Annotated in this window: 184 protein-coding genes, 3 tRNA genes and 1 pseudogene (1 of these 188 running past the window's edge); 98 read left to right on the top strand and 90 right to left on the bottom strand. The window is 56.4% G+C overall.

Features of this window, described 5'->3' with window-relative positions; all coding sequences use genetic code 11:
* Window positions 1-31: 31 nt before the first annotated feature.
* Window positions 32-1,153, bottom strand: a complete 1,122-nt coding sequence (locus tag M8N44_RS12235; RefSeq protein ID WP_102722628.1) for an acyltransferase family protein — start codon at window positions 1,151-1,153, stop codon at window positions 32-34.
* A gap of 121 nt (window positions 1,154-1,274) precedes the next feature.
* On the opposite strand from M8N44_RS12235, the gene M8N44_RS12230 reads away from it, so the two are divergent.
* Window positions 1,275-1,862, top strand: a complete 588-nt coding sequence (locus M8N44_RS12230) for a SprT-like domain-containing protein (RefSeq protein ID WP_215451146.1) — start codon at window positions 1,275-1,277, stop codon at window positions 1,860-1,862.
* 252 nt (window positions 1,863-2,114) lie between these two features.
* Here M8N44_RS12230 and M8N44_RS12225 read toward each other — a convergent pair whose 3' ends face one another.
* The 3 genes and pseudogenes from M8N44_RS12225 to M8N44_RS12215 all read right to left on the bottom strand — a co-directional run bounded on the left by M8N44_RS12225 (window position 2,115) and on the right by M8N44_RS12215 (window position 5,334).
* Window positions 2,115-3,119 (bottom strand): hypothetical protein, encoded by a 1,005-nt coding sequence (locus M8N44_RS12225; protein WP_102728738.1) that lies wholly within the window; start codon window positions 3,117-3,119, stop codon window positions 2,115-2,117.
* 394 nt (window positions 3,120-3,513) lie between these two features.
* A pseudogene (locus tag M8N44_RS12220) lies at window positions 3,514-5,055 on the bottom strand (RHS repeat domain-containing protein); the annotation flags it as partial.
* A 39-nt stretch (window positions 5,056-5,094) separates the two neighbouring features.
* Window positions 5,095-5,334 (bottom strand): hypothetical protein, encoded by a 240-nt coding sequence (locus M8N44_RS12215; protein WP_102722625.1) that lies wholly within the window; start codon window positions 5,332-5,334, stop codon window positions 5,095-5,097.
* 336 nt (window positions 5,335-5,670) lie between these two features.
* Here M8N44_RS12215 and M8N44_RS12210 point away from each other — a divergent pair, with 336 nt between their 5' ends.
* On the top strand, window positions 5,671-5,928 hold the full coding sequence (locus M8N44_RS12210; RefSeq protein WP_212656407.1) for a hypothetical protein: 258 nt from the start codon (window positions 5,671-5,673) through the stop codon (window positions 5,926-5,928).
* The gene (locus tag M8N44_RS12205; RefSeq protein ID WP_102722623.1) at window positions 5,829-6,206 is read left to right on the top strand and encodes a SprT-like domain-containing protein; all 378 of its coding nucleotides are present in this window, start codon (window positions 5,829-5,831) and stop codon (window positions 6,204-6,206) included. The genes M8N44_RS12210 and M8N44_RS12205 overlap by 100 nt, the downstream gene beginning before the upstream one ends.
* Window positions 6,207-6,752: 546 nt before the next feature.
* On the opposite strand, the gene M8N44_RS12200 is transcribed toward M8N44_RS12205, so the two are convergent.
* Together M8N44_RS12200 and M8N44_RS14130 are read right to left on the bottom strand one after the other, a co-directional pair.
* The gene (locus M8N44_RS12200; RefSeq protein WP_146018222.1) at window positions 6,753-7,271 is read right to left on the bottom strand and encodes a hypothetical protein; all 519 of its coding nucleotides are present in this window, start codon (window positions 7,269-7,271) and stop codon (window positions 6,753-6,755) included.
* The gene (locus M8N44_RS14130; protein ID WP_420883569.1) at window positions 7,252-8,214 is read right to left on the bottom strand and encodes an RHS repeat domain-containing protein; all 963 of its coding nucleotides are present in this window, start codon (window positions 8,212-8,214) and stop codon (window positions 7,252-7,254) included. Before M8N44_RS14130 ends, M8N44_RS12200 begins: the two co-directional genes overlap by 20 nt.
* Window positions 8,215-12,508: 4,294 nt before the next feature.
* Between M8N44_RS14130 and M8N44_RS12190 the strand changes: the two genes are divergently transcribed.
* Together M8N44_RS12190 and M8N44_RS12185 are read left to right on the top strand one after the other, a co-directional pair.
* Window positions 12,509-13,228 carry a hypothetical protein gene (locus tag M8N44_RS12190; protein WP_249853116.1) on the top strand — a complete coding sequence of 240 codons (720 nt, stop codon included), beginning with the start codon at window positions 12,509-12,511 and terminating at the stop codon, window positions 13,226-13,228.
* A gap of 83 nt (window positions 13,229-13,311) precedes the next feature.
* Entirely contained in the window at window positions 13,312-13,677 is a 366-nt protein-coding gene (locus tag M8N44_RS12185; RefSeq protein WP_102728743.1) for a hypothetical protein, read from the top strand.
* Between the two features lie 348 nt (window positions 13,678-14,025).
* Here M8N44_RS12185 and M8N44_RS12180 read toward each other — a convergent pair whose 3' ends face one another.
* From M8N44_RS12180 to M8N44_RS12125, 12 genes are all read right to left on the bottom strand, one after another.
* Window positions 14,026-14,583 carry a DUF5069 domain-containing protein gene (locus tag M8N44_RS12180; RefSeq protein WP_102722701.1) on the bottom strand — a complete coding sequence of 186 codons (558 nt, stop codon included), beginning with the start codon at window positions 14,581-14,583 and terminating at the stop codon, window positions 14,026-14,028.
* On the bottom strand, window positions 14,580-15,002 hold the full coding sequence (gene atpC / locus M8N44_RS12175) for an ATP synthase F1 subunit epsilon (protein ID WP_102712071.1): 423 nt from the start codon (window positions 15,000-15,002) through the stop codon (window positions 14,580-14,582). The genes M8N44_RS12180 and atpC overlap by 4 nt, the downstream gene beginning before the upstream one ends.
* 24 nt (window positions 15,003-15,026) lie before the next feature.
* Window positions 15,027-16,454 carry a F0F1 ATP synthase subunit beta gene (gene atpD / locus M8N44_RS12170; protein WP_102728842.1) on the bottom strand — a complete coding sequence of 476 codons (1,428 nt, stop codon included), beginning with the start codon at window positions 16,452-16,454 and terminating at the stop codon, window positions 15,027-15,029.
* A 77-nt stretch (window positions 16,455-16,531) separates the two neighbouring features.
* Window positions 16,532-17,404: an ATP synthase F1 subunit gamma gene (atpG, locus tag M8N44_RS12165; RefSeq protein ID WP_102728744.1), complete on the bottom strand. Its 873-nt coding sequence runs from the start codon at window positions 17,402-17,404 to the stop codon at window positions 16,532-16,534.
* Between the two features lie 21 nt (window positions 17,405-17,425).
* Complete coding sequence (gene atpA / locus M8N44_RS12160; protein WP_102728745.1) at window positions 17,426-18,958, bottom strand: F0F1 ATP synthase subunit alpha; 1,533 nt, start codon at window positions 18,956-18,958, stop codon at window positions 17,426-17,428.
* Between the two features lie 18 nt (window positions 18,959-18,976).
* Window positions 18,977-19,384, bottom strand: coding sequence for a F0F1 ATP synthase subunit delta (locus tag M8N44_RS12155; protein WP_102728746.1), 408 nt, complete (start codon window positions 19,382-19,384; stop codon window positions 18,977-18,979).
* 8 nt (window positions 19,385-19,392) lie between these two features.
* On the bottom strand, window positions 19,393-19,920 hold the full coding sequence (locus tag M8N44_RS12150) for a F0F1 ATP synthase subunit B family protein (protein ID WP_022397544.1): 528 nt from the start codon (window positions 19,918-19,920) through the stop codon (window positions 19,393-19,395).
* 102 nt (window positions 19,921-20,022) lie between these two features.
* Entirely contained in the window at window positions 20,023-20,244 is a 222-nt protein-coding gene (locus M8N44_RS12145) for a h+transporting two-sector ATPase C subunit (RefSeq protein ID WP_022397545.1), read from the bottom strand.
* A gap of 82 nt (window positions 20,245-20,326) precedes the next feature.
* The gene (locus M8N44_RS12140) at window positions 20,327-21,265 is read right to left on the bottom strand and encodes a F0F1 ATP synthase subunit A (protein ID WP_022397546.1); all 939 of its coding nucleotides are present in this window, start codon (window positions 21,263-21,265) and stop codon (window positions 20,327-20,329) included.
* A gap of 305 nt (window positions 21,266-21,570) precedes the next feature.
* A complete protein-coding gene (locus M8N44_RS12135; RefSeq protein ID WP_102722696.1) occupies window positions 21,571-23,772 on the bottom strand; it encodes a hypothetical protein in 2,202 nt (733 codons plus the stop codon).
* Window positions 23,773-23,990: 218 nt separating this feature from the next.
* Window positions 23,991-26,486 (bottom strand): peptidoglycan D,D-transpeptidase FtsI family protein, encoded by a 2,496-nt coding sequence (locus M8N44_RS12130; RefSeq protein ID WP_102728747.1) that lies wholly within the window; start codon window positions 26,484-26,486, stop codon window positions 23,991-23,993.
* A gap of 32 nt (window positions 26,487-26,518) precedes the next feature.
* Complete coding sequence (locus M8N44_RS12125; RefSeq protein ID WP_022397549.1) at window positions 26,519-27,148, bottom strand: L,D-transpeptidase; 630 nt, start codon at window positions 27,146-27,148, stop codon at window positions 26,519-26,521.
* A 130-nt stretch (window positions 27,149-27,278) separates the two neighbouring features.
* Between M8N44_RS12125 and M8N44_RS12120 the strand changes: the two genes are divergently transcribed.
* A complete protein-coding gene (locus M8N44_RS12120) occupies window positions 27,279-28,397 on the top strand; it encodes a DUF5009 domain-containing protein (RefSeq protein WP_215451271.1) in 1,119 nt (372 codons plus the stop codon).
* A 183-nt stretch (window positions 28,398-28,580) separates the two neighbouring features.
* On the opposite strand, the gene M8N44_RS12115 is transcribed toward M8N44_RS12120, so the two are convergent.
* A complete protein-coding gene (locus tag M8N44_RS12115; protein ID WP_102728750.1) occupies window positions 28,581-29,414 on the bottom strand; it encodes a PEP-CTERM sorting domain-containing protein in 834 nt (277 codons plus the stop codon).
* Window positions 29,415-29,815: 401 nt separating this feature from the next.
* Window positions 29,816-30,001 (bottom strand): hypothetical protein, encoded by a 186-nt coding sequence (locus M8N44_RS12110; RefSeq protein ID WP_146018258.1) that lies wholly within the window; start codon window positions 29,999-30,001, stop codon window positions 29,816-29,818.
* On the opposite strand from M8N44_RS12110, the gene M8N44_RS12105 reads away from it, so the two are divergent.
* Both M8N44_RS12105 and M8N44_RS12100 read left to right on the top strand, forming a co-directional pair.
* Entirely contained in the window at window positions 30,000-32,027 is a 2,028-nt protein-coding gene (locus M8N44_RS12105; RefSeq protein ID WP_180971097.1) for a Sip1-related alpha-galactosidase, read from the top strand. The two genes, M8N44_RS12110 and M8N44_RS12105, sit on opposite strands and share 2 nt — an antisense overlap.
* Window positions 32,028-32,065: 38 nt before the next feature.
* A complete protein-coding gene (locus M8N44_RS12100) occupies window positions 32,066-32,986 on the top strand; it encodes a hypothetical protein (RefSeq protein ID WP_146021159.1) in 921 nt (306 codons plus the stop codon).
* Between the two features lie 51 nt (window positions 32,987-33,037).
* On the opposite strand, the gene M8N44_RS12095 is transcribed toward M8N44_RS12100, so the two are convergent.
* The gene (locus M8N44_RS12095; protein ID WP_102728752.1) at window positions 33,038-33,913 is read right to left on the bottom strand and encodes an alpha/beta hydrolase; all 876 of its coding nucleotides are present in this window, start codon (window positions 33,911-33,913) and stop codon (window positions 33,038-33,040) included.
* 65 nt (window positions 33,914-33,978) lie between these two features.
* Between M8N44_RS12095 and M8N44_RS12090 the strand changes: the two genes are divergently transcribed.
* The 9 genes from M8N44_RS12090 (at window position 33,979) to M8N44_RS12050 (ending at window position 46,975) form a co-directional block, all read left to right on the top strand.
* Window positions 33,979-34,911, top strand: coding sequence for a hypothetical protein (locus M8N44_RS12090; RefSeq protein WP_102728753.1), 933 nt, complete (start codon window positions 33,979-33,981; stop codon window positions 34,909-34,911).
* A gap of 48 nt (window positions 34,912-34,959) precedes the next feature.
* Complete coding sequence (locus M8N44_RS12085) at window positions 34,960-35,508, top strand: HdeD family acid-resistance protein (protein ID WP_102722689.1); 549 nt, start codon at window positions 34,960-34,962, stop codon at window positions 35,506-35,508.
* Between the two features lie 14 nt (window positions 35,509-35,522).
* Window positions 35,523-36,302, top strand: coding sequence for a HesA/MoeB/ThiF family protein (locus M8N44_RS12080; protein WP_180975231.1), 780 nt, complete (start codon window positions 35,523-35,525; stop codon window positions 36,300-36,302).
* Window positions 36,303-36,338: 36 nt separating this feature from the next.
* The gene (locus M8N44_RS12075; protein WP_022397558.1) at window positions 36,339-37,310 is read left to right on the top strand and encodes a KpsF/GutQ family sugar-phosphate isomerase; all 972 of its coding nucleotides are present in this window, start codon (window positions 36,339-36,341) and stop codon (window positions 37,308-37,310) included.
* A gap of 112 nt (window positions 37,311-37,422) precedes the next feature.
* Window positions 37,423-38,208, top strand: a complete 786-nt coding sequence (locus M8N44_RS12070; protein ID WP_102726680.1) for a YdjY domain-containing protein — start codon at window positions 37,423-37,425, stop codon at window positions 38,206-38,208.
* A gap of 6 nt (window positions 38,209-38,214) precedes the next feature.
* Window positions 38,215-39,393: a prenyltransferase/squalene oxidase repeat-containing protein gene (locus M8N44_RS12065; RefSeq protein WP_022397560.1), complete on the top strand. Its 1,179-nt coding sequence runs from the start codon at window positions 38,215-38,217 to the stop codon at window positions 39,391-39,393.
* Between the two features lie 126 nt (window positions 39,394-39,519).
* The gene (locus M8N44_RS12060) at window positions 39,520-39,984 is read left to right on the top strand and encodes a DoxX family protein (RefSeq protein ID WP_022397561.1); all 465 of its coding nucleotides are present in this window, start codon (window positions 39,520-39,522) and stop codon (window positions 39,982-39,984) included.
* Between the two features lie 135 nt (window positions 39,985-40,119).
* Window positions 40,120-40,947: a serine O-acetyltransferase gene (cysE, locus tag M8N44_RS12055; protein WP_022397562.1), complete on the top strand. Its 828-nt coding sequence runs from the start codon at window positions 40,120-40,122 to the stop codon at window positions 40,945-40,947.
* Between the two features lie 202 nt (window positions 40,948-41,149).
* Window positions 41,150-46,975, top strand: coding sequence for an autotransporter domain-containing protein (locus M8N44_RS12050; protein ID WP_102731640.1), 5,826 nt, complete (start codon window positions 41,150-41,152; stop codon window positions 46,973-46,975).
* Between the two features lie 83 nt (window positions 46,976-47,058).
* Here M8N44_RS12050 and M8N44_RS12045 read toward each other — a convergent pair whose 3' ends face one another.
* From M8N44_RS12045 to M8N44_RS12030, 4 genes are all read right to left on the bottom strand, one after another.
* On the bottom strand, window positions 47,059-48,342 hold the full coding sequence (locus tag M8N44_RS12045; protein WP_249853115.1) for a glutamate-5-semialdehyde dehydrogenase: 1,284 nt from the start codon (window positions 48,340-48,342) through the stop codon (window positions 47,059-47,061).
* Between the two features lie 10 nt (window positions 48,343-48,352).
* Entirely contained in the window at window positions 48,353-49,111 is a 759-nt protein-coding gene (gene proB, locus M8N44_RS12040) for a glutamate 5-kinase (protein ID WP_102728757.1), read from the bottom strand.
* 116 nt (window positions 49,112-49,227) lie between these two features.
* Window positions 49,228-49,815: a DJ-1/PfpI family protein gene (locus M8N44_RS12035; protein WP_102728758.1), complete on the bottom strand. Its 588-nt coding sequence runs from the start codon at window positions 49,813-49,815 to the stop codon at window positions 49,228-49,230.
* 168 nt (window positions 49,816-49,983) lie between these two features.
* Entirely contained in the window at window positions 49,984-51,432 is a 1,449-nt protein-coding gene (locus M8N44_RS12030; protein WP_022397569.1) for a catalase, read from the bottom strand.
* Window positions 51,433-51,696: 264 nt separating this feature from the next.
* On the opposite strand from M8N44_RS12030, the gene M8N44_RS12025 reads away from it, so the two are divergent.
* The gene (locus M8N44_RS12025) at window positions 51,697-52,440 is read left to right on the top strand and encodes an acyltransferase (RefSeq protein ID WP_146021160.1); all 744 of its coding nucleotides are present in this window, start codon (window positions 51,697-51,699) and stop codon (window positions 52,438-52,440) included.
* 201 nt (window positions 52,441-52,641) lie between these two features.
* Window positions 52,642-54,645 (top strand): transketolase, encoded by a 2,004-nt coding sequence (tkt, locus tag M8N44_RS12020; protein ID WP_249853114.1) that lies wholly within the window; start codon window positions 52,642-52,644, stop codon window positions 54,643-54,645.
* Window positions 54,646-54,947: 302 nt separating this feature from the next.
* Here the strand turns inward: tkt and M8N44_RS12015 are convergent, their stop codons facing one another.
* From M8N44_RS12015 to M8N44_RS11990, 6 genes are all read right to left on the bottom strand, one after another.
* Window positions 54,948-56,525, bottom strand: coding sequence for a hypothetical protein (locus tag M8N44_RS12015; protein WP_180975233.1), 1,578 nt, complete (start codon window positions 56,523-56,525; stop codon window positions 54,948-54,950).
* A 25-nt stretch (window positions 56,526-56,550) separates the two neighbouring features.
* On the bottom strand, window positions 56,551-59,418 hold the full coding sequence (locus M8N44_RS12010; protein WP_102728762.1) for a sulfatase-like hydrolase/transferase: 2,868 nt from the start codon (window positions 59,416-59,418) through the stop codon (window positions 56,551-56,553).
* A 79-nt stretch (window positions 59,419-59,497) separates the two neighbouring features.
* Entirely contained in the window at window positions 59,498-60,292 is a 795-nt protein-coding gene (locus tag M8N44_RS12005) for a PEP-CTERM sorting domain-containing protein (RefSeq protein WP_102728763.1), read from the bottom strand.
* A gap of 356 nt (window positions 60,293-60,648) precedes the next feature.
* Complete coding sequence (locus M8N44_RS12000; protein ID WP_180975267.1) at window positions 60,649-62,496, bottom strand: GreA/GreB family elongation factor; 1,848 nt, start codon at window positions 62,494-62,496, stop codon at window positions 60,649-60,651.
* Between the two features lie 98 nt (window positions 62,497-62,594).
* Window positions 62,595-62,942: a hypothetical protein gene (locus M8N44_RS11995; protein WP_146021195.1), complete on the bottom strand. Its 348-nt coding sequence runs from the start codon at window positions 62,940-62,942 to the stop codon at window positions 62,595-62,597.
* A gap of 560 nt (window positions 62,943-63,502) precedes the next feature.
* Window positions 63,503-65,101: a hypothetical protein gene (locus M8N44_RS11990; protein WP_102729045.1), complete on the bottom strand. Its 1,599-nt coding sequence runs from the start codon at window positions 65,099-65,101 to the stop codon at window positions 63,503-63,505.
* A 434-nt stretch (window positions 65,102-65,535) separates the two neighbouring features.
* On the opposite strand from M8N44_RS11990, the gene purC reads away from it, so the two are divergent.
* The 6 genes from purC to M8N44_RS11960 all read left to right on the top strand — a co-directional run bounded on the left by purC (window position 65,536) and on the right by M8N44_RS11960 (window position 71,986).
* The gene (gene purC / locus M8N44_RS11985; protein ID WP_022397579.1) at window positions 65,536-66,246 is read left to right on the top strand and encodes a phosphoribosylaminoimidazolesuccinocarboxamide synthase; all 711 of its coding nucleotides are present in this window, start codon (window positions 65,536-65,538) and stop codon (window positions 66,244-66,246) included.
* Between the two features lie 65 nt (window positions 66,247-66,311).
* Window positions 66,312-66,767: a hypothetical protein gene (locus M8N44_RS11980; protein WP_146017848.1), complete on the top strand. Its 456-nt coding sequence runs from the start codon at window positions 66,312-66,314 to the stop codon at window positions 66,765-66,767.
* Between the two features lie 21 nt (window positions 66,768-66,788).
* Complete coding sequence (gene purL / locus M8N44_RS11975; RefSeq protein ID WP_102729044.1) at window positions 66,789-69,191, top strand: phosphoribosylformylglycinamidine synthase subunit PurL; 2,403 nt, start codon at window positions 66,789-66,791, stop codon at window positions 69,189-69,191.
* Between the two features lie 48 nt (window positions 69,192-69,239).
* Window positions 69,240-69,947: a phosphoribosylformylglycinamidine synthase subunit PurQ gene (locus M8N44_RS11970; protein ID WP_022397582.1), complete on the top strand. Its 708-nt coding sequence runs from the start codon at window positions 69,240-69,242 to the stop codon at window positions 69,945-69,947.
* 41 nt (window positions 69,948-69,988) lie between these two features.
* A complete protein-coding gene (locus tag M8N44_RS11965; RefSeq protein ID WP_102729043.1) occupies window positions 69,989-70,768 on the top strand; it encodes a hypothetical protein in 780 nt (259 codons plus the stop codon).
* A 138-nt stretch (window positions 70,769-70,906) separates the two neighbouring features.
* Window positions 70,907-71,986, top strand: coding sequence for a M42 family metallopeptidase (locus tag M8N44_RS11960; protein ID WP_022397584.1), 1,080 nt, complete (start codon window positions 70,907-70,909; stop codon window positions 71,984-71,986).
* Between the two features lie 537 nt (window positions 71,987-72,523).
* On the opposite strand, the gene M8N44_RS11955 is transcribed toward M8N44_RS11960, so the two are convergent.
* Window positions 72,524-72,994: a MauE/DoxX family redox-associated membrane protein gene (locus tag M8N44_RS11955; protein ID WP_102727542.1), complete on the bottom strand. Its 471-nt coding sequence runs from the start codon at window positions 72,992-72,994 to the stop codon at window positions 72,524-72,526.
* Between the two features lie 14 nt (window positions 72,995-73,008).
* Window positions 73,009-75,747 carry a glycoside hydrolase family 2 TIM barrel-domain containing protein gene (locus M8N44_RS11950; protein WP_102729042.1) on the bottom strand — a complete coding sequence of 913 codons (2,739 nt, stop codon included), beginning with the start codon at window positions 75,745-75,747 and terminating at the stop codon, window positions 73,009-73,011.
* 274 nt (window positions 75,748-76,021) lie between these two features.
* On the opposite strand from M8N44_RS11950, the gene M8N44_RS11945 reads away from it, so the two are divergent.
* From M8N44_RS11945 to M8N44_RS11930, 4 genes are all read left to right on the top strand, one after another.
* Window positions 76,022-77,053 carry a rod shape-determining protein gene (locus tag M8N44_RS11945; RefSeq protein WP_012419593.1) on the top strand — a complete coding sequence of 344 codons (1,032 nt, stop codon included), beginning with the start codon at window positions 76,022-76,024 and terminating at the stop codon, window positions 77,051-77,053.
* 196 nt (window positions 77,054-77,249) lie between these two features.
* On the top strand, window positions 77,250-78,845 hold the full coding sequence (locus tag M8N44_RS11940; protein ID WP_022397588.1) for an Rne/Rng family ribonuclease: 1,596 nt from the start codon (window positions 77,250-77,252) through the stop codon (window positions 78,843-78,845).
* A gap of 62 nt (window positions 78,846-78,907) precedes the next feature.
* Window positions 78,908-80,029, top strand: coding sequence for an AsnC family transcriptional regulator (locus M8N44_RS11935; RefSeq protein ID WP_102722856.1), 1,122 nt, complete (start codon window positions 78,908-78,910; stop codon window positions 80,027-80,029).
* A gap of 131 nt (window positions 80,030-80,160) precedes the next feature.
* Window positions 80,161-81,834, top strand: a complete 1,674-nt coding sequence (locus M8N44_RS11930) for a hypothetical protein (protein ID WP_102729041.1) — start codon at window positions 80,161-80,163, stop codon at window positions 81,832-81,834.
* A gap of 766 nt (window positions 81,835-82,600) precedes the next feature.
* On the opposite strand, the gene mul1B is transcribed toward M8N44_RS11930, so the two are convergent.
* From mul1B to M8N44_RS11885, 9 genes are all read right to left on the bottom strand, one after another.
* Window positions 82,601-83,665: a mucin utilization putative transporter subunit Mul1B gene (gene mul1B / locus M8N44_RS11925; protein ID WP_146017847.1), complete on the bottom strand. Its 1,065-nt coding sequence runs from the start codon at window positions 83,663-83,665 to the stop codon at window positions 82,601-82,603.
* A gap of 26 nt (window positions 83,666-83,691) precedes the next feature.
* Window positions 83,692-86,925: a mucin utilization putative transporter subunit Mul1A gene (gene mul1A / locus M8N44_RS11920; RefSeq protein WP_022397592.1), complete on the bottom strand. Its 3,234-nt coding sequence runs from the start codon at window positions 86,923-86,925 to the stop codon at window positions 83,692-83,694.
* A gap of 307 nt (window positions 86,926-87,232) precedes the next feature.
* Entirely contained in the window at window positions 87,233-87,886 is a 654-nt protein-coding gene (locus tag M8N44_RS11915) for a hypothetical protein (RefSeq protein ID WP_102749396.1), read from the bottom strand.
* A gap of 247 nt (window positions 87,887-88,133) precedes the next feature.
* The gene (locus M8N44_RS11910) at window positions 88,134-88,568 is read right to left on the bottom strand and encodes an ExbD/TolR family protein (RefSeq protein WP_219723317.1); all 435 of its coding nucleotides are present in this window, start codon (window positions 88,566-88,568) and stop codon (window positions 88,134-88,136) included.
* Window positions 88,569-88,603: 35 nt separating this feature from the next.
* Window positions 88,604-89,110: an ExbD/TolR family protein gene (locus M8N44_RS11905; protein ID WP_102729037.1), complete on the bottom strand. Its 507-nt coding sequence runs from the start codon at window positions 89,108-89,110 to the stop codon at window positions 88,604-88,606.
* A 78-nt stretch (window positions 89,111-89,188) separates the two neighbouring features.
* Complete coding sequence (locus M8N44_RS11900) at window positions 89,189-89,980, bottom strand: MotA/TolQ/ExbB proton channel family protein (protein WP_022397596.1); 792 nt, start codon at window positions 89,978-89,980, stop codon at window positions 89,189-89,191.
* 93 nt (window positions 89,981-90,073) lie between these two features.
* Window positions 90,074-90,712, bottom strand: coding sequence for an endonuclease III (gene nth, locus M8N44_RS11895; protein WP_022397597.1), 639 nt, complete (start codon window positions 90,710-90,712; stop codon window positions 90,074-90,076).
* Window positions 90,713-90,808: 96 nt separating this feature from the next.
* Window positions 90,809-91,480: a 3D domain-containing protein gene (locus tag M8N44_RS11890; protein WP_240454353.1), complete on the bottom strand. Its 672-nt coding sequence runs from the start codon at window positions 91,478-91,480 to the stop codon at window positions 90,809-90,811.
* Window positions 91,481-91,868: 388 nt separating this feature from the next.
* Complete coding sequence (locus tag M8N44_RS11885) at window positions 91,869-92,339, bottom strand: hypothetical protein (RefSeq protein ID WP_146020130.1); 471 nt, start codon at window positions 92,337-92,339, stop codon at window positions 91,869-91,871.
* 243 nt (window positions 92,340-92,582) lie between these two features.
* Here M8N44_RS11885 and M8N44_RS11880 point away from each other — a divergent pair, with 243 nt between their 5' ends.
* From M8N44_RS11880 to M8N44_RS11870, 3 genes are all read left to right on the top strand, one after another.
* Window positions 92,583-93,554 (top strand): uracil-DNA glycosylase, encoded by a 972-nt coding sequence (locus tag M8N44_RS11880; RefSeq protein ID WP_022397600.1) that lies wholly within the window; start codon window positions 92,583-92,585, stop codon window positions 93,552-93,554.
* Window positions 93,555-93,557: 3 nt separating this feature from the next.
* The gene (locus M8N44_RS11875; RefSeq protein WP_022397601.1) at window positions 93,558-94,343 is read left to right on the top strand and encodes a beta/alpha barrel domain-containing protein; all 786 of its coding nucleotides are present in this window, start codon (window positions 93,558-93,560) and stop codon (window positions 94,341-94,343) included.
* A 147-nt stretch (window positions 94,344-94,490) separates the two neighbouring features.
* On the top strand, window positions 94,491-96,872 hold the full coding sequence (locus tag M8N44_RS11870) for a heavy metal translocating P-type ATPase (protein WP_180976202.1): 2,382 nt from the start codon (window positions 94,491-94,493) through the stop codon (window positions 96,870-96,872).
* Here the strand turns inward: M8N44_RS11870 and M8N44_RS11865 are convergent.
* The 5 genes from M8N44_RS11865 to rpsN form a co-directional block, all read right to left on the bottom strand.
* A complete protein-coding gene (locus M8N44_RS11865; RefSeq protein ID WP_102722848.1) occupies window positions 96,867-97,223 on the bottom strand; it encodes a YraN family protein in 357 nt (118 codons plus the stop codon). The genes M8N44_RS11870 and M8N44_RS11865 overlap by 6 nt on opposite strands.
* 28 nt (window positions 97,224-97,251) lie before the next feature.
* Window positions 97,252-97,866, bottom strand: a complete 615-nt coding sequence (locus tag M8N44_RS11860) for a ribonuclease HII (protein ID WP_249853113.1) — start codon at window positions 97,864-97,866, stop codon at window positions 97,252-97,254.
* Window positions 97,867-97,894: 28 nt separating this feature from the next.
* Window positions 97,895-99,307 carry a hemolysin family protein gene (locus tag M8N44_RS11855; protein WP_102729032.1) on the bottom strand — a complete coding sequence of 471 codons (1,413 nt, stop codon included), beginning with the start codon at window positions 99,305-99,307 and terminating at the stop codon, window positions 97,895-97,897.
* 54 nt (window positions 99,308-99,361) lie between these two features.
* Complete coding sequence (locus M8N44_RS11850; RefSeq protein ID WP_012419609.1) at window positions 99,362-99,622, bottom strand: FmdB family zinc ribbon protein; 261 nt, start codon at window positions 99,620-99,622, stop codon at window positions 99,362-99,364.
* Between the two features lie 72 nt (window positions 99,623-99,694).
* A complete protein-coding gene (gene rpsN, locus M8N44_RS11845; protein WP_022397607.1) occupies window positions 99,695-99,964 on the bottom strand; it encodes a 30S ribosomal protein S14 in 270 nt (89 codons plus the stop codon).
* 339 nt (window positions 99,965-100,303) lie between these two features.
* Between rpsN and M8N44_RS11840 the strand changes: the two genes are divergently transcribed.
* From M8N44_RS11840 to M8N44_RS11795, 10 genes are all read left to right on the top strand, one after another.
* Window positions 100,304-101,317 carry a hypothetical protein gene (locus M8N44_RS11840; RefSeq protein ID WP_102722845.1) on the top strand — a complete coding sequence of 338 codons (1,014 nt, stop codon included), beginning with the start codon at window positions 100,304-100,306 and terminating at the stop codon, window positions 101,315-101,317.
* A gap of 14 nt (window positions 101,318-101,331) precedes the next feature.
* Window positions 101,332-102,240 (top strand): hypothetical protein, encoded by a 909-nt coding sequence (locus M8N44_RS11835; protein WP_102729031.1) that lies wholly within the window; start codon window positions 101,332-101,334, stop codon window positions 102,238-102,240.
* A gap of 187 nt (window positions 102,241-102,427) precedes the next feature.
* Entirely contained in the window at window positions 102,428-103,720 is a 1,293-nt protein-coding gene (locus tag M8N44_RS11830; RefSeq protein ID WP_022397610.1) for an argininosuccinate synthase, read from the top strand.
* A 99-nt stretch (window positions 103,721-103,819) separates the two neighbouring features.
* The gene (locus M8N44_RS11825) at window positions 103,820-105,439 is read left to right on the top strand and encodes a sulfatase-like hydrolase/transferase (protein ID WP_102729030.1); all 1,620 of its coding nucleotides are present in this window, start codon (window positions 103,820-103,822) and stop codon (window positions 105,437-105,439) included.
* A gap of 31 nt (window positions 105,440-105,470) precedes the next feature.
* Window positions 105,471-106,709, top strand: a complete 1,239-nt coding sequence (locus tag M8N44_RS14075; protein ID WP_022397612.1) for an RsmB/NOP family class I SAM-dependent RNA methyltransferase — start codon at window positions 105,471-105,473, stop codon at window positions 106,707-106,709.
* Between the two features lie 52 nt (window positions 106,710-106,761).
* Window positions 106,762-107,526: a triose-phosphate isomerase gene (gene tpiA, locus M8N44_RS11815; protein WP_102729029.1), complete on the top strand. Its 765-nt coding sequence runs from the start codon at window positions 106,762-106,764 to the stop codon at window positions 107,524-107,526.
* 148 nt (window positions 107,527-107,674) lie between these two features.
* Entirely contained in the window at window positions 107,675-108,358 is a 684-nt protein-coding gene (locus tag M8N44_RS11810) for a type II secretion system protein (RefSeq protein WP_102729028.1), read from the top strand.
* 128 nt (window positions 108,359-108,486) lie between these two features.
* The gene (locus M8N44_RS11805; RefSeq protein ID WP_102722842.1) at window positions 108,487-109,098 is read left to right on the top strand and encodes a hypothetical protein; all 612 of its coding nucleotides are present in this window, start codon (window positions 108,487-108,489) and stop codon (window positions 109,096-109,098) included.
* A gap of 167 nt (window positions 109,099-109,265) precedes the next feature.
* Complete coding sequence (locus M8N44_RS11800) at window positions 109,266-110,837, top strand: arylsulfatase (RefSeq protein ID WP_102736823.1); 1,572 nt, start codon at window positions 109,266-109,268, stop codon at window positions 110,835-110,837.
* 610 nt (window positions 110,838-111,447) lie between these two features.
* Complete coding sequence (locus M8N44_RS11795) at window positions 111,448-112,338, top strand: hypothetical protein (RefSeq protein WP_022397617.1); 891 nt, start codon at window positions 111,448-111,450, stop codon at window positions 112,336-112,338.
* Window positions 112,339-112,525: 187 nt separating this feature from the next.
* Here M8N44_RS11795 and M8N44_RS11790 read toward each other — a convergent pair.
* From M8N44_RS11790 to M8N44_RS11775, 4 genes are all read right to left on the bottom strand, one after another.
* Window positions 112,526-112,601: transfer RNA gene (locus M8N44_RS11790), tRNA-Lys, on the bottom strand.
* An 85-nt stretch (window positions 112,602-112,686) separates the two neighbouring features.
* A complete protein-coding gene (locus tag M8N44_RS11785) occupies window positions 112,687-113,118 on the bottom strand; it encodes an acyl-CoA thioesterase (protein ID WP_102722839.1) in 432 nt (143 codons plus the stop codon).
* Between the two features lie 39 nt (window positions 113,119-113,157).
* Window positions 113,158-113,907 (bottom strand): ComF family protein, encoded by a 750-nt coding sequence (locus M8N44_RS11780; protein WP_022397619.1) that lies wholly within the window; start codon window positions 113,905-113,907, stop codon window positions 113,158-113,160.
* Between the two features lie 30 nt (window positions 113,908-113,937).
* Window positions 113,938-114,240, bottom strand: coding sequence for a hypothetical protein (locus M8N44_RS11775; protein ID WP_102729026.1), 303 nt, complete (start codon window positions 114,238-114,240; stop codon window positions 113,938-113,940).
* An 85-nt stretch (window positions 114,241-114,325) separates the two neighbouring features.
* On the opposite strand from M8N44_RS11775, the gene mazG reads away from it, so the two are divergent.
* Window positions 114,326-115,135, top strand: a complete 810-nt coding sequence (mazG, locus tag M8N44_RS11770) for a nucleoside triphosphate pyrophosphohydrolase (RefSeq protein ID WP_102729025.1) — start codon at window positions 114,326-114,328, stop codon at window positions 115,133-115,135.
* Between the two features lie 106 nt (window positions 115,136-115,241).
* Here the strand turns inward: mazG and M8N44_RS11765 are convergent, their stop codons facing one another.
* From M8N44_RS11765 to M8N44_RS11755, 3 genes are all read right to left on the bottom strand, one after another.
* Complete coding sequence (locus M8N44_RS11765) at window positions 115,242-121,145, bottom strand: autotransporter-associated beta strand repeat-containing protein (protein ID WP_102729024.1); 5,904 nt, start codon at window positions 121,143-121,145, stop codon at window positions 115,242-115,244.
* Between the two features lie 176 nt (window positions 121,146-121,321).
* Window positions 121,322-121,903, bottom strand: a complete 582-nt coding sequence (locus M8N44_RS11760; RefSeq protein ID WP_249853112.1) for a hypothetical protein — start codon at window positions 121,901-121,903, stop codon at window positions 121,322-121,324.
* 275 nt (window positions 121,904-122,178) lie between these two features.
* Window positions 122,179-122,562 (bottom strand): hypothetical protein, encoded by a 384-nt coding sequence (locus M8N44_RS11755; RefSeq protein ID WP_240454355.1) that lies wholly within the window; start codon window positions 122,560-122,562, stop codon window positions 122,179-122,181.
* A 71-nt stretch (window positions 122,563-122,633) separates the two neighbouring features.
* Here M8N44_RS11755 and M8N44_RS11750 point away from each other — a divergent pair, with 71 nt between their 5' ends.
* From M8N44_RS11750 to M8N44_RS11705, 10 genes are all read left to right on the top strand, one after another.
* On the top strand, window positions 122,634-123,692 hold the full coding sequence (locus M8N44_RS11750; protein WP_180971010.1) for a ribonuclease D: 1,059 nt from the start codon (window positions 122,634-122,636) through the stop codon (window positions 123,690-123,692).
* 183 nt (window positions 123,693-123,875) lie between these two features.
* Entirely contained in the window at window positions 123,876-125,183 is a 1,308-nt protein-coding gene (locus M8N44_RS11745) for a carbohydrate porin (protein WP_102722179.1), read from the top strand.
* Between the two features lie 466 nt (window positions 125,184-125,649).
* Window positions 125,650-126,351: a zinc ribbon domain-containing protein gene (locus M8N44_RS11740; RefSeq protein WP_102749386.1), complete on the top strand. Its 702-nt coding sequence runs from the start codon at window positions 125,650-125,652 to the stop codon at window positions 126,349-126,351.
* 31 nt (window positions 126,352-126,382) lie between these two features.
* Window positions 126,383-127,588 carry a tetraacyldisaccharide 4'-kinase gene (gene lpxK, locus M8N44_RS11735; protein ID WP_102729021.1) on the top strand — a complete coding sequence of 402 codons (1,206 nt, stop codon included), beginning with the start codon at window positions 126,383-126,385 and terminating at the stop codon, window positions 127,586-127,588.
* Window positions 127,589-127,695: 107 nt separating this feature from the next.
* Window positions 127,696-132,126: a M16 family metallopeptidase gene (locus M8N44_RS11730; RefSeq protein WP_180972992.1), complete on the top strand. Its 4,431-nt coding sequence runs from the start codon at window positions 127,696-127,698 to the stop codon at window positions 132,124-132,126.
* Between the two features lie 81 nt (window positions 132,127-132,207).
* Window positions 132,208-132,741, top strand: a complete 534-nt coding sequence (locus M8N44_RS11725; RefSeq protein ID WP_102729019.1) for a hypothetical protein — start codon at window positions 132,208-132,210, stop codon at window positions 132,739-132,741.
* A gap of 34 nt (window positions 132,742-132,775) precedes the next feature.
* A complete protein-coding gene (locus tag M8N44_RS11720; protein ID WP_022397631.1) occupies window positions 132,776-134,278 on the top strand; it encodes a flotillin family protein in 1,503 nt (500 codons plus the stop codon).
* 7 nt (window positions 134,279-134,285) lie between these two features.
* A complete protein-coding gene (locus M8N44_RS11715; RefSeq protein ID WP_102729018.1) occupies window positions 134,286-134,882 on the top strand; it encodes a DUF4126 domain-containing protein in 597 nt (198 codons plus the stop codon).
* A gap of 267 nt (window positions 134,883-135,149) precedes the next feature.
* Window positions 135,150-135,296, top strand: a complete 147-nt coding sequence (locus M8N44_RS11710) for an entericidin A/B family lipoprotein (protein WP_022397633.1) — start codon at window positions 135,150-135,152, stop codon at window positions 135,294-135,296.
* Window positions 135,297-135,771: 475 nt separating this feature from the next.
* Window positions 135,772-136,590, top strand: coding sequence for a PEP-CTERM sorting domain-containing protein (locus M8N44_RS11705; RefSeq protein WP_102729017.1), 819 nt, complete (start codon window positions 135,772-135,774; stop codon window positions 136,588-136,590).
* 220 nt (window positions 136,591-136,810) lie between these two features.
* On the opposite strand, the gene M8N44_RS11700 is transcribed toward M8N44_RS11705, so the two are convergent.
* Window positions 136,811-136,954 (bottom strand): entericidin, encoded by a 144-nt coding sequence (locus tag M8N44_RS11700; RefSeq protein WP_102722172.1) that lies wholly within the window; start codon window positions 136,952-136,954, stop codon window positions 136,811-136,813.
* A 206-nt stretch (window positions 136,955-137,160) separates the two neighbouring features.
* On the opposite strand from M8N44_RS11700, the gene M8N44_RS11695 reads away from it, so the two are divergent.
* The gene (locus tag M8N44_RS11695) at window positions 137,161-138,042 is read left to right on the top strand and encodes a diaminopimelate dehydrogenase (RefSeq protein ID WP_022397636.1); all 882 of its coding nucleotides are present in this window, start codon (window positions 137,161-137,163) and stop codon (window positions 138,040-138,042) included.
* 100 nt (window positions 138,043-138,142) lie between these two features.
* Here M8N44_RS11695 and M8N44_RS11690 read toward each other — a convergent pair whose 3' ends face one another.
* Complete coding sequence (locus M8N44_RS11690) at window positions 138,143-138,877, bottom strand: L,D-transpeptidase family protein (RefSeq protein WP_240454356.1); 735 nt, start codon at window positions 138,875-138,877, stop codon at window positions 138,143-138,145.
* Window positions 138,878-139,378: 501 nt separating this feature from the next.
* Between M8N44_RS11690 and M8N44_RS11685 the strand changes: the two genes are divergently transcribed.
* Window positions 139,379-139,948 (top strand): YdeI/OmpD-associated family protein, encoded by a 570-nt coding sequence (locus M8N44_RS11685; RefSeq protein ID WP_102722186.1) that lies wholly within the window; start codon window positions 139,379-139,381, stop codon window positions 139,946-139,948.
* Window positions 139,949-140,140: 192 nt separating this feature from the next.
* Here the strand turns inward: M8N44_RS11685 and M8N44_RS11680 are convergent, their stop codons facing one another.
* Window positions 140,141-147,049, bottom strand: a complete 6,909-nt coding sequence (locus M8N44_RS11680; protein ID WP_102729015.1) for an autotransporter-associated beta strand repeat-containing protein — start codon at window positions 147,047-147,049, stop codon at window positions 140,141-140,143.
* A 383-nt stretch (window positions 147,050-147,432) separates the two neighbouring features.
* On the opposite strand from M8N44_RS11680, the gene M8N44_RS11675 reads away from it, so the two are divergent.
* From M8N44_RS11675 to M8N44_RS11665, 3 genes are all read left to right on the top strand, one after another.
* Window positions 147,433-147,510 (top strand) — tRNA-Asp (locus M8N44_RS11675).
* Window positions 147,511-147,652: 142 nt separating this feature from the next.
* Window positions 147,653-149,194 (top strand): pyridoxal-phosphate dependent enzyme, encoded by a 1,542-nt coding sequence (locus tag M8N44_RS11670; protein WP_180970910.1) that lies wholly within the window; start codon window positions 147,653-147,655, stop codon window positions 149,192-149,194.
* A 52-nt stretch (window positions 149,195-149,246) separates the two neighbouring features.
* Window positions 149,247-149,810, top strand: a complete 564-nt coding sequence (locus M8N44_RS11665; RefSeq protein ID WP_022397641.1) for a Maf family protein — start codon at window positions 149,247-149,249, stop codon at window positions 149,808-149,810.
* Window positions 149,811-149,846: 36 nt separating this feature from the next.
* Here the strand turns inward: M8N44_RS11665 and M8N44_RS11660 are convergent, their stop codons facing one another.
* The 5 genes from M8N44_RS11660 to M8N44_RS11645 all read right to left on the bottom strand — a co-directional run bounded on the left by M8N44_RS11660 (window position 149,847) and on the right by M8N44_RS11645 (window position 156,457).
* Window positions 149,847-150,605 carry a hypothetical protein gene (locus tag M8N44_RS11660; protein WP_022397642.1) on the bottom strand — a complete coding sequence of 253 codons (759 nt, stop codon included), beginning with the start codon at window positions 150,603-150,605 and terminating at the stop codon, window positions 149,847-149,849.
* A 97-nt stretch (window positions 150,606-150,702) separates the two neighbouring features.
* Complete coding sequence (gene hflX / locus M8N44_RS11655) at window positions 150,703-152,016, bottom strand: GTPase HflX (RefSeq protein WP_022397643.1); 1,314 nt, start codon at window positions 152,014-152,016, stop codon at window positions 150,703-150,705.
* A 10-nt stretch (window positions 152,017-152,026) separates the two neighbouring features.
* A complete protein-coding gene (locus M8N44_RS13975) occupies window positions 152,027-152,158 on the bottom strand; it encodes a hypothetical protein (protein ID WP_022397644.1) in 132 nt (43 codons plus the stop codon).
* A gap of 157 nt (window positions 152,159-152,315) precedes the next feature.
* Window positions 152,316-154,904 (bottom strand): serine/threonine-protein kinase, encoded by a 2,589-nt coding sequence (locus M8N44_RS11650; protein ID WP_022397645.1) that lies wholly within the window; start codon window positions 154,902-154,904, stop codon window positions 152,316-152,318.
* Between the two features lie 152 nt (window positions 154,905-155,056).
* Window positions 155,057-156,457, bottom strand: coding sequence for an ROK family protein (locus tag M8N44_RS11645; RefSeq protein WP_249853111.1), 1,401 nt, complete (start codon window positions 156,455-156,457; stop codon window positions 155,057-155,059).
* Between the two features lie 200 nt (window positions 156,458-156,657).
* Between M8N44_RS11645 and M8N44_RS11640 the strand changes: the two genes are divergently transcribed.
* Both M8N44_RS11640 and M8N44_RS11635 read left to right on the top strand, forming a co-directional pair.
* Window positions 156,658-157,521: a CPBP family intramembrane glutamic endopeptidase gene (locus M8N44_RS11640; RefSeq protein ID WP_102736976.1), complete on the top strand. Its 864-nt coding sequence runs from the start codon at window positions 156,658-156,660 to the stop codon at window positions 157,519-157,521.
* Window positions 157,511-158,407, top strand: coding sequence for a thiamine-phosphate kinase (locus M8N44_RS11635; RefSeq protein WP_102722168.1), 897 nt, complete (start codon window positions 157,511-157,513; stop codon window positions 158,405-158,407). The genes M8N44_RS11640 and M8N44_RS11635 overlap by 11 nt, the downstream gene beginning before the upstream one ends.
* Before the next feature lie 50 nt (window positions 158,408-158,457).
* Here M8N44_RS11635 and M8N44_RS11630 read toward each other — a convergent pair whose 3' ends face one another.
* Entirely contained in the window at window positions 158,458-160,299 is a 1,842-nt protein-coding gene (locus M8N44_RS11630; protein ID WP_022397649.1) for a lysophospholipid acyltransferase family protein, read from the bottom strand.
* Window positions 160,300-160,437: 138 nt separating this feature from the next.
* Here M8N44_RS11630 and cmk point away from each other — a divergent pair, with 138 nt between their 5' ends.
* The 3 genes from cmk to recF are packed head-to-tail and all read left to right on the top strand — an operon-like array spanning window position 160,438 to window position 162,762.
* Window positions 160,438-161,079, top strand: coding sequence for a (d)CMP kinase (gene cmk / locus M8N44_RS11625; protein ID WP_022397650.1), 642 nt, complete (start codon window positions 160,438-160,440; stop codon window positions 161,077-161,079).
* The gene (locus M8N44_RS11620; RefSeq protein ID WP_102729013.1) at window positions 161,076-161,687 is read left to right on the top strand and encodes a lysophospholipid acyltransferase family protein; all 612 of its coding nucleotides are present in this window, start codon (window positions 161,076-161,078) and stop codon (window positions 161,685-161,687) included. The genes cmk and M8N44_RS11620 overlap by 4 nt, the downstream gene beginning before the upstream one ends.
* Before the next feature lie 19 nt (window positions 161,688-161,706).
* A complete protein-coding gene (gene recF / locus M8N44_RS11615; RefSeq protein ID WP_102729012.1) occupies window positions 161,707-162,762 on the top strand; it encodes a DNA replication/repair protein RecF in 1,056 nt (351 codons plus the stop codon).
* Between the two features lie 57 nt (window positions 162,763-162,819).
* On the opposite strand, the gene M8N44_RS11610 is transcribed toward recF, so the two are convergent.
* Window positions 162,820-163,323, bottom strand: a complete 504-nt coding sequence (locus M8N44_RS11610; RefSeq protein ID WP_102729011.1) for a flavin reductase family protein — start codon at window positions 163,321-163,323, stop codon at window positions 162,820-162,822.
* Window positions 163,324-163,485: 162 nt separating this feature from the next.
* On the opposite strand from M8N44_RS11610, the gene rnc reads away from it, so the two are divergent.
* Entirely contained in the window at window positions 163,486-164,181 is a 696-nt protein-coding gene (rnc, locus tag M8N44_RS11605; protein WP_102729010.1) for a ribonuclease III, read from the top strand.
* Window positions 164,182-164,324: 143 nt separating this feature from the next.
* Window positions 164,325-165,656 carry a porin gene (locus M8N44_RS11600; RefSeq protein ID WP_102729009.1) on the top strand — a complete coding sequence of 444 codons (1,332 nt, stop codon included), beginning with the start codon at window positions 164,325-164,327 and terminating at the stop codon, window positions 165,654-165,656.
* 91 nt (window positions 165,657-165,747) lie between these two features.
* Here the strand turns inward: M8N44_RS11600 and M8N44_RS11595 are convergent, their stop codons facing one another.
* Window positions 165,748-166,050: a hypothetical protein gene (locus M8N44_RS11595; RefSeq protein ID WP_022397656.1), complete on the bottom strand. Its 303-nt coding sequence runs from the start codon at window positions 166,048-166,050 to the stop codon at window positions 165,748-165,750.
* 280 nt (window positions 166,051-166,330) lie between these two features.
* Between M8N44_RS11595 and M8N44_RS11590 the strand changes: the two genes are divergently transcribed.
* Window positions 166,331-167,083: an endonuclease/exonuclease/phosphatase family protein gene (locus tag M8N44_RS11590; RefSeq protein WP_102729055.1), complete on the top strand. Its 753-nt coding sequence runs from the start codon at window positions 166,331-166,333 to the stop codon at window positions 167,081-167,083.
* A 13-nt stretch (window positions 167,084-167,096) separates the two neighbouring features.
* On the opposite strand, the gene rsmI is transcribed toward M8N44_RS11590, so the two are convergent.
* From rsmI to hisI, 4 genes are all read right to left on the bottom strand, one after another.
* Window positions 167,097-167,798 carry a 16S rRNA (cytidine(1402)-2'-O)-methyltransferase gene (gene rsmI / locus M8N44_RS11585; protein WP_022397658.1) on the bottom strand — a complete coding sequence of 234 codons (702 nt, stop codon included), beginning with the start codon at window positions 167,796-167,798 and terminating at the stop codon, window positions 167,097-167,099.
* A gap of 29 nt (window positions 167,799-167,827) precedes the next feature.
* Window positions 167,828-168,343, bottom strand: coding sequence for an LPS assembly lipoprotein LptE (gene lptE, locus M8N44_RS11580; RefSeq protein ID WP_022397659.1), 516 nt, complete (start codon window positions 168,341-168,343; stop codon window positions 167,828-167,830).
* An 18-nt stretch (window positions 168,344-168,361) separates the two neighbouring features.
* Entirely contained in the window at window positions 168,362-169,312 is a 951-nt protein-coding gene (locus M8N44_RS11575; RefSeq protein ID WP_102729008.1) for an outer membrane protein assembly factor BamD, read from the bottom strand.
* A 64-nt stretch (window positions 169,313-169,376) separates the two neighbouring features.
* Window positions 169,377-169,868, bottom strand: a complete 492-nt coding sequence (hisI, locus tag M8N44_RS11570; protein WP_102729007.1) for a phosphoribosyl-AMP cyclohydrolase — start codon at window positions 169,866-169,868, stop codon at window positions 169,377-169,379.
* Between the two features lie 87 nt (window positions 169,869-169,955).
* Between hisI and M8N44_RS11565 the strand changes: the two genes are divergently transcribed.
* Window positions 169,956-170,924 (top strand): hypothetical protein, encoded by a 969-nt coding sequence (locus M8N44_RS11565; protein ID WP_180975265.1) that lies wholly within the window; start codon window positions 169,956-169,958, stop codon window positions 170,922-170,924.
* 31 nt (window positions 170,925-170,955) lie between these two features.
* Window positions 170,956-172,047 carry an ankyrin repeat domain-containing protein gene (locus tag M8N44_RS11560; protein ID WP_102727584.1) on the top strand — a complete coding sequence of 364 codons (1,092 nt, stop codon included), beginning with the start codon at window positions 170,956-170,958 and terminating at the stop codon, window positions 172,045-172,047.
* A gap of 11 nt (window positions 172,048-172,058) precedes the next feature.
* On the opposite strand, the gene M8N44_RS11555 is transcribed toward M8N44_RS11560, so the two are convergent.
* Together M8N44_RS11555 and M8N44_RS11550 are read right to left on the bottom strand one after the other, a co-directional pair.
* Window positions 172,059-172,577, bottom strand: coding sequence for a DNA-deoxyinosine glycosylase (locus tag M8N44_RS11555; RefSeq protein ID WP_102729005.1), 519 nt, complete (start codon window positions 172,575-172,577; stop codon window positions 172,059-172,061).
* A gap of 12 nt (window positions 172,578-172,589) precedes the next feature.
* Window positions 172,590-173,399: a hypothetical protein gene (locus tag M8N44_RS11550; protein ID WP_102749188.1), complete on the bottom strand. Its 810-nt coding sequence runs from the start codon at window positions 173,397-173,399 to the stop codon at window positions 172,590-172,592.
* A 256-nt stretch (window positions 173,400-173,655) separates the two neighbouring features.
* Between M8N44_RS11550 and carB the strand changes: the two genes are divergently transcribed.
* A complete protein-coding gene (gene carB / locus M8N44_RS11545) occupies window positions 173,656-176,850 on the top strand; it encodes a carbamoyl-phosphate synthase large subunit (protein ID WP_102729002.1) in 3,195 nt (1,064 codons plus the stop codon).
* A gap of 150 nt (window positions 176,851-177,000) precedes the next feature.
* On the opposite strand, the gene M8N44_RS11540 is transcribed toward carB, so the two are convergent.
* Window positions 177,001-177,747, bottom strand: a complete 747-nt coding sequence (locus M8N44_RS11540) for a PP2C family protein-serine/threonine phosphatase (protein WP_180975264.1) — start codon at window positions 177,745-177,747, stop codon at window positions 177,001-177,003.
* Window positions 177,748-177,896: 149 nt separating this feature from the next.
* Between M8N44_RS11540 and M8N44_RS11535 the strand changes: the two genes are divergently transcribed.
* Window positions 177,897-178,163 (top strand): hypothetical protein, encoded by a 267-nt coding sequence (locus M8N44_RS11535; protein ID WP_102722149.1) that lies wholly within the window; start codon window positions 177,897-177,899, stop codon window positions 178,161-178,163.
* 174 nt (window positions 178,164-178,337) lie between these two features.
* Here M8N44_RS11535 and M8N44_RS11530 read toward each other — a convergent pair whose 3' ends face one another.
* Window positions 178,338-179,087, bottom strand: a complete 750-nt coding sequence (locus M8N44_RS11530) for a class I SAM-dependent methyltransferase (protein ID WP_102729000.1) — start codon at window positions 179,085-179,087, stop codon at window positions 178,338-178,340.
* A gap of 330 nt (window positions 179,088-179,417) precedes the next feature.
* Between M8N44_RS11530 and M8N44_RS11525 the strand changes: the two genes are divergently transcribed.
* The gene (locus M8N44_RS11525; protein ID WP_102728999.1) at window positions 179,418-181,352 is read left to right on the top strand and encodes an NAD(+) synthase; all 1,935 of its coding nucleotides are present in this window, start codon (window positions 179,418-179,420) and stop codon (window positions 181,350-181,352) included.
* 69 nt (window positions 181,353-181,421) lie between these two features.
* On the opposite strand, the gene M8N44_RS11520 is transcribed toward M8N44_RS11525, so the two are convergent.
* The 4 genes from M8N44_RS11520 to M8N44_RS11505 form a co-directional block, all read right to left on the bottom strand.
* Window positions 181,422-181,757, bottom strand: coding sequence for a DMT family transporter (locus M8N44_RS11520; RefSeq protein WP_102727590.1), 336 nt, complete (start codon window positions 181,755-181,757; stop codon window positions 181,422-181,424).
* 1,413 nt (window positions 181,758-183,170) lie between these two features.
* Window positions 183,171-184,370, bottom strand: a complete 1,200-nt coding sequence (locus M8N44_RS11515) for a sialidase family protein (protein ID WP_180975263.1) — start codon at window positions 184,368-184,370, stop codon at window positions 183,171-183,173.
* 166 nt (window positions 184,371-184,536) lie between these two features.
* Entirely contained in the window at window positions 184,537-185,811 is a 1,275-nt protein-coding gene (locus M8N44_RS11510; RefSeq protein ID WP_180976198.1) for a sialate O-acetylesterase, read from the bottom strand.
* Between the two features lie 403 nt (window positions 185,812-186,214).
* Window positions 186,215-187,432: a DUF2254 domain-containing protein gene (locus M8N44_RS11505; protein ID WP_180975261.1), complete on the bottom strand. Its 1,218-nt coding sequence runs from the start codon at window positions 187,430-187,432 to the stop codon at window positions 186,215-186,217.
* An 873-nt stretch (window positions 187,433-188,305) separates the two neighbouring features.
* Here M8N44_RS11505 and M8N44_RS11500 point away from each other — a divergent pair.
* Window positions 188,306-189,826, top strand: a complete 1,521-nt coding sequence (locus M8N44_RS11500; protein WP_102728994.1) for a M60 family metallopeptidase — start codon at window positions 188,306-188,308, stop codon at window positions 189,824-189,826.
* A gap of 744 nt (window positions 189,827-190,570) precedes the next feature.
* On the opposite strand, the gene M8N44_RS11495 is transcribed toward M8N44_RS11500, so the two are convergent.
* The 4 genes from M8N44_RS11495 to M8N44_RS11480 form a co-directional block, all read right to left on the bottom strand.
* Entirely contained in the window at window positions 190,571-191,407 is an 837-nt protein-coding gene (locus M8N44_RS11495; RefSeq protein ID WP_146021191.1) for a hypothetical protein, read from the bottom strand.
* 143 nt (window positions 191,408-191,550) lie between these two features.
* On the bottom strand, window positions 191,551-193,404 hold the full coding sequence (locus tag M8N44_RS11490; protein WP_146021190.1) for an AAA family ATPase: 1,854 nt from the start codon (window positions 193,402-193,404) through the stop codon (window positions 191,551-191,553).
* Complete coding sequence (locus tag M8N44_RS11485; protein WP_102729054.1) at window positions 193,404-193,898, bottom strand: ABC-three component system middle component 2; 495 nt, start codon at window positions 193,896-193,898, stop codon at window positions 193,404-193,406. Before M8N44_RS11485 ends, M8N44_RS11490 begins: the two co-directional genes overlap by 1 nt.
* A complete protein-coding gene (locus M8N44_RS11480) occupies window positions 193,895-194,965 on the bottom strand; it encodes an ABC-three component system protein (protein ID WP_146021189.1) in 1,071 nt (356 codons plus the stop codon). Before M8N44_RS11480 ends, M8N44_RS11485 begins: the two co-directional genes overlap by 4 nt.
* A gap of 644 nt (window positions 194,966-195,609) precedes the next feature.
* Between M8N44_RS11480 and M8N44_RS11475 the strand changes: the two genes are divergently transcribed.
* Window positions 195,610-196,173, top strand: a complete 564-nt coding sequence (locus M8N44_RS11475) for a hypothetical protein (RefSeq protein WP_102728993.1) — start codon at window positions 195,610-195,612, stop codon at window positions 196,171-196,173.
* A gap of 221 nt (window positions 196,174-196,394) precedes the next feature.
* On the opposite strand, the gene M8N44_RS11470 is transcribed toward M8N44_RS11475, so the two are convergent.
* Together M8N44_RS11470 and M8N44_RS11465 are read right to left on the bottom strand one after the other, a co-directional pair.
* The gene (locus M8N44_RS11470) at window positions 196,395-197,183 is read right to left on the bottom strand and encodes a nucleotidyl transferase AbiEii/AbiGii toxin family protein (protein WP_102728992.1); all 789 of its coding nucleotides are present in this window, start codon (window positions 197,181-197,183) and stop codon (window positions 196,395-196,397) included.
* Window positions 197,180-198,004 carry a type IV toxin-antitoxin system AbiEi family antitoxin gene (locus M8N44_RS11465; protein ID WP_102728991.1) on the bottom strand — a complete coding sequence of 275 codons (825 nt, stop codon included), beginning with the start codon at window positions 198,002-198,004 and terminating at the stop codon, window positions 197,180-197,182. The genes M8N44_RS11470 and M8N44_RS11465 overlap by 4 nt, the downstream gene beginning before the upstream one ends.
* 313 nt (window positions 198,005-198,317) lie before the next feature.
* Between M8N44_RS11465 and M8N44_RS11460 the strand changes: the two genes are divergently transcribed.
* The 9 genes from M8N44_RS11460 to M8N44_RS11425 all read left to right on the top strand — a co-directional run bounded on the left by M8N44_RS11460 (window position 198,318) and on the right by M8N44_RS11425 (window position 205,642).
* Window positions 198,318-199,199: a DUF932 domain-containing protein gene (locus tag M8N44_RS11460; RefSeq protein ID WP_215451177.1), complete on the top strand. Its 882-nt coding sequence runs from the start codon at window positions 198,318-198,320 to the stop codon at window positions 199,197-199,199.
* Window positions 199,200-199,237: 38 nt separating this feature from the next.
* Window positions 199,238-199,597, top strand: coding sequence for a hypothetical protein (locus M8N44_RS11455; RefSeq protein WP_146021188.1), 360 nt, complete (start codon window positions 199,238-199,240; stop codon window positions 199,595-199,597).
* Window positions 199,591-199,725: a hypothetical protein gene (locus M8N44_RS13970; RefSeq protein WP_257228592.1), complete on the top strand. Its 135-nt coding sequence runs from the start codon at window positions 199,591-199,593 to the stop codon at window positions 199,723-199,725. The genes M8N44_RS11455 and M8N44_RS13970 overlap by 7 nt, the downstream gene beginning before the upstream one ends.
* A gap of 27 nt (window positions 199,726-199,752) precedes the next feature.
* The gene (locus tag M8N44_RS11450) at window positions 199,753-199,920 is read left to right on the top strand and encodes a hypothetical protein (RefSeq protein ID WP_180975260.1); all 168 of its coding nucleotides are present in this window, start codon (window positions 199,753-199,755) and stop codon (window positions 199,918-199,920) included.
* On the top strand, window positions 199,917-200,078 hold the full coding sequence (locus M8N44_RS11445) for a hypothetical protein (RefSeq protein WP_215709444.1): 162 nt from the start codon (window positions 199,917-199,919) through the stop codon (window positions 200,076-200,078). The genes M8N44_RS11450 and M8N44_RS11445 overlap by 4 nt, the downstream gene beginning before the upstream one ends.
* A gap of 229 nt (window positions 200,079-200,307) precedes the next feature.
* Entirely contained in the window at window positions 200,308-202,821 is a 2,514-nt protein-coding gene (locus M8N44_RS11440; RefSeq protein WP_102728989.1) for a sensor histidine kinase, read from the top strand.
* A gap of 4 nt (window positions 202,822-202,825) precedes the next feature.
* Window positions 202,826-203,491 (top strand): hypothetical protein, encoded by a 666-nt coding sequence (locus M8N44_RS11435; RefSeq protein ID WP_146021187.1) that lies wholly within the window; start codon window positions 202,826-202,828, stop codon window positions 203,489-203,491.
* Window positions 203,492-203,493: 2 nt separating this feature from the next.
* Window positions 203,494-204,069, top strand: a complete 576-nt coding sequence (locus M8N44_RS11430) for an HNH endonuclease family protein (RefSeq protein WP_146021186.1) — start codon at window positions 203,494-203,496, stop codon at window positions 204,067-204,069.
* A 1-nt stretch (window position 204,070) separates the two neighbouring features.
* Window positions 204,071-205,642 (top strand): Eco57I restriction-modification methylase domain-containing protein, encoded by a 1,572-nt coding sequence (locus M8N44_RS11425; protein WP_102728987.1) that lies wholly within the window; start codon window positions 204,071-204,073, stop codon window positions 205,640-205,642.
* 29 nt (window positions 205,643-205,671) lie between these two features.
* Here the strand turns inward: M8N44_RS11425 and M8N44_RS11420 are convergent, their stop codons facing one another.
* Window positions 205,672-205,938, bottom strand: coding sequence for a hypothetical protein (locus M8N44_RS11420; protein ID WP_180975258.1), 267 nt, complete (start codon window positions 205,936-205,938; stop codon window positions 205,672-205,674).
* A 289-nt stretch (window positions 205,939-206,227) separates the two neighbouring features.
* On the bottom strand, window positions 206,228-206,695 hold the full coding sequence (locus M8N44_RS11415; RefSeq protein WP_102728986.1) for a hypothetical protein: 468 nt from the start codon (window positions 206,693-206,695) through the stop codon (window positions 206,228-206,230).
* A 347-nt stretch (window positions 206,696-207,042) separates the two neighbouring features.
* Between M8N44_RS11415 and M8N44_RS11410 the strand changes: the two genes are divergently transcribed.
* The 9 genes from M8N44_RS11410 to M8N44_RS11370 all read left to right on the top strand — a co-directional run bounded on the left by M8N44_RS11410 (window position 207,043) and on the right by M8N44_RS11370 (window position 216,652).
* Window positions 207,043-207,609 (top strand): hypothetical protein, encoded by a 567-nt coding sequence (locus M8N44_RS11410; protein WP_102728985.1) that lies wholly within the window; start codon window positions 207,043-207,045, stop codon window positions 207,607-207,609.
* Window positions 207,610-207,624: 15 nt separating this feature from the next.
* The gene (locus tag M8N44_RS11405) at window positions 207,625-208,704 is read left to right on the top strand and encodes a hypothetical protein (RefSeq protein WP_215458520.1); all 1,080 of its coding nucleotides are present in this window, start codon (window positions 207,625-207,627) and stop codon (window positions 208,702-208,704) included.
* 23 nt (window positions 208,705-208,727) lie between these two features.
* Complete coding sequence (locus M8N44_RS11400) at window positions 208,728-209,339, top strand: GYF domain-containing protein (protein ID WP_102728983.1); 612 nt, start codon at window positions 208,728-208,730, stop codon at window positions 209,337-209,339.
* Between the two features lie 19 nt (window positions 209,340-209,358).
* Window positions 209,359-210,339, top strand: a complete 981-nt coding sequence (locus M8N44_RS11395) for a DUF4339 domain-containing protein (protein ID WP_102728982.1) — start codon at window positions 209,359-209,361, stop codon at window positions 210,337-210,339.
* 519 nt (window positions 210,340-210,858) lie between these two features.
* Entirely contained in the window at window positions 210,859-211,632 is a 774-nt protein-coding gene (locus M8N44_RS11390; RefSeq protein WP_146021185.1) for a hypothetical protein, read from the top strand.
* A gap of 426 nt (window positions 211,633-212,058) precedes the next feature.
* Window positions 212,059-213,111 (top strand): hypothetical protein, encoded by a 1,053-nt coding sequence (locus tag M8N44_RS11385; RefSeq protein ID WP_102749381.1) that lies wholly within the window; start codon window positions 212,059-212,061, stop codon window positions 213,109-213,111.
* Window positions 213,112-213,411: 300 nt separating this feature from the next.
* Window positions 213,412-213,717: a helix-turn-helix domain-containing protein gene (locus tag M8N44_RS11380; RefSeq protein ID WP_102728975.1), complete on the top strand. Its 306-nt coding sequence runs from the start codon at window positions 213,412-213,414 to the stop codon at window positions 213,715-213,717.
* Window positions 213,718-213,720: 3 nt separating this feature from the next.
* Window positions 213,721-214,935 (top strand): toprim domain-containing protein, encoded by a 1,215-nt coding sequence (locus M8N44_RS11375; protein ID WP_102728974.1) that lies wholly within the window; start codon window positions 213,721-213,723, stop codon window positions 214,933-214,935.
* Window positions 214,928-216,652 carry a hypothetical protein gene (locus M8N44_RS11370; RefSeq protein WP_102728973.1) on the top strand — a complete coding sequence of 575 codons (1,725 nt, stop codon included), beginning with the start codon at window positions 214,928-214,930 and terminating at the stop codon, window positions 216,650-216,652. The genes M8N44_RS11375 and M8N44_RS11370 overlap by 8 nt, the downstream gene beginning before the upstream one ends.
* Before the next feature lie 130 nt (window positions 216,653-216,782).
* On the opposite strand, the gene M8N44_RS11365 is transcribed toward M8N44_RS11370, so the two are convergent.
* The 3 genes from M8N44_RS11365 to M8N44_RS11355 all read right to left on the bottom strand — a co-directional run bounded on the left by M8N44_RS11365 (window position 216,783) and on the right by M8N44_RS11355 (window position 220,084).
* On the bottom strand, window positions 216,783-217,985 hold the full coding sequence (locus M8N44_RS11365; RefSeq protein ID WP_180975257.1) for a tyrosine-type recombinase/integrase: 1,203 nt from the start codon (window positions 217,983-217,985) through the stop codon (window positions 216,783-216,785).
* A gap of 170 nt (window positions 217,986-218,155) precedes the next feature.
* Window positions 218,156-218,245: transfer RNA gene (locus M8N44_RS11360), tRNA-Ser, on the bottom strand.
* Between the two features lie 357 nt (window positions 218,246-218,602).
* Entirely contained in the window at window positions 218,603-220,084 is a 1,482-nt protein-coding gene (locus tag M8N44_RS11355; protein ID WP_180975256.1) for a beta-N-acetylhexosaminidase, read from the bottom strand.
* A 139-nt stretch (window positions 220,085-220,223) separates the two neighbouring features.
* On the opposite strand from M8N44_RS11355, the gene ruvB reads away from it, so the two are divergent.
* The 3 genes from ruvB to M8N44_RS11340 all read left to right on the top strand — a co-directional run bounded on the left by ruvB (window position 220,224) and on the right by M8N44_RS11340 (window position 223,550).
* Entirely contained in the window at window positions 220,224-221,243 is a 1,020-nt protein-coding gene (ruvB, locus tag M8N44_RS11350; RefSeq protein WP_102722126.1) for a Holliday junction branch migration DNA helicase RuvB, read from the top strand.
* A gap of 121 nt (window positions 221,244-221,364) precedes the next feature.
* A complete protein-coding gene (locus tag M8N44_RS11345) occupies window positions 221,365-222,384 on the top strand; it encodes a beta-ketoacyl-ACP synthase III (protein WP_022397682.1) in 1,020 nt (339 codons plus the stop codon).
* A 35-nt stretch (window positions 222,385-222,419) separates the two neighbouring features.
* Window positions 222,420-223,550 (top strand): diflavin oxidoreductase, encoded by a 1,131-nt coding sequence (locus M8N44_RS11340; RefSeq protein ID WP_180971574.1) that lies wholly within the window; start codon window positions 222,420-222,422, stop codon window positions 223,548-223,550.
* A gap of 178 nt (window positions 223,551-223,728) precedes the next feature.
* On the opposite strand, the gene M8N44_RS11335 is transcribed toward M8N44_RS11340, so the two are convergent.
* Entirely contained in the window at window positions 223,729-224,793 is a 1,065-nt protein-coding gene (locus tag M8N44_RS11335; RefSeq protein WP_102727601.1) for a glycosyltransferase family 2 protein, read from the bottom strand.
* A gap of 437 nt (window positions 224,794-225,230) precedes the next feature.
* Between M8N44_RS11335 and M8N44_RS11330 the strand changes: the two genes are divergently transcribed.
* Complete coding sequence (locus M8N44_RS11330) at window positions 225,231-225,407, top strand: hypothetical protein (RefSeq protein WP_180973000.1); 177 nt, start codon at window positions 225,231-225,233, stop codon at window positions 225,405-225,407.
* Window positions 225,408-225,484: 77 nt separating this feature from the next.
* Here the strand turns inward: M8N44_RS11330 and M8N44_RS11325 are convergent, their stop codons facing one another.
* A complete protein-coding gene (locus M8N44_RS11325) occupies window positions 225,485-226,537 on the bottom strand; it encodes a glycosyltransferase family 2 protein (protein ID WP_146021184.1) in 1,053 nt (350 codons plus the stop codon).
* A 422-nt stretch (window positions 226,538-226,959) separates the two neighbouring features.
* Here M8N44_RS11325 and M8N44_RS11320 point away from each other — a divergent pair, with 422 nt between their 5' ends.
* The 3 genes from M8N44_RS11320 to M8N44_RS11310 all read left to right on the top strand — a co-directional run.
* Complete coding sequence (locus tag M8N44_RS11320) at window positions 226,960-227,952, top strand: glycosyltransferase family 2 protein (RefSeq protein ID WP_102728968.1); 993 nt, start codon at window positions 226,960-226,962, stop codon at window positions 227,950-227,952.
* A 60-nt stretch (window positions 227,953-228,012) separates the two neighbouring features.
* On the top strand, window positions 228,013-228,960 hold the full coding sequence (locus M8N44_RS11315; protein WP_102727604.1) for a glycosyltransferase family 8 protein: 948 nt from the start codon (window positions 228,013-228,015) through the stop codon (window positions 228,958-228,960).
* Between the two features lie 854 nt (window positions 228,961-229,814).
* Window positions 229,815-230,686, top strand: partial view of a BACON domain-containing protein gene (locus tag M8N44_RS11310; protein WP_146021183.1) — the 5' portion only. It continues 433 nt past the right edge of the window; only the first 872 of its 1,305 coding nucleotides appear in the window; it begins with the start codon at window positions 229,815-229,817; its stop codon lies off the right edge, out of view.

Genomic DNA, 230,686 nt, shown 5'->3' with positions numbered 1-230,686 from the left:
CCCTACTATGAACGGAGGGCTGAAAACAAGCCTAGACCTTGATGAAGGTCCGGTTTTTGTACATGTAATACAGCACGCCCCAAATCAGGGCGTAATTGCACAAATAAAAGACAAACCGGTTCGCATCCCCGAAACACTCGCTGAACCCGGTAAACAGCACCCGGGAGAAATTGCGCGTGGGGGGGCACAGCTCCGCCCACATGTACACGAAAATGGCATTGCTCCCGATCACGGAGAAAAAGAACGTCAGCCAGTTCAGTTTCAGCACATCCGTCAGCAGGTAGAACAGGGCCAGCAGGAAATAGCACCATCCCGCCGCCCACAATACCATGGAGCTGGTGAACAAATGCTTGATGATAGGAAAATCCAGGCTCCAGACATATCCCAGAATCAGGCAGCCCGCACCTGCGCCAAGCAGCCACGCCAGCTTCTTCCCGTGCCCCTGCACCCCTTTCAGAATCTGGCCGCCCAGCAGCCCGAGCATGGTCATGGCCCCAAAGCCGAACTGGGCCAGAATCCACGCGTAATTCGTCTTATCCTGCCAATCCCCCATCAGGTACTTGTCCAGCAGCAGTGCCAGGTTCCGTCCCGGTTCCAGCATCCCTGCCGTGCAGGAACCCACTACGGGGTCGGAAAAAGGAACGAACTTCATGACCAGCCAGTACACAACCAGCAACAGCCCTGTTACCACTACCTGCCACCGGATGGACAGATGAAGAAGGCAAATGGCCGCAATCAAGTAGCCGGAGGCGATGGCCTGGAGCGTATTGCAGTACAGGGACATCTTGGACGGTTCAAAACTCAGCAGGTTCCCCTGCACCACCATCCCCAGCAAAAAAAGCACCACCACCCGCTTGGCCACCTTCAGGTAAATCTTCCACATGGGTTCCGTGCCGATGCGCCTGGAAAAGGAAAACGGCATGGCTGTCCCCACAATGAACAGGAAAAGGGGCATCACCAGGTCCCAGGCCGCAAACCCCTCCCAGTTCACGTGCGCGCTGTGCTTCACCAGCCATGCGGGGCTCTGGTCATAAAAAAGATTGATGCCGGCTACCACCAGCGCCAAGCCTCCGGTCAGAAAAAACATGTCAAAACCCCGCAGGGCGTCAATGGCCGCAATCCTCTGCGGCTTGGTACCGGAAGCTGAACTCATAGTGATATTCCCTATTACGGAGCCCTTCCCTTCAACCTTTCCGCATGCTTTCTTTTTCCGCGATCCTGCAAAGAAAAACGGTCGTTCCGTAAAAAAGACGCCCCCCTGCGGCAACTCCGTCATGATGACCTTCTCCGTATTTCCTTCCCCGCGTTCCGTGCTATGCTCTCCCCGCAGCATGACCATCGGGAACCTCCAATCCGGCAACCGCGACAGCTTCCGGGACATTGAAATCTACGCCCGGCTGAAAATGGATGAACTGGGCCTCCCGGACTGGAAATTCGGCTGGGACCGCGCCCGCAGGAGGCTGGGCGTATGCCGCCTGCTGGAAAAAAGCATCTCCCTCTCCGTCCACTTTGTCCGCGCCAATCTGGAAGCCCCCCATGAAATCCGTGACACCATCCTGCATGAAATAGCCCACGCCCTGGCCTGGACACGCCACGGAGAACGCACCCACGGCCCGCGGTGGAAACAAATCTGCCGGGAAATAGGGGCCGTCCCCTGCGCTGCCGCCAAACCGGACGCCATCCGCGTCACCACATACAAGTACCTTCTGCGCCTGAAAACGACGGGCGAAGTCGTCGGCAAATACCACCGCCGCCCCGCCTTTGCCAAACATCTCAAGCGCATGGCCCTGAAAGGGCGCCCCGACACCCTGGGGCAACTGGAATTGATTCCCAGCGAAAAACAGGATACGTCATTATCATAAAAGCTCACCTTCTGCATTCTTCCAGCGGGTCATCAGGGAGTTGTACCGGCATTCGTATGTGGTCATTGTTTGACCATTCCATCCTGACCGTTGCCGATGGCAGTCACAAGATTGAGTTGGAATGGTAGATATTACTGCGAAGTTTGGCGTTGGGATAGGAGAGCCGGTAAAAGAAAACGCCGATCTTGTCACATGCGGTTTACCGCCTATATCCACAGACATTATTTCTTCATTACTTTTACTTTAAAGTATCTATTGTACTTCAGGCTTTTCATCCGATATGACTGGATACACAAATTGATGTAAAAACTCCGAATGCAGAATAAGAGCAATATCCATGATCATATCCTGGAATTTGGTCAAATTTTCATCATTCACAATGGATGAACTTTTTTTCCATTCCAGATCATTGGGCATTCGGATATAAAATAGTTCGGAATCCGATATTTCTTCTTTCCGTTGAAAACGTAATTGGGAAAACAAGGTTTTCATTTTTGAAAACAGATCATTTGAAATGATAAGACCTCTTGTGACACCATCCAAACTAAGAGCCATTTCCCAATACTCTTGTTGAGATAATTTACGCAACCCATATTGATGTTCCAGTTGCTCGTAACCTGCTGGAATCGGCAATGTCTTATGAAAAAATAAATCATTGAACAAGTGCATTTTATCATTTTTGATCATGGCGTAATAAATATACTTCCCGCGAATTGACAACCCAGCTGTATATTGGAAATCCAAAAATAAAATCCGGATGCTGTCGGGATAATCTTTCGGGAATAATATATTCCATAACCGCTTCGAATCAAACTGATCAGCCAAATAATTATGATTATCTTTATTTTTTAATTCATTATTTGCTTTGAATTGATGGGCAATCCATAATTGCTCATATACCCCAAGATGAGCAAACTCAGACGTATTATAAATCAGTCTATATAAATACTGATATTTTCTGACTACGCGACTAATATACTCGCTGCACCACACAAGCCATGATTTGTCTTTCAAATCAGTTCTGCCGGTGAAATATGAACATAAGGCAACCCATGGCATATTTTGGTATTGGATCATGGAAAGGGTTCCTCCGTATTCCTGCATATTCAAGGAACCTATATCTACCCACTCCATTCCAAGTCTTCTCGGTGAATGTTGAAATAGACTCATGGTATCTGAAAGCTGTTTCAAAAGACATGGCAATAGTTGTATGGCTTGCAGTTCAGGAGCATTGATATAATCAGTCAAACTGTACATCCAGCAGGGCATTAAATTTAGGTATTCATACCAGAAATGCGTGAACGGGTAATAATGCCGATACAGGAGTTGCTGGCGACATATCCTCCATGTCTTAATGCCATATGGGTTACTGGGCAAATCCGGTGATATGGGAAATTCCAGCCATGAGAGAGAGCCTGATTCAGGATAGATTTTCCGCAATTCTGATTCCAACAAATTGTTCTTATCTTTTTCCAAATTTCCCCAACATGGATCACTCACCAAGTAAAAAATCTGTATATCACTATCGTTAAGACTCTTGCTGCTGGAATCTGTAGAAGATACAAATATATCATCTAAGTTTGCAGAAGACTCTCGCAGGTGATCATCCCCCCACGAAAAAGAACCTAAACATAAATATATTATTAAGATATTAGTGCCTAGTCTTCCCAGATTTCGGAGGACGTGGCTTCGGTAGTAAAGGTTTTCCGTGTTCATCTAAAATAACAATATTTGCTTCTTTATTTGATTGAGGGTCATCGATCTGTCGCGCTACCAAGATAGCTGTGAAATCTTCTTCTGAGAATTGTGTTTTTATATCTTGATCCAACGTTTTTAGTCTGAGAGCTTTGCGAGCTGGTTTCGGAGTACTTTGGATAACATATGCAGGGACACTTTCAGGATTGTCCATTTTAGGAACTCTATGTCCATTAGCCCATACAAATCCATATCCAGTACGTTCATCTTCTGGAGAAAGGGAACCAGGTCCAAATACGCCTTCCAACCTTCCGCCTAGAACGAACCCTGTTTTTTCATTTATACCATCGTGTTTGAATACGATATTGTGAGAATGCCAAATTGCTACTTCACAATAATTTTTTGGAGCTACTTCTGGTTGGTGGTGATATGTTTTACTCTCTGCTTCGTGATTACTTACTTTATATGAATAGGAATTAGCTGTTTTTTTTCTAAATAAAGCCCCTCCATGCTCGACAGTTTGCCTGCCACTTAACATCTTAAAATTAGCTTTTTTAATAATTTTACTTAGTGCAGCTAAAATATGCTTAGATACTTCTTTTTTCAAGAATTTTGTTGCATTATCATAATCATCCATCAAAGCAGGCTTTAATCCTAATAAGTCTAATTTATTTATCACAGCATTTCCTGAAAATGCATATAAATTTGCTCCCCCCTGTTCATCAATAGGATCCCTGTTAATCCATCTGCCGTCTGTAGGATTCAGGTAGCGGTAATTGTAGTAGATCAGGTCAAGCTCGTCGTCCATGAACTCGCAGGAAAACCTGAACTTGTTTTCCTGAGCCCTGTCGCCCTGCGCCGTGATTAGGGCTCCAAGGGGGGCATACTCATAGCGCGCCCTTCGCGTCTGCTTACAGTCAAAGATGGAAGTGACGTTCTTCAGAGCATCGTGCATGAAGCAAAAATGTTCCTTTATTCCCGTACCATTATCCTTCCAGCTGGTCATCATCAAGATACGCGAGGCCATCGGTTCCGTCGGATCCCACAGATAGGTTTTCGCAAGTCTGTAAGAAGGGCGCATCAAATCCAGTTGGGCCACCTGCAAATAGCCCCGGTAGAGGAACCAGCAATAGCTGGCTGTTAATCCGTTGACGGTGACCTTCTTGCTGAAGCGTCTTCCCTGGTAGTCGTAGCCGCAGGTAAGGACAGTCCGTCCGTCTTTGCTGGTAAAAATTACAGGGCGGTCATTGGCATCATAGCTCACTTTCCAAATGCCGATAGAAGTCTTGATTCTGGTCTGATTGCCGTCTGCATCGTAAGTGGGAATGAATGGTTCCGTATTTCTGGTAATGTCCGTGTACTGGTTAAGCCGGTCGGCATTGTAGGATACTTCTTCCTCCAGTTCCCGTGCAGTCTTGCGGTTGCCGATGTTGTCGTACCGGTAGCTGTAGCTGCCTCTCTCCCTGAGTTGATCTCCAGTCAATTCACTGCGGCTGTTGTAGGTAAAATCTCTTACTGTGGCAGGAAGGGCGGCATCTCAGGAGTCCCGGCGTTGAACTGGACGCGTCAGGGCATCATACTGGTATTCATGGCCGGCGGCCATGCCTCCATTTCCCTGTTTCTCATAGCCAATGGAAGCCACGAGGTTGAGCTTGGGATGGTAGATGTTTCTGCGAACCATGCCGTTGGGGTAGGTGAGCCGATTGAGGAAGCCGCTGGTTTCATCGTATTCCCAAGTGAAGGAAGAGGCCAAACCATCCAGATTCACCCCAATCATGCCACCTTTCCGATCGTAGTCAAGATGGGAGCGCTGCACCGTGCGGGGCTCTGGTCATAAAAAAGATTGATGCCGGCCACTACCAGGGCCAGCCCCCCGTCAGGAAAAACATGTCAAAAACCCGCAGGGCGTCAATGGCCGCAATCCTCTGCGGCTTGGTACCGGAAGCTGAAATCATAGTGATATCCCCTATTACGGAGCCCTGCCCTTCAACCTTTCCGCATGCTTTCTTTTTCCGCGATTCCGCAAAGAAAAACGTCTGTTTCCGTAAAAAAACCATACCCTCCGCGGCAACTCCGTCATGATGACCTTCTCCGTATTTCCTCCCCACACTCCGTGCTATGCTCTCCCCGCAGCATGACCATCGGGAACCTCCAATCCGGCAACCGCGACAGCTTCCGGGACATTGAAATTTATGCCCGCCTGAAAATGGATGAACTGGACCTCCCGGATTGGAAATTCGGCTGGGACCGTGCCCGCAGGCGGCTGGGCGTATGCCGCCTGCTGGAAAAAAGCATCTCCCTCTCCGTCCACTTTGTCCGCGCCAATCTGGAAGCCCCCATGAAATCCGTGACACCATCCTGCATGAGATAGCCCACGCCCTGGCCTGGACACGCCACGGAGAACGCACCCACGGCCCGCGGTGGAAACAAATCTGCCGGGAAATAGGGGCCGTTCCCTGCGCCGCCGCCAAACCGGACGCCATCCGCGTCACCACATACAAGTACCTTCTGCGCCTGAAAACGACGGGAGAGGTTGTGGGAAAGTACCACCGCCGCCCCGCCTTCGCCAAACACCTCAAGCGCATGGCCCTGAAAGGGCGCCCCGACACGTTGGGCCAGTTGGAGCTGGCGCCTTATGAAAAAGAATGACCAAGGGTGGCATACAAAATTTCTGATATTGTCGCATTAATATCAAAAGTTTCCTCTCTGCCTGGTTTGACTTTCGATCGGTCCACCACAGCTATTGTAACAATCGCCAAGCCTGGCTTTTAAACTGGTGCGGCATTTGAAGAATATCCAAAACAACGACAGGAATATTTGAAACCTACATACTTGACTAATCATCCTTAAATAGTCATCTGATTCGTCCAAACCGGGCATCTCTCTTTTCATTAAATCCAATAAATAAAAAATGGAAAGAAACTGTGAATTATTATTAAAATTTAATGATATAAATTTCTAAGTATATCATTCAAAAATTGTTCACCTTCAAATAATAAAAAGATGTAAAATAGTCTCATTAGTCAAGTATATAGATTCCTCAAAAACACCGGAACGGCTATACAACCCAGCAAAGCTATCTGCTATAAATCAGCAAAAGCAAACCCTCCGGAAAATGCAACTTTCCGGAGGGTTTGGAAATATTAAAATCTTACGTCTAACCCTGTAACGCTTTTTCAGGACGAACCATACCTATCATTTTGTCAATTCCATAGCTTTACATCGTTGATTCCCTTCTGCTGACCAAGCGTATTCAATATGGAGCAATTTAATTGACATATCTTGAATTTCAAAAGTGAAAAGAACACAATCCGGATCACGTTTCATTCCATTTTCTTCTGGCAACGGAGGCAAGTCGGTGGAATTCAACGTAAATTGATAAATATCCTTCCCTTTTAATTGCAACTGAATCGGCAATATACTCCTATTCGTAAATAATACCAATCGGTCACCATTTCGAATATTTTTCAATTTTCCCTTTCCCTTGATATCTTCCGTATAGATAGTGCTTTTATTATGATAAAAAGAACCAACAGGATTAATAATTTTTTGAAAAAACGAATTATCTCTCTCAAGAGAGATGAAAGCCTTTACAGGTATCTCGTCTTGATTTTTTATGGTTACTTCCAATTGCTCTTTTCCAAATAAATTCATTAAAGAAAAAGGAATTAAAATTAATAAAATAATTAGAATCTTATTTCTTACATTTTTCATTTTCGTCGAATTCATCATTTCCTGGTTGAGATTCTGGAGGATCATAATCACCGCCAATACAATTCCTATAAGCAGTTTTCCATGTTGTATTGCTGTTATTGCCTAAAGGCTTATAGATATAACATTCTTGATTTATTTTTTCCATTTCTTTTTGGATACAACTATAGGCTATTGAACACATTCTTTCACTCACGATAGCTACAGTCTCACAACGATCAGGATTGCTTTCGGCATCATTAAGATCTTCAGTGATACCTACGCTGAGAGGATCCGTTCCATTTGAAATCGAACCACATCCTCCAATGACATTCCCCCATGAGCCACAACATCCCTTACAATGAGAGCTTTGTCCATTTCCGTTACCACTACCGCTACTACCGCTACTACCACCAGCACCGCTACTTTTTCCTCTTCCTGTAGGACCTCCTCTACATCCTCTGGAGGGGCCTGACGAAGAGACAAACCTGATCACGCAATGGGCTCTGCTAAAGACCGCTACAGGCCTGCAACAAATTTGGATTGAACATCCTTCTTGCGGAGGTGTTGGTGCAGGAGGTGTTGGTGCAGGAGGTGTTGGTGCAGGAGGAAAAATAGGAACTTCAACGATTCCAGAAGCACCTCCATTGTAGGGGGGTATTTTACCTAATAAATCCACTTCTATGTTAATTCTATTCCTAATAAATGCATACAAATTCCAACCTCCTTGTTCCTGAATGGGATCCCTGTTGATCCATCTTCCGTCTGTGGGATTGAGGTGGCGGTAATTGTAGTAAACGAGTCCCAGTTCGTCATCCATGTACTCGCAAGAAAAGCGGAACCTACTTTCCTGAGCCATGTTTCTCTCTGCCACAATAAGTCTGCCAAAGGGTGCATACTCATAGCGAGCTCTTCGCGTTTGGTAATCATCAAAGATAGAAGTGACATTTTTCAATGCATCGTGCATGAAGCAAAGATGCTGATCAATGGTTGTTCCACCGTTTTTCCAATTAGTCAACATCAGAACGCGTGTAGCGGTCGGTTCCGTCGGATCCCACAAATAGCTTTTTACCAGCAAAGGTTCAGGATGCATCAAATCCAGCTCGGCTACCTGCAAATAGCCTCGGTACAAGTACCAGCAATGGCTGGATATTGTTCCATTGACGGTGACTTTCTTCTCGAAGCGCCTTCCCTGGTAGTCGTAGCCGCAAGTGATGGCCGTTCGGCCATCCTGGCTGGTGAAGACAACGGGGCGGTCGTTGGCGTCGTAACTGATTTCCCAGATACCTGTCGAGGTCCTGATGCGGGTCTGGTTGCCATCTGCATCGTAAGTGGGAGTGAATGAAACTTCATTCACGGTCATGTCCATGTACTGATTGAGGCTATTGGCCGCATACGAGACTTCCTCTTCCAGTTCCTGAACAGTCTTGCGGTTGCCAATGTTATCGTACCGATAGTTGAAGCTCCCACCCTGCCGGATTTGATCTTTGACCAGTTCACTGCGTTTGTTATAGGTAAAATCTCTTATCGTCGCAGGAGTGGCAGCATCCCATGAGTCCCGGCGTTGAGTGGGACGCATCAGCGCGTCGTAGTCGTATTCGTGGCCGGCCGCCAATTCGCCATCCGCGCCCTTCCTGTAACCGATGGCGGTTACGAGGTTGAGCCTGGGATGGTAAGTATTGCTGCGGACCATGCCATTGGGGTAGGTGAGATGGTTGAGGAAGCCGCTGGTTGGATCGTACCGCCAGGTAAAGGAAGACTCCAGTCCTTCCAGATTCATCCTAATAATGCCACCCTGATGGTCATAGTCAAGATGGGAGTGCTGCACGGTGCGTGTGCCGAGCATCAGGCGATATCCGTTGGAACGCCCCTGGGCATCGTATTCTTCCTGAGTGCAGCTTTCCACACCTCCAAAGAAAGTGTCCTGGATCATGCGGCCGTAGGAATCGTAGGAAAATTCCCTGATGCCGGAGGCATCGGAGATAGAGACCACTTGACCTAGATGGTTATAAGAATAGAGCCAGGATATGGTTTCATCGCTGTGAGAAATGGAGACAAGTTCTCCGGTCAATGGCGCGTAGATATAGCTAGCGACGATCCCTCTGGCCTTGGTCAATGTCTCCAGACGGTTGAGTCCGTCGTAGGTTTTGGAGACACAGGACCCGTCTGCATAGGTCTTCTTAAGTTCCAGCCCCGTAGCCACGTGGTAGAGCCAAGTGGTGGTGTCTCCGTCAGTACGGCCGGAAGGATTATTCGTAATATCCCCTTCATCCATCCTGAAAGTAGTCAACGCCACCATGTGATCGGCTTCGTCGTAGGCGAAACAGGCCGGCTGAATGGCGGTGCCGTACTCGGCTATCTTTCTGCCGCGGATGTCGTAGGAATAGCAGGTAGTGCCTCCCAGCCCGTCGGTGATGGAAGCCACGGCATTGCAGCAGGGAAGGTAGCTGGTGGTGGTCATGGTGCCGGATGCGTCCGTGATCTTGACAGTACGTCCTGCAAGATCCGTTTCCTCAATAGTAGTGTTGCCGCGGCCGTCGGTTTTTTCTAGAATCATGCCTGTGGAGATATAGAAGCGCTGCTGTGAGGCATGGATGCCGGTGTGATTCGTTTGACTTACCATAAAGCCGTCTACGATGACAGATTCGGCTATAATATCCGAAGTCGGAATCTGGTTGAACCGGGCGCGTTTAGTCGGAGCGGTATACTCCGTCCACTGGATGCTCTGCTGCCCGTAGACGTCTGTGGTGATGGATTTGTTTTCCAGAATTGCACTGAGCCTGGAAATCATATTCTCCGTGGTTTGAGTGAGGGGGCAACCGTCGGCATTGTAGGTAGTGGAAGTGTGCACCTGGTAGATGCCGTCTTCCCGAACCCGGAAGCAGGATGAGGTTTCCGATATCCTGTTTTTTGAAGTATCCTCCGGATGGAGAGTGTCCAAGAGAACAGTTCGTCTTATGGCTTGCCCCAGTTCACTGTAAGTGGTGACCGTGGGTGCCAAATCTTCCTTTTGGGTGTGTACGAGCAGTCCTTTCTCATTGTAGGCATTCCTGGTTGTTACGAATCCCCCCTTCGTATTGGGTTGTTCCTGCCGGACGGTTTGGCCAAAACCGTTTTCCAGATTGCGTGAGAGAATGGCTCCTTTGGACAAAGTGGTGGTCAGGATGCCTTCTTCTGTCAGCTCCAGCCGGGTCTCCATCTCTCGCTGGCCGGTTCCGCCTTGTAAGATGGTAGTCCCGTCATAGTACCTCTTGGTAAGTAGTGTGGCTCCCGAAGGAGTAGTGATGGTTGTTGTAAGGTAGTCCTCTCTGTATTCCGTTCGTGTCACTCTGCCAAGTATATCCGTAGAGGAAACTACTCGTCCCAGATCGTCGTACTGCGCCCCTTCTACCGTGGTCATGGCTCCTATGTCGCGGCGTGTCGAAACCTTTCTTCCCGCCGCATCATAGCTGTAGGAAGTAATTGTTTCCGGAGTGGTTTCCGTCGCCGAGCGAATGGTTTCCTCCAGCTGCTTGGCCGAGTTGTAGCCGTAGCTGGTGGTGATGCCGTCTTCGTCAGTTTCCCTCAACGGGCCACAGCACATCCATTCCGTCGTGCTGGTGCGCCCGTTGCCCTTCGTCGTCTTGACGAGCCTCTGTTCGTCATCGTACTCGTAGTCCTCCGAGGCAATCAGCGACCAGTCCTCTCCGGTGTGAACGTATTGTTCTTTCCTGGTGGTGGCGCCGTTTTCAGCGATGTATTGCACGTTTCGTGTACTTTGTCCCGGAACGATGCTTCCGTTGGCCTGCACGGTCTCCGTCTCCTTGTGGAGGGCTCCGTATTCCGCGGCTGCTTCATAGGAATAAACCCTCTGGACGCCATTGACGCCCTGGCTCATCTTCCGCCTGCCCCGGGCGTAGGGATACTCCGCCGCCTCGCCGTAGGTTTCAGAGATACTGATATGTGTGTTTTCCGACCCCAACGCCGTTTCCTTCACCGTGGTGCGGCTGACCTGCGGACTGTCTTCATACGTGTAAGTGCGCTTGAGAAGTTCCGTTTCCGTTCCATCCTCGGCAATGACCACCTTAGTTTCCGTGGCTGGCCTGAAGTCGTTAAAGCGCAAGTCGGCGTAAGTGGTTCGGGTCCCTCTCTCCCCGCCTCCGGCCCAGGGAGCAGCGGAAAGCACGGTTCTGCCCTGGTCATCGTACTCGTAGCGCGTGTAACCGCCGTCGGGCTTGATCTCCAGAGACACCCGGAACTGGTCGTTATAGGTATAGAGGGTGGTTCGGGCCAGAGGTGTGTTGTATCCCTCCGTCCGGCTGATAGTCAGCCAGCCCCCGTCGGTGTACTTCTTCACCGTGCGGGTACAGGAAGAAGGCGTTTCCTCGTCGATGCCGCGCAAGCTCTCAATCATTTCCCATTTGCCTCCGGGGAGGACATTTTTCTCCACCGTTCGCACGGTGCGCTCATCCCCCTCTCCCTGAATGGTCGTCACCTTGTTGCCTTCCGTCCTTCGCTGCGTCCGGAAGACAGGCATCCCTTCCCTCTGTTCGGCGATATCCATCACCTGCACGCCCTGGTCGTCACTCAATTCATAGCTGACCGTCTTGTAAGGAGTTCCAGTGCCGGCAAAGCCGCGCGCATTCTTGCTCACCTGGCCGGGAGCGTACCATTCCAGGGTGAGCCTGTTGCCTTCCCCAACCGCCTGGAGCAGTCCCTGGGACTTGGACCAGATGCTTTGAATGGCTCCCGTGGAAGGATGGCGGTTCACCTTCATCTGCCGGGAATAATCTTCCGCCGTGGTTTCCACGCCGGAGGCGGAAACCATGGAGACGACCTTTCCGGTGGCTGCCGAGAAGCGCAGGGTGCGCCCATTGCTCTGGACCATGTCCAGATAGGCGGGAGAGCCGCCGGTGCAGGGAGACTTGTCGGCATTCAGCTTCTGAACCTTGTAGTTCAACTTGCGCGAACTTCCGGAGACGGAGGCTTCGGCATGGCCGTCAGAACTCTGGAAGGAGATGGAACTGCCCGTGGGTCGTTTGACGGAGATCTGTCCGGTTTCGGGATTGCAGGAGGCGCTCCATTCGAGAGGGTGCTTGTAGCGCAGGGTGATGGAAGAGAGGGCGGAAGGTTCGGCAAGGGTGCGGGGAACGGGGAAATTACTTCCTCCTGCCCCTCCTGAGTCTCCGGTTCCTACTTCCAGTAAGCCTTCGCAGTCGTCGGCTCCATCCGGGTTGCCGCCGAAGAAATGGGAGGTGTTCTTGCTGCAATCGGACTGTTCGATGTCTTCGTCGCAATCACAGGAACAGGGGCACGGGCAACCGCCTTCCTCCGGCTCGCTGGAGGAAGAAGAGAGGGAACTGGAACTACTGCTGGAAGAGGAACTAGAGCTGGAAGAACTCGATGAACTTGACGAGGACCAGGAAGAACTGCTTGACGAGGAAGAGCTGGAGCTACTCAAGGAACTTGAGGACGAAGAACTCGAACTGCTGGAGGACGACGAACTGGAAGAAGAACTGCTGGAACTGCTCGAGGAAGAGCTGGAAGACGGAGCGCTGCTGGAGGAAGTTGGTGTTTCAGGCACCAAGGAACTGCTGTGGAAACTGGAAGACGACCAGCTGCTGGAAGAAGATGACGAGGAAGAACTCGAACTGCTGGAAGACGACGAACTGGAAGACGACGAACTGGAAGACGACGAACTGGAAGACGACGAACTGGAAGACGACGAACTGGAAGACGACGAACTGGAAGACGATGGAGCGCTGCTGGAAGAATCCGGAGGCTCGGGAGCCGAAGAACTCTGCCAGGAGCTGGAAGACGAACTGCTCGAGGAGGAAGAGCTCGAACTGCTGCTGGGCTTGGGGTCAAACTCAAAGGAATCTCCTCCCCCTGCCGAGGAACTGCTAGACGAGTTCCCTTCCTCCTCTTCCTGGTACAGGTTGACCAGGGTTAGCACGGTTTCTCCTTCTTTGCCGGCAGGCGTGTTTTCCGCCAGCAGGTAATAGTCCAGGTCGGGCTCGCCTTCCTTGTCGCATATCAGGGCAATGCAGAACTCGGCTTCCGACCCCTGGTCGGGCTGGTGTTGATGGACGATGTGGCACCAGTAGTATCCCTGTTCGAACTGGATCTGGCGACAGAGAGGAGCGGAAGATCCGGCCTCCGTGGAGAGTTCCAGATCCTTGGCGGGAATGGAAAGGGAGATAGAAGAGTGGGCGTGGAGGTGGAGAAAACAGGTGGCGGGAGCCATGACCTTGAGGTATCCGAACCATTCGTGGCGGGAGGAGGAGGAAGCAGCGCGTTTGGGGATAAGGACAGGAGCGGAGAGGCCGTTGACCAGGAAGTTGCCCTGGGGCTGTCCGTTGGGGTACATGGGAATGAAGGGGTAGACGGTGTCCATGGCGCCGATGTTGAAAGTGTTGTTCATGGTAATGAAATGATGTTGGCTCAATAGTTGCGACTACCATGAGAACAAGAATTACCAGTGTAAACACGCCGGGAACGTTATGGTATTCAAATACACGATAATATTATCAACATAGGTATTTCATAAAATACATAATACTTCTTCTGATTCTCTTGATTAATCAAGGCGGCAATACAGATTTTTCCAGCGACCAGCTTTAAAGTCCCAATCAAGCACAAGACATCTGATCATCCATATCCAGGACGCTAGATACCGCCGGTCAGCGAACTTTCTTTCCTCCTATAAGATTTCCCTGGAAGCACCATCTAACCGAACGTCAGTTCTACAGACGCTCTGCTTCACCAAGCCTCCTCCCACCGTCACGATGCAGAAACATCATTCACCATCGACCGGTTTGGCCGTGGAACTCAGCGTGCACTGGCGCACGTAATCGTACACCTTGGGGTCACTGTCTCCCGCGGCCCAGACCACTCGCAGGAAGTCAGCGGGATGGATGTTGCCGTGTTCCCGGAAGAAGCGGCGGTCGTTCTCACAGCAGTAGATGATGTCATCCCCCATGGAGCCGGCCAGCTTGGCCCGCGCCTTGGCAATCAGGCGCGGAAGGTAGGGAAGGCCGCTGAGTTCATCCCCGAAGCCCGGCAGGTCATACCCGATGACGGGCTTGCCCTGGTAAAACTGCCCGTGCTGGATGGTCAGGAAGAAGTCCCTGCGCGCCGCGGCCATCAATAGTACCGTGGTGGGGGAAGGTTCTCCCGTGCGGGCATAGAGTTCCACAAAGTCAAACAGTTCCCGCGTGCGGCAGCCGATGGAGGACAGGAAGATGATTTCCTGGTCCGTAAAGAAGCCGTCCACATTCCTGTGACCTTCATGGTAACGCCCCACCGCCTCGCGGAAAAGGTCGTAAAACGTGTCGTTCCAGTCTTCCGCCATCATCTGCCCGGGGATTTGTGTTTGCGCTTGAAGTTGAGCATCATGATCTGCTTGGTCAGGTTCGCCTCAAACCGGGCCTGTTCCTCGCGGGACATTTCCGAGCGGGCCTTCAGCACTTCCTGCGCTTCCTGAATGGCCCGTTCCACGCTGCCTTCATCAATCTGGGAGGAGTTGAGGGCCAAGTCCGTCACCATCAGGACGTGGTCGTCATTGACCTGGACAAAGCCGGTTCCCACTACCATGCTTTCCTCCGGGCCATCCAGGGGCTTGTAGCGGAGTTCCCCCGGTTCCAAGGAGGTGATCAGGGCCGTATGGTGTTCCAGCACGCCCATCTCCCCGAGGCTGCCGGGCAGATACACGTATTCCACCGTGGCGGCAACGGCCACTTCATCCGGGGTAATGACTTTGAACTCCATGCTCATGGTGTGGAATTGCGGGAAAAGGGGTTATTCGGCGTCCTTTGCATCCTTGAGGACGTCATCTATGCCGCCGCGCATGAAGAAGGCGTCTTCCGGAACCATGTCCAGCTTGCCTTCCAGGATTTCCTTGAAACCACGGACGGTTTCCGAGACGGGCACGTAAGCGCCGGGAATGCTGGAGAAGACTTCCGCCACGTGGAAAGGCTGCGTCAGGAAGCGCTGGATCTTGCGGGCGCGGCTCACGATGAGCTTGTCTTCTTCCGAAAGCTCGTCCATGCCCAGAATGGCGATCATGTCCTGAAGGTCTTTGTAGCGCTGCAGCACCATCTGCACGCCGCGCGCCACCTCATAGTGCTCATTCCCCACGATTTCCGGGGCCAGGGCCTTGGAGGTGGAGGACAGCGGCTCCACCGCGGGGAACAGGCCCTGGGCGGCCAGGGAACGTTCCAGCACCACCGTGGAGTCCAGGTGGGCGAAGGTAGTGGCCGGGGCCGGGTCCGTCAGGTCGTCCGCAGGAACGTAAACGGCCTGCATGGAGGTGATGGAACCGTGCTTGGTGGAGGTGATGCGTTCCTGAAGGTCCGCCATTTCCTCCGCCAGGTTCGGCTGGTAGCCCACGGCGGACGGCGTGCGGCCCAGCAGGGCGGACACTTCCGACCCCGCCTGGGAGAAACGGAAAATGTTGTCAATGAAGAGAAGAACGTCCTTGTGCTCCTCATCGCGGAAGTATTCCGCCATGGTCAGGGCGGACAAAGCCACGCGCAGACGGGCGCCGGGAGGCTCGTTCATCTGGCCGTATACCAGCGCCACCTTGGATTCCTCCGGCTTTTCCAGGTTAATCACGCCGGATTCTATCATTTCATTGTACAGGTCGTTCCCTTCACGGGTGCGTTCCCCCACCCCGGCAAAGACGGAGAGGCCGCTGCGCGCCTTGGCAATGTTGTTGATGAGTTCCATGATGAGCACGGTCTTGCCCACCCCCGCGCCGCCGAAGGCGCCGATTTTGCCGCCTTTCAGGAAGGGGCAGATGAGGTCGATCACCTTGATGCCCGTCTCAAGCACTTCCGTGCTGGTGGATTGTTCCTCCAGCGGAGGGGCGCTGCGGTGAATGCTCTTTTTTCCGGCGCAGTCAAGGGCGCCGCGTTCGTCCACGGCGTCACCCAGCACATTGAAGATGCGGCCCAGCACGCACTGCCCCACCGGCACTTCAATGGGGTGCCCCGTATCCCGCACGGGCATGCCGCGGCGCAGGCCATCCGTGGAGCTCATGGCCACGGCGCGCACCCAGCCGTCACCGATGTGCTGCTGGACTTCCAGCACCAGGGTCTTGCGCTTTCCGTTAACTTCATAGTCCACTTCCAGCGCATTGAGCAGGGCCGGAAGCGTTTCAGCCTGGGAAAAATCCGCATCGACCACGGCGCCGATGATCTGAACGAGAGTGCCTGTGTTATTCATCATGAGAAAAACTTGGTGTTGAAATAAGAGGAGTGAGGGTTCTGTTTGAAAGGTGGGTGAATAAACGGAGTCCGGCGTTATTCCATGGCGCGCATGGCCGTGGTGATTTCCAGCAGTTCATTGGTGATCTGCGTCTGGCGGGCCTTGTTGTAGTCCAGGGTGAGGCCGTCGATGATGTTCTTGGCGTTTTCCGTGGCGCCCTTCATGGCCACCATGCGGGCGGAGTGCTCGGATGCGCGGGCTTCCAGCACGATCTGGACCAGGCCGTGGAAGACGTAAAGGGGCAGGATGGTATCCAGCAGGGCGGAGGGGCTGGGTTCCAGCAGGAATTGCTTGTGGGCATTTTCCCCGTCCAGGGCCGCGCCTCCGGCCTTCGCCATCTTCATCAACGGTTCCGGTTCAATGGGGAGAAGCTGGCGGAAGATAGGCTTCTGGACCATTGTGTTCACAAAGCCGGAGAAGGCTACGAAGACGCGCCCGTATTCCTCCGCCTTGAATTTCTGCACAATGAAGTCGAACACCGGCTTCAGTTCCAGCAGGGAGAGCGGGTCCGTCAGGCTCCAGGTGGCTTCCAGCCGTTCATTCCATTTGGCCAGCGCGGCGTTCAGCTTGCGGCCGATGGTGATGTAGTGGGCGTTTTCCGGAGCGTGCTCCCGGGTCATTTTGATGAGGTTGGCATTCAGGCCGCCGCAGAGGCCGCGGTCCGTGTTCACCAGCAGCACCAGGTCCGCGCCGCCGTGGGTCTGCATCAGGGGGCTGTTGCTGGTGTCTATTTCATCCTGGAGATGGTAGAGCACTTCCGCCAGGGCGCGGACATAGGGGCGCCCCTTCACGGCTTGGTCCTGGGCGCGGCGCATCTTGGCGGAGGCCACCATCTGCATCGCCCTGGTGATCTGGGACGTGTTTTTGACGGATTTGATCCGGCGTCTGATGTCTCTCAGGTTGCCCATGTTTCAGTGCTCCCGTAATCGTTAGTTCCAACTGAGCTTGAAGGATTCAATGGCGGCTTTAAGCCCCGCGTCTATTTCCGGCGTCAGATCCTTTTCCCTCAGGATGCTTTCCAACAGGTCCGGATGCTGGTCCTTCATGGTGGCTTCCCACGCGTTCTGGTATTCCTTGATCCTGTCCACCGGAACATCGTCAAAGTACCCCTTCTGCATGGCGTACAGGTCCGCGGCCTCCAGCCCCAGTGATTTGGGCTCATACTGGTTCTGCTTGAAGAGTTCCACGATGCGCTGGCCGCGGGCCAGCTTGGCCTTCGTGCTGGGGTCCAGGTCGGAACCGAATTGGGCGAAGGCCTGCAATTCCGTGAATTGGGCCAGGTCCAGCTTGATGGAGCCGGCCAGTTTTTTGATGATTTTCGTCTGGGCGGAGGAACCCACGCGGGAGACGGAAATGCCCACGTTAATAGCGGGGCGCACCCCCTGGTAGAACAGGTCCGTTTCCAGGAATATCTGGCCGTCCGTGATGGAAATGACATTTGTGGGGATGTAGGCGGAAACGTCCCCGGCCTGCGTTTCAATGATGGGGAGGGCCGTCAGGGAACCGCCGCCGTGTTCCTTGTTGATGCGCGCGGCGCGTTCCAGCAGACGGCTGTGCAGGTAGAATACGTCCCCCGGATACGCCTCGCGACCGGAGGGGCGGCGCAGAATCAGGGAAATCTGGCGGTAGGCCACGGCATGTTTGGAGAGGTCGTCGTAGACGATGAGGGCGTCCTCCCCCTTGTCCATGAAGTATTCGCCCATCGCGCAGCCGGCATACGGGGCCAGGTACAGCATGGCGGCAGGGTCGGAGGCGGAGGCCGCCACCACGATGGAGTATTTCATGGCGCCCGTTTCTTCCAGCTTTGCCACGAGGCGGCTGATGTTGGCGCGCTTCTGGCCGATAGCCACGTAGATGTTGTAAAGGGGCTGGTGGTCCGCCAGCTTGCCTTCCTCCGCCAGGCGGTTCTGGTCCGCCTGGGCGATCATGGTATCCATGGCAATGGCGGTTTTCCCGGTGGCGCGGTCCCCAATGATAAGCTCGCGCTGGCCGCGGCCGATGGGAATCATGGCGTCAATGGGCAGAATGCCCGTCTGCACGGGAACAGTGACGGACTGGCGGGAGATAATGCCGGAGGCGATTTTTTCCACAGGATAATACGCTTCCGCCTCAATCGGCCCCTTGCCGTCAATCGGCTCTCCCAGCGTGTTCACCACGCGGCCCAGCAGGGACCGCCCCACGGGCACGGAAAGAAGGCGTCCGGAGCATTTGACCAAGTCCCCTTCCTTCAAATTGGAATCATCCCCCAGAATCACGGCGCCCACCTCATGTTCTTCCAGGTTCATCGCCAGGCCCATCACGCCCCCGGGGAACTCAATCATTTCATTGAGCATCACGCCGCTCAGCCCTTCGATTTTGGCGACGCCGTCCCCCACGGAACGAATAACGCCCACGTTTTCCTGGCTGACGGAAGCCGTGGCTTTTTTAATTTCTGCTTCGAGTTCTTGAAGTATGTTGCTCATGGAAAAAAGTTTCGTTGGTTAATTGGAAAGATTGCGGGCCATCTCGGCCAGACGGTCGATTCTGGAGCGTACGGAACCGTCTTTCACGTCGTCCCCCACCTGGATGCGGATGCCCCCCAGCAGGTCCGGCGCCACCTCCCAGTGGTAGTAGAGGCCGTCGCCATATTTGGCCGTCAGCTTGGCTTGAATTTGGGAGCGTTCCTCCTCTGTCAGCGGTACGGCGCTTTGAATGGTGGCCGTACGGCTTTTCACGGCGTATTCCACCATGCGGGAAAAGGCCGTCAGCAGAGCGACATAGTTACGGGGTTTGCGTTCCGCAATTTTCCGGGCGATCAGGCGCACGCGGTCCTCCGCCACGGTATTCCCGTCCATGCAGAGCCGGAACAGCCTGCGGGCGGCATTGAGCGTGTCCTTTCCGATCTTCATAAAGCGTATCAGGAATCCAGGCTGTCGATCGCTTCCCGGTTGATTCTCCGCTGGTCTTCTTCCGTCAGCATTTTTCCGGTGACCTGCGCGGCAGCCAGGGCCACCAGCTGGCCGAATTGTTCTTTCAGCGCTTCGCGTTCCTTCTGCTGTTCCAGTTCCGCAAGCTGCCGGGCCTTTCTGACTATTTCCTCCGCCTTTTGGGAGGCCACGGTTTCCTGTTCCTCCAGCAGGCGGGAGGCGGCGGCCTTGGCGGCGTCTATCTTTTCCTGTCCCTTTTCGCCCGCTTCCACCAGCATTTCATGCGTCTGTTCCTTCACGGAAGCCAGCTGGCGCTCGCTTTCCTCACGCATTTCCTCTCCCTCCTCAATGCGCTGGCGCCTTTTTTCCAGAACGTTCTGGATGGGCTTGAACGCCAGGTAGCGCAGGATCACCACCATCAGGATGAAGGCGATCAGGTTGGCAACAAAGGGTTCCCAGCTTGTCACCCCGAAGGGCGCAAAGGGATTCCAGGACTGGTCGGCTATGAGATTCAGCATAAAATGAACGGGTTGAAACATGCCGGAAGTTTTCCGGACCGGCAGGAACGGCTGCGCCGCCCCGGAGCGGAAGAAGCTCCCTCCGGGAACGGGGCCTCCGGGTTATTTCACAAAGATGGAGATGAGGGCCACGCCTTCAATCAGGGCGGCCAGCGTAATGGCAATCACCATGATGGGGGAGGAGGCTCCCGGGTTGCGCCCGGTGGCTTCCGCGGCTTTCGCGCCGATGAGGCCGATGCCGAGGCCGGCGCCGATGGTGACGAGGCCGAAGCCCACGTTGCCGGACAGTTCGGCCAGGGAGGTCATTGCGGTAGGATCAATCATGTTATTGGTATGGTTTATGTTTTTTGTTGAACGTTCCCCCACAGGTTGCCCATGGTCCGGAACGGAAAGTTGGCGGTGCGGCTTATGAGGCCTTTCCGGACGGCAGGCTGTCCGGCACGGATGGTTCTTTTCCCTCATCCTTGGCGGCATGGCCGTGGGCATCCCCGTCCCCCACTTGCAGTTTGAGGAAAATCGCCGTCAGGAGGAGGAAGACCAGAGCCTGGATGAAGCCCACCAGCAGCTCAATCGCCAGAAACGGGAGTACGCACAGGGCGCTGAGGACGGGTCCGAACATGTGAGCCATGGTGTCAATGATCGTTTCCCCGGCGTAAATGTTGCCGTAAAGACGGGCCGCCAGCGCAATAGGACGGATCGTAATGCTCAGGACGTCCACCAGCCCCACGAAGATGAAGATGAGCACCAGCACGAATCCCATGAAGCCGGGCAGTCTTCCCTTGGGCCCGAACAAGTGGATGAAGAAGCCTTTCAGGCCCTGTTCCCGGATGGACCAGTAAAGCCACATCAGCGCATAAAAGATGCCCAGGAACATCGTCACGTTCATGTCCGCATTCGCCCCGCGGAACAGCGGCACTCCGTTATAGGTGATGGTCCCTACCCCGGGGAGAAGCCCCATGTAGTTGCTGACCAGGATGATGGTGAAGATGGTTCCGAAGTACCAGAAGTACTTGCGCGTCAGTCGCGGCCCCAGCAGGGATTCCACAAAGTTGTACAGAGTCTCAAAGAAATATTCCACCGCATTCTGGAACCGGGACGGCAGAATGCGCATGGCGCGGGTGGCGAACCATACGACCACCCCTATCAGCAGAACCGCCAGAAAGAGCATCAGCATGGAGTTGGACACCGGCAGTTCAATGCCGCCTGGAAGCGGAATGGAGAACAAGTGGGGGGCGGCCTGCTCCAGTCCGTGCTCCGCTCCTTCCTCCGCCGCACACGCGCTACCGCCCATCATGCCGGGCACCGCCAACGCCGCCAACCACAGGAACTGGAAAAATCTGCTCATCGTCTATCTTTCACCATTATCGCGCCAACTCCTGTAAATACGGGAAAAGGGAAGCCATTCCCTTTATTTGACGGTTTTGATTGTGTACTCTCCCCTCCCCCTTGGCAAGCCCAAAACTTGGCACGCGCACAAATTATATACATTTGTATATAATCTTAAGGCGGCTGCAGGCTTGCCGTTGCAAAACTCCGTTTTTTCTTCCGGGCATTAAAAAATTTTTCCGGAGATAACTTCCAGAACGGCAGGAACAAGAAGCTTCCGGAAATTTCTTCCCGGAAGCCTGTAAATCCAATGGGAAACCCCTGTTATTTGGCAGCGGAAATAACGTGGATGTGATACACGTCCCTGCCGTCCGCGCCCTTGCGCCCCGTAGCATGCACGCCCGTGACGTCGGAGGTGATCACGTCCAGGGTTTCCACGGCCTTCCGGATATCCTTGTTGCCTTCCGCCGCGCTCTTCAGGGCATCACGGACCGGAACGAGGTTAAGCTGGAATTCCAGCGGAGCCACCTGCCCCGGGGCCTTCATGGATTCCTTGACGACTTCCATGCCGAAGGCCTTCGGCATGCTGATGGCCCAGCGGGTGTCGGAAACGCTCACCACCGGATTCAGGTCGGCGCCCAGCGGGCACTCGTAATCGTAGGTGGTGACATCCCCTTCCACGGAGGATTTGGGGGAGGGCAATTCCGTCATCTTGCCCTGGCTGGCCAGGGTAACGATGGTCTTGGCGGCGTCAGACACTTTCTGCCACGCTTCGCCCAAGGCGGCACGGTTCTTCACTTCATAAGCCGCGGAGAAGCGCGGGGCCGGAACATTCTTGAGCGTGGGGCTGGGAGCGCCCTGCATGTCCATGATGAACACGCCGGAATCCGTAAGGCCGGAAAGTGCGGTCTTGTACGCCTTCCAAAGTTCTTCAATGGTGGGCCGGGCCATCTGGAGCATGGGGGCAACCATGCGGATCTGGTCGCTTACGTCATGCTTCGGGTTGGAAATATACGCATTGCCGTAATCCCAGCCGATCTGCGCGATGTTTTCATACAGGGTGCAGCCCATGTCAACAATCTGCGGATTGATGCGGAAGGAAGAATACAGCACCGTATCCGCCCCGGGACGGACGGAGTTCATGGAGGAGGGAGCGTCCAGGAGGTAGAATTCAAGCGGATACGTGCAGGCTTCCACATGCACCCCCTGGTCCTGCCACGCGTAGTAGGAAACGGGCGTGGCATTCTGCGCCACCTTTTCATACAGCCCAAGGAGGCGGCCCTTCATGGAATCAAGCGCGGCCATGGAAGGAGCCAGATCGGCAATCTTCCAGTCGGTGCCTACCGTCTGCATCAGGTCCTTCAACCCGGAGAACATGCCCTTGTAGTAGGCGATGTCCAGGTTAATAAGGCCCTTGGCGCAAGCCTTGTCCGCAAATATCAGGCCATAGGCGGGATACTGGAGCTGGGCGTCAGCCATGGAGAAATCCGGACGCGCCAGAACAGAATCCTGGGGAGAAGCCGCCAGGCGGACCTGCTTTTCAGGATTGGTGGTTATAAAGCCCACGAGGGTATCATCCACGAAAGCGACGGCCACATACAGCTTGGATTCGTCCAGACGCTTGAGAGCCGCCTTGAGACGGTCCAGATTTTCCTGGGAGACGGTTATCTGGGCTTTAGCCTCTTCCAGCCTTTCTTCCAGCTTCGCCCGCAGTTTCTTGCAGTCCACTTCCGCTACCTTGCAAGCCAGGCCGTTGTAGGTCTTGTCATACAGGGAAACAATGCCGTGCAGTTCCATGCCTTCCGGGAGATTGGCGTCCTTCAGGGTAGCCTTGGCCTGGGCAAGGGCTTCCGGCGTCAATTTGGCGGCTACCATTACGGGAGCCGTCGCGGCCTGAGAGGGGCGCATATCCACCAAATCAATCCACTTAATGAGCATTTCAGTATATCTGTTGCCCATTACTTCCACTTCTGCGTCACTAGCTTTCTTGTTACCATTGATTAAATCCTGGTAAAGCTTATAACCGGACAGAATTCCCTTCATTTGGTGCAATCCCATGCCTGTAAAAGCGGACTGGGCGCTGTCCATCCACGGAGCCCATTCGGGGCCGAAGCCGATCATCGCGTCAATGACGGGGGTGTTGACGGAGCACTTTTTCCGGACGGGCTTGGGTGCATCCTCTCCCGGAATGGCTATGGATTCATCAGCGTCTTCCCCAGCGGAGCAGGAACCCCAGGTTTTGACCATGTTCAGATTCTGAACGCTCCTGATCATGCCGGGGACGTCGTAAACACCGGCTACAATACCCATGTCCATGGGAAAGAGGGCGGCGATTCCGAGCCGTTCCGCACGCTTCGCCACCAGATCGGAAGCAACGGGGGCGGAGGGATCAAGCGAAGAAGCCGGGGTTAAGCCGGCGGCATCCTGTCCGGCCTTGGCGGAAGATGATTTATTGTCGTCAGAGCAGGCGGCAAGAGCGCAGGTCAGCGCAAAACAGGGTATGGAGTAGAAATAATGCGTTTTCATTATCTTTAAACGTAGGGGTCATGATGCCATCCAACAAAAGCGCCGCTCCTTACGGCAACAGTCTCATCGACGCGCACCATCCGCATTATATAGGCGCTTCCCCGCAATGACGCAAGCACAATGAAAAGCATTAACGGGCCAAAGGCCATGCATGACCCTGTTACGGCGAACGCCCTGAAAAGCATTGCCGGACGATTCCGCCTTCCTTAAAAGCCGGTCTAAAGAGGTTCCGCCATGGGAATGTCATCCTCCGGAAGGGGGGCCTGGGGCGCGGGAGCTTTTACGGGAGAGGAATGGTTGAGATGGCGGGGAATCTGATGGGGAAGGCCGGGAATGTAGTCGGAATCTCCGCGTCGGGGCGTGAGGGGTGCGGCAGAAGGCTCCTCCGACAAGGAAGGCGCGGACGGCCTGGCATGCCCGGAGGAACCGCCCACCGGGGTCGCCTTGATTTCCGCATCGGAAGAGTCGTCCAGATCGGCAGGGATTTCATGAACCTTGATGGGCTCCATTCCTTCCGGATCATACAGGCCGGGCGGCAGATTGTCTGGCACTACGGCAGGCGATCCCCCGCGTTCGCGAAGGGCGGCGGCAGCCGTTTCCGGGGTTTCCTCCACCGGTTCCGCTACCGGGATGTCGTCCTTGGGCGGGTCAATGATGGCCTTGATGTCCTTCTTCTCCGTCTCAAAGAATTCCTTCACGATGGGGGCGGCGGCGGCGCCCCCGCCCAGCCGTTCGTGGGCGCGGCCTTCATACAGAACCACATAGGCGAAGCGGGGATTGTCACAGGGCATAAAGCCGGCGAACCACGCCAGGCGCTTGTCTTCCCGTTCCGGTCCCCACTGGGCCGTGCCGGATTTGCCGGCGATGCTGGAATAGGACAGGCGGGCGCGGCCGCCCGTGCCGCCTTCAATCACCTCCCTCATGCCCTTGCGCACGCTGGACAGGGCACGTTCATAGGCCGGCAGGGGGCGCTGGACCTCCTGCGGCTTGGGAGCGTAAATGACATTGGCGTTGCCGTCCTGAATCTGCTTGATGAGCTGGAGCCTGGGCAGGTAGCCGTTCGCCACGCCGGACATCATGTGCGCCACCTGGAGAGGCGTGACCAGCAGCGTTCCCTGGCCGATGGAAAGGTTGGCGGCGTCTCCGGACATGAAATCCCGCTTGTAGTTGCGGATCATGTAGTCGCTGGTGGGCACCAGGCCGGGATCGTCCGGAATGGGCAGCCCGGTGCGCTCGCCAAGTCCGAAGGCGCGGGCCGTATCCATCAGGGCTTCCGCTCCCAGCTTGAGCCCCATCTGGTACATGAACGGGTTGTTGGACATCGCCAGGGCGCGGATGCAGTTGATGTCCCCCAGGGGCGTCTTGCTCCAGTTGTTGAAAACGTGGTTGCCGATCGTGATGGATGCCGGGCAGTAGATCTGCGTATTTTCCGTGATCTTGTTGTTTTTCAGGGCGCTGGCCACCGTCAGCACCTTGAAGGTGGAGGCGGGGGGGTAGCGCCCCTGGAAGGCGCGCGCGCCCAGCGGTCCGGCGGGGTCGTTGCGCAGGGCATCGTAATCCTTCTGGGATATGTTCGGAATGAACATGTTCGGGTCATAGGACGGCGTGGAGGCCATTACCAGCACTTCACCCGTTACGCAGTCCAGCACCACCATGGCGCCGCGCCTCTTGCCGCGGGAAAGGATGCGTTCCGCATCCCGCTGCCATTTCAGGTTCAGGGTGGTGACGATGGCGCCGCCGGGCTTGGGGCGTATCTGAAGTTCATCCAGAATCTTGTTGCCGTCCTCGTCAAACATCAGGCGCCATACGCCGGGCGTCCCGGTCAGGTCCTTGTTGAATTCCTTTTCCAGTCCCGCGCGGCCTTCCACCTGTTCCCACAGCGGGTCCATATGGTTGATGGGGCCGGTAGGCAGTTTTCCCTTGGAACCCACATAGCCGATGATATGTCCGGCGATTTCCTTTTCCGGATAGGAACGGATGTAGATGGGCAGCAACTGGAGGCCGCGCACCCCCTTCACCTTGTCCTTCAGTTTTTCCGCTTCCTCCGCGCGGATGACGTTGGTGAGGGGAAGAGGCAGCCAGCGGCGGTGCTCATAGTGCTTCCAGAGCTGGTCATCGGAAAAGGACCACGCCTTTCCGGCAATTTTCTTGGCCTGTTCCAGGCAGTTGCGCCCGAAGTCCACCACGCGGGAACGATCGGGATTTTCAAAAATTTCAAAACGCAGGGCCAGTTGGTAGGCCACGGAGGTCACGGCCAGAGGCTCTCCGTTGCGGTCCAGAATGGGGCCGCGCGGAGCCGGAATCAGCAGGGCCATGGTTCTGGCGGAAGGCCGCGTGCTGGTGTGCGCTTCCCGCGCCGCATCCATCCTTCCCCCCTTGAGGGAGGGAATCAGGGACAGGGAATCCAGGCCGTTCTGCTCCTTCTCCGTTTCCTTGGGCATTTCCGGGGCGTCAGCCACGCCTTCCCGTTCACCGGACGCCGTGCCGGATTCCCTCTTCTTATCCCCCAGGTCAACCGTTTCCACGGCGTCATCCTCTCCGCGCTGCTGCGCCGCAGCCTGGCGCACGGGCGTTCCCCCGCGGGAAGACGAATGGCGTGACGAGGACTGGCCCCAGGCCGTATCCGCCGTCCAGGCGGCCAACCCGGCCAGCAATACCAGGGAACGTATCAGAACCTTCATTTTCATCAGCTTGCAGGAGTGTGACAGATGCACCGTAAGGAATCAACGATTATTCACGCTCGCGCTTATTCCTGAACTACTACGGTTGTTCCCATGCCGCATTTGTCAAACAAAATGCGGCATGCCTCCACAGGCACCCGGATGCACCCGTGGGAATTGGCGTCCCGGAACACCGTGCCCACATGCAGCCCTATCCCGCCATGAATGCGCATCCACAGCGGCATCTTGGCGCCGATGAATTTGCCGCCGGACGGCACGCGGGAAGAAGAGGTGGCGTCCGAATTCACGCACAGGCCGCTTGCATCAAACACGCTGCCATAGGACCGGGAGCGGTAGTCCGCATCCTTCTGAATGATGGAGAATTTGCCGCGGGGCGTCTCATGGGTGGATCTGCCGGTGCACACGGGAAAGTTCATGGCCGGCTGGCCGTTGACCCACAGCACGCCGCGCTGGTCCTTCAAATGAATCACGATTTTGCTGTTCCGCGTCTGCGCCTGCCGGATGCGCTCGTCATGGTACCAGATGTCGCGCGTGAAGCGGTACTGGGGGTCCGCTACAAAAGCGTCATAGGAAGAAGAGTACCTGCCGTCCTTCATCAACGGCTTGCCATGCGGAGTCTTGGGCGTGGAGGAACAGGCAGCCAGCAGCAGTGAGACACACAGGAAAAGGAGAAAGGCGAGAGGGGAGCGCGGCATGCGGCCTGCTTTACCCTCTTCCCCCGTGGAAATCAAGCACGATTCCCCTCTGTTCCGGCATGTTTGGAGGAATCCTGATAAAGACGCCCTTTTCCGTCCGTACCTGTTCCCGTTCTTCCTCCCCGCCGCCATGACCGCCTCCTCTTCCGTTCCCGCCCGTTCCCCCCGGCTGCACTCCCTGGATGCCCTGCGCGGGCTGGACATGCTCATCATCCTGGGGCTGGACGCCCTGGTCCTGCTCCTGGCCTCCAGAAATCCGGAAAACGCCTTCCTCCGGGAAGCCGCGCGCCAGATGTCGCATGCCCATTGGGCAGGATTGCACCTGTATGACCTGGTGTTCCCCGTCTTCGTGTTCATCTCTGGCGTTTCCATGTTCTTCTCCCTGGCGAAATACACCGGCGGAAACTCCTCTGCGGCCCCCGGGCTTCTCCACCTTTGGAAACGGGCCTTCGTTCTGGCCTTCCTGGGCCTCCTGGTCAACGGAACGCTTACCTGGACGGAGGATATGCGTTATGCCTCCGTTCTGGGCCTGATCGGCTTTTCCTGCGCCATCGCAGGCACGTGCATCCTGCTGTGCCGCCGCACGGGAGCGATTGCCGCTGCGGCGGGAGGCCTTCTGGGCCTCATCGCCCTGCTTCAATTCACCTGCGGCAGCTTCACGCCGGACGGCTCCGTCAACTCCTGGGTGGACATGCACTGGCTTCCCGGCCGTCTGCACGGAGGCGTCTTTGATCCGGAAGGCCCCCTCTGCATCGCCTCCGCTTCCGCCCTGTGCATGGGCGGATGGCTGGCGGGAAAATTTTTGAAGGAAAGTCGCCTGCCTTCCGTCCGCCTCTGCATGGCGATGATGGGAGCGGGAATCCTCCTCTTTTCCGCCGCCCGAATGCTGGACGGCGCCTATCCCATCATTAAAAGCATGTGGACCGGCACCTTCGTTCTGGCCGCTGCCGGAATCTCCCTGATGCTCCTGTCCCTGTTCCATCTGGCCGTCGACGCATGGAACGGCGGAAAATGGGCCAAATGGGCCTTTCCCCTCCGCGTCATCGGCGTCAACGCCCTGGCCGCCTACCTCATCCACGCCCTGCTCAACGTGCATGAACTCAACCAGCGCATCTTCAGCGGCGCGGCGGACTTCTTCCCGCCTTTCCAGCCCGTATTGCTCGCCGTTTCCCTTCTCCTGCTGCAATGGCTGGTTCTGCTCTTTTTTTACAGGCGCCGCATATCCTTCGCCAAAAGCCCGGCCAAGTGACGGCGTGGATGAAATTCCCGGCCATGAGGCCGGCTCTCTCCGGAAAACACCCCGTCATGAATATTCCCATCCGGAGAGAACCGGACAGCCGCTAAAAACGGTGGCCATGACCGGATAAACAAAAACGCCCCTCCCGTGCAGGAGAGGCGCTTCCGAAAACCAGTCCGGACAACAATGCCCGGCTCAACGCATCCGGCGGCGGCGCAGCAGGGCCAGCAGAAGACCGGCGGCGGAAAGGCCTGCCGCAGCAGGTTCCGGAACTGGAGCCGCTCCGGTGATGTAATGAATCTTCACGTTGGCCCAGGCTCCCCCATTGGTGGTGATCCAATACTTGCCCACATTTTCTTCCGTAGCTTCCAGCGGACCGTCCGCACGGGTCAGGATATTCCCGTCAGCGTCCCTGACCACGTAGTCAACCGTATCAAACCCGGAGCCTCCCGAGGAAGAGGAACTGTTCTGCCCCAGCAGTTCACGCACCGCAGTCCCGACGGTTCCGGTGGTCGTGTACGGATCAATGGCGGCCTGGATGGTTCCCCCGCTCGCATTGATCCAGAGGCTGGTCGTCGCAAGACGTCCGTTTAATCCGAAATCCCAAACATACCCCGTGGACAGCCCGCCTCCCAGCGCTCCTGAATTGATGCTGGAATCAATAGTCAAGTTGCCCCAGAGCTGCGTATTGCCTGAGTTCAGGGAAAAAGATTTGTCCATGTCCACGTTCCCTAAAACCAAGGCCCCTCCCGTATTGTTGCTGAGAGTACCCGTGCCTTTCAGAACAAACTGGTCGACATTCCTGTAATTCAGGCTCCCCGCGCCGGCGGTGGAGATGGAGGCGTCACTGTTGATGATGATGCTGTTTCCCGCGCCGAGAGTAGTAGGAGGCACGCCGGCCTCCGTCCAGTTGTCCGCGTCCGTCCAGGAGGATCCGTCCCCGTTTCCCGTCCACTGATAGGTGGCCGCTGCGCCCAGGCCGGACAAGGCAACCAGGACGCAGGAAGCAGTGAATAAGGTTTTCTTCATAAAATCAAAAGTTAAATATGGATATGAATGGATCCGCACCTATCGCCGGACTGCTGCACAAATCCGCTCCCGGGAGCGTTCTGCGGTCAGAAGCCAAGACTTGGAACCCTGGTTTTTCTAATATCGGATTGCTAATCCGTTACGGAATAGTTCCAATGCCGCATGGTGCGCCGCAAGCCCCTCGGCATCCGGACGCCAACCTGTGCAGCAATGATTTCTCTTTCCTGAAATTCAGTATATTCCGACGGAATATATGTATTTCCACACCCGCAAAGGCTCGCGGCTCTCAACGTACCGACAACGCAACGGAGGAAGCCTTTTCTCCGGAGAAACAGACTCCCATTATAAAACGACCGGGCAACATAAGCACCTTTCCCTTAAAATCAGAGCTTGACGCCGGATTAGCAATCCGTTTTCCACATGGAAAAAGAAGCAAAATAAGGCGGAAACATCATTTTTTGCTCGTCTCCGGCAAATGCTTTGCCATCATGGCGCAACGGCTTTTTTTCCGAAAAGCAGGGAAGCGACCCTCCCTGCCCTCCTGCTAGTCCATCTGCCACCTTCCTTAACCTAATGATGATTCCCATGAAAGCATTCACGTTCCCGGCTCTTGTCCTGGCGGCCCTGAGCATCTGGACTGCCGCCGCCCAAACCCGGATATCCACCATTCCCCCGCTGCCGGGAAAAAACGCACGTTCCCTTCAGGTACCTCCCTACCAGTCCTTCTGCTGGTTCGCGGCGGACCGCGGCCGCTGGCCCGGAGACGGCAACCGGGTGCTGCCCTGGTTCGGCCGGACGGCTCCCGGCAACCTGCTGGACAGCAAGCCGAACCCCAGCACCGCCAAACCGGGGGACCACGCCATGTTTGCGCTGTTCCACCTCAAGGACGGCAATTTCATGGCCGTGCTGCCCGTCGCCACCCCTGACTCCCTCACGTGGCTGAAGCTTGACGGAGACGGCAAATTCCTTGTGGAATCCGGCACGCTGGGAACTTCCACCGCCAAACCGCAGCCCGTCCTGGCCGTCACCGCCGTGGACAAGGATATTTACCGCGCCTGCTCCGCCGCCTGGAACAAAGCCCTTTCCCTCCCCTTCATCAAGGGCAGAACCTTTCCCCGGGAAAAGAAGGTTTATCCGGAACCCTTCAAGTACCTCGGATGGTGCAGTTGGGAGCAGTATAAAAAGAACATCTCCTCCAAGCTGCTTGAAGAAACGGCCAGCCAACTGGAGGCCTCCCCCATCCCCGTCCGGTGGATGCTGGTGGACGACGGGTTCCAGACCCAGGAAGGGCTTAAGTTGATCAGCTTCCAGACCCGCCAGGACAAATTCCCGCAGGGCTGGCAGCCCCTGATGAAGCACAAAAGCTCCAAGTTGAAATGGATGGGCCTGTGGAACTGCTATTACGGCCTCTGGAACGGCATCCACCCCAAGCACCGGCTGGACGCCCAGACGGCCCGCGGGCTGGTCAGCACTACCAAGGGGAAAATCCTCCCCGGTGACGGCCCCGGAGGAGCCGGGGCGTTTTACAACCCTTTTCTCCAATCCGTCAAGGACGCCGGGTTCGACTTCGTGAAGATCGACGTGCAGGCGGAATACCTGAAGCATGCGGACGGCCTGGACAACCCGGTCCGCCACAACACCAAGTGTTCGGAAGCCTTGGAACAGGCATGCCGGAAGACGGGCCTCAGCCTGATGAATTGCATGGCGCAGGGCACCGTCAACATCCAGAATACCCGCTACAGCGCTATCACCCGGTGCAGCATTGACTACAAGCTGGGGGATGAAGCCATGGGCAAGTCCCACATCCTCCAGTCCTACGCCAATACGCTCTGGCTGGGGCAGACCGCGTGGCCGGACCATGACATGTTCCATTCCACGGACCCCACCAGCGCGCGCCTCATGGCCGTTTCCAAGGCCGTATCCGGGGGCCCCGTCTACCTTTCAGACCCGGCTGACAAGCTCAATCCGGAAAACATCATGCCCCTGGTCTGGTCCGACGGCCTTCTGCTGCGGCCGCTGGCCCCTGCCGTCCCCCTGCCGGATTCCGTCTTTCTGGATGCGCTGAACGAGAACCGCCTGTACCGGGTGATCGCCCCGCTGCCCGGCCAAAGCGCCGCCGTGGTGCTGTACAACCTCAAACACCCCTCCCCGGCGGAACCGGTGCAGGGGAAAATTTCCCTGGGGGATTATAAAAACGCGGCGGCCCTGCTGAACGGCAACGCGGCGGAAGCCTATGCCTCCATTCCGGCGGAGGGAATCGCCGCCTATTCCGCAGAGGGAGGCCGCGCGCTGACCCCGGCACAGCCGGACCTGGACGTGAAGCTAACGGGCTTCAAGGACCGCCTGTTCATCATGGCGCCCATCGTCCGGGGCTGGGCCGTCATCGGCAGGGGGGACAAATTCCTCTCTCCCTGCGCCCTGGCCGCCGCTCCGGAATACGGGGCGGACAGCCTCCGCTTCCGCGTGAAGGAATCCGGCCCGGTCGTCGTCTGGCGCGGGAAAAGCCCCGTGAAGGCAGGGAACGTTCCCGTCAAGAACCTGGGCAACGGTTTTTATGAATTGCAATTCCCCGTTTCCGACCGCCCGCTGGACGTTACCGTGACAGCCGAATGAGCGCTGCCGTCCCTTCCCAACCCTCTTTCCTTCCCCCCATGCATCTGCTGCGCCCGTTCCTGGCTTTCGCCCTGCTGTTCCCGTTCTGCTGGCACATCCCGTCCTCCGCCGCCGCTCCGGCGGGACTTCCCGCACCGGAACCCGCGGAGGCCAAACAGGCGATTGAACAATTCCTGGGCCTCACCGCCATCTGGATGCTGGAAATGGAATGGACCCACGCCTATGCCAATAAAACGCCCAAGGCGGAGGACTTCCGGAACGCCATGCTGGCGGCGGGCCTTCAGCAATGCCCCGCTGATTTTCAGGAAGCATGGCTGCGGCAGACGGACAAGCCGGGGCGCAATTACGCGGCGCCCGTCCTGCGTAAGTACGGCGTCAGCCTGAAGGACCTCCGGGAACGGCTCCAGGGCAAACTGTTCAAGATCAATTCCCGGGTGCATCCGCCCATTCCCCTTTACGACGAGGATGAACAAATCCCCCGCATGGATCCGCGCACCTGTGGCGACCCCAAGGCCATCCTGGAAGCCCTGGCCGCCCTGCGCGCCCAAGTCATGGGCCTTACCCCGGACCAACTGGCCCAGGCCAGGCAATCCATTGAACGGGTCATGCTGGAATTCACGCTGGCCTACATGGAAACCGCCATCTGCATGAACACCGCGGGCATCCGGGAAAGCCAGGTCAGGGAACTGTTCGCCCCCATCAGGACGGACGGATGCCCGGAGGACTTCCGCCGCGCCTGGCAGCACGACCTGCCTTTCTTCCTCAAGGGCCGCTTCACGGGACCGGAACTGACCCTCTCCACCGTCTGCAAGAAATACGGCGCCAGCGAGCAGGAGGCATTCCTCAAGGTCCGCAAAAAGATGAAGGAATGGGATATCCAGCCGCCTACCCCGCAGACGCAGCCCGCCTTCCGCCGGGACATGCAGGAAATCCGGGAAAACATGCTGGGCGGCCGCTGACAGGAAAGCCCCACCCTTGCCGCCGTGTATTTCACGGGCGGTATTCTCCGGTCAGCCCAGCAATCCGGCGTCCATTCCCTCGTTATATTCCCAAATGCCCTGCTCCACCATGAAGGAACTCCAACTGTTGAGCAATTGCTCAAAATAGGCGGCATTTACATTGAAATGGTAAAACGTGTGGTCCGTCACGTCCAGAAGCTCAAATCTGGAGCGGTTTTTCTTTTTCCGCCACAGCTCCGCCAGCCGCTCGCTATTGCGCCACGGCAGCAGCCTGTCTCTTCCGCCATGGCTCGCGAACAGGGGAGGCAGCCCTTTCTGCACGCGCCGCAGGGGATTGACGGCATCCCGCTGGTCAGGGGGCATCATGCCTCCCAGTTTAAAGGCGGACTGCGCCGCCAGATCGCACACGCCGCGGAACAGGGCCACGGCGGCAGGACCGGGCGGAAGGGGAGCCTTCCTGCGGAACAGGGACCAGCGCGCGGGATGGTCGGGGAGGGCCACATGCAGGGCCATCAGTCCTCCCGCATCGCTCCCCGCTACGGTAATGCGGGCCGGGTCCAGACCCAGCAGGGCGGCGTTTTCATACACCCAGGCCCAGGCTTCCCGGCCCTCTTCCAGAATATCCATCGGCTCCACCTCATAAGCGCCGCGCGTACGGAACATGGGAATAATCCCCACAATTCCCTGCTGGGCAAGGTGAAGCGCCCATGGCACAAAATCCCCCAGGCTCTTTCCCACCCACATGCCGCCGTGAAAAAACAGCACGGAGGGCGCGGAAGCGCCCTCTCGATGGCCAGGAGGAAAAAAGACGTAGGCCATCAGCTCCTCACCGTCTGAAAACCGCCTCCACACAAAGCCGGGCTGTTCCCGCAACAGTTTCCTGTACCGGGCTTCCGCCAGATGATCGGCTTCCGTGAACAATTCCATAAGAACGGCTTCATGATGCAATTGTGTTGCACTCCGCGCAAGTTTGATGTCTAAATAATCGTGTAATGACTTTCCGCTCCATTCTCACCATGGCCTGCTGCGCCGCAGCTCTTCTCGCCCCCGCCTCCGCCGCCCCCCGGCCCGGAGACGCCAAACTGAGGGATGATCTGGACGTAGCCTACAACACATGGCGCCTGCACCTGCTGCGCGGCAACTATGACGGCTGGAGAGCCACCACCTCCGCCTACCGCCAGGTGAAAGTGCGCAACCTGGCCGTCTCTGAAAAACGCCCCTTTCCCGCCTCCCTGTTCCGGCAGCCCATGGCTCCGCCCGCGCTCGCCCCGCTGATGTACGTGGGCTCCGTGGTGGACGGTCCCACGGCCGCGGCCACCTACTACGGCAAGGTGGACCTGGGGCTGGGCCAGGAACCGACGGACTCCAACGCCCTGGTCCTGCTGTTCACCCACGAAAACGGCAAATGGAAATACGACCAGGCGCGCTTCTTCAACCTCACCCGCCTGCCCGCCGTCAAGGAATGCCTCAAGCGCGGCGACGCCACCGTCCTGATGGAGCAGGACGGCTTCCAGCCCCTTGGAAAAATTCCCGCCGTGCCGCCTGTCTGCCCGCCGCCCAAATACATCGCAAAAATTCTGGTGGACTGCCCCGGCCGCACCGTCAAGGCGAACGTAAACAACATTTCCCCGCATGAATTCGACAACACGCGCCTGGCGGAAATCATTTCCGGCGGGCTGAGGGACGGAACCAACTCCCTCACGCTGAACTTTTCCGACAGCCCTAACGGCAAAAAGGGCGCCGTTCTCGTGGAGGTTTACATCATGCCGGAAATCCCGGGACAACTGCCCGCCAGGGCCTTTTCCTACTTCGTCCCCCCCCAGGCGCACCCCAAAAGCGGCCCCGTTCTGATCAACGTCACTCCGGAGCTGCTGAAGACCATGGACCCGAAGAACACTCCGCCGCAGGCATCCGCCGGCAAATAAAATCGTCATTCTTCAACGTTTCCGCCGCGGGTCCGGTCATACCGCCATATGACAACTCAACCTCAAGTCAGCAGCTCCGCGGTATCCGGCAACTCATGGTGGATGGGTATCCTTGGCGTCATCGAGCTATTTCTTGGCTTCATCGCCCTGGCCTCTCCCTGGATTGTCGGGGCCAGCTTCATCTGGGTGATCGGCATCATGCTGATGATCCTGGCCGTCGTCCGGCTGGTCCAGGTCTTCACCGTCCCGTCCTCCCGCTGGTGGAACCTGGTGACGGCCATCCTGTACGGCATCGCCGGCTGGTTCCTGTTCCGGGACCCCAATATTTCCCTGGCCATCACCACGCTCATCATCGGGTGGGGCCTGGTCATCGCCGCCGTCTTCCAGGGGGCCATCTGGCTCCAGACCCGTTCCCTGCCCGCCAGCGGCTGGCGGCTCTTCAACGTGATCATCACGCTGATCCTGGGCCTCATGGTCATCTTCGGCTGGCCTGAATCCACGGCCTGGTTCATCGGCACCCTGATCGCAGTGGAACTGATCTTCTCCGGATGGACGCTGCTCCTGTACGCCTTCAGCGGCAACTCCGCCCGCCGTTAATCCCGACGACAGCAATGACCCTCACCCAGGAAGAAACCGAACGGTACGCAAGGCATCTTTCCCTTCCGGAACTGGGCGAACAGGGCCAGCAAAAACTCAAACGGGCGCACGTCGCCCTGACGGGCCTCGGGGGGCTTGGCTCCCCCGCGGCCCTTTATCTTGCCGCCGCGGGCGTGGGGCGGCTGACCCTGATCGACCCGGACGAGGTCTGCCTTTCCAACCTCCAGCGGCAGATCCTGCATGCCACGGATGCGGCGGGAACGGCCAAGACCGCCAGCGCCGCCAGGCGCCTGTACGCCCTGAACCCTTCCGTCCACATCAACACGGTCCACAGGCGGCTCACCCCAGACAACGCCGTTTCCCTGCTGGAAGGGTGCGACCTGGTCCTGGACGCCTCGGACAACTACGCGGCGCGCTTCGCCATGGCGGACGCCGCTTGCGCCCTGCGCCTGCCGCTGGTGCACGGAGCCGTGAAAGGCTTCATCGGCCAGGTGGCCGTCTTCGCCCCCCACCAGGGCACCGCGTGCTACCGCTGCCTCTTCCCGGCAGACACGCCCATGCAGGAGAAAGACACCGCCTCCGCCGCCGGCATCCTGGGCGCGCATGCGGGCATCATCGGCTGCATCCAGGCCATGGAAACCCTGAAATACCTGGCCGGCATCCCCTCTCCGCTGGTGGGAGCCATGCTCTCCGCAGACACGCGGCGCATGCGCTTCACCACCATTCCGCTGGCAGCCAATCCCGCGTGCAGGTGCCGGAAAAACGGGGACCGCGGAGCCGCAATGAAAAATTGACGGCCATGGGGGCATCTGGCATCATTCCCGCCAGATATGAATCATTTAACACGCGCCAAATCCGTTTTTGAAATGGAGATTGAAGAGCTGCGCGGCGTCCTGTCCCGGCTGGATGACAATTTCAACCAAGCTGTGGAACTCATGTCCCAGGCCCTGGACCGCGGCAACAAGATCGTCATCGTAGGCGTAGGCAAATCCGGCAACATCGGAGCCAAAATCGTCGCCACCCTGAACTCCACCGGAACGCCCACCGTCCTGCTGGATTCCCTGAACGCCCTGCACGGGGACCTGGGCATCGTCCAGGACGGCGATGTCTGCATCGCGATGTCCTTCTCCGGGGAAACCTCGGAACTGCTGGCCCTGCTCCCTTTCATCAAACGCTTTGAACTGCCCATCATTTCCATGACGGGCAATACGGCCTCCTCCCTGGCCAAATACTCGGACATCGTGCTGGACACGGGCGTTTCCCGGGAAGCCTGCCCGCTGAACCTGGCCCCCACCTCCAGCACCACGGCCATGCTCGTCATGGGGGACGCCCTTGCCATGGCCCTGGTGGAAGCGCGCCACTTCACCGCGCGGGACTTCGCCAAACGCCACCCCGGCGGCTCCCTGGGCCGCGCGCTGCTCACCAAGGTGAGCGACATCATGCGCCGGGGGGAGGAAATGGCCATCCTTCCGGAAACCGCCTCCGTGAACGACTGCCTGAAGGCGATGACCACCGCCCACACCGGCGCCTGCATCCTGCTGACGGCGGACAACAAGCTGGCCGGCATCTTCACCCACGGAGACTTCGTCCGGGCGTACGGAGCCAATCCCCTCATCGGGGAGCAGCCCGTCAGCGGCCTCATGACCCGCAACCCCATCTATGTGATGGAAGACGACCTGGCCGCCGAGGCGGTGAAGGCCGTCAGCAACCGCCACATTGACGACCTGGTGGTGCTCAACGCGGAAATGACTCCCGTGGGCATCGTCGACCTTCAGGACCTTGCCAGGCTGAAACTGGTTTAGGCTCCCTCCATCATTCCTTCCAGGCATCCGTGATTCAAAAGTAACAAATCAATCACGGACGCCTTTTTCATTGAACGGAAGCTTTCATTTTCACAATCTAATTTCCATAAACATGTTCCTGAAATTTACGATCACCCTGCTTGCCTGCTCCTGGGGCTTTGCCCATGCGCAGGACGTTTCCGCCCCGGCGGGAGATCCGGATGCGCCCGCACCAGAGGAAGCCCCCCGGGAAGTCCCCCTGCCGGACGGCAAGACGGTACCCAAATTCGAACCCCTGGACGAGCACCGCATCAAGATAGGCAACGTGATCGTGAACCACAAGGAACGCACCGTCAGCTTCCAGGCTCAGGTCAACATGCAGGCGGGCATTCTGGAATATATCTGCTGCATGCCCAACGGCAAGCTGCATGAATCCCTGCTGGTGACGGAGGCGGACCCCCTGCACATCAGCCTGGGCATGACGCTGCTCAAATTCCACCGCTTTGAAAAATTCTTCCCGGTGCGGGATGAAAACTTTGAATGGCTCCCCTTCACGGAGCCCAAGCCCGCGGACTATGCGGACTCCTACGTGCAGGTCGCCATGACCTACACGGAAAACGGCAAGGAGCAGAAGAGCGACTTTTCCGACATGGTCGTGAACTCCCAGACCCGCAAGGGGCTGGACCCCAATGACTGGCTTTACACCAACTCCTTCTTTTACGAAGGGGCCTACCAGGCCAGCCTGAGCGGAGAAGTAATCTCCATCTTCGCGAGCCGCACCTCCCCCATCAACTACATCGGCGACTTTCATGACGGCGTCAACGACACGGGCTGGATCGTCAACCCGAAGAAAAACCTGCCCCCCGGCACGAACGTCACCGTCACCATCTCCCAGAAACCGGTTCAACCCAAGCAATAGCACATTATGTTCAAATCCGCACTTTCATTAACGCTGGCCGCCGCGCTGGGCACAGCCGCCTTCGGCCAGACCACCGTGACGGCCGTTCCCGGAGAAGCGGCCGCCTCCAAATACGCCTCCATCAGCCAGGAAATCCTGCGCGCCATTGAAAAAGGGAACGAATACCTGAAAAGCAAGCAGAACCCGGAAGGCTACTGGGCGCAGCCGTCCTATCCGGCCCTGACGGCCCTGGCGGTCACCGCCTACATGCGCGACCCCGCCAACCAGGGCAAGCCCATCCCGGAATACATCCGGAAGGGGTATGACTTCGTCCTGAAATCCCAGAAGGAGGACGGCTCCATCTTCAACCGCGGCATGTCCTCCTACAACACCGCGGTGTGCATGATGGCCCTGCTGGCCGCCAACAAGGAGGAATACGCCCCCGCCATCCTCAAGGGCCGCGCCTACCTCATCAAGCAGCAGAACCACTTCGCTCCGGACAACCCCTACAACGGCGGCATCGGCTACGGGGATAAAAAGGCCCCTCCCATTGCAGACCTTTCCAACACCTCCCTGGCCCTGGAAGCCATTTACTACTCCCAGAAGCTCGCCAAGGACGGCAAATACGGGGAACAGCCGGACCTGGACTGGAACGCCGCCACGGAATTCATCAACCGCTGCCAGCAGAACCCAGCCGTCAACAAGGAACCCTGGGTCTCCAGTGACAAATCCCAGCTCGGCGGCTTCGTGTACCGCCCGGGCGTCGCCAGCGCCAGGGACAGCAAAAGCGCCGCGTTTGACAAGGCGGAACCGCCCAGGGCCTACGGCAGCATGACGTACGCGGGCATGCAATCCCTCATTTACGCCAATGTGGACAAGAACGACCCCCGCGTCAAGCTGGCCCTCAAATGGCTGGAAAACAGCTACAACCTGGATGAAAACCCCGGCATGGGCGTCCAGGGCCTGTACTACTACTACCAGGCCATGTCCAAGGCTCTCAGCGCCATGGGAATAGACACCCTGACGCTGGAAGACGGCCGCAAGGTGGACTGGCGTGACGAACTGGCCAACAAGCTCATCTCCATCCAGAAGAGCGACGGCTCCTGGGTAAACACCAACAACCGCTGGTGGGAGGCGGACCCCGTCCTGGTGACCTCCTACTGCGTGCTGGCGCTGGAACAGCTTTACCATTCCATTCCCCGGTAACGGACGCGCCATCCTGACTTCAAGGGCCGGAGAGGGAGGAAATGACCTCCTTCTCCGGCCTTTTCCATGCCCGGAAATGAACGTCCCATGGAATAAAAGGGTCTTTTCTTCAACCATTTCAAATTCATGGACACCATTGATTCCATTACCATTATTGCGGCGGCGTGGGGGTTGCTGGTCCTTCGGCTGACGCTGGCCCTGATCCTGTGGCCGCACGGAGCCCAGAAAGTGCTGGGCTGGTTCGGGGGAGCGGGCTGGGACGGCACGTACCAGGCCTTCACGGAAAAAATGGGCATTCCCCCCTTCCTGGCCAAGGTGGCTATGCTGACGGAATTCTTCGCCCCCATCTGCCTGGTGCTGGGCGTCTTCACCAGGATAGCTGCGCTCGCGGTCATCATCATGATGGCCGTCGCCATGACCAAGCACGTTAAAAACGGCTACTTTGCCAACTGGTCCGGGAAAAAAGCCGGGGAAGGCGTGGAATTCCACCTGCTCTATGCCGGCTCCGCCCTGGCGCTGCTGCTGACCGGTCCCGGCCCGTGGTCCGTGGACGCCTGGTGCATGGACATCGTGCACGTCATCTTCGGCTGACGGAGGCAGGTCATGCCCGGCTGGGCATAGGACGTACTTTCCGGTTCTCAAATCCGCCGTACTCTGGTACTTGTGGGGGTGCAGCCTTCCCCTTCGGGAAAGGCGGCTCCTTTTGCCTTTCCACCTTCTTCCGCCATGACCAGCCTGAAACGCTCAAAACTCCGGCAGTGCACCAACTGCGAATGCATCATCAACGGAGTATGGGACTGGGTGGTGGAATGCGCCCGCGAGGCGGCTGAGGAAGAACCCGCCATGCGCGGCATTCTGGACGACGTCTGCCTGTCCCGCAATTCCCTGGCCACCTCCATCTCTGCCCGGCTGGCACGCAAGCTCTCCCGCCGGGACATGCCGCGGGAACTGATCGAACCCCTCATCCGGGAGGCGCTGGCGGAAAACCAGAACATCCTCAGCCAGATCGCCAACGACCTGATCGCCATCGTGGACCGGGACCCCGCCTGCCGCACGCCGCTGGAACCCCTGCTCTTCTACAAGGGGTTCCACGCCATCACCACGTACCGCATCTCCCACTGGCTGTGGCAGCACGGCCGCACCATCATGGCCCTTCAGTTCCAGAGCCTGGCCAGCGAAGTCTTTGCGGTGGACATCCACCCGGCGGCCACCATCGGCTGCGGCATCCTGCTGGACCACGCCACCAGCTTTGTAGTGGGGGAAACCGCCATCATCCGCGACAACGTCTCCATCCTGCATGAAGTAACGCTGGGCGGCACGGGCAAGGAGGAAGGAGACCGGCACCCCATTGTGGAATCCGGCGTCCTGATCGGCGCGGGGGCCAAAATCCTGGGCAGGGTCACCATCGGCGCCTGCGCCAAAATCGCCGCCTGCTCCGTCGTCCTGGAAAACGTCCCTCCCCATACCACGGTGGCGGGCGTTCCCGCCGTCATCGTCAATGACTCCATTCCGGACAACCCTGCGCTGGACATGAACCAGTGCCTTTGTGACTAATCCTGCAACGGATTAGGAATCCGTCAGTTACTGCTAAAAACACGGCAAATCCCAAGCCCTGCAAAAATCAGGGGAAAAAGCAAGCTCCAAAAAGACCAGACGTGTCACAATGATTTCAATCTCAATGTATTGAAATTTATAATACACTAAACTTCAACATTTTGAGTTGAGGCCGGATTCCTAATTCGCATACTGCTAGGATATGCGTTTAAGATTACCCTTCTCTCTAAGGTCCGTCCTGCTTGCGTGCAGCGCCCTGTTCTCTACCGTGGCCTCCGCCTCTGTTTCAGACGGAAACCTTGGCAACGTCATGTACGTAGGGGACTCCATCACCCATGGCGTCAACAGCGGCTCCTGGCGCTGGGCCATGCACAAAATTTTTGCAGACAACGGCATCAGCTATACCGAAAAAGGTATCATGACCGGCAACTACAGCGGCGGAGTGGCCGCGGGAACCTCCTACGGCGGCAGGATTTTCCAGAATCTCCATTCCTCCGCGGCCAGCGCGCGGGCCTATGAAATCGCCGGCAGGGCGAACAGCAGCAGCTACGGACGGTTTGACGGCTCCAACATCAAGAACTGGCTGGGCCTGAGCACGGAAAAAACCCAGGGGGGAACCTACACGGGCCAGACCTTTACCGGGGCCGACACGCCGGACACGTTTTTCCTGCTCGCCGGCACCAACGACCTCCTTTCCGACAACAACAACAGTACGCTGCACCTGCGGCTGGACGGGGTCACCTACCTTCTGCTGAGCGACATGGATTCCATCGTCTCCTCCATCCGCACCGCCAACAGCCACGCAAGCATTCTGGTGATGACCATCCCCTGCTGGACGCAGCATTCCAACGGGAACCTGGCTGAAACGCACCAGGCCGTAGCCACCTACAACGAATCCCTGAAAGAATGGGGCGCAGAAAACGCCGCCAACGGCGTCAAAGTCATTGACATCAATGCGGGCATCATTGACGTGGCCTCCTCCACCCCTTTCTACGGGGTGCGCTCCATGTTCCACAATCCCACGGCGGACGGGCTGCACCCGAACGCCCAGGGGGACCTGCTGATGGCGGGCAACCTGGCCAAGGGCATGGGGTACGCGGGGCGGTCCGCCGGGCAGGAAAGGAAAGCCGCCCACGAACTGGGCGTCAACTTCGGCCAGACGCCCTCCATCACCCAGCAGACGCTGACGGCCAAGGGCTTTACCGCCAATAACGTCACCATCTCCAACAACACGATCAACTTCAACAAATCCGGCAGCAGCACCCTCACTTACAACTGGGGAGCCTCCCAGGGGCAGGACAAGGGCTACACGGTGGATTTCACCCTGCGCCTGGGCAACGGCGCCACGGGCGGCTGGGACACCACGAACAACTTCTCCCTGAATCTGGGCAACGGAACGCTGAACATCAATGAAGCGTACATCCAGTGGGGAAGCACCATCCTGTACTCCAAAGACATGTCCGCCAATGCGGATTCCATCCGCGTGGCCTACGTGGCGGGGGACAACGCCCACGGCCTGAACGCGGGCTACTATATCTGGCTGGGGGACGTCCTCATCGGGGAGGCGCAGACGGCGGCGGGGGGCAGCTCCTCCGGCCTCACCTTCAGCTATTCCGGCACGCTGGACGCCATCCTGTCCAATCTGGCGCTGGACGGCTCCCTCTCCTACGCGCCCTCCACCAGCGGCATCACCGGACCGGAAGCCCTTTATCTGGCAAACGGCGGAGCTTCCTCCGCCCTCAAGCCGGGCATGATCGAATGGACAACGGGCGCCGCCGCCACCGCCGTGGCTACGGCCGGGGCCAATGCCACGTATAATGCCCGCAACGGCACCAACTCCAACATTGCCAGCATCACGGGAACGGGAAGCACCAAATTCATTTACGCCAACAACGGGGCCTATGGCAGCGCGGACAGCCGCCAGGACCTGTGGGTGACGCTGGGGGAAGGCGTCAGCAGCGATAACGGCTGGATAGGAGGCCACACGTCGGGCGACCTGTACGGGGACATCCACCTGCGCCTGGCGGAAGGGGCCATTGGCAAATCCACGGTATTCGGCACTGTTAACGGGGGCACCGTCCACGGGGATATTTACCTGGAATTCTCCTCCTCCACCGGGACCTATGACACCTCCTTCACCAACGGGGAGGCGGACCGCACCTCCGTGGCGGGAGCCTATGCCACCGCCGTGAACGGGGACATCACCATGGTGTTCAATGACGGCGTGTTCTCCCACCGCATTTTCGGCGGCCTTTACACGGGAAACAAAACCATCTCCGGCTCCACCTCCCTTTACATCAACGGCGGAACGTTCATGAACGAAATCTACGCCGGGAACAAAACGGACGGCACCATCTCCCAGGGAACCAGCCTGACCGTCACGGGCACGGACGCCATTCTGGGCAAGGCTGACGGGGACAACTGGACATGGACGCTCCTGTGCGGCGGCAACAAGGCCAGCGGCACCATCAACGGAGGCACCGCCATCACCCTGAAGGACATTGCCGCCACCACCGGAGACGGTTCCGAACACAAATTTGACAAATACGCCGGCACCATCGACGGCAAGGGGGGAGGAACAGTGAACGGGGAGAAGAAGCTCGTCTTCGACCACTACACTACCAGCTTCCTCGGAACGCTCCAGAACTTTGACAAGGTGCAGGTCACCGGAAATTCGGACCTTGCGCTGGACAAGGCCCTGGGCAATACGGTCGCCTCCCTGACCGTGGATGCAGGCTCCGCCCTCCGGTTCAACCAGGACCAGGGAGCCACGCTGGACATCACCAACAACGGCACGATTCGCACCTCGCACAACCTGACCCTCAAATCCGCAGACACCGGAACCGGAACCTATTGGGTGGAAGGAGGAACGCTGGACCTGGCCGGGCAGGCCGTCTCCGGAAAAATATCCATCTCTGCGGGGGCACTCGCCAATACGGCGGGACTGGGAGCCGGGAGTGTCTCCGTCTCCGGCATCACCGGGAACGTCAACCTGGGCGGACTGGACGGAAGCAAGCTGAACTCCATCAACATGGGCAGCGGCACAGGAACCATTTCCGGCCTGACGGGCCATGCGGACCTGTCCGGCTCCGACACGCAATTGAGGCTTTCCGCCGCCAACATGGGCGCGGACGGCACGGGAATCATCCAGTTCAATGACGCGGCTAATTCCACTCTGACCCTGGGGAACCTGACCCTGACGCTGACGGCGGATGCCGTGGCGCTGCTCGCCGCTCCGGGGGACTACGCCTTCCACGTCACCAACGCCGCCCTGCACGCGGATACCAACCACATCACGCTGAGCGAATACAACGGCATGGCGTGGGACATTACCCGGACGGAAGGCGGCCAGGTAATCATCTCCTTCGGCCAGCTGGACGCCATGGTCATTGACAAGGGAGCTTCCAAAAACGTCACCTCCGCCAGCACCCTGGGGGCAACCCCCAGCGTCACCAACAACGGAACGCTGAACATCGACCTGTCCGCGGCCACTGCGCCGGAAGACAAAACAACCACCATCCGCTATCTGGCCGGCACGGAAGCCGGTGCCGTCGTGAACACGGGAACGGACAGCGACGTGATCATCACGCTGCTGAATGAAACCTCCGCAGATCCGGACAAACCAGGCAACACCGCTTATGCGGGCTCCATTGAAGGAGCGGCGCAGCTCGTCAAGGACGGTGAACAGAGGCTGACCATTGACGGCAGCGTGACCGCCTCCGCTCTGGACGTGCAGCAGGGAGAGCTCGTGCTCCAGAACACGAAGGAAAGTTCCATCATCTCCGGCGCCCTGAACGTGGAACAGGATGCCGCGCTGACGCTGAACTCCGCCTCCCTGGCCGCCGGGGATCTGGCGGGCTCCGGCTCCATCACCCTGAACGGGGGCGCCCTGCTCACCATCGCCAGAGACACGCTTTCAGACCTGACGCTCCACGCAAGCGTCACCGGCTCCGGCACCATGAAACTGGACAATTGCAACCTGATTCTGGGCACGGACAGCAATCTGGGCGAAGACGTGCTGCTCCATCTGGGGGGCGGCAGCCTGCGCCTGCAGGACGGCTCCACGATCGCGCTGGAAGGGCTCCACCAGGAGCAGGAAAACGGCGCGCTCCACCTGGGGGCAAACGGACGTCTGGAACTGGCCTCCAACGACGGGAAAACCTACTCCTTCAAGGGGGATATCACCGGCACGGGAGCCATCACCCACCGGGGCGAAGGCACGCAGATCATCCTTTCCTCCGGGAATGGCGGCGTGGACGTCAGCCATACCCGGGCGGGTGGCCACCTCGTCCTGGGAGACAAGGACCTGGCCGCGGACGGCTCCATGACCTACAGGGACATTTCCATCGGCAGCAACACCCGGGACGCCTCCGGCCTGGACGCCACGGCGGACCTCTCCCTGATGAACAATACCACGGCCAACACGCTCTCCATCGCCTCCAACGGCAAACTATACCTGGGCGGCAATCCCAACCAGCGGGCGGTCCAGCTCGTGCTGACCGGCAGCAACGGCGGAGTGGCGGCCGATCTGGACTCCGGCGCTTCCCTGGACCTCACCGTCAATACGGAAACGCTGGCCCGCAGCGCGGACAACGCCTGGGCCGCCGTGAAGGCGGAAAACGGCTCCATCCGCATCAACGGGGCGGACCCATCCATCAACGTCAACATTTACGGCCTGGGTACCGCGGGAGACTGGGCCATCCTGCCGGAATTCACCATCAACGCCTTCTATGCGGAAAACGGCCTGGCCACGGCAAACGGGGAAACCTGGACGGCGGACATGGTGAACCTGACTTATGCCGGCTTCGCCAACCTCGTCTATGACATCAGCAAGATACTCTCCGACGACGGCAAGCTGTTCCAGGTCCACTTCACCAAACTGGGAGACAGCCCGCTGAAGGACTTCGCCTCCACGGAAAACCAGAGAGCCGCGGTGGACAGCCTGTGGGCCGTCACCTCCTCCCCCGGAAGCATCACCCCGGCCATGATGGAATTCCTCAATGCCGTGGGCACCGCCCAGGCCATGGGGGACACGGGCGCCCTTCAATCCGCCCTCTCCTCCTATGCGGGCAGCGGCGTCACCGCCCTGCACTCCGCCCAGAAGGGAGCCCTCCGGGACCAGGTGCTCCACCTGCGCAACCGCCTCTCCCAGATGGGAGCCTCCCCGCAGTACATCAACGATGACCTGCCCTGCTTCAACGCCTGGATTGAAGGGGAAGGCGGCTACCGCAAACTGGATGACCGGATGGACGAATCAGGCTACAAGCTCAACACCTGGGGCGGCACCTTCGGATTTGACGTAACGTGCAGCGACAGCTTCGTATGGGGAGCGGCCTTCTCCGCCAGCTATGGCGACCTGGACGCCTACATGGCGAACGGAGACCTGGACTCCTACTACGGCAATCTGTTCTTCCGCATCCAGTCGGGCCGCTGGGCGCACAACGTCATCCTCACCTACGGATGGAACGACGCTTCCCTGGACCGCACCGCAGGCATCCCCGGAGCCGGCATGTACGCCATGCACGGCAGCACCAGCGGCAGCAGCTATGGCGCCTTTTATGAAGGCACGTATGACCTGTACCTGGATGAAAATAAAACCTCCGCGTTCCAGCCCCTGGTGAACGCCTCCGTGTACAAGAGCCGGATGGACGGCTTCACGGAATCAGGGGGCCTGGGCATGAGCGTGGACGACATGGATTCCACCTACGGCACCGTGGGACTGGGGGCGAGGCTCCGCGGAGAGCTCTCCAGCAACCTGACGGGCCGCGCGTCCATGGGTGAACTGCGGGTGCAGGTTGTCCAGCTCCTGGGCGACCGGAAAACCACGGCAGCGCTGTCGCCCGCCGGCGTGCCCGGCGCAGGATTCCGCGTGAACGGAGCCAGGGAAGGAGCCACCGGCGTGCAGGCAGGCGCGGGCATCACCATTCCGGTGGGTTACACCAGCTCCATTTTTGCGGATGTCAATGCGGACTTCCGCAGCCGCGCCACCAGTTTCAACGGAAGCATCGGCTACAGGCTGACTTTCTAACGGGACTTCTTCAGGGGTGTGTACAAGCGGGGAGCATCGCGGCCATGCTGCGGTGCTCCCTTTCTGATTGCGGACGTGCCTGTTCAGGCGCGGTCTTCCCCCGGAATCCGGGAAGGGTCCTTCATCTGCCCGCTGCCTTCAATGACGTACTTGTAGGAGGTCAGCTCGCGCAGAGCCATTGGCCCGCGGGCATGAAACTTGTCCGTCCCGATGCCTATCTCCGCGCCGAAGCCGAATTCCTCCCCGTCGCTGAACCGCGTGGAGCAATTATGGTAGACGCACGCGCTGTCCACCCGGCTCATGAAATAATCGCGGGCCTTTCCATCCTCCGTGATGATGGAATCACTGTGATGGGAACCGTAGCGGTTGATATGCTCCACGGCATCCCGGACGCCGTCCACCACCTTCACGGAGAGAATCAGGTCTTCATACTCCGTAGACCAATCCCTTTCCTCCGCAGGAACGGCCTCCGGACCGAAAAACGGCCTGCTCCGCTCACACACGCGGCATTCCACGGCACGCCGGCGCATGCGCTCCGCCGCCATCGGCAGGAACCGTTCCGCCGCGGCGGCGTCCACCAGCAGGGTTTCCGCCGCATTGCAAACGCCCGGGCGCTGTGTCTTGGCGTCGTCCAGCACGTTCACGGCCATCTTCAAATCCGCTGCGGCGTCCACATACACGTGGCAAACGCCGTCCAGATGCTTCAGCACGGGAACCCTGGCGTACTCCGTCACGGCGCGGATCAGCCCCTTTCCACCCCTGGGAATGACCACGTTCAGGAAAGAATCCAGCTCGCACAACTGCCGCACCTCATCCCGGCTGCCGGAATCAAGAAGCTGCACGGCGTCCGCGGGGACGGCGGACTCCTTCAGCGCGGCGCGCAGAACCTCCGCCAGAACCCGGTTGGTCCGCAGGGACTCGCTCCCGCCGCGCAGAATGACGGCATTCCCGGACTTCAGGCACAGGGCGGCGGCATCGCAGGTAACGGTGCCGCGGCTCTCGTAAATAAAACCGATGACCCCCAGGGGAACGCGCACCTGGCGGATATGCAGGCCATTGGGGCGCGTCCACTCCCGGATGCATTCGCCCACGGGATCAGGGAGGGCCGCCACCTGCTCCATGCCGCGGGCCATGTGCTCCACGCGCTCCGGCGTCAGGAGAAGCCTGTCCAGAAACGCGGCATTGCGGCTGCCCTTCCGGGCCTCTTCCATATCAAGGCCGTTCTCCCGGACAATCTTTTCCGCGGCGCTCCGAACGCCTGCGGCCATCAGGCGCAGGGCCTGCGCCTTCTCTTGCGGCTCCAGGGCAAGCATCTCCCGTGAAGCCGCCAGCGCGGCCCGTCCCACCGGTTCAAGAGGATTCTCCATCTTCATAACTTCATCCCTTCGGTACAAAATACGTTCCGGCTCCTTCCGCCTTCCCCTCCAGCAGCAGCGCGATGCGTTCCGGATGGCGGCCGTGCAGCATGTAAACGCCCGTCCCCGCATTCACGGCCTCCCGGATGGCCTGGAGCTTGGCGCTCATGCCGCCCATGGAAAAGCGGCCCCGGTCCTCCTCCGCGAACGCCAGCACGGCATCCACGTCCTCCACCCGGGGAATGATGGCTTCCCGGCTGCCTCCGGGGGGATACAGGCCGTCCACGCTCGTCAGGATGAACAGCGCGTCAGCCTCCACCAGGCGCGCCATGTGCACGGAAAGAATGTCGTTATCCCCGAACTTCAGCTCTTCCACGGATACGGTGTCGTTCTCATTCACGATCGGGATGATGCCTCCGTACTCAAACAGGCGCAGCACCGTAGCCTGCACGTTGTGGCGGCGGCGCTTCAAATCCTCTGCCGTCAGCAGGAGCTGGGCCACATCCACGTCAAAATGGTTGAAAAGATTCTCATACGTCTGCATCAGCCGCGTCTGCCCCACGGCCGCGCAGGCCTGCTTCAGGGACAACTCCTGCGGATAGGACGGCAGCCCCAGGACGGACACGCCGGACCCCACAGCCCCGGAGCTCACCAGCACCACCTGGTGGCCCTGCTGCATCAGATCCGCCAGCGCGCTGACCAGATGCACGATGGAAGAACCATCCAGCTTCCCGTTCTCACGGGTCAGAACGCCCGTTCCTACTTTAACTACGATTTTCATGTACTTCTGCCCTCTATGATATAACAGGCTCTTTCCTCACAGAAAGCAGAAAACGCGTTCTTCCCGCAATGCCGCGGTTCCGCTGGCCGCGCAGGGATTCCAGCCATGAAAAAACCTCATTTCCGCGCGAACACGTCCCTGGTGCAGTCATCATTCCACACGTATTCGAGCTGCTCCGCTATTCCCTCCGCCCGTGACCTGCCAAACCGGTCGCTCACAAACCCGAGGGCCATGTCCATTCCGGCGGAAACGCCGGAGGAAGTATAAAACTTCCCGTCCGCCACCCACCGGGCACGTTCCTCCCAGCCGACTGCGCCGCGGACGGACTTCACCCATGCAAAAGACTTCTTGTTGGAAGTTGCCCTTCTGCCGTCCAGCGCGCCGCAGGCGGCCAGCAGCGCGGCCCCCGTGCAGACGGACAGGCAATACTCCGCATCGTCCGCCATGCCCCGGAGAAAATGCAGGAAAGGCGGAAAAACCGCCAGGCGGCGGGTCCCCCTTCCTCCCGGAACCACTAAAATTCCGCAGCCGTCCGCCTCCGTGGCTGGTTCAGTGACAATTACCGTCTTTTGAGCACTTGCGACGGTTCCGCCATGTTCGGAAAAATAACGCAGCCGGTATTCCTCTACTTTGCCCAGCACTTCCACCGGGCCGAATGCATCCAGCGTCTCAAAATCATCAAAAAGCAACACATTCACATCCACCAGGCCACATTACCCCATCCGTCCTCCCTCCGCACCTGATATTTCACGATTCCGTGTGCTGCCTGCCGGAATTCACGGCCATCAATCCCCTGGCTGCGTCAAACGGGTAAAAAACGGGCGGAAGCCTCCCCTTCCGGAGAAACTTCCGCCCGGAACACCCAAATTTGATTATCCCTTGAACATGCCGAGGGCCTTGGCCACTCCTTCCCCGTATTCGGGGTCGCACTGCATGCAGTGGTCGATGTGACGCTGCTTGATAAAGTCCGGCGCGTCGCCCATGGCGCGGGCGGTATTGCCGTACAGGGCCTCCCTCTGCTCCGGATTCATCAGCCGGAACAGGGCGCGGGGCTGGGAATAATAATCGTCGTCATCCTCGCGGAAATCCCAGTGCCAGGCCGCGCCGTCCAGCTCCAGCGGCGGTTCCCGGAACTCCGGCTGTTCCTGCCACTCCCCGTAACTGTTCGGCTCATAGCCCAGCGTGCTTCCCGCATTGTCGTCCACACGCATCATGCCGTCCCGGTGGTAACTGTGGAACGGGCAGCGGGGGGCGTTCACCGGAATCTGGTTATGGTTCACCCCCAGCCTGTACCGCTGGGCGTCCCCGTAGGAGAACAGGCGCCCCTGGAGCATCTTGTCCGGGGAAAAGCCGATGCCGGGAACGACGTTGGCCGGGTTGAACGCCGCCTGCTCAATCTGGGCGAAATAGTTGTCCGGGTTCCGGTTGAGTTCCAGCACGCCCACCTCCATGAGGGGGTAATCCCCGTGCGGCCATACCTTGGTCAGGTCAAACGGATTGAAGGGGCATGCCTTGGCCTGCTCCTGGGTCATCACCTGGATGTACATCGTCCAGCGCGGGAAATCCTTCCGCTCAATGCTCTCATACAAATCCCGCTGGTGGCTCTCCCGGTCCTTCGCGATAATCGCTTCCGCCTCCGCGTCCGTCAGGTTCTTGATGCCCTGCTGGGTTTTCAGGTGGAACTTCACCCATACCCGCTCATTGTCCGCGTTCAGCATGCTGAACGCATGGCTGCCGAACCCGTGCATGTGGCGGTAGGAGGAAGGAATGCCGCGGTCGCTCATCACGACGGTGACCTGGTGGAAAGCCTCCGGCAGGGAAGTCCAGAAATCCCAGTTGTTCCGCGCGCTTCTCATGTTGGTGCGCGGGTCGCGCTTGATGGCGTGGTTCAGGTCCGGGAACTTGAGCGGATCCCTCAGGAAGAAAACCGGGGTATTATTGCCCACTAGGTCCCAGTTTCCCTCCTCCGTGTAAAACTTGATGGCAAAGCCGCGGATGTCGCGCTCCGCGTCCGCCGCTCCCCGTTCCCCGGCCACGGTGGAAAACCGCACCAGCAGGTCGGTCTTCTTGCCAATTCCGGAAAACATGGCAGCCTTCGTGTAACGGGTGATGTCCCCCGTCACGGTAAACGTGCCGAAGGCGCCGGAGCCCTTGGCATGCATGCGCCGTTCCGGGATCACTTCCCGGTCGAAATGGGCCAGCTTTTCCAGGAACCAGACGTCCTGGAGCAGCATGGGGCCGCGGGGGCCGGCCGTGAGCACGTTTTCGTTATCCGGAACGGGCGCTCCGACGGAGGTCGTTAAATTCTTTTGGTCACTCATGGTGTCTTTTAGTTAGAATTATTATAAACTAATTTTTTCAAGGGTGTCAACAAAGTTTCTTTCAAATCCCGGAAAGGCAAACAACTTGCTTGCGGCCTTCCTCCGCGGGACGGGAAAACGGCGCATGGCGTACCCCATGAAGCCAAGCCCTCCCGGCGGCTGCCTCCAGGCAACGGGGCCAAGGCCATTGCGCCATTTTCCGCTTGACCCTGAATGGAGAATCCGGGAGAGTGCCTTTCTCGATGAAGAATCGGGGCTTTCCTCATGAACCGTTTTCTTGCAACAATCTATTGCAACCTATCTCTTTCTCCGCAAACGAGAAAGAAGCGCCGCGTCCGCCTGGGTTTGAAGACGGGAGGGGAAGGTTATGTAAACCCGGTAGGAAACCGCATTTTTCTCATTCTTCCTTCCGGCGAAAAACAGCTTGTCGAGCCGTACCAGATACCGGGGTCCGTCCGGCTGAACATTGAGGGAGAGCACAACACGCTCATCTTCCATGCTCCGCTCTCCTTAAACAATATCTCCATCCACATCTGGAAACATGTCCGCGGCGCGAAAATCGAATTCGGCTCCTCGTCGTCCGGGCACAGCCACTGGAACAATGTCAGCATTCTGGCAGCTGCATCCGGAAGCGCCCTGTCCATCGGCCATTCGACGAGCATCGAAGGATTAGCGGTCATGCTTGTGGGCGGCAAATGCCACATTGGCAACGATTGCATGCTGTCCTCCGGAATCACCATCTGGGCAAACGACTCCCATCGCCTGATGGACGCCGACACGGGGGAACTGCTCAACGACCAGCCGCAGGGCGTCCTCATCGGCGACCACTGCTGGATCGGGCAGGGGGCAACCTTCACCAAAAATGCCATCATCCCGGCAAATACGGTTGTCGGCCTGCAATCGGTCGTCACCAAATCCTTCCGGGAGGAATTCACCGCTCTGGCGGGAAACCCGACCAAGGTCATCAAAAACGGGGTCAAATGGAGCCGTGAAAGAGAAATGGGCTAAGGACGCCCAACACGTTCCTCCGCAGCTTCATGGCCTGAACCGCCTGCGCATGCCGGGCCATGTGCCGCAGGGGGCGCCGCGGCATGCGGACCGGAGATGCCCGGCGCTTCCATCTTCAATGCTTTTCCCCCGCTCCGCCCTGTTGCCGGAGACGCATTTTAGGCTTCCAATATGGGGCTGATCTGCTCATATTGCCCGGGCATGAATCTTGACCTTCTCCAAAAAGCCGCCAACCAGGCGCGGGGACTTGCCATGGATGCCGTTCACGACTGCGCATCCGGCCACTTGGGCCTGCCGCTGGGGTGCGCCGAAATCGGGGCCGTCCTGTTCGGCGATCTGCTCAACATCTGCCCCGCGCAGCCCCGCTGGCTCAACCGTGACCGCTTCATTCTCTCCGCCGGCCACGGCTCCATGTTCCTTTACGGCTGGCTGCACCTGTCGGGATTCAACATCGGCATTGAAGACCTCAAGGGCTTCCGCCACAAGGGCTCCATCACGCCCGGCCACCCGGAATTCCGGGATACGGAAGGCGTGGAATGCACCACGGGGCCGCTGGGCCAGGGCATTGCGAACGCCGTAGGCTTCGCTCTCTCCGCCAGGCGCGCCGCCGCTCGGTTCAACAAGCCCGGCATGGACATCTTCACCCAGCACATCTTCTGCCTCACGGGGGACGGCTGCCTCCAGGAAGGCGTGGCCCGCGAATCCCTCGCCCTGGCCGCCGTCCTGAAGCTGGACAACCTCATTCTCATTTACGATTCCAACGACATCACGCTGGACGCCCCTGCGGAACGCACCCAGCTTGCCGACCCGCGCGCCGTGTATGAAGCCCTGGGCTGGGACGTGCGCCAGATCGACGGGCACGACCTCAAGGCCATCGCGGAAGCGGTGGAAGCCGCCAAAAACGCCAGGAACGGCAAGCCCCAGCTCATCATCGCCAAAACGGTGATCGGCAAAGGCATCCCCGGCATTGAAGGCACCACGAAGGGCCACGGGGAAGGCGGAGCCAAGCTCCAGGAAGAAGCCCACGCCAACTGGAGCATTCCTGCCGGGGAACGCTATTACGTCTCCGAAGACGTCCGCAGCGCCTTCACGGACCTCAAGGCCAGACGGGAAGAAGCTTTCAACGCCTGGAACGCCACCTACGAACAATGGCGCCGGGCTTATCCGGAACTGGCCGCGGAACTGGACTCCGGCATCTGCGCCTGCGCCAGGGGCGTCAATCCCGCGGACTCGGACAAGGCCATCCCCGCCTTCCCGCAGGACTACAGCGACGCCACGCGTTCCGCCGGAGCCGTCGCCATCAACGCCATCGCCAAGGCGGACCCCTGGTTCCTGACCACCAGCGCGGACCTGTACAGCTCCAATAAAAACTACCTTTCCGGCGCGGGGGACTTCTCCGCGGAAACCCCGGAAGGGCGCAATTTCTGGTTCGGCATCCGTGAACATGCCATGGCCGCCATCTGCAACGGCATCGCCTATGACGGCCTGTTCCGCGTGAGCGCCGCCACGTTCTGCGTCTTTGTGGACTACATGCGCGCCGCCATCCGCGTGGCCGCCCTCAGCGGCCTGCCCGTCACCTACATCCTGACGCACGATTCCGTGGCCGTGGGCGAAGACGGCCCCACCCACCAGCCGGTGGAAACCGTCTCCGGCCTCCGCGTCATCCCGAACCTGGACGTCATCCGCCCGGCGGACCCGGAAGAAACCGCAGGAGCCTGGATGGCCGCCATGCAGCGCGCCGACGGCCCCACCGCCCTCATCCTGACCCGCCAGAAGGTAGCGACCCTGAACAATATTCCCGTGGAAACGCGCCGGGAAGGCGTGCTGAAAGGCGGCTACGTAGCCCGGAAGGAAAAGGGAACCTTGAAGGCCATTATCCTTGCCAGCGGTTCCGAACTGGAACTGGCCCTGAAGGCGGCGGAAAAAACCGGAGAAGGAATCCGCGTGGTTTCCATGCCCAGCTTCTTCCGCTTTGACAAGCAGTCTGCCGAATACCGGGAAAGCGTGCTTCCCTCCTCCTGCGCGAAGAGGGTTTCCGTGGAAGCCGGCGTCACGGACCTCTGGTGGAAATACCTGGGCTGCCAGGGCGAAGCCGTGGGCATCAACCGCTTCGGCTTCTCCGCACCCGGAGCGCAAGTTCTGGACGAGCTCGGCATGAACGTGGACAACGTCGTTGCCGCCGTCCAAAAGGTGCTCTCCAAATAATCTGCGGCGTTTAACCGCCATTCCTTTTCAGGGGCTGTCCCGCATCCGGCGGAACAGCCCTTTTTCATGACCCGCCAGAACATCCCCCGGAAAAGGGTTGATGAAACCCCACCCAACACCCCCTCTGCCCGCAAGCTCCGTCTTTCTCCGTATGAATATGAACTGGCCAACCCATTAAACCCGGCTATTTCCACATGCCGCGGGGATTGTGCCTCCGGCATCCCGGAAAGGAAGGCCTGCATCATTCATCCTCTGGATCCACTCACCAGGCGGTTCAGGATAAAAAATGGACAGCCTTCACCTTATTCCCGCGACACCTTCAGCCTCAGGAACCGCCGCGTCGGCGCGTTGCCGTCAATCACTATGGGATCAAGGTATTCGGCACGGTCTCCGGATGGCTCGACCGTCGCTTCCTCCCTCCAGGTAACCAGGTCTTCCGTGCTTTCCACGCTGAACGTCACGTCCGTGGCCGCCGTATTCACCGGCCATTCCAGCACCAGGCGGCATTCCCCGTTTTCCTCCCTGACCGCCAGCCTCGTGACGCTTCCGCAGGGCTTGTTCGGGTCCAGCCCCGCGGCATACTTCATCAGGTTGGTGATGCCGTCGCCCGCGGGACAGGCGTCCGGGACAGTCTGGTCCTCCGGCGTTCCGTCGGCAAAATGGTCCTTCTTCCATTGGTCATACGGGGAAGGCGTACGCGTCCAGGCTAGCACCAGGGCGCTTTTTCCCGCCGTATTCTCCTGTTTCAGGGAAAAAGAACCCTCACTCTTCCAGGCTTCCGCACTGGCGGCGTCATAGGAAACGGAGGGAAGAGCCGCCATGGAAAGAGTGGTCCCTTCCACCAGCTTCCAGCTCTGTTCCTGTTCCTTCCCGGCCATGGCAGGGAGAGCCACGCGGATTTCCGCCGTGCTATCCAGAGACACTGGCCCCTCCGCGCTCCACTTGGCCTCCTGGCTAGGGTTCCGGGGGAGAGAGAAGGACAGGCATGCCCCTGCGGCCACGTCCAGCCGCGTCATTCCGCGCACGCCGGCGTTCGTGCCGAGCCGCACCGTTCCGCCTTCCACGCTCACCGGAAAATGGCACAAGGAAATGCCGCCTAAGCCCAGCGTTCCTCCCCCCGTCTTTCTCAGGCTGGAGGTGGAGGAATACCCGGCGAAGGAATAAAGAGGGTCTTCCATGCTGACCAGGCAATCCGGGTCCGCATGCATCACCAGGCGCACATGGCCCATGACCGTGATGGAATTGGGCACGCCGCCCGTGGAGGCTCCCGCGGAACGCCCCCGGAAATTGCCGCTGAAGGAAACGGGGCGGGAGGAATCCGTGGACCGGAGGTTGAGCACGGTGGGAGCCTCCGCGCTGCCGCCGGAAACGTAAACGGCGCCCCCCAGGTTTCCGGCGCTGTTTCCGGTAAAGGAACAGCCGCCTTCCACGTTCACGGTGCGCTCCTCCTCCCCGTCATTGGCATCCAGGCACAGGGCGCCCCCGTTGTGGGCCGCCGCGTTGCCGGAAAAGGAGGAACCCGCCGCTACCTGCACGTTCCCGCGGCTGTAGAGCGCGCCGCCGCTGCCACCCTCCGCCCTGTTGCCGGTAAAGGAAACGGCGGCCTGCTGGACTACGGAACCTGCGTAAACCGCTCCGCCCTGGGAGAAGCCGCGCACCGTGTTATTTTCATAGGAGGCGGAGCCGGAAAAAGTGACCTGCCCGTAATCCAATATGCCGCCGCCGTTGCCCGTCTTGTCCGCATTGCTGGAGCCGCCGCCGGCATTGACCAGCACATCCGCCAGCAGAAGGGCCCCGGAGAGGAAGGCGGCGGACCCAAGGCCAATCCTGAGAAGACGCAGACGACCGGGAAGAACGGAAAAACAACGTGTTTTCTTCATGAGTCTTGTCCAGTTGGTGAAAAGTTTATTGCCGGATGGGAACGAAGGAGGAAGCATCATCCGGGTCCGTTTCACCGGGATCGATGACGCCGTTGCCGTTGGCGTCCTCCACAAGGTCGGGAACGCCGTCGCCGTCGGAATCCACGTCCGGGAAATCAGGCATGCGGATGTAGGCCGTCCCCACCGCCTGGCCGTTCCTGGTGAGGACGGGATATTGCGCATCCGCCTGACGGAGTTCCCGGATCAGGGAGCGCGCCATGCGCATCAGGCGTTCCTGCTGCGCCGGGTCCTGGGCCAGGTCATTGCTCTCTCCGATGTCGTCTTTCAGATTGAAAAGCTGCCACGGGAAGCGGCCCGCGGTCCTGTAGCCGTTGCCGGAATACAAATCCGTATGGGCGTACTGGTCCATGTAATTGTAAATGACCTTCCAGTCTCCTTTCCGGTAGGTGGAATAGAAATTGGCGTAGGAATGGTGGTGCGGGAAATGCTGGAATATCTTCTGGGTGCGGTGGAAGGAAGAATCCCCCCGGAAATAGGGACTGATGTCCTCCCCGTCCACCTGATGGCCCACCGGAACCTTCAGCTTCAGCATATTCAGAATGGTGGGATAAATGTCCCAAATCGCCACGATGTCATGGTTCACGGAATTCTGCGGAATGGGATATTCCTGCTGGATGGGGCTGGAGGAATCGACCTCCGCCCAGCCCACGATCATCGGGATGCGCGTTCCCCCTTCGTAACGGCTGCCTTTGCGCCCTCTCAGAGGAGCTACGGCGCTGATTTTCTCAAGCCATGGAATATCTCCGCTATAGCTCTGCTGGATGGGAGCGTCTCCGCCGTTGTCGGACATGAAAATGACCAGCGTCCTGTTGGCCACGCCCAGTTCCTTGAGGTAATCCATCAGATCCCCCAGGGATTTGTCCATGCCGCCGATCAGGGTGCCGAAATTGCGGAGATTGCCGCCAATGGAAACTCCCGGTTCAAAGGACGTGCCCGAGGGATAAGTATCGTAGTCCCCGTTGGGGTCCGGCTGGTCGTGCCGCTGGTGGACGGCGTAATGGGTCATGTACGCGAAGAAAGGCGCATTCTCATCCACGGCGGCCTTGATCTGCTTCTTCATCTCCAGCGTCAGGGCATTTGTCAGGAAATTCCTCTTCCTGTCTTCCGTCGCAGTGGTTCCGTAATATTCCTCCAGGTCAGGAACATGGGTGTTCCCGGAGCCGAACTGATCCTCTCCCCGGTAGGAGGCGGGCTGTCCGGCGGAGCAGCCGGCTATGTTGACGTCAAATCCCAGGTTGGCTGGATTGGAATAAAGCTGGTTGGACGGGGCGAAGTGGGCCTTTCCCACCGTGATGGTCCGGTAGCCGGCATCCTTCAGCACGCGGGGGAGAGGAATTTCCTGCTGGCTCATCCCTGCCATGTTCCACTGGGGAGCACGGATGTGGGGAAGACCGCCGCTGTATTCATTCAGCGTGGGGGCATTCACGGCCGTCCAGTTGGTGACCCGGTGACGGGCGGAGGTCTTGCCCGTCATCAGGGACGTGCGGCCCGGAGAACACAAAGGGCACGAATAGGCATTCGTGAACTTCATCCCCTGCGCCGCCAGCCTTTCCATGGAGGGCGTTTTATAAAAGGCGTTCAGCTCCGTAACGACGGGCTGGCCGTCCTTGTAATAAAATGGCACGGACGTATCCTGCCAGCCCATGTCGTCCACCAGGAACACCAGGACGTTGGGCGTGTTCTCCGCCAGCACGGAAATAATCAGGGACTTGCTCTTCTCCGTGCCGTCCGCCGCGGTCAGCGTCAGCGTGTACTGCGTCGTCTCCGCGGGAGACACCTGAACACTGCCGGCTCCCGCCGTGCTGGTGATGGGAATCTCCGCGCCATTGGCGGTCAGGGCGAGGCTTTCCGCTTTCACCGTGCTCCATGTCAGAGTGGCTTTCTCATCACTGCCGGGAGCAACCCTCTTTTTGTCGGATTCAAAGAGAAGGATTTCCGGTTCCTGCTTCCTGACGGTCACCGTCACTTCTTCCTTGGAAACGGTTCCGTCCTCACAGGCGGCGCTGAGAATGTAGGTCGTGGTGGCATCAGGCTTTACCGTGACGGAACCCGTGCCGTCTTCCGTAGTGGCCGGAATATCCCGGCCGTCCCTGGTGCTCAGCGTGACCGCTCCGCACTTCCAGGTTTTCCAGCTCAGGACGGCTCCGGAGGTTGAATCTTCCATGACCTCTGAAGGAGTCGCCGTAAAAGTCACGATGCCGGGAGAAGGAGCCGTCAGGCGGACCGCATTGATGGCGGAACGCGTTTGGGAGGCCCCGTTGCCCGTAATGGTAATCGTTCCTCCGGTGACCGGCACATACTTCAGCGTCAGCTTGTTGCCTCCTTCCTGAAACGCGCCGGAAAACGTGCCGCGGTCCTGGATGGTGCCGGTGAGGCCGTTAACCGTATAAAGCATGTCCCGGTCCGAGTCATTGCAATCCCCGTAAATTTCCACATGGCAGTATTCCGCCATGGAATCGGGAAGCCGGGAAATCACGACGTTTTCCGTTCCCCGGATACCGGCCCAGGAATCCATGAGCAAATAATCACGGTTCCTGCCCGACGCAAAAATGCCGTTACTGGCGCAATAACCCGGATTGATGGCGCAGGAGGCTTCCGTGGACACTCCCGCCGCAGTTTTCAAGGAGGAAACGGTCGTAGCGGCATTCGCCGCAGGCTTGATGAAATTCCATGTTTTTCCTTCCTCCGCCAGGGTTCCGGGCTCCGCCTGCCGGAACGCCGCCTCCGTGGCCGCAGTTCCGTTCAGCACTCCTATCCCTATTTCTTCCGCATGCGCCAGGGAGCAGGCGGCCAGCACAGCCGGAACCCATCCGCACCAATTCAGCTTTCTCATGGTGATTTCCTCTTCCGTAAACAGGAAGGCGCCGACTGTTCCTTTCGCGAACGGCCGGCGCCTGCATGAAGAACAAACGTTACGCGCGCCTGCGGCGCATCAGCAGAGCGCCCAGGCCCAGCAGGCCGAGGCTGGCCGTGGCCGGTTCCGGAACGGAGGTCAGCGCCAGGGCATTGATGTTGCCGGTACCTCCCTGGGACTGGATATCAAGCCGGGTGCCATCCGCCGCCACGTCAAACGTGTAAGTAATCAGCATCCAGTCCCCGGTATGCGTGTTGCCCGTGACGGTGGCGCCGTTCAGCGTAGCGCCGGACCCGGTGGAGTAGTCGTCCAGGCTGGCGGAAATGTTGGAGATTCCGGTGCCGTCAAGGCTGAAGGAAGAAGTGTTGCCCGCACCGTAATTGTTTCCGCGTCCCACCAGCATGGTCAGCGTGTAGGTGCCGGCGGACAGGTTGTTCAGGGACATCGTGAAATTGCCGTTCGCGGAGCCTATCGGATTGATCGCGCCCCCCATCGGATTGCCGGTAGTCATATCCTGGCCGAAAACATCGTAAAACTTGTTGCCCTGGCCCAGGGCGGACCCTTTGGCAGCGGCATCGGTCATGGCGCCGGGACCTCCGCAGCAGAGTCCTCCCGTCGTCAGGGTGATTCCGGTGCTTCCTCCCCCCGTAGTGACCAAGGTTCCGGAAGTATAGGAATTACTCTGTCCCGTGGAAATCTTGTTCACTTTCTGTCCGGGTTCTCCCAGATACGTGCCGTCCACAACGGCGGTGCCATTGCCTGAATTGATCCCGAACGAGATCAGAACGGTGGAGGCTTCGGCCGCCACCGCCGCCGCAACCATAGTTGCCAGAATGAATAATGTTTTCTTCATGGTGTCAATGGGATATGTGATTGGAAATGATGAAACACCGCTTCCATTTCTTGACAAATAACGAATTTAGAATCCGTTATGAATGTTAGAAGAAAATCTGAAAAAATATACTGCGCATCTCATTGAAAATAAGCCGTTTTATTTTTTGTGCCTTGAAAAATGAATCTTTGCCGGAGAGATTGTCCAGCCCATTCAAACAATAGTCTGTTTGATTAAGGTATTCATACTAATGAAATAATAATCCGAACTCTGGTCTTTTTTGTTGACCACGGATTCTAAATCCGTGAAACAATGGAAAGTTTTTCCATGAACAACAAAAAGGCCTTAGTCAAAAGGGAAAGCAACTCTCTTAAAAATTAAAAAGCGGCTTCAATCTTCGTAATGGTGAACACTTTCTTCTTGTCGCCGTCCATCGGCACGATCTTCACCTGGTCTCCCACGCTCCTGCCCGTCAGCTCCTTGCCAACCTGGGAAAGATAGGAGACAATGTGCTTTTCCGGATTCGTATCCCACGCGCCCAGAATGGTGTACACCACGGCATCCCCTCCGGCCAGGGGCTGGAGGGTCACCTTCATCCCCATGGCGGCCTTGGAGGTATCCGTCACGGCAAAGTCCGTGCCGCGGGCCAGGGCCAGCGCCTGCTCCAGTTCGGAACGGCGGCGGTTGAGCACCTTTTCCACTTCCTTGGCATCCTGGTAGCCGCCGTTTTCACGGAGGTCTCCCTCCGCACGGGAAATCTTCTTGTTGTGCAGGTTTTCCGGAATCTTCACATTCACCAGCTCTTCCAGCTCCTTCTTGCGGGCTTCCAGGCTGTCCCAGGAAACGAAAATCGGTTCCGGCTTGTCGGAGGTATCCACCAGGGCGTCCAGCACGATGGCGTGCAGGTCAGGGAACACGCTGATCACGCGGGCCATCAGCGCACCGCGGTCCTGTTCGGAGAAGGCGGAGGTATTGTACAGCATCTTGGCGAACTGGCGCACTTCCGCCACGTCCTGCCCCTTGATCATTTCCTGGATGATGTTCTTGTCCTCCATGAACAGGTTTTTCAAGCGCAGCATGCGGTTGGGGCCGCCGTCCATGTGGTCCTGTTCAATCAGGGAAAGCATCGCAATGCCGACGGGAAGGCCGAAGAGGGGCTTGGAGGCGTCATGCCGCTGGCGGCATATCCAGATGAGGGATTCAGCCGGAAGAGTCTGGCGCAGCAGTTCATGCTTCAAATGCTTGACCAGGGCCTTGTCATGCCCTTCCTCTATCAGGAACTTGGCAATCTCTCCCACGGCGCGGGCGCCGCTCGCGTCAAACAGCTCCAGCGCCTTCTGCGTCCACTCTTCTCCAAAGACGGCGGGCAGCGTAACGTACACGCGCTTCTGGCGCACGGCGGGCATGGAATTGAGCACTTCCGCGAAGCGTTCCACATCGCCGATATTGGCTTCTACGATGGAGCGGAGGGGGTAGACGGCCTGGGCCGCTTCCGTGTTCTTCACGGCGGCGATCAGGTCGTCCCGGAGCACGGCCAGCTCCAGCACCTGCTGAAGAGCCAGGCTTCCGCCGTTGCGCACGTCGGCGTCCACCGCCTGAACCAGGGCGTTGACGGCGTCCGGCTCCGTCATGACCGTTTCCATCTTGATGCCGTCCAGCACGCGCACCTTGGCTTTCAGGTCCGCGGCCTTGTTGTAATCCTCCAGGGCGGCCTGGGCGCGGGAAAGAATATTCGTGCGGAGCGTGATGCGCTCTCCCTTGCGGGTAGGCATCATGAACTGGACGTTGGAACGGAGCATGGCGCGCACCTTGTCCCACCAGTTCTTCCATTTGTCCGCGGCAATCACGGTGCCTTTCAGCGCAGCTTCCAGCTTTTCCGGGGTAAGGGAATTGCCGTAGCCCTGCAAGGTGACGCGCACCAGTTCCACCGGATCGTCCACGGACAGGTTGATCAGGGATTCGGTATCTTCATAACGCCTGGCCAGGAAATGGTCATCATGGAGGAACTCCAAAATTTTTGGAGCAAATTCCAAGGCAACTTCGTGTTCCGGATTTTCCTCAAAATCAATAACCAGCTTTTTGGCGGCCAGGTTCCAGGAAATGACTTTGCCGGCGCCCCAGGTGGTATGGAAGCAGTAACGGCCAGGTGCGATGCGATCAAGTTTTTCAGCGAGAGAGGGGGTGATTTTCCCCAGAGACAATAATTTCTCCAAGTCGGCGTGCATACTAAAGTGCATGATACGCGCACCCCTACCGGTATCAAGACTAAATTCCCGTAGAGGCACACGGCCAGTGCATCAAGGGCTGCCTGAACCCCTTCCGCCTACCAGTCAAAACGGCTCCCATTGATTCCAAAGCACTCTTTGCGGGGGTACCCTCCCGCCGGCGGAGTCTTCCCCCGCAACACATCGTAATGCTTCATGATATACCCCGCACTGTCCTTCACGCTTTCGTCCTGGTATGCGCTGTACGCACACTCCAGCAGCTTCTCCACGGTTTCAAACCCCTCGTCCTGCGGCATCAGTATCCTGGTTTTTCCGTCCATCCCGCGGATGATCACCATGTCCAGGGAATCCGGGTCTGAATCCCCCGCCGCCTTCCCGGCGGCAATCTCCCCGGAAGCGGCATGGTCCAGGACCCGGATGATCAGCCGGGACAAACCCTTCCCCATATCCATCCACCCCCGTTTCACCCTGGGTGAATAATCCCGGCCCACGCCCCCGGCATCCATCCAGAATGGTTCGCCTTCATAAGGAATAAGGCGCCTTTCAGGAGTTCCTTCAAAAAACCAATTGCAATACATCTGGGCAGGATTCAAATTCAGGGAAGAAGCCCGGACTATCAGCGTTCCGTCCAGATAAAAACCGAACTCCTAGTCAAAGGACCCCAGGTAAATGCAGGCATACGTAAAGGGGGGATTTTCCGGGAAAAGCATTTCCCAATAAACGCCGGCGTCACCCCAATAGGCCTCTTCCCAAGCGCATGCGAAATATTGGGCCGGGTAAATGAGAGTCATTCCTTCTTCTACCTCCTCATCTGCCGCCGATGGAAAAGGAACCAGCGAAAAAGTCATCCAGAAGCAGAGCAGCAGTTTGAACATCAGTATTTTTTTAAACCAGTAGAATACCATGGGCAAGTTAATAAAGGCAATTCATCTCCGGCCCTTCCGCTGCGGAGCCCTAGCCCGGACGTTTCCGGAAAAGACACAGGGAAAATCCCCCCGGCCCCGGATTAAAACCACCAGGCCCGGCCACCCCTGCTGCTCCACAGGCCGCTTTCACGGCGATATTCCCGCGCCCCTTCCTCCGGCGTTCTTCCCTGCAGCACGGCACGCTTCTCAATAATTCCCTTCAAATAATCCTCATCGCAAGTGAACAGCAGGTCCATGGTATACAATAAATCCATCAGCTCCACCACGGTTCCCAAATCAGCATCAGCGGCAGACATGATCCTCTCCGTTCCGTCAGCCCCGCGCACGATGCAAAAGCCGGTATCGTCCACGTGATGAGCCGTTCTCCCTTTTCCGGACACCAGCTCTCCCCTGGCAATCCCGGTGAGCAACCCTTCCATCATGCCGCCTATCTCCCTCCCGACGATGAGCCACTCCCTCTTCACCCTGGCTTCACAATCCCCCTCCGCATCCGGAATGCCCTCATAAGGGAATAACTCCCTTTCCGGTACCCGGTGAAAAAACCAGCTGTCATAAACCTCCCAGGGATGATGTGACTGGGATTCCGCACGCCCCATGAGGGGGCCATCCAGATAAAAACCGCAGATGCCGCGCCCGGGAAGCAAACAGCACACGGCGGGCTTCCCCTCCGTCCCCGCCGGGAACAAATCCTTCCAAAGGGGATTTGTTCCCAAAGGCTTCAGAAAACGCTCCCGGAACCCACGGACATATTTTTCTCCCGAATACGGGGAGGGCGCTTTTTCTTCCGGCTCCTCTTCCGCAGCTGCAAACTCCCCGCGCATGCTTTTTTCCCGTTCCCGGGCGGCCTCATCCTGCTCCATTCGTTTCCAAACCCGTTTACTGAATCCCTCCACCCATTCACTGGACACCATGGGAGGCGGCTCGTCACCCGCTTCTGCGGCATACTTCCGGACGGCGGCGCACTGCTTCATCACCCATTGCTCCCCTGCCGGGGTCAAATCATCCATCATGGCCATGTCTGCCAATCCCCAGGCCAGAAACCTCATGGCCGGCCTCATCCTGCCTTCTCCCCGGCACAGGTCTTCCGCCATAGCGCCGGACTCCCCGCGGAAGTAGCAGTAATTCCCGTCGCACCCGGTCACGTACTGGCGGTACAGGTCCATGGGGAAAGTTCTGCGAGTGACCGCTTCATCCCACGTTTTGCGAAGTTCAGCCGCTACGGCAGGGTTTAATGCCGTCCGGCCTCTTTTAACAAATAAGCGACTGTAAAGAACAGGATTGACCACGGCCTCCACCCAGGCGGCAGAGAGCTCACGATATTCCCGGAATTGGAGGAAATTCAGAACCATATTTCTTTTACGCCCGGCAAAAGGGTCTTCTTCCGTTACGGTATCGGCAACACAGTCCCATCCCTCCAAAAGATTCCCTAAAACGGGAAAGTGCAAGCAGGTCAGCAGCACGGCAGCCTGTTTCATCCCGGGACTCCGGAAATCCGCCACCGGAAACTGGGATAGCATCTGCATGCTGCATGGCCCGATGGCTCTGGCCCAGCACAGTTCGTTCCCGTCCAGATAAAAGCCGAATTCACGGTCAAACGAAGGAAGGTACAGGCACGCATAGGCAAAGGGCGGATTGTCCGGAAAAAGGGTCGTCCAATAGCGGCTGTTCTGGGATTCCACGGCAAAATACTGAACCGGGCATCTTAGAGTACTCCAACTTTCAACATCGGAATGGCAGGTGTCCTCCGCCCGGGACGGAAGTGTGAGAGCGAGAGCCGTCCAGAAACATGCAGCCAGTTTGAACATCAATCATCTTCCTAACATCCGCGGAAACAGGTGGCAAGTTGATTATGCTTTTTTCATTCAGAAGAATAATGGCCGCCGGTTTGTGCCGGATTTCAGACATTCACCTCCGTGGCTCTCCGGAAAAGACCCGAGTCCAGAGACCGGAAAACCGGGTTTGCCCGGTTGGATGGCCCTTGTCAATTCCTTCCCCATGGGATAGCCGCAAGGGCGTGCGGAGGCGCCCCCTTCCTTCGTCCAGTTGCGGCTTGACCGTGCGGAACGTCTGGCGTAACATCCCCGCACGCATTCAACCCTGCGCAACACGTATCATGGAACCTATTTACGAAGGGAAGGCCAAACGCCTTTATACGACTGACAATCCCAACGTCCTCCGCATGGAATACAAGGACGACGCCACCGCCGGAAACGGAGCCAAGAAGGCCCAGTTTGAAAACAAGGGCAGGATGAACAAGGCCATCACCCTGGTCATTTACCGCATGCTGGAAAGCAAGGGTGTGAAGACCCACCTGGTCGCGGACGTGGACGACATCAACATCGACGTGAAAAAGGTTTCCATCCTTCCCCTGGAAGTGATCGTGCGCAACATCGCCGCCGGCTCCTTCAGCCGCCGCATGGGCGTCAAGGAAGGCACCCCCTTCAAGAAGCCGATCGTGGAGTTTTCCTACAAGGACGACGACTTGGGCGATCCCTTCATCAATGATGATTACGCCCGTGAACTGAATGCCGCCACGGAAGAGGAATGCGCCTTCCTGAAGGACCAGGCCCGCATCGTGAACGACGTGCTGATTGATTTCTTCAAGCAGGTGGGCCTGACGCTGGTGGACTTCAAGATTGAATTCGGCCGTCTGGCGGAAGATCCCTCCCAGATCGTGCTGGCTGACGAGATTTCCCCGGACACCTGCCGCCTGTGGGACATCAAGACCGGCGAGAAGATGGACAAGGACCGCTTCCGCCAGGACCTGGGCAACGTGATGGAAGCCTACGAGGAAGTCCTCTCCCGGCTCCAGAACAAGGCCTGAGCCCTTTCCCCTTTCATGGGAGCCGGTTGTCCGACCGGCCCCCATTTTTCATTTTACCAACATTCTTGAGCGATATGACCCTCCACTTTGAAGTTATCAGCCGGTTCCAGGCCGCCGCCAACGCGGACGCCCTGCTCTACACTCCCCTGAATGCCGGCCTCACCTTCCGCCGCAGCCGCGTTTACACCGTAGAAATCAGCGGGGACGAACAAAAAGCCCGCGAATATCTCCTGAGTGTACTGGTGGACCCCATCTCCCAGGAATGCACGGAACAGGCCGCCCCCATCCTGAAAGACTCCCTGTTCACGATTGACTACGGCATGAAGGCCGGCGCCCTGGACCTGGAAAAGGAAGCCATCCTGCAAAACTACCGCGGCCGCCAGAACATGGGCTTTACCCTGGACGGCCTGAAAATCACCCAGCGCGTGTACGTCTTCGGCCAGGGGGACAAGGAAGCCCTGGCGGCGCGCTTTGCCAAGGACGTCTGCAACCCCGCCATTCACAACTGGACCATCGCCTAACCCCTCTCCTTCCCCATCCACATGTCCGCCAAAACCTACCGCACCGTTCCCGTGAGGGACCTGAGCAGCGACGAACTGCTTGAACTCAGCAAAAAGCAGAAGCTTTCCCTGTCCCGCGAGGACATGGAAGTCGTCCAGCAGATTTTCCGCGAAATCGACCGCGACCCCACTGACGTGGAGCTGGAAGTGATCGCCCAGACCTGGTCGGAACACTGCAAGCACCGCATCTTCTCCGCCTCCATCAGCCACAGCGTCAACGGAGGCGCGCCGGAAACCGTGGACAGCCTCTTCAAGACCTACATCAAGAAGCCTTCCGAAAAGATCATGGAACGCAAGCCGGGCTTCGTGCTCAGCGCGTTTGACGACAACGCCGGCTTCATCGCCCTGGACGACAAGCTGGCCGTCTGCCTGAAGGCGGAAACGCACAACCACCCCTCCGCCATTGAACCCTATGCCGGGGCCAACACCGGGCTGGGCGGCGTCATCCGCGACATTCTGGGCGCAGGCAAGGGCGCCAAGCCCATCGCCTCCCTGGACGTCTTCTGCTTCGGCGCTCCGGACACGAATCCGGCGGACATCACCGCTCCGGACGTCATCCACCCCCTGGGCATCATGCGCGGCGTGGTGCGCGGCGTGCGCGACTACGGCAACCGCATGGGCATTCCCACCGTGAACGGCGCCATCCAGTTTGACCCCACGTACATTTACAACCCCCTCGTCTTCTGCGGAACCGCCGGCGTGATTCCCCGCGGGGACATCCTGAAGGAAATGCGCCCCGGCCTCAAGGTGATCGTCATCGGCGGACGCACGGGACGCGACGGCCTCAAGGGGGCCACTTTCTCCTCCGCCGCGCTGGACGAAGCCTCCCACGAAGAGGACTTCACCGCCGTGCAGATCGGCAACCCGATTGAGGAAAAGAAAACGCTGGACTTCATTCTGGAAGCGCGCGAACGCGGCCTCATCGTCTTCATCACGGACTGCGGCGCGGGCGGCTTCTCTTCCGCCGCCGGGGAAATGCTCTCCGTCACGGGCGGGGAAATCTTCCTGGACAACGCACCCCTTAAGGAACCGGGCCTCATCTCCTGGGAAATCTTCCTGTCGGAATCCCAGGAACGCATGGTCCTGGCCGTGGAGGAAAAAGACCTGCCGGAGCTCCAGAAGCTGGCGGACACCTTCCAGACGGAGCTGACCGTCCTGGGCCATTCCGACGATACGGGCATCCTGAAAGTCTGGCACAAGGGGGAACTCGTCTGCTGCCTGGACAACTCCAAGCTGCATGACGCCCCCATCAAGAAGCTGGAATCCGTCTTCACCCCCGGCAAGGGCCTCACGGGCCTGCCCCTCCCGGACAAGGACCTGAACAAATCCCTGGAAACCGTCATGGGAGACTTCGCCATCGTCTCCCGCGAACCCATCATCCGGGAATACGACCATGAAGTGCAGGGCAACACCATCCTGAAGCCCCTGGCGGGCGCACAGGCGGACGCCCCGCAGGACGGCTCCGTGGTGGACATCGACGGCTCGGACAAGTGCATGGCCATGGCCTGCGCCATTCTTCCGGAATGGGGCAAGACGGACCCCTACGCCATGGGCACCGGCACCGTGGACGAATGCGTGCGCCAGCTCATCCTGGTAGGCTCCAACCCGGACAAGATCGGCCTGCTGGACAACTTCTGCATGGGCAACCCGGAAGACCCGGCGGAACTCGGCCGCCTGGTGGAATGCGTGAAGGCCATCGCCAGAGCGGCGGACGCGTACAACGCCCCCTTCATCTCCGGCAAGGACTCCTTCTACAACTACTTTGAAACGGAAGACGGCCCCATCAACGTGCCCGTCACCTTCCTCTGCTCCGGCTTCGGCGTGGTGGAAAGTCCGGACCATGTTATCGGCTCCTCCCTGCGGCGGAACGACAGCCTGCTGTACCTCATCGGCCACACGGAAGACGAGATGGGAGGCTCCGTTTTCGCCCGCACCCACGGCGTGGAAGACGGCAAGGTCCCCCAAACGGACTGTGCGGCAAACATGGAGCTGTACAAGGCCTATTACAACGCCCTGACTTCCGGCCTGGTGCTCTCCGCCCACGACGTCTCCGAAGGCGGCCTGGCCGTCACGGCGGCGGAAATGGCCTTCTCCGGCAAGGGCGGCGTACGGCTGGACCTCACGAAGGCGCCGACCGTCAACGGATGGAAATCCCCGGCAGTCCCCCTGTTCAGTGAAAGCACGGGCCGCATCCTGGTGGAAGTGGACCCGGAATTCGCCGCGGACTTTGAAGCGGCCATGGCCGGCTTCCCCTGCGCCTGCATCGGTAGCGTCACGAAGGAAAAGAGCCTCACCGCCACCTGCTGCGGCGGGGAAAAGGTGCTGGACTGCGACGTAGCCAAACTCAAGAAGCTCTGGAAAGACGGGCTCACCCCCTATTATTGATTTCCAAAAACCGGGACCTAACCATACCAACGATTCATTTCTACCAATATGCCTCACGCACTTTTACTGAAATACCCCGGCACCAACTGTGACGCGGAAACGGAACGCGCCCTGCGCGCGGCCGGCTTCTCCACCCAGATCCAGCCCATCGCCACGGCCACGCCGGAACACGTCGCCAAATCCCAGCTCGTCGTCCTCGGCGGCGGCTTCAGCTACGGGGACTACGTCACCAGCGGCCGCCTGGCCCAGCTGGAAACGGAACGCTTCCTGGGAGACGCCCTGCACCGGCACCATGCCGGAGGCGGCCTGCTCCTGGGCATCTGCAACGGCTTCCAGATACTCACCAAGCTGGGGATTCTGCCGGATTCCAGCCTGATTGACAACAAGAAGGAACGTTTTGAATGCGTCTGGGCCAAGCTGGTGAAGGTAGCTAAAAACTCACCCTTCCTCCAGGGCCTTCCGGATGAATTCGAGCTGCCCTCCGCCCACGCGGAAGGCCGCCTGGTCACCCGCCCCGGAGACGCGGAAAAATACCTGGCTGCCGGAAATGTGGCTCTCCAGTACGTGGACAACCGCGACGGCTGTGAATGCAGCATCGCGGGCCTCCAGGATTCCACCGGCCGCGCCATGGGCCTGATGCCCCACCCGGAACGCTTCCTGCTGCCCCGCCACCACTATGACAAGGACTGGGCCGGCAATGAAGACTGGGGCTGGGGATACTTCCTCTTCAAATCCGCCTTTGACGCCCTGAAATAACGGCACCATCCCACTCAACCGCCCAACCTCCGCACCTCCCCATGACAGACACGGCACTCATCGGTTCCTCCTGCGCCCTCGGCGCCTTCTGGTCCTCAAAACGGTACTTCGACTACCTGATTGATGAAACCAATCTGTCCCTGCTGCGCGGCAAGGAATTCGGGCAGGCCGTGATCATCTGCCCCTCCCTCCGGGAAGGGCGCAGGGCCATCCGGCAGAACATGGCCCCTTTTCTGGCGCAGGTTAAAACCCTGATCGACCTCCTGCATGAGGTGAAGGCGGAACGGGTAACCTACGTTACCTGCATTGACACCCAGCCGGAAACGGGCAATGAACATTCCCCCCTGCTCCGCGAACCGGAAGATGAATGGCTTGCCGCGCTGGTGGAAATGAAAGCCTTCATCAACCTCCGGTTCGGACGCGTGCTGAACGTCTACCTTCCGGAAGTCACCGGAACGGGAGCGGACATGAGCGTGGCGGATCTGCTGGCCGCCGCCCCGGAAGGAACGGAAGAACTGGAAGCGGCCCTGCTGGAACGCCACCAGCTCTATCCCATGAACCGCCTGGTCAGGGATGTGGAAAAGGCATGGGAATGCGGAATCTTCTCCGTCAACCTGGTGCCGGAGCCCGTCACCACCTTTGAACTGGTGGAGCAGTGCTTCCCCTCCCTGAGCAACCGTCTTCCCGTCGCGAAGGAAACGGACCCGTACGGGAGCGCCAGAACATCCGTTTACTCCACGCAGTACCATGATCCGGACACCGGCTATATCATGGACAAGCAGGACGTCCTGGAAGGGCTTTCTCCGGTCAGGCAGGCCTAGCCCCCGCTGAAAACCATTTCCCGGCTCCGCCCGCATCCCGTGCAGGCGGGGCTTTTTCATCCCCCTCCCGGAACGTCTCCCCGCCAGCAGCCATGCTTTCCTGTTGAGCGGATACGGGAACGGTGCTATACAAAAGCCATGAAGATCAGCGACGACAGTCTTGAATTTTTAACGGAACTTCTGGAAACTCCCAGCCCCTCCGGCTTTGAAATAGACGCCCAGCGAATCTGGGCGGACGAGCTGCGCAAGTACACGGAAGACGTCCAGTGCGACACCTACGGCAACACCTGGGCCACCTTCCACGCGGAAGCGGAAAACGCTCCCACGCTCATGATTGAAGCCCATGCGGATGAAATCGGCTTCATGATCCGCCATATCACCAAGGACGGCTTCCTTTACGTGGAGCGCGTGGGCGGCACGGATACGGCCATCGCCCGCGGACGCCGCGTGCGCTTCCTGGGCTCCCAGGGGGAAGTGACGGGCGTAACCGGAAACACGGCCATCCACCTGCGGGAACCCGGGGAAAAGGAACCTAAAATCTGGGAAATCTACGTTGACGTAGGTGCATCCTCCGACAAGGAGGTGGCGGAACTCGGGTTGCGCGTGGGCCATGTGGGCGTCTATTGCGACGGCCCCATGCTGATGAATGAAAGCAAGCTGGTATGCCGCGCCCTGGACAACCGCCTGAGCGGTTTCGTCTTGTCGGAAATAGCAAGGAAACTGTGCAAGCTGAAAAAGCCCCTCGCCTGGAACGTGATGCTCGTCAACGCCGTCCAGGAGGAAGTGGGCTGCATCGGCGCGGGAATGATCACCCACCGCCTGCGTCCGGACGCGGCCATCTGCATTGACGTGACGCATGCCACGGACTCCCCCGGACTGGACAAGGGCAAATTCGGAGACATCAAGCTGGGCGGCGGTCCCGCGGTCATCCACGGCACGGCCAACCACCCCAACCTGGTGGCGCGCCTGGAAATCGTGGCTGACAAGAACAAAATCCCGCTCCAGCACGAAGCCGCCGGACGCCGCACCGGAACGGACACGGACAGCATTTACGTTTCCCGCAACGGCGTGGCCTCCGCTCTGGTATCCCTGCCCCTGCGCTACATGCATTCCCCGGTGGAAACGGCCGCCCTTACGGACGTGGAAAACACGATCAAGCTCCTGCTGGAACTGATCAAATCCCTGAAGCCGGAAGATACCTTCGGCCACAAGCTGTAAGACAGTACGGCGGCAAAGGCGCCCGGGAAAGGTGCGCCTTCTTTTGGCGGCAGCCAGGGCATGTGCACAGGGTTCGCGCCGGAGAACAAGCGGAGGGTGATGCGCCGGCCTGCGGGTTCCTCCTTCCTGCGGGCTTCAGGCTTCTCCATCCCTCCGGACGATACCCTGCCTCCCTGCCCCTGCAAGGAAATTTTCCACGACGAACACCGGTCTCAAGAAACGGTGAAAACCCGATTGGACGGAAGGCGGCGTTCATTGGTAAAATGAGGCTATGAAGGCCGGGAAACCGGACAAACCGGCAGGTCGGAAAGCGCAGCTTGAAGCCCGCAGGGTGAGTAAATCTGAAAAATGAACGGATCAAACCTTCATTCCGGGAAAGGGAGCCTGTTCTCCAAGCATATATGAATGCGGCGGCGTGCACGCGAAACTGCCTCCAGGGAGCAAGGGTCTTCCGGTCCCTGGAAATCCTTCTCCCCGGAATGTATTCCCAGAGAAACGTTCCAGGCCTGAAAACGGCCGCACGCCCTTTCCCATCGGTCACATTTCGCTGAAATCCAGCCGGGTCACATTGAAATACGTCTTCCCCTTCCGGCAGGAATTCCACAGGATGACCAGCATCAGCAGGAACAGGCCCAGCCTCCACGCCACTTCAAAGGGATAGCTGGTCACTTCCCTTTCCACGCCGATGCAATTGCAGGAAAGGGAAAGCCCCCTGACCCATCCCTGGACGAACAGAGCCACAAACGTGAACGTCAGCGCACTGCCCAGCAGCGCGGCGCCGGCGCAGGTCCGGCGGAAGAGGAGTCCCAGACCCACCACGATCTCGCACGCCACGCCCAGGCAGGCCAGGGGATGTCCCCAGGCCTCCGGGAAAATGGCGAACCGGTCAATAGTCGCCTGGAGCTGGTCCAGGTGGAACAGCTTGCGCCCCGCCACAAAGAGAAAAAAGCCCCCCATCCCCAGCCGGAGCAGGAGCAGGCAGAAACGGATGATCTTTTCTCTCAGCATGGCGGGGAGTCCGGTTATTCAAAGTGGGTTTGCTGGGCGCTCACCTTGTCGTTGCGCAGCTTGTTAAGCTCATGGCGCACCTTTTCCAGCTCCGTCTGGAGGGATTTTTCCCGTTCGGAAGCAGGCGCCTCTGCGGAAGACGGCGCAGCCGCCCCCTTCTTCGCCTTGCCTACGGCATCTTCCGTGAAGAGCATGTTCAGCCCGGGAGCCTTCGTGTCAAACTTCAAGACGCCGGAAACGGGTTTCTGAGAGCCGGGATGCTTCACGGAGGCCCTCACCGTCACTGTTCCGGGCTTGGCGCCCAGGCGCACCAGCGCCGGAGCGGAGCCCCACTTGACGGGCTGGGTCAGGGTGCCGTCCGGTGAATCCGTCAGCAATTCGGCAGGACCTTCCACAGAAAAGACAAGCTCTTCATCATTCAGGCGCTTCACCGTTCCACGGCTGTCCGTGACTTCCGCCACCACCGCAAACACGTCGGAACCGTTGGCGCACAGCTCCACGCCTTCCTCACGGTCCAGGCTCAGGCGGATTTTTTCCGCCCTCCGGGAGGGCCGCACTTCATGCCTGGTCACCACCTTGCCGCCAATCAGGCCTTCCGCCACCAGCTTCACCGCCCCTTCCTTGCCGGCGCGGGCGAGCTTCTTGTTTTCCATGAAATCCCAGGCCTTCGGGAACACGACGGGAACGCGCTTGAGGCCGTTGGGGTAGGAAGCCACCTTCTTTTCCACCGGCACGCCTCCGTTGACGCTCAGGCGAACGGAATCACAGTTGGAAAACACCGTCACGTCTTCCGGAGAAAAAGGCGTGCATTCGTTGGCTATGTACACCACGGGACCGGAGCCGAGCTCATTGCGCGTCTTCTGGGGCCGCTGGGACATGAAGGCGTAATAGGAGGTCTTGGGCTGGCGGAAGGCATCCAGAATGCCGCCGTAGAAAGGGTCCGGATGATAGCCGCGCTGGTGGTCGAAGGGGTGCCACAGGCAACCGCCGAAGTGGTAGGCCGAAGCGGCGTTCAGGGTATCATACGTAGTGTACGGGAACGAGGTCTTGAGGTAATGGAGGGCCTGCACCATCATGGGGACTTCACCCCAGTGGCGCGCCGCGCGGGAGGTGGAGTTATGGGCGGACCAGGTATCCACGTTATCCCCGAATTCACGGGTAAAATACGGCTTGTTGTCCTTCCGTTCCTTGATGGACCAGTGCTTGTCCCCCGTGGCCGGGTGGGCGTACAGCACCTCATAATGCTGATTGCCCTGGGCCACCGCGTCGCAAGCGGTGTAACAGCCCTTATACGGGTATTCCTCATGCACCAGGTCGCGGGCCTTCTTGGCGAAATCCGCCGGGTAATGGGTCTCGTTCAAAATGGGCTCCCACATCATCACGGAGGGATGGTTCCTGTCCCGGCGCACCATCTGGCGGATGTCGTCATAAACCCGGTCCGCAAAAGGCCCCTTGCCCCAGAACTGCCAGCCCGGCGTAGCGACGATGACGAAAAGGCCCAGGCGGTCGCAGGCGTCCATGAAGGCCGGATCCTGCGGATAATGGGCGCTCCGGATTACACGCATGCCGGCCTTCCTCAGCTTCACGGCGTCCTGCCATTGCAAGTTGTTGGGAACTGCATTCCCCAGCCGGGCGAAATCCTGGTGCCTGTTGCCGCCAATCAGCTTTTCAGGGAACAGGGAGCCATTCAGCACCAGCCCCTTTTCCGTAATCTCCACGGTCCGGACGCCCACCCTCATGGAGCGGTTGTCCAGCAGATGGGCCGGATTCTTGGCATTGTTCCCTCCGGCGGCGTTCCATACCTCCACGCTCAGGGTGTACAGGTTGGGATCATCCGGCGACCACGGCTTTACATTGGAGATCACCAGGGGAATATCCACTTCACCCGTGGAATGGGGCGGAATGACCAGCGGGGCGGTCTCTCCGACGGGGTCCACGCCCTTGGGGTCCGTCATCAGCGCCTGCACGCGCACCTTCTGTTCCTTGTCCGTATCGTTGGCCACCTGCACCTTCACTCCCACCCTGCCTTTGCGGGTACGGGGGTCAAGGGATTCCGTCCGGAAGAAAACTCCGCCGCCGGCAACGGTTCCGGCCTCGTTCGGGTCCGTGATATAGACGGGACCGGTGGAAATCAGGTAAACGTCACGGTAAATGCCTCCGAAGTAGGCGAAATCCAGGCTTTCCTGGGGCTTGCCGGGAGGATAGGACCCATCGTTGGAATTGTCCGCCTTCACGACGATCACGTTCTTCTGGCCCGGCTTCAGCCACTTGTCCAGATTCACGATGACGGGAAGATAACCCCCGAAATGCTCCGCGGCCTTCTCCCCGTTCACCCAAACCTCGCTCTTCCCCATGATGCCTTCAAAATACAGGGTGTTCCTCCTGCCTTTCAGCTTCTCCGGGGCCGTGAACGTCTTCCGGTACCACACCGGCCCCTGGTAATTGGAGCAGCCGCTGGCCTCCTCCGGAAGAAGCTCAATGCCGTTGGGAAGATTCACGGATTCCCAGGAAGAATCATTAAAGTCCGGACTGTTCACTCCTTCCGGGGCATTTTTGCCCTTGAACAGCTTCCAGCCCACGTTCATGCCGTAGACATCCCTCTTGGTCGTATTTTCAGGCAGGCGGAGGGCTCCCGCTACGGAATAGGCTCCCGTGGATGACGCAGCTTCTTCCCTGTCCGCAGCCGGGTCCGCATAAAGAGAGAAAGAACCAGCCAGGCATGCCGCCGCCGTCAGGATAGTAGTGACTTTCATAAATGGAATAGGTGAATGTAATTTGGATATACGGGGAAACACTGCCGCCATCTTTCATTCATATAGTACATCCTTGCTGATAATGCAAATACATATGTCATCCCGCATCTTCCGCTTGACCTGGAAGGCATGTTTTTTCATAGTCGATTCGTCCTGTACGGGATTATCCCGCAGCCCCGGTCCGGGTGCCAGGCTTTCAGTCCCGTGAAAAGGAAAAAGTGTGGCGTTCCTCCCCCGGCTGTTTCAGGGCTACGCCTTTATCCACTAGTTTTTTATGTCATCTTTCTTTCAGAAAATTGTCAAACTTTTCTCCTATGACATTGGCATTGACCTGGGCACCGCCAACACGCTGGTCAACGTCAAGGACCAGGGCATCGTTCTGCGAGAGCCCTCGGTTGTCGCCGTCAAGGGAGACAAGGTTCTGGCCGTGGGGGACGAAGCCAAGCGAATGCTGGGCCGCACCCCCGGCTCCGTCACGGCCATCCGGCCGCTGAAGGACGGCGTCATCGCCGACTTCTACATCACGGAGGAAATGCTCCGTTACTTCATTAAAAAAGCCACGGCCAGGTATTACCTGATCAAGCCGCGCGTGCTCATCGCCATTCCCTCCGGCATTACGGAAGTGGAACGCAGGGCCGTCAAGGAATCCGCGGAAGCGGCGGGAGCTCGCCGCGTGCACCTGATTGAGGAGCCGATGGCCGCCGCCATCGGCGTGGGCCTTCCAGTCCAGGAAGCCGCCGGCAACATGATCGTGGACATCGGCGGGGGCACTACGGAAGTGGCACTTATTTCCCTCTCCGGCATCGTTTACAGCCGTTCCGTCCGCTGCGCCGGGGACGAGCTGGACGACGCCATTATCTCCTACATGAGGAGAACCTACAATCTTATGGTCGGGGAACGCACCGCCGAGGACATTAAAATCCGCATCGGCTCCGCCTATCCCCTGCCCCAGGAACTCTCTATCGAGGTCAAGGGCCGCGACCTGGTCGCGGGCCTGCCCAAGACAGTGACAATCCGATCAGAAGAAGTGCGCGAAGCGCTCACGGAACAACTCAACACAATTGTTGACGCCGTGCGGACGACTTTGGAACGCTGCCCCCCCGAACTGGCCGCCGACCTCGTGGACCGGGGGATCGTTCTAGCCGGCGGAGGCGCCCTGCTGCGCGGACTGGACCAGCTCCTTCATGAGCAGACCGGCCTGCCCATCCACATTGCGGAAGACCCGCTCAGCGCCGTTGCGGAAGGTACCGGAAAAGCCCTTCAGGAACTGGACTTCTTCACTAATGTTACTGACGCGGAAGACTGAAGACGGAACCTCCGGAGCCAGCGCTCCGGCCTTGCGCCTGCCGTACTGCCGCATCACATCAACGCATCTGCCTGCATGATTCCTCTCCGGCCATCTCCACAGCTTGAAATCCAGCCGCTCCTGCCGGGAGGCGGCCCTCCGGGAACATTGCGGGCAATAGCACACCCTAGCTTATTCACACCCCGTGTTTACAAAAATGCTTAAAAAAATTAAACGAGCCTTCGGCTTCGGATCCTGTGATCCCATGGAAGGCTCCACCATCATCATCAATGCCGAGAAACTCGAACGCCGCGTAGCCCTTCTGGAAAACGGCGTACTGGAAGAATACACCATCGAGCGCGAAGGCGAAGACAACATCGTAGGCGGCATCTTCAAGGGCCGCGTCAAAAACATCGAACCGGGCCTCAAGGCCATGTTCGTGGACATCGGCCAGGAAAAGAACGCCTTCCTCCACTTCTGGGACGCTCTGCCCGCCGCGCTGGACTCCAGCCTGGAAGAAATCGAACGCGAAGGACGGCCAAAGAAGCAGCAGCGCAAAATCACGTCCAAGGACATTCCGGACATCTACCCCATCGGCTCCGAAATCATGGTGCAGGTCACCAAGGGCCCGATCGGCACCAAGGGCCCCCGCGTCACCACAAACGTCTCCCTGGCGGGACGCTACCTGGTCCTGATGCCCTTCACGGACCAGTTCGGCATCTCCCGCAAGATTGAAGACCCCAAGGAACGCCTGCGCCTGCGCCAGATCATGCAGAAGCTGAACGTGCCGGACGGCATGGGCATCATCATGCGCACGGTGGCCCAGGGACAGCGCTACCGCCACTTTGTCCGCGACCTCGCCATGCTGCTGGAGCAATGGTACGGCGTGGAGGAAAAAAAGGAGGCCAACCCCGCCCCCGTCTGCGTGTACCGGGAACCCGACCTGATCGAACGCACGGCACGGGACTTCCTGACGGACACCGTGGACAACATCATCTGCGACGACGCGGAAACTACGGAGCACATGCGCTCCATTGCGGGAAAAATCTCCCGTCGCGCCAAGCGCCACATCCAGCACTTCCCCGTGCGCACGCCCATCTTTGAAGAACTGGGGATTGAAAAACAAATCAACGAAGCCTTCCAGCGCCAGGTGCTCCTGCCCTGCGGCGGCTACCTGGTGATTGACGAGACGGAAGCCCTGATCGCCATTGACGTGAACACCGGGCGCAACAAGGGCACCAAGGACCTGGACAAGACCATTCTGGACACCAACCTGGAAGCCGCCTATGAAATCGCCAGACAGCTCCGCCTGCGCAACATCGGCGGCCTGGTGGTGGTGGACTTCATCGACATGCGCCATAGGAAGGACCAGCAGGCCGTGTACAAAGCCATGAAGGACCGCCTGAAGCGCGACAAGGCCAAGACCCAGGTACTGCAGATCACCCCCATCGGCCTGATGGAAATGACCCGCCAGCGGCTCAATGAAAGCCTCCGGGAATCCGTTCATGACCCGTGCCCGTACTGCGGAGGCCGGGGCCGCGTCAAATCCGTGATGACCATGAGCGTGGAAATTCAGCGGCAGATCTACGCCTGCATCCAGAAATACAGGGAAACCATCGGGGACATGGTCATCGTCGTAAACTCGGAGGTGCTCTCCCGCTTCAAGAATGAAGACGCCAGCCTGCTCATGGAACTGGAACGCCAGCACAGCGGAAGGTTGATCTTCCGCGGCGACCACAACCAGCACCGCGAATCCTTCGCCATTTACGACGCCCGGTACGACAACAAGCCGCTGTACCAATCCGGGCAGTAGCTAAACCAACTCCGGCTTTCCGGGCCGGGCGACACCATCGCCCGGCCTTTTTTTGACCCGTCATGAACAGCATTCCCTCCTCTCCGAACGATCCCGTCAACACGGACATCCTGATGGTGGCGGAAGACCGCGTCAAGGGCTTCCGGCGCTTCCCCTTCCATGCCATTTCCGAGCAATGCGGCCACCCGGTCCCGGTAGTCATCCAGCGCCTGAAAGCCATGATGGAAGCCGGAGTGGTGCGCCGCGTGCGCCAGACGCTGCTGGCTACCAAGCTCGCCCAGGGGGCCCTGGTGGCATGGTCCCTGCCGGAGAAGAACCTGGATGCGGCCTTTGACTGGATGAAGGAGCACGACCCCTTCACGGGCCACGTGGTGCTCCGCAACACGGATGCGGCCAATCCCGGCGCCCAATACAGGCTCTGGACCACGGTCAAGGTGCCCGTGGGCTGCGGCACGCTGGAGGAACACTGCGAGATACTGAAACGCCACATCGGCGCGGACGACTATGTCCTGCTGCCCGCCCGCGGCGTTTTTGCGCTGGGCGTGGGGCACATGCGCCGCAGGGGCCTCCGGCCCGGGGACAAGACTCCGGAACCGGCCCCCATGCAGGAAACGAAAACCGTCTCCCTCTCCGGGCTGGAATGGAAGGTGCTCCTCTCCGTCAAGGAACAGCTCAGGCCGGAGGAAATGGTGGAAGACCCCTGGGCCCTCCGCGCCGCCCAGGCTGGCCTGGAACCGGAGGAATACTGCCGCACGGCGGAAGAGCTGGACCGGAAGCAGGTCATCGGCCGCTTCGCCACCTTTTTGGAACATGTACGGACCAGAACGAACGACGGCCCCGTCACCAAATACAACGGACTGTTCCACTGGACGGTTCCCGCCGGCATGGAAATCCGGGCGGGAGCGGAATGCGGACGCCACATCTGCATGACCCACTGCTATTGGAGAACCGGAGGGGACATCTTCGGCGGGGCGCAGATCATGGGCGTGGTGCACGGCCTGGAAAAAAACGCCGTGCTGGAACACAAGGCGGCGATTGACCGCCATCTGGACGCCTCAGGCATTCCCGTCCTGCATACGGCCGTCTTCTGGGGCGAACGCTCGGAAATCAAGCCCTCCGAAATTTCCCCGGACCTGTACAGGAAATGGACGGAGGAAGTGAAAAGCGCCCCCGTCCTGCGGTAGGCGTCCTTCTTCCTTTCCTCCCTGCTTCGCGCCATTCCCCGTGGCAAACTTGTTGCACGAACAGGTTTCCCTCCCGCGCGTCCGTTCTGGCATGGTGGCGTCGCTCCCGTTAACCTGCGGAGCTTGTCACCATGAAGGCACACCATCTTTATTCCACAGCCACGACCCTGGCCACGGCGGTTCTGCTTGCCGCGCCCTCCCTTGCGGACCAGACCATCAGCGACACCCAGACCAAGGCCGTCAACATGACGGAGGGCAAACTGACCGTCACGGGAACCGGATTCCTGAACGTCGCCAAAAATGCCGTCAACCTGAAAGACCCCATCCAGTCCGCCCTTGAGATCGCGGTAATGGAAGGAGGCAGGATTTCCGGAAAAAGCGCCCTTGTCCTGGACCAGGGCATGGAAAACGGAATAACGGGACAGTTGATCAGCGTGACCAATTCCGGCACGATGACCGGAACGGAAAAACAGGCCATCGACCTGCGCTACATGATCAACACGTCCGCCACCATCACCAACAACGGTACCATTTCCGCCGGTCAGAAAGGAGCCGTCAAACTGGGCAATAACGCCACTGTGACCAACAATGGCACGATTGAAACCACGGCTGCGGGGGAAAACGGCATCACGGCCAAGCATTACGATCCGGAAGACGACGGCATTGACACCTTTGCCCATGGCCTGGATCTTGCCAACAACAGCGGAGGGAAAATCACCGGCATGAAACACGGAGTTACCGGAGAAGGGAAAGCCGCCATCAGCAATAACGGCAGGATTGAAGGCAGGGGAGGTTCCGGCCTGAACTGGGACTGGAACGCCGCCCTCCAGCAGGACGACAAGTACGTGGTCACCGTGGTTAACGGCAAAGACGGCGTCATCAGCGGCACCGGAGACGCAACCACCCTGGACGGCGACGGCGTGGACGTGGATTACATCGTAAACCTGACCAATTCCGGCACGATTATTGCCAAGGACTCCTTCGGCAGTGCGGACGGCCTTGCCATCGGCGGGGGCGTCGTAACCAATACCGGGACCATCACGGCTTCCAATTCCAACACGAACGGCCAGGCCTACGGCATTCTGGTGGATGATTCCGACGGCGGCAATGCCTTTGAAGCCATCCGGATCACCAACAGCGGCACCATTGAGGGAACAGGCGCCAACGGCGTGGGCATCAGGATTGTCAGCGACAGGGAGAACTGCATCTTCATGGAAGGAGGAACCATTACAGGAGGCAGCGGCCAGGCGGTGGTCATGGGTTCCGGCGACGATGTATTTTCCTATTCCGGCGGAACAGTGAACGGCAGCGTGGACGGAGGAACAGGCTTCAACACCATGGTCTTCCAACCGGCGGAGACGGACCTCACGTTTTCAAGCGATTTGAAAAACTTCCATTCCATCAGCATCCAGGGCTCATCCCTTTCCCCGGGCGCTTCCGTCACCCTGGAAAACCTGACCATTACCCTGGATATGGCCTCCCTGAGCCAGGACAAGCCCCTGTTCAGCCTGGAGGGGAATTCCACAGCCTCCGGCTCTCTTTTATTCAACAATGTAATCCTTCAATTGATGGGAACTCCGGACGCTCTTCCGGTGGATGGGTCCGGCATGGTTTACTTCAAACTGGCAGGGAACGGCATCAGCCTGGAAGGGCTGGAAGTACGGACGGAAGGAGGGTATAAGCTGGATATGAGCCGGGATGGCTACGTAGGCGTCAATTTCAACACGCCGGAACCGGCTGCCGCTGCCCTGGGCCTGTTCGGCTTTTCCCTCTCCATGCTGCGGCGCCGGCGCACTGCGGCCTGACATCATTCTTCCGGACCCCCCAAATCCTCCAACAGGGAATGACCCTGCACGGGAAAAATAAAGCTTCTGAAAAGACGAGCTTTTTTCCCGGACGCAGGGGCGTTCCGTACATGGGGGCAGAAAACCAACAAAAGGATACCTTCTAACGGAGGACAGCGCCGCGCAACGGCCTTCCTGCCCCCTGTTCCCTCTCCGGCGTTGAGTGGCCGGCTGGCCGTCCATGCGGAATTCTTCATTCCCGGCTTTCAGCTTGAGGGGGAGGCAAACCCCAAACAGTCATGGAAGCCGCAACAGCCGCACCGGTTTCCCTGTTCCGGCCCCCTATCATCAACAACGCCGTTTCTCCTTCCCCGCGCCAGGGCAAAACATACGGAATATGGCTTTCCAGGCATCTCCGCACAAAGTCCCGGAAACTGCATCATCTGCAAAAAACTGTCTTTTCTTCCTTGTGGAACACGCGCCCGCAGCCGCCACCTCATATTTTTCCGCAAGTCTGCGCTCAAGAGAGCCCCTCCCTACGGTACGCACCGTTTTTTAACCGCTCTTGTTCTCTCCCTGCCAGCGGCTCTTCCGCATTTTCCCAATGAAAAAATGTCTCCGGAAAACGTGCAGCGTCCCCTAAGGCGCGGCAGCCATTCCGGACAGTAGGGATGCGGTACCCTCATGAGGGAACGAAGTACAAAAAAGGACTGTCTCCCTGTGAAGGGGAGACAGTCCTTGTTGAATGGAAGGCGGCTGGCAGAAAACCCGCCGCGTCAGTTCGTTACTACTTTTTCTCCGGCTGGGCGGGAGCCTGTGCCGGGGCTTGGGCAGGCGCCTGAGCGGGAGTCTGGGCCGGAGCAACGGCAGCGGGATGCTTGTAGGAAACCGCAAACCCATCGTACTTGGCCGGCAGCTTCCTGTCCGGAAGCATCAGTTCATGCAGGCGGTACAGCGCGGCCGCTTCCTTGACGTGCGCGGGACGGGCCTTCATCTGCAAGTCGGGAATCACGGTTTCAGGATTGTGTTTTCTGGCTTCCACGGCAGCCGTCACGGCGGAATCCTCCAGGAACTTGGCCACATCCGGCATGTGCAGGTAGGAGTCTAGGGAACGCACCACGCAGGCGGAGGCCAGTTCTTCATCGGAACCGTGCAGCAGCACCAGGGCTTCCGCAAAGTAATCCAGAGCCTTGTTCCAATCCTGGGCCACCATGGCGGCGGCCCCAAGAGCATACTTCATCCGCGCCTGCTGAAGGCGGGTGGCATTTTTCTTGGTGGCCAGGAAAGAGGCGGCACGGCTTTTCACGCCGTTCCAGTCCTTGTCCGGAATCAGGGCCATGATTTTGGCAACCTCCAGATCATCCTGGGCGGAGGGGGACAGATTGGAACCCCTTACGGGGAACTTGGCCAGCAGGCCTTTGACCCCGGCCCAGTCCATCATGCGCATGGCGCACTCCAATTCATAAACGGCCGCCCGGGCGGACAGGCTGTCCTTGATGGAAAGCGTGGAGGCATATTTGTTCACCAGGGCATGGAATTTGTTGCGGGCGTCCTGGTATTTCCGGTTTTCCATAGCCACCTTGGCGTCCACGAAATCATCCGTTTCAAAGATGTACAGCGTTTTGAAGGCGCTGGCCATCTGCTGGAGGACTTCCTGGGATTCCCGGCTTTCCACGAACTGGACCATGGGGCCGTTGGCGGAAAGAATGTAAATATCCGTCGGGCGGCCATTCTTGATGGCCGGAGCGGCAGCCCTGGCGCGCAGGCGCTGGGGATTCTGGGCATTCTGAGCCATAGCCGGAACCAGGGTGGACAAGCCGGCCAATACCATTATTACTGAAAGTGCTTTCATATTGTTGATTGCTAAACCTTTTGTTGTTACTTCTGGCCCTTGGCGGCGCGTATGGCGGCTTCATAGGCGGCGATGTCCGCCCGTTCCTGGCTGACGGCGGGATCGGAGCCGAACTTGGCCGTCTTATCCTTCACCTCGTTGACCAGGGCACTGTCTTCTGCCGTCATCTTCTTGCGGTTGGCGGGAGTATCCAGCAGTTGCACATACTGGCTGCCGGCCTTCCAGGCGATATACCTGTCGGACGGCTGCTTGCCCGCCCCCTGGGACATCGTGTTCCTCTTCCACAGCGTATCCATCTGTGCAAGCACGGCGGGAGCGGACCACTTCACGAGGCCCTTGTACGTGCCCGTGATGTTCATGAAGTTGATCAGGGCCTTGTCCAGCTCGTTCTGCTTCAGGTAGGCTTCACCTTGCAGGTAGAGGACTTCCGGCAGATTCTTCTTGTAGGACTTGTTCTCGCGGTACTTGTCGGCGGCGGCAATGACGGACGGCCAGTCCTGGCGGGCGGAGGTGAACTTGACCAGGTTGTACTGGGCGTCTTCCATGGCCTTGCGGTCCGGGTTGGCGCTGGATTCCTCCTTGCTGAGTTCATCCTTCATCATCTTGATGGCGGTTTCCACCTTGGCGTTATCTTTGCTGCGGCCCAGAGCAACGGCCTTCCCGAAGACCGCATTCTTGCGGTACTTGGACATGCCGTTGATGCGGGCCTTCTTGCGCACCGGATCAGGTTCCGACGGGTCCAGGATTTCATCAAAGTAGGCGATGCTTTCTTCCGGCTGGGACGTATTGGCCAGGTGGACACCCAGCTTCACGAGCGTGTACGGAGGCAGGTCGGAAGGTTTGAAGTCCCGCTTCAGCTCCACGAAGAGCTGCTTGACCAGACCTTCCAGAGCGGCCTTCTCGGCACGCTGTTCGTCCGTTTCCGTGGGAGCCTTTTCATACCGTTCCTGCGTCTGGGCAATGACGGCCATGCGGAGCATGGCGCTCAGCGTCTTGTCCTTGTCATTGTCCACGCCGGGGAACCGGTAGAAGTGGTTGCGCATGGCGTTGGCGTCCAGATTGCGGCCCAGCGCCTGATTGCCGGCCATGTACGTCTTGGTGTAGGAGTTGACGGCTTCCTCCAGAAGAACGGTCATCTTGGGATCGTCCTTCTTGCCTTCCCTCACAATGACTTCCTGCATCTTGACGGACGCGGGGTCAAACATCTCCTTGTCGTCCTTGAAGAAGTCCATGGCTGCGGCAGCCAGCTGGAGGCTGTAGCGGCTGCCGGGCTGGTCGCTGTTCTTCCAGTACTCGTCATACCACTTCTTGACTTCGTCCCGTCGCGCCGTCCTGGCCGCTTCCACGGCTTCCTTCGGTTCTACGGGGAGAGGTTTCTTGGTGGCATTGATGAGCAGGTTGTACACGGCTTCCGCGGCGGGGCGCTTGTCGCCCAGCTTTTTGGCGGATTCCAGAGCGGCCAGGAAATAGCCTTCCGCTTCCTGTTCATGCTCCTTGCTGCCGGCATACAGGTTCGCCAGCAGGTTGTTGGCATACGGGAACAGGCGGTGCTCCTTGAAGTTGTCCACGATTTCCTTCGCATCCTTCGTGGCAAGCTCCTCGTCTCCGGGGTTCTTGCGGTTCAGGTAGTTGAAGGCACGGTCATAAAGCACGGCGGCCATATTGGCGTCATTCTTGTCCGGGAAACGGGCAATGTAATTGGTGAAGGCCTGGATGGCTTCATCCGTATTGCCCAGGTTCGTGTAGGTTTCACCCAGCAGGTACATGGCCGTTTTCAGGTAGGTGCTGTCACGGTATTCCTTCACGAAGCGTTCCAGCACCGGCACCGCTTCCTTGTAGCGGGCGGCGTCCGCAGCCCCCAGGTTGAACAGGGAGGCGCCTTTGCAGTACAGGGCCAATTCATAGAACTTGTGGGTGGGGTCGTCCTTGTGCAGCTCCATGACCTTGTCCGCCTGCTGGACGCAGAGATCGAATTTCTTGTCCTTCAGCAGTCCTTCCAGGGACAGGGTGTTCAGCATGGGGGCATACTTGGAATTCGGGAATTCCTTCAGGTGCTGCGCCACAAGCTCGCCGCCCTTGTCCGCTTCTCCCAACTGCCAGGTAGTCATGGCCAGGTAATAGAGGTTGTCCTCCCTGCCCGGGGCGTCCGGATAGGATTCATTGATAAGCTGGTAAGCGGCGCGGGCGACCCGCTGGGAACCATGCACCAGGGCCTGGTTGCCCATGAAACTGAACGTGAAGGCGTCCATGACCTTCCCTTCCTCCTTCATCTTGTTGAACTGGTCAATCAGGGCGGTCACCTTCGTCCTGTCCAGCGTATGGGAGAGGTCCGTCACGCCGGGCACGGCGCCGTTGGCGCGTCCCAGGCGGTCCAGGGAATGGTTGGCGTCCGCCAGCACTCCGGCCTGGTCGGGCAGGAGGCCCATCAGCACCATTGCCAGGGAGGCGTAGTCTTCAGACTCCTTCTGCTTTCCTTCCTGGAGAAGGGCGCGGGATTTTTCCAGCACTTCCGCAATGTAGCTCACCAGCCGGGGAGCGTACAGCGCCACGCGGGTGGGGCTGATGTTCATCACGGAAGGATGGGCTTCCACAAATTTTACCGTTTCCTGGCATTTGCCGGTCTTGATGGCGGCATCCACCATCGCCAGGAAGCCGTTGGTGATGACGGCATCCGTAATGCGGCGCCCCTTGTAGCGGGAGGTGACGCAGGAGGTAAGGTTTTCCAGCCCTTTCTCAAAGGCGGGCGGATCCATCTTGAAATAACACTGGGCCAGCAGTCCCTGCACTTCACCGGCATTAACATTCCGGGCTACAGGGTCGCTGCGGTATTCCTTCAGGAATTTCTCCAGCAGCTCCGCGCCCTTGGCAAAATCCCCAAGGCGGCAATAGTTTTCCCCCTCGCGGAACAGGGCCATTTTCACGAGCTGGTTCTTGGCGCTCGGGAACTTGGTGTAACACGCCTTGAACGCTTCCACAGCTTCCTTGTATTGCTTCAATTGGGCCAGGCAGACGCCCTTCTGGTAATAGAACCAGCCGAAGCCGTCATCCAGCCCCAGCGTCTTGATACGGGGTTCATAAACGCGGATGCAGCGGTCCACGGCATCCAGGGCTTCCTGCCACTTGCCTTCCTTCATGGCGGTCAGGGCCGTGCGCTGGTAATCGCGCGGGCCATGCTGGGCACTGGACGGGAGCGCCGCCCCAATGCTCACCACGGAAACCAGGCCTGCAGCCAGTGCAGTAGTATAGTTTGATTTGATCATGTGTTTAAAATTCGTTGAAACAGAAGAGATAATAGAATAGGTACAATATCTGTGCAAATGCACGGAATGCACCTATCTGTAATGGATTGCGTCATTCTAACAGGATGCTGCAAACTCTAAAGCAGAAAGTTCTGTATTTTTAGTCATCCTTGCAAGAAAGTTCTTCCTGCTCGCGTTCCCTTAAGGGAGGATTGGGTTTGGAACCAAAAAGGCCTTTTTATCTCTGAGAATCCTGCTCTTTCAAAAAAAGATCCGGCATTCCGAGCCGGAGCAAATTCCGGCCATTAACGAAATGAACGCCCCTCTCTCAACTATCCTTGAAAGTTTTCAGGACCACTGAGTCCATCCCGGCTCTCATCAAAACATCCATGACAGCTGCGGCGCGCTGATTGGGAACATCTCCAGCCACCATTAACTGAACCACTACCCTGCCTCCCGCCCTCCCCGCGCTCCGCTTTTTGTTTTTCAGCCACTCGACGATAACCCCCAGGCTCCCTTTCTCCTCCACCAGAGGATAAAAAAGGCCATTCCCGTTACCGTAAAAGAGAGCATGCGGAAGAAGAAAAATGGAAGCGGACGGCATTGATGAAACCGTCCCGCTCTGCGGCCTTTCAGGAATGCCTGGAACTGCTGCAACAGGAGGTCCGGAAAAACGAACCCTCTTCACATTGCATTCTGCGGCAACCTGTATAACTTCGCGGGAATCCGTGAAGAGAGCCCTCCGGTCACCGCGCAGATAGAGGAAAGGCTCCTTACAGCCCTTTGCCCTCAGCTGTTCTGCCTGCTTCTTGATATGTTTCTTTAGTTCTTCCGGGGAATGGAGAGGCTCATGGGAGCCGGATCCCCAGCGGATACTGGAATCAATACCTTCCGGACGCCTGTCCTCCTTTTTGCCATACACATTAATCACGATGTTGCCGAAGGAGGACCTGATTTCTCCGGAATGTTCATCTTCCTGCATCTGAAGGCCTTCCTCTCCCCGCCGCGCACTACATCCTGCCGTCTCGGAAACCGGGATGCTGCGGCAGGCGCCCGATTCCTGAGACGCCTTCAACGGTAATGCCTGAACGGCGTTCGAGAAGACGATCAGGATTGCCCCCCACCGGGCTACATGATTTGACCGGACCATAAGAAAAAAAGACAGCGGGCCACTTCCACACTCTTGCAGGGAAGCCGAACATCAATAACACGGTCCATCCGTGAATGGCTTAGTCGTCCTTGAGGTCGGTCAGGGCCACCGTGGTAATTCCTGCTTCTGTCAAAGCGTTCATGACGTCAATGACGCGCTGGTGGGGAACATCGCCCTCCACCCACAACTGAACTACCGGCTTGGTGCCTACGGCGCTGGCTTCCTGTTTCTTGGCTTCCAGCTGCTGCACGAGGGTCGCCAGGTTATGGTTGTTCATGTCATTGTCAATCATCAGGCTGTTGTCCTTGCCCCAGTAAATGGTGCCGTCCTTGATGATGCGGATCAGCGCCGGTTCAATCTGGGAGGCGGTATCGCTCACGGATTGCCCCGGCATGGACATGTCCAGCTTGCGTTCCTGAATCAGGGAGGTCGCCACAATGAAGTAAATCAACAGAAGGAAGCACACGTCGATGAGGGAGGAAATATCCAGCTTGGGATCTTCATCCTCAACCATCTCCAATTTTTTATGTCTTGCCATAGCGCGTAATGTTATTCGGCCTTGTTTGCAGCAGAGGAATTTTTAGCAGGCAATACGGCAAAGATCACCTTGACCACGCCACATTCCGCAGCCACGCGAATCACTTCCCGGGAGCCCTTGAACAGGGCCTTCTGGTCGCCGCGCAGATACAGGCGGGTTTCAAAGTCCTGCTTGTCCTTGAAGCGTTCCGCAAGGTTTTTGATATATTCCTTCAGTTCATCCGGAGAGTTGAGCGGCGCACTGACATCGGAAGCCCAGCGAACGTTGGGGTCCATGCCGGCGGGACGCTTTCCATCCCCTTCACCGTACACATTCACCACGATACAGCCGTTGGCGGATTTCACTTCACCGGAACTGCTGGCCGTGGGCATTTGAATGTTCTTATCCTTTTTAACGGTAATGGCCGTAGCGTTCACCACGAAGAAGATCAACAGGAGGAAAACCATGTCGATCATGGGGGACATATCCATTTCCCCGCTCTCTTCGTCGGCCGCTACATTGGCTTTTTTCTTACCCATAAGCTACATTTGGTTGAGATTCTCCGGCCCGGCTCCGCCTGGGCGGAAACTTCCGGACCGGACCGTCTTTCCCGGCGATCAGGCCAGGCCTTCGGGAATGCGGGCAAGCTGGGCTTCGGCGTTCACCACGTTGATGGAGGTGTTCACCATTTCCTGCACGGTGCCTACGCATTCGGCAATATGGGCGTTGGCGATGCCCTTCTGGAAGAAGAAGAACGGCGTGGCGATAATGGCGTTGATCAAGCCCCAGAAGGTCGTCAGAAGAGCCACGGAGATGTCACCGGCAAGCTGGGTGGGGTCTGCCTGTCCGGCGCTTGACAGCGTGCCGAACGCGCCCACCATCCCCTGCACCGTACCGAAGAGGCCGAGCATGGGGGAAATCTGCGCGCAAAGGGCCAGCATGTTAATCCATTTGAATACGGAACGGCTTTCATTGGCCGTAAAGTCGGCTACGGCGTCTTCAATGGCGTCCTTGCCAAGGTCTTCCGGACGGGTGGCGTCCACATTCGGCAGGGCATACGCAACCAGGCGGCCCAGATAGGTGGGGCTGCCGGCTGCCACTTCAATGGCAGAGCGGATGCGGCATTCGGCCATCAGCTGCAGCAGGGTGACCTTGAGGTCTTCCGGACAGAATTTTTCCTTTTTCAGAGCCACCATGTTGTAGATTACCAGGAAAACGATGAAGGCTTCCACCAGCATAATCGGGATCATGGTCCAACCACCGGCGATGATCCATTTGTCAAGCATGGTCTGTTCCTGCGGAACAGCGGCTTCGGCAGCTTCCTGAGCAAAGGCGGATGTAGAAAACGCGGCCATCAGGACGGAAGCAAATGCGGCGAAACGGAAACCCAGTCTAAAAAGGTTCTTCATAATTTAAGTTATATGGTTGTTCGAAAAGATACTGGTGTATTAAAGCATGCAAATTCAGACTTGCAAGCATTCATTTCGGGCCCTGGCAAAAATTCAGACACCCGCGGAACCGTCTTCCCGGGCCAGCCGGCTGCAGATCGGACAGCGCCCTCCGCAACCCCGCGCAGAGCAGTATTCACGCCCGTACAAGACGATGCGCAAATGAAGATCTCCCCATGAATTTTCAGGGAAAAGGCTTTTCAAGTCACGTTCCACGGCTTCCACCGTTTTCCCCTTGCTCAGCCCCCACAGCCGGGAAAGGCGGAAAATGTGCGTATCCACCGGAAAGGCAGGAACGCCGAAGGCCTGAGTCATGACGACGGAGGCCGTTTTATGCCCTACCCCAGGAAGGGATTCCAGGGCCGCAAAGTCGCAGGGAACCTGCCCCTGGTATTTTTCCACCAGGATGCGGCTGAGGTTCACGATGGCGGACGCCTTCCTTTCCGAGAGGCCGCAGGGCCGCACGATTTCCCGGACCGCTTCCACATCCTGCCGGGCCATTTCCTCCGGGGTGGAAGCCAGGGCGAACAGGGCCGGGGTCACCAGGTTTACGCGCTTGTCCGTGCACTGGGCGGACAGAAGAACCGCCACCAGCAGGGTGTAGGCGTCGCGGTGCGCCAGGGGGATGGGAGGGTTCCCATACAGGGACATGAGTTCCTCCCGGACAATGGAAGCCCGTTTTTTCGTATCCATGCCGCCAGATTACCATCCTGCACGCACGCCGGAAAATAAAAAAGCGCCGCCATGTGATGAATGGCGGCGCCCGGGTTAAAGGGTTCAGGAATCCGGTCAGTCAGCCTTGGCGTAAAGCCCCTTGGACACGCGGTGCTGCAGGGCCGCATACATGGCGCGGCAGTGCCTATAGCCGCGGCGGCTGCCGAGCACTTCCAGACTGTTGGCGGGGTCTCCCCAGCGGACGATGGTCAGTTCCACATAGCGGCGGCCCCATTCCTTCATCAGCTTCTTGTTAGGCTGGTAAATGTCAATGGTTCCGGTGCCGACCAGGGCGCTCCCGTAATCGTCAACGACGTAGAGATAGGGCTGCCCCTTGATGCGGAAGGTTGTTCCCAGAGGGTAAACGGACCAGTCCGCAGCGGCGCTGCGCACGGAAGAAGTGTATTTCAGCGTCGTGCCAACGGCATTCCGGGGTCCGTAGGCCAGATGGTCACGTTCGGAATGGGTATAAGCCGTGGTGCGTACTACACGGGTGCGCTGGGCGGGGTGGTAAAACGGCATCTTGTGTTTGTCGCGCCCCAGTTTGGGGAGCTTGGAAGAAGGCACTGCCGAACGGCTCGGCGCCAGGGGCTGAACAAATCCCTGGGCATTTTCACCTACACGGGCCAAAACAAGGGCGTCACTACTGGATTTCCCCATGCCGGTTACAGCTCCGTTTGTCGAGCAACTGCTGACAAACATGGCCGCGACGGCACAAGACAGGGTGGCAATTATTCTTAAATTCATGCGGTATGAGGTTAGGCGCCATACACATGGCAGTCACTCCGGCAGAACCTTCAGGCCATGTGCGGAAGCCGAAAAATCGGCAACGGCGGCTCTTGGGTACGAAATAATTTCTGCCTTGGCAATCCTTTTTTTTCACCGACCCCCTTCCAAACAAGGAAAACCTATTAATATAAAACGCTAAAAATAAGCAATATATAAAACATGCCGCATTTTTGTCATATCATGACAAATAATATACTTCACGAAACATCTTTTTCTATCACATCACGACACACTTTTTTATTTTTAATACATCTTGCTTACTATAAATATGATATAAGAGAAAATCGACCTCAATCCTTCAAAAGATTCCCTAAAAAAGTTCAATGGGCCAAATTCCGGAAGGCCGTCATGGATGGAAAAATCGCGTCTCCCCTTGAACGAATTTCCCTTTGCTGTTCAGGCTTCCACGTGAATTTTTCCTTTCCCGTTTCCTTATCTGCGCCCTTCCTGCTTCCCAATATGCCGCAATGCAGGGTTCGGGAAGAGGTTGGGAAGAACATTTCCCGGCAATAAGGATTCGGGACACGGGATTTTTACCGGGGCATGCTCCGGCCATGGGAAAGCTATAGAAAAAAAGGCATGCAGGCCTGATTGAAAAAACATCCCGTAACCCGTCTTGCAGCAGTTTTTCAAATTCTGGAGAAACTTCCATGCCAAGAAAAAGAAAGATGCGGGGAACAGCCCGCTCTGCGCAGGAAAGGAATCCTTCCGTTTTCTCCTGTAATTTTTCCGGAGCGGGAACCGGAAAAGCCCGGTTGGACGGAAAACGAAGCTTCAACCCTGAAGAGCAGGGAAAGCCGGAAGGCGAACGAATCAATTCCCTGCCTCCTGTAAAACGGTCCCGGAACAAGCATGCCCGCTTGCAGGCGGGCATTGCCCCGTTGAACGGCATTCATGGACAAGAGGGGGGGAAATTTCATAGCCGCCCTTCCTTTTTTCTCTTTCCCCTCTTTCCTGCGACGCTCTTCAGATGACGCCAAGCCTCCTGCTCCCGGCGGCCGGGCGCACACCCAATGGGCAGTTGCATCCCTCCGGAAATAGATTACACTCCGGAACGAACATGTCTGCCGGCCTGCCCCAACACCTCACGCTGGACTACCTGCGCGCCCTGTTATCCCGGGGCGTGGAGAAGGCTGCCGTCACGGAGGAGGCCAGAACGGTCTTGAGGAAATGGGTCATGGACGCACGGCGGATCGCCAGGGGGGAAATCCCCTCTTCCGTTTCCGCCCCCTCTGTTTCCGGAGAAACGCAGCCGCCGCCGGAAATTCCAGGCCAGCCGCCGGACTCCGTGGATGAAGTTTCCTTCGGCAACGAACTCCGGGACATCCTCAACGGAGTACAGCCGGGCAGAACGGAGGAGGAAGCCACGCTGCCCCGCCATATTTCCTTTGCCCTGGAAGGTGAAACGGAGGAAGAGAAACTGTCCTCCCTCCGGGAACTGGTCGTCAACTGGCCGCCGCTTCGGAATATGGAGTCCCTGCGGGACACGCCCGTCTTTTCCTCCGGCAGTCCCAGGGCGGACATCATGATGGTCACGGACGCCCCCGGCCTGTATGAAGAAAAGCAGGGCGTTCCCCTGGCCGGCCCCTCCGGACAGAAGCTGGACGCCATGCTGAAAGCCATGGGGCTTTCCCGTACGGACATTTACCTGACCCATCTGGTCAAGTACCGCCCCGCCCTCCCCCGCCAGCTTACCAACAACCGGCCTCCCACGGACCGGGAGATAGAGGTATCCCTCCCCATTCTCCGGGAGGAAATCATGCTGGTGCGCCCGAAAGTGGTGGTAGCCCTGGGCGCCATCGCGGCCAGGGGCATCCTCCAATCCGGAGAGACGCCGCTTTCCGCCCTGAGGGGGACGTTCCACACGGCTTTCGACACGCCTGTGCGCGTTACTTACAATCCCAGCTACCTCCTCCGCACGGAGGATATTTCAGAAAAACGAAAGGTTTGGGAGGACATGCTGTGCGTCATGGAACAGGCCGGCCTTCCCATTTCCGAAAAGCAACGTTCCTATTTCCTGCCCAAAAAGTAACATATGGATTATTTAAACAGCATTCTGGAGCGCAAACGCGCCGACTTGAAAAAAATCCTTCCCCTGGAAGGGAAATTGCGGGCCTCCGCCATCCAGAGGAATGACTATGCGGGATTCCGCACCGCGGTGGACCTTGGGGAAAACCGTCTTTCCGTCGTCCCGGAAATGTCCAGGGTCCATCCCGTCCTCAACCTCCGGGAGTCAAACCAGGACCTCCGCCACCTGTACGGCATGTTCATCCAGGGCGGCGCGCAGGGCATTTCCATCGCCGTGGAACCGGAGGTATACGGCGGTTCCTGGGACATGGTTTCCACCATTTCCAGAATCAGCACTGTCCCCGTCATGGCGCGCGACGTTTTCATCCATCCCGCCATGATCTGCCAGGCCATCGTCTCGGGAGCGGACGCCGTCAACCTGGTGGCGGCCGCCCTGCCGGAAAAGGACCTGGAAGACCTGTACCGCATGGCCTCCGGGCTGGGACTGGACGTGATGATGGAAGTCCATACCCTGAATGAGCTTGAAACCGCCATGGATCTGGAAGCGGAATTCGTCTGCATCAACAATGCGGATCCGCATACCCTCCAGGCCAATCCGGCGGTTACGGAAAAACTCATTGAAGAAATTCCCGCCTCCGTCACCGTCCTGGCCGCAGGAGGCATCCGCACCGTGGAAGACGCGCGCCGCATGCTGGACGCCGGAGCCAACGGCGTCATTCTTCAGGACGAACTGGCCCGCATGGATATTCCCCAAGATTTCATGGAAGCCATTCTGGCGCTCAGGGCGGAATGATTTTTCCTCCTGCACTATATATAATAGACAGGAGCAATCTGTGCCCGCATGGAGAAATGCGGGCTTGAAGCCGCTTCCGCGGTTTTTCCAATCATGGCTGTCCCGGAACGGAAAGGGTCCCGGAATTGTCTCACTTTCCGTATGGACATGACCAACAGCCCGCATGCCCGGCATGGAGCTTCCGGACACACGGACCCCGTCTGCGGAGCGCAAGTCGGGGAAGATACTCCCTGGAAGGCCGGCTATCAGGGGAAAACCTATTTTTTCTGCAGCCGTTCCTGCCGGGATAAATTCACGGCAGCGCCGGAAGAAGCTCTTGCCCACCCTCCGGACGCCGGACACGGCATGGACATGAAGGGCATGGACATGCCCATGCACCACCATGAAGACATGGACCATTCCTCTGCCATGGAGTCTGCGGCCGCCGCTCCCGGTACGGTGTACACCTGTCCCATGCACCCTCAAATCCGGCAGGATCATCCCGGAGCATGCCCCATCTGCGGCATGACGCTTGAACCACTGCTCCCTTCCGCAAACGCCCGGGACGATACGGAGCTGAATGACTTCCGCAGGCGTTTTTATTTTTCCCTGCCTTTCGTCGTCCTGATCTTCATTATTTCCATGGGCGGCCATCTTGCGCGCTGGATGAACGCCGGAGTCCAGAACTGGGTGGAACTGTTCCTGGCCATCCCCGTGGTCCTGTGGGCGGGAGAGCCGCTCCTGGTCCGGGGATGGGATTCCATCAAGACCCGCAATCCCAACATGTGGACGCTGATCGGCGCCGGAACCTCCATCGCCTTTCTGTACAGCCTGGCCGCTACCATCGTGCCCGGCTGGTTTCCCCCCGTTTTTACCCATGACGGGCATGTTCCCGTTTATTATGAGGCGGCGGCCATCATCATTTCCCTCAGCCTTCTGGGCCAGGTGCTGGAACTGAAAGCCAGATCCCGTACGGCGGAAGCCATCAGGGCCCTGATGAATCTGGCCCCCGCCACCGCCCATCTGGTACTCCCCAACGGGGTGGAAAGCGACATTCCCCTGAAGGACGTGCAGACCGGCGACGTGCTGAGAGTGAAACCGGGAGAAAAGATTCCGGTAGACGGCGTCCTGAAGGATGGGGGAAGCGATGTAGACGAGTCCATGCTGACCGGAGAACCCATTCCCGTCTCCCACGTTCCCGGCGACAAGCTGATCGGCGCCACGCTGAACACCACAGGCACCTTCACCATGACGGCGCAGAACGTGGGGAATGACACCGTCCTGGCGCGTATCGTCAACCTGGTGGCCCAGGCCCAGCGGACCAAGGCCCCCATGCAGAGGCTGGCGGACAAGGTGGCGCGCTACTTTGTGCTTGCGGTGGTGCTCATTGCCGTTCTCACGTTTTTCGCCTGGGGATTCTGGGGGCCGCAGCCATCCTGGCCGCACGGGCTGGTGAACGCCGTCGCCGTCCTGATCGTAGCCTGCCCCTGCGCGCTTGGCCTAGCTACTCCCATGTCCATGATGGTGGCTTCCGGAAAGGCGGCCTCCCTGGGCATCCTTTTCCGGGACGCGGCCGCTCTGGAAACCATGCACAAGGTCAATATCCTGGTGATGGACAAGACAGGCACCCTCACGGAAGGCAGGCCATCCCTGGTCAACGTAACCACGGGGAACAACGTGAATATGGACGCGCTGCTCGCCCGGTGCGCCTCTCTGGAGCAGAACAGCGAACACCCCATCGCGCACGCCTTCCTCCAGAAGGCGGCGGAGGAAAAGCTCACCCTGTCGCCCATTGAGGATTTCCAGTCCTTCCCGGGCGGCGGCGTGGCCGGGACTTTCCAGGGCAGCAAGGTTTGCGTAGGCACCGCAGACATGATGCAGAAGCGGGGCGTAGACATCTCCTCCCTGGCTCCGTGGGTGGAAGAACAGCGGAGACAGGGCCGCGTTACTGTCTTTGCCGCGGTGGACGGCCAGGCGGCGGGAGCCTTCTCCCTGGCGGATAAAATCCGGGAAAACACGCGCCAGGCCCTGGCGGACCTTACTGCGCGCGGCATCCGCATCATCATTGCCTCCGGGGACGCGCCCGCGACGGTGGAAGCCGTGGCGAGGGAGCTGGGCATTTCCGAATTCCACGGAGGAATGACACCGGCGGACAAGCAGGCGCTCATCGCCTCCCTGAAAAGCGGGAACGCCGTGGTCGCCATGGCGGGGGACGGCGTTAACGACGCTCCCGCACTGGCGGAAGCGGATGTGGGCATCGCCATGGGAACGGGATCGGACGTAGCCATGCAGAGCTGCGGCGTCACGCTGGTGAAGGGGAACCTGCTGGTGATTTCCAAGGCTTTCGCCCTTTCCACCGCCACCGTGAAAAACATGAAATCCAACCTGGGTTTCGCCTTCGTGTACAACGCTCTGGGAATCCCCATAGCCGCCGGCATCCTCTATCCCTTCTGGGGCATCCTGCTTTCTCCCGTCATTGCGGCAGGGGCCATGTGCCTGAGCTCCGTATCCGTCATTCTGAACGCCCTGCGCCTGCGGCGCTTTTCATGAAGCGGGCAAATCCTTCTCCCTGAACGCTCCGCGTATATGCCTGAATTCCGGGGGCTTCCCCTCCCGGTACAGGACTTCCACAATATCGTAACGGGAGGGAACCGGTTCCGGAAGCTGGCGGAGCCATTCCGCCGCTCCCCGCCGTATCAGCGCCCTTTTGCGGGCGTCCACGGCGCGGCGGGCTCCCCCGTAACTGTTTCCCGTACGGGTTTTCACTTCCACAAAAACCAGGCAGTTCCCGTCCCGGCACACGAGGTCCAGTTCCCCGCCCCTGACGGGACGCCAATTCCTCCTTAAAACGGAAAACCCTTCCCCACGCAGGAAAGAGGCCGCTGCCAGTTCCCCGTACATTCCCAGCCATGCCGTATCCCGCTCCTTCCTATTCAGGAATGGACAGTTCCATTTGTGAAACCGGCGCAAACGAGCGGCGATGAAGCGGACAGGGCCCATGCCTCCGCAGGGCTTCCATGTGGGCTTTCGTGCCATATCCCTTGTGTTTTGCAAAACCGTACTGCGGATAGGAGGCATCCGCCTCCGTCATCATGCGGTCCCTCGTCACCTTGGCCAGCACGCTGGCGGCGGCAATGGAAAGGCTCCTGCCGTCTCCCTTCACGATAGCGCGGTGCGGAACGGGAAGCCCCTTGACGGGCAAGCCGTCCACCAGGCAGAAATCCGCATGCGGGGCCAGTCCTTCCACGGCGCGCGCCATGGCCAGATGAGTGGCTCTCAGGATGTTGAGACGGTCTATTTCCTCCACGGAAGCCATTCCCACGGAGCAGGCCACCTGTTCGCAATCCAGCAGAGCCAGGAATAGGCGTTCCCTCTTAGCCGCGGTCAATTGCTTGGAATCATTCAACCCGGACAGTTCCTCCGGCAGTTCAGGCAGAATGACGGCCCCGGCCACCACGGGGCCGGCCAAAGGGCCGCGGCCGGCTTCATCCACCCCGGCCACATAAAGAAAACCGGAGGAACGGGCCTCCCTTTCAAAACTCATATCCGGGTGTGACTTTTCCGTCATGGCCTCATTCCTCCTCCTGTTCTTCCGGAAGGCGGGTCAGCAGAATCTGCGTGATTCTTCTGCCGTCCGACCCCGTCACTACGGCCCGGTAGCGGCCAATCTTCAATTCCTCCCCTTCTTCCGGAATGTAACCCAGCCGGCTGATCACGTAACCGCCCAGGGTGGTGACGCCCGGGCAATCCAGGTCCATTTCAGGCAGGTAATCCGCCAAGTCAAACAGGGTAACGGCTCCGTTCACGGCATACGTATCCTTGCCGGTCTTGACGAATTCCCGCATTTCCTCCTGGTCAAACTCATCCTGAATGTCGTCCCCCACGATCTGTTCCAGCACATCGTCCAGGAACACCAGGCCGATGGAATCACCAAACTCATCCACCACCAGGGCAAAATGGGCATGCTCTTTCAGGAAGAACGTCAGAAGGCTGTCCAGAGGCATCGTATCCGGCACCACGCGCAACTCACGCCGCACGCTTCTAAGGTCCGGATTTTCCTGCCCTACCAGCTTGAGCAGATCCTTGACGTGCACCCAGCCCTTCACCTCGTCCAGATGGTCGCCCTCCACCAGGGGGAAACGGGTATGGCGGGACTTCCGGGCAAGTTCCCAGTTCTCCTCAAAGGGAGCCGTCAAATCCATCACGTCCACTTCGGAACGCGGCGTCATCACGTCCTTGACGCACATGTCGTTCAGTTCAAGGGCATTCTTGGAGATCTCCGCCTCCTGCTTCGTCAGCTCTCGGGAACGTTCGCTTTCCTCCACCAGGTACATCAGTTCATCCGTGCTGTGAACCGTGCAGGCCGTGGAGCGGGGATCGATACCCAGCAGGTACTTCAGCACAAACCGGGCAATTCCGTCCGTCAGGCCAAGAATGCCCGTATATTTGAACACCGTGTAAAAGAAATGCAGCAGGGGGACCGTCGCCAGAGCGGCCCTGTCCGGATGGCGCACCGCCATGGCCTTGGGAATAAACTCCCCAAAAATAACCTGGCAGCAGGCAAAGAAAATAAACGTAACGGCCAGGGCAATGCCGTAAACGGGAACCTTACCGCCCAGCCCCAGGGAAACAAGGAAGGGAGCCGTCAGCTCCGCCACGAAAAACGTGCCCAAAAATCCCAGCGCCAGAGAAGAAAGGGTAATGCCCGCCTGGCAGGCGGCCAAATACAGGTCAAGGTGCTTGACCGCCTTCCGTGCCCGGGCCAGCTTCCTACGGGTACGCGCCGGAACGCCATCCCCGGCGTGCAGCTGGCTTTCGCGAACCTTCATCAGGGCGAACTCGGCCGCCACAAAAAACGCGTTCAGCAGTAAAAAAAGGATAAAGCCGGCAATCGCCAGCGTCATTCCACCCAGCGCCGGAACAGCGCCGGGCGCTTCAGCGGCCCCGAAGGCCGCAAGAATACTCAGAGGGTCCGGATCATTCATTCTGTTTCAAGTAGTATACGGGAAAGGAGGCCGGAATATTTCCCGGCTTTTGTGTTACAGTTTTTCATAAACGCCCTTGTCCCGGCGCTCCAGCACGGTGAACCCGGCTGCCTTGGCGTCGGAAACGGAAAGGGGCTTGGTCACCTCCGGCACATTGATCCGGCTGATGACCTTGCGCACCGGGTGCTTGCACACCAGGCACTTTTCAAGCGGCGCACGGTCCACCGGCCGCCGCAATTCAAAACCGCGGCGGCACACCGGGCAGGACTGGCCGGGGTCGTCAGGGTTTTCGGAAATATACTCGTATATGGGCATAGTAAAACGCTAGGCTAAATAAAAATCAGCCTAGCGTCAAAATCTTTATAAGGCTGCAACCTTTCCCAGCCCTTACCAGCTGGACTTGGTCACACCGGGGATCATGCCGGCGTTGGCCAGTTCGCGGAAGGAAATACGGGAAAGCTTGAAACGGCGGATAAATGCGCGGCGGCGGCCGGAAACAAGGCAGCGGTTGACCGTACGGGTCGGGCTTGCATTGCGGGGCAGCATGGTTAAACCGATATAATCCTTCTCAGCCTTCAATTGCGTACGCAGTTCCGCGTAGCGCTTGACGGTGTCAGCCTTTTTCTTGTCTCTTGCGATCCAGCTCTTCTTAGCCATAAGTTCGGCGGAATAAGTAGAGGGCCGGGGATGAAAAATCAAGCGCTTTTTTTCAATTTCATCAAATTCAAGCCGTTTTCAATGTCATCCGTCCTTTTTGGCAGCTTCCGCACATCGGCTTAAACGCCTGTTTCTTCCGCAAGCGGCACCATCAGGAAAAGCCTCACAGGCGTTTCCGGCGGAACAGAAGCAGTCGATTATTTAACTCTTCCTAATCATTTCTTCCCCGGCGGAACGGGATCATATCTGCAAGGCATCAGCATAAAATGGGAATTCCCTTGACTTCAATCGTATTTTTGGAAAACTTTTTCAAGAATGTTGTTGAAAAACAAGGTTGTTATGAAGATCTGCGTCTTTGGCGCACTTCTTGCATGCCCCTGCCGTGTGACGGCGGAAGAGGAGGGACCCATGCAAGGTCTGAAGATTGAATCGAAAACGCATAAGTATTCCGCGGATTACCACATCGCCAAGGAAGAAGGACAGAATCCGGACGAGGACGAGGATAAAAAAAGGACCTGCGTGGGCATGGGCGAGAAGGTTACCTTGACGTTGACGGGAAAGAAGGCGCTCATTGGAGAAGATGAGGACATCAGGTGGAGCCTGGCGGACGGGGCGCATTTGGGCAGCTTTGAGGGAATAACTGATGGAAAGCGTAAAGTAACATTGTCCATCAATGAGGATTTGGGTCCGAAGACCGTCGGAAACAACCATACGATCAAAGTCTGGGCATATGGTTCAAAAACGCAGCAGATGCCCGATAAACCGCTCAAACTGGAAGTGTGCATCCCTACCCACATCACCGGGAAGCACAGGAAAAAGGAAGGAGGCGGCAGGGGAATGATTGCGGACGCTGAAAAATTTCCCGGTTTTCCCACGGATGAGGCACAGGACCGGGGCAAACCCGGAGCTTCCGCCCAGCTGGAATTGACGATCCATCCCACGAAAGTCAATTTCCAGAATATCCATGTGATTGAAAAAGACGCGGACGCCAGCGACAAAACTTTTCCTCCCCTGGGAGGCAGGCACCGGCCCGGAGAAACATGGTCCCAGATTGATCCCGGCAACAGGGTCATTGACACCATAGCATGGAAAAAGACGATGAATGAGGTGAAAGCCGGATTGAGTCCGGATGCCCCGGAACAGAAATGGGATTGGGCATGTAAACGTTACGTGCAGTCTATTCTGCACCGGGATGTTTACATGCTCAATACCGTGACGCAAAGCTTCAAGGTCCGGTGGACGGACCCCAGGACCAGAAAAGCCGTCCATGCATGGATTTCCAAATTTGAATGCCAGGTGGAACGCGACTCCCAGCAGGGAACCCATGCGTTTTCCCCGCAAGACAACAAATAATGATCCCCACAATAATGATGAAAACATTCCACCTCGTCCTCCCGCTCATCCTTCTTTGCTCCGGCATCACGCCCCGGGTGCAGGGAGCCGCCACGCTCCCGGGGTCTCGCCTTCCCCTGGCTTATCCGGAAACGGCCCAGCCCCGCGCGTATCCGGGCTACCGCATGCTGGCGGAGATGGGATGGATGTACCTGCCGGTGAAGGAACCGTATCCTCCGCTCTGGCACCTGCAGGAAATGCTCAAAAAGAACGAGCTGGAACTGTTCTACCTGTGCACAGCCCGTCTGTTCCAAATCTATTGTGTGATCCATATTGATGACCTGAGGGGAAGACAATGCCGAGAACTGTACCACTTGTGCGGTCTGGTGACGGCAGCGCCGTTCTACCAGGTGGACTTCAGCGGAGAGCATCCGTGGGAATACGGAAGAAGGACGGGAGATATGGATACGAAGAGGGTAGCCGTTTCATGCCTAAGCCGTATTATAAAAAAAGAATCTGCCGGACGCATGAACGTGAACCAGAAGGAGATCGGAAAGTTCAGCGCGTTATATACAGCGGTAATTTTAAAAGGATTCCGGAAGGAGCACCAGGCGACTTCCGAAGAAAAGCTGAGGAAGCGATGGAAGGAAGGGGAAAAGAACACGTGGAAGGTGCACCGGGAGGGACGTGTTTTTGGCTGGGAAGACCAGTTCATCGTGGCCCAGGGCAGAAATGATGATATGAAATATGAGATAGAAGAATGGCTGGAGGAAGATTTAATTCGCATCCTGGTGGGATACTTTCCCGGCCGTGCGGCGGAAGCGCGCCAGTACATCCGGATGGCGGGATACGAAGACAAGGAGATCAACGGACTGGTGGACCGGACCTTGGGACGTGCCAAGGAAACGGAGTTTCTGTATAGAGGAGGCAAGAAAAAGAATTAAAAGCAGCTTTCCGGGCTTATGCGGTGAACGAATCCTGACGAACCTCCACTTGTTTTTGTTCAGGAACCATCCCGGGGAAGCCGCTCCGGGCAGTTCCGGGAAAAAGCCCATGGTTAAACATGATTTTGTCCTTTCCTCCGGAGAGGGAATGGGGCATCATGCCGCCGCACACTAATCATTGACGTACATGAAAATCGTAGTTGCATACTCTGGCGGCCTTGACACCTCTGTTCTTCTGAAGTGGCTCAAGGAAAAATACAATGCCGAAATCATCGCCTACTGCGCAGACGTAGGCCAGGCGGAAGAACTGGACGGCCTGGAAGCCAAGGCCCTGGCTACGGGAGCCTCCAAGTGCTTCATCGGCGACCTCAAGGAAGACTTCGCCGCCAACTACATCTTCCCCATGATGCAGGCCAACGCCCTTTACGAAGGCCGCTACCTGCTGGGCACCTCCATCGCGCGCCCCTGCATTTCCAAGGACATGGTGGACCTGGCCATCCGTGAAGGAGCGGACGCCATCGCCCACGGCGCCACCGGCAAGGGGAACGACCAGGTGCGCTTTGAACTGGCCGTCAATGCCCTGGCCCCGAACATCAAGGTCATCGCTCCCTGGCGCGACCCCGAATTCCGCAAGCAGTTCCCGGGCCGTACGGAAATGATCGCCTACGCGGAATCCCACGGCATCCCGATCCGCCAGTCGCTGAAAAAGCCTTATTCCATGGACCGCAACCTGCTCCACATTTCCTTTGAAGCAGGGATGCTGGAAGATACCTGGTACGACGGCACCACCCCCGCCGACCGTGAGATGTACAAGCTTTCCGTTTCCCCGGAAGACGCTCCGGACCAGGCCGAATACATTCAGATCCTGTATGAAAAGGGCGATGCCATCGGCATCAAGTACGACGGCCTTGACACGCTGCTGAAAGAACTGAACGTCACCCCGAAGGGTGAACGCGACGGCTATACCCTGCTCAGCCCGCTGGGCGTCATGTACGTGCTGAACGCCCTGGGCGGCAAGCACGGCATCGGCCGTGTGGACATTGTGGAAAACCGCTTCGTCGGCATGAAGAGCCGCGGCATTTATGAAACCCCCGGCGGCACCATCCTGCTGGCGGCCCACCGCGACATTGAAACCATCACCATTGACCGTGAAGTGCAGAAGGTGCGCGATTCCCTCATTCCGGAATACGCCACGCTGGTTTACAACGGCTTCTGGTTTGCGCCGGAACGTGAAGCCATCCAGGCTCTGGTGACCAAGTCCCAGGAAACCGTCAACGGGGAAGTGCGCCTAAAGCTTTACAAGGGCAACGTCATGTACGCCGGACGCCGTTCCCCGCAGTCCCTGTATTCCGAAGAAATCGCCACGATGGAAGGCGGCCATGAGGAACTGTACAACCAGGACGACGCGGAAGGCTTCATCCACCTCAATGGATTGCGCCTGAAGCAGTTCAGCCGCGTCAACAAGCCCTACGGCAACTAACCCCCCGCAACACAACGTTTTCAATCAACCGTCCGGAATACCAGTTCCGGACGGTTTTTTCTTTGCAACAATCCTTTCCTTTTCCACGTACTGCCCGTGATGGGATTTATTTCATGCACATTTCTGGCAGTTGTTTCAGCGCTGGCGTTCTGTCCGGTCCCGGCCACTGCCGCTTCCAGGCCCAACATCATTCTGATTTATGCGGATGACCTGGGCATGGGCATGCTGGGCTGCTACGGCCAGGAGATCGTGAAAACGCCCAACATCGACCGCCTGGCCAAACAGGGCATCATGTTCACCCGGTGCTACAGCAGCCAATACTGCTGCCCGGCGCGCGCCTCCCTGCTCATGGGCGTGCATGACAGCCACTCCCGCTCCTACACCCAGACAAACGGCGGCCTGGTCATCACGGCGGAACAACAAGGCTGGTCCAACGAGGAACTGGAAAAGAAAGCGGCCAGGGCGGCCCGCATCAAGCCTTCCGGGGGAGAGGTTTTCCTTCCGGAACTACTGAAAAAGGCAGGATACGTCACGGGCCAGTTCGGAAAGCTGGAGTGGGGCTTCACCACCTGGCACGGAGAGCTGAAAAGGCACGGATGGGACCGTTACGTGGGATACATGGACCATCAGCGGGCCCACGGCTATTATCCCTCCTTCCTCTGGAAAGACGGCGAACGCCTTCCCCTTCCGGGCAACACGCATGCCGACGGCGGCAAGACCCCGGAGATTTACGGGCCGGGAGCCACGGAAAAACGGAGAGGAAACCGGGACGGAAAAGTGACGTACGCTCCGGACGCCATGCTGGCGGAGACCCTCAAGTTCATGGAGGAAAACCGGAACAGGCCCATGTTCATCCTCTTCTCCACCAACCTGCCCCACGGCCCGGTGGATATTCCCCCCGCAGAGAACAAGTATGCCGGTCATCCAGCCATCCGCCAGGCCTATGCGGGCGCCGCGGGCGGCAACAGGGAATGCGCCGGGGCGGCGGAGGAATACGCCTCCATGGTGGACAAGCTGGACAGGCAGGTGGGCGCCATCCTGGCCCAGGTGCACAAACTGGGACTGGAGAAGCGCACCATCATCGTTTTCAGCTCCGACAACGGGCATGAACTTTACTACCGCACGGACAAGGAGCGGGGCCGCGGCCTCAACTGCCACGGCGGCGTTCTGGACGGCACCGGGGAGCTGCTGGACGTTTTCCGCGGCAGCCGCGGGCTCATCGGCCAAAAGAACGCCATGGTCAACCTGGCCGGGCTGAAATGGACCAACCATGAAGGGGGCATCCGCGTTCCCCTCATCGTCTCCTGGCCCGGGACCGTGCCGCACGGGAAGGTTTGCCGCAGCCTGGTAGCCAACTACGACCATATGGCCACCTTTGCCGAGCTGGCGGGAGTGGGCATGCCGGAAGGCAAGGATTCCGTTTCCTATAAAAACATGCTCTTCGGCAAACCTTCCAGCCAGCGCGATTACGTAGTGGTGGACCACACGGTCATCACGGGGGACGGCTGGAAGCTCACGCACAAGCAGGACAAGTGGCTCCTTTTTCAAATCAGCAGCGACCCGGAGGAAAGGCACAATCTGGCGGAAACAAGGAAAGACCAGTTGGAAAGGCTCCAGGCCATTTACAGAAAGGAAGCGGGAAGCCCCAGAAAAGACAGGCAAAAGCCGGAACAACCCCGGAAAACCGCCCTTTTTCCGCCGCTTGCTTTTGCAGGTTGAAACTTGAACGTTCCGCATGTAGAGTTCCCCGGTGAAGAACAATCCCCCCACCTCCCGCCAGACAGCCCTGACCTGCCTGATGCGCTGGCATGAAGGCCGCTCCTTTGCGGAAACCCTCGTGGACCGGGAATGTTCGCGGGCTGCGCTTTCCACGGCGGACAGGCATCTGGTGCAGGCCCTCGTCTTCGGCGTGCTGCGCAACCAGACCTGGCTGGACCATGTGATCGACTCCCTGCGGAAAGGCAGGCTGGACCTGGAAATGCGCCTTATCCTCCAACTGGGGCTGTGCCAGCTTTTCCTGCTGGGGATGGCAGACCACGCCGCCGTGTATGAAACCGTCAATCTTGCGCCCGCACGCCTGCGGGGGCTTGTCAACGCCATCCTGCGCAACGCGCTTCGGCGGGAGAAAGCCATCCTGGAGGAACGGGAAAAACTGCCGCTTCCCGTTCTTTATTCCACCCCGGCGTGGCTGGTGCAGCGGTGGACGCAGCAGATGGAGCCGCAAACGGTCCGCGCCCTGCTCCACTGGAACAACACCACGCCGCGCCTGTACGTCCGCGCCAATCCGCTGGTCCCCGTGAACGGCATGCCAGCCTCCCTGGCTCCGCTGGACCGCGCTCCCGGCTGGTTCTCCGTAGACGGCGCCCTGCCGCTGGAAGAGATCAAAGCGGGCTCCCTTTACGTGGCGGACCCCTCCACCCGCTACGCCATCGACCTGCTGGCTCCCCGGCCCGGCGAGGAAATCCTGGACGCCTGCGCCGCCCCCGGCGGCAAATCCGCCGCCATCATCGCCGCTACCGGAGGCAAGGCGCGCCTGACCGCCACGGACCTCCATGAACACCGTCTGCCCACCTTGAAGGAAAACCTGGACAGGCAGGGTTCCTCCTCCGTCCGGACGGCGCAGGCGGACTGGTCCCTCCCCTGCCCTCCGGAATGGGAACGCCGTTTTGACGCCGTGCTTCTGGACGTGCCCTGTTCCAACACCGGGGTCATCCAGCGCCGCGTGGACGTGCGCTGGCGCCTGACCCCGCAGGAAATCCGCCGCCTGGCCGCCCTCCAGAGGAGCATTCTTGAAAACGCCTCCCAGGCCGTCAAGCCGGGCGGCAGGCTGGTTTATTCCACCTGTTCCATTGACGCGGAGGAAGACGGCCTGGTGGTCAGGGATTTTCTGCAAAACCACCCGGAATGGACCCTGAAGGAGGAAAAACTCATCCTTCCCCATGAGGAAAAATCGGACGGCGCGTATGCGGCCCTTTTGATCTGTGCTTGACCTCGGCCCCAATTTGGCAACAATGCGTGCTCCTGATTAATCTCATTCCACTATGTCCCGCAAACCCATCATTGCCGCCAACTGGAAGATGAACATCGGCCCCGCCGAAGGCGCCCAATTCATCGAAAGCTTCAAAAACCTCGTTAAGGGAAAAGACGTCGCATGCGACGTGGTCGTCATTCCCCCCTTCACCACCATCCCCTCCGTGCTGAACGCCCTGAACGGCTGCTCCTGCACTGCCGTAGGCGCCCAGAACGTCTCCCAGTATGACAACGGAGCCTACACCGGGGAAATCTCCACCAGCATGCTGAATGAACTGGGTCTCAAGTACGTCGTGCTCGGCCACAGCGAACGCCGCCAGTACTTCGGAGAAACGGACGCCATCATCAACGCCAAGATCAAGAAGGCCATCGCCGCCGGCATCACCCCGATTTTCTGCATCGGTGAAACGAAGGATGAACGCCTGGGCGGCATTCTGGAACCCGTGCTGGAAATCCAGCTCAAGGGCGGTCTCAAGGACATCACCCCGGAACAAGTGGCCAGCCTGGTCATCGCCTATGAACCCGTCTGGGCCATCGGCACCGGCCTGACCGCCACCTCCAAGGAAGCGCAGGAAGCCCACGCCTTCATCCGCAAGGTCATTTCCGACGTCTTCGGCGCGGACACCGCCGCCAGGGTGCGCATCCAGTACGGCGGTTCCGTAAAGCCGGAAAACGTGGTGGAGCTCATGGCCCAGCCGGACATTGACGGCGCCCTGGTGGGCGGCGCTTCCCTGAAGCCGGAATCCTTCGCCGCGCTGGTCACTTCCGCCAAGTAAGCGCAATCCAGCCATTTCCTTTCCTGCGGGCCGGTCCTTCACGGGACCGGCCCTTTTCGTTTCCGGAGCTCCGTCCGGCGCTTTTCCGCCCCAGGGCGCAGTTTCTGCCTTTTCAAGCGGCGGCAATCGTGCATAATGGCGGGAAATCATGAAAGCCCGCTTACTCCCCTCACGCAGCAAAGGTTTCACGCTTATTGAAGTTCTCGTGGTCATCGCCATCATCGCCCTGCTGGCTGGCGTATCCTACAGTATTTATTCCCATGCTACGGAGACTGCGGCCAGAACGCGCTGCACGGACAACCTGCGCCGCATCAGCGACTGGGGCAAGGAATTCGCAGGCCAGAACGGCGGGAAGCTGCCCTCCAGCGGCATGAAGGACAGCCTTCTGACCGCCAGGGAGTGCCGGAACTGGTGGGACGCCCTGGCCCCCATCGTGAACGCAGAACAGCCCGACCTGATCGCCCGGAACGACAAGGAGCCGAACATGCTTCCGGACACCTTCCGCTGCAAGAATGACAACCGGCCGGAAATCCTCGCGGCGGAAGATTCCATCCTTCCCGCCAGCCCGGACACCATTTCCTACACTAGCTGGCTGGACAACCGGAAGGGACGCCCCATGAACGTGGCGCGCGGGCAGGCCCTGCGCGGCAAGCCCTGGATCAGCGACGGCATTCCGCTTGACGGGCGCAGCGTCATCACGGAACAGGACTTTGAGGAAATCGTGGTCCCGGCCCTGGAACGCCATCAGGGAGGCATCATGGTGCTTTACGCGGACGGGAAAATCACCCCTGTGGAGGATCCCACGTTTGAAAAAGTCACCCAAGGCTCCTGAGCCTGCGTTCCTCCGCCGGCTGCGGGGGAATTCCAGCGGCCTGACGCCAGGAATCCGATGGAATTTTCTTCTCTCTCCCGCTGATTCGCCTTTACGAAGCCGGGATAATCATTAAGGTTAGCGTTCAGATGAACCAGCACGCTCCCTTCCTGCATCCGTATGATGGAATGATACCGCTGCCCGTGGCGGGATATGTCCTGGGCGCCGTTCTGCTGCTGGTTCACCTTTACGCACTGGTAAAAAGGCAGCAGGTGCAGGCCTTTCTGCTGGCTTCCCCGCGCAACCACCTGCTGGCCCAGGTTCTGCTGGCCATCGGCCTGTTCTGGTTCTTCCTGCTGGTGGCTCCGGAAGGGCTGGGCGTGCTGAGTTATTTCCGGGTAGGGCTGGCGGAGTTTGAAGGCATCCGCTGGCTGCTCCAGCTTGCGTGTCCCGTTTTCCTGGTGCTGATGGTCACCCAGGTGAAAAACCTGCTCTTTCCGCGGGCGCTCGGCATCTTCGGCCTGATGGTGGCGGCCCCTCTTCTCAGCGCGGCCTTCCTCCAGGATCCGGTCACCAGGCTGCTCATCCCCATCTGGTGCTACATTGTCATTTTCCTTTCCCTCCTCTGGATAGGCAAGCCCTACCTGTACCGTGACATGGTGAACAAGATATGCTCCAAACCGGCCTGGTGGACGCCCCTCTGCCTGGGCGGCATGGCCTACGGAGCCGCCATTCTGCTCTGCGCCGTCCTGTGGTGGTAGCAGACGCATTTTTCCGGCGCACCATATCCGCCCACCCGGCTTTTTCCGGAGGAATTCCCGGTCGCGCAAGCTGTCCGGGCCAACAGGGAAGACAGCTTTCCTTTTCCAGCCTCCGGGCAGGATCCGTCCGCGGGCCTGCCTGCTTTATCATACACCCCGTTCCTCCCATGCGTTTCATTCCAAGTTTCCCCCTCCTGGCCTGCATGGCCCTCTGGCTGCTCTCCCCTGTTCCCTCCCCGGCGGACAAGCCCAACATCGTCCTCATCCTGGCTGACGACATGGGATGGTCCGACCTGGGCTGCTACGGCTCGGAAATCCCCACCCCCCATCTGGACTCCCTCGCCGCACAGGGCATGCTGGCTACACGGTGCTACACGGCTTCCCGCTGCTCCCCCTCCCGCGCCTCCATCATGACCGGTTGCGAGCCCCACAAGGTGGATGTAGGGCTGCTGGACGACGACAGCGGACGCCCCGGCTACCGCGGGCGGCTGAATCCGGATATCCCCACCCTCCCTGAACTCCTGAAAAAAGCGGGATACCGTACCTACCTTTCCGGAAAATGGCATCTGGGGAAAGTCCGCGGAACCTACCCCTGGGACCGCGGCTTCGACCGTTCCCGCGGCCTGCTGGGAGGCGCGGCGGATTACTACAAGCCCATGCCGGACCGCCCCTTCGGAGAAGACGGAAAATTGCTCCGGCCGGAGGACCTGCCGGAGGATTTCTACATGACGGAAGACATCACCCAAACGGCCCTGGCCTACATTGACGACGCCGCCAAAAGCAAAAAACCCTTCTTCCTCTACGTGGCTTACACGGCCCCGCACACCCCCCTTCAGGCCCCCCGGGAGGAAATAGAAAAAATGCTGCCGTCCTACCGCGGAAAATCTCCGCATGCCATCGCCTCCAAGAGGCTGGAAAAACAAAAACAGCTCGGAATCGTCCCTCCCTCCGCCAAGCTGGGCATGGCCGGAAAATTCAATCCTTCCGGCTATGAAAAGGCCACAGCAGAGCGTAAGGACTACCTTTCCAGGTGCATGGCCACCTACGCCGCCCAAATCTCCATCATGGACCGCGGCATAGGCCGCATCCTTGCGTCCCTGGACCGCCACCGCCTCAGCGGCAACACGATCGTCATGTTCCTGTCAGACAACGGCGCAACGGCGGAAATGCCCCAGAACAACAGGAACAAGAAAACCGTTCTTCCCATCGGTCCGCTGGGGGAAGCCGGCTGCCGGGACGGGTACGGCCCCATGTGGGCGGCCGTGTCCAACACCCCCTACCGCCAGTATAAGATTGAGACCTTTGACGGCGGCTTGTCCGCGCCTTTCATCATCCGCTACCCTTCCAGAATCCGTCCCGGCGCGCGCTATCACTCCCCCTTCCTGCTTCAGGATCTCGCCCCCACCTGCCTGGCGTGGGCGCAGCTTCCGGTTCCCGTCCACATGGACGGCAAACCGCTCAACGCCTACTGGGCCAATCCCGGAAAGCTTCCTCCGTCCAGGGTATGGGACTACATTCCCGGCACCTGCCCTTCCCGCACCATTTTCTGGGAGCACCAGAGGAACCGCGCGGCCCTGACCAGCCAATTCAAACTGGTGGCTCCCAACCGCGGCCCCTGGCAGGTATACGACATCAGGGACAGGACGGAACAAAAAAACCTCGCTTCCAGGCACCAGCCGCTTATTGAACAACTGTCCGCACAGTACAGGAAGTGGGCAGAAGAAAACCATGCCGAATAATGCGGCACGGCGGGTAGCCTGGCAGGCGCGCACGGAACATTACCCAGGGGCAAGCCCTGACGTTCCGGCACCGCAGCCACCGGAGCCGTAACCCGCATCATTTCCGGGAAAAAGCCGGAAGAATATTTGTTCCCCCCTTGATATCCGGGGGCCCATTCACCATTCCTTTTCCCCATCCGGATATTGACGGACAATTCCGCAAGGAGTCCGGCCCTCCGGACGGAGCTTGCTCCGGCTCTCCATGCTTTTACCCTGTAAACAAAGATATTCCATGAATCAAAATAAAACACATCAAAACACTGCGATTTAACAAATCGTTTCCCAAATGGAAAACTCTTATTTTTTCCTAACAATTATTGGAACAAAGGAAGCCTTATCATTCAAAGAAATATCGTATTAGAATGCTTCTAAATTAACAAAAAACTCATTGATTATAAATAAACTTAATTTAAGATGGCATAAGAAAAAACCTCTCCGCTTCCTGCTTTCATTCCGCACCATTTCAACCTTCAATATGGAATATTTTTGATAATCAACAAATAACACACCTTTAACAAGACTTGTACAGCATCACCTTCTTTTCAACCAACCTTTCTCCCGCATCTTTCTTATGTTCAAAGAGCCCTCCTTCCTCAAAAAAGCAAACCTGTTCCAGCCCATCCTGGTCGTTGTGATCTCCATCATCGGAGGGACGCCCATGGAAGGCGCCAACACGGGAAAAATCGTCCTGCTGGTTATCCTGGGCGCCGCTTTCATCGTGTGGCACGTGGAATGCCAGAGGCTGATCAACAGGAACCGGGAGATGAAGAAACAGGCCTGCACCCTGAAAAACCGCAGTGCGGCTCTTTACAAAAAAACCTACGCCGCCCTCAGCGGGGAATATGAAAACTTCGCCAACAAGCTGAATGGAGAAGACCGCCGGGAGAAAAAAGCGGACGGCTCCCGCGCAACGACGGAAAGCTTCAACTCCGCCTGCCTGTTCCTGTGTTCCACCATCGCCGCAGCCCTGGCCGAATATAAAAGCTCCCTCATCTTTGAAGTGCTTTACATCCAGGCGGAGCGGCAGCAGGGCCAGACCTTCCTGCGCGTCACAGGCTACGCGCAGGGAGAACACAATAACGACATCCCGTCCCTGCTGGCCCAGCCTCCGCGGCCCGTGACGGGAACTCCCTCCATGCTGGATGAACAATTGTTCGCTGAACGCCATCTCAGCCCCGTAGTCCTCTCCGGCCCGGCGGAAGTGCGGCGCAGCTTCTTCCGGAAGCGCAACCAGCCCCCGGAGGAAAAATACATGCAATACCTCGCCATCCCCGTCCTGAGCAGGAGGAATGAAATCATCGGCCTCATTGAAGTCTCCGTTAAAAAAAATCCGTTCATCTTCCCGGTGGTCATGCTGGAAACCCACGAACTGGCCGACATCCGATCATGGCTGTACCATTTGAAAGACCATTTCCTGCTGTTCCATGAAATAGAACGCGCCGTCCGGCATGATTTGCCCTGATGGACATCCCCGCCCGGTTCCGTCTTTCCGTTCCGCCGGCGGCCTCACGGACCGGGCAGCACGGCAATACCCATTCCCATGCTCATTGGATGGTGGAACACCACGTTCCCGCCCGTTTTCCGGCTACCTCAAAAAAGAAACTCCGCCCGGAAATACTTCCTGCGGAGTTTCAACGTATGAAAGGGAATGGTACTTGGACCGGGACTCGAACCCGGGACCAATAGATTAAAAGTCTACTGCTCTACCAACTGAGCTACCCAAGCACTTACCCTTGCTGGAAGGGCGGAGGCAGTAAACACCACGCCCCCTTTCATGGCAAGCGCAAAATGGAAGACGGACAAAAAAAGATCAGGATTCCATGTATTCCTGCCACCGCGCACGCCATTCAGCTGGAATGCGCGCGGGGCGCCCCTGGGGCATCCGGACCAGGGCCAGCTGTTGATGGGCCCTCACCAGAAGATCGTTGTTGGAGGCGCGGCGCATTTCAAAATCGCACCAGAACCGGGCCCGTTCCACGGATTGCAGCCATCCCGTCGTCAGAATGGTGTCCCCCAGCACGGCGGGGCGTACGTAGTCGATTTCATGGCGGACCACCACGGCGAACTGCTGCAAATCGCTCATGGTTTTGTAATCCATGCCCAATTTGGCTCCCAGCTTGGTGCGGCAGGCTTCAATCATGCGCAGGTAGGCCAGGTTATGAACCACTCCGCCGCAGTCCGTATCATAAAACATGACTTCGTCTTCCGTATGAAACATCAGCTCCGGATTCATGACTGCCATTGTAGGAAGGAAACGGTGAAGCTGAAAGGAAATTCCGGTTCAGCCATGCCATGCATGGTGCGTCCGCGCCAGCGTCAGCACGCAAACGGAAGCCGCCCCGGCCCGGAGCAGCAGATGCGCGCAGGCGTCCGCCGTGGCCCCGGTCGTAAAAACGTCATCCACCAGCAGCACGTCCCTTCCCGCGACGGGATGACGTTTGATTCTTTTTTCATCCGCGGCATAAATCCTGCGGGCGTGCCTGAGCCGCTGCTTCCGCGCCAGGCTGGCCTGGGGCAGCCGGTCAGGCAGGCGTTTCAGCACCCCGGCACAGGGCCAGCCCAGTTCTCTCCCCAGCAGCGCCGCCAGTTCCTGCGCCTGGTTGTACCCCCTCCGCACCAGCTTGCGGCGGTGCATGGGCACGGGAACGAGCAGGCGCTTTTTTCCTCCGAACCAGTGGGGATTTCCGCGCACGGCCTCCGCCATCATCCGCGCGAAGGTTCCGGCCAGATGAACGGCCCCCGCATATTTGAAGGCCAGCAGAAGCTCCCTCAATGCCCCTTCGTTCACGTATGCGGCGCGGGCTTCCTCAAAGGACGGAGCCGTTTCCGCACAGCGGGCGCATAACCCGGACGGGATGAAGGAACCTTCCGCAGGTTCTCCGCAGACGGCGCAGCAGGGTGGTTCAATGGGCACGAAACGCTCCCGGCATTCCGGACAAACATGACAGCCGTCCAGTCCGCCCCGTCCGCACAACTCGCAGACGAAAGGGTACACCCAGGAGAGCCATTCCCTGAAAACCGCTCCCAGCATCCCCGGCACGGCAGAAGTTGAAGGGCGTTCCTACCGCCCGTCCTCCCCATCGGGAGAACCGGTTTCCTCCTCTTCCGGCATGTCTTCCAGAAGCTTGTCTATGGCTTCAATAAAACGCCACGGGCAGCGTTTGCGCTGGTACTTGCGCCAGAGCACGTCGCGCAGGGTCACCCAGTGCGCCCGCGTGAATTCCACGTGTTCCCACTCCACATCGTCACGTTCCGCACGGCCCACCTTGGGGGCGCATTCCAGCTTCCATTTGCTGGCGTGGTGGCATGCCCTGTATACCAGGGTACCTTCTTCCGTGCGTTCTTTCCACGTGTGAACTTCCATGGGGGCGAGTGTAGGGAAGAACCGTTCCGGGTAAAGAGGAATTTTTGCTAGTCATCCGCCCTTGCGCGATTAGTATGGCTCCGTCATGAACGACACTGAAATGATCGAATGCCGCGAGCCTGCCCTTCAAATGCAGCGCCTCATCGCCATCATGAAACGCCTGCGCGCTCCCCAGGGCTGTCCCTGGGATGCGGAACAGACCCACCACTCCCTGATTTCCAACATGATTGAGGAAGCCTACGAGGTGGTGGACACCATCCAGAGGGATGACTGGGAGCAGATGCGGGAGGAGCTGGGCGACGTTCTGCTTCAAGTGGTTTTTCATGCGGAGATCGCCCAGGAAGCCGGACGTTTCAATTTCAACGATGTGGCCGCGGAAGTGAGTGAAAAGCTCGTCCGCCGCCATCCCCACGTGTTTGCCCAGTCCACGGCGGACACGACGGATGCCGTGCTGACCCAGTGGGACAAGATCAAACGCCAGGAAAAAGGCGCGGAGACCACCCCGTACCTTCATGGAACGGGCAAGGGACTGCCTCCCATGCTCCGCGCCTGGAAGCTCCAGAAAAAAGCCGCCAAAGCGGGGTTTGACTGGCCGGACGCCCAGGGCGCCCTGGATAAAGTGAAGGAGGAAACCGCGGAGTGTGAGGAAATCCTTCCCGTGCCGGAGGAAGATCCGCACGTCACGGAGGAACTGGGGGACCTCCTGTTTTCCGTAGTCAACCTGTGCCGGAAGAAGGGAATAGACCCGGAAACGGCCATGGCCGGGGCGAACAGGAAGTTTGAACGGCGTTTCAATGAAATGGAACGCCTGCTTGCCAAAGACGGCCTTTCCCTGGAAGAAGCCTCCCTGGACGCCATGGAGGAACGCTGGCAGCAGGCGAAGTCCGCCCAATAAAGTATTTCCATTTCCCGGACCGGGCCTTGTTCCGGTTCTCCGCTTTGCCTTTTCCGGCGCCGTCTGCATGATTCATGCGCGCGGCGCCGGAATGTTTTTCAGGAGTTCAGCTCCTGCGGCGGCGCAGCAGCAGCGCGCCCAGGCCCAGCAAGGCCACGGAGGCCGTGCCGGGTTCGGGAACCGTGCGCACCAGCGTCACCACGCCGTCGCGCATCCAGGAGTCCCCGTTTGCCAGGATGAAGCCGGCGTTTTTCAGGGCGGCGTCATAAAGGACGGAGGCCAGGGAGTAATCCCCGCTGAAGGCATTGGTGAGGGAGCCGTCATACAGCACAAAGTTGATGGTGCTCACACGGGCTTCCACCAGTTTTTCAATCAGGCTGCCGGAGCACTCCGTCAGCAGCAGGTTCACGCCGCCGGAGAAGTCCACGGAGGCCTGCCCGGCCCCGGTAATCAGCGCATTGGTCGTCCACGCATCGGGAGCTGTCATGGAAAAGTTGCCGTCCGCATAGCTGATGTTCAGGTTCGGCACGGCATCCGTTGTGGAAACGCCAGTGACGGCCAGGGAGGAAAACGCGCCCAGCCTGATGCCGGAATCCGCCGCATGAATGAGCATGTCCGTCACGCGGGCCTCCTGCCCTGCGGCCACCTCCAGCACGGAGCCGGAGAATTCCGTATGGGCCAGCGCCGCTCCCGTCCTGACGTTCACGTTGACGCCGTTGAACAGGGCGCGGGCCGCGGAGCCTGCTCCCTGCACGATTCCCGCTCCGGCGGAAGAACCTAGAAAAGCCCTCTCCACCGTGGAGGAGGCGGCCCCGGTGCGGGCCGTCACCGCCACGGAAATATCGGAGAGGGAGGAAGAATTCAGCGTATTGACGGAGGCTCCCGCTCCCGCCAGCTTCACGGAAGCGGCGTAGGAAACCGTTCCGGCCTTCACGTCCAGGCGGGAAGCCGCTCCCTGGAGTTCGACTCCGGCTTTCGTATTGAGCGCGCCCGCATGCGCCAGCTCCAGCGCGGCATGGTCCGTTACCTGGTAGACCCCGTCCCAGGTGTTGGCCGCGCCCAGCACCACGCGGCCGTTTTTGCCCGCATTGCCGTTCTTGACGATGATGGTTCCGGAGGCGCCGCCGGGCTTGACGGTTCCGTTGAGCGTCATGACATGGCTGTTTCCGGAGGCCGTCATGGAGTCCGGATCGTAACCCGTCGTATCCAGCACAAAGGCCTTCCCTCCGGCGTTCACCACCATTTCATTCTCATTGCTCCAGTCCGCGTCCAGCATGCCCAGCACGCCTCCGCCGTTCAGAAGAATCGTATTGCCGGTTTTCTGAACTCCGTCTTCCGTGTAGGGAGTCCCGGTCAGGGAACCAAAGCCGGAGCCCAGGCGCAGAACGCCGCCGTCGTTGACCTGCACGTCATAATCGTACAGCCCCTGCCATTCGTCATGGCCCACCACCAGGTTGCCATCCTGCGCCACGCTCAATTCCCCGGCCAGCAGAAGAGTGTTTACCACCTTGAGGGAACCCGCGTCAATTTGCAGGGAAGCCAGGCGCGCATTCCCCACCGTCTGGGAAAAGATGCCCGTCTTCACCAGGCTGATGTAGCCGGAATCATGGCGCAGGCCCGTATCATACATGTCGATGTACTGCCCAAAGCCCACATTGCCGCAATAAATCCGGTCCTGCGTCCCCACCGCCAGGAAAAGGGTGGTGGAGGAATCGCGCCCCGCGCTGGCTTCCGTGGTCACGAAGGAAGCCTCATCCTGCCCCATGATGCCGGCCAAGGTGATGTGATGGACGTCCTCCACGGAATCAAGATGCAGTATCGTGCTCTGCACACCATTCAGGCTTAAATCAAAACCGGCTTCTTCCCACGTGTTCCGGTCCAGACAGGCCTGCACCGTTCCCTGGCCGTCCTGCGTCCCGCTCATGCTGATCTTTCCATGGAATTTGGAGCCGTCATCCAGCTGGAAAACGGTCTGGCCGCTGCCGTTGGCATGCTGCAGGACAAGGTTGGCGGTGGAATCCCCCCGGACCGTGGAAATGACGCCACCGATCACCCTGTCCGTATGGGACACCGTCACCACGGAATCCTCCGCCACCGTCAGCAGGTTATTCAGCAGAGCCACCTTCTGGATAAAGCCCCCGCTCTGGTAGTCCAGCGCCAGGGAGGTGCCGTCAAACATCCGGATTTCCCCGGTCCCCAGGGCTCCGGCATCCCTCATGACTACCCTGCCGCCGTTGATTTCCGTTCCGCCGGAATACGTGTTGGCCGTCTCCATCACCAGGGTTCCGGCTCCGTCCTTGGTCAGAATGGTTTTCCAGTTGCTGGTTTCATAGTCATCCGGAAGCTCCCCGTCCGCAATCAGGCCCCCGTCCGCATGGGCGCGGAAGATGTAGTTGACGTCATCCTTCACGCGGATGGAGGCGGGGCGCACTTCCCCCCTGATGAGCACCACGTTGTAATCCTTTCCTTCCTCCCTTTCCACCATTCCTGTTTTCCCGGCTCCTTCCGCGCCGAAGGCCACATGGTAGGTATCCCGGTAAAAGCCGTTAAGGCCCAGATTTTTGTCCAGGCCCTCCAGCCAGTGGTTGCGGTCGGTCCCCTCCCCTTCGGGCAATTCATTGGCAAACCAGACGTTGTCCGTGGCGGCCACGTATTCCCCCTCGCTCCGGTTTTCTCCGTTGTACCAGGTGCGGATGGGCGTATTGGTCACCGTCATGACCAGGTTCATGTTGTCCCCGGAAACCTTGATGATGCCGAACCACCCGTTCCCGATGGAAATCGTGCGGGTTTGAAAGCCGCCCAGCGCCCCGTCCACGTAAATGCCGCTTTCCGTCGTCGCCAGGTAGTATTTTTTGTCAACCGTGTCCGCTTCTCCAAAATCGTATCCCCCGAAACGCACCAGAATATCGCCGTTCAGGTTCAACCTGCCGGAATCAGCGATGTCCTCCAGCCCCTTGACGGCCAGCAGGGGATGCTCCTGCAGCTCGGAGGGCAGGATGGAGCAGTCAAAATACAGGAAGGAGGAATCAGATACCGTCACGGAACCGTTCACCACCGCCGTTTCAGGAACCGCAACGGCCCCTGCCCCCGTACCGGCGTTTACGGTCCTGTCCGTCACGATGTGGAGCGCATAACCGGGATTGATGGTCATGCCTCCCCCCGCGGCGCCCCACTCCTGCGCCGTGCCGTCGGAGGCGATGCCCCGCGTCACTCCCAGATTCAAGTTGGTTCCTCCGTACAGGACGGCGCTCGTTTTCACGTTGAGGCTGTTGAAGCCCAGCGTCCCCTCCTGGAGCACCAGGCGGTTGACCGCGGCCGTATGGATGTACTGTGCTCCCGCGCCCGTCTTGGTCAGGGAAAGGGTTTCCCTGCTTGCGGCCGTCACCTTGCCGGAGGTAGCGGAACCATACGTGGATGCCGTCCCGAAGACACCGGCAAAATACAGCTTTTCCGTACCGTTCACGTCCAGCGTCAGCGTACTGTTGGAGTTGGTCAGCACGCGCAGCGTATCCACTTCGCTCCCCACGGTGCAAGTCTTGCCGTAATACTCGCTGTCCTGCGTTTTCCCGATCAAATCCCCTTGCAGCCCCGCCAGAACGGCATCCTTCTGCACCAGCAGGATGTGGTAAAGGTCCATGCGTTCCTTTCCTTCAAAAACGGTGCCGTTGTCCGCCGCGTTCACGGTATGGGCGCGCGTCAGGTCCACCTTGGCGTTCCGCAGCGCATCGTCTTCCACGATGAGCTGTACGGCGCCGGGCTTCCGGATGGCCAGGATGTCGTTGTTGGCATCCGCATTGGCGGGGGAGTCCGCCTCGGAATACAGAATGTAGTTGTCCAGCTTGACCGTGCCGGTGAAATTGGACTTTTCCCCCGGGGCCAGGCTTTCATCGCAGATGTGGAACATGCTTACCCACTTGTCCTGGCCGCCCGCCGTCGTGGAGGTATAGCCCATCAGCGTCAGTTCCCCATAGCCGTCCAGCCTGCCGGTCAGGGACAGCGTGCGCCAGTGGCGGGAAGTCAGGTAATCCCACTGGTAGCCGGAGGAACCTGCGCCGGGCAGGTCTTCCTTCTCCGCCAGGGAAAGGGGGGAGTAGCCGATGACCACCTTCGCCGTGTCCTTGGAGGACGTCCCGATCCGGATGTTGTTGGCAATGGAGGGGTTGCGGTAAGAGGAATCCAGCTCCGTGGCAAAGGGGTAGTTGACATACAGTTCCGTTCCGTCCGCCATGCGGATGTCCCCGGCGCCCAGGGCTCCTTCACGGGCGGCCAGAATACTGCCCTCCCGGATTTCCGTTCCGCCGGAAAAAGTATTGCCGGTAGCCAGGGTAAGCATGCCTGCGCCCTCCTTGACCAGCTCGCCCGCGTGGTCCGGTCCGGCGTCCGCAATGCTGCCTGCGCCGCCGTCCGCGGCGTGGAAGACATAGCCCATGCCGCCGTTCGCCTCCTTGTCCACGGAGACCGTCAGGCTGGAGACGCGCACCGTTCCGTCAAGGATGACGTCAAAGCCGTCCACGGCGTGGCCGGATAAATCCTGCATGCCGAAGAAGACTTCACGCTCCCCGTTGCGGAACGTCAGGCCGCCTTCCCACGGGCTGGAGCCCGCCGCCCCGTCGGACCACACGCTGCCGTCCGGAACCTTGGACCCGTTCCCCTGCCAGACGTAGTAATTGAACTTGTCCGCGTCAAAATAGGTGCCTTCCAGGGAAGTGGAATCCAGCCCGGTTACGAGCATCTGCCATTGGCCTCCCCCCTGCACATTCAGGGTCAGTCCGCTGTAAACGTCCAGCTCCCGGTAAATCCAGCTGCCGTCGGCATCCCTGCCCGTGGCGTACCTGACCTTTTCCCGCTGCACGGCATCCGCAAAGGAGAGGGTGTTCCCCTCCGTCACGGAAACCAGTTTGCGGGAGTCTCCGGACTGAATGCCGGATGCGGGCATGATTACCGTCAGCAGGCTGCCCTCCGCAAATTGCACGGAAGAATCCAGTTGAAACGTTCCGTCCACATCCAGAACCAGCCCCTTGTTGAAGACAAGCGTTCCGGCGGACCGCCAGTTCATTCCCCCCAGCCGGGAAGCCGCTTCATGGTAATCCAGCGCGAGGGCGGCCCCTGCCGCAATGTCCAGCAAGCCGCCGGAGGAAGTGGAAAAGGAATTCCCTACGGTCAGGGCCCCATCCGCCCCCAGGCGGAAAACGCCGCCCTGAATGTCCAGACTGCCCAGCCGGCCAGAATAAACGGTTTGCTCCCCGCTTCCCTTCTTGACCAGATTGATGACTCCGGTGCCGTCCGCCTCCACAAGCTGGGTATTCTTGTAGCTCTCATTCTTCTCTGTCCCCACGTAGTAGCCGCCGTCCGCGCCCGCGGCGCCGATCATTCCCTTGAATTCATGGTTCTCCGCACCGTCAATGGTCAGGGTAGCGGCAGTCCCATTGCCCACCGTCACGCGGGAGGAGGAACCGGCCGTGGCCCCTTCCAGGCCTGAGACGGTCAAATCCCCCTCCAGCTTCAGAATCACCATGGAGGGGGTCCCTGCACTGCCCGTCAGCCAGCCTCCCAGCCCGGCGGGGTCCTTGCCGCCCTGGCGGATCACGGACAGGTCCATGACCGTGGCGTTCATATTCCCCGCCGCCTGAAGCTGGACGGGCGTATTATACCCTTCTGAGGAGAGGCTGGAACGCGGCGCCGCCGCCTGGACCACGCCGCTGAAACCGCTCATGTCCACGCCCGTCAGGTCAAAAATGCTTACCCGGCTGCGGCTGGTGTTCTCAAACACCAGCGTCCCCGTACCGGAAACGGTACCCTCTAAAAAAGCCGTGCGCGCCGTAGAGCTCGTGAAGCCCAGATACACCTTGGAGCCGGGGCCGCCGTCCATCCGGATATTCAGGCCGTAATGCTTTTCCTTGTTGCCGCCGTCGCTGACATTGACGCTGTCCAGGAAAATATCTCCGGAACCTTCCATCCGCACCGTTCCGTCAAATCCTTCCTCCAGGGCAACGCTTCCACCTCCGGTCACGGTGATGTCCTGCCCCGCGCGCGGGACCGCGGCAAGGCTGCCGGGGCCGGAAACCGCAACGGCATTCTCTGCAAGATGCAGCCCGGATTCCGGCTTCTCCCGGTCCCCATGGCTTTCCGCCTGTCCGTCTTCCTCCCTTGCCTCTTCCTCCCCGTCTAAGAACCGATTCCAGCGAGTCAGGAAGGGGTAGGACGGCTTACCTTGAAAGAGTTATAACTCTTGGAGCGGTTATTTCCCGATACCAGGGCATTTGCCAGCACGCCGTGCACCAGTTTCACCTGAGCATCTTCGTGGCTCTGGAACGTGTATTCCTGATCCATGTGGGAGACGGCCACCTTCTTCCGGTAAAGTTCGGCTGGCCTGCTCTTCCGCTTGAGGCTCCACTTACCTTCCGGATTCAGCGGGAAAGCGGGACTGACCAGAGCCAGACGCTCCGGTTCCGTTTTTCCGGCATTTCCGGATACCGGCTCCATGGCGGCGCTCACCATTTTTCCATGGCTGTTTTCAAAATAGAACGCGCCGGAGTCTTCCCGGAGCCCGTTCTTTCCGGCTGCATACCGCACCAGCAAACCGCCTCCCTGCTCCAGTTTTTCATAATCCGCCAGGTTCAGCAGGTATTCATTGTCATCCAGAACTACCGCGCCGTCCTCCGCCAGCGGAACTTTTTCTCCGGACCACGGCTTGCCCTCGGCCAGGGACGCTCCCGCACACATCCCCAGAACACCGGCGAAACAGGTAATAAAAGCAATATTCATCATGATGACGGATAAAAAGGAGCGCGGCGTATACACCCTGGTTTTCTGGCTGTCAAATGGAATGTCTGTTTTTTTCCATCCTGCTGGAACACAATACCATACCCGGGACGATCTGCCCATCTCCCGTAAAAACGGGAAAAAACGGGGCATCAGGGCGCTTCATAAAAACCGCCAGCCTTGTAAAAAAATTCCCTGCCGCAGCCCGGTTTCCCCCGGAAGCGTGAAACAAGAAACGGAAAAGGGAACGCGTGCCTCCGCGGCGGAAAAGAGGTCCGGAATCAGGCCATCATGTCCATGTTCGGATCCTTCCAGGCCGGGTCATACCCCTTGGCATAGCTGAACACATGCTTGTGCATGTATTCAAAATACTGCTCCTTCTGCATGGGGGTAAGCCGCTCCCAGATGGCCACGTTCAAGGCGCGGCACACCTTCTGCATCATTTTCAAGGTAAGCTGGCGTCCCTGCCGGGCCTTTTGAACCTGCTTGTGGGTAAGCTGTTCCGGGGAAATCTCCACCAGGTCGTGGTTGGTCAGATGCCAGCGCTTCATCAATTCGTCCAAAGGCTGTTCTCCGTGGTTGCGTCCGGTTTCTGTAGCTTCCTCTTCCATGCGCCTTTCTTCGTGCCCTATTTCCGGGAAATAGGCAATACATGATTGCCCCATCAGCACTTTTTTTGCATTTCCAGTTGCCCGGCGTGCTGATACATGGTTCAATCCCGCTCTGTTGCAATAAGATGATTAGCGAGAAAGAGGAATTACTGGAATGGCGCAAGCGCGCCACCGCACAGCCCACGGGACGGGTAGTCCTGGACCTGGAGGCAGACAGCCTGCACCGCTATCAGGAAAAGATCTGCCTGATCCAGTACGCGGATGAAACGGGCTCCTGCCTGATCGACCCTCTCTCCATTGAAGACATGGGGCCGTTTTACAACTGGCTGAAGGAAACGGAAGTCTGGATGCACGGGGCGGATTATGACATGAGCCTCTTCCAGAACGCCTGGGAAACGCTGCCCGCCATGATCTGGGATACCCAGACGGCGGCGCGCCTGCTGGGCTTCCGCCAGTTCGGGCTGGCCGCCCTGGTGGAACATTTCCACGGCGTAGCCCTGAGCAAGTCCTCCCAAAAGGCGGACTGGGCGCGGCGCCCCCTTTCCCCGACCATGGTCACCTATGCCCTGAACGACGTGAATTACATGCTGGACATGGCGGACAAACTGACGGCCGCCCTCCGGGAAAAAGGACGCATGGGCTGGTTTGAAGAGATTTGCAGGCACTCCATGGACCGAGCCCGGGAACGCCATCTGGCCGGCCATCAGGACCCCTGGCGCATCCAGGGCTGCGGCAAGCTGAACAGGAAAGGGCTGGCCGCCCTCCGGGAACTGTGGACATGGCGCGATGCGGAGGCTAAAGCGTGGGACAAGCCCGCGTTCATGGTCTGCTCCAACGCGGACCTCATCCAGTGGAGCCTGGCCCTTCAGGAACAGCGCACCGTGACTCCTCCGCCCCGCTTCCACTCCCACAGGCGCAGCCGGTTCATGGACGCCCTCCAGAAATTTTACCTGCTGGATGAAGACGACTATCCCTGCCGCCCGCGCATCCAGCGCCGCCAGCATTCCGACCAGTTTGAGGCCAATCTGGCGCGCCTGTGCAAGCTCAGGGATGAAAAGGCTGAAGAACTGGGCATGGAAGGCTCCTTCCTGATTACCCGGGCCTCCCTGGAAGCCATTGCGGAAGACAGGGAAAAAGGCGTCTCCACCCTGCTGAACTGGCAGAAGGAAGCCCTGGGCTTTTAACCGGCCCCGTCTTTCCGGCGCGCTTCCGGCATTTCCCCCTGAACCGGACCTTCCGCGGCAGAAATGCCCCGCCGGCTGCGTCATGACTCAACGGGGGTGATTTGCCGCTTTTCCTCCTCCTGCCCCATCCCTTAGGATAGGGCCCCTCCTCCCCCTGCACCACTTACCTATTCACCTGACAACATGTACCGTCCCCTCATCATCCTCGGCCTTCTGGGAGCCTTCGCCGCCCAGGGCAGACAGGCAGGAACCGAAATGCTCCGCCCGGACCAGCCGGAACCTCCGGCCCACCTGCTGGCGGACATCAATTTGCTGGGCGGGGATTACGGGGACGAAACGGCCCCCATCCCCAACGATTCCCTTACGCAGGCCCTGACCGGCCTCCACTCCAAAGCGCACCGCGCGGGACTGGAATTCCTGGTGGAAAACGCCTTTTCCTACAACTCCATCCACCACCCGGCTCCGGACAAGCCCGGCACCCAGCTCTGGTACCTGCTGCACGCCCACGCCAATTACCGCCTCATCCAGGCGCCCAGCAACCGGGAAACGTGGCTGAAACTGGAGCTTTCAGGCTCCACTGCGCTGACCGGAAAGACGTGGAGGGGCGGCAACATGAATGACGCCATCGGCCTGACGGGAGACACGCATACGGACATCTTCGGGGAAAGAATCTTCTTCCTGCCGGAAATAGCGCTCCTGCAAACCTTCAACCGGGGAAAAAGCGCCATCGTCGCGGGCGTGGTGAACCAGACGAATTATTTTGACACCAACAGCTACGCCAATTCCTCCTTCGGCCAGTTCTGCGCCTCCCCCTTCGTCAACAACCAGGTGATTCCCATGGCGGATTCCAACCTGGGCGTCATCTTCCAGCACCAGTTCCACGAACAGTGGTACGCCATGCTGGGCGGCAACTTCACCAGCTGCCCCCAGAACGCCTCCCCGCTGAAACACACGGACGGCAAGAATTTCAACGTCCTGGCGGAACTGGCGTGGGTGCATGATTCCGGGGCCGTCAAGCTCACCCCCTTCATGGCCCGCATCAACGAACTGCCGGACGGGGAGGAAAGGAAGAACCTCCACACCGTGGCCGGGATCGCCCTGAACGTGGAGCAGCAGCTTGGCGGCAGCCCGTGGAAGGCCTTCTGCCGCGCGGGCTGGAGCGATTCCACGCGGGACAACTTCTGCGGCGCCGCCGTCCAATGGTCCGGCGGCTTCGTTTGCAGCCAGCCTCTCCAGCACCTGGGCGTCTGCGAGGAGGGGGAAGCCAACCAGTTCGGCATTGCCCTGGCCGTGACCCGCCCGGACGACGGGAGCATGGCGGAAGGCCGTTCCAGAAGCAAAAAGGAAGTGGTGATGGAATGCCACTATAACATTTCCGTGACTCCCTGGTTCCTGATCCAGCCCTCCCTGCTGTGGATTTCCAACCCCGCGGGCCGGGACGACACCGGAAACGCCAGCGTCTTCCGGCTCCAAACCATCCTGACGTTTTAAGAGCCGCCGGAACAGCCGCGGAAGGCTTCCGCCCCCATGGCGGCTCTCTTTTCCCCGTTGTTGATTTACCTGGAACAGGGGAGCGTCTTTCTCTACAATGCACGGCTAGTCTCTCCCGTCATGCCCTCCAACCGCCATTCATACACGGTCCTGGCAGCCGCCTGCGCCTGCGTGCTTGCCGTGTGCGCCTTCCTTTTCTGGCAGAACCGGCAGAAGAAAAACAAACTGGCGCGGCAGTACGCGGAACTTTCCATGCCGCCGCCCGCACAGGGCGGCACTCCGGCGCAGCAGAAGGCCCTGCTTGAAATACTCAGCGGGAAACGGGAGGCCGTTTCTCAGGAAAACCTCCTTTTCCCCGAAACACGGGACGCCGCTCCCCTGCACCGTAAAAAGACGGAAGGGCCGCCGCCCCGGAGCCGAGAAAAAATCTTTTCCACCCCGCCGGGGCATGCTAGGGTGGCAGGCGATGAATCATGCCGATTTAGACCAGTTGCTGATCCTTCAGGAAAAGGACGTGCGGATCTCCAAACTCCGGAAGGAGCTGGCCTCTCTGCCGGAACAGAGAACGCGCCTCCTGCGCCAGATGGAGGCCATCAAGCAGAAGGCCCTGGCCGCCAAGCAGGAAGTCGCGAGCGTTGAGAAGAGCATACGGGACGTGGAAGCCGCCGTTGAAACCAAGCGCGCCTACGTCGGCAAGATGAAAACCCTCCAGTCCAACACCCGGAAAAACGAGGAATACCAGATGTGCATTCAGGAGGTGGAGAAGACGGAAGCCGCCATTGACGCCCTGGAAACCTCCGAGCTGGAGCTGATGGAACGTCTGGAAGCCGCGAAAACGGATATGGAGCAGAAAATCCGGCGCGCGCGGGACGCCCAGCGCGAGATGGAGGAAACGCTGGCCCGCTTTGACCGGACGGCGGAAACGGACAAGGAGCTTCTGGACCACTTGAATGCGGAACGCGCGGACCTGGCCGCCGCCGTTCCGGAGGATTCCCTGGGGGAATACGAACGGATGACCAAAAGCAAGGGAGTCCCGGTCATTGTGCCGATGGATGAAAAAGGCCACTGCGGCGGCTGCCACATGGTCATTACGGACAACGCCCGCATGAAGGTGCTGGGCGGCCACGAAACCGTTTACTGCGACAGCTGCCACCGCATCCTCCACTGACGGAGTTTCCAGGCGCGCCGCCGGGCTTATCATGAAATCCAGATCGGAAGAGTTTGAAGAGTGGGGGACGGAAGTCATCTTCGGCCGGGCCAAGGGGTTCCGCGCCTCCATGATGCGCATGGTCCTGCGCGGGGCCTCCTGGCTGTTCAGGCTGGTGGTGCTGGCGCGGCTGTACCTGTTCCACTCCAGCATCGCGAAGCAGGCCAGGCTGGGAACGCTGGTGGTCAGCGTGGGGAACATCACCGTGGGGGGCACCGGAAAGACTCCGGTGGTGGAACTGCTGGCCCGCACCCTCACCCAGCGCGGCCGCAAGGTAGCCATCCTGACCCGCGGCTACAAGAGCGCGGACCTGGACAAGCCCCAGGAGTGGAAGGACAAGGACGGCCGCCAGCCGGAAAACCTGCCCAAGATCGCCAGCGACGGGGAAACGCGCTACCTGGGCCCCCTGCATTCCGGAGACGAACCCTTCATGCTTGCCAAGAACCTGGACGGCGTGGCGGTTCTGGTGGACAAGAACCGCATCAAGTCCGGCATCTTCGCCATTGAACACCTGGGGTGCGACACCCTGCTGCTGGACGACGGCATGCAATACCTGAAACTGGCTCATGAACTGGACATCGTGCTGGTGGACTGCGGCGCGCCCTTCGGCACCGGGGCCATGCTCCCGCGCGGCACCCTGCGGGAGCCCAGGGGCAGCCTGGCGCGCGCCAGCTACATCGTTCTGACCAAATGCGGCGGCAAGCCCCAGGATGATCTGATCGCCGCCATCAGGAAGTACAATCCCGTGGCGGACATCATCGTGAGCGACCACGGCCCCCGGTACCTAGAAAACGTGTTCACGGGGGAACGGCTTCCCCTGGAGGCCCTCCAGGGGAAATGGGTGGCGTGCCTCAGCGGCATCGCGCGCCCGGAAAGCTTTGAAGATTCCCTGCGCTCCCTGGGCGCCCACGTGGAAATCTGCCGCAGGTTCCCGGACCACCACTGGTTTGAACAAGCGGAATTGCAGGAGTTCTACGACCGCTGCGCGGACCGGGCCATGGACATGATCGTGACCACGGAGAAGGACGCCGTGCGGCTGGAAAAACCGGAGGAAGACCCGGAGGTTCCCATTTACTTCCTGCGCATTGAGGTGGAGATCTACCAGGGCCGGGAGGCGTGGGAGCGCTGCGTGGACCGCATCTGCGGAATTTCAGAGCCGCGCCCGCGGGATGAATGGATGCCTTCCTCATCCTTTTGATATGGCTTCCGTTTCCGGAGGTTCTCCGGAAATTCACCTCTTTTATGCAGAGAAGGCCGCTTGACTTGCCCGGAAAATCGTGTGAAACAAGAGGGCAGTATTTTTCCATGAAGGCATTTACCATCACCTCCATTCTGGCTGCCGCGTGCCTACTCCCGGCCCATTCGCTGGCCGAAGCCGCAGCAGAAAACAAGACCCAGGCCGCCGCTGTCCAACCGGCGGCAGGCATTCCCAAGCAGGATCCCCGGCTTATCAAGGGAAAGCTCCCCAACGGGCTGACCTACTTCATCCGCCCGAACGCAGAGCCCAAGGGCCGGTTCAGCATCCGCCTGCGCGTCAATACGGGTTCCCTGAATGAAACGGACGACATCCAGGGCATCTCCCACTTCCTGGAACACATGGTTTTCAACGGAAGCACGCATTTCAAGCGCGGGGAAATGATTCCCGCCATGCAGAAGGAAGGCCTGGGCCTGGGCGGGGACGCGAACGCCTACACCGCCTTTGACGAAACCGTGTACATGATGGACGTGCCCAGCATGAAGGAGTCCACCGTGAACCTGGCCTTCACCATCATGAGGGATTTTGCGGACGGCGCCCTGCTGGAGGAAAGCGCCATTGACGCGGAACGCGGCATCATCACCAGTGAATACAAGGCGCGGGATTCCGCCGGCTACCGGGTCATGAAGGAGGTCTTCTCCATCATGCTTGACGGCACCAGGATTCCCGACCGCTACCCCATCGGCACGCTGGAAGTAATCCGTACCGCGCCGCGGGAAAAATTTGTAAACTACTATCAGACCCATTACGTCCCCAGCCAGATGCAGCTCGTCATCGCCGGAGACATCACGCCGGAACAGGGCAAGGCCTGGGTGGAAAAATACTTCGGCTCCATGAAGAAGGACAATTACTCCTTCCAGACGGACCGGGGCGCGCTCAAGACGGCCACGGAAACCACCGCCCACTGGATCACCAACAAGGAGGCCACCAGCACGGAAGTCAGCGTCAACATCGCCCGTCCCTACGTGAAGAAGCCGGACACGGTCGCCAACCGCAACGAGGACATTCCCCTCAACGTGGCTTACGCCATGCTGAACCGCCGTCTGGAAAAGATGGCGAAGAATGCGGACTGCCCCTTCATTTCCGCGGAAGGCGGACGCATGGACGTGATGGAAGCGGCGCAAGTGGACGCCATCCAGACCCAGGCGGACTACAAGAACTGGAAGCCGGCCCTGACCGCCATTGAACAGGAGCTGCGCCGGGCCATCGAATTCGGCTTCAACAAGGAGGAGCTGGCGGAAGCCCGCAGCAACATCACTGCCGCCGCGGAAAACGCCATCAAGTCCTGGCCCACCGTCAAGTCGGAAGACGTGGCCTCCGCCATCGCCCAGAGCGCCGCGCAGGACAAGGTCTTCACCACGCCGCAGGAAGACTGGGCCATCTCCAGGGAAGTCGTGGAAAACCTGACGCCCGAACAATGCCAGGCCGCTCTGAAGGAAGCCTGGACCGGAGCCTTCCCCCGCGTGATCGTCACCTCCAACAAGGAAAACGCCCAGGGAAGCGCTGAAATCATGAAGACGTACCAGGACGCCCGGGCCTCCAAGGTGGAGCCCTACCAGGCGGACAGCCGGAAGGACTTCTCCTACAAATTCGGGGAACCCGGCAAGGTGACGGCCCGCGCGGAAGCCGCTGACCTGGGAGTCACCCAGCTCACCCTTTCCAACGGCGTGCGCGTCAACCTGAAGCCCACGGAGTTCGACAAGGATTCCATCAACATCACCTTTGCCGTGGACGGCGGGGAACTGAGCAGGCCGGAAAAAGCCTCCGGGCTGGAACTCTTTGCGGGCGCCGTGATGAACGGCGGCGGCTTGAAGGACCACTCCAACGACGAACTGGCCGCCATCATGGCAGGCAAGAAAGTCGGCGTGGGCTTCTCCATGACGGACCGCTCCTTCCTGCTCTCCGGAAATACCAGCAAGGAAGACCTGGAAACGCAGCTCCAGCTCCAGACGGCCTACCTGATGTACCCCGGCTACCGCCAGGACGGCGTCACCCTGCTCCGCCGCGCCATCCCCATGCTTTACAACAAGCTGAACCATGAGGTTCAGGGAGCCATGAAGATGCAGGTGCCCGCCATCCTGTACAAGAACAATCCCCGCTTCACCTTCCCCGCGCAGGAACAACTGGCTTCCTATGAGGTCAAGGACGTGCAGGACTGGGTGGACGCCCCCCTGAAGAACAATTACATGGAAGTGACCGTCACGGGGGACTTCAAGACGGAAGACATCATTCCCCTGCTGGAACGCACCGTAGGCGCGGTGCCCAAACGTGCGGACGCCCCTGCGAAGCTGGATGAAAAACTGCGCCACCCTGCCATGGCGGACTTCAACTTCTCCAAGGACCTGACCTATGATTCCTCCATTGACAAGACGCTGGTCTGCCTCTTCTGGAAAACGCCCGGCGGAGAAGACAAGAAGCTGGCCCGCAGGCTGAACATGCTCAAGGCCGTCTTCTATGACCGCGTGTTCAAGGGCCTGCGCGAAGACATGGGGGAAACCTACTCCCCCTCCACCGGGCTCAACATCAGTGAAACCTACCCGGACGACGGCTACATCATCACCCTCAGCTCCGGCGTGATGCGCAACAAGGATGCCGTGCGGAATGCGATTGCCAGGATTGCGGACGACCTCGGCAAGGGGAACGTCACCCAGGAGGAACTGGACCGCGCCCGCAACCCCATTCTCAACTCCATGGACCGCGCCCAGCGCGACAACGGCTACTGGACCTCCGTGCTGAGGGATTCCCAGGCCAAACCGGAACGGCTGGCCCAGCAGAGGGAAAGCATTCCGGACGTGAAAGCCATCACCGTGGAAGAGGTCAACAAGCTTGCCAAAGACATCTTCGGCAAGGGAGAACATCTCAACCTGAACATCCTGCCGGACCATCCGGCCGCGGAAGCTCCGCCTGCTGAAAAGCAGGCGGACAAACCCGATGCCACCCAGGCCGCCGTCTCCACGGCGGCTTTTTGCATTCACGCCACTGCCGTGAAAACCATAAAAAAAGACTCCGGCAAGAATGACTACGCCATCATCATCTCCGAGGAAACCGCCGCCATGCCGGAATGGAAGGCCGTGGCGGACAAGCTGGCTGAAAAGCACGGAGGCTCCATCGTCACCGTGAAGGACTCCATGTTCGCCAAGCTGGACACGCTCAAGAAAATGGCTCCCCGCTTCATGGCCGTGGTCGCGCGACCGGAGGAAATAGACCGGGTGCTGGTCAATGACCTGCACCGCCTGACCCGCCGCCTGGACGACGACCCGTACGGGGACTGCATCTGGGGCATCGTCACGGGCTACACCCCGCAGGACGCCATGAGGATAGCCTCTGAAACGCAGCCGCTCGTGATCAGCCGCTCCATGGGAACCACCAACGTGGACGCCTCCCGTTTCACCGACAGCATGAGCATCACGGACTGGCAGCCCTTCCAGTACCTGGAACAGCACAATTCCAAGGGCAAGGTAACGCCCGCTTTTTACGTGAAGGGCCTGAAGGAACAGGACCGCGGGGATGAAACCACGCTGGGCGTGACGCCCAAGCTCGTGGAATACTGGGAACTTTACGCTCCCCAGCTCTTCGTCACGGCCTCCCACGCCACCCAGTTCAATCTGGAAATGCCTTTCGGCAAGGGGATCATCGTCTCCGGCAACAACCGGTTCCACGTGCTGGACAAAAAGCAGTTCAAGGAATTCACCACCTTCCTGCGCGGCGCGATCTTCAACGGGAAGGAGGACGACCTGCTCTCCTTCCTTGAGAGAATCAAGGCTCCGGAGATTGAAATCAAGCCGGTTCCCGCCGTCTGGGTAGCCGCGGGGAACTGCCTGGTAGGGGATACTAAAAAAACGAAGAATTCCATGGCCGTCACCGCCCTGAGCCACTACGGCTTCAACCAGCTGGTGGGCTACACCGTCCCCTCCTGGTACGGCAAGGGCGGCTGGGGAACGCTGGGACTCCTGTTCAGCAACCATGACGCCTCCAGCCTGGCGGAAGCCTGGTACCTGAACAACCAGTTCATTCTGGACGAAACCATGACCCGCTTCCCCAAGCTCATGAACGTCAACTTTAACGCGCCGGACATCAACGGCATCAAGGACGACCCGGACTTTGCCAAGGGCATGAACTCCGCCGGCTACGGCATGGGCAAGGACCAGATGGGCCTCATCCATGACCGGGATACCGTGGCTTTTTACGGGGATCCCGCCTGGACGGCGCGCCTGGACGAATCCCGCGCTCCGTCCCCGTGGCATATTGAGTGGAACGACCCCGCGGACGCCGCCAAGGGCTTCACCGTCACGGCCAACAAGGACGCCAAGGCGCGCCTGGGCGTCTGGTTCCCCAACAGGATCACCGCCAAAAAGGCCACCGTCACCATTGGAGAAACCGCCACTCCCGTGGAGAAGGCCGGCCTGCTGACCAACGACTTCCTCCTGCTCCGGGAACTGGAGCTCAAGAAGGGGGAAAAAGCCGTGGTGGAAATGAAATAGGCCGGAATATCCGGCCGCCGTTCCTTTTTCCATAGACAAGCGGGCTCCAAACATGGATACTCCCGGCAATCAATCTACCCTATGACTGATTACTCCATTTTCTTCATCATCGCCGTGGCCGCGACGGGCGTGGGAGCGCTTCTGTTTCTCCTGTCCCTGTTCGGGCTGGGGGAACATGACCTGGACTTTGACGCGGACGCCGGCGGCGCGGACGTGGGCCTGCTGTCCATTAAATCCGGCATCGGCTTCTTCCTGGGCTTCGGCTGGGGCGGCGTGCTCGCCCAGGGCCTGGGCTGGGGAATGGCCGCCTCCCTGGCAGCGGCCTTCTTCACCGGCGTGCTGATGTTCCTGATCATCGGCATCTCCATGCGCTTCATCATGAGCCTCAAATCAGACGGCACCCTGAACTATGAAACCCTCAAGGGCATGCACGGCACCGTTTACATCAGCATTCCCGGCAGGCTTGAACGCGGCGGACAGGTGACGATCGCCCATCCCAGCCAGCTTCTGTACCTCCCCGCCGTTCAGGAAGGGGAGGAATCCCTGCCCGCAGGAACCCCGGTGGAAGTAGTCGCCGTCACGGCAGGCGTCGTCACCGTCAAACCTCTTCATTAACCAATAAACCCAACCATACACCCCATCCAATACCATGGACCAAATCATCCCTATCGCCATTCTGGTTCTCTTCATCATCCTGACGGCCTCCTGGCTGTTCAGCCGCTACCGCATGTGCCCGCCGGACAAAATCCTCATCGTCTTCGGCAAGGTGGGCACGGGCCAGCCCGCCAAATGCTACCACGGCGGTTCCACCTTCGTGCTTCCGGTCCTCCAGTCCTACAGCTACCTGGACCTGAACCCCATCAACATTGACGTGCCCCTCCAGGGCGCCCTCTCCTCCCAGAACATCCGCGTGGACGTCCCCTCCTCCTTCATCGTGGGCATCTCCACCCTGCCGGAAATCATGCAGAACGCCGCCGCGCGCCTGCTGGGCCGCTCCCGGGAGGAAATCCGCAACCTGGCTGCGGAAATCATCATGGGCCAGATGCGCGTGGTGATCGCCTCCATGACCATTGAGGAAATCAACTCCGACCGCGAAAAACTCATCAAGGGCATTACGGAAGGCGTGGACGTGGAGCTGCACAAGGTGGGCCTCCACCTCATTAACGCCAATATCACGGACATTCAGGACGCCTCCGGCTACATCAGCGCCCTGGGCAAGGAAGCAGCCGCGCGCGCCATCAATGACGCCACCATCAAGGTGGCGGAAGAAACGCGCCGCGGGGAAATCGGCAAGGCGGAAGCGGAAAAGGACCAGACCGTCCAGGTGGCGAACGCCCGCGCCATTGCCATTGAGGGCCAGAACGAAGCCCAGATCAAGATTGCGGAATCCGCCGCCAAGCTGCAGGTGAAGCAGGCGGAGGCCAAGAAGCTGGCGGAAGTGGCCCAGAAGGTGCAGGAAGCCAAGACCCTGGAAGAAGCCTACGAGGCGGAAAAGGAAGCGGAAATAAAGCGCGCCGAACGCGAACGCGCCACGCAGGAGGCCAACATCCTGGTGACGGCCCGCATTGAAAAGAGCCAGCGCGAAGTGCAGGCCCAGGCCACGGCGGAAGTGCTCAAGCTGGAACAGGAAGGCAAGGCGCAGGCCCTGCTCATCCAGCGCAGGGCGGAAGCGGAAGCCATCCGGCAACTGGCGGAAGGCGAAGCCCAGGCCACCCTTCTGAAGAAAAAGGCGGAAGGGGAAGGCATGGAAATGGTGGGCCGCGGTGAAGCCGCCGCCATTGAAGCCGTACTGGAAGGCAAGGCCCGCGGCTTCCAGCAGATCGTACAGGCGGCAGGCTCGTCCGACGCCGCTTCCAGCCTCCTGATTACCGAACAGCTCACCAAGATCGTGGAACTCCAGTCCGGCGCCATCAAGGGCCTGAAATTTGACAAGGTAGTCGTCATGGGCAACGGAGGGGATTCCTCCGTGGGCGGATTCGTGCAGAATCTGGTGAAAGACACCCTGCCTCTCCACGAGCTCGGCAAGAGCGTGGGGCTGGAACTGCCCTCCTTCCTGGGAAAATCCACGGAAGAGAAAAAGGCCCCTGCCGCAGCCGCTCCCGCAGCCGCCACCCAGGCGGCCACGACTGCAACCACCGTTAAACTGAACTGATCCGCAGATGAATATGGAAGCCGTCATGGGCGTTTTGCTCGGCATCGGGCTGGGAGCGGCCTGCGGCTTCCGCATCTTTGTGCCTCTGCTGGTAGCCGCCATCGCCATCCGGGGAGGCTTCCTGACGGTGACGCCGGAATTCGCATGGCTGGGCGGCACGGCCGCGCTGGTCACCCTCTCCGTAGCCACGCTGCTGGAAATAGCGGCGTACTACATCCCGGTCATCGACCACACGCTGGACGTGCTGGGAGCTCCCGCCGCCATCGTTGCGGGAACCATCCTGGCCGCCGGCTTCATCGGCAGCATGGACCCCATGCTTAAATGGGGGCTGGCCGCCATTGCCGGAGGCGGAGCGGCAGGCATCATCCACGGAGGCATGGCCGCCATCCGGGGAGCGGCCTCCGCCGCTACGGGCGGACTGGGCAACTCCGTCGTCACCACGGCGGAAACGGCTTCCGCCTCTATCGTCGCCGTGCTGGCCTGCGTTCTTCCCGTCGCGGCCGTTCTGCTGGCCGCCGCGGCCATTTACTTCCTGGTCCGCACGGGGCTGGTGCTGAAAAGGAAACTGCGCCGTTCTCCAGGCGGTCCGGAGGGAGAAATCTAGCCAAGGGGAAAAAACCCCCTTCTCCCGGCAGCCGTCCACGCAGCGATTCCCCCGTGAATGAAGGCCCCGCGGCCTTCATCAATAACCCGCCGCCAGGTCCCCGGCGAAGATTTTTTACATAACTTCCGAATCCGGGCTCGGCACAGCCACTTTCTTCCCCGCCGGAAAGCCCCATGCCCGGAAAAAGAGGCGTTCCGGCAAGCATTCGGCTCATTGACAAGGAACCGGAAGCAGGGTAGGATGCGGCTTTCAACCTCTCTTCCACCGATGAATACCAAACTCGCCCTTCTGACGCTCGCCGCCGCCCTCGGCCTTGCCTCCTGCAACACCATCAGCGGAATCGGAAAAGACGTGGAAGCCATGGGCAGCAAAATTGACAACGCCTCCCAGGCCACCAGGGAGTCCATGCAGTAAAGCGGAAGAAGCATCCGGCCACCAGCCTGGAGCCTCTTTTTAATTCAAAAGAGGCAAAGATTTAAAGTTTCCCCCATCGTTTCATGGATGGCGGTTCTCCATGGAGTGCTCTGCCGCCCGCGGATTACAAATCCGTTACAGATTAACATGGAATGGTCCCGATGCCTTATGAAGCGCTGCAAGTCCTTGGGGCATCCGTATTTAACCCGAGCGGCAGCGAATCCTTTTCCCTGAAAATCAGTGCGTCCTGGCAGGATACGTATATTTCAACGGCCGCAAAGGCTTGCGGCGTTCCAAGAGCCGGCTTCCTCATTCCGGAAGGCTTCCCACACGGAAACGGTCTCCCATGGTGCAACGGTCAGGCAGCATAAGTTCCTTGATATGAAAATCGGCCCTTGACCCCGGATTTGTAATCCGGCATATTCCCGCGGGCTTGAAAGTTTCCCTTTCAAGCTCTAATTCACATCGCATTCATATGAAGAAAACTCTGATCCTGCTTTCCTCCCTGCTGGCTTTTTCCTGCATGACGGCGCAGGCCGCTATTTATACATGGACTCCCATTGACGGTTCTACCGACTGGAGCCAGGCCTCCAACTGGCAGACGGAAACCGGCGCCAGCGCCGATGTTCCGCTGGTCAATCCCAACTGGGGCACGGTCAACGTATCCGGCAACCATACCGTGGTATGCGGACCCGGTACCACCGTGGAAGGATGGACCTCCACCATCAATGTTTCCAACGGAGCCAATGTGTCCCTTCAGAATTTCACCAAATTCCAGCGCACGACCGTCTCCGTGGGTGAAGGCTCCACGCTGACCGTCGGCAAAACGAGCGGTTCCATCGTAGCCAACTGCGACCAGAACATGAACTGGACGGTATACGGCACGCTGAACCTCACCGCCGCACTCACCTGGAACGCCAACAGCAACAACTTGTTCGTGGACCTGGGCACGACCGGCATCCTGAATCTTACGAACCAGACCGATCTGGGCCGTTTCGCCTTCTCCGCCTCCCTGGGCGACCTGATTACGGAAGGAACTACATTTGAGCTCGTGACGCGTGAACTCGTCAACGGAGTGGGAAGCGCCGCAACCAGCAACACGACCATCACGGGCGGAACGCAGAGCGACGACATCGCCGCCGAGGCACTTACCGCTGAAAACGTAGGCAAGTACCAGGTGTTCACGAAGGACGGCAAGATTTACGTCTCCTACATCAACGGCGTGCCGGAACCGGCCACTGTCTCCCTGAGCCTTCTGGGCCTGGCGGCCCTGATGCTGCGCCGCCGCCGTTAAAAACGGAAGGTTAATTTCTTTTCAAAGGGCATGCCGGACATACGGCATGCCCTTTTTATTGCTTCCGTCACACATCGTAAAAAAACCTTTTTACAGGGAGCGGGAACATTCCGTGGGGCCGGAAAACCGGAGGCTGGAAAGAAGGCGTCACGCCCATCAAAGAAAACCGCTTCATCCATCCGGATGAAGCGGTTTTCGTCCATGGTCACACACAGTCTTTTTACATGGAACGGCTGGTGGAGCGGGCGGCGGAATTAATGTCACTGCCGACGGCTTCCACGTCCTTGCCTACTCCGCCGATCGTATGGCAGGAAACACACCCAAGAAGGGTGGCGATACTCAGAATAATCAATTTGCTTTTCATCGTTTTATTGGAAGAGTTCCGAGTGGTCAGACTCCATTTCTCCGGACTCCGTTCAAAGAACCCTTCATGATGCCGCACAGGCGCTCCTGTCATTCTCCGTTCTTGCCATGCGCACCCGCAACGCTTAAAAAACATGCGTCAACGGGAGAAAACATCCGGAGGACATTCCGTCCCCGCTCCCGGAATCATTACTATTTACTACCAAGATGATCAAAGTAGCCATTGTAGGATACGGCAACATCGGGAAATACGCCGTGGACGCCTTGCGCGCCGCGCCCGATATGGAACTGGCGGGCATCGTCCGCCGCCCCGGCAGCGAACCCGTGCACGGCATCAAGACCGCAAGCAGCATGGAGGACCTGGGCCATGTGGACGCGGCCCTGCTCTGCACCCCCACCCGCAGCGTGGAAGAAACGGCTCTGCCCCTGCTCGCCCGCGGCATCAACACGGTGGACAGCTTTGACATCCACGGGGACATCGTGAACCTGCGGCGCTCCCTGGGAGCACAGGCGATCAAGCATGACGCCGTCTCCATCATCTCCGCCGGCTGGGACCCGGGCACGGACTCCGTCATCCGCACCCTGATGCTGGCGATGGCTCCCAAAGGCATTACGTACACCAACTTCGGTCCCGGCATGAGCATGGGCCACAGCGTAGTCGCCCGCTCCAAGGAAGGAGTGGCGGACGCCCTTTCCCTCACCATTCCCACCGGTTCCGGCGTGCACCGCCGCATGGTTTACGTGGTGCTGAAGGAAGGAGCCAAGTTCTCCGACGTGGAGTTCGCCATCAAGTCCGATTCCTATTTCAGCCATGACGACACCCGCGTGCAGCAGGTGCCCGACATCGACGCGCTGAAGGACATGGGCCACGGCGTGCTGATGGAACGCAAGGGCGTTTCCGGCTCCACGCAGAACCAGATGTTCACGTTTGAAATGCGCATCAATAATCCGGCCCTGACCGCCCAGGTCATGGTGGCTTGCGCCCGAGCCAGCATGAAACTGGCCTCCGGCTGCTACACGCTGCCGGAAATCGCCCCGATGGACTTCCTGCCGGGCGACCGCGAAGAGTTGATTGCCCAGCTCGTCTAGAGCGTTCCGGCACGTCTTTCCCGGACGCGCGGCAACAGGGGCAACCGTTCCCCTTTCCTTCCGCACCTTTCCCATCCTCCGGCCCCCGGCCGGAGGATTTTTATTGTTCCACAACCACCAGCCTGCCATCCACGGCATTCACCCGGGCCGGGGTGTGGGTCCGTTCCGTCCAGTCCCACGCGCGTGCCATGTCCGCCCAAAAAGCGGCGTGGGGGGAATTCTTTTCCTTCAATAAACGCGCCGGAGTGGGCACGAAGGGATAAATCTGCACGGGAACGCGCTGCTGCCCATGAATCAGGGCCTGTTCCACCATGGTGTAAATTTCCTCAATCCCCGGATCGGTCATCGCCAGGCAGCCAATGGAAACGTCCCGGCCATGCACCATGATGAAGCTTCCCGTCCGGTTCAGGGAGCGGTCATAGGCATTCGGATAGCCGATGTTGAAAGCCAGATGGTAGTTGCTGCGGGGATTCAGGCCGGACGGCTCCACTTCGTAAAAACCCTCCGGGGTCTGCTTGTCCCCCTCCTTTTCCTTGGGCCCCAGCTTTCCGGACCACGCGGCAATGGGGTAACGCTTGGCAAGCACGTAGCGTTCCGCCTTATCCGGCTTCACCCACAGTTCCAGCACGGAGTCTTCCTTCACGGCACGCAGGAATACAGGATCCCCCACTTTGGCCCCGCAGAGGCCCAGGAAGGAATTCAGCACGGGCGTTACCCGTTCCCGCGCGGCATCGGCACGGTTGACGGAATCCTCGGCACACGCCATTTTAAGAGTCACCACCACGGAGGCCAGCAGAACCAATCCCAGCCCGGCCAGCAACACGCTTTTCTTCATAAATCATGTATAATGGCGGCATTCGTTTTGACAAGGACAAAACCCGCCGCCCTTTGCCGGAAGTGAAAAGAACGTCGGGAACGGCCTGCCCCTCCACTCCGGGAACAATAACCTTTCCGGTGAAAAGCCGCCGGCATGGAAGGCCAGTTCCCCGTTCTTCCGGGGAAAGGATGGGCAGGTGCCGTACTCCATCATGCGCGGGACCGTCTCCGGCCCTTCCTTACGCAAAAGAGGGGAAAGGATGTCCGCAGAAAGAAAAAAAGACGCCGTGAAGGGATTCCCGGACTTGGAGGAAGGGCAGGCCCCCTGCCGGGAAATATGCCATGGAATAGAAAAACATGCCTGTACTGGAAATGCAGCCTCCGGGAAGGTATCCTCACCCCGTTAGCCGCTCCATCCCGGCACGCGGCGCATCAACGGAAGGCCCTTTCGTAAAAACGGCCTGCGCACCTTCTCTTTTTGCGCGCTGCCGCAGAAAGAAGCGGCATCCACCGAACCGCCATGGAAATAGACCACCTTCTCCCCATCACCACACGGCAGGAATTAAGAACGTGGCTGGAACAGAACCACCGTTCCTCCTCCTGCTGCTGGGTTCTCACGACGAGAAAGCCTTCCCCCCATGCCATTCCTTACCTGGACGCCGTGGAAGAAGCCCTGTGCTTCGGCTGGATTGACAGCACCCGCAAGAAGACAGCCTCCGGCTTTCTGGCCCAGCGCCTCACCCCACGTTCCAGGAAAAGCAAATGGTCCGAGCTGAACAAGGAACGCGTACGCCGCCTGACCAGGCTGGGGCTGATGACCCCCTATGGAGAAAAATGCCTGCCGGAAATGGACCCGGAGGCGTTCCGGATTGATCCGGATATTTTAGAAGCCCTTCAGAAGGACCCGCGCGTTTATTCCAACTTCCTGGCCTTTCCCCGCCTGTACCGCCACGTGCGCCTGGATACCATCCAGATTAAGAAAAACCAGCCGGAGCTGTTCCATAGCCGCCTGGAAAAGTTCCTGAAGAATACCCGGGAAAACAGGATGTTTGGAGAATGGCATGACGGAGGCCGGCTACTGGAAGAGTGAAAACGGAGCTTCCCGTATTTTCCCAACAGACGCCGGAACGCCGCATGCCGATGCGGCAACTAAACGAAAACGCGGCTGTAAGCCGCGCTCCTTACGCAACAGGGCCGTTCCGGACAATGCCGGAACGGCCCTGCGGGTCCGGGAGAGCAGAGCGTCTCCGCTCCACTCTCCACTCTCAAACTTCAACTCTCCTTAGAAGTCATACCGGTAGCCGATACTTCCGTTCACCGAGTTCGCTCCGTCCCGGAAGTCGGCATTGCCGTCCACGAAGATCGTTCCCTGCGTTCCTACCGGCACGCTCAGCCCTGCTCCGATTTGCAGAGCCGTCATTCCCACCTTCGCTCCTCTGACTCTCTGCGTGAAGCCGGGGTTGCCCAGCAGCGCCACATTGGCTTCTCCGCGGCGGTCTCCCATGTCCTGGGCCGCGTTGACACGGAACTCAGCCAGCGCTTCTCGACCGAAGATGTTGCTGCCTACAAGGCCCATCCAGCGGCCGCCCAGCGCAACCGTTCCCGTCGTCAACTCCTGTTTGGCGACGTTCAGGCCCATGTTGCCGGCTCCCGTTTCCGTGTAGCCGTCCATTCTCGTGGTTACTACCGAGGCGTTGACCAGGGGCTGCAGGATGCTGCTCCTGTCTTCATTGAGGTACACGTCGTAGGTCAGTTCATACATCGCTCCAAAGCCCCACCCGTTGGTGTTGCCCTGCGTGCCGTAGCTGCCCGCTCCGTAGTTGACCGTGCGGTTGAGCTTCGCGTCGTTCCACCCCCCCGTCAGGATGAGCGTGTGCGCCCAGCGCTTGCTCTGGTAGCGGCCGAAGAGGTTGGCGTAGTAGCTGTCCAGGTGACCGTCCGCAGAGTCCGCCGCGCTGGCCGTCAGGTCGCCGTAGTTGGCCGTGAAGGCCGCTCCCATGGTGAAGTGGTCGCTGAGGTCCACGTCCATGCCCACGGTGCCGCCCCAGGTGGTGAGCTGGTAGCCGCTTTCATCCCCCCTGGTGTCCAGCTTGGCATAGGAGCCCGTGCCCTGCATCCACATGTGGAAGTAGGGGAGGTCCGCATTGACGTAGGCGGGGTTCACGCCCATCTGGTTGGTGCGGTTGCGTATCCAGTTCATCTGGTCGCGCAGGGCGTCCCGCTGGGCGATGCCCAGGCTGGTGACCGTGCTGCCCGCGGCGGCGGCCAGGGAACGCCTGGCGGCGGAGGGATTGTTAACCATGTCGTCATTGAGGGCGGCCAGGAAGTCCGTAACGGCCTGGTCCACGGAACCGTGCCTGGCGGCTTCCCAAATCAGATTGGCGCCCGCCATGGAGTTGGCCGTATCAGCGACGCCGGCATAAATATTGTCCGTTTGTTCCTCCGCTTTCAGAACGACCTTGTCCCCTTCCTGCACCAGATGGGCATTCTTGTAATAGGTGAGGAAAAGACCGCCTACCGTCAGCGTATTTTCTCCCAGGTCAATCGTTCCGGCTCCGGTGAGCTCCATCAGCGTGAGTTCCATCGGATTGCCCGATTTCCAGGTGATGTTGACGCCCGGAATTGACGTGACGTGGAAGGCGGCTCCGTTTTCAATGACAATGTCTCCGGAAGCCTTGATGAAGCTGGCGGTCATGTCGGCATCGGTATTCAGGGTGAAGGTGGTGGTGGAACCGCTGCCGAAGGTGGCGTTTTCCACGCTCAGGGTGGTGTTGACCGCCGTCAGGACGTTGTCGCTGGCCTGGATGGCCAGCTTGCCGTTGTTCACCAGATTACCGTAGCTGAGATGGGCGCCGTCTACATCCGCCTTGCCCTGGAGAACCAGGTTTCCTCCGCTGACCGTCAGATCGGTATCCGCGCCGGAGCTGCGCAGGACTTGGGTGCCTGCGCCGGAAACATCCAGTGTTCCGGCCCCCAGCGTTCCATCATACGTATGCGTTTGGCCGGAAGCCGCCTGAATATGCAGGGTCTGCCCGTTCAGCTCCAGGTCTCCGGCGCCGTTCAGGCCACCGGCAGAGCCGTCCGCCGCCAGGCTCAGGGAGCCGTCCAGGTCCAGCACCACGCCGGAAAGCGCGCTGTCCGCCGCCAGTCCCAGGGAAGCGCCTTCCGCAATGTTCAGCGTACCTGTTCCGCCGATTTCCGTGCGGGAAAGGCCATCGGTAGCTCCCGTCAGCGTCAATGTTCCGGAAGAACCGATATCCAGCTTTCCGCCGTTGGCGCCGGACGCCAGCGTCTGGGCCGTCGTGTGGCCTCCCATGCCGATTACCGCAAGGGAGCCCGCGTCCGTGGAATCAAGGCGCAGGGCTTCCACATTGGCCGTGCCGTTAAGCTGAAGCGTTCCCTGTTCCGCAATGATGTCTCCGGCCAGCGTCACATTCCCGGACAGGGTGAGCTTGTTGGCTCCCGTCTTGACCAGGTCCGTATTGGCCGCGGCACCGTCCAGGCCGCTGATGTTCCCGGCAAAAACGGTGTCCACTCCCGTTCCTTCATGGAAAAGGTTGTTCTGCAATTCGATGCTGCCCTTGTTGTCCGCCGTGTTGGTGACAATGAGGTTGCCCGTTCCCGTCTGGCCCGGATTGGTTCCCGGCGCGGTCAGGTTCTTGATCACCATGGAGCCGTCCGACTGGACGTAAAGGTCCTGGTCCACGATCACGGCCTGGTAGAAGTTGAGGGACTGGTTCGTAACCGGATTGTCCGCACTGCCCGTGCCGTCCACGGAGGAGACGTAAACCAGGTCCGTATCACCGGAGAGGACGATGCTGCCCCCGTTGACGTCTACAATGCCGAAGCCCAGCGCGGCAAAAAGCGGATTGGCCGCAATGTGGCCCTTGAGCGTTTCAAGGTCCTGCGCAAAGCCGCCGTTCGTCAGCAGGATTTCCAGATTGCCGCCCGCCGTTTTCATGGCATCCATGACGCTGGTGAGGTCCAGGGTGAGGGTGGAGCCGTCTCCAAAGGAGATGCTGCCCAGGTTGTCCCCCGCGCCTTCAAACTGAATCAGGGAATCCGTCCCCGTGAAGGGGTCTCCGGAAATGTTCCCCGCACCTACCGCAAGGCTGCTGCCCGTGCCGGTCACGGTCCAGGTGGAACCCTGCTTGAGCCCGGTGAGCTGCGTCCCGGCAGTGGCGGTGACGACCGTTCCCAGCCCGGCGGCATCCAGGCCGCCCAGGGCGATATTGCCGGAACCGGCAACCGCATTGACATGGACCTTGTTCGCAGCCGTTCCCGCATAGTTCCCGGCGTTCGCCAGCGAACCGGATTGAATGAGGATGTTGGTAGTGGCCGCCGCGTCGGAAAGGTCCAGCGTACCCTTGGCCAGCGTGAGCGTTCCCGTCAGGCCGTTGGCGCGGTCTCCCACCGCAAAGGTGCCCGTGGTGTTGACGGTGAGGCTCCCCGCTCCGGTGACAGTTCCGGCCCAGGCGGCGTTATCCCCGGTCCCGTCGCCCAGCTGGACGGAGGAGTTCCGGGCAATCTTCAATTCCCCTGTGGACGTGTTCGCCCCGGTAAGAACCAGTTTGTCGCCGCCCTGGACGTCCAGAGCCGCCGTATCAATCACATTGCCGGTATAAAGCAGGTCACTGCCCGTGCCTGTGTAGTTGACGCGGTAGGTTCCGGCCCCTCCCATAGAAACGGCCTTGATGAATTCGCCCGTTCCCAGCGTGGCGGCCGCACCGCCGTTGCCAAAGGCAAGAACCACATTCCCCTGCCCGGAGTGCATGGTTCCCACAAAACCGGTGAGGTTTCCGGTGAAGATGGTGGTCAGCGTCGGGTTGCCTGCAGCCGTCGTTCCCAGGTTGGCCCCGGCGTCACTCGTCAAGTCGCCCCCGAACGTCACGGTCTGGTTGGAATTGCCGTTCAGCCAGCTTCCCGCCGCCCTCACATGAATGTCGGCATTGACGGAATTGGTGGAATCACTGACAAAAAAGCCGCGTCCGTCCAGCTCCAGGCTGGCGCTGCCAAAGGCGGCCGCATTCGCAAAGGCCACTTCATTCCACGCGGCGTTGGTGCCGTTGCCCACCAACTTGAACGTGCCCGTAAAACCGCTGTTGTCTCCGCTGATGGAATAACGGCCTCCTCCGGGGAATCCTCCTCCCTCCTTGTGCCCCAGCACCAGGGAACCGGCCCCGGAAATGCGGCCGGACAGCGTATCCGTCATGGTGCTGGCATGGGCGCGGTTGTCCCTGATTTGAAGAGTGGCATCCTGCGCGATGGAGATGTTTCCGCTCCAGGTCCGGGTGGCGCTGTTGGCCCCGATATCATAGAAAAGCGTGCCGCCGCTGACGGTGATGGCGCCGGTGAAGGCGCCTCCCAGGGTCGTGTTAACGGTCAGCAGGCCGTCCCCGAGCTTGACGATGTCCTTGTTCCCCAGTTCCTGGGTATAGGTGGCCCACGCAATATTATTGCCGTTCGTATTCACCTGGATGGCCCTGGTACTGGCGGCGGCGTCAATGAGGCCGGAAATATCCTGCGTGGCCCCCGTGCCGTACGTGAAAATGCCACCTGCAAAAATGAGCTTGTTGGTCGCTACCAGCCCCAGCGTTCCTTCCGTCGTTCCCGCCGTGTTCAGCACCAGTTCCCCTCCGTTCAGCGTCACCGTGCCGGTGCCCAGGCCCTGGACGGCATTCAGGTTGAGGGTGCCGGCCATGATGGTCGTGCCGCCGGAGAACGTATTGGTCCCGGTATTTTCAATGGTCATCTCCCCTTCCCCCCGTTTAACGAGGGACATCGGATTCGCGCCGTCTACAAGGGCTCCCGTGCCCGTGAACGTATAGGCCGTTTCCCCATTGTTGACCGTAAGGCGGGCGGAGGAAACATCCCCGTCAATAGTGACGGCGGAGAGGGCCACGCCTGCCAGGTCTTCAAAGTTGGCGGATTTGGCGGCATCATAAACGACCGCCGTCCCATCCTTGTCCAGCCAGATGGCTGCGCCTCCCGCTGCCGTCCACGTACCCGCGGCTCCTCCGTTCCAGTTGAGGGCTTCACCCAGCGCCTTGACGCGCAGGTAAAGGGTGTTTCCGGACAGTTCCAGGGCATAAGTGTAATCGCCGGAAAGACCGCTGGGATCAAAGGAAAAGTTGCTGGCCGTCAGCGTGCCGAAGCTGTCTGCCGTAATCAGCTTGTAGTCGTTTTCCATCGTCTGGTCCACCCCGCTGATCGTCAGGGTCAGCGTACCTTCCGAATTGAAGGAAAGCGTGCCGCCGGACTGGATGATGGAAGCGCTGGAGGAATTCAGCCCCGTCAGGTCCAGCGTCAGGCCGGAAGCCGGGGAAAGAGCCATATCACCCGCAGAGGTAAGACGGGCCCCGGCTCCCATCGTGATGGAATTGCCGAAGGCCACTCCGCCGGCGAGCCCGAAGCTGAGTTCTCCCCCGGAAACCGTCAGGGCGTTCGCAAACCCGGCGGAGGAACTGAGCGTAAGCTTGCCCGTGCCGCTCTTGGTGAAGGCGCTCCGCCCATCCAGAACCGTGGCATTGGCAATGATTGCATCCGTGCCCGCTCCGGCGGATATCTCGTCAAACCCGGTAACGGTCGCGTTGGCGAACATGTCCGCTTTCGTCACGCCGTTCAGGTTCAGCACGCTTTTGGTGACCACATCCCCGCGCCCCTGGCCGGAAAGAGTTGTCGTCCCGGTGAAGACGGCGTCATTACCCGTAATGGTCACGTTGGCCAGCGCCGTGGTCAGGGAAGTGCCGTTGACCTTCTGGCCGCCCGCATAAATGGCGGCATTGTTGAACGTGCCTCCGCTGATGGAAAGGTTGGCTTCCCCGATCGTCAATGCGGAACTGGTGTTGTTGCGTTCCACATACGTGCCCAGGGATATTTGCGCTCCGTCAAATGTACCCCCTGTAATCGTGATATTGGTGGAACCAATATTTCCGGTAAGGGCAGCCGTAGCGGTTCCATTAATGTAGGAACCGCCCCAGATCTGGCCTGTATACGTCCCGGACTTGAAGGTCAGGTTGGTGGAACCTGTGATATTGAACGTGCTTTCCCCGGTTTCCACCCAGCTTCCCCCCGCAATCATGGCCGCTACCGTGCCACTGCCCAGGTCCAGCGTCATATTGGTATCAGTAAGGCTCCAGGCTGACGTGCTTAAACGGGCGCCCGCAAAAATTTTCTTGGTTCCGTCTCCGGAAAAAGTAGCTCCCGTGATAGTCGTCGTCACTCCCTGCGCAAACAAACTTTGCGCAAAGGATCCTCCCGTGATTTCCATGGAAGCGGACGAATTGGCTGCAATATTTGCTGCGGAACCTGCTGCGGTCGCATCGGACAAGCCATACACATTCGCATTATACTGGCCTCCCGCAATTCTCAATTTGGCCGTATACGCATTCGTTCCGTCTCCCAACTGGACGAGGCCTCTTCCCAGAAGGGCCACGGAGCCGTTAAAAGTCCCTCCGTCCAGATTCAGGGCAACGTTCCCGAGAATGGTTGATTTTTGACCCGCACCACGTGTCGTTCCGGCCGTTACCAGTTGCGCGAAGGTTCCGCCGTCAATGGTGAATGTGACGTCTCCCGTATGGCGGAAGGATTCCTGCCCCAGCCCTATGCACCACCTGGCGTTAGGCGAGCTAACCGAAGTTCCGGCCCATTCCCCCCCATGGATATTGACAATGTATGTCCCTGTCGTCTGGAACGCATCCGTCTTGTTGCCATCCCCCACCAGGCAGAATCCATTGATCGTCCCTGCATTCTGGTCCACATTGAGCGTGATGTCGGCAGCCACGATCCGGTCCTGATTGCTCCACCCCATCAATTGAGGATTTGTATTCAGCAGGGACGTTCCCGCCCCGATATTGATTACAAAGGAATTGGTCCCTCCCAAGGTGACGCCTCCGGCGGTACCCGCAACATTCCATAACTGCAGCTTCGTATAAATTCCTCCTTCCAGATTGAGAACCCGGTTATAGCCGTCTTCATAGGTCCCGCTTTCCGTAATATCCGTCAAATAGATGTCACCGGGGGAATCCGCCTGAGTCACTGGATCCCCCGCCGGCGGCGTAATCGTATACTGGTCGTCGGCAAAGGATATCGTCGTTTCTCCGTTGCCCGTCAACGTATAGGCAGCCCATGACGGAGAAATGAAACAGGCCAGAAGAGCGGACAGGAGAGGGAGGGGCAAATGCGGACGCATAATTTTGTAACGTGTTGATAATTAATAATAAATTATATACCAGACTATATCGTTAGTAATAATTAACGGATTTAAAATCCGGAGTCAATGACAATTTTTAATGCCAAGCGCTTTAGGACAATTGAACGGCTTGATGCGTAGGAAGGGAAGAAGAGTGGGAATACCGGCGCCAAGTACGGGCATTATCAATATTTTATTATATATCTGGTCTCATTAAGGAACATTTCCGGATTTTAAATCCGCACGGGTATTTCTCCCGCTTCTTCCAGCAAGCGCGGCCTGCATGCAGGAAAAAGTGATTTCTTGTCTTGCATTCCCATGGGAGTGCCTGTATAAGCCTCCACGTCCCCGCCGCAAGGCAGGAACACAGCATCCAAGGTCACGGAGCGGTAGCTCAGTTCGGTTAGAGCGCCAGCCTGTCACGCTGGAGGTCGCGGGTTCGAGCCCCGTCCGCTTCGCCACCTTGCTTCAAAGAAACAACCGCCTCCGGGCGGTTTTTTTGTGCCCGGAAAGTCCAGGACCTGGGAAACAGGCAGTCCGGTGGCAATGTTTTACTGGAAAAGAGGGCCGGAACCCGGTAGAATGGGAGCCAGCATTACAATCATGAGCATACTTTCGGACCGTCTTTCCGAGGAAATACTGCAAGCCCGCCAGCGCGTTTACACGGTTGGCGAACCGACTCCTCTTCAACGATTGAATCTGCCGGGCATCAAGGCCCCGGTATACGCCAAAAGGGAGGACCTGGGCCCCATCCGGGCCTATAAATGGCGCGGAGCGTTCAATTGCATGGCCGCACTGAGCCAGGAGGCGCGGGACAAGGGCATTGTGGCCGCCTCCGCCGGCAACCATGCCCAGGGCGTGGCCCTGGCGGCCAGCGTCCTGAACTGCCACGCCACCATTTTCATGCCCCGCTCCACGCCGGAAGTGAAGCAGACGGAAGTACGCCGCCACGGCGGCAGGCACGTGAAGATCATGCTTCATGGAGACTGCTATGACGAGACGGCCGCAGCCGCCCACGAGTACGCGGAAACCCACGGAAGCACTTTTGTCCATCCCTATGACGATCTGGTGACCATGGCCGGACAGGGAACGCTGGCGGATGAAGTGGTGATGAGCGGGGAAGGCCCTTTTGACCGCGCGTACGTCGCCATCGGCGGCGGCGGACTGGCCGCCTCCGTAGCCTGCTGGCTGAAAAAGTTCTGGCCCCACATCAAGGTCATCGGCGTGGAAGGCGTGGACCAGGCCTCCATGAAAACCTCCATTGAGCAGGGACACCGGGTGAACCTGGATTACGTGGACGTTTTTTGCGACGGAACCGCCGTCCATATCCCCGGAGAATTGACCTATCCCCTTTGCCGGGAACTGATCGACGAGTTCGTGACCGTCACCAATAACGAAGTCTGCCAGGCCATCCGCGCCATGTGGGAATCTTCCCGCGTAGTGCCGGAGCCCTCCGGGGCCATGAGCCTGGCCGGATTCCTGAAACAATGGAACGAAGGTGAAGTGAAGCCGGAGGAAAAGAGCTTCGTGGTCATTTCCGGAGCCAACATGGATTTCACCCACCTCACCCAGATCGCCCGCCAGGCGGGCATCGGCAACCATGAAACGCGCTACCTGCGCATCTCCATGGATTCCAAGCGCGGCCAGGTGCTCAAGTATCTGCGCCATATCCCGCAGGATACCACGCTGGTGGACGTGCAGTACGGCAAGACGGAGGGCAACACCCAGTACCCCGTGTTCGGCATCGCCGCCTCTGACGAAGACCTGGACACCATCCGCACGACGCTGAAGAAGAAGGGCATTGAGTTTGAAGACATCAGCGAGGACGACGACGTGCGCTTCCGCATGATTCACTACCAGGCGGAGCTGTGCCAGCATCCCCTGTTCGTCCACATCGAATTTCCGGAACGCGCCGGAGCCTTTCTTGACTTCATGGAACGCATCGCGGACCTGGCATCCCTCTGCTACTTCAATTACACCTATACCGGGGAACGCGTGGGCCGCGCCCTGGTGGGCATGGAGTTTGAATCCGCGGAAGACCGGGAAACGGTACGGAAGCGCATGGCCGGATTCTCCAGGAACATCATCCGGGCCATCCGGGAAATTTCTCCGGAGGCCTTCCACCGGATTATGGGAAGCAGATAGTTAACAATTAACAGGTAATAGTTAATAGATATTAACTATTGGCTCTCCTTCCATGCTTCCCCCCATCATCCTGGCCTCCCAGTCCCCCCGGCGGCGCGAGCTTCTGGCGAAGGCCGGCGTGCCTTTCTCCCTCGTCGTACGGGATACGGAGGAGCTGAAGGACGCCGCCATGCCTCCGCAGGAACTCTGCCTGCACAATGCGCGGGCAAAGGCGCAAGCCGTATTCCGGGAACATCCGGATTCCACCGTCATCGGCGCGGATACGCTCGTTTTTCTGGACGGCCTTCCTCTTGGCAAACCGGAAGACGGGGAAGAGGCCCGTTCCATGCTCCGGATGCTCTCTGCACGGACGCACCACGTGTGCACGGCGGTTTCCATCCGGTCCCCCCTGGGAGTGAAAGACTTGGCCGTGCTGACGGAAGTGACGTTCCGGGAGCTGAAGGAAGAGGACATCCGCCGCTACATGGAGCTGGTGAATGTGATGGACAAGGCCGGCTCCTACGCGTTCCAGGAACACGGGGAGATGATCATTTCCTCCGTGCGCGGAGATACGGACAACGTAATCGGGCTGCCCGTCAGGGAGGTGGTGGAATGCCTGCGGAGCTTGGGTTACTGAGCATTAAATGTACGTTTAACGTTCCTGCCTTCTTCATCAGGGATTCATTTTGCGCAGTTTCCAGCCAGACGGCGACTGGATTTCAAAATTGGAAAGCATCTTGAGGGATCCGCTGTGGTTCCCTTTGTCGTTCAACAGCTCAATGGTTTTCTCTGCCTGGGGAGATACCCTGAATGATTTGTGGCCCAACCAAGTAACCTCTTTTCCGTCCTTGCCCAAAAAGACGGAGCAATCATCATTCAAATAAAGAATTTCATTCGCGGCGGTATCCCCTTTAACCGTTTTCCACCGCCCAATAAAAGAGGCAATAACACGAACTGCAGAGAGTTCCTTTTGAATGGCCAGCGCTTCATTTATTTTACCGAGATTGGCGTACTTTTTCTGAATTTTAAGAAGGGCATCCAAGTAGGCCTTGTCCGTCTTTTTCCTTTCCTTCATTCTTTTAGACGCCACATCTTCTTGAATTTCCTTCATCTGTACGCCTACTTTAGGAGAAACTTTTTCCATCCGGGACAGTTCATCCCTCCCAACAAGTTCTTTGGCGGACAAGCGGTTCTCCAAATATTCCACGACTTTCTGCAGTTCCGCCGCAGAAGCGAAGTCATTCTTCGCGGCATATTTGTTCATGGAATCCCGATAGGCTTTCAATTTGGACGCCTCATATTTCTGATTAATGGAAGAAAGGATGTTCTCATATTGTTCCTTCAATTTCCGGGCATCCGGAGGCAGGGATTGGGCGCTTACAGTGGCCCAGGAAATTATTCCGCACAAAATAATACAGCACAACTTATTCATTATAGATGCTGGATATAATATATCCAACATACAAAAATTCAAGAAAAAAGAATGATTTCCCTGCCGAGGATGCGGTTTCTCCGCAATCAAGAGGAAATCATTTTTCCGCCAGAAAACGGCTGAATTTGTTATAAAACGCCACAGGGAGCACGGCTTCTATCAGGGTGCCTTCCTCCACGTATTCCGTGGAGAGAACCTTCCCTTCACTATGCATGGCGGCCGCCAGGTCGCTCCGGGTATAGGGAATCAGGAACCGCGCGCGCCGGACGCGGCTTTCCAGCATCTCCACGCAGGCGTTCAGCAGGTCTTCCGCGCCATGCCCCTCCTGCACGGACATGGGCACCACCCTGCCGTTGAAGTGGGGCTTCAACAGGGTTTCCAGCGTGTGGCGCTCTTCTTCCGGCACAAGGTCCACCTTGTTCAGGACCACGATCATGGGCTTGTCGCCCGCGCCCAGCTCGCCGAGCACTTCCAGCGTGGTTTCATAATGGCGCACGGCTTCCGGATCGGAGGCGTCCACCACCTGCACCAGGAAATCCGCCAGCACGGCTTCCTCCAGCGTGGATTTGAAAGCCTCCACCAGGCGGTGGGGAAGGTTGCGGATGAAGCCCACGGTATCCGTCAGCAGCAGGGGCTGCCCGTGGGGAAGTTCTATTTTCCGCGTCGTGGTGTCCAGCGTGGCAAAAAGCATGTCCTTCGCCATGACTTCGGAACCGGATACCAGGGAAAGCAGGGAGGATTTCCCGGCATTGGTATAGCCCACGATGGCGGCCGTGGCTACGGCCTGGCGCTCCCGTTCCTTGCGCTGCGTGGCGCGCTGCCGGGTCACCAGGGCCAGTTCCTTCTGAATGGCTTCAATCCTGGCGCGCGCCAGGCGGCGGTCCACTTCAATCTGTTTTTCGCCCTCGCCCCTGGCGGCTCCGCCGCCGCCCTTGCCTCCTCCGGAACCGCCGCCCTGGCGGTCCAGGTGGTTCCACATGCGGGCCATGCGCGGCAGGGAATACTGCATGCGGGCCAGCTCCACCTGGAGGGTGGCCTCCCGCGTGCGTGCGCGCCGGGCAAAGATATCCAGAATGACCTCTTCACGGTCAATCACGCATTCGTCAATCAGCCGTTCCCATTCGCGCTGCTGGGAGGGGGAAAGCATGTTGTCAAACACCACGCAGTCCGCCCGGCAGTCCAGCGCCAATTGCTTTACTTCCTGGGCTTTTCCGGTGCCGCACAGGAATTTGGCGTGCATGTCCCGGGACTTGATGAGGTGCTTGCCTGCAATGCTGATGCCGAGGTTGGTGACAAGGTCTTCCAGCTCGTCCAGCATGGCCTGTTTTTCCCTGGCCTCGGAAGGGTCGAAGTAGATGGAAACGAGCATGGCTCGCTCCACCATTTCCGGCTTTTCACGAATTTCAAACATATTCAAGCAGTTAACGGAATTGCTTGCTGGAGGTGGGCTGGTAGTCCTTCAGCGCGAAGTCCGCGTGTTTGTGACAGTCACAACCGCATGAAGAGAGGATGCCGGCCACGCATGCCAGCGTCAAAAAGCTGATCAGTCTCATGCGGCTATGAGACCTGTACGGAGTATCCTAGGCAAGCAAATTTTACTTCATCACGCCTACTTTTCCGCAAAACCGGCGCAGGGTTCCTTTTCCAGACGGGACTTTTCCACCGTCGGCACGGCCTTCCCGCCCTCCTCCGGCCAAGAGCCTGCCGGAATTAATCCGATTCTTCACCGTCTTCCGGGGGCGTCTCCTCCGCGTCCAAACCGCTCATCCACAGGTTCCATTTTTCAATGAAGGCGCGGTCCATCTGGAGCAGCGCATTTTCCTGCTGGGCGGGGGAAATGGTCTCCGTCAGACTGCCGAAAATAAGCAGCGGCTTGGAATACGCATCCGCCAGGGGGGAGAATTCCGCAGGCTGCTTCTGGCGGCATTCCCGCGCCAGGGCATACAGGGAGTTGAACGGTAGCTCGTTCCAGCTGACCTGGTACGCATCACTGCCTTCCCGGCTGTCCTGCGGTTCCACAGTCAGCAGATGCCCCTTCATCCCTGTCAGGCGCACCTTGGAGCCGTCTTTCAGCACCAGGGGTTTTCCAGGTTTCTTTTCCAGGAGAGCGGGCAGAATTTTCTCCATGCGGGTGAACAGGGGCAGCATTTGATCCGTCATTTCCCGGCGCACGGACAGTCTGGCCTTGACGGCGGGGGAGGAAATAACCTTTTCCGCCCCGCCGTAAACGGCGGAGGCCTTTTCAAAGTCCCCGGTTTTTTTCATGACGTCCGCAGCTTCCCGGCAAACGTCTTCATAGCTTCTGGACTGAGCGGCCAGCAGGGTTTCCTTTTTCTTTTCCTCCTCCAGCGCTTTTTGTCTTTCCTCCTCCTTTTTCCTCTCAGCCATCTTCACGGCTTCCGCCGCCTCCCAGTCACGGGCTGTCTGGTACTGCATTCTCAAATGGTCCAGCATTCCTTCCAGCGCAGCATAGGCTGGAGGCATCGCGGACACTTCCCCGATCATCATCTGTTCCCGCAGGAAGTCTGCGGCGGACCGTTTGGCCTCCACTTCCGCCACCGTCTTTTCCGGCATGTCCTGAAGGCGTTTCAGGCGTTCGTACTGGTCCGTATATCTCTTGAGGTTGTTGAGCCAGGCGGAAGCCAGCTCACGGACGTTCCTGTCCCGGTCGTCCGCCGCATCGGCCGCCACCTTGTCCAGAAAAACGCCGTATTCCGGCCATTTACCGGCAAAGTACCAGGATTTCAGCGCCATGCCCACATAGTAATGCACGGCCAGATCGGAGTTGGAACGCAAACCCGGCATTCGGGAAGACCAGTCCCCGGAACTCAAGTACATGACCAGGTTGCCGACGTCCCTGGAGCGTTCCAGTTCCGCAGGGTCCTTGCAGGCCTCCACCTTCCTGCTCAGCTCTTCCAGGCGCTCCACCCCTTCCGGGAACTGGCCGCGCGTCCACATGCACAGAACCTGGTTCAGACCGGCCCAGAGTGAGGTGGAAAGGGGGCAGTCCGGCTGGTCCGCCAGATCCCCGAACATGGCGGCGGCTTTCACCAGGTCTCCCCGGTTCAGGGATTCCTGGGCTTCATTGAACAGCTTGCCGAAGCGGATGCTGCGCTCCAGCCGCGATTCCGCCGCAGCCGTGTCCTCCGGGGTAGTGCCCGTTCCCGCCGTAGGAGTGAGCGCCGGAGGGGGTGTTCCCGGGGAAGCGCCCCTCCCCTTCTGCCATGCCGCCCAGCCCCAGATGCCCAACCCCAGCGCCACTACGGAGGCAACGGAGGAAATGACGATAATGCGGCATTTCCTGCGGCGGACGCGCCGCGCCTCCGCCGCGCGCCGTTCCGACCAGGTGAGGCCGGATTCCTGCATGGCCAGGGTGTATTCCTCCAGGGCCTGTTCCACGGCATCCATCAATTCCGGATAGGAGGAGAACCTGTCTTCCCTGTCAAAAGCCATCAGCCTGTCCACGATGAAGCAGGTCATGGGGGAGACGTCATTGACCACCTGTTCCAGGCGGGGAAGGTTTTTCTTGGTCTCCAGAAGGACATCGGAAGACTGGGAAGCGTCCACGCGGGGGGGAGCGCCCACCAGCAAATGGTACATGGTGGCTCCCAGCGCGTACATGTCCGTCCGGAAGTCTTCTTCTCCCCTCAGCAGCGTTTCCGGAGCTGCGTAATAGGGAGTGACCCATATTTCCCGCTCCACGTCGGATTCACTGTGCAGCAGGGAGAGGCCGAAGTCCACGATCTTGGCGACTCCGTCAGGAGACTGGAGAACGTTGGCGGGCTTGATGTCCCTGTGCATGAGGCCCGCGTTCCAGGCGGCGTCCAGGCCGCGCACGATATCCAGCGTCAGGCGTAGCACCTTGTCCTCCGGCACGCGTTCTTCCGCGGTAATCAGGGCATCCAGGCCGCTGCCCTCCACCAGTTCCATGGCAATGTAAAAAAGGCCCTGGTCGCGCCCCACGGCATAAATCTGCACTAGGTTTTCATGGGAAACCCGCGCCATGATCTGGGCCTCCCGTTCAAAGCGTTCACTGCGCAGGGCATCCCCGGCATAGGTGTCATTCAGCACCTTCAGGGCCACCTCCCGCCCCAGCACGGAATCTTCCGCCCGGTATACCACGCTCATGCCGCCTTTTCCCAGTTTTCCGGTAATCCGGTAGGGGCCCATGCGCGTTTTCACGCGCGTCAGCGCCTGGCAGCCCGGACAGATGGCGTTGGCATACGGAGGCAGTTGGGAAACGTCCATGGCCTGCCCGCATTCCGGGCAATGAACAATGTTGTCTTGCTGGGGATTCATGAACGCAGGGCGTCGGGGCGGGAATCGGAAAAAGGAGGGGCGGGAATCCGGCGCGGCAGAGGCTGTTCAGCGCATCCGGCAAAAGTCCCCCTCCGGATATGAGCAGGGAGGGACCCCATACAGGGTCCCTCCCGCAAATTTCATTCCTCCTGTCAGGAGAGGGCCGGCAGGGAAGCGGCGGCTACGGCCTGGCCGTGGCGCTTGGTCTTTTCATCCGGCACGCGGAGCTGGATCTTCAGCTCGGGGAATTCGGTGCGCAGCACTTCCTCCGCCTTGTCAATGATGATCTGGCCGCCGTCTCCGGAAGCCACACGGCCCAGGAAGAGCAGGTTGCGGATATCATAGAACCTGGCGTAGTGGGCAATGGCATAGCCGAAGTGCACGCCGATGGTTTCATAAATCTTGCGGGCGCGTTCGTCGCCTTCCGCCATGGCGGCCTGAACCTTTTTGAGCTGTTCCGGGAAGGGCATGCCTTCAAACTGGAAGCCGGCGCGGGGAGCCAGACGGGCTACGGCCTGCTGGGAGAAGTAGAGGGCGCCTACGCCCATGTCCTTGGACCATTCGTCCACGCCGCCTTCTTCCGAGTAATCCACGGGAGCGAAGGCCAGTTCATTCAGCCAGGGCTTGATGTGGCCTTCCGGGTCCACGTAGCCGGCGGCTTCGGATGTGCCCATGGCTACGCCGAGCACGGCGTTGTCGTTCATGCCCATGGCTCCGGCGAGGGCGGTGACTTCACCGTCGTTCACCACTTCAAAGGGGATGTTGTTCCACTTTTCCTTCTGGAGGGTGCGGAACACCTTGCCGAGGGTCTTTTCAATGTCTTCCTGGCTGACGCCGCGGAACAGGGAGGAGGTGCGCACCTCGCTGTTGATGATGACGCCGGCGGAGGAACCGCCGATGGCGTCCACCCGCGGAAGGTGGGCTGCGGCGCGTTCCAGGGAGTCCTGGATGCCTTCAATGTGGTACTGGGGATCCTTCTGGAAATAGGGGTCCCAGACCACTTCTTCGGAATACACCACTTCTTCGGAATACACCACTTCTCCGTTCACCACGGCGGCGCATTTGCGGTCGGAACCGCCCAGGTCGAAGCCGATGCGGTAGCCGTCCAGGTTGCGGCCCAGGGTCATGGAGCCGGAATATTCCTCAGGCAGTTCTTCCACGGACACCTTCTTCACTTCAATGGGGGAGCCGTAAATCTTCTTGCCGATGAAATCCCAGTCGAATTCGCGGGCGCCGCCCTTGCAGTAGCGGGAGGCCAGCATGTCCGCAATAGCGTCATCCCCGGCGACGAGGATGATATTGCCGCCCTTCTGCCACAGCAGGAATTTCACGATGCGTTCCACATAGGTCTCATTCAGGGCAACGTTTTCTCCGGTGTGGGGAAGGAGCTTGCCGGACCAGCGGAAGCAGGTCCCGTCATTGCGGGTCAGAGCGATGTCCACTTGATGAGAAGCGGGATCGGCGGCGGCTTTGGCCTCAAAGGCTTGATTCCAAAGAACGGCCGGCACGAAGCCGGGGTCCAGCACAGGCGTGATTTTGGGTTGAATATTCATGGCAATAATCCGTTGGAAATGTAGCATACCCGCTTTTCTTTGAAAAGTATTCATTCCCTTCCTTCATGATTTTTTTTGCGGAGTACGGGGCGATAGCTCACTTTCTGCTGGAAAATCACCGTGTTTTCACTAAAGAAGCAGGTGTCCTTATTCCGGCGTGGCGCTCCGGAAGGGCGGCCTATTCCACGCATACCTGTTTCATGAATGAATTAACGGACCAGCTTATTACCCTGTTCTCCTCCGCCCTGATTGCCGTCATGTTCATCGCCGTGGCGGTGGGCATCTTCCGCCAGGCCCATGCGCCGAACATCCAGCGCCCCCTGAAATGGCACATCCCCGTGGACCATCTGGACATGCTGGACATCGCCATGTGCGGCATCATCGTCCTGTACTTCAGCCTGGGCGCCCTGATGGCTGCGGCCACGCCTCCGGGAGCCTCCGCTCCGCCCACCACTACAAACATGGAGCTGGACGGCTACAAGATTTTCAACGGCACCTGCCTGAACCTCATCCTGGCCTTCGTCCTGCTGGTGCGCATGTTCCACACAGGCAGAATGGAGGCGCTAGGGCTGAAAAAACATTCCCTGAAAGCCCTTCTTTATGCCCCCGTGGCGGGCTATCTGCTGGTGCTGGTCATCCACTTCCTGCTGGACAGGGCGGGCCTGTTCCAGTGGATTGAACAGGTCACGCACGCTCCGGCGGAGCAGTCCATCGTCTCCGTGCTGCGGCATTCCAGCGATATTCCCCTGGTTGTGGTCATCTGCTTCAGCGCCGCCATCGCGGCCCCGCTGGTGGAGGAACTCATCTTCCGCGGCTACCTGTACCCAATCATGAAAAAGTACACGGGCGCCTGGTTTGCGCTGGTCACCACGTCCCTGCTCTTCGGCATCATCCACGTCAGCCTGGTGCCCTTCATTCCGCTGGCAATCTTCGGGGCCATGCTGGTGCTGCTGTACGAATACACGGGCTCCATCTGGACGCCCATCATCGCCCACTGCATTTTTAACACCGCCACTCTCATCAACATCCTGTATCCCGGCGTTCTCCTTCCCTATGGAACCTGATCCCACCATCCGGCAGACGGGGGAGGACGCGCTGGTGGCCCGGCTCCTGCCCCTGATGCCCTCCAACGCCTTCCTGGTCACGGGACCGGGGGACGATTGCGCCGTGACCCGGAGCTCCGGAAACCGTCAATTGCTCCTGAAAACGGACTGCGTGGTGGAAGGCATGCACTTCCTGCCTGGAACGGATCCCGAACTGATCGGCAGGAAGGCGCTGGCTAGGGCCGTCTCAGACATAGCGGCCATGGGCGGCACACCGCTTCACGCGCTGGTGACCCTGTTCGTGCATGCGGACCGCCCCGTCTCCCAGGTGGAAGGAATTTACCGGGGAATGGGACGGCTGGCACGGCAATTCGGCATCAGCATTGCCGGAGGGGAAAGCTCCGGACTGCCGGAAGACGGCCTCATCATCAGCGTGGCCCTCACCGGAGAGGTTGCGGAAGGGAAAGCCGTCCTGCGCAGCACGGCGCGCGCGGGAGACCTGCTCGCCGTCACGGGCGTGCTCGGCGGCAGCTTTCCCACGGGGCACCATCTTTCCTTCATTCCACGGGTCAGGGAGGGCGGCGTACTGGCCGCCTCCGGCTTGGCCACCGCCATGATGGACCTTTCCGACGGTCTGGGAACCGACCTTCCACGGCTGGCCGCGGCCTCCGGACTGGGATTCCGCATTCATGCAGAACTCCTTCCCGTGCGCCCGGGCTTCACCGCGGCGCAGGCCGCAGGAGACGGGGAGGATTACGAGCTGCTGGTCACGTTCCGTCCCGGCGACCGGGAGCGGGTTGCCCGGCTGGCCGCGGAGCATTTCCCGGAAACGCCCTTCACCGTTATCGGGGAAATGACGACGGAACCCTCCTCCGCCCTTCCGTCAGGCTACAGGCATTTCAACTAGCCGGATAAGGGAAAAACCGGACCGGAAACCGGCAAAAAACGCCTGCGGAACTATTCCGCCGCCTTCTCCTCTTCCCTCTCCCGCTGCATATAGGGCAGCAGCTGTTCGTACGTGTCCTTCCCCATGTAGCGCTTGATGGAACGCTCCGGAGACTTGAAAATGTCCACCAGGATCAGGCAGTCCAGCACATCGCCGAAATGCTTGTCCACGCTGAAGGACAGGATTTTTCCGTTCAGCTTCAGGTACTGGCGCAGCAGCACGGGAATTCCCTTGCCGTCCTCCTCAATGTCCGCCACGAGCTGGGAGAGCCCCTGGGCGTCCGTCAGGCCAATGGGCAGGATACAGGATTCCGACCTTTTCAGGTCCGCCTTGCGGGGCGGATTGTAGGCTTTCACCTCATGCACCAGCACGGAGTCCATTTCATGCGCCTTCAGGTAGGAGACGATGAGGGCACGGGAAAGGTTGGTGTAATCACGGGAGATGCTTACCGTGCCGAACAGGTAGCGGTAATGGTGGTTGCGGGCCATGAACTGGCCGATGCCCTCCCAGATGAAGCCGAGGGCCAGCGGCCTTTTCTGGTATTCCGGCACGATGAAGGCGCGTCCCATTTCCAGGGAGCGGTCCAGCACCTTCAGGGCGGCGGGGGTAAAGGAGAAATATTCCCCGTTATACAGCCCTTTCACGCCGTAGCGGGCGATGATCTTGTCCGTCTCCCCCATGCGGTAGGCCCCTGCAATCTTCCGGTGGGTCCTGTCCCACAGGAACAGGTGCTTGTAATGGTTGTCGTACGTGTCCAGGTCGCACGCCTTGCCGGAGCCCTCCCCCACCTGGCGGAAGGTGTATTCCCTCAAGCGCCCTATTTCAATCAGGATATTGGGGATTTGCAGGGCGTCCGCCACGTACACGTCCCAGTCTCCGTTCTCCTGGCGGGCATGCAGGCATTCCGCGGGCAGTGCGTCAATCTCCGCCTGCATGTCCTGCACGGAAACGGGCGGAATCAGTGCGGCCATCTTCGCCTTCCGGTCCTTCCTGTGCACATGGGGACGGCGGCTCTTTTCATAACTCTTGCCCAGCAGGTAGGTGCGCAGGCGCAGATGGGAAACCATGGCTTCATCGGAATCATACTGCCCAAGCTGGCTGAACGGAATGGGCTTGCCCACCACGATGCGGTGCGTACGGCGCCCGTCACGCCCCACTTCACGGGGAAGGAAAGCCACGCGCGCCTTGCGGTTGATGAGGGAAACGCCCTGGAACAGCAGACTGTTGCGCCCCGGAAAATGCACGGGAACCACCGTCGCCTTCGTCATGCGGATGATGGCGGCGATGTTCGCGTTCCAGGGATCGTCCGTCACCCTCTTGTGGGCCAGGGAAAAGCTGGAGGCCGTGCCGGCGGGGAAAATGCCCAGCACGCCGCCCTTCCGCAGCCAGGAGATCATCTTGCGCATGCCGGAGAGATTCTTGCGCTTGGCGTTCTCATCCTCGTACACGTCCACCTTGATCAGCCAGGGTTCCAACTCCTGGCACAGGGAAAGCTGTTCGTTCGCCAGAATGCGGACGTCCTCCCTCACGCGGGTGAGCAGCTCTCCGAACATGATGCCGTCCGACAGGCCGTGCGGATGGTTGGCGACCACGACCACCGGCCCTTTCTTGGGGATATTTTCCAGATCCCCCGGGCGCAGTTGCAGCTTCAGGTTCAAATGTCTGGAAGCAAGCTGGAAGAAATTCTCCGGAGAACCGGATTCCTTGTCGCGCACGATCTTGTCGTACGCCTTGTTCAAGCGTTCCAGGCCCAGCAACTTTTCGGCGGACGCGGCCACCAGGGCGGGAAGGCGCGTATTCTCATCCAAAATGTCTCTGATGTCCACCATCTTCGGGTGTTTGAGTTGGGCCATGCCCCGCTGTATAACGGATTTACAGGAAAAAGTGAAACTCTTTTTGCACGGGCCGCCGGAACGCAGTCTTGATTTCCACGGGGCGCAAAGCTACAATCCAAGCGGCTTTAGCCCCCATTTCCAACATAGAAGACACTCATGCATCCAGCCATCGCCATTGACGGTCCCGCCGCATCCGGAAAATCCACCGTCGCCAAGCTCATCGCGGACCGCCTCGGCTACACGTTCATCAACACCGGGGCCATGTACCGGGCCGTCACCTGGTATATGCTGGAACAGGGCATCGACCCTGCGGACACGGCCGCCGTGCTGGAAGCGCTGTCCTCCGTTCCCCTCTCCTTCGGAAAGGACGGCAGCCGCTCCGTGGTCCTGTGCGGGGAACGCGTGCTGGGTGAAGAACTCACGCGCCCGCAGGTTAACGACCACGTCTCCACCATCGCGGCCATTCCGGAAGTGCGCTCCCTGCTGGTGGAACGGCAGCGGGAATACAACCGCCGGGAACCCGTGGTGATGGAAGGCAGGGACATAGGCACCGTGGTATTTCCGGACACGCCGTTCAAGTACTTCGTCACCGCCTCCGAGGAAGTGAGGGCCTCCCGCCGCGCCGCGGAAGGCCTGACGGACTCCATTGCGGAACGGGACCGCAAGGACTCCTCCCGCGCCACCGCCCCGCTGGCCCAGGCTCCGGACGCCCTGCTGGTGGATACGTCAGACATGACGATCGACCAGGTCGTCCGTTTCATTACCGACAACATTCAACAAAAACTCTCCGCCAGATGAACTCCTTCTACTGGGTTTTCTACACGCTCTTTAAAAGCATTTCCAAAGCCTTCTTTTCCTGGAAAGTCGTCAACCGGGAAAAGCTCATTGAAGACGGCCCCGTGCTCATCGTCAGCAACCACCAGAGCTTTCTGGACCCGCCCATGCTGGGCATCTCCTATGAGGACGGCATCTATTTCTTTGCCCGCAAGACCCTGTTCCGGGGCATTTTCAAATGGGCGCTTCCGCTTTGCCTGGCCATCCCGATCGACCAGGAAAACCCGGACGCCGCCAGCCTCAAGCACGTCATCCGCCTGCTGAAATCCGGCAAGCGCGTGCTCGTCTTCCCGGAAGGTTCCCGCACTCCGGACGGTGAAATCCACGACGGCATGGGGGGCATCGGCCTCATTCTGAGCAAGACGAAGGTTCCCGTGCAGCCCCTGCGCATCAGCGGAGCGTATGAAGCCTTCCCCATCGGCGCCCGCTTCCCCAAACTCCACCCCGTCACGGTCACGGTGGGAGATCCCATCCCCTTTACTCCGGCGGAACTTAACGCCAAGGGAAAAGAGGCGTACCAGCATTTGACGGACAGGATCATGGACGCCATCCGCGCCCTCCCTGCGGAATAATCCCTCCTTCCCCTGCCCCATGATCTCCAGGCTGAAATTAATGGACTTCCGCTGCTACGGAAGCTTCTCCTGGCAGATTCCGCAGCAGGGGGCCATCATCCTGGGAAACAACGCGCAGGGAAAAACCAGCCTGCTGGAAGCCGTCTGCTTCCTGCTGCGCCTGCAATCCCCGCGCACCGCCCGGCCCGGCCCGCTGGCCGCCCACGGAAAGCAGGCCTTCGGCATCCGCGGAGAGCTGCCGGGGCAGGCCCGGCGCATCCTGTGGACCCCGGACGCTCCGGACCTCCGCGTCAACGGAGAGCCGCGCAAGGACCAGCGCAGCTATCTGGCTGACAGCTACCCCGTGGTATGGATGGGGAATGACGATCTTTCCCTGGTGCAGGCCGGAGCGGACGCCCGCAGAAAATACATGGACTTTCTGGGCAGCCAGTGGCACCCCGGCTACAGGCTGGCCCTGTTCAGCTACCGGAGGGCGCTGAAAACGCGCAACTACCTGCTCAAGCACAGGCACAGGGACAAGCTGCAGCTGGACGCCTACACGCGCCAGCTGGCCCTGCACGGCACGGAACTGAAAAGCCTGCGCGCCAGCCTGCTGACGCTGCTGGCCCCCCACATCACCCTCGCCTACCGCAGCATCGGCGAACGGGAGGAACAGGTGGCCGTGGCCTACCGCGCCTCGGAGGAAGGGGACCTGTATGAACGGCTGTGCGCCGCCGTGGACCGGGACATCCGGTACGGGCAAACCCAGAACGGCCCCCACCGGGACGACCTGGACATCACGCTGAACGGCAGGAGCGCCGCACAGTTCGCCTCTGAAGGGCAGCAGCGCACCATCGCCATCTCCATGAAGCTGGCCCAATCCTCCCTGCTCACGGAAGAAACGGGGCATACGCCCATCCACCTGATTGACGACGTCTTCGGGGAGCTGGACCCCACGCGCCGGGTGGCCTTTCTGCAATCGCTCCCGGCGGACGCGCAAAGCCTCATCACCACCACCCATCTGGACTGGCTGCACGATACCCCGTGCCCCCTGCCGTCCTTCCGGCTGGAGGATTCCACGCTCAAACCGCTCTAAACAAACTGAGGAGAATCACGATAAACAAGAATTCACCCCGGCGGCATTTCCGGCACGTTATTCCTTCACCCAAACGTTCAGAATCTCCACGATGTACATCTTGTGGAAATCCCGCGCGGCGTACCACTCCGGTACAATGGTCTTGTCCAGAAAGGCTTCCGGACTGAGAGCCTCCGCATACAGTTTGCGGCATTCCAGCACCAGGCGCGCTTCCATAAAACTCACGTTGCCGTTCTCCGTTGCGTACGGCGTCAGTCCGGAGGCGGCCACCTTGTCCGTATCCCGTCCGCTCGTGGTGCCGCAAACAGTCAGCGCCTTGTGGTACTCATGGCTGAAGAAGGAAAGCGTGAACTCCTCCCCGGCCTCAATGAAGCCGAAGGTATGGCGCTGGGGACGGATAACCACGAATGCCACGGGCTTCTTCCACATGAAGCCCAGGCCGCCCCAGCTGGCCGTCATCATATTGAAATGCTCCGGCGTTCCAGCCGTCACCAGCATCCAGTCGTGCCCGATCAACTGCATGGCGTTATCCCGAATCTCCTTTGGATCAATCTTTTTCATCGCGGTCTCTAACGTTCGTTCGCGTACCATCCTACACCTCTCCAGCCATATGTCAAAGCCGCGGAGCGGCTGGGATGACGCGGAAAAGGCGTGCCCCGCCCTGCCGGAAACACCCTTCCTTTGGAGTTGCATTTCCTAATTAGCGGCCCTAGCATTTCCGGGATGAACTATACCGCGCTGGAAGACAAGCTGGGTTACCGTTTCAAAAACCCGGACCTGCTCGTGCAGGCCCTCACCCACCCCAGCACGGACAGCAAGCCGGAAACGCGCCGGACATATGAACGGCTGGAATTCCTGGGCGACGCCATTTTACAGCTTGCCGTCACACAGTACCTTTACCGCCACATGCCCCAGTCTCCGGAAGGGGAGCTGACCCAACTGCGCGCCCGCACCGTCAGCCGCGCCAATCTGGGCAAATACGGCTTCATCCTGGGGCTGGACAAATATATTGCCCTGGGAAAAGGGGAGGAACGGGCCGGAGGACGGGGAAAAAACTCCATCATCGCCAACACGTTTGAATCCGTCTTCGGGGCCATGTCGCTGGACTCCGACTATGAAACGGCCAAGGCCGTGGCCCTGCGCGTTCTTCATGAAGCGCTGGACTCCGCGGCCACCCACCCCAAGGAAATCAACCCCAAGGGGGAACTCCAGGCCATTCTTCAGGACATCCTGCCCGAAACTCCTTCCTATGAAACGGAAGAAAAAGGGCAGAGGGACGCCGAAAACCGTTTTCACTCCCGCGTTTTCTGGCATGGACACGCCATCGGTTCCGGCCATGGAGCCAGCAAGCGGAAGGCGGAAGTGGCCGCCGCCGCGGACGCCCTGGCCGCCAAAGCATGGCTCCGCATTACCGTGTAACCTTCAATGGGACGGGTGGCTATTTTGTCACCCTTAAGCCTTGGACAGCCCTGTGGCTGGTTTGATAGACAGAAGCCGTCTCCGTGAGGAAGAACCTTCCCCGGAAGACCTTCTCACAGACACACACCAACCATAGAAAACAAATGAAAACCTATACTCTCCCCGTCATCGGCATCATGACTCTCGGAGCCGCCGCCTTTGCCGCCGCCACGCCTTCCACCGGAGACGTTCTGCTGGCCCGCGACAGCTTTTCCACCTGCAAATGGCTCGGCGAACGTTTCAAGTGGTTCAATGCGGAACGGGATCACAAGAATCCCTACATCCAGGAATTCAACGTTTCCCTGCGCATGCAGTACGGACTGGACTGGATTGACCCGAACGGCGAAGGGCGCGTGATGGGTGAAAAGGAAGGCAACGGCCGCCGCTTCAACGACGAATGGCGCCGCTTTCGCGCCGGCTTCAACATGAAGTTCCTGAAAAACTTCAAGCTCAACAACGTCTGGAACATCGGCGGCATGGACGGTCTGGAAAGCTACAACGCGAAAACCAACACCTGGGACACCTCCGACCTGACCTACTCCCTGTATGAACTGAATCTGGAATACAAGGGAGGCCCCGTCACCTACGCCATCGGCAAAATGAAGCCGCGCATCACCGGGGAATACCGCACCTCCTCCTCCGCCATCCTGACCATTGAACGCTCCATGCTGGTCAACCAGCTCCGCTCGGAAACCAACTACGGGTTCCAGGTGAACAATTCCGACAAGAATGACAAGCTCGGCTGGGCGGCGGGCATCTGGATGAACGGCAACGGAGGAACCGGAACCGGCACGTTCAACAACCGCATTGAACCCGCCTTCAACTCCCGGGACAACTGCTTCGTCACCGGCACGCTCAGCTATGATACGTCCAACGACGTTTTCCTGAAAAAAAGCCGCCTGTGGCTGGATTACGCCCATAACTTCACCAACTGGGGCGACGACGCACAAAACAAGGCGTATGAAAAGCTCACCGGCTACGGCTTCAAATCCAAATACCAGGGCACCGGCGCCAAGGACGTGGTGGCGCTGACCTGGGAAGGCTCCCAGGGGGATTTCTCCCTGATGACGGAAGTGATGGCCGGCTTCAACGTCATTGGCATGAAGGCAGGGGCTGAAAACGTCTTCGGCGTGACCATCATGCCGTCCTACAAATTCACCCCCAACTGGGAAGGCGTGGTCCGCTACCAGATGGCGGCGGGCAGCAACGCCGTGAAATGGGAAAAGCGCTATACGCAGAACTCTACCTATTCCGGCACTTCCGACTGCATGCAGGCCCTGTACCTGGGCGTCAACTACTACATTTTCGAATGCAATCCGAACATGGCCAAGATCATGGCGGGCGTTGAATACGCCCATTCCAACGGCACGGACGCCAGCAAGCAGAAAGGCTTCACCGGCTGGAGCTACAACATTGCCTTCCGCACCAATTTCTAAGAAGTTGAGACGCTAAACCACACATTGGGTTCATGGACAGGATGGGAGGCATGGAGTAAAATCCGGCCCATCCTGCCCATTTCTTTTAAAATCACAACCGTGTGTCCGGGAACGTTTCCGATTTCAATGTAATCAGCTTGGGCTGGGCTGTGTATTCGCGGCCTTTTTTCACTAGGCCGCCGGCGCTCACGAGGCCCTGGAGCTTTTCATAAATCCGCAGCCGCAGGATTTCCTCACCGCCCAGGGACATGTGCTTTTGCTTCATCACGATAACGGTACGCTGGAAGATGTCATTGAATTCCAGCATGCCCGCCTCATGAAGAATGATAATAAGCTCATCAGTCACCAAATCCGGTGTCTTGCGCGAGGAACGTGATCTCCTATCCTCCAGCATGATGATAGAATACTATCATGACACACTTCCAGGCGTCAAGTTGATAAGACCTGCGTCATTTTCCGGCAGTATGGGGCGGAAAGGGTATAAAAGGCGGGTGTCCGGAAACCGGATGAGGAAATTTCCCGGAGCGGGAGATGTGTTGTTGATTCGCCCATCCACGGGATTTACTCACCCGGAGGAAGGAAAGAAGCTCTGCAAGAAACGGGGGAAAGGCATGCGTATTATCTGTAATCCGGGCCGTTCGGAACAACAGGCCCTAAATTTCATTTTTGCAGGTATGAATCCGGTCATTTTCAGTCCATGCGCAGCCGCGGCGGTTCTTCTGGCTCCTTTTTCCCTGTGGGGCGGGGAAGCCACGTTCATGAGTTACAACGTAAAGAACGGTACCGGCATGGACGGCAAGCGGGATTATGACCGTACGGCGCGGGTGATTGCGGAGGCAAAACCGGATGTCGCGGCCCTTCAGGAACTGGACAGCAAGACAAAAAGGAGCGGCGGCAGGGACACTTTGCAGGAATTGGCCGTAAGGACAAAGTTGACGGGGACGTACGCCAAGGCCATTGATTATTCGGGCGGTTCCTATGGAGTCGGCCTTTTATCCAGGGAGAAGCCTTTGAGCGTGAAGCGAATTCCTTTGCCCGGCCGGGAGGAGGCGCGCGTGCTGCTGATGGCCGAGTTCAAGGATTACTGTTTTTGCGTCACGCATTTGTCCCTGACGCGGGAGGATAGCAACGCTTCCATCGACATGATTGCCGCTCTGGCCGCGGAGTGCAGGAAGCCCTTTTTCATTGCGGGAGATTTTAATTTGACGCCGGGCTCGGAACCGATAGCCCGGATGAAGAAGCATTTCATTCCGCTGAGCGATTTTTCCCAAAAAACGTTCCCTGCCGATCAACCGGCGGAATGCATTGATTACATCTGGATGTACAGGGGGAGAAAGGCGGAGGCGTTCAAGGTGGCGGAACGCAGGGTGATTGAAGAGCCTGCCGCTTCCGACCACCGCCCGATCAAGGTGACGGTGCGTTATTAATGCCCTTGGCTCATTAATTGACGGCCCGCGGCGCATTTACGCCGCCCACCAGCAGTACGATTTCCCCCTTGGGGGCACGTTCCGCAAATTCCGCCGCCAGCCGGGAAGCCGGGCCGCGGTGGTAGGTTTCAAAGGTTTTGGTCAGTTCCCTGGCTACACAAACGGGAACGTCCGGGTCCAGCGCCGCCAGCGCCTGCACGGTTTTGACGATGCGGTGGGGTGATTCATAAAAGATACTGGTATGGGAAGCTTCCACCGCCGCCTGGAGCATGGAGCCCTTCCTGCCGGATTTGACGGGCAGAAAGCCGCCGAAGAAGAAGGCATCCGTAGGCAGTCCGGACCCCACCAGGGCCGTCACCACGGCAGACGGTCCGGGAAGTACGGTGAAGCTTACTTCCTTTTCCTTGAGCGTCTGAATGAGGCGGTAGCCCGGATCACTCACGCCCGGCATGCCCGCATCACTGATCACGGCAAAGCTTTCCCCGCCGGCGGCACGGGCGGCAATTTCCCCGGCGCGGGATTGCTCGTTGTGGTCGTGCATGCTCATCAAGGGCTTGCGGATTTCATAGTGGGAGAGCAGAAGCCCGGAATGGCGGGTGTCTTCACACGCAATGACGTCCACCTTGCGCAGCACGTCCAGCGCCCGCAGGGTGACGTCCGCCCGGTTGCCGATCGGCACCGGAACGAAGTAAACGCTGTATTCCACTTCCGCCATAAGCACAAATTTTCCGGAGCCGGACAGGTCTAGCCGTTGGTGAGGGTTTCCGCAATGGAGGTGGCTACCAGCCGCGCCGCATAGGAGAGGGCGTTGGTCCGGGCCGTCTGGATGTTGCCCAGGTCAAAGAATTGGCCCACTTCCTCCGCAGAGCTGGCATACAGGACTTTCTGCGTCCTGGCGTCCACCACCCGGTACTTGACGGCCAGGCGCAGGCCCAGCTCCGTACTTTTGTAGGTGTCTTCCCGGCTGGAACGCAACTGGTCGAAGGTGATGGAGTACACTTCTCCTTCCACCCGGATATCCGCATCCGCACCGGTGCTGAGCCGGTAGGTGCCGTCCCGCTGCAGTTCATCCGCCAGCGCGCCGGTCACCAGCGTGGCGGCGCGGGGTTCCAGGGAGTTGTTGGCAAAGAGGCAGACCTTGACGGTCTGCGCAAATTCCAGCTTGGGCGGCTTGGTGCCGCCGAGCTGGTAGCCGCAGGAACCGGCCAGCAGGCACAGAACGGGCAGAAGAAGTTTGAAGACGTTCCGGATACGGTTCATGCGGACGGAGAGTTCCTGTTATCTGCTGGTGACGCCCAGTTTTTTCAGGCGTGCCTTCGCCTTGGCGGCGGCGGCGGGATTGACGCTGCCCTTGGAGGCCACTTCCTGGTAGCAGAAGATGGCCGCATCGGTGTCTTTCATCTTGGTCAGGTAGTATTCCGCCACTTCCAGCTGCTGGGCCACCAGCTCACGCTTCATGGCGGCCAGGTCGGAACGGGCGGCCCCGGCGCGGGAGCTGTTGGGGTAGCGCTGGAGGTAGTCTTCATACGCTTCCTGGGCGCGGGCCACATTGACGTGGTTGCGGTCCCCGTCAGCGGCGGCCTGGCGGTACAGGGTGGCTATCTGGAGCTGGGCCGTCGGGGCCAGCGGAGAGTGCGGATGGTTGTCCACCAGGTTCTGATACGCCTCAATGGCCTCCTTCATCTGGCCGCGGGCGGCCAGGTAGCTGCCCAGCACGTTCATTGCCTGCGGGGCGGTAGGGGCGTACGGGGCGTTGTCACGCACGTGGTTCAGCCATTCCGTAACGTTCTTGGGGTCCATCCGGACGTCAAACATCCACAGTACGCGGTTGGTCAACGCGCCGCTCGCCGCGCCGAAGGCCATTTCCTTCTGCCGCGCCATGGCCTGTTTGTACAGGGGGCTGTCCGGGTGGCGGTCAATGAGCTTCTGGTACTGGTCAAACGCATCCGCGGGTTCCTTGCGGGCCTCATAGAGTTCCGCCATTCTGAACCGGGCCTGCGGCGCTTCCTTGGAAAGGGGGTGCTTTTCCACCACGCGCTTGTATTTCTTGATGGCGCCGGACAGGTCGTTCTTCGCTTCCTTCGCCCTGGCTTCCTGCATCAGGGCGATGGCCTGCTGGTCCACCATGCGGACGGTTCCGGGGGGCGGGGGCGCTTCCGAAGAGCACTGGCACAGCACCAGTGTTCCGGAGACGGCGGCCATCATGACAAGCAGCTTTTTCACATTCATGACTTTACAGCAGAAAAAGAGGGCGCGTCAACCCGGTGAACGCAGATTGACGCGCAAAAAAGAGTTAGTGTCCCTTGCCGTATACGGCTTCAGCATCAAAAACGACGCCGCCGTCCGCTTCACGCAGCGTGACGGGTTCCCCCTGGGGCTGGGCCTTCAGCTCGTCGCCGAAGGGCACGGAACGGTAGAAGCAGGAGTGGTGCCCGGTGTGGCAGGCTCCGGCGCCGCACTGGTCCACCAGCACGATCAGGGCATCCTGGTCACAGTCAATCAGGATTTGCTTCACTTTCTGCACGTGGCCGCTGGTCGCGCCCTTGTGCCAGATTTCCTGGCGGCTGCGGGAGTAGTAAACGGCTTCCCCCAGCTCCATGGTCATGCGCAGGGATTCCGCGTTCATGTAGGCCAGCATCAGCGGTTCATGGGTAACGTGGTCCATGGCGAGGGCCGGAATCAGGCCGTTCTGGTCAAATTTGGGGGCGAATTCCGCGCCTTTTTCCACATTCACCTTGCCGCGGTCGGCAAAGACAATCCGGGATGAGATGTCGTTTTGTTCCATAACCGGCCCCCTTAGTACATGAAATATCCGACATATACCAATCTTTTCTGTTGCCCTGACGCAACGAAATGTTTTCATAGGGAGCGTATGGCATTCACGGCATCCCAAGCGTTCGACCTGCTCCGCACCGCCTTCTCCCGCAACCGGCTTCCCCATGCCCTGCTCATTGTGGGAGACGAGCACCAGGGAGCCTCCCGCCTGATCCTTCAATTGCTGGAGCTGATGAACGGCATCCGGGCGGACCACCTGGACAGCGTGCGGGACGAGTATTGCCGCCTGGTGCGCCCCAAGTCCAAGTCGCGCCGCATCCTGCGGGATGACATCCGCGCGGTGGAACCTTTCCTCCAGCAGCGCGCGGCGGAGGGAAAATGGAAGATAGCCGTGTTCATGGATGCGGAGCGCATGAATGACGAGGCCGCCAACGCCTTCCTGAAAACCCTGGAGGAGCCGCCCAGCCAGTGCCTGCTCATTCTGTCCACCTCCCAGCCGGACCAGCTTCTCCAGACCATTATTTCCCGCTGCGTGCGCGTCAACCTGCTGCAATCCGCGGAGTTCAGGCTCACCCCCATCCAGGAGGCCCTGCTGCCCCACTGGCTGGAGACCTGCCGCAATCTGGACAATGACCTGGCCGCGCTGGCCTTCCGCAGCAAGTTCGTGGACGTCATGACGGAGGCCAAGGCCGCCATCACCAAAAACCTGAACCAGGCCCTGAAGGATGAAGCGAAGGAAGCCGCCCAGGGCACGGATACCTCCGACTGGGAGTCCCGCAACAAGGACGCGAACACCGCCCAGATAGAGACGGAATACCTGGAACAGCGCAACCAGGCCCTGGAATTGCTCATCAGCTGGTTCGGCCAGGCGGCCCTGATCGCCTCCGGCGCTCCGGAGGTCACGCCGATTCATCCGGAGGTGCGCACGCTGTCCGCACAGATGCCCGTGAACGAATTGCTGAAGCGCATGGAAGCCCTCAACAGGCTCCGCGACGATTTGAATTTCAACATTCATGAAGCCCTGGCGCTGGACGTCCACCTGCTGGCCGCCGTCGGGTCTTCCTGAATGAAGACTCCCTCACCTCCCCTACCCCATTATGACCTACTACTCCCGTCTGCTGTTGTCAGCCGCCGTCTTCCTCGGCTGTTCGCCCGCCGTCCGCGCCGTCACCCCGGAAGAAGGGAGGCGCATCTACCTGGAAGCAAAGGAAGGGAATGCGGAATCCCAGTACCGTCTGGGCCTCTGCTTCCTGAAGGGAGACGGCGTCAAGCGCAGTCCCTCCCAGGCCAAATTCTGGTTTTCCAAGGCGGCCAGGCAGGGGCACCGCACGGCGGAACGCTCCCTGCGCCTGATTCCCAAAAAGGCTCCGCTGCCCGTGGACCCCTCCGCCGACCGCGCCACCCGGGAGAAGAAGGGGCTTGAATTGTATGAATACCTGTACAAGCTGAAGGATTACAGGCCCGCGCGGGAGAGCACAACCACCTCTGTCACCATCAACGGCAAGAGGAAGTATGACAAGCTGCCGGAAGAGGGAACGAAGCCGGAGCTTTCCAAAGTCAGCGCTTTCATCCGCGCCGGGGCGGACGTGAATTACCAGGGGGAGGGCATCAGGGGGGATAATTCCTGCGCGCTGGCCCTGGCGCTGGACATGCAGTTTTTTGAATTGGCGGACCTCCTGATTGCCAACGGGGCGGACGTCAATCTGGAAATAGGCCGGTCCGACGAGTATAAAAACGCCTCTTCCTCCCTTCTTTCCAGGCATTATTTCAATCCCAGGGCTCCGCAGGCAGCCTATCTGCTGGAGCACGGGGCGGACCCGGATTACGTGTGCAATGACGGCAAAACCCTGCTGATTTCCGCCGCCAGGTACGGGAATGAGGAGAGTGTCAGGTTCCTGCTGGAAAACGGTGCGGACCCCAACAAACCCAACGGTAAGCCGCGGCTAGGCCATTACAAGCCGGCCAATTCGGAAACGGCCCTGTGGGTGCTCGCGGACGTTTCCGGCCTTCAGGAAAATTCCATAAACGCCGCCGCCAAATTGTTGATTGAGCACAAGGCGGACGTGAATTTCCGCTCCAGGGGCGGGGCCACTCCCCTGGACCGCGCCATCGCCACCGGAAAGAGCAGCCTGGCGCGCATCCTGAAAGAAGCGGGGGCCAAAACCTCCAGGGAATTAGACGGCAAGTAAGGCGCTGAAGCTCAGCCTTTTTTCCCTCCCTGCCGGAGTCGGGAGAGGATGACTTCCTCATAGGCGCGGAATTTCTGCTCATACGTCAGCCGCGCCGCCGCCGGGCTGGTGGAGGGCATCTGGATGATGGCAGGGGTTTCCCGGAGGAATAGTTCCGGAAAATACCGCTTGAGGTATTTATGGGAGGCGGTGCCGTTGCAGCAGACGGTGCCGATGCCGGGGAAACATTCCAGCAGGGCGGCAATGTCATTGGGCTGTTCCTGGGAGATGTGCTGGTCCAGGCTGCCGGGCCTGACGCCGGAGGCCACCACGTCCCACAGCCCCACCCCGCCCCGGTTGAGCAGGGACAGGCGTTCCCCATACGGCAAGGAGGGGTCAAAATCCAGCAGGGTTCCCATGATTTTCCAGAAGGCGTTGCGCGGATGGGCGTAATACTGGGCCTGCCGCAGGGATTCATCCCCCGGCAGGGAGCCGAGCACCAGCACGGAGCATTCCGGCGTGACGGAGGGAGGGAAGGAGCATTTCTTCACGGCGGGAGGAGGTCACGGGTTCTGCATGCCTGAGTATCTGCGCACCTCCTTGATGCCCACCTCCTGCCGGAGCAGGGAGGAGAGCCACGGATGGCTTCCCACCGCCGGAGCCAGGTTGAACCGCTCCGGCCTGGTGATGCGCGTGAAGATGACGCGCCTGATTTGGGATTTGGGCACTGTCTTGGCTCCGTAGCCGTCCGGCATGTTGGAGGACCAGAAGGTGACCGTGTCCCCGCCGTCCTTCACCAGAACGGTCAGGTGGCCGGATTCCCGGCGGCCGATGTGGTCCGTCCAGAATATTTTCATGAAGTCTCCGGGACGGGCCTTCCGCCAGTCTTCAAAGTTGACGCCGGCTCCCAGCCTGTGCACCAGCACGGCCAGGCCGGGACCGTTGGCGTTCGCCCAGCCCCACGGCCCTTCGCCGTCATGCTGGCCCAGGCGGGGAATGAGAGCCAGCCACGCTCGCTCGGAAATAACGGGCTGCGGCTGGGCGGCGTCCCATAATTGCAGGGATTTTAAAAGGAGCAGGTAGCAGGCGGAGGAGCAGAAGGAAGGGGTGGCCTCCCGGAGAAGGAAGACGGGACGGCGCGTGCGGGGGTCCCAGCGGCAGGTTTTCTGCGCCAGGGCTTCCATGGCTTCCCTGTTGGTTTTGTAGCCTCCACCCTTCCGGAATTGGGAAAGTCCGGCGCGCAGGGACTGGTACCATGCGGCCTCACCCGGAGTCATGGCCGCACCCCGGCCTGCGGGGGCGCGTTCCGCCGCCGTCACGGCTGCCGGCCACAGCAGCCCAAGGCAGCAAATCAATATCAGGGCATTCCTCATCCTTGCCCCACAGGGTATACGGGCGGCGGAAAATATCAAGGGCGGATTGCGCGCGCAGCGCTGTACGGAAAGGGAAGAAGACCATAGCCTTTTCCCCGGAATTCCTGTTGTTTTGTCTGGACTTATCGCAGAACGTCCCTTACTGTGCGTCAGGTCACGCGCCGGGTATGCGGAGCGGAGAGGCAACGCACCTTGGGCGGACCTTGTTTCCGGTATTTATTTTTAACCACCACGGACCACATAGAGGCATCATACCATGGCAAAACGCGAAGACATCCGCAAAATCCTCATCATCGGCTCAGGCCCCATCATCATCGGCCAGGCCTGCGAGTTCGACTACTCCGGCACCCAGGCCTGCAAGGCCCTGCGCGCTGAAGGCTACGACGTCGTTCTGGTGAACTCCAACCCCGCCACCATCATGACGGACCCCGGCATGGCGGACCACACCTACATTGAGCCCCTGACCGTGGACCGCATCACGGCCGTGATTAAAAAGGAACGCCCGGATGCTCTGCTGCCCAACCTCGGCGGCCAGACGGCCCTGAACCTGGCCTCCAAGCTGAATGAGGAAGGCATCCTGAAGCAGTACAACGTGGAAGTCATCGGCGTGGACCTGGAAGCCATCGCCCGCGGTGAAGACCGTATCATTTTCAAGGAAACCATGGACAAGATCGGCGTGCCGGTGGCCAAGTCCGAACCCGTCTATACCGTGGAGGAAGCGGAGAAGGTGGCCGCCGAGCTGGGCTACCCCGTCGTGCTCCGCCCCGCCTACACCATGGGCGGCACGGGCGGCGGCATCGTGTACAACGTGGAGGAACTGCGCCAGATCGTCCCCCGCGGCCTGGCCGCCTCCCTGATCAACCAGGTGCTGGTGGAGGAATGCGTGCTGGGCTGGGAAGAACTGGAACTGGAAGTCGTGCGCGACGCCAAGGGCCAGAAGATCACCGTCTGCTTTATTGAAAACGTGGACCCCATGGGCGTGCACACCGGGGACAGCTTCTGCGTGGCCCCCATGCTGACCGTTCCCCAGGACGTGCAGGACAGGCTTCAGGATTACTCCTACCGCATTCTGGACGCCATTGGCGTCACGGGCGGCACGAACGTGCAGTTTGCCCACAACCGTGAGGACAACCGCATCATCGTCATTGAAATCAACCCCCGCACGTCCCGGTCCTCCGCCCTGGCCTCCAAGGCCACCGGCTTCCCCATCGCCTCCGTCTCCACCAAGCTGGCCTCCGGCATCACGATGGACGAACTTCCCTACTGGCGCAAGGGCTCCCTGGAAAAGTACGAGCCTTACGGCGACTACGTAGTCGTCAAGTTCGCCCGCTGGGCCTTTGAAAAGTTCCCCAAGGCAGCCGACAAGCTGGGTACCCAGATGAAGGCCGTGGGGGAAGTGATGAGCATCGGCCAGAACTTCAAGGAAGCCTTCCAGAAGGCCGTGCGTTCCCTGGAAATCGGCCGCGCCGGGCTGGGCCGCGTGAAGAAGCTGGAAGCCCTCACCACGCCGGAACTGCGTGAAAAGATCACGTACGGCAACAGCGAACGCTTCTTCCAGATTTACGAACTCCTGCGCCGCGGCGTGACCGTGGAGGAAATCGTGAAGCTGACCCGCATCACCCCGTTCTTCATTGAACAGATGAAGGAACTGGCGGACTTTGACTTCTCCCTGGATGGCCAGGGCTGGGATTCCCTGCCCGTGGAAACCCTGCGCCAGGCGAAGAAGATGGGCTTCTCCGACAAGTATCTGGCCCAGATTTTCAACGTGCCTGAAAAGGCCGTCCGCACCCGCCGCCAGGAAAACGGCATCACCGCCACCTACCGCATCGTGCCCGTCAGCGGCGTGGAACACGCGGAATATTACTATTCCACCTACAGCGGCGCAGAGGATGAAGTGCCCGTGAACGACAAGAAGAAGATCATGATCCTGGGCGGCGGTCCCAACCGCATCGGCCAGGGCATCGAGTTCGACTACACCTGCGTGCACGCCGCTTTCACCCTGCGGGACAACGGGTATGAATCCATCATGGTGAACTGCAACCCGGAAACGGTCTCCACGGACTTTGACACGGCCAACAAGCTGTACTTTGAACCCGTGACCGTGGAAGACGTGCTGGCTATTTATGAGAAGGAAAAGCCGGAAGGCGTCATCGTCCAGTTCGGCGGCCAGACCCCGCTCAACATCGCCCAGGCCCTCAAGGACGCCGGGGTGAAGATCATGGGCACCCAGCCGGAAGGCATCCGCCTGGCGGAAGACCGCGAATACTTCCGCGAACGCATGATCGCCCTGAATATTCTCCAGCCGGAAAGCGGCACCGCCCGCTCCCTGGAAGAAGCCGTGGAACTGGGCCGCCAGATCGGCTACCCGGTGATGGTGCGCCCCTCCTTCGTTCTGGGCGGCCGTGGCATGGAAGTCATTTACGATGAAGAAAACCTGAAGCGCTACGGCGTGGAGGCCATCCAGGTCAGCCCGGAATACCCCATGCTGATCGACCGCTTCCTGGACAACGCCATTGAAGCGGAAGTGGACGCGCTGGCCGACGGCACGGACACCTTCGTGGCCACCGTGATGGAACATATTGAGCTGGCGGGCATCCATTCCGGAGACTCCGCCTGCGCCATTCCTCCCGTGACCATCGCCCCCAAGCACGTCCGCACCATTGAGGAACACGCCGCCAAGATCGCCAAGGACTTCCAGGTGAAGGGCATTCTGAACGTGCAGTTCGCCATCTGCGATGACGAGGTGTACATCATTGAAGCCAATCCCCGCGCCTCCCGCACGGTGCCCATCGTCTCCAAGGTCACGGGCATCTCCATGGCGCGCCACGCCACGGAAATCATGCTGGGCAAGAAGCTCAAGGACCTGGGCCTGAAGCCGCGCGCCTGCCGCTTCATCGGCGTGAAGGAAGCCGTCTTCCCGTTCAACATGTTCCCGGAAGTGGACCCCGTCCTGGGGCCGGAAATGCGCGCCACGGGGGAAGTCATGGGCATTGCGGACAACTTCGGCATGGCCTACTACAAGGCCCAGGAAGCCGCAGGCTGCATCCTGCCCACCTCCGGCAAGGTGCTCGTCACCGTCTCCGACCGCGACAAGAAGTTCATTGAACCCATCGCCCGGGACCTCATCTCCCTGGGCTTCAAGATCGTCTCCACCGGAGGCACCGCGGAATACCTGCGCGGCCAGGGCGTGGAAACGGAAGTGGTCAACAAGCTGCATGAAGGCCGCCCGAACCTGGGCGACATGATCACCAACAAGCAGATTGACCTGATCATTAATACTCCGGTGGACCGCACCAGCATGATTGACGACTCCTTCATCCGCATGCAGTCCATCCAGAAGAAGATTCCGTACATGACCACCATCGCCGCCGCCAGGGCCACGGTGGAGGGCATCCGCTCCGCCCAGCATGTGAAGGTATCCCCCCGCTCCCTCCAGGAATATCATTCCTGAACGCGGACGGCTCCAGCCATTTAAAAGGAATGCCCCGCATGCGTCTCCTGCATGCGGGGCATTTAATTATCCGTCCGGGCCGGAGGAGGGATGTGAAATTCAACCAGCGCCTGTTTCCGGCCCCTTTTCAGCCACACCGCCTCCGGAGAATCACGCTTCCGCTATTTCCGCACAGATCAGCGTGGCGTTATCCTGGTTGGGCGCGCCGTCACGGTTGATGCCTTCCAGCACGGACCGCACCAATTCCTCCGCGGACAGCATGGACAAGTACCGCATCCCCGCCGGGCCCAGGGAGTCCAGATAAGGCCCCACTCCGTCGCTGGCGACCAGAAGGCGGTCCCCGGGAACCAGAGGGAAGCACTCTTCCCGCAGATCCACCAAAGGCACTTCCCTCCCCATCAGGGCGGAGGTCAGGGAATGGCGGGAAGGATGGCTCAAGGCCTCCTCCCGGCTGATGGAACCTTCATCCGCCATGCGTTCCAGCTCCGCGGAATACTGGTGCAGGTCATTAAGCAGAAACATTTTTTCCTCCCGGATGAGCAGCAGAAGGGAATCTCCCACGCTGACCCAGCGCAGCCCTTCCGGCCCTATCCAGGCCGCTACCAGCGTCGTGCCCATCTCGTCATCCTTCCCCCTCTTCTTCCGGACCGTACGCACCTGTTCATTGGCGGCGGTCACTGCGTCTTTCATCCTCTTGCCGGGAGACCGGTTTTCCCGCTCAAACGCCTGAAAAAAACCTTCTATAGCCGCGCGGCTGGCCAGCTCCCCTCCGGTATAGCCCCCCATGCCGTCCGCCAGGACCAGCACCAGGGCGTCATCCCCGGCCAGGATGGAAAAGGAATCCTGCTGATTGCTGCGGGCGCCCAGAATCTGGTCCCCATGCAATCCGGAAACCATAAAAGGTTCTTGGGAAAAAGGCTGCTGCGTCATGGCGGTGAGCCATCGTAGCACGGCAGGCCCACCGGGATAAAGCAAGAATAACGTGAGAGAAGAAGCCATGTCTGCATCCCGGGATGATTTTTCCGGAGTCGGAAAAGCAAATATCAATGCGGGGCCGTAGAAATCCGGACGACACGTATCGCGAAATCTCGTTCGTCAACGGGAAGAACAGGGAACTTTACATGGCTCCCAAAGCCCTGGATTACTCCCAGCTTCATGACCTTTTTTCCCGCTACGCGGCAGGGGAGAATCTTTCCCGCCTCAACAGGGAGTGGACTCTTGACGTGAACAAAACCCGCTATATTCCCACCATCATTGTTGTTCTGGCAATCATCGCCGTCCTTGCCGCCATCATCTTTCAATCCATGAATTGAAAGAAAGCTTTCCTTTTTTCATTGCCGGACATTTCCGGGATATTCCGGCAGAAGGGCCGTTGCGGTTCCGGGCTTCTGCCGGAAGAACATCGCACTGGATGGAGGCCAAGGAAACAACCGGCAAAGGAACGCGTGAACATCCTTTTCCGGATGCAGTGCATGAACGGTGCGTCCTCAGCAGGCCCCTAAATACACCACGGTTTCATTCGGAACCGTAACACGGCCTCCCGTCTCAAACCGGTCAAACAGCCCGTTAAGGGCGTCCAGCCAGGGGGAATGGCCCTCATCCTTTTCCGTCAGGGCATAGGAGGCGGACATCATGCGGCGGAGATACTGGTCCCGCGTATAGGACAGATCATTCGGAAAGCGGAATACCCGGAAGCGGTGGTCGAAAAACTCGCCGAGTCTATCCGTCAAGTCGGCCAAGCCCCCGCTGAATCCATAAAAACGCGGGCAGTAAAGACGATGGATGTTCCCTTCCTCCCGGACAATGGGGCCGTCTTCCACCCTGGAATTCCAGATCAGGGCTATTCTGCCCTCCGCGGCCAGAATACGGCGGCATTCCCGCTTGAACGCGGCGGCGTCAAACCAGTGGAACGCCTGCGCCGCCGTTACCAGGTCCACGGAAGCGCCGGGAAGCAGGGTATGCTCCGCCGTTCCCGGCACGGAATGGAAGCGGTGGAAACCCTTCAGCACCTTCTCCGCCTCCCTCCGCATGTCATCGTTAGGCTCCACGCCGTACACGGTCCAGCCATGCTCCACCATGGCGCGGGACAGGATGCCTGTTCCGGAACCTATATCCGCCATTCGGGGATTCTCCCGGCGGGTTTCCCGCGTCAGAAGCTCAACAACGGCGGCGGGATAACCGGGCCTGCCCTGAACGTAGGCCCCGGCTTTTCCGGTAAATCGGTCAGTATTATTCATCGGGCTTTGTGAGATGGTTTACTCCTTTTCTCCCGTTTTTCCAGCTTCAATGCTGTTCCCGGAACATGAAAAGCCGCCGCACCGCGGGATTTCAGGAAAAAGGCATAAGAGCCGCTCCCGCCGCCTGGCCCGTTGAAGGCAGCCGGGTGAATACCTTTTCCTGCCGCTTCCTCATCCTCCCGGCAAACGGGCGGGATGCAGTCCCCACTGATGGCTTTACAAGTCTTTCACGAGCTTTTAGTATCCGGATCAGGCCCGCTTCTCCCGGATTGCGTCCTGATTACGGGAAAACGACCATCTGCGGGCTCCATTTTCCAGACTGCGCCGCCCATGTTCGGATATTACAGACTTGCCTCCGCCGTCCCCCAGCTCCGCGTGGCTGATGTGGATTACAACGTCGACCAGCTCATGGACGGATTCCGGAAGGCTGCGGAACAGAAAGCTGCTGCCGTCGTCTTTCCGGAGCTGAGCATCACGGGCTACTCCTGCGGAGACCTCTTCTTCCAGCCGCGCCTGCGGGAGGCGGCCCTGGACGGCCTGCGCCGCTTTGCGGAAGCGACGGAAGGCTCAGGCACCATTGCCGTGGCGGGCCTGCCCTTCCTGCATGAAGATGCCCTGTACAACACGGCGGCGGTCATCCAGTCCGGCAGAGTGCTGGCGCTGATCCCCAAAACCGTGCTCCCCAACTACCGGGAATTTTACGAAAAGCGGCAGTTTACATCCGGCAGGGAGCTGGGAACAGGGACGAAGGAGGCCAAAGTCAATGGGGCATATATTCCGTTCGGAACGGAAATCATCTTCCACGATGCAGCCTCCTCCTTCAGCTTCGGCGTGGAAATATGCGAAGACCTGTGGAGCGTCATTCCCCCCAGCTCCGGACTGGCCCTTCAGGGAGCCAGGGCCATATTCAACCCCTCCGCGGGAACGGAACTCACGGGCAAGGCCGCCTACCGTCGCGAACTGGTCAAGCAGCAAAGCGGCAGGTGCCTCTGCTCCTATGTCCTTTCCTCCGCAGGCGTGCATGAATCCACCACGGACACCGTATTCGGCGGGCATTCCCTCATTGCGGACAACGGCAGGCTGGCGGCTGAAGGCGAACGGTTCGGCAGGGAAAGCTCCCTCATCCTTGCGGACGTGGACTTTGAACGGCTGGCGGCGGCGCGCCTCTCCGAAAGCTCCTTCAATGACAGCAAATCCCTTTCCCCTGCCGGAAATGCCCTTCATCTGACGCTGCCGGCGGAAGTTCCCGCCCCCCCCGGTCTGGAATACGCCTTTAATCCGGCGCGGCCATTTCTGCCCTCCCCCGCACACCGCCCGGAACGGTGCGAAGAAATCATCGCCATCCAGACAGCGGGACTGGCTAAAAGAATGGAGCACACCGATGCACGGCGGCTTGTCATCGGCATCTCCGGCGGTCTGGACTCCACGCTGGCCCTGCTTATTTGCGAGCGCGCCTGCCGGGCGTTGAAACGCCCCGCCTCCGACATTCTGGCCGTCACGATGCCGGGCTTCGGCACCACGGACAGAACCCACGACAATGCCTTAACCATGTGCCGCCTTCTGGGCGCGGAGCTTCGGGAAATCCCCATTTCCGAATGCTGCCTCCGGCACTTCGGCGACATCGGGCACGACCCCGCCGAACGCACTACCACCTATGAAAACGTCCAGGCCCGCGAACGCACGCAAATCCTGATGGACCTGGCCAACAAAACCGGGGGGCTGGTCGTGGGAACGGGAGACCTGTCGGAAATAGCCCTGGGCTGGAGCACCTACAACGGAGACCACATGTCCATGTACGCGGTCAACTGCTCCATTCCGAAGACGCTGATACGGTGCCTCATTGAACACATCGCCGGAGAATCGTCCCCGGAACTGGCCGCCACCCTCGCGGACATCAACAACACCCCCGTCAGCCCGGAACTTCTGCCTCCGTCAGGCGACGGCTCCATTGAACAGCGTACGGAAGACGTGCTGGGGCCTTACGACCTGCACGATTTTTTCCTCTTCCACTTCATCAAATACGGGGCAGAGCCGGACAAAATCCTGTATCTGGCGGAGCACGCCTTTCGCGGCGAATTCCAGCCGGACTTCATTCGCCGCTGCCTGGGCATCTTCATCCGCCGCTTCTTCCGGCAGCAATTCAAGCGCAGCTGCATGCCGGACGGCCCCAAGGTAGGCACCATTGCCCTTTCTCCGCGAGGAGACTGGCGCATGCCTTCCGACGCCTGCGGAACAGTGTGGGAAAAATATATTTCCCACCGTTGAACCCTTCTGGAGGGCTGCTGCACGCTGACCTTCTCCGGCGCCCCGGCATGAATTGCCCTACAGGGAAGCTCAATGCCCGGGGGCCAGCTTCAACCCGATAATGCCTATCAGCAGGAAGGTGGCCGCCAGCATGCGCCAGACATTGGAGGAATCCCCGAACCACAGGATGCCCACCAGAAACGTTCCCAGCGCGCCGATGCCCGTCCACACCGCATAAGCGGTGCCGATGGGAATGCTGCGCTGGGCCAGCCACAGAAGAAAACCGCTCAGGGCCATGCTGAACACGGAGAACGCAATGCAGGCGGCAAACCTGCCGGAACCCGTGCCGGGCGCCTGTGAAAGCTTGAAGCCCAGAGGCCATCCGATCTCACAGAGACCGGCCAACACCAGATAAATCCAGGACATATATTGAAACGGGGAATCATCTTCCGTTTGCCGGCCCTCCCGAATGGGAAGAGCTCCAAGGGCAACGGATGCCTTGCAGGGTACCCGTGCCCGCCCCGGAATCAAGCAGACAAACCATGCACACACTGTCATACCAGGAATGCTGAAGAAACAGTGAACACAAATAAAGAAAACTCTTAACATTCATAAACTATTTCCTCTCATCCCTGCCAGCGATCAGGCCGAAAGTGCAGGGAATGAAACAACAGGAATGGGTGCTGAGAAAGCCTCAAAACTGGAGAAAAAACCTCCATGATCATTCTTCCGATTACGATCACATCCTCCGAAACCGAATCAGACGATTCAAACTTCTTCTATCTTAGAAACCGAGGCAAATACAGCATTTGCACGAAAACTATTGCTTCAGGCGAAACGGATACCAACGACATGTTCATGGTTGAATAATCCGCAACTTCATTCTTCTAACAAATACAGTGCGAGCTCACAAAAGCTCGCACTGTATATTTATTCCTTCTATAATCAAGGATTTACATAAGTTTCAATCCACGCACGCCTATCCATGCGACTAGCCATATAGTAGCTAAAACGGTATCAGATACAAGCGAAAATCGAAAAAATATTCTTATGAAAATCATTGATAGGTTGACTCCATGAAAAAAATTTCATAGCCTGAATCCAGTTAGAGCAAAAAAGCTAGAAAGAATCCCTTCTTCCCAGCTTTTCAGGTTCCTACTTCCGCCCTACAAAGGAGACAGCAGCAGCATAAATATGGAACTCTATGCTATCTTTTTTTACGCTGATGTCAACTCTGGAGGATAGAAGTGGATTTTTAGTAGATAGAGTGATCTATGAATGCAAAAAAACAAAAAAACAAAAGAATGATAGATTGTCAAATTAATCTAAAAATATCTCACCAGGCATTCCGAGATATCTTCCTCATGATATCACTAATCATATCTTCCCTATGATTTGGTGAACATGCTGATTTCCCTTGGTTGAAATTTCAACCATCGAGACATTATGAAAACAAGAGAAAAATCCAGTTCTTGTTTTCATAATGTCTCGAATTCCTACCACCGTTCCTCCCAGAGCTTTTCTTACTTCATCCAACATCTGCCCATTAGAGGCTTCTGCGTTCTGCAGGAAAACTTCTTCATGGCGACGGAGGCATACGGGTGGTCTCTGCTACATTTTATAGATTTTTTACCAGAAGCAAGGATTTCAACTCAAAAAACTCTTCTCTCCACAATTCTGAAGCTTATATTAGAAACATGGTCTGTGGGTATGAAGAGAAGGAGACTTATAGAGCAAATACCCGGAAAATTCGAGAATCCCGTCGCAAGCTTACGAACAAAACAGGACCGGCAGATTAACTCCCCCGGTCTCGGCAATAATCAACAACTAAAAGCGGGACTATTTTATTACCGGAGCTTTCTGCCCGGTCGGCAGCCCCGTATCCTTTCCGTCGGTCAGCCACTCAATCGTAATGGGAACAAACTTCAGCTTCTTGATATTCGGCTGGTTTTCCTCATAAAGCACCCCCACGACACCGGGTTCTACCATGGCGAGGCTGGAATAGGCAAAACCTCCTTCTCCCAACAGTTTTTTCACCGGCCAGGTTTTGCCGTTGTCATAGCTCATCGCCACCTGCCCCTTGATGCGCCGTCCGGCACTGGGGCCGGAAAACAGGAGGCGGCTCTTGCCGCCAAAGGCAGGCTGGGCCGTCAGAGAATAAGTCATCAGGGAATTCTGCGTGCTGTCGCAAAACAATTCCGGAGCATCTTCCACTTCACCCCATGTCGCGCCGCCGTCCTGTGACCACACGATGCGGCGGCAATTGCCTCCGCCCCAGTGGCGCGCGACCATGACCACGCCTCCGTTATCCGTCTCCGCGATGGACGTTTCATTCACCAGGCCCTTCATATTGGCGGTCGGCTGGCCCTGCTTCCAGCTTTTGCCGCCGTCATCACTGTAAATGCAGGAAATCACCCATTTGCCGAACGGCCCTTCATTCATCGGAATCACCAGGCGCCCCTTGTGGGGGCCGCTCTTCAACTGGGTTCCCGCATTCGGGCCGGAAGCCATGATGTCCACGCCGGTGGGGCGCTTGGTCGTCTTCGTGATATCCTCCGGCTTCGTCCAGGAGGAACCGCCATTCCTGCTCTGGATCATGAAATTGCGGATGCACTTCTCGTCATCCCAACCCTGAGGAATATTGGGCTGCCGTTCCTTGACTCCTGCGGGATAACGCTGGAATACGACGGTCACGGTCTTGGTCTTGGCATCATAAACCGGGCACGGATTGTTAAACGTGGCCCCATGCGACTTGGCGATCGCCCGGGGGCGTGACCAGGTTTTTCCGCCATTCTTGCTGACGCTCATGATAATGTCGTTCTCCCCCTGGTCAGTATTCTTATACCGGCCTTCGGCAAACGCCAAAAGCTGCCCCTTCCCGATATTGAGCAAGGCGGGAATGCGGATGGACGCATAAGGGTTCCCTTCCCCAGCGCTGAATACGGTCACCGCCTTGTCCGTGGGAAAATCCGTCTTCTCTCCCTGCCCGAAGGCGGGCAGAACTGCGGCGCACACCGCACCCATCAAAAACTTGAACATGGAATTCATCATTACTGGACTTTATCTTGTTCCGAAGGGCTCTACAACCGCAATCCATGCCGTACCATCCTAAGACCAGAGCAGAAACTCTGACTCTCTCCAAAGGAATGGATAAACCATGCTGAAGGAGTGAGAAACCAAAAAAATCTGGCAGTCACATGAAAATCTACCTGGACTCCGTCTTGTTCATCCCATTCCGGGAATCCAAGGGATAGTCGAAAAACGGACACCAATTGTCCATGCGGTAAACGACGTCCTGAATCCGGGTCTTTACCTTCTCCCCCTGGGAATCCCGCAGGCATCCGCGCGCTCCGGTGCGCGGGCCGGAAGGAAGTTTCTCCTTCAAGGTCATTCCGTACCGGAGATGACAGCCGGAAGGGTCGGACGACATTATGATGCGGACGGCGTCTCTGCCGTTCAGCGTGACGGACTTGATCTCCAGGGGTTCGCCCTGCGCGTTCACCAGGGAAAAGCCGTAATTGCCCGGATCAAGGATCGTCTTGGTATCCAGCGCCAGCGGAGGCACAGGCACGAAAAACTTCACGTCTACCGTCCAGTCCTTCCCCTTCCTGCCAACTGCATGGGCGACAGGATGGATGGGCTTCCAATGCACGCCCTCCACCAGCACCTTGTACATGACGTATCCGGCATACTCCCCGTAAAGCCGGGACATGGGAGCGGTCAAATGCACCCCGTCGCTATAGGAAAAATGGTACATGGGCGTAGTCATGATGTACCGGCTGTCCTTTTCCAGAGCCAAATCCAGCTGGGCCACGGCAATCGCGGGATAATCCGTCGGATTCTGGGCAAAATAATTGAGATGGGAGGCAACCTGGTATCCAAAGCAGAGCACATCGTTCTTCTGTCCGGTAACGGCCTTGGCGTCCGCGTCAATATCCTGAATCAGCGCGCGCATCTTCTCCTTGTACCATTCCCCGGTTTTCCTGTCCTGCTGGTCGGTTTCCCCCTGCGTCCACAGGAAACAAGGCATGGAAAATGACTTGCCGGCCTTGGAGGCGAGCTCGCGCCCCGCTGTCAAATCATCCAGAATACGCTGATAGGGGGCGTTGCCTTTGGAAAGAACACCGATGCTGACACCTCCCACGCCGTCGGCAGAGCACAGGAACCGGACGTTGGACGCCTTCCCGGAGTCACGCTTCTTCAGCAGGCGCATGAAATTCCCGGCAGCGCCGGAAACGGGCGTCTCTCCCCTGGCGCCGTCCGGAGAAATGCCTTCTACCAGGGGAATCACGGCGCTCCGGTCATTGCCGCCCTCAAAAGGACGAACGCCGCCTTTGAACATCAAATTGCCGTTCTTCTGCTCCGTCGTCACCACCGGCTTGGCCGTCCATCCTACGGAAAGCGACTGCCCGTAGGACGGCAAATAATTCCAGTCTGTTAAAACGGGCTTCTCCGCAAAACCATAAGGACTGCCAGCCATCAACAGGCAAAAAAGAACTCCGGTACGAAAACATGTGCTTACCTTCATGACAATACGCTGAATCATGGTCATGTACGGTCCGGTACCTATCGAAAATTCAACATGCTGAAGAAAATAACCGGGGAATGAATGAAACTTCCTCCTGCCCAAAAACACTACACATGAAAATGTTGAATATCATTCAACAGACATGACGCCCGTAGCTGCCCCATTGATGAACATGGAAATTCCGGGCAGCCATCCGTTTTACCATGATGATTTCTCTCCCATGGATTCTCCCGGAAAATAACGCCTTTTTGCAACCTGGTCCATCCGGGAAACTGTGGACCGTTAATAAGATTCAGCCCATTCAACCATACCTGGACCTCTAAAACCCCTCTTCTTCACCGTGAAGACAAGCAAGCTAATCAATGACCAGTTTTTTCAGGACTTCCTTATCTTCATCCAGCACTACCGTTCTGGATGCATGTTCATAGCATTGGCGGGAATACTTGCGGGCTTCCTCCTTGAACTGCCCGTTATCCAGGCCATGCAATGCGGCAAAAGCCTTCAACAACTTGATGTCAATCGCCATAATCCCTCCTTCGTCGCGCAGAATAGGGCTGAAAATATCCGAAAACAAATTGGAGACGGTCAACGGAAGCACCCATATCCTCTCGTGCTTCACGCCGGGACGGCGTTCTTCCCGGGCATACTTCGTCAGCAGCCGCACGCCCCGGTTAATAATATCAATACCCGTTCCGTAATCATTGACGGCTGCAGACAGGGCCCTGGCAGCAATCTCGGCAAGCACGCACAATCCAAACCTGGGGTCCTGTTCAAAATTGCGCTCATGCCCGATGATAAACGCTCCAAGCAAATCACGCCGGGTTTCATTTGACACAGGCTTGTCAGCATAAACCAGAACCGAGGTAACGGACACGAAATCCCCCGGGAGCGAGACGACGTAAAGATCAAGATCTCTATCCCTGGAAAGATGGTCCAGCTTTTCAATATCAATATATTGAATATTGCCTGTCTGATCACTCCTGACGGGAACGGCATTTTCCGGAATATCAAGCTCCCTATCAACGAGGGGATTGGCGCCCAGATAGGGTTCCCGGGCGCGTTCCAGCAATGCCCTTTCCGTTACTCCCTCCACCAGCTCGGAAGTCTCTCCCACCCGGCCAAGCCTGGACAAATGCTCAATCCACCGGATGAGCGTGACCAGAATAATGGCAATCACCCCCAGGGTGACAACAAACAGAACCACCCTTCCCCGCTGGTCATACATGCCGGAATTCAGGAAAATAATCGCAATCAGGCTGAAAATGAAGGAACCGATGAATGTGGAAAGAGCATTCTGGGCCGTGGAATCCTCCATCAGCAGCTTCGTAGCCCTGGGCGTTACGCTCGACGTCGCCGCTGCATAAGCGGAAACAACCGTGGTTAAGGAAAAAGTCGTAACCGCCAGCATGCTTGAAGCCAGGATATTCAAAATTGTATCGACCGTATCGGCCCCGATCTTTTGAAAAATATCAAACGGAACAAACTCGCCCAGGTAAATGGAGGCAATAGCCGTAACAATAGCCAGCAGCGCAAAATAGGTAGCCTTGACCCAAAGAAGCTTGTTAGCCCTCAAAAACAATAACCTGATTTGAAAAATGAAGGACCCTTTCATCAGAAGCTGGAATTGGAAAAACGGTTGGAGGCTACTCTCCTGTTAAAACAGTATCGAAGCCTCTCCGTTCAAGAATAAGACTCTTAAAGGAGGGTGAGAAGCCGATCATTTCTATAACTTTAATGTCTCTCGAAGTGGAACCCCGCATCCGGGAAACCGCAGGAAATGGTTTCTGAAACTGGAAAAGGAGTTCACTCAAGTCAAGCAACTCAAAACAGCGCCCATCCTTCCGAAAAGAGCGACTTTGCTTCAAGGAATGGCTGTGGAAAGCAAGGTTCCCGGCTGTGCCGGACTCTCTCTGTACGGGCAAACCCAAAAACACAGGCAGAATCTACCTGTAAATGCTCATAGAAACCTATGGATCCGTTGCCTCCGCTTTCTCTACATGGAGAAACGCCTCGATCAGGCAGCCCTCATCCTGAACAACAACGTGCTGTTCTTCTATCAGCAACACGGATGGCACATAAAAGCCATTCTGACGGATGACAGGAAGAGAATATTGCGGGGAGGCGCGTGGTAGAAATTCTATGCCGATGTCGAAGAATTTCAGAAGGACTCAATCAAATGGCTCAAGGGTTACAGTCGCAAACGCCCTCATAGGACTACCGCAGTATGGGAAGGCAATTGAGTAAAACATGGAAGCCTTAAAAAACACGCCATACGAAAAGAAAACCAGCTATACAACGTGAGAGCGTTCCCATTCATCAACCCGCCCCGTCTTCCGTTGAAGCAGGTTGATTTTTTCGTTTGCCGGTAAAAAGAGAAATGGTGAAAGAAGAGGAAAACGGAGAATGTAACTTGTAACATCATAGAATCACCCACTCCCACGTTATCATGAACCGAATCATTTCATTCCTCTCCCTGCCCCTGTCGCCGCTCGCATCCGTACTTGCGGCCAACACTCCGGAAAGCATCGGCAACGACCTCCAACTATTCAAGGATGCCTCCTGCACGGCTTTGAAGCAGCATGTTAAAGACATTTCCGCCTTCCAGCCTGACGCGATGAAGGAACTCGCGGGCAAAATCCTGGCAGGCAACTACAAGCCGGACTACCTGTATGCCGAATACCAGGCCCTCCCCTCACCGCGCCAGACGGGCAAAAACCTTAGAATCGGAGAGGGATTCAGTAAATACGACAACATGACGGGCGTCTATCTGGAAAAAGGGCAGCACGTCGTGCTGGTCGGCAAGACGGATGGGCGTGAAATCAGTCTTCTGCTCCCGAACCTGATGCGCAAGCCGGCCGAAGGAGTGCAGCCGACGAAGGATCCCAACGGCTGGGGACTGCACAAAAAGCAAATACCCCTTAAGGAAGGAATCAACATCATTGATGTAGAAACGCCCGCCAACGCCTACATCAGCTACTTCAGCAACGATGCCGACACGGCACCGAAAATCCCCGTCCATTTCGTGACGGGCAAAGTCAACGGCTATTTCGACACCACCCGGGGCGATACCAACGAAGACTGGGTACGCCTGCTTGACCAGGCCGTCTCCCCGATCATGGACGCCCGGGGAAAATACATCCAGGTTGCCTACCCCGTCGAATTCCTGAAAAAATTCACCAGGGACCGCGGCACTGAACTCATCAACGCCTACGACAAGCTGATAGGCATCCAATACCAGCTGATGGGCCTTGAGAAATACGGCAAAATCCCGAAAAACCGCGTCTTTGCCCGCGTGAACTTCAACTACTACATGTTCCGCGACGGTGATGGAGTAGCCTACCTGGGAGACAATGGTACGATGCGAATGGTGACCGATCCTGAAAACGTCCTCAAAGGCGACGCCTGTTGGGGCTTCTCCCACGAAGTCGGCCACGTGATGCAAATGCGCCCGATGACCTGGGGCGGCATGACGGAAGTCAGCAACAACATCTTCTCTCTTCAAGCCGCCGCCAAAACGGGCAACGAAAGCCGCTTGAAACGCCAGGGCAGCTACGACAAGGCGCGCAAGGAAATCATCGATGGGAAAATTGCCTACCTGCAATCAAAGGACGTTTTCAACAAGCTGGTCCCCCTGTGGCAGCTCCATCTCTACTTTACCGAAAACGGACATCCCGACTTCTACCCTGACGTCATGGAATACCTGCGCAACAACGCAGGAAACTACGGAGGGAATGATACCATTAAATACCAGTTCGAATTCATCAGGGCATGCTGTGACGTCACAAAAACCGACCTGACCGACTTCTTCGAGAAATGGGGCTTCTTCGAAACCGGACAATTCCACATCGGCGACTATGCCAATTACGATTTCACCGTCACCCCCGAAATGGTGGCTGAAACGAAAAAATGGATTGCCGATAAAGGTTTCCCGAAACCCGAAACTGACATCACTGCAATAAGCGAATAAAGTTATTAGGGAAACCTACTTATTCCTCATAAAAGTCATGATATGTCTGTCCCTCAGTAAAAAATGGAAACCTTTTCTCCATTAGGAACTGTATCAATTGGAAAAAGCGGAAAGTCCATTTAGTCATTTGTAAGGCAAAATTATTTTTTACGGTAATTTTCCAGATTTGAGTATGCTTATCCTCATCATTCCTCTGGAATCCTTACAAATGATTCTGGAAATATTGAGAATAAAATAACCGGATTATCGACATTAGCCATTTGCATTTACTGGAATACTAAGACCTCCAATGGCTTTGATACATCGGATGGGAAGAGGCTTTAAAATTGCTGAAAATCAGAAAACAAAATTCAAAAATATATTAAAATGAGCAAGTTATGAATATTTTGGTCTTGCTCAATGTATATTAAAATAAATGGAGATGTTTTAATGTATACCTCAGTATCCTTGGAATTCATTGCCCAAAAATAGTATTAAAAATTATAAATATATGTAAATGAATACGTTACAACAAAAGCGGTCTTACTCAATGGAAGAAATGGGATATGGAGGGACTTCAGCTCAATATACCTTGCAGCTGATCCCCTGAAAGCATTCCCAAGGTCAATCGGTTTTGTACGGAAGCATTTTCAAAAAATGATTTGGAGGAATCCTAATCTAGAAGAAGCACATAAATGGGGTGAATACATGGAAGATAGGTATGTGTTTACTCCATGGGAAGGATTTAGAAAAGAAAGTGGATCATCATATGGAATGATCCTTTATATATCGCTCGACGCTTAATCTAATTTTTTCAGTTTGCACTGGAGAAAGATTCTTTTGCGCTTCTATAATATCCTTAATTGCGTATTCGATATAATTAATAACTAATGGCGAAGTTTGAACCATTGTGTTCCATTTAAATATTCCACCTGTAGATTTTGTTACAAGACTTTTCCATTGGCTAGGATTTGAATCAATGAGAGTAGCAATAACAAAGCATTCTCCCAATTTTGTTATGAGATATGCTTCAGAGTCATCTTTAGCAAAAATCGTATTCGCATCAGTTGCAGTTAAGAGATAAAAATTAAAAAGTCCATTATTGTATTTTAAAAAAAGAGATTCTGTTTCAGTTTGAATTGGTAGAATTAAAAAATATTGCCTATACAATCCAATATTTTTTCGTTTGTTCAGTAAAAAATCCTTCCAAATACCCTTAGCTTCTCGCATGTTTTTGACACATAATTTAGAATGATCATCTACCCCTTCATTTTCCAATTTGTTAACTAATGATCTATATGATATTGAAACCAAAAATTTCAAAAACCATTCATCATAATTAAAAGAAAATGTATTTTTTTGAGATGCATAATAAGGATGAAAAACATTCTCAGCAAATTTCTTTTCCCATACGGAAAATAGATCTTCGCAATTTGGGCAAAGTAATGGGTATTTTTCTCCATCTTGAACTCTTCTATTAGGATTTAATGTCGTTCTTGAAAATCCAGAAGGAGAAAGTTGTCGTAATTTTTTATATACGAAAGCGGGAATAATATGGCTTATTTCTTGCCTTTCGTATTCTCTACAAAGAGCACATAACATGTCAGTACAAAAATCGATTAATAAATGAACTCACTCAATGTATAATTAAGGAAGATTAAAGCAATAGGAAATATGGGATCGGTAGTCAAGCATTGGCCATATATCAATGTAAAAATATCATAGATTTCCAATATAAGGGTAGGCTATTTTGTACGAGTAGGAAATAGTCCATATCGACCTTGCTGAATGTTTTTACTAAACATTGTGCTTGTTTCCATTTCTTTAACGTAATCAGGAGGATTCACATTTTCTATAATAATTATTTGCCTATCGTCCCAATTGGATAAGTATTTATAGAAATTCTCTTGAACATCAGTTTCCGACAAATCATCATTTTCATCTTCGGGTTCACGATAAGCGAGTAGTGGCGAATCTAATATCAAAAATCCGGGATGAGACAATTCGTTTTCTTTACAAAATTCCAAAAGACCAATACTAAATGCTGCATGAGTGATAGATCTCATGCCCTTTCCGCGAGCACCTCGATGTTTACCAGAAATAACTAAATCTCGCGTCTTCTCATCAAAGAAGACTCTATCGGAATCTGGAAAATTCCAAGTTTTTAATATTGCTTCTATTTTTTTGGCAAAATCATCTAAAGTAGAAGAAGATAATTTAATTGGTTCTTTTTCAACAGGTATTTCAATAGGTTGTTCTTTACCCAAAATTTCTTTTCTTAATGTTAATTCATGTATGCGTTCTAGTACTTTCAATGAACTTAGTATATTTGCACGAGAATTTAACAAATCAGAATAACAGACACCATGTTCGGAAATACTAGATGCTACCTCTTGTATTTTTCTATCAAAAATAAAAATCTCTTTTTCGATTTTTGGCAATAACTCATCAAAATTTTTATTTTCTGCTTTAAGTTGACTTAAAGTATGATTAAGTTCATTTTTGAGTTTGGATATTTTTTCACTTTCTACGGAAACAGCAGTTACGACAGATGATAAATTCCCGTCACATTTTTCATTTAAATGCTGATTCTCAGGCAATGAACCACATAGAGGGCATGAAGAGTTTTCAAGAGAACCCACAAGAAATCCTACTTCTCTGATACCTTCTAAACGTTCAAGGTCAGAAGTATAGTGTTGGTCTAATAATGTAAACCTAGCTATTAGTTCACCAATTTCAAGATGTCTGTCACTTCCATTTTGAAATTTATTTCGCAAATCATTGCGCTTTATTATTAATTTATTGTATTCTTCTTCGGTAGAATTTAGAGAATTTTGATGCTTAGATATTGTTTTTTCTAATCGTTGAAGTTGATCTTTAAGTTCGGTTTCTTCTTGTATTTTTTCACCAAATTGTTTTTGCAATTCATTGATTAATTCATCAAATAATTCTATTTTTACAATATTTCCTTGAATATTTTTTTCTGAAGGAAGAGAAATGAATGCTCTATCATCAATTCCTGTAAGTAACAATTTAAAAATTGAATACTCTGTTGTTCTAAGTGTAACTTGACCTCCTTCTATAGGAGACCTTTGTTTCTGTATATTTTGTTCGTCAACTAAACATAGATGACATAAATTTCTAAAACTCAGAGATTTAGTTGTCCCTTGGTTATTGGATTTTATATAATTATTGTTAAAATTTATCTTCTCCAGCAGAAATGTTGAAATATTGTTCGTATTTTTTTCATTATGCTTCGAGGTCAAAGTAAGGCTACTTTCTTCATCTTCTGGATCAACTTCATGTAACCCATCAAATACTAAAAATTGTCCTCCATCTGTACTCCTGATAAGAGTGAATTTTTTTCTTGATGGTATTATTTCTATACCTAGTAAAATTTTATTATAGCCAACTCTTTCAGGAATATCGCGGAGCTCTTTTGCTCCAAGCATATAATTGATGGCTTCAAGGGCAAACGATTTTCCTGTTTCGGATGCGCCATAAAGAACATTTAATCCTTTTTCAAAATGAAGTTTTGCAGATTCTCGATTAGGACCTGTAAATATCAAATGTCGAATTATTAATGCCTGTTTTTCCATTATTTTACTTCTAAACTTTGTTGAACATCTTGAAATTCTTCGACCCAATGATTAAAAAATTCTCGAATGATTTTTTTTAAATGATCGTAGTTCATATATCCAAAGTGATTTATAACCCAAATAGAACGTTTTTTTAGTTCCAACAAATATGGAGAAGTCAGACACAACATAAAAGTCTCAGCCATTTCTCCTGCTTGATATAAAATACCTTCTGAGCAAGCTTGTCGAACAACAAGCTTCCTGCTCATCATAAGAAGAAGTCCATTTTCTACTAATTTTCGGCGTACCAACAATTCTGTTGATCGTAAAGGGATTTGAGGGTGCAAACTCTCTGGTCCATTAATATCTCCCGTATGTACGACTAAGTAATCAAAAACAACAAGTTGTTGTATATCAAAACATTTTGGATAAGACGCGACTAGTAAGCCTACAGATCTAATTCCTGCTTCTAATGGACTATTAAATGTTAAACATTCATGGGCTTCATTTTTCATTTCTGCCTCCATTCTAATCTATTATCATTAGCAAGTTGGTGACAAATTCCTTTTCTGTCCTGCACTTTTATTACGCTTATAAGTGCATTTGACGTAAGTTGTAATGAGGATGCCGCTTGTAAAACTGCTCCGAGACGAGAAAAACTATTGTTGTGCGTGAAATCATGAATATCAATAACTCCTGCATAAACTTCAGTTTGTAAATCTTCGTATGTCCCTGGAGGTACATTATCTCTGGCGAAATTCCGCAACGATTCAGCGTGATAAAAAAACTCTCGTTGTCGACTAAAATGTTTTAATAAGTCAGGATATGTCTCTAAGTGGCATTTTTCGCTAATTCTAGCCTTAGTTTTTTCTTCATAAACTTCATATAATTGCTGAATGTAATGACTTTCATTACTTTGGAGAGACTCAGGAGGTTCTATGGCTGGTGGTCGAGGTTGCAATCCTCCTCCAAATCGTGCAGCGTGATATTGTGTAAACTTATGATCATCAATTATTTCGAGCAGTGTTTTATGTGAAAAAATAGAGAAATCAAAATTTTCTACATATTTTTTAAACTCGCCCTCTAAATTAATTTTACGGATGTTTGTTATTTTTTCTGCGCAACATTTATCCCATTCATTTATTGTTTTTGTTGCTAGAGCAACTCTGTCGCCTAATAATCTTACTAAACTCATTCCGCAGCCTTTTGGAGCAATAAAATAATGATATCTTGGTGCTCTAAAATCACCTGAATACGAATACCATAGTATTTTGCCTATTTCTATTATTGCCGTTGCAGGGGTCAAGGCGTCTTTATAGTGTTTGCATTGGAAATTATCCCAAACTCCATGTAATCCTTCTTTGTCTGTATATCCAGCTACGTCAATTCCCTTATCATTTGGGCCTGACATACGTAAGACCTGAAGATACTTCGACCTTTGACTATTAACCCATTCATGCACGAAATCCTCCCAATCAGAAAAATTATAGAGCAAAATCTGTTGTTGAGCAGGGATCACTTTCCCAAACTGGACGTGCACAGGACTCACGCTTTGCAGATTTGGAGCAGGAATCTCTTTCATATTTTTGGGTGCTGCCGATTTCTATAAATGTATGATGCATTTATGCATACTCTAATTGCTAGGATAATAAAAGATCCAAACAAGCGGATAAGCAAGATAATTCATATTATTTCCCCCATTTCTTCCCCATGCTCCTACAAACAAAAACCGCAACATATTGGCATGCAATATATTGCGGTAGAAAATTAATGGCGAACAGGGAGGGATTATTTTAATTGATAGTCAATTGCATATCATAAATATGTACCCTAAAGTGTACCCCTTGAGGCGTTTTTTATCGAATCAAATGGCGATTGAAATGACCCGCAACACAGTGGAATAATAGATTCCCCAAAGAGGTTTGTCCAATGAAACTCGCCCCAAATTGAAGACAATGAGTACTCCATTTGGATGCAAAGTATTTTTCATTCAATAATCTTTTAGACAATAGGGATTATCTTTGCAAATGCATTATTGGTAATATGTTATGTGTCTATTCTAATGTCTTTCTCCTGTCGTATTGTCTTCTTTTCTGGATAAAGAGCAATTGGGTGTATTAACCCGTTATATGAAGATGGCGGAACCATTATCCGCTGATTCCCGGCCTCTGTATGCAATGCGCGCAGAGGTCTTTTCGTCATCAACCATCAACATATTAAATCATCATGGCTATCAAACTCATCGCCAACTACAGCAAACGCCTCGGCCTACCGGGGTATTCTTCCCATCAGTTCGAAGTCTCCATTGAAACGGAGATCGGAAACACCTCTGAACTCGATTTCGCCGCAGAACGCCTCTACAGCTCGCTCCAGTCTGCTGTGGATGCCCAGATCAAGCAGGTTGGATTTGTTCCTGATGCTTCCTATGGCTCGAGATGCGTATCCGGTACGTCGCTTCCTGCCATGCGTCAGGCTCCACGGCTTCCTGTTCAATCGTCTTCGAATTCCAAGGCATCTCACCCCGAAGAACCGGCATGGCATTGTTCAGATAAACAGAAGCAGGTCATACTTTCTCTGGCCCGCAAAAACGGGATCAATGATTCAGCTCTCCATGATCTGGCTGTACTTTGTTTCAGCAAGGGCGTTTCCCAGCTGAATAAGCTGGAAGCCTCCACTCTTATCAACGAGCTGATCGCAAAATCTGGAAAGGCATCCGGCAAGGATTCCTACACAGAGAACTATGCTCATCGTCAACTCGCTCCAGTCTCAAGAAAACAGTCACCATTCTGATACCATGAGAACTCTCATTCTGCTCTTTCCGTATACTTGTGGGGAGAATGTTGTCTGGCCTGAGTATATTGCTCCATCTGTATCCAAGTCCTATTTTGGAAGGGGCAACAGGATTTGGAAACCTGTGGGTATCGCTCCATAGCTCTGCTCATTGAATCATGTTGCGCTATCCCTCAGCCGGGGTAGCGCAACGATGTTTTCTTTAGCTGTCAGATTTTATTCTACAGCTTGGAGATCAGTCTCTCCATAACATGTTCAAACGCATGGGCTGGATCATAGTCCGTATCGGGACGTAAAATGGCTTCCGTATCTCCAAGAAACACAGGGTCGGACATCTTCTGCTCAAGGTTCATTACAAATTCCTTTTGCGAAGGAGATCTGTCGACTACGAATTCCATATAGGTGCGAAAACACGAAAGAATGCGATCTGCATGAGTTGTTCCTTCGGAAAGAGCCCGGTGCAGATCGAATAGGTCACGTCCTTTTCGCCTTTGATAAAGTGCTCTCATTTTGGTGCCGAGCAGTTCATCCAGTTCATAAGTGGTAATGCGGCACTCGCCGGAAAACCAATCATTGTTCATGCGGAACGGAAGATGTACCCAATCCAGCTGATGAAAGTGCTCACGGCAATTGATTTCCACCTTCAGCCGAATAGGCATGATAGGGAGAATCTCTGATTCCAGCCTGTAGACAAGGGTATTGTTATGGCTGGCTCTTTTTGTTTTAGGTTCACCCAGAAAGGCCAGAGCTTCACGGAGGTGGTCCAAAATCGGCTTGATGGGGCCGGCATGGATCTGAACCAAATCAATGTCTTCGGAATACCGGGGCTGGGGCGACAGATACAATTTATGAAGAGCCGTTCCACCTCTAAAAGCCAGATGCTCTGCAAGAAATGGATCTGAGAAAATGGCAATCAAGGCACGGCATATGATCATGTCCTGTTCGACAAGTTCATTCCGGGGCCATGGTGCTTGTGATGCCCATGATCGGACAAAGTATTCGGGAATCATGAGAGGTCGCTTTCCTGAGTTTCGTTGATGATAAGTTTCCAGCGTTTATCTGCTGTTCCTGTTTTGACAGGGCTTTCCAAAGACAAAAGGGATTTTTGCAAAGGCTGGCGATGAGTTTCCAAAAATGCGTACAGGCTACGGCTTTGTTCTTTATCCCCCAGAAGGACTTCTATCATATAGCCGAGTCGTTGAAAACAAGGCAGAGGTACGCACGATAGGATACTGCCCGGCATATGATCGAAATGGCAGGCTTCCAAAAGTTCTTCCAGTACCGTCAACACACGGGAGAGTCCTCCAATGCGCCCGGCATATTGAACCAACGTCAAGGCCGTGAATTCCGGAGAAGAAACTTGAATGTATCCGGAAGGAGTTTTGAACTCCTTGAGCAGTTCAGGAGGGATACCTTGACTGAACTCCCGCTTTCCCACGAACTCCAATCGTGTGCCATGTTGGGTTCTGGACCGGGGAACGGGTATGGTCGTCATGACAGCAAAAGTTTGGGGACTCTGATGAGCGGCTCCGTAGAATGCTGCAGCATTGAGCAGCGCAACACAATAGGAACGTTCCAAATACTTCATCAATGCGTCCAAATACATGGTGACAGGCAATGTCCCCTGTTTGACGTAAGCAGGGGGAAGAATGAGATAAAATCCCTGCCAGGCGATAGAAATGAGGCGAGTTTCCCGGGCACGCAACAGCCCAACTGCCACTGTCTGTTTAGACGTATCGGGTAGTGCTTTCAGTATCTCTTCACGAGTAAAAAACAGGCGACCTTGAGTTGCCTGTTCCTGTATCCAGGATCTGACGGTAAATCCTTCCATTTCGTTATTTGATTGCGTAAATATACACAAACAGTATATTTATGCAATCATTTTATGATATTGATCTTCTCTTGAGACAAACATTCCATCGTGATCCGGAAGTGTGATCTGATGCCAATAGGAGCAAAAGTACACACAAGCAGTCACAGAGTGTGTGCTTTTGATACAAAGCCCTGATAACGGCAATTATTGACCGCTACCCGTTATATAAACCTGAAGACAGGCCTTTAACTTCTGACTTCATTACTCAACACCCGTTTCCCATTCGCAGGGGAGCGGGTGTTTTCGTTTCAACCCATATTTCATCATTAATATGAATCCTATCATCGCATTGCCGCACCATCCGGTAGCAGCCCGGAATATCCTGCCTTTGGAAGATACCAGACAGGCAGCCCACCTCCAGCGGAGAAACATCATGCCGGAACCGGCAGCGGCTCCGGTTATTCCCCCGACCGTATTCCGCAAAGGGCTTCTCCTCCACTGCGGGGCCGAGGTCGTCGACAGGAGAACCCTGTCCCGTGTGGAGACCCCGTCCTGCACGGAATCATGGTTCCCGCTTCCCCATGATTTTCTGCTGAAGGAAGTGGAATCCCAGCTTACCGCCCACGGCTTCGGCATCGGGGAAACCACCCACGCCCTCAGTCATGAAGGAAAACGGTATTTCGGCGTCCTCCAAATCCTGCAGCCTGACGACGGCCCTGGCGACTACTCGTGGATTGTCGGCATCCGCAACTCCCACGACAAAACCTTCCCGGCCTCTCTGGTCATGGGAACGCGCGTGTTCGTCTGCGACAACCTCGCGTTCAACGGAGAAGTGAAACTCTCCCGAAAACATACGAGGTTCGCCGTACGGGATCTGCGCTTCATGACCTCCCGGGCTGTCGGACGGCTTGGGGAACAATTCCATCGTGAAGACGAACGGATTGCCGCCTACAAAAAACAGAGACTGACCGACAAGGCCGCGCATGATCTTCTGATCCGCGCGGTCGACTGCCGGGCCATTACGCCGACCGTCCTGCCGGAAGTCATCCGGTACTGGCGGGAGCCGCTTCATGAAGAATTCCGATCCCGTACCGTCTGGAGCCTGTTCAACGCCTTTACGGAGCAGTTCAAGGCCGTCAACCCGCATGTGGTCGCCAAACGGAGCCAGGCCCTGCACGGTCTGTGCGATTCCGTCTGCGGTTTGATCTCCTGAGCACGGTTCAAAAATGACAACAGAAAAGGAAACATCTCATGAATCCATCCTACTCATTGACGGGAGCGCAAGCCGCAGTCCTGATTCTCACGCAATCCGTATCCGGACAAACGAGCGATGAACTGATTGGCTCCTTCCACTCGGAAGAGCGGGGAAGAGTCAGGCAAATCATTCGCCTGCTGGAACGCCGTGGACTACTCATCTGCCAAACGGGGGAAGACGATCCCTTCGTCTTCCCCCGCACCTGGCATCCCACCTGGGACGGGCGAATAGCCCTGCTGGAATGGGCCGCCTATCTGGGCAACATCCGGCTGGCCGGCAGGAATGCTGCGGCATCAACCGGTTCCCGGACAGTCATGGAACAGAAAGATCATCATCACCCCTCATCCGTATGCTGACCTTTCTCCTCGTGACTGTCGCAGGCTGGTTCCTGTTTCCGTGGCTGTTCACTCTCCTCAAATGGGGAATCGTGCTGGCCTTCGGCTTGATGACGGCAGGACTGCTTCTGTGGTTCTGCCTCTTTTGAAGAGACATCCATCCAGACACCGGAACCATGTACCACATCGTCAAATACAAGGACACGCGCTACTGGGCGGTACTCCATCACAATGGGAAACTGCTCGCCGTCGTCGTGTACAAAAAAGGCGCCGAGGCCATTGTCCAGGCTTTGGAACAAATCATCATCGACGCCGTCACCAAACCACAACCACCATGCCCATGATAAAAATCATCCTGTTCGAGCTCACCCGCATCCTGCTGGGCTACGCCTCCGACAAGGTAGGCGAGTTCATTCGGAACAAGCAGAGGAACGGCCCTCGTCCTCCTTCCCTTTACGAGGAAGAGGCGGAAGATCCCTGGTCTCAACCTCCACCCCGCTGATTCCATGATCCTCGCGCAATTACTCCAAGCCATTTACAATCTCATCGCCCGGCGGTGAGACATGCCTTCCAAGACGACATGTTGTCTAAGGAAGGCGTTCAAGAGGTTGTCCAATCGACTCCTCTTTTTTATCTAAAATAAATCACAACTGAATTATAATGAAATAATTATGAAATACAAAAGCAATACTCTTGAAAAGGCAAAATCAATGTAGTAATGTAACCCGAAAATGGAAAGACTTCCTTTTACTGTTTCTGCTCGTACAGCCAGGCTTATCGGCCGAGAGAATGTTGCGTCCGCTCGCGGTGCCATAATTGAATTGGTCAAAAATTCTTATGATGCTGATTCAAAAAAATGCTTAATCATATTTGATATACCTTTGACAAATGAGACGAAAATCCTTTCTTGCGAAAAATGGAATATAGTATTAACACGCGTAGAGCAAACAGGATTGTCTAAAGAAGAATTAAATTCTTATTTTGAAGTTAATTTTAATGTGGCTAAGAAACGAGCAAATTTAACAGCACAACAAGATCTTGATTATAATAATTTTTGCAAAAAATTGTCAAGTATATATATTATTGACAATGGAGAAGGAATGTCTTCAGATGTTGTAAAAGATCATTGGATGGTCATTGGCACTCAAAATAAGTTAATTAATTTCAAAAGTAATATTAAAGATAGAATTAAATCTGGAGCTAAAGGCATTGGGCGTTTTGCTTTAGATCGTTTGGGAGAGCAATGTGAAATGATATCATTCACAAAAAAGAAACATCTTCAAGCTATTAAATGGACTGTTAATTGGAATGAGTTTGATGGTGAAGGCAAAAAAATTGAAGATGTTTCAGCAATATTAGAAAATATTAACGATTCTAATTATTTTGAATGTTTACTTCAACATTATCCTGCCCTTTCAAAAAGATCATTAGAAAACCTCTCTGAAATGTCTACTGGTACTTGTTTGCGCATTACACAATTGCGAGATGATTGGTTTTCCAAAGACATAACTAACCTTTTTAACGACCTTGTCATTCTTACTCCACCGTTGGGGAACGAGGAATTTTCTATTATTTTCGAGCATATCCAACAACCCCATGAATATGGAAAAGTTTTGAGCAGTATATGTGATGATTTTGATTATAAATTGAGAGCTGATGTTAATGTTGATGGAAAGCTCAATTTGCATATAATTCGGCGAGAATATGATGTAAATAAAATACCGGATGATTTTTTTGAACGTGGGAAAATGAAAAAATTCCCATATCGACGTTCAGAATTTTCTGATAAAGGTTTTGCTTTGACAAAGTCTATTTTCACCCTTCTTCCGGGCATGCCCCATGAGCAAATTGCTAAGTTAGGGCCTTTTTCATTAACTCTTTACTACCTAAAACGCTCGGTTCGCCCTAAGGACATTTCATTGTACTTTTATCGTAATATCAATTATCAGAGCGGCCAACGTCAACAATGGCTTGAAACATTCAAAGGTATCAAAATTTTCAGAGACAACTTTCGGGTTCGTCCCTATGGTGACCCCCGAGAATCAGCTTTTGACTGGTTATCTTTAGGACCAAGAAAAGCTAAAAGCCCGGCAGGCGTTGGGAGAAATTTAGGTGGTTATCGAATGGAAGTTAATAACCTTAGTGGGGTTATTGAAATATCTCGCCTTCTTAATCCATGTTTTGAAGATAAGTCCAGCCGTGAAGGTTTGCAGGAAGGAGATGCATTTAATCTTTTTAAAATGTTAATTATTGAGATTATTGCAGAATTAGAAAAGGATCGTTCTACAATAGTCAAAGAGCTTAAATCTTACTCAAAAGAGCAATCAAAAATAAATATACCAGAAGAAATTAAAACAGGAGAACGTCTTGTCGAAGAATTAACTAACAGCGAAACCCTATTAGATCCACAAGACTTAGATCCTAAAGTGATTGCCATGGCAAAATATGCTCGGCAACAAAGAGATAAAGTTCTAGAATTGGAAAGAACTATTCGGGAAGAACAAAGCCTGCTTAGGGCTATGGCAAGTAATGGTTTAGTTATGGCTACTTTCGGACATGATTTTAGTCAACAGTTAGCTATTCAAGAAACCCGTATGCTAAGGTTGAAAAAAACGCTAGAACGTCACCTCAAAGAAGAGGATCTACTTCAAAAAGGATGCCAAGATTCACTCAATCCATTCCGAATGATAGAAGATTATAAGGATGACGATCGAAAAATTGCAGCATGGATAGATTTCGCTAAAAGAGTTGCTCGTAAAGACAAACGAAATCGCAAACAAATTTCACTTAAAAATTATTTTCTAAAATTACAAAAAAATTGGGAACCATTTCTTTCAGTTAAAGGCATTGCTCTTTCTTGTGATACTCCTGAAAATGTATTCATTCAAAGTTTAGAAATTGATTTAGATAGTATATTTAATAACCTTATAATTAATTCTATAGATGCATTTTCTTTGTCTACTAATAAACGAGAAATTTTTATTAAATGTACAATTGAAGATAATCCTAAAGTAATAAAATTTACATATCGTGATAATGGGCCGGGGCTTTCATTGGATTTAAATCCTCCTGAAATTATTTTTGATCCTTTAATAACTACTAAAAGAGACGTGAAGACAGGAGAGCCCATAGGGACTGGATTGGGGATGTGGATTGTTAAAACGATAATTCATAATTACGGAGGAGAAATTTCTTTAAATAGAAATTTAAAAGGATTCTGTATGTATTTTACTATGCTTTATTAGTTTTATGTATAAGTTGCTTTATATAGATGAGGAAAAAAGAGCATGGAGAGAAATTGGAAATGCTCTATCACTTAGTGATTTTGAAATGAAATTCGATTTTATTCCGATCTACCCTCGACTTAATCTTGATGATATGATTAATGAAATTATAGAGGGAGATTATGATGCCGTTATTACTGATTTTATGCTAAATAATAATACATGTGATATGAGTTATCAGGTTGATTATACAGGAGAAGATATTGTTAGAGCGTACAAAAAAAGATGCTGCTTAATTCCTTTTTTTGTTTTGACTGCTTGGGCCGAAAATGCGACTTCGGAAGCAGATGATATTAACCATGTATATACTAAATCTCAGGTATTACAAGAATGCTATAGTGATACTGTTTGTTTTTGGGATAGAGTATATAAACAAATAGAAACTCGCAAAAGATTGATTAGAGAAGCAGAAGAGCGTTATAAATACATAATTTCCAAAATAGAAAATGGGGATCGCTTGAATTCTCAAGAAACTTCTCAATTTCTACAGGATGATTCCTTTCTAGAAGAAGTTTATGGGGGAAAATCTAATAGAATTCCTAATCAATATAAATCAGAATCATATTTAAATAAATTAAGTTGTTCCTTGGAAAAATTAGAAAATATTGTTAATGAATTAAAAAAATCTTAATCATGTATTATAATTTCCGAGATCCATATTATGCACCCTCCCGTGGATACCGAGGCCTACCTAAATCCCATTATCGTGCATACAAAGATCAGTTAAGAGAAGATTTTAAAAAACGTTGTGGATATACCTTTTGCAGTGATGGTTGGTTTGGAGGACCTTCTTGCTTCCATATTGATCATTTAAAATCTAAAAAATATTACAAAGATTTGATTCATACATATGAAAATCTAGTTTATTGTTGCGCGAGTGTTAATATTGCTAAAAGTGATGATCATTCTTGTGAATATCTTGATCCATGTGATATTGACTTTAACAAGGATTTTGCCCGCAATTGTTTTGGGAGAATAATAATACGTTCTGATGCTCCGCATCAAAAAATAGCTCAGCATATGTACGAACGAATGAAACTTTATTTAACAAAATATGCACTTATTTGGTGGCTAGATCGTCTTACAATTCTTGTAAATGAAGCTCGGCAACTCAAAAAACAGTATCCTGATAATATCGATCTTAAAAATGCTTTAGATGAAGTGATAGAGGCATACTATGATATGACTGAATTTTTAAGGGTTTCCTAGGATGAGTATACAAAAATCTAAAGGAGCTTACTATACATCTCCGCAAATGGTACGACTTTTGAAAAGTCGTATCGAAGATATTCTAGAGAATAAAAATGATCTTATTATTTTAGAACCTAGTGCAGGAGAGGGAGCCTTTATTAAAGAAATTATTGAACATCCTTGCTTTTCTCAAAAATGGCATATCGATGCAGTGGATATTGATCATCGGGCTATCTCTTTACTGCAAAAAAGTTACCCACACGTTTATTGTTATAATGAAGACTTTATTGATTATTCGGTAGATTGTGTTCGTAGATATGATCTTATTATTGGTAATCCTCCTTATATTAAAAAGAACTTATATATGAAGGGGCAGCACGAAAAAATTGTCAAATATTTTAGAGAAAATAATTATGATTTTAAAGGGGTTACTAATCTATGGGCTTTTTTTGTCATTGCCAGTACTCAGTTATTAAATGATTCTGGTGTGTTAGCTTTTGTTATTCCTACAGAATTTCTTGCCGTTAAATATGCTGAAGATATTCGTTACCATTTGCTTAAGCTATTTTCCTCAATTGAATTTATTACTTTCGAAGATCTTATGTTTGATACCTGTAAAGGGCAAGATACCATGTTACTCGTTTGTAGGAAACAGTCTGTCAAACGTGGTGTTTTCTTCACTACTATACCAAATGCTTCTTCCCAAAACGTTGTTTCCTTGCAACAACTCCAGCGTGTAGAAGAAAGTAAATGGAGCCATTATTTGCTATCTGCAGAAGAAATAGATTACTTGCATCGCATTTCTCAAGATTGTTTTCCTCTTTCAAAATACCTTTCATCTGCCCCTGGAGTTGTAACAGCAGCAAATAGTTTTTTTATCGTAGATGATAATACTATCCAAGAATACGATCTTCACGATTATGCTCGTCCCATAGTTCAGCGAGCAACAGGACTTCTCCAAAAATTTTCATTGACTAAAAAGGAATTTAATTCTCTTCGTCGTTCTGGACAACCGACAAATCTTCTCGATTTTAGCAAAAAATCCATACCTATATTATCAAAAGCACAAAAATATCTTGAACAGGGAGAACTTAAACAATTAGATCAGCGGTATAAAATGCTCAAACGAGACAAGTGGTATATCATTCCGAATATTCCCAAGCCAGCGGAAGCCTTTTTCTTTAAGAGATGTCATTTATTACCTAAATTTATGAAAAATGATGCACACATTCTTACTACTGATGCGGCATATGGGATCCATATGAAAACAGGATTTTCTATTAATTCCTTACTTTTTTCATTTTTTAATTCTCTTACTTTAACATGGGCTGAATTGAATGGACGTTTTTATGGAGGCGGGGTATTGGAGTTAACTCCCTCTGAATTTAAATCTCTGCCGATCTATATCACAAATTTCGAGGAGGGAAGATATTCTTTCTTTTCTTTTAATATTCAATCAAAGGAAGAGATAAATGATTTTTTGGAGACACAAGATCAAATGATACTTTCGAAGCTTGGCCTATCTTCTGAAGATCAGGAGAAAATAAGAAATATTCGTGAGAAGTTACAAAAGAAAAGACTTAGGTATTAGTTTGTATATTTAGATATAGAAAAAACTATTTATTTAATTTCCCATATACCGCGAGGGCTTATGGTTGAGCCATGTGTATTCTCTTTCGTTGATGCTGGTTTCATACGATCTTTTTGCCGAAGTTGCGTTGCCGCCCATCGGATATCATAATTCCAAGTATAAAACATATCATCCTCTGGTGATAATGTTTTACCATATTTGTTCCAAAAGTATCTGAATACAATCATCATCGGTGCTCTTCCATTAAGATCTCTAAGGATCTCGTAAAGGATATCTGGCAAATCGGCGCGTTTCATAACAAGATTTTTGAATGAAATTTTCTTCTAATTTTACCTATCCAAACTCATTAGAATCCGGCTTAGAAGTAATTTTAATATAGTTGTCCCTCTAAGGAAGTACCAGCTTAAAATTAGATTTGTTCCGTGCTGTTGCGTTCTCTACAAATACTTCGGATTGTTTTGCTCCCCTATTTTATTCTGAGGATTTTTTTCGGAGGACTTGTCACATCGAATAATACTCTTAGAGTATTACATTCCTGCTCGGAGTTTACTCATAGGGCACATACGCAATTTCATTCAATAAGCATCAGTTATCTTCTTGAGAGGATTCCTTTTGCTCAATTTCGTCGACAAGGAAAGATTCAGAAGAAGCCCCCTCGTGAACGATCTCATTAATTTTTGTCGCTAGAAAATCGGTCAATGTCATTTTGCTGTCGAGCGCTTTGCGCTCCAATGCCGCTTGAACATCTGAAGGGAGTTGGAGGATTACACGCGACTCTGTCTCTACCTTGACGGATGGCAGGGTGACGGGCAATTCAGCCATCAAAGAACGAATGATGTGTTCTTTGACTTCCGGTATCCTTTTTTTGGCCATCCAGTTGTAAACTGTCACTTCACTGACAAAGCATTTTTCAGCCAACCATTTGTAGTCCAAACCACGGGCTTTCAGCCAACGTTTTACGTCGGCTTTCAAGTCTTGTTGTGGTCGGAGTTCTGGAGTCATTTTCTCGATACTATCTTTTTTGCTAAGCAAGTCAATTCTGGAGCTTTTCATAGAGATAAAGTGCTATTCAAGGACTTGCATGAAAGCTATGCTATTGAGCTCAGTGGATATTTTGTGTGATTTATTTCTATCAAAAATATCTTGACGGATATTTTTGATGAGTCATAGTTTTGCCATATGGAGAGCAGTCAATGCGATGTTCTGGAGCTGTTGGGAAAGCTTAGCAATGAAGCCAGGCTTTTCTTGCTCAGGTATGCAGCATGGCGATCTCTTCCTCTTACCGACGCGCTTCGGGAAATAGCCTACTACATTGCCAATCAAATGGAGATACCCAACAAGGCAATCCTGATATCTCGATCGCGTTCTTCTGAACATTCAGCAATACCTCATTAACAGCTATGACACTGGATCAAATTACCGTCGGAATGGAACAGCTCATCAATGCCAAGGCATCGGAGATTCTTTCCTCCAAACCACAGGATCAACAATACCTGAACTGGCGCGATATGCAGGAAGTCTGTCTTGTTGTGAAGAGCGCTTGCGTCAAGCAATTCAACGAGGTTCCCCAAGGAGTGGAAATGACCTGCTATTTAGCCGAAGCAGTGCTGGCTCCGGATAAAAAAGCGAAGCTCAAATTGATGAAGCAGGTCATTTCACTTACATCCGGAACAACGGGAATAGCTATCATCTTAGCCGGAGTAGGAGCCGCCTTGGGGTGGGGTGCGGGCATTGTTACGACAGTTACCGCTTTTTTCATTGGAACATCCATATTGGGACCCATCGCAGCTATGGCTGGAGGCGCCATGCTGGCCGTTATTGCCGGGTATTTCATTTTTGACAACGATGCACCAACTCTGTCGAACAAAGCCGTTGATGCCCTGCGCAAGGGGCTCAGAGGGGCTTTGGCTGAATACTGGAAGGAGCGAGGAGGCCAATTGGAAAATCGTTATTTGCCGGGTAATTAATAATTCTCCTATCATATGTCTCCATCAGATTTATGGGAAGTCTGCATAAAATCGGCAGCTGGCGGAACTCAATGTGCCTACATGCACATCCCCGCTGATGTCTTGCGAAATACGGTAGATGGATTGTTTCCCTCTTTGGCCAAGAACGCAGCAGCTGATGCCGTTTCGGGATTTGGCCACAGATGGGTGCATGGTCATGATCTGATTATGGACATCGCCGGCCAGTTTTTCCGGCACCCAGTTCATGCTGTCAAACAAGCGGGGCATATCCTCCTGACAGATTTCCCCACCAAGGCAGGGATCCCCATTCCCGGTTTTTCACAATCCGGCTTGGGTTCGTTGCTGGTCGATATGGGAATACCGAAAGGATATCTGTCGCTCAACATGATGGATGCCGGCATTGGCTTATTAGCCATAGGAGAAGGTTCCAGTGATCTAATTTCCGCCATGTCCGGGAATGTCCCTATGGATGCGTGGACGGCTTTTGATACCTTCGGAGAGGGCGGGATAGAATTGGCATTGGGGTACTCTACCCAAAATCCCTTGTTGATTGGAGCGGGGATAGAAAACATCCTGGCCGGTTGTGTCTCCACTCTGAAAACCTTTACCGACTACGTTGATCCTGCTTCGTTTTTCGGGCATTCGATGACGGGTGCTATTCTGGGGGCGGGGGTTTCCTATGCACTGAACAGGAAGAAGGGCAAGGAAGCCCTTGGCCGGACAGTCCTAGGGACATCGGCCAGATCAGCTCTTCTGGGAGCGCTCAGTTCAGCTTCGGGGTATTTCACGGCTGGAGCTTTCCTGGGATTTACGGCCATGCAAATAGGAAAAATCATGGCTGCCCATGCCCAAAAGGAACAAATGCTGTGTTGCTCCTGCTCACCTCTTACCTTTGAACAGCAGCTCAAAACGTTCTCCGAGGATGAGTTTTTCAGGGAGCATTGGAATACGCCTCCTTTTCTCCCAGAAGAGAGCTTGTCCATTTTCGATACCCCGGCATCCATGGAAATAGAACCATGGGTTCGGCAGTTTCTCGAAGAAGAAAGACGAAACAGGCTCTTTTCCCTCCGGGAAGCGGAAAGGCCTCTTCTATAACAATTAGCATCCATGAGTAAACTATGAAAGCCTATTACATCTACCGGGCCGGGAGACAACCGGACGGTCCATATTCTCCTGCCCAAATTGTATCAATGATGGAAAGAAAGGAAATTCTCGGGGCTGCTCTCGTTTGGTGTGAGGGCATGAATCAATGGATACCTCTATATAAAGTTCTTGATGATATTCATCCTCAGAGCAACAGGCGCAATCATCAGGTAAATCCGCCTTCAGGTTTCAAACTGACTAAAAAAAGGAGAATGATCATAGGTGCCGGCATTGGTTTTGTCGCGCTTCTTTTCATTATCCTTTTGGCAGGCAATGAACCAAGCCGACAACCTTATTATGATCGCGGATATTCATCTTCATTTCCTCAGTCGTCTTATTCCCAATCCATGTCCAATGATGAAGCGGCTGCCATAGGAATGTTGATAGGAGCAGGCATGGCTACCCAAGCGCAACGCCAGGCAGAACCTCAACAGGCCTTACCATGCCTGCAATGTGATGGTACCGGTATTTTATATTCCAACGGATTCCGTTCCGTCTGTCCCAACTGCGGCGGACAGGGACGAGTGTATGGCAATCCCCAAGCTGAAACCATAAAGGATGCATTGAGGCAAAGGAGATATTACTAAACGCAAGCAATTTACAATCATGTCCTATTACATTTACAACAAACAAGGGAAACACGAAGGCCCTTATGATGAAGAGCAGCTCCGCAGCATGTTGAAAGCCGGACGTATCGACAAGGAAGAATTGGTCTCACAGAATGGCCGTTCCTCGTGGAGCCCTATCCATCTTGTTCTGGAAGCGGAGCGTCCGCCTAATTCTTCGCACCAGGAAGAGAAAAAATATCGCCTTTTGGCTCAAGACGGCACTCAAACTGGCCCTTTCGACATCGCAACTCTTAGAGATATGCTGCGACAGGGGAAATCCCAACCTTCAGATTATTTTTGGACGGAAGGTATGGACAATTGGGAACCTATTCATCATTTGATCAAAAATACTGATGAAACCGATTTCAGGACAAACTCTGCATTCCCGCCGCCCCCTGTAAATAATCATAGTTTTGATGTAGAGGAAGTAGATAAAAAAGCCAAAAAGGGATTGGGCTGGTTTGTGATGGCCTATGTCACAGCGGGGCATTTCATGACTCAGGCAGAAATCAAGGGTAACGACACGATGAGTGTAGTAGGCCTACTGTTACTTCTGGGGCTGATGATTTACGTCCTCATGAAACTGTATGAAGCATGGAAATATATTCAACCTCTCAGTTACCTGATTCCTTCGAGAGAACCCATACCTTCACCTGAAAAAGCAGTTGGCTTTCTCTTTATTCCTCTCTTCAATTTTTATTGGGCGTTTACCGCATGGCCCGGGCTACTGGAACGCGCTCAAAAAATGGCAGACAACCTGAATATGAAAAATATTGTTTTTCATCCCAGATATGCTCTCGGATACGTGATTTCCTTCATTATTGATTGTATTTCTGCTCTTTTTATCCCTTACCAACCTTTATGGCTATCCTATGCCATAGGGATCCCTGAAGCCATATTATTGTATTACACCTTTGTCGAAATCAAGAAGGTGATTATCGTCTTCGGAGAAAAAAATATGGGAAATAATACTGATTAAGAGTTGGGGGAATCGGAGCGGACTTGGGAGGATGACTCCGTAGGATAAGAAAATAAAATCTCAAAATCATGAAATTTCGAATAGAGTGATCAATTACGCATTCTTGATGAATGCTTTATAAGTATCCATCTGTTGAAATGGATGCGTTTTAGAAGAAATTTTCATGAGTTTCCTCCTGTAATTCCAGGATTTTGGCACTCAAACGAGCTGGTTTTGACTGAATTACACAGCAGGGAAGAAATTGAGCGCCTGTGAAAGTTTGTATGACAATATTCCAGATCGTTTCATCATAGACAAATTCCATGAATTTTCACGTTTCATCATGTCTGTTGCTATAAAGGCTGATATGTTCTTTGCCTTGCGGAATAAGGAAAAACTGGTGGACTGGCGAGGGAAAAGAAAAGGGATGCATTTCATTGCGGAGATAATCTTGCGGAAGTGATTTTCATGATTGAATACAAAAGGTTTACGTTTATTTGAGATATTGTTCTTACGGCAGCATGTTTTATAATTGCGGCCATGAAGCGTAAGTTAACATTTCTTCAATCACACCGTTCCTTTCTGGGGGGACGTATGGTTTTTAAAACTCAGTCCCCTCTTTTTGATAATGAGATTGATCCCGATTCCGATCAGGCTAGATTCGAATTTTCCGGCAAAAATCCTTCTGCACCTGGCACAACACGCAATTTCACTATTGTTGAAGCAGAGCGGTTGACTGCCAAAAAATTTCTGAAGGTACTGGAAGAGCTCAAGCAAAAGAATTGTCTTTCATCCGACAGCTTGGCGGCAGTCTTTTCTTCCCCACCTCCACTTCTCATCACCCCATATCTTTCGGCACAAAATTTGGAAACCTTGGAACAACACAATTTGAGTGGTGTCGACTTTTGCGGAAACGGAGTTCTTTTAGGGAAAGGATTTTTCATGATGAGAAGCGGATTCAGAAATCAGTTCAAGCCATTGCCCGTTGCCATGAAGAATCCTTATACGGGTGTGGCTATTCAGGTCGCGGAGACATTGTTGAACTGCAATTTCCTGCCCAGTCAGAAGCACATATGCAATTCCATCCTGAAGAAATCCGGCCAGATTTCTTTATCACAAGTGAATAAGGCTCTCAAGACCATGGAAGAAGACTCTATTATCTGCCGTAGAGGACGTATCATTTGCCTGCGGGACGCGGATTCTCTGCTGGCCTCTTTGAAGAAGAATCATAAGCGCAGGAAAGTTGTCAAACGCCTTTATGTGACGAAAGCCATGGGATATTGGTATTCAGCAAATAATCAATTTCCTGAATAATGCAGATATTCGGTGGAGCCACTCGCCCCTTTCTTCTCTTCATTATACACAGAATTTCAAGGAACCTGGCCCCTTGGGGTTCCGTGTGAATAATTCAGGACTGTTGATGTCGGCTTTTCCTTTTGAGGAGACGCACCTTCCGGGACAGGCGGATTATGTTTTTGAGGAGGTGACGGAACCTCTGGCCTATTACAACACGACGATCCTTCAGGATGGCCGTCGTCTCAGTAACGACCTGGAATGTTATCTGGAGGTGAATCCCGATAACGAGCAGAGGGAGAAAGCCATTAAAAGTCTCCGTGCGAGGATCATTGACAGAGGATATCACGAAGAGATGCGGAAGAAATATCCGAAGTTGTTTGGAAAACTTTAGGCGGGGATTTGTCTCTTGTATCCCGGGGATTCGTGGGTGTATGCTGACAGACCATGTCAGCTGAGGAAAAACCTATTGAAGCCCGAAAATTAGTTTCATGGGACTGGACTGCTTTTTGGAAAGAACACCAGTTACTACTGAATTGTGTTCTCTCAAAATGTCTTCCGGAAATTCAGACTGAGTATAAACTCTTTTGCTCTGAGGACTTGCAGGATGGCTACATCATCTATGACGGGAAGGAAAAATCTGTACATGTCCGACATGACATTAAAACAAGCATTTTGGTATTTTGTAAAAAACACAGTGTTCCTACCAAAGGTAATTGGTCGTTGCAAAAACAAGGTGTTCTCCAAGGAAAAAGGTTAAATCCTGATTTTGCAGCTGCGTTATGGCATTTCAAGGCTGAGGAAATTCAAAAAGAAATACAGCTGCAGAAAGCCATGAATTCTGATATTAAGCATGTAGAATGGTCTTCTGTTGAACTAAACATATTAAATACTCATTCAGGTCAAAAATCATTCCGATTATTGTGGGGATGCTTGAAGAAAGCTGAACGCCGTTATCCGGATAATCTAACGATTGTTTGGAAGTTAAGGTTTTTGAAACAACATTTTTCTTATTTGATGAACGATCCATCATTGCTTGAAAAGGGATGGATGGCATATCAACAAGGAATCATGGCTCAATTAAGACTGCAAATTGAATTTTTGGAGAAGAGTCACCATGCCGGGACTGAGTTCGCTCAAAAACTCAAAGAATCCAGAGACTCTGAAAATTTTGCTCAGATTGCCGTATGGGGAAAATTGATAGATCAAATGAGTATTGATGTCTTGAGAGAACAATCAGATGATACTGAATGGGAAGCATTAAAGGAGATCATGAAAGAATTTGTGATGGAGCATCAGAGGATTCCTACACAAAAAGAGGTTGGAGATATCTTCGTCAGGAAATACGGAAACTCCCAGTATACGGAAACTACACTGGGACGGATTGCGAAGGATTTGAGTACATACAACAAGGCAGAAAAAGACCAACGATCTCGCAACAGAAGCAGGTTTCTTGAACGGTGGGGATTTTCATGGCTACAAAAAGTGCTGATTAAATAGCCTTATAAGTCATTTGCTATAAACATTCATTACCTCCATACAACTTACGGAGGAAATGGCAGGTACATTATTTTCATCATCTGTGGTTCATTGAGCACCGGAAAGAGCTTCTTCTTTGTTTCAAGATCCAGACGGATCGACAAAGGGTACTTTCCAAGCAACCCGCTTGAAAAAGCAACTGCCCCGGAGATCCAAATTCCGAGGCAGGCCTGAATCACTCAATGATGATCTCTTTAGTCGGAACTTATTATAGGGGATTGAGGCGGCTGACTCAAGCATAACATTAACAACATAATTGTTATGAATCCAATTGATACCCCCCTATTCACAGCTAAAGATGTTTATACGGCACTAAATGCCATCCGTGAGCGTCTTGACGCCCTTGCCAAACTACCGACTGACTCCGGTTCTGTCGTCTGGGCCAGTCAGGCAACTCTCGCCAAACGCTACGATACGAGCAAGTCTACGATTTGCAGGATACTGGCGGGAGCCGTAAGTGCAGGCAAGGTTCAGATGATACGTCCAAACAATGGAGTCCAAAAGTACCATGTTGCGGAACTTGATTCCTACATGGTGTCGATTTCGGGGAACCTTAACAAACAGTAACCCATGAATCGCGAAGAATTAAAACAGCCCAAATTCCTTCTGGAGTACTGTAATCGCATGTTTGGAACCCACAAGGACATCGGAAGGGAGAAGCTCTTCCGGTGTCCATTTGGAGAACATCGGCGCCCCAAACTACATGTCAACGAACGTGACGGAATAGGACTGTGGCGTTGCTGGGCATGTGACAAAGGCGGGGATATTTTTACTCTGGCTGCAGAATTTAAGCAACTTGATGTCAAATCACAATTCCCGGATGTCCTGGAGCATTTGGCGGAGGTATTGAATATCTCTCTGGATGGCAAGATGAGCAAAAGAAGCTATTCCTCCTCAAGCCGTAAAAGAGCAGGCGCAATGTCTATTCTTCAAAAAGGTTTGATGCACCGTCCAGAATCTCCTGTGTTTCTTGAACCTGCTAATGTGATGGAATTGGAAACTTGCCGCAAACGGCTGGAAGAGGATATTCTCCTACGTTCCCTTTTAAGTTCCGAATTGTCCTTGCGTGAAGGATTGATGCTCTCTGCCACCACCGTTTCCCATCCTGGTCTGCGAGGTCTTCTTGGAGCGACGGAAGACGGACGCTTGCTGTATCTTTATACGGCCAGGGGAAGTGATGGGGACATCACGTATACGGGAGCCAAACTGCGTTGCAGAATCAACCATCCCAACCCCAAGCTCTATTTGAAAGAAGGCAAATGGACATCTTGCGGCACAATGAACGCTGAGAGCTCGCGTTTCATGTGGGTAGCCGGAAAAGCTTATCAACCTTGGGGGATGGAATTCGCAGAGCAGCGAAAGATCGTTCTTATCTGTGAAGGAGAATCCGATGCTCTGGCTATCAATCAGGCATTTGGCTGTCTTATACCCGAAGATTCTTCCGTATTTGGAAATGTCCCGCATGCGGGAAGTTCGGAATTGGTTCCTTTCGCCGTAGCTATTCCCGGCGCTCAGAGTTTTAAACGAGAGTGGGCAGGATTCTTCAAAGGGAAGATCGTCATCCTCGGGCTTGATTCCGATTCTGCCGGGCGGAAAGCCGCAAAAGAGATTCGGCAAACTCTTGAGGATATCGGTTGCATTGTTGTGGACTGGGCTCCTCCAAGTCCTTACAAAGATGCACGTTCTTTATTGGCTTCCGAGGGTAGTCTGGCTTTGTATCAATCCATTCTCTCCGCTCTTAACTCTTTTTCAACTCCCGTAGAAAAGGAGGTTTGCCATGCATGAGGATGATAGGAAGAGTGAGTTTCAGGGAGCTATCAGCCCTTTATTGAAAAAGCTTGAGCAGAATCAACATGTCCTTGCGGGTAAAGAGGCTGAAATGCCTTTCATCTGCCTGGGAAAGAACGGTGGCAAATATGTGTACTATTCCCGAATGAGTGACAGCCGAATTGAGTTGAAACCGGGCGAACACAGTAAGTTGAACCTGATCACTTTGGCTTCCGAAGCATGGTGGACAGAGAAGTTGGGAGAGAAATGGACCGTTACTGATGCCGCCGGCTATTGTTTTGGACAACAAGGGCGTAAACACTACTCTCCTGATAAAATTCGTGGCGTTGGATTCTGGAAAGAGAAGAGTGCCATTATCTACAATGCGGGAGATCGGTGCTTTACCATCGAAAGCGGAAAGATCATAGAGACAAGCAATATTAGGGAGGAAGGTACAATCTACCAACGTTCCGAAAGCCTTCCACATCCGGAAACTATCCCGATGAGCGATGAAGAAGGACAGGCCATTATTGATTACCTGAATTCCTTCGCCTGGCGCGAAGAAATGGGAGGCTTGCTTTTATCCGGCTTTCTGGCACAAGGCATCACGGCAGGATTCATCGATACCCGGGCTCATGTTTGGATCAATGCTCCTGCCGGCACGGGAAAAACATTTCTGGTTTCGAGGTTGAAGGAGCTCCTTGGGAATTACTCCCTTTCCTTCACTGGCGGAACTTCGGAAGCCGGCATTAGGCAAAAAATCGGTTCCGGGGCCCGGCTTGTTCTGTTGGACGAAATGGAGGCGGCCAACCAGGATAAGTATTCTAAGCAGAAGGTAGAAAAAATTATGTCTCTGGTCCGGAGGGCGACTGATGGAGAAACGTCCATTATAGGAAGCAAGGAGTCTGTTCCTATCGAATTTCGAGCTCGTTCGTCTTTTTTACTGTTGAGTATTGGAAATTCACTGCAACGCACAGCTGACAAATCAAGGTTTATCAACTTGCATGTCAGGCCCAATAAAGGACTGGAGAGCTTTGAGAAGAGAGATGATGCAGCTAACAAACTGGCGGGCATTTCTCCCGGTAAGTTGATTGCCCGAATGATGTCGCTGGCGTCTGTGATGGCGACCAATGCGAATCTCATTCAGCAAAAGCTGTCTGCACATCCGGCACTTGCCGGAAGACGCGCCGAACTGCTGGGTAATATCCTGGCGGGGGCGTATGCTCTGACTCATGCAGGGATTATCAGCGAGCCGGAAATCGACATCTATACGGCAGCGATGAATACAGGATCTCTAGACGAAAATCAGGAGACTGATGCGGAACGCTGTTTGCGTGAGATTCTTGAAAGTCGCGTCGTCGGCAATTCGGAGACGGTAGGACAGGTCATTCTAAACTACCTTCACGGTGATTCCTCTATTGAAAGACAGGATGCAAAGAAGCTCCTGGATGGAATTGGCATCAGCGTATACCGTCCTCAAGGAGGAAATGGCTCTTCACAAATGTTGTTTATTTCCGCCCAAAACAGGCAACTATCCAATATCCTCAGAGATACGGATTGGGGCAACTGTTGGGGAGACGTACTGAGGAATCTCCCCGAAGCGAGTTGGTTGTCGGAAAAGCGGGTAAGAAACTCCAAACACAAGGGCGTCGTCATTCCTATCGAAGCCGTGAAGTCATTGCTCGAATTCGATTTGTCGACAGAATCACAGAATGGAGACATGAAAGAGACATAAAACAATTTGATTGAAAGCATATTATGCAAAATGTCGAATAGTTTGACGGAAACTGCATGATAAATGAAAATCCCCCTGAGTTCTCACGGATACTCAGGGGGATTATGTTATGCAGTTGAATGAGGAATAATTATGCAGGCTTGGAGGGGGATTGCGGCGATATGGCTTGTCCCAGTTGAGCTATGGATTCAGCTACCGCTTCTTCCTGTGGACGGTAATAGCCTCGTTCGATGTCCTCCGAATCATGACCAACAATATAACGGGCCATATCCGGAGACACCCCCATGGAGCGCAACATGGTAACGGCAGTGGCTCTTAAACTATGGAAACTTTTTTCCGCAAGGGTTCTTCTGTTTCCCTGGGCTTTCTGATCGTGCCGGACAATCAATCCATGTTTGCGTAACAGCTCAGTGAAGTCCCATGAGAGCTTGCTTGAGTTGCCTGCTTGTGAGTGGCGCATGGCCGACAGAGGGAAGACGTAATCATTGATTTTTTTCTCGTGCCGTCTCTGTAGAATTTCTTTCAATTGCTCAATAACGGGCTTGTTCATTCTTCTCTTTGTCTTTTCCGAGGTCATGGAGATTCGCCCTCCTTCCAAATCGATTTGCTCCCATTTCAGCTTGGCGATATCACCCAAACGTTGCCCTCCCGTATACAGGCAGACCTGTATCATATCGGGCCATTCATTCGGAAAGTCGGAAATCATTTTTTGTACTTCCTCTACGGAAAAGGCATCTCGTTCCTGCCTGTCATTCCGAGAGCTTTTGGAGGGAATGACTCCTTTGAAAGGATTGATCGTAATGATCCTTTTGCTGACAGCGCTATTGAAGGCACACGTCAAGGATTCAAGATACCTCTTCACTGTTCCGCTGGATACACGCTCCAATTCTTTTGCCATGAATTCTTCTGCATGATGAGGAGTAACGGCATCCAGAGGAAGGGTTTTGCGGTCATCCAGATAGCACAAGAATTGTCGGACAGCTTTTCCATCACGGTCAACAGCCCCTTTTTCCGTACGGGACTTCATCCAGTCTTTCAAAAAATCATCCACTCCCTGCATATGGGCTTTGCCTTTGAGCAGAGCCTTTGCCTTGGAAGATCCGGCTACCGCATGGACGATTTCGGTGTTTGCCTTTTCTCCTTTGGCGGCCTTCTCCAATTCATTGGCGATAATTTGTGCATTCAGCTTGAGCTCGGCCTCCATTTTGGCTTTTGTCTTCCCGGGGAGAATCGTCGAAGGGGAGACCTCTATTTTGGTCGTTTTGATTATTCTTTTGCCATTGACGTAATAGGAGGCAAACCATGTATTGTTCCGTTTTTTCAATCCAGCCATAGCCTTAAAAATCAGTTGGAATTTGCGATGGGGTACATTAGGGTACATATTGTAAAAGTGTACCCTAATATGTACCCTTTTTTCATGCAATCGGGTCGAATGCGGTACAATCACGATATGAAAAAACCTTGCAAAATCAAGGACTTTGCAAGGTTATGAAAAGAATAAAATGGCGGACAGGGAGGGATTCGAACCCTCGGTACTGTTGCCAGTACACACACTTTCCAGGCGTGCTCATTCGACCACTCTGACACCTGCCCGTTGATAGATTGTCTTAGATAGGAAAGCGGAGGTAATGTAACGGTAGAAGAGAGGGTTGGCAATCTTTTTTTCACCCAGGAGGCATTTTCCTGTTTTTCTCAAGCTCTTCTCTCATTTCCGGATGTTCTCTGACAAGGATGGAAAGCGCATGGGTATTTAGAGAATCCCGGAAATGGGATGGTAAGAGCCCCCCATGCATACCATATAAAAACAGGCTTCTGTGATCACAGAAGCCTGTCATTGAACAATGTTGAGTCCTTCATGCCTGATGCCTCCTTCTTTAGAAGGGCAAAGAACGTTTTTCCTATTTTTTCAACGTTTGCGTCTTTCAGGAAGGGACTCTCGCTGTCTAGTCATTATTTCTTTTCCGGGCGTTCGAGGCTAATGCCCCATTTTTCCTGCATGAATTTTTTGTGGAATTCGAGTTTGTCCTTGAAGCGGTTCAGGTTTTTCACCTCCTTGGAGGACCATGCGGTTTCCACGAGGGCCAGAGCACGCGGGTAAGCCTGGTAGAAGACGCGCTCAATGTTCGGCAGACGTTCCGCCCACAGGCAGCAGTCTACGCCGCGCACACGTTCCATTTCCTTGGCGGAGAGGCCTTGCCCGGGTTCCAGGGAGTACACGTTTTCCAGCGTGTTGACGGGCATCCAGCCCGTGTCCGGCTGGCCGGAGGGCCAGTCGCCGGGAAGCTGGGGATAGTCAAAGTAGCATTTGCCGTTGGGGGCGCAGATAACGTCCACCTTGTCGCCCGTGGTGTTGGCTACCGTTTTAGGCGTGTGGCCGCCTCTCCACGTGGTGACGATTACTCCATCCGGATATTTGCCCATGGGCTCATACCAGAAGACGGCTGTTTTTCCGCGGCTTTTCAGCATTTTGGCGCACCGGGTGAAGAATTCCACCATTTCCTTTTGCGCGGCGGCCTTTTTGTTTTCCTCACGGATACCGGCTTTCTCACGGAAGTCAGCGCATTTGGGGCATTTCATCCAGTTGTCTTCCGGCGCTTCGTCTCCGCCCAGATGCACGTATTGGGACGGGAAGATGTCCTTGAGTTCATTAAAGACGGCGTTATAGAATTTCCACACGTCCGGGTTGCCGGGACATACCAGCGTGTAGGAGATGCCCGCATTCGTGCGCACTTCCAGCTTGGGGTTCGGGAAGCAGAGGAATTCCGGATAGGCGGTGCAAAGGGCCTGGTTGTGGCCGGGCACGTCTATTTCCGGGATGATTTCAATGTTCCGTGCGGCGGCGTATTTCACCAGGTCCTTGAGCTGTTCCTTGGTGTACATGCCACCATGGGGGGTTTTGTTGCCAAAGGTTTCCTTACGCCTGGAGGCCACGCTTTCCAGCTTGGGGTATCCGGGCACGGGAAGGCGCCAGCCCTGATCATCCGTGAGGTGGAAATGGAGTTTGTTGAATTTGTAGAAGGACATCACATCAATGAATTTTTTGACGTCCTCCACCGGCACGAAGTGGCGTGCGGTGTCCATCATCATGCTGCGCCAGCCAAACCGGGGCTTGTCTTCAATGACGCCGCAGGGAATGCCGCCGTCCTTGTATTGGGCCTGGAGCTGTTCCAGCGTGTTTTTGGCGTAAAAGAGGCCCGCGCGGTCGCCAGCCTGGATTTCCACGCCCTGCGGCTTGATGGTGATTTTGTATCCCTCCGGCCCCAGGGCCTTATTGGCGGCCTGCTTGAGGATTTTGGGAGATTTACAGACTCCGGAGGAAGTACTGACTTCGACGGGTTCCGGGACGATGTGATAGAGACGGGATTCCACGTCGCCAGCGGCAAAAACGCTGCCGCCCAGCGCCAGCAGAAGAGGTAGGATACGCCATTTCATTGCGCACGATTCTGACGGAACCGTATTCCATCCGCAATCAAAAAAGACCAGAGGCTTACGGCATGTCCCGGAAAAGGCGCTTCCCGCCTGCACTTCCATCTTGACGGATGCCTCAAAGACAGGTTTGCTAGTCCTGCGCATGGGAGAGTCCTTTTACACACGCACTACGGAGACACCCCCCTCCGCCTTTGATTTGTCCCTCCGACCGCCTGCCTTCAGTGAGTTCCGCGGGCAGGAGAAGATCAAGGACCGCCTGATGCTGATGGTGGAAGCCGCCAAACAGCGCGACGACGTGCTGGACCACATTCTGCTGAGCGGCCCCCCTGGCCTGGGGAAGACGACGCTTGCCAATATTATCGCGAATGCCGTCGGCTGCCGCATCCATACGACGTCCGGCCCCCAGATCGAGAAGGCGGGGGACCTGGCAGGCGTGCTGACCAATCTGGAAAAAGGGGACATCCTGTTTATTGACGAGATCCACCGCCTGCATCCGGCCATTGAGGAGTACCTGTACCCGGCCATGGAGGATTTCCGGCTGGATATTATTATCGACCAGGGCCCGAACGCCCGCTCCATCCAACTGAATCTTCCCAAGTTCACCCTGGTGGGGGCCACCACCCGCGCCGGGATGCTGACCAGCCCGCTGCGTTCCCGCTTCGGCCTCGTGAACCGGCTGGATTATTACACGCAGGAGGATCTGTGCGCGATCATCGAGCGATCCGCCGGGCTGCTGAACGTCCCCGTGGAACCGGCAGGCGCGCTTCAGATCGCCCTGCGCTCCCGAGGCACGCCGCGCGTGGCCAATTCCCTGCTGCGCTGGGTGCGGGATTACGCCCAGGTACGCGGCGACGGCGTGATTACGGAGCAACTGGCGCACGATGCCCTGACCATGATCGAGATTGACGACGACGGCCTGGACGAGATGGACAAGCGCCTGCTGGAAGCCATGATTTACAAGTTTAACGGCGGTCCGGTGGGCCTGTCCTCCCTGGCCGTGGCCGTGGGGGAAGACGCTTCCACGCTGGAGGACGTGCACGAGCCTTTCCTGATCATGCAGGGGTACATCAACCGTACTCCCAGGGGACGCGTGGCGATGCCTTCCGCCTATCTCAAGATGGGGGCCACGCCGCCCGCCAACGGACAGGGATGGCTGTTGTAAGCCATCCGTTTACGGCATGGCAGGAGTCCCGTGTTTTGTGCTGGTCATCAGGCCTCCTTTCTTTTAGACTGTCCCCACATAAAACGTCAGGACGTTTTCTGTTCATCATACGCCCAAAGCTATGGCCGCAAATTCTGATATCGCCTTTAAAAGACTGCCCGTCAAGATCATCGGTACGGGCTCCTATGTTCCGGAACGCCGTCTGACCAATGCGGACCTGGAGAAGATGGTGGACACTTCCCACGAATGGATCATCGAACGCACGGGCATCGTGGAACGCCGCATCGCCGCCCCTGACGAGTACACCTCCCACATGGGGACGAAGGCCGCCCAGCGGGCGCTGGAATCCTGCGGATTGCAGCCGGAGGATATCGACCTGATCATCGTCTCCACCATTACGCCGGATACGTTCACTCCTTCCACCTCCTGCTATATCCAGGACGCCCTGGGCGCCAAGAATGCCGCCGCCTTTGACATTTCCGCCGCCTGCTCCGGCTTCCTGTTCGCCATGAAAACGGCCGTCCAGTTCCTCGGCACGGGCCAGATGAAGACGGCCCTCATCATCGCCGCGGAAAAACTTTCCACCGTCGTCAACTGGGAGGACCGCACCACCTGCGTCCTGTTCGGGGACGGCGCCGGAGCCGCCGTGCTCCAGGCTTCCACAGGGGAAGAAGGGGAAGGCTCCATCCTCGCTACGGACATCGGCACGGACGGCGCCCTGCATGACCTGCTCCAGATTCCGGGCGGCGGCTCCCGCTGCCCCACCACGGTGGAGAACGCCCACGAACGCCTGGCTACCCTCGCCATGCGCGGCAAGGAGACCTTCCGCCAGGCAGTTCCCCGCATGAAGGATTCCGCCGCCAGCGTGATTGAACGCGCCGGCCTGACGTCGGATGACATCAAGCTGATCATTCCCCACCAGGCCAACCTCCGCATCATCAATGCCGTGGCCCAGCGTCTTTCCATCCCGGAGGACAAGGTGTTCATCAATATTGAGAAATACGGCAATACTTCCGCCGCCGCCGTGGCCATCGCCTTTGACGAAGCGCGCCGCACCGGCAGGTTCGGCAAGGGGGACAATGTCGTCCTGGTCACCTTCGGCGCAGGCCTCACATGGGGCGCCGCAGCCATCCGCTGGTAATTTCCGTTATTCCATTCCAGAAACTTACATTACACATGACAACCGAACCGTACGGCAAAAAGAATCCGTTCCCCGCACCCGTCCTTTCCGTCAAGCACCTCACCGGGGAAGGCAGCCCGAAAGAAACGATCCATATTGAATACAGCCTGGACGGCGCCGGAATGGTGTACGTTGCCGGAGACGCCCTGGCCGTCATTCCCTCCAATGATTCTTCCCTGGTGGAGGCCCTGATTGAAAAGCTCGGCCTCAGCCCGGATTCCCAGGTTCCCACGCCGGAGGGGGGAGCCGCCAGCCTGCGGGACGCCCTGATCAACTGCTATGACATCACCAATGTCAACAAGGCTCTGCTGACCAAATGGGCAACCGCTTCCGGCAGTCAGGAGCTGGAAACCCTGCTGGCCGGGGACAAGGACGCGCTCAGCGATTTCCTGTGGGGACGCGACGTGCTGGACCTGGCAACGGAGTATCCGGCCTCCTTTGAATCTGCGGAGGCTTTTGCAAGCATCCTGAAAAAGATCATGCCGCGCCTTTATTCCATCGCCTCCAGCCCGAACGCCCACCCTGAAGAAGTGCATCTGTGCGTGGGCGCGGTGCGCTACACGGCCCGGGACCGCAAGCGCGGCGGCGTGTGCTCCACTTACATGGCGGACCGCCTCCAGCCGGGACATACGGCCAGGGTGTTTGTGCATACCAACAAGAATTTCCGCCTGCCGGAAGACGGGGATACCCCCATCATCATGGTTGGCCCCGGCACCGGCATCGCTCCCTTCCGGGCATTCTGGGAGGAACGCATCGCCTCCGGGGACAAGGGCGGCAATTGGCTGTTCTTCGGCAACCCATACAAAGCTACCGATTTCTGCTATGAAGACGAGCTGGCCAAATTGACGGCGGACGGCAGATTGAAATTGTCCGTAGCCTGGTCCCGCGACCAGGAGAAGAAGGTATACGTTCAGCATCTCATGGTCCAGGAAGGCGAAGAGCTCTGGAAATGGCTGGAAAACGGCGCATGCTTCTACGTCTGCGGAGACGCCTCCCGCATGGCCAAGGACGTTGACGCCGCCCTTCATGAAGTTATCCAGACCTGGGGCCACAAGACTCCGGAAGAAGCTGCGGAGTACGTAGCGGACATGAAACAGCACCGCCGCTACCAGCGGGACGTGTATTAATCCGGTATACGCTTTCTTTCCTTTTACCGCGCCTTTCCACTATCCGTGGGAAGGCGCTTTTTCTTTTTACTACGGAGAAGCCGTTACCGGTAAATCCGGTTGACGCAGGGAAGAGCGGCTTGCCTTTTTTCCTCCATCCCTTTTTCCGGGTTTTCCGGGCCCCTTGCGGAAAGGGAATTTACTTGCCCCATAGAAATCCCTTATACAACCCATTTACCAGGAGGGACCAGGGGCGCATGCACCATCTTTCCGCCCTGTCCGCCCAGACGCACCAGCAGTTTACCCGGGCCTGGAGCTTGTCAAACGCCTTTTCCATCTCAGCCGGCTCCTCCCGCGAGCAGGCCTGCACATAAGCATTAAAACAGGGTCCCTCCAGCCATCCATGCAGCATGGAACCAATCTCTTTGAGGAACCGGATACGGGCTTCTTTCTCCATCTTCAGCAGTCTGGGCACATGTAATTCCCGCAAAATTAAAAAGTGCACGGCAAACTGCCATTCCCTGTGCGGCATCAGTTTCCATTCCTCCAGCCGGCGCGTCAGCAGGTCTTCCACGGAAATATCACGGCAAGCCTGCTCCTGCATGGCAGAGCCGGCACGCTGTACATAGATGGAGCCCACTTTTTTTCCCAAGCCAATCATCGCCGTTCTTCTCATCAACCGCATCCAGTACAGGACATCCTCTCCGTATTTCATGCCTGCTTCCCACAAGGGAAGAGAAGATGCCAGGGAGGAATTCAGAACAACGCTGCTCGTATGGATGGATAAAAGCCCTCTTAACCCCAGTTTCCTGACTACGAAGGAGCACGGTTTTCCCTTCCTGCGGGGAATGCAATCCTCCTTGTTCCATGTATATCTGGCGGCATAAACGTACACGCCGGGATGCTTCCGGAAAAAATCATATGCCATCTTCAAATGATCAGGATACCAGTAGCCATCTCCATCAAGGAATGCCACGTATTTTCCTTTGGCCGCTTTCATTCCCGTGTTTCTGGCATGCGAAGCGCCTCCATTTTCCTGGGAAATGACGTTAATTCTGGAATCCTGAAAAAATTCCACCACTTGAAGGGTGCCATCCGTCGAGCCGTCATCAACGATGATCAATTCAAAATTCTTAAATTCCTGATCCAATACGGATTGAACGGTTTTTCTCAAATAATGCTCCAGATTATAGGCGATTAAAATCACGCTGAATTCTATCCAACCATAGCGGCTATCCCGGATATGCCTGTTCTTTTCTTCCATTTTCCAGATTTAAAACTCGGTGGAGAAATACAGGATTTCTAATCCGGGTTCTTTGTCCGGATACATGAAGGTTTACCAACATGCACATTATGAGTTTTTTATACGGCTTCATGCTGCTGCACGACAGGAAGGACATTTCTTTCCAGGATTGCCTCCCCTCAACTGTCACCATTTATATTAAGTATTTTTTATTGAATCCGGATTAGAAATTCGCGGTTAAGCCATCAGTTCTCATTTTTAGTAACAAAACATAAAATGCTTTTTGCTTTCCTATCCTGATTCCTGTTTTTCCGGATAACCAAAGAAGGATGATTCCATGAAATACGGCACTTCCTTCATTTTTTCCCTACATCCCTCCGATCAATCCCTTCGGTTTGAAAAGACGCTTCCCGGAGGCTTTCACCTATCGACAAAGATTATGCATCGCCCTTCCCTGCATGCAGTTCATCCCCCTGCGTCCCTATCTGCCAAATGACCGGTATCAAGATTTCCCCTTCTTCTTTTTCGCGCATGAATACGCATTCATTCCCTTTTTCCCATTCCACGCACTCAAACCTGCACACGCTATTCCCCATGCAGCAGAGGAAGCAGCCATGCAGAACATGGTTCCATGAACACTTCACGGAGGTTTTATCCAAGAGCTTTTCCCTGCCCTGGCGGGCCCTTTCCATCCGGGGTCTTCAGGCACCCCCTACCGCGCTCCGCAAACGGCTCTTTTCACTTTCCTGAGCTTGAAAAAGAAGACCATGTAGAGCAGATACAGCTTTTGCGGCAAGCAATGGACGATGCCCATCCATCCCGGCTTCCTTAGCGCCCACCTGCGGCGGAAGGAATAGTTCCACCAGTTCTGCTGTTGATCAATGCAGCGTATCGCCTTTCTTCTCTCCTCCATTTCGTCAAGCAATTCTTCCCGCGAACGGAAAACCGGAGTGCGGCCCTTCAACAAGTCCTTACACAGTTCCAGGCCGGCTTCCTTGCTTTTCTTCAACTGGCGCCGCATCAGCCGATCCCTTTTTTCAAAGGCCGCAGCCGTTTTCATGCTGGCAAACCGCGCTGCACTGTTGACGGCACAAATATTTTTGACGGCAAACCTGTAATAGTACAGGGAGACATCCGGCAATTCATAGATGCTGCCTTGCAGCCACACATGAAATCCCATCAGGTCATCTTCAAAATTGTCCGTCATCGGCAGGGAGCGCCCCCATTGGCAGGCGCTTTTCCTGATCATCATACTGCCTCCGTAATGGGCAGTGGAGGAGAAAGTCCCCTCTTGAAGCCTGATCACCGGGGCCTCTTCCGGAACAGCAGGAAACGCCGGGAATTCGAACATAACGCCGGCTTCCTCATACACGCGGGTCATCTGGCTGACGACAGCCACGGCATCCGGATGCTCCGTCACCACTCCGGCAAAAATCCTGCACCTCCAGGGGAAGGAACAGTCATCTCCGTCCTGACGGAGAATCCATTCATGGGTGGCCAACTCCACGGCCTGCCGTATATGCGGCCCGCGCCCCAGAGGGGTTTCATTCCGGTTCAATACCACACGGTGCGGTCCCCGGTACTCCGCCGCCATTTCCTGCATGACTGCAAAAGTACCGTCGGAAGAACCGTCATCAGACAGGATGATTTCTACCGGCCCCTCGTAATCCTGCCCGAATACGCTCCGGATGGCATCTCCAATGCAATATTCCTCATTATGCCCGGTCAGAATAATGCTGATGGAGGGGAGTTCCGGAGGATTCATGAAGAAAAGCGGCACGGAAAAGGAAATGTGAATCCCGAGATGGACTATGATCCACAGTACTTATAGATAAGGCGTCACGTTTGTACCGGATTAAGAATCCGGCGTCAACGGAAAAATCTGGGAAAAAGTTTGTTAGGGGTAATGGGGAATATAAGGATGACGGGGATAACAGGGATTAAAAAGATTCTCCTATCATCCTGATGTTCCCTATCATGCGCATCTTTTATGGCGGCGTTGATTAATCACGGATTCTTAATCCGCTATGATTTGGTCCATCAATGCGTTGATTAACAATGAAGGCGTCACGAGGGATTTTTTCCCTCCTCCATTTACCGATTGTTATTACTCCAGAATCAGCGCGAAGTCTTTCCTCCACATCCGGATTCCCGTCCAGCTCCAAAAGCGTTCCATCTCCTTCCTAAATGCAGAAGCCATTTTTCAGCGTTATTATTCCAGCCTATAACCTGGAAAAATATATTGCTGCTACCATTCAGTCGGTACTGGCTCAAATATTTCAGGATTTTGAAATTATTATCGTTGACGATGGTTCTACAGACGGAACCGTTTCTATCATCCAATCTTTTCACGACCAAAGAATTCATCTTATTTCCCAGCGCAACGGCGGCGTTTCGCGAGCACGAAATGCAGGAATGAAGAAAGCCCAAGGCCTTTATATCGCTTTTCTGGACGGGGACGATTACTGGTACCCAGAACATTTGGCGCTGGCGGCTAATTTTTTCAATCTTCATCCTGAGATATTGGTTTATTCCAACCGTCACATCCTGGACGAGTTGGCCAACATAGCGCCACGTCCCCCATCCCATCCTGTATTCATCCGGAAATTGGGGTTAAGGGGATTGCTATTCATGCACCCAAGCAATGTTATCCTGAGTTCATCTCTTGCGTTTCAACTTCCGTCCTGGGAGGAAAATATGTCCTATGGAGAAGACAACCTGTACTGGACGCGGTGCATGAGGCAGACAGCCCTGATCGGGCTGGGAGGAACCGTCACCTCAATTTACCGGCAAAGGGCATCATCCGCCATGCATGATGTGAATTACCGGCATGTCTCCATTCATACGCTCCTTGCGCCCTTGCTGAATGAACTTGAAGCCATGAAAAAACCCACATGGCAGTTCGCCGTTCATTTCCTGATCATCAGGGAATTGCATTCCAACAGGTTGCTGGCTCTTGACGAAGAGGAAAGGACCTCCTTGCTGGGCAGAATCAGGAAGGTGACGCATCCCTACCTGAACCGGACCTATTTTGACGCCTATGCGAAGGCATGTTTTGCAAAGGAAGGAATGGAACAATCATTTACTGCGCTCATGAATAGAACCGTTTCCTTATGCGTCTGGCTGGACCGCCTGGAAAGAATGGGAAGATCCATGTTGTTTCTCAATAGAAACCAGTAACGCGGATGGGAAACGCAGATCCATTTCTTCACCTGCCATAGTCCATGCCGGACCTTTACCATGAACATCGTATACGCTACAGACGATAAGGGAGCGCTGGGAACGGGGGTAAGCATCGTTTCCCTCATGGAGAATTTACCAGCCGACGTTCATGCCGATATTTACATCATGACAGACGGTTTGAACGAGGATAATACGGCTCGTTTAAATTCTCTGCAACGGTCTTACCGCCTGAGTTTACACTTCATTGACATGAAGGATAAATACAAGGATTTTCCCGTTGGTTCCAAGTGGTCGGCAGCGACGTATTACCGTCTTGGCCTCGCAGGGGAACTTCCCGCCACGGTGGAACGCGCCCTGTATGTAGATATTGATACCATTTTCAACCGGGATATCAGTTCCATGTATGAAACCGAGTTCGGAGATTGCCTCATCGCCGGCGTTTTCACTACGGAACATTTGACTGAGGAGTTTTTCTCACGCTGGAAACGGGAAATGAATCTGGGCAGGGATTCCATTTACATCAATGCAGGCGTTGTTCTTTATCATGTTAAGAAAATTCGTGAAGAACGGTTTGAAGCCCAAGTTTTATCTTATGCGAAAAGCAACATCCATCATCTCTCCTGGCAGGATCAGGATATTTTGAACGCATGTTATCAAGAACGTATTTTCTTGCTCCATCCCATGTGGAACATCTGCGACGGCGCCATTTGGTCGATCCGCTGGGAAGGAATAAAAAGCTTCGAGAATAATCCCCTAGAGCCGAAGGATTTGTTGGAAGCCGCCACCAGTCCCGGCATCATTCATTACTGGGGGCATCCCAAGCCCTGGCAGCCCAATAGCCTGCGTCAGGATAACGGGCTGTTCTACAAGTATTGGAAAAAATCTCCGTGGAAAGATAATATCCGGGATTTCCGAAAGCAAAATGATTCTGCCCGAATGTTTGTTTCCCGAATGAGATGCCTCCTGGGGAAGGGCAAACGGCTTTTGCAGGGCAAACACCAGTAGGATTGCGCCAGCTTTTCCTGCCTTTCCCGATGACCAGGAAGCAACCGATTTACAGAGCGCTTTTTTATTAAGGAACGCCAATATCAGCCATTTTTTTTCGGGATACCATCCGTATTCCTTTTTTCCTTGGTATTTCCCCGAGTCAGGAAATTGTCCACTCGGGATTTCCATGGCTGCAAATGCTTCAAATGCACGAAGCTCATGTCTTTTTCATTCCGCGGCTGATGATGATCCGAAGCCACAGCTTCAGAATTTGCCTGTCTTTCCCGCACATAAACGTTATTACGAAAGCAGAATAAGCCCATTTTTTCCTTTTGATTTTTAGCTTTGCGTACAAAGGGTTTTTCATGGAAGCCCTTTTCACGCCCAGATTCCGGTATAGTGATTTTCCGGCTTGTCCAAAAAGATCATTTTACGGATGCCTCCATTAGTTTTCCACGACCGGGTTCCACGGTGACTATTTCCGCCAACCAGTTCTGGCAGTACACGCATTCAAAGCAGGCCAGCAAAGCGTGTGCAAGAATGCGTCAACGTTTTATACCTGATGACCGTATCGGCAAGTAGGGAGTATTTTAAAAATTAGTTTATTCATGAAAGTTGACACTATCAAAGGAAGTTCCTATGTAATGACTTGTACAAAAGCTTGTACAGTACATGCCGTTTTAAGTTCCAGCGTGGATCTCATGCTTGTTCTGGAAGCAGGAAAAGCGGGCCAATACGGTTTTGTGGCTCCGACGGATGCGGTAGAAATATCCGATGAAAACGCTTTTGTCATACAGATTTTTAAAACGCCCGTCCCGAGATTGTTTGTCCAGGACGGCGTTCAACCCGGAGAGGATGCCATTTTAAAAAATATGATGGCGGAGTCCGGAACCTTTGCCGGCACCGTCAACGCCAACGGAGGCGTTCGCGTGCCGCTGCCTGCCACGGCCCAGGAGGCCCTGTCCTGGGACTCCATGCTCGAAGAGCAGGCCAGACGGGAATGGCTCCTGGTGCGCAGCGCCTCCTATGCCGCCGTTCCGTCATGGGTGGCATTGCTGGCGCGCATGCAATCCCTCAGCATTTACAAGTATTCCAGCGCCAATGCATCCGTCAAGGAAGGCATCATTGAAAATGAACTATATGACCATGTCATTAGAATGACTCCCGCCTCCGGCATTTCCTTGCTGGGGGTGGGCACCAAGCCCTGGAAATTTGCTCATTCACTGGGAACCTACAAAGATTCCAGTTTTGCGGCGGCGGCGGCATGGTGCATTACGGGGGCGGACAAGGCGTCCATCATGCTGGGAAGCACCACACATGGCTATGGATGCACCACAAACCCGTCCTCGCCATGCTATGCGCATCCCATTCACTGGTGCAATTATGACCATGCCGGGACAGGGCAGGATTACAGGTTTCCTCTGCTCAATTCCGTTAATAATTACAACGGTTATGATATGACGCCCGCCTGGCAGGCGACTTTATACGGCAAGTCTTACCTGGGCAGTTCTGCATCCTGCTTGATTCGCGGCACGGATTACGGGCGCGGCAACGGGGAAGCCCGGTATGTGTGGGCGCTGGTCCCAAACGCCACCTATCTTGCCGTAGCAATGGCGCCCCGGCATGCGGCAGACCATCCCTACGTTGAAAACAGGTGGGAGTTGTTCGTCGACGGGCAATACGTCATGCCCATGACAGCGCGGTTCTGCGGCGGCGGCCATACGGCTGTATTGTCAGCAACAGT

This window comes from Akkermansia massiliensis (assembly GCF_023516715.1).
Classification (GTDB): Bacteria; Verrucomicrobiota; Verrucomicrobiia; order Verrucomicrobiales; family Akkermansiaceae; genus Akkermansia; species Akkermansia massiliensis.
The sequence above is the reverse complement of the archived record's forward strand: the minus strand, read 5'-3'. Positions and strand labels throughout refer to the sequence as shown.

Bases quoted from the DNA above. Each gene is read 5' to 3' on its own strand.
- M8N44_RS11665 (WP_022397641.1), top strand. From the start codon at position 149,247: ATGCTTCCCCCCATCATCCTGGCCTCCCAGTCCCCCCGGCGGCGCGAG.
- M8N44_RS11855 (WP_102729032.1), bottom strand. From the start codon at position 99,307: ATGAATGATCCGGACCCTCTGAGTATTCTTGCGGCCTTCGGGGCCGCT.
- M8N44_RS12050 (WP_102731640.1), top strand. From the start codon at position 41,150: ATGCGTTTAAGATTACCCTTCTCTCTAAGGTCCGTCCTGCTTGCGTGC.
- M8N44_RS12140 (WP_022397546.1), bottom strand. From the start codon at position 21,265: ATGAGCAGATTTTTCCAGTTCCTGTGGTTGGCGGCGTTGGCGGTGCCC.
- M8N44_RS11940 (WP_022397588.1), top strand. From the start codon at position 77,250: ATGCTTAAAAAAATTAAACGAGCCTTCGGCTTCGGATCCTGTGATCCC.
- M8N44_RS12080 (WP_180975231.1), top strand. From the start codon at position 35,523: ATGACCCTCACCCAGGAAGAAACCGAACGGTACGCAAGGCATCTTTCC.
- M8N44_RS11485 (WP_102729054.1), bottom strand. From the start codon at position 193,898: ATGAAAAATGAAGCCCATGAATGTTTAACATTTAATAGTCCATTAGAA.
- M8N44_RS11390 (WP_146021185.1), top strand. From the start codon at position 210,859: ATGAAGCGTAAGTTAACATTTCTTCAATCACACCGTTCCTTTCTGGGG.
- M8N44_RS11330 (WP_180973000.1), top strand. From the start codon at position 225,231: ATGCAGTTCATCCCCCTGCGTCCCTATCTGCCAAATGACCGGTATCAA.
- atpC (WP_102712071.1), bottom strand. From the start codon at position 15,002: ATGAGCATGGAGTTCAAAGTCATTACCCCGGATGAAGTGGCCGTTGCC.
- M8N44_RS11910 (WP_219723317.1), bottom strand. From the start codon at position 88,568: ATGGTTGAGGATGAAGATCCCAAGCTGGATATTTCCTCCCTCATCGAC.
- M8N44_RS11385 (WP_102749381.1), top strand. From the start codon at position 212,059: ATGTCAGCTGAGGAAAAACCTATTGAAGCCCGAAAATTAGTTTCATGG.
- M8N44_RS14130 (WP_420883569.1), bottom strand. From the start codon at position 8,214: ATGCACGATGCATTGAAAAATGTCACTTCTATCTTTGATGATTACCAA.
- M8N44_RS12185 (WP_102728743.1), top strand. From the start codon at position 13,312: ATGGACGATGTGGCACCAGTAGTATCCCTGTTCGAACTGGATCTGGCG.
- M8N44_RS11935 (WP_102722856.1), top strand. From the start codon at position 78,908: ATGAACAGCATTCCCTCCTCTCCGAACGATCCCGTCAACACGGACATC.
- M8N44_RS11915 (WP_102749396.1), bottom strand. From the start codon at position 87,886: ATGCAGGAAGATGAACATTCCGGAGAAATCAGGTCCTCCTTCGGCAAC.
- hflX (WP_022397643.1), bottom strand. From the start codon at position 152,016: ATGTTTGAAATTCGTGAAAAGCCGGAAATGGTGGAGCGAGCCATGCTC.
- M8N44_RS11950 (WP_102729042.1), bottom strand. From the start codon at position 75,747: ATGAAAGTCACTACTATCCTGACGGCGGCGGCATGCCTGGCTGGTTCT.
- M8N44_RS11670 (WP_180970910.1), top strand. From the start codon at position 147,653: ATGAGCATACTTTCGGACCGTCTTTCCGAGGAAATACTGCAAGCCCGC.
- M8N44_RS12110 (WP_146018258.1), bottom strand. From the start codon at position 30,001: ATGGGAATCATCATTAGGTTAAGGAAGGTGGCAGATGGACTAGCAGGA.
- M8N44_RS11445 (WP_215709444.1), top strand. From the start codon at position 199,917: ATGATAAAAATCATCCTGTTCGAGCTCACCCGCATCCTGCTGGGCTAC.
- M8N44_RS11450 (WP_180975260.1), top strand. From the start codon at position 199,753: ATGTACCACATCGTCAAATACAAGGACACGCGCTACTGGGCGGTACTC.
- M8N44_RS11995 (WP_146021195.1), bottom strand. From the start codon at position 62,942: ATGGGGAAGGGTTTGTCCCGGCTGATCATCCGGGTCCTGGACCATGCC.
- M8N44_RS12090 (WP_102728753.1), top strand. From the start codon at position 33,979: ATGACTTTCCGCTCCATTCTCACCATGGCCTGCTGCGCCGCAGCTCTT.
- mul1A (WP_022397592.1), bottom strand. From the start codon at position 86,925: ATGATCAAATCAAACTATACTACTGCACTGGCTGCAGGCCTGGTTTCC.
- M8N44_RS11945 (WP_012419593.1), top strand. From the start codon at position 76,022: ATGTCATCTTTCTTTCAGAAAATTGTCAAACTTTTCTCCTATGACATT.
- M8N44_RS12105 (WP_180971097.1), top strand. From the start codon at position 30,000: ATGAAAGCATTCACGTTCCCGGCTCTTGTCCTGGCGGCCCTGAGCATC.
- M8N44_RS12075 (WP_022397558.1), top strand. From the start codon at position 36,339: ATGAATCATTTAACACGCGCCAAATCCGTTTTTGAAATGGAGATTGAA.
- M8N44_RS11460 (WP_215451177.1), top strand. From the start codon at position 198,318: ATGAATCCTATCATCGCATTGCCGCACCATCCGGTAGCAGCCCGGAAT.
- M8N44_RS12205 (WP_102722623.1), top strand. From the start codon at position 5,829: ATGCCGCCTGCTGGAAAAAAGCATCTCCCTCTCCGTCCACTTTGTCCG.
- M8N44_RS11455 (WP_146021188.1), top strand. From the start codon at position 199,238: ATGAATCCATCCTACTCATTGACGGGAGCGCAAGCCGCAGTCCTGATT.
- M8N44_RS13975 (WP_022397644.1), bottom strand. From the start codon at position 152,158: ATGAGACTGATCAGCTTTTTGACGCTGGCATGCGTGGCCGGCATCCTC.
- M8N44_RS12135 (WP_102722696.1), bottom strand. From the start codon at position 23,772: ATGAAAACGCATTATTTCTACTCCATACCCTGTTTTGCGCTGACCTGC.
- M8N44_RS12015 (WP_180975233.1), bottom strand. From the start codon at position 56,525: ATGAAGAAAACACGTTGTTTTTCCGTTCTTCCCGGTCGTCTGCGTCTT.
- M8N44_RS11540 (WP_180975264.1), bottom strand. From the start codon at position 177,747: ATGGTTTCCGGATTGCATGGGGACCAGATTCTGGGCGCCCGCAGCAAT.
- M8N44_RS11785 (WP_102722839.1), bottom strand. From the start codon at position 113,118: ATGGCAGTCATGAATCCGGAGCTGATGTTTCATACGGAAGACGAAGTC.
- M8N44_RS11430 (WP_146021186.1), top strand. From the start codon at position 203,494: ATGTATTATAATTTCCGAGATCCATATTATGCACCCTCCCGTGGATAC.
- M8N44_RS12100 (WP_146021159.1), top strand. From the start codon at position 32,066: ATGCATCTGCTGCGCCCGTTCCTGGCTTTCGCCCTGCTGTTCCCGTTC.
- hisI (WP_102729007.1), bottom strand. From the start codon at position 169,868: ATGGAACAAAACGACATCTCATCCCGGATTGTCTTTGCCGACCGCGGC.
- M8N44_RS12145 (WP_022397545.1), bottom strand. From the start codon at position 20,244: ATGATTGATCCTACCGCAATGACCTCCCTGGCCGAACTGTCCGGCAAC.
- M8N44_RS11660 (WP_022397642.1), bottom strand. From the start codon at position 150,605: ATGAATAAGTTGTGCTGTATTATTTTGTGCGGAATAATTTCCTGGGCC.
- M8N44_RS11470 (WP_102728992.1), bottom strand. From the start codon at position 197,183: ATGATTCCCGAATACTTTGTCCGATCATGGGCATCACAAGCACCATGG.
- M8N44_RS11610 (WP_102729011.1), bottom strand. From the start codon at position 163,323: ATGAAAAAGATTGATCCAAAGGAGATTCGGGATAACGCCATGCAGTTG.
- M8N44_RS11375 (WP_102728974.1), top strand. From the start codon at position 213,721: ATGAATCGCGAAGAATTAAAACAGCCCAAATTCCTTCTGGAGTACTGT.
- M8N44_RS11495 (WP_146021191.1), bottom strand. From the start codon at position 191,407: ATGTTATGTGCTCTTTGTAGAGAATACGAAAGGCAAGAAATAAGCCAT.
- M8N44_RS12115 (WP_102728750.1), bottom strand. From the start codon at position 29,414: ATGAAGAAAACCTTATTCACTGCTTCCTGCGTCCTGGTTGCCTTGTCC.
- M8N44_RS11335 (WP_102727601.1), bottom strand. From the start codon at position 224,793: ATGGAAGAAAAGAACAGGCATATCCGGGATAGCCGCTATGGTTGGATA.
- M8N44_RS11320 (WP_102728968.1), top strand. From the start codon at position 226,960: ATGCAGAAGCCATTTTTCAGCGTTATTATTCCAGCCTATAACCTGGAA.
- M8N44_RS11395 (WP_102728982.1), top strand. From the start codon at position 209,359: ATGTCCTATTACATTTACAACAAACAAGGGAAACACGAAGGCCCTTAT.
- M8N44_RS11825 (WP_102729030.1), top strand. From the start codon at position 103,820: ATGGGATTTATTTCATGCACATTTCTGGCAGTTGTTTCAGCGCTGGCG.
- lpxK (WP_102729021.1), top strand. From the start codon at position 126,383: ATGAAATCCAGATCGGAAGAGTTTGAAGAGTGGGGGACGGAAGTCATC.
- M8N44_RS12065 (WP_022397560.1), top strand. From the start codon at position 38,215: ATGTTCAAATCCGCACTTTCATTAACGCTGGCCGCCGCGCTGGGCACA.
- rpsN (WP_022397607.1), bottom strand. From the start codon at position 99,964: ATGGCTAAGAAGAGCTGGATCGCAAGAGACAAGAAAAAGGCTGACACC.
- M8N44_RS12190 (WP_249853116.1), top strand. From the start codon at position 12,509: ATGTCTTCGTCGCAATCACAGGAACAGGGGCACGGGCAACCGCCTTCC.
- M8N44_RS11565 (WP_180975265.1), top strand. From the start codon at position 169,956: ATGGCATTCACGGCATCCCAAGCGTTCGACCTGCTCCGCACCGCCTTC.
- ruvB (WP_102722126.1), top strand. From the start codon at position 220,224: ATGGGAGAGTCCTTTTACACACGCACTACGGAGACACCCCCCTCCGCC.
- M8N44_RS12000 (WP_180975267.1), bottom strand. From the start codon at position 62,496: ATGCACGCCGACTTGGAGAAATTATTGTCTCTGGGGAAAATCACCCCC.
- M8N44_RS11595 (WP_022397656.1), bottom strand. From the start codon at position 166,050: ATGCTGGAGGATAGGAGATCACGTTCCTCGCGCAAGACACCGGATTTG.
- tkt (WP_249853114.1), top strand. From the start codon at position 52,642: ATGAATCTTGACCTTCTCCAAAAAGCCGCCAACCAGGCGCGGGGACTT.
- M8N44_RS12230 (WP_215451146.1), top strand. From the start codon at position 1,275: ATGATGACCTTCTCCGTATTTCCTTCCCCGCGTTCCGTGCTATGCTCT.
- recF (WP_102729012.1), top strand. From the start codon at position 161,707: ATGATCTCCAGGCTGAAATTAATGGACTTCCGCTGCTACGGAAGCTTC.
- M8N44_RS13970 (WP_257228592.1), top strand. From the start codon at position 199,591: ATGCTGACCTTTCTCCTCGTGACTGTCGCAGGCTGGTTCCTGTTTCCG.
- M8N44_RS11340 (WP_180971574.1), top strand. From the start codon at position 222,420: ATGACAACCGAACCGTACGGCAAAAAGAATCCGTTCCCCGCACCCGTC.
- lptE (WP_022397659.1), bottom strand. From the start codon at position 168,343: ATGAACCGTATCCGGAACGTCTTCAAACTTCTTCTGCCCGTTCTGTGC.
- purL (WP_102729044.1), top strand. From the start codon at position 66,789: ATGTCCGCCAAAACCTACCGCACCGTTCCCGTGAGGGACCTGAGCAGC.
- M8N44_RS11525 (WP_102728999.1), top strand. From the start codon at position 179,418: ATGTTCGGATATTACAGACTTGCCTCCGCCGTCCCCCAGCTCCGCGTG.
- M8N44_RS11630 (WP_022397649.1), bottom strand. From the start codon at position 160,299: ATGGCCCAACTCAAACACCCGAAGATGGTGGACATCAGAGACATTTTG.
- M8N44_RS11415 (WP_102728986.1), bottom strand. From the start codon at position 206,695: ATGAAAAGCTCCAGAATTGACTTGCTTAGCAAAAAAGATAGTATCGAG.
- M8N44_RS11420 (WP_180975258.1), bottom strand. From the start codon at position 205,938: ATGAAACGCGCCGATTTGCCAGATATCCTTTACGAGATCCTTAGAGAT.
- M8N44_RS11875 (WP_022397601.1), top strand. From the start codon at position 93,558: ATGGATTATTTAAACAGCATTCTGGAGCGCAAACGCGCCGACTTGAAA.
- M8N44_RS11780 (WP_022397619.1), bottom strand. From the start codon at position 113,907: ATGCTGGGAGCGGTTTTCAGGGAATGGCTCTCCTGGGTGTACCCTTTC.
- M8N44_RS12010 (WP_102728762.1), bottom strand. From the start codon at position 59,418: ATGAGAAAGCTGAATTGGTGCGGATGGGTTCCGGCTGTGCTGGCCGCC.
- M8N44_RS11380 (WP_102728975.1), top strand. From the start codon at position 213,412: ATGAATCCAATTGATACCCCCCTATTCACAGCTAAAGATGTTTATACG.
- M8N44_RS12155 (WP_102728746.1), bottom strand. From the start codon at position 19,384: ATGAAGATCGGAAAGGACACGCTCAATGCCGCCCGCAGGCTGTTCCGG.
- M8N44_RS11515 (WP_180975263.1), bottom strand. From the start codon at position 184,370: ATGTTCAAGTTTTTGATGGGTGCGGTGTGCGCCGCAGTTCTGCCCGCC.
- M8N44_RS11955 (WP_102727542.1), bottom strand. From the start codon at position 72,994: ATGCTGAGAGAAAAGATCATCCGTTTCTGCCTGCTCCTGCTCCGGCTG.
- M8N44_RS11600 (WP_102729009.1), top strand. From the start codon at position 164,325: ATGAAAACCTATACTCTCCCCGTCATCGGCATCATGACTCTCGGAGCC.
- M8N44_RS11500 (WP_102728994.1), top strand. From the start codon at position 188,306: ATGAACCGAATCATTTCATTCCTCTCCCTGCCCCTGTCGCCGCTCGCA.
- M8N44_RS11835 (WP_102729031.1), top strand. From the start codon at position 101,332: ATGATGAAAACATTCCACCTCGTCCTCCCGCTCATCCTTCTTTGCTCC.
- M8N44_RS12030 (WP_022397569.1), bottom strand. From the start codon at position 51,432: ATGAGTGACCAAAAGAATTTAACGACCTCCGTCGGAGCGCCCGTTCCG.
- M8N44_RS11750 (WP_180971010.1), top strand. From the start codon at position 122,634: ATGATTAGCGAGAAAGAGGAATTACTGGAATGGCGCAAGCGCGCCACC.
- M8N44_RS11325 (WP_146021184.1), bottom strand. From the start codon at position 226,537: ATGAATCCTCCGGAACTCCCCTCCATCAGCATTATTCTGACCGGGCAT.
- M8N44_RS12215 (WP_102722625.1), bottom strand. From the start codon at position 5,334: ATGATTGGGGTGAATCTGGATGGTTTGGCCTCTTCCTTCACTTGGGAA.
- mul1B (WP_146017847.1), bottom strand. From the start codon at position 83,665: ATGAAAGCACTTTCAGTAATAATGGTATTGGCCGGCTTGTCCACCCTG.
- cmk (WP_022397650.1), top strand. From the start codon at position 160,438: ATGCATCCAGCCATCGCCATTGACGGTCCCGCCGCATCCGGAAAATCC.
- M8N44_RS12005 (WP_102728763.1), bottom strand. From the start codon at position 60,292: ATGAAGAAAACATTATTCATTCTGGCAACTATGGTTGCGGCGGCGGTG.
- M8N44_RS11410 (WP_102728985.1), top strand. From the start codon at position 207,043: ATGACACTGGATCAAATTACCGTCGGAATGGAACAGCTCATCAATGCC.
- M8N44_RS11890 (WP_240454353.1), bottom strand. From the start codon at position 91,480: ATGAATTTAAGAATAATTGCCACCCTGTCTTGTGCCGTCGCGGCCATG.
- M8N44_RS11590 (WP_102729055.1), top strand. From the start codon at position 166,331: ATGAATCCGGTCATTTTCAGTCCATGCGCAGCCGCGGCGGTTCTTCTG.
- M8N44_RS11645 (WP_249853111.1), bottom strand. From the start codon at position 156,457: ATGAATATTCAACCCAAAATCACGCCTGTGCTGGACCCCGGCTTCGTG.
- M8N44_RS12120 (WP_215451271.1), top strand. From the start codon at position 27,279: ATGACCGCCTCCTCTTCCGTTCCCGCCCGTTCCCCCCGGCTGCACTCC.
- M8N44_RS11800 (WP_102736823.1), top strand. From the start codon at position 109,266: ATGCGTTTCATTCCAAGTTTCCCCCTCCTGGCCTGCATGGCCCTCTGG.
- M8N44_RS11530 (WP_102729000.1), bottom strand. From the start codon at position 179,087: ATGAATAATACTGACCGATTTACCGGAAAAGCCGGGGCCTACGTTCAG.
- atpA (WP_102728745.1), bottom strand. From the start codon at position 18,958: ATGAGCAACATACTTCAAGAACTCGAAGCAGAAATTAAAAAAGCCACG.
- M8N44_RS11700 (WP_102722172.1), bottom strand. From the start codon at position 136,954: ATGAAAAGCAAATTGATTATTCTGAGTATCGCCACCCTTCTTGGGTGT.
- M8N44_RS11650 (WP_022397645.1), bottom strand. From the start codon at position 154,904: ATGAATCCCCAGCAAGACAACATTGTTCATTGCCCGGAATGCGGGCAG.
- M8N44_RS11720 (WP_022397631.1), top strand. From the start codon at position 132,776: ATGGACCAAATCATCCCTATCGCCATTCTGGTTCTCTTCATCATCCTG.
- M8N44_RS11550 (WP_102749188.1), bottom strand. From the start codon at position 173,399: ATGAGGAATGCCCTGATATTGATTTGCTGCCTTGGGCTGCTGTGGCCG.
- atpG (WP_102728744.1), bottom strand. From the start codon at position 17,404: ATGGGCAACCTGAGAGACATCAGACGCCGGATCAAATCCGTCAAAAAC.
- M8N44_RS11535 (WP_102722149.1), top strand. From the start codon at position 177,897: ATGCGGGGCCGTAGAAATCCGGACGACACGTATCGCGAAATCTCGTTC.
- M8N44_RS12060 (WP_022397561.1), top strand. From the start codon at position 39,520: ATGGACACCATTGATTCCATTACCATTATTGCGGCGGCGTGGGGGTTG.
- M8N44_RS11345 (WP_022397682.1), top strand. From the start codon at position 221,365: ATGGCCGCAAATTCTGATATCGCCTTTAAAAGACTGCCCGTCAAGATC.
- M8N44_RS11680 (WP_102729015.1), bottom strand. From the start codon at position 147,049: ATGCGTCCGCATTTGCCCCTCCCTCTCCTGTCCGCTCTTCTGGCCTGT.
- rnc (WP_102729010.1), top strand. From the start codon at position 163,486: ATGAACTATACCGCGCTGGAAGACAAGCTGGGTTACCGTTTCAAAAAC.
- M8N44_RS11435 (WP_146021187.1), top strand. From the start codon at position 202,826: ATGTATAAGTTGCTTTATATAGATGAGGAAAAAAGAGCATGGAGAGAA.
- cysE (WP_022397562.1), top strand. From the start codon at position 40,120: ATGACCAGCCTGAAACGCTCAAAACTCCGGCAGTGCACCAACTGCGAA.
- proB (WP_102728757.1), bottom strand. From the start codon at position 49,111: ATGAAAATCGTAGTTAAAGTAGGAACGGGCGTTCTGACCCGTGAGAAC.
- M8N44_RS11905 (WP_102729037.1), bottom strand. From the start codon at position 89,110: ATGGGTAAGAAAAAAGCCAATGTAGCGGCCGACGAAGAGAGCGGGGAA.
- M8N44_RS11490 (WP_146021190.1), bottom strand. From the start codon at position 193,404: ATGGAAAAACAGGCATTAATAATTCGACATTTGATATTTACAGGTCCT.
- M8N44_RS12095 (WP_102728752.1), bottom strand. From the start codon at position 33,913: ATGGAATTGTTCACGGAAGCCGATCATCTGGCGGAAGCCCGGTACAGG.
- M8N44_RS11475 (WP_102728993.1), top strand. From the start codon at position 195,610: ATGGCTATCAAACTCATCGCCAACTACAGCAAACGCCTCGGCCTACCG.
- M8N44_RS11620 (WP_102729013.1), top strand. From the start codon at position 161,076: ATGAACTCCTTCTACTGGGTTTTCTACACGCTCTTTAAAAGCATTTCC.
- M8N44_RS11970 (WP_022397582.1), top strand. From the start codon at position 69,240: ATGCCTCACGCACTTTTACTGAAATACCCCGGCACCAACTGTGACGCG.
- M8N44_RS12070 (WP_102726680.1), top strand. From the start codon at position 37,423: ATGTTCCTGAAATTTACGATCACCCTGCTTGCCTGCTCCTGGGGCTTT.
- M8N44_RS11840 (WP_102722845.1), top strand. From the start codon at position 100,304: ATGAAGATCTGCGTCTTTGGCGCACTTCTTGCATGCCCCTGCCGTGTG.
- nth (WP_022397597.1), bottom strand. From the start codon at position 90,712: ATGGATACGAAAAAACGGGCTTCCATTGTCCGGGAGGAACTCATGTCC.
- mazG (WP_102729025.1), top strand. From the start codon at position 114,326: ATGAACGACACTGAAATGATCGAATGCCGCGAGCCTGCCCTTCAAATG.
- atpD (WP_102728842.1), bottom strand. From the start codon at position 16,454: ATGAATAACACAGGCACTCTCGTTCAGATCATCGGCGCCGTGGTCGAT.
- M8N44_RS11810 (WP_102729028.1), top strand. From the start codon at position 107,675: ATGAAAGCCCGCTTACTCCCCTCACGCAGCAAAGGTTTCACGCTTATT.
- M8N44_RS11755 (WP_240454355.1), bottom strand. From the start codon at position 122,562: ATGGGGCAATCATGTATTGCCTATTTCCCGGAAATAGGGCACGAAGAA.
- carB (WP_102729002.1), top strand. From the start codon at position 173,656: ATGGCAAAACGCGAAGACATCCGCAAAATCCTCATCATCGGCTCAGGC.
- M8N44_RS11575 (WP_102729008.1), bottom strand. From the start codon at position 169,312: ATGAATGTGAAAAAGCTGCTTGTCATGATGGCCGCCGTCTCCGGAACA.
- M8N44_RS11520 (WP_102727590.1), bottom strand. From the start codon at position 181,757: ATGTCCTGGATTTATCTGGTGTTGGCCGGTCTCTGTGAGATCGGATGG.
- tpiA (WP_102729029.1), top strand. From the start codon at position 106,762: ATGTCCCGCAAACCCATCATTGCCGCCAACTGGAAGATGAACATCGGC.
- M8N44_RS11730 (WP_180972992.1), top strand. From the start codon at position 127,696: ATGAAGGCATTTACCATCACCTCCATTCTGGCTGCCGCGTGCCTACTC.
- M8N44_RS11690 (WP_240454356.1), bottom strand. From the start codon at position 138,877: ATGAAGAAAAGCGTGTTGCTGGCCGGGCTGGGATTGGTTCTGCTGGCC.
- M8N44_RS11465 (WP_102728991.1), bottom strand. From the start codon at position 198,004: ATGGAAGGATTTACCGTCAGATCCTGGATACAGGAACAGGCAACTCAA.
- M8N44_RS11710 (WP_022397633.1), top strand. From the start codon at position 135,150: ATGAATACCAAACTCGCCCTTCTGACGCTCGCCGCCGCCCTCGGCCTT.
- purC (WP_022397579.1), top strand. From the start codon at position 65,536: ATGGAACCTATTTACGAAGGGAAGGCCAAACGCCTTTATACGACTGAC.
- M8N44_RS11870 (WP_180976202.1), top strand. From the start codon at position 94,491: ATGACCAACAGCCCGCATGCCCGGCATGGAGCTTCCGGACACACGGAC.
- M8N44_RS12225 (WP_102728738.1), bottom strand. From the start codon at position 3,119: ATGTACAGTTTGACTGATTATATCAATGCTCCTGAACTGCAAGCCATA.
- M8N44_RS11400 (WP_102728983.1), top strand. From the start codon at position 208,728: ATGAAAGCCTATTACATCTACCGGGCCGGGAGACAACCGGACGGTCCA.
- M8N44_RS11635 (WP_102722168.1), top strand. From the start codon at position 157,511: ATGGAACCTGATCCCACCATCCGGCAGACGGGGGAGGACGCGCTGGTG.
- M8N44_RS11830 (WP_022397610.1), top strand. From the start codon at position 102,428: ATGAAAATCGTAGTTGCATACTCTGGCGGCCTTGACACCTCTGTTCTT.
- M8N44_RS11510 (WP_180976198.1), bottom strand. From the start codon at position 185,811: ATGGCTGGCAGTCCTTATGGTTTTGCGGAGAAGCCCGTTTTAACAGAC.
- M8N44_RS12085 (WP_102722689.1), top strand. From the start codon at position 34,960: ATGACAACTCAACCTCAAGTCAGCAGCTCCGCGGTATCCGGCAACTCA.
- M8N44_RS11860 (WP_249853113.1), bottom strand. From the start codon at position 97,866: ATGAGTTTTGAAAGGGAGGCCCGTTCCTCCGGTTTTCTTTATGTGGCC.
- M8N44_RS11705 (WP_102729017.1), top strand. From the start codon at position 135,772: ATGAAGAAAACTCTGATCCTGCTTTCCTCCCTGCTGGCTTTTTCCTGC.
- M8N44_RS12125 (WP_022397549.1), bottom strand. From the start codon at position 27,148: ATGCCGCGCTCCCCTCTCGCCTTTCTCCTTTTCCTGTGTGTCTCACTG.
- M8N44_RS11725 (WP_102729019.1), top strand. From the start codon at position 132,208: ATGACTGATTACTCCATTTTCTTCATCATCGCCGTGGCCGCGACGGGC.
- M8N44_RS11795 (WP_022397617.1), top strand. From the start codon at position 111,448: ATGTTCAAAGAGCCCTCCTTCCTCAAAAAAGCAAACCTGTTCCAGCCC.
- M8N44_RS11745 (WP_102722179.1), top strand. From the start codon at position 123,876: ATGTACCGTCCCCTCATCATCCTCGGCCTTCTGGGAGCCTTCGCCGCC.
- M8N44_RS11365 (WP_180975257.1), bottom strand. From the start codon at position 217,985: ATGGCTGGATTGAAAAAACGGAACAATACATGGTTTGCCTCCTATTAC.
- M8N44_RS11850 (WP_012419609.1), bottom strand. From the start codon at position 99,622: ATGCCCATATACGAGTATATTTCCGAAAACCCTGACGACCCCGGCCAG.
- M8N44_RS11965 (WP_102729043.1), top strand. From the start codon at position 69,989: ATGACAGACACGGCACTCATCGGTTCCTCCTGCGCCCTCGGCGCCTTC.
- M8N44_RS12025 (WP_146021160.1), top strand. From the start codon at position 51,697: ATGAACCGTTTTCTTGCAACAATCTATTGCAACCTATCTCTTTCTCCG.
- M8N44_RS12150 (WP_022397544.1), bottom strand. From the start codon at position 19,920: ATGCTGAATCTCATAGCCGACCAGTCCTGGAATCCCTTTGCGCCCTTC.
- M8N44_RS11480 (WP_146021189.1), bottom strand. From the start codon at position 194,965: ATGAAAGAGATTCCTGCTCCAAATCTGCAAAGCGTGAGTCCTGTGCAC.
- M8N44_RS12200 (WP_146018222.1), bottom strand. From the start codon at position 7,271: ATGAAAAATGTAAGAAATAAGATTCTAATTATTTTATTAATTTTAATT.
- M8N44_RS12045 (WP_249853115.1), bottom strand. From the start codon at position 48,342: ATGGAGAATCCTCTTGAACCGGTGGGACGGGCCGCGCTGGCGGCTTCA.
- M8N44_RS11760 (WP_249853112.1), bottom strand. From the start codon at position 121,903: ATGATGAATATTGCTTTTATTACCTGTTTCGCCGGTGTTCTGGGGATG.
- rsmI (WP_022397658.1), bottom strand. From the start codon at position 167,798: ATGGCGGAAGTGGAATACAGCGTTTACTTCGTTCCGGTGCCGATCGGC.
- M8N44_RS11880 (WP_022397600.1), top strand. From the start codon at position 92,583: ATGTCTGCCGGCCTGCCCCAACACCTCACGCTGGACTACCTGCGCGCC.
- M8N44_RS11355 (WP_180975256.1), bottom strand. From the start codon at position 220,084: ATGAAATGGCGTATCCTACCTCTTCTGCTGGCGCTGGGCGGCAGCGTT.
- M8N44_RS11715 (WP_102729018.1), top strand. From the start codon at position 134,286: ATGAATATGGAAGCCGTCATGGGCGTTTTGCTCGGCATCGGGCTGGGA.
- M8N44_RS11405 (WP_215458520.1), top strand. From the start codon at position 207,625: ATGTCTCCATCAGATTTATGGGAAGTCTGCATAAAATCGGCAGCTGGC.
- M8N44_RS11640 (WP_102736976.1), top strand. From the start codon at position 156,658: ATGAATGAATTAACGGACCAGCTTATTACCCTGTTCTCCTCCGCCCTG.
- M8N44_RS11960 (WP_022397584.1), top strand. From the start codon at position 70,907: ATGAAGATCAGCGACGACAGTCTTGAATTTTTAACGGAACTTCTGGAA.
- M8N44_RS11775 (WP_102729026.1), bottom strand. From the start codon at position 114,240: ATGGAAGTTCACACGTGGAAAGAACGCACGGAAGAAGGTACCCTGGTA.
- M8N44_RS11315 (WP_102727604.1), top strand. From the start codon at position 228,013: ATGAACATCGTATACGCTACAGACGATAAGGGAGCGCTGGGAACGGGG.
- M8N44_RS12235 (WP_102722628.1), bottom strand. From the start codon at position 1,153: ATGAGTTCAGCTTCCGGTACCAAGCCGCAGAGGATTGCGGCCATTGAC.
- M8N44_RS11560 (WP_102727584.1), top strand. From the start codon at position 170,956: ATGACCTACTACTCCCGTCTGCTGTTGTCAGCCGCCGTCTTCCTCGGC.
- M8N44_RS12180 (WP_102722701.1), bottom strand. From the start codon at position 14,583: ATGATGGCGGAAGACTGGAACGACACGTTTTACGACCTTTTCCGCGAG.
- M8N44_RS11425 (WP_102728987.1), top strand. From the start codon at position 204,071: ATGAGTATACAAAAATCTAAAGGAGCTTACTATACATCTCCGCAAATG.
- M8N44_RS11440 (WP_102728989.1), top strand. From the start codon at position 200,308: ATGGAAAGACTTCCTTTTACTGTTTCTGCTCGTACAGCCAGGCTTATC.
- M8N44_RS11930 (WP_102729041.1), top strand. From the start codon at position 80,161: ATGAAGGCACACCATCTTTATTCCACAGCCACGACCCTGGCCACGGCG.
- M8N44_RS11865 (WP_102722848.1), bottom strand. From the start codon at position 97,223: ATGTACGGGGAACTGGCAGCGGCCTCTTTCCTGCGTGGGGAAGGGTTT.
- M8N44_RS11805 (WP_102722842.1), top strand. From the start codon at position 108,487: ATGAACCAGCACGCTCCCTTCCTGCATCCGTATGATGGAATGATACCG.
- M8N44_RS11695 (WP_022397636.1), top strand. From the start codon at position 137,161: ATGATCAAAGTAGCCATTGTAGGATACGGCAACATCGGGAAATACGCC.
- M8N44_RS11740 (WP_102749386.1), top strand. From the start codon at position 125,650: ATGAATCATGCCGATTTAGACCAGTTGCTGATCCTTCAGGAAAAGGAC.
- M8N44_RS11370 (WP_102728973.1), top strand. From the start codon at position 214,928: ATGCATGAGGATGATAGGAAGAGTGAGTTTCAGGGAGCTATCAGCCCT.
- M8N44_RS11685 (WP_102722186.1), top strand. From the start codon at position 139,379: ATGGAAATAGACCACCTTCTCCCCATCACCACACGGCAGGAATTAAGA.
- M8N44_RS11900 (WP_022397596.1), bottom strand. From the start codon at position 89,980: ATGAAGAACCTTTTTAGACTGGGTTTCCGTTTCGCCGCATTTGCTTCC.